The sequence below is a fragment of the Martinezella lusitana genome, from assembly GCF_016901135.1.
GTDB lineage: Bacteria > Pseudomonadota > Alphaproteobacteria > Rhizobiales > Rhizobiaceae > Rhizobium > Rhizobium lusitanum_D.
The window spans coordinates 570090-798844 of sequence record NZ_JAFEVL010000045.1; the positions used below are offsets into that span (position 1 = coordinate 570090).

Annotated in this window: 205 protein-coding genes and 4 pseudogenes (2 of these 209 cut by a window edge); 98 read left to right on the plus strand and 111 right to left on the minus strand. The window is 59.8% G+C overall.

Features of this window, described 5'->3' with window-relative positions; all coding sequences use genetic code 11:
* From JTP94_RS18500 to JTP94_RS18545, 10 genes are all read right to left on the minus strand, one after another.
* Positions 1-1231, minus strand: partial view of an ABC transporter substrate-binding protein gene (locus JTP94_RS18500; RefSeq protein ID WP_204851923.1) — the 5' portion only. It extends 101 nt beyond the left edge of the window; the window shows 1231 of its 1332 coding nt (coding positions 1-1231); it begins with the start codon at positions 1229-1231; the stop codon falls past the left edge of the window.
* Between the two features lie 51 nt (positions 1232-1282).
* Positions 1283-1942, minus strand: a complete 660-nt coding sequence (locus JTP94_RS18505) for a GntR family transcriptional regulator (RefSeq protein WP_034506779.1) — start codon at positions 1940-1942, stop codon at positions 1283-1285.
* Positions 1943-1963: 21 nt separating this feature from the next.
* Entirely contained in the window at positions 1964-2848 is an 885-nt protein-coding gene (locus JTP94_RS18510) for a dihydrodipicolinate synthase family protein (protein ID WP_204851924.1), read from the minus strand.
* A 227-nt stretch (positions 2849-3075) separates the two neighbouring features.
* Positions 3076-4368, minus strand: a complete 1293-nt coding sequence (locus tag JTP94_RS18515; protein ID WP_204851925.1) for an amidohydrolase family protein — start codon at positions 4366-4368, stop codon at positions 3076-3078.
* 14 nt (positions 4369-4382) lie between these two features.
* Positions 4383-5324, minus strand: coding sequence for an ABC transporter permease (locus JTP94_RS18520; RefSeq protein WP_204851926.1), 942 nt, complete (start codon positions 5322-5324; stop codon positions 4383-4385).
* Entirely contained in the window at positions 5321-6370 is a 1050-nt protein-coding gene (locus JTP94_RS18525; RefSeq protein ID WP_204851927.1) for an ABC transporter permease, read from the minus strand. Before JTP94_RS18525 ends, JTP94_RS18520 begins: the two co-directional genes overlap by 4 nt.
* On the minus strand, positions 6360-7886 hold the full coding sequence (locus JTP94_RS18530) for an ABC transporter ATP-binding protein (protein ID WP_204851928.1): 1527 nt from the start codon (positions 7884-7886) through the stop codon (positions 6360-6362). Before JTP94_RS18530 ends, JTP94_RS18525 begins: the two co-directional genes overlap by 11 nt.
* Positions 7883-9307: an amidase gene (locus JTP94_RS18535; protein ID WP_204851929.1), complete on the minus strand. Its 1425-nt coding sequence runs from the start codon at positions 9305-9307 to the stop codon at positions 7883-7885. Before JTP94_RS18535 ends, JTP94_RS18530 begins: the two co-directional genes overlap by 4 nt.
* A gap of 12 nt (positions 9308-9319) precedes the next feature.
* On the minus strand, positions 9320-10306 hold the full coding sequence (locus tag JTP94_RS18540) for a BMP family protein (RefSeq protein WP_037193134.1): 987 nt from the start codon (positions 10304-10306) through the stop codon (positions 9320-9322).
* Positions 10307-10503: 197 nt separating this feature from the next.
* Positions 10504-11073, minus strand: a complete 570-nt coding sequence (locus tag JTP94_RS18545; protein WP_204851930.1) for a TetR/AcrR family transcriptional regulator — start codon at positions 11071-11073, stop codon at positions 10504-10506.
* A gap of 69 nt (positions 11074-11142) precedes the next feature.
* On the opposite strand from JTP94_RS18545, the gene JTP94_RS18550 reads away from it, so the two are divergent.
* From JTP94_RS18550 to JTP94_RS18560, 3 genes are all read left to right on the plus strand, one after another.
* Positions 11143-11574, plus strand: a complete 432-nt coding sequence (locus JTP94_RS18550) for a VOC family protein (RefSeq protein ID WP_204851931.1) — start codon at positions 11143-11145, stop codon at positions 11572-11574.
* Positions 11575-11693: 119 nt separating this feature from the next.
* Positions 11694-11900, plus strand: coding sequence for a KTSC domain-containing protein (locus JTP94_RS18555; protein ID WP_034506791.1), 207 nt, complete (start codon positions 11694-11696; stop codon positions 11898-11900).
* Positions 11901-12122: 222 nt separating this feature from the next.
* Complete coding sequence (locus JTP94_RS18560; protein WP_204851932.1) at positions 12123-13433, plus strand: MFS transporter; 1311 nt, start codon at positions 12123-12125, stop codon at positions 13431-13433.
* 122 nt (positions 13434-13555) lie between these two features.
* On the opposite strand, the gene JTP94_RS18565 is transcribed toward JTP94_RS18560, so the two are convergent.
* The 5 genes from JTP94_RS18565 to JTP94_RS18585 form a co-directional block, all read right to left on the minus strand.
* Entirely contained in the window at positions 13556-14743 is a 1188-nt protein-coding gene (locus JTP94_RS18565) for a mandelate racemase/muconate lactonizing enzyme family protein (protein WP_204851933.1), read from the minus strand.
* Positions 14744-14823: 80 nt separating this feature from the next.
* The gene (locus JTP94_RS18570; RefSeq protein ID WP_204851934.1) at positions 14824-16545 is read right to left on the minus strand and encodes an ABC transporter ATP-binding protein; all 1722 of its coding nucleotides are present in this window, start codon (positions 16543-16545) and stop codon (positions 14824-14826) included.
* Positions 16546-16552: 7 nt separating this feature from the next.
* Positions 16553-17674 carry an ABC transporter permease gene (locus tag JTP94_RS18575; RefSeq protein ID WP_204851935.1) on the minus strand — a complete coding sequence of 374 codons (1122 nt, stop codon included), beginning with the start codon at positions 17672-17674 and terminating at the stop codon, positions 16553-16555.
* A 9-nt stretch (positions 17675-17683) separates the two neighbouring features.
* Complete coding sequence (locus JTP94_RS18580; RefSeq protein ID WP_204852324.1) at positions 17684-18670, minus strand: ABC transporter permease; 987 nt, start codon at positions 18668-18670, stop codon at positions 17684-17686.
* Between the two features lie 112 nt (positions 18671-18782).
* Positions 18783-20726: an ABC transporter substrate-binding protein gene (locus JTP94_RS18585; RefSeq protein WP_204851936.1), complete on the minus strand. Its 1944-nt coding sequence runs from the start codon at positions 20724-20726 to the stop codon at positions 18783-18785.
* Between the two features lie 212 nt (positions 20727-20938).
* Here JTP94_RS18585 and JTP94_RS18590 point away from each other — a divergent pair, with 212 nt between their 5' ends.
* Positions 20939-21652 (plus strand): FadR/GntR family transcriptional regulator, encoded by a 714-nt coding sequence (locus tag JTP94_RS18590; RefSeq protein ID WP_204851937.1) that lies wholly within the window; start codon positions 20939-20941, stop codon positions 21650-21652.
* 83 nt (positions 21653-21735) lie between these two features.
* Entirely contained in the window at positions 21736-22656 is a 921-nt protein-coding gene (locus tag JTP94_RS18595) for a dihydrodipicolinate synthase family protein (protein WP_204851938.1), read from the plus strand.
* A gap of 18 nt (positions 22657-22674) precedes the next feature.
* On the opposite strand, the gene JTP94_RS18600 is transcribed toward JTP94_RS18595, so the two are convergent.
* From JTP94_RS18600 to JTP94_RS18610, 3 genes are all read right to left on the minus strand, one after another.
* Positions 22675-22815 carry a hypothetical protein gene (locus JTP94_RS18600; protein WP_204851939.1) on the minus strand — a complete coding sequence of 47 codons (141 nt, stop codon included), beginning with the start codon at positions 22813-22815 and terminating at the stop codon, positions 22675-22677.
* A gap of 143 nt (positions 22816-22958) precedes the next feature.
* Positions 22959-23810 (minus strand): GNAT family N-acetyltransferase, encoded by an 852-nt coding sequence (locus JTP94_RS18605; RefSeq protein ID WP_204851940.1) that lies wholly within the window; start codon positions 23808-23810, stop codon positions 22959-22961.
* A 180-nt stretch (positions 23811-23990) separates the two neighbouring features.
* On the minus strand, positions 23991-24923 hold the full coding sequence (locus JTP94_RS18610) for a M14 family metallopeptidase (RefSeq protein WP_204851941.1): 933 nt from the start codon (positions 24921-24923) through the stop codon (positions 23991-23993).
* A 253-nt stretch (positions 24924-25176) separates the two neighbouring features.
* On the opposite strand from JTP94_RS18610, the gene JTP94_RS18615 reads away from it, so the two are divergent.
* The 5 genes from JTP94_RS18615 to JTP94_RS18635 all read left to right on the plus strand — a co-directional run bounded on the left by JTP94_RS18615 (position 25177) and on the right by JTP94_RS18635 (position 31079).
* Positions 25177-26214 carry a GntR family transcriptional regulator gene (locus tag JTP94_RS18615; RefSeq protein ID WP_204851942.1) on the plus strand — a complete coding sequence of 346 codons (1038 nt, stop codon included), beginning with the start codon at positions 25177-25179 and terminating at the stop codon, positions 26212-26214.
* Complete coding sequence (locus JTP94_RS18620; protein WP_204851943.1) at positions 26204-27538, plus strand: FAD-binding oxidoreductase; 1335 nt, start codon at positions 26204-26206, stop codon at positions 27536-27538. The genes JTP94_RS18615 and JTP94_RS18620 overlap by 11 nt, the downstream gene beginning before the upstream one ends.
* Positions 27539-27573: 35 nt before the next feature.
* Positions 27574-27759 (plus strand): hypothetical protein, encoded by a 186-nt coding sequence (locus JTP94_RS18625; protein WP_204851944.1) that lies wholly within the window; start codon positions 27574-27576, stop codon positions 27757-27759.
* Between the two features lie 255 nt (positions 27760-28014).
* Positions 28015-29643: an MFS transporter gene (locus tag JTP94_RS18630; protein ID WP_204851945.1), complete on the plus strand. Its 1629-nt coding sequence runs from the start codon at positions 28015-28017 to the stop codon at positions 29641-29643.
* 425 nt (positions 29644-30068) lie between these two features.
* Positions 30069-31079, plus strand: a complete 1011-nt coding sequence (locus tag JTP94_RS18635; protein ID WP_271024028.1) for an acyltransferase — start codon at positions 30069-30071, stop codon at positions 31077-31079.
* Between the two features lie 6 nt (positions 31080-31085).
* On the opposite strand, the gene JTP94_RS18640 is transcribed toward JTP94_RS18635, so the two are convergent.
* Both JTP94_RS18640 and JTP94_RS35580 read right to left on the minus strand, forming a co-directional pair.
* A complete protein-coding gene (locus tag JTP94_RS18640; RefSeq protein ID WP_204851946.1) occupies positions 31086-32237 on the minus strand; it encodes an ROK family transcriptional regulator in 1152 nt (383 codons plus the stop codon).
* Positions 32238-32450: 213 nt separating this feature from the next.
* Positions 32451-32578, minus strand: a pseudogene (locus JTP94_RS35580) (pyrroline-5-carboxylate reductase); the annotation flags it as partial.
* A 49-nt stretch (positions 32579-32627) separates the two neighbouring features.
* Between JTP94_RS35580 and JTP94_RS18645 the strand changes: the two are divergent.
* On the plus strand, positions 32628-32813 hold the full coding sequence (locus JTP94_RS18645) for a hypothetical protein (protein WP_204851947.1): 186 nt from the start codon (positions 32628-32630) through the stop codon (positions 32811-32813).
* A gap of 567 nt (positions 32814-33380) precedes the next feature.
* Here JTP94_RS18645 and JTP94_RS18650 read toward each other — a convergent pair.
* Genes JTP94_RS18650 through JTP94_RS18680 form a run of 7 tightly spaced genes read right to left on the minus strand, consistent with a single transcriptional unit; the run spans position 33381 to position 40688 of the window.
* On the minus strand, positions 33381-33881 hold the full coding sequence (locus JTP94_RS18650) for a DUF995 domain-containing protein (protein WP_204851948.1): 501 nt from the start codon (positions 33879-33881) through the stop codon (positions 33381-33383).
* A gap of 32 nt (positions 33882-33913) precedes the next feature.
* Positions 33914-34852: a glycoside hydrolase family 26 protein gene (locus JTP94_RS18655; RefSeq protein WP_204851949.1), complete on the minus strand. Its 939-nt coding sequence runs from the start codon at positions 34850-34852 to the stop codon at positions 33914-33916.
* 15 nt (positions 34853-34867) lie between these two features.
* A complete protein-coding gene (locus JTP94_RS18660) occupies positions 34868-35407 on the minus strand; it encodes a DUF995 domain-containing protein (RefSeq protein ID WP_204851950.1) in 540 nt (179 codons plus the stop codon).
* A gap of 1 nt (position 35408) precedes the next feature.
* Positions 35409-36821, minus strand: coding sequence for a UDP-glucose/GDP-mannose dehydrogenase family protein (locus JTP94_RS18665; protein WP_204851951.1), 1413 nt, complete (start codon positions 36819-36821; stop codon positions 35409-35411).
* A 29-nt stretch (positions 36822-36850) separates the two neighbouring features.
* On the minus strand, positions 36851-38692 hold the full coding sequence (locus JTP94_RS18670; RefSeq protein ID WP_204851952.1) for a glycosyltransferase family 2 protein: 1842 nt from the start codon (positions 38690-38692) through the stop codon (positions 36851-36853).
* The gene (gene galE / locus JTP94_RS18675; protein WP_204851953.1) at positions 38689-39675 is read right to left on the minus strand and encodes a UDP-glucose 4-epimerase GalE; all 987 of its coding nucleotides are present in this window, start codon (positions 39673-39675) and stop codon (positions 38689-38691) included. The genes JTP94_RS18670 and galE overlap by 4 nt, the downstream gene beginning before the upstream one ends.
* Positions 39675-40688, minus strand: a complete 1014-nt coding sequence (locus JTP94_RS18680; protein ID WP_204851954.1) for a UDP-glucuronic acid decarboxylase family protein — start codon at positions 40686-40688, stop codon at positions 39675-39677. The genes galE and JTP94_RS18680 overlap by 1 nt, the downstream gene beginning before the upstream one ends.
* 337 nt (positions 40689-41025) lie before the next feature.
* Here JTP94_RS18680 and JTP94_RS18685 point away from each other — a divergent pair.
* Positions 41026-41456 (plus strand): annotated as a pseudogene (locus tag JTP94_RS18685) (IS5/IS1182 family transposase); the annotation flags it as partial.
* Positions 41457-41516: 60 nt separating this feature from the next.
* Here the strand turns inward: JTP94_RS18685 and JTP94_RS18690 are convergent.
* Complete coding sequence (locus JTP94_RS18690; protein ID WP_204851955.1) at positions 41517-41813, minus strand: hypothetical protein; 297 nt, start codon at positions 41811-41813, stop codon at positions 41517-41519.
* Positions 41814-42211: 398 nt separating this feature from the next.
* On the opposite strand from JTP94_RS18690, the gene JTP94_RS18695 reads away from it, so the two are divergent.
* Together JTP94_RS18695 and JTP94_RS18700 are read left to right on the plus strand one after the other, a co-directional pair.
* Complete coding sequence (locus JTP94_RS18695) at positions 42212-42637, plus strand: hypothetical protein (RefSeq protein ID WP_246755038.1); 426 nt, start codon at positions 42212-42214, stop codon at positions 42635-42637.
* Between the two features lie 394 nt (positions 42638-43031).
* Entirely contained in the window at positions 43032-44363 is a 1332-nt protein-coding gene (locus JTP94_RS18700; RefSeq protein ID WP_204851956.1) for an APC family permease, read from the plus strand.
* A 40-nt stretch (positions 44364-44403) separates the two neighbouring features.
* Here the strand turns inward: JTP94_RS18700 and JTP94_RS18705 are convergent, their stop codons facing one another.
* Positions 44404-45186: a helix-turn-helix transcriptional regulator gene (locus tag JTP94_RS18705; protein WP_204851957.1), complete on the minus strand. Its 783-nt coding sequence runs from the start codon at positions 45184-45186 to the stop codon at positions 44404-44406.
* A gap of 140 nt (positions 45187-45326) precedes the next feature.
* Between JTP94_RS18705 and JTP94_RS18710 the strand changes: the two genes are divergently transcribed.
* On the plus strand, positions 45327-46715 hold the full coding sequence (locus tag JTP94_RS18710) for an amidase (protein ID WP_204851958.1): 1389 nt from the start codon (positions 45327-45329) through the stop codon (positions 46713-46715).
* A gap of 165 nt (positions 46716-46880) precedes the next feature.
* The gene (locus JTP94_RS18715) at positions 46881-48014 is read left to right on the plus strand and encodes an NAD(P)/FAD-dependent oxidoreductase (RefSeq protein WP_204851959.1); all 1134 of its coding nucleotides are present in this window, start codon (positions 46881-46883) and stop codon (positions 48012-48014) included.
* 361 nt (positions 48015-48375) lie between these two features.
* Here JTP94_RS18715 and JTP94_RS18720 read toward each other — a convergent pair whose 3' ends face one another.
* A complete protein-coding gene (locus JTP94_RS18720) occupies positions 48376-48996 on the minus strand; it encodes a class GN sortase (protein ID WP_204851960.1) in 621 nt (206 codons plus the stop codon).
* A complete protein-coding gene (locus JTP94_RS18725; protein WP_204851961.1) occupies positions 48993-51251 on the minus strand; it encodes a marine proteobacterial sortase target protein in 2259 nt (752 codons plus the stop codon). The genes JTP94_RS18720 and JTP94_RS18725 overlap by 4 nt, the downstream gene beginning before the upstream one ends.
* A gap of 169 nt (positions 51252-51420) precedes the next feature.
* Here JTP94_RS18725 and JTP94_RS18730 point away from each other — a divergent pair, with 169 nt between their 5' ends.
* Complete coding sequence (locus JTP94_RS18730; protein ID WP_204852327.1) at positions 51421-52188, plus strand: helix-turn-helix transcriptional regulator; 768 nt, start codon at positions 51421-51423, stop codon at positions 52186-52188.
* Between the two features lie 101 nt (positions 52189-52289).
* Here the strand turns inward: JTP94_RS18730 and JTP94_RS18735 are convergent, their stop codons facing one another.
* Complete coding sequence (locus JTP94_RS18735) at positions 52290-52691, minus strand: type II toxin-antitoxin system VapC family toxin (protein ID WP_204851962.1); 402 nt, start codon at positions 52689-52691, stop codon at positions 52290-52292.
* A complete protein-coding gene (locus JTP94_RS18740) occupies positions 52691-52945 on the minus strand; it encodes a type II toxin-antitoxin system VapB family antitoxin (protein WP_204851963.1) in 255 nt (84 codons plus the stop codon). Before JTP94_RS18740 ends, JTP94_RS18735 begins: the two co-directional genes overlap by 1 nt.
* A 504-nt stretch (positions 52946-53449) precedes the next feature.
* On the opposite strand from JTP94_RS18740, the gene JTP94_RS18745 reads away from it, so the two are divergent.
* Both JTP94_RS18745 and JTP94_RS18750 read left to right on the plus strand, forming a co-directional pair.
* Complete coding sequence (locus JTP94_RS18745; RefSeq protein WP_204851964.1) at positions 53450-55267, plus strand: GGDEF and EAL domain-containing protein; 1818 nt, start codon at positions 53450-53452, stop codon at positions 55265-55267.
* Between the two features lie 57 nt (positions 55268-55324).
* Positions 55325-56692 (plus strand): LLM class flavin-dependent oxidoreductase, encoded by a 1368-nt coding sequence (locus tag JTP94_RS18750; protein WP_204851965.1) that lies wholly within the window; start codon positions 55325-55327, stop codon positions 56690-56692.
* Between the two features lie 188 nt (positions 56693-56880).
* Here JTP94_RS18750 and JTP94_RS18755 read toward each other — a convergent pair whose 3' ends face one another.
* The 7 genes from JTP94_RS18755 to JTP94_RS18785 all read right to left on the minus strand — a co-directional run bounded on the left by JTP94_RS18755 (position 56881) and on the right by JTP94_RS18785 (position 61855).
* On the minus strand, positions 56881-57306 hold the full coding sequence (locus JTP94_RS18755) for a chemotaxis protein CheW (protein WP_246755040.1): 426 nt from the start codon (positions 57304-57306) through the stop codon (positions 56881-56883).
* 127 nt (positions 57307-57433) lie between these two features.
* Positions 57434-58276: an aldo/keto reductase gene (locus tag JTP94_RS18760; protein WP_204851966.1), complete on the minus strand. Its 843-nt coding sequence runs from the start codon at positions 58274-58276 to the stop codon at positions 57434-57436.
* Positions 58276-59268, minus strand: coding sequence for a glutathione S-transferase family protein (locus JTP94_RS18765; RefSeq protein WP_204851967.1), 993 nt, complete (start codon positions 59266-59268; stop codon positions 58276-58278). The genes JTP94_RS18760 and JTP94_RS18765 overlap by 1 nt, the downstream gene beginning before the upstream one ends.
* Positions 59256-59558 carry a hypothetical protein gene (locus JTP94_RS18770; protein ID WP_204851968.1) on the minus strand — a complete coding sequence of 101 codons (303 nt, stop codon included), beginning with the start codon at positions 59556-59558 and terminating at the stop codon, positions 59256-59258. The genes JTP94_RS18765 and JTP94_RS18770 overlap by 13 nt, the downstream gene beginning before the upstream one ends.
* A gap of 103 nt (positions 59559-59661) precedes the next feature.
* Positions 59662-60069, minus strand: coding sequence for a DoxX family protein (locus tag JTP94_RS18775; protein WP_204851969.1), 408 nt, complete (start codon positions 60067-60069; stop codon positions 59662-59664).
* 36 nt (positions 60070-60105) lie between these two features.
* Positions 60106-60717 (minus strand): FMN-dependent NADH-azoreductase, encoded by a 612-nt coding sequence (locus JTP94_RS18780; RefSeq protein ID WP_204851970.1) that lies wholly within the window; start codon positions 60715-60717, stop codon positions 60106-60108.
* A gap of 166 nt (positions 60718-60883) precedes the next feature.
* The gene (locus JTP94_RS18785) at positions 60884-61855 is read right to left on the minus strand and encodes an aldo/keto reductase (RefSeq protein ID WP_204851971.1); all 972 of its coding nucleotides are present in this window, start codon (positions 61853-61855) and stop codon (positions 60884-60886) included.
* A 175-nt stretch (positions 61856-62030) separates the two neighbouring features.
* On the opposite strand from JTP94_RS18785, the gene JTP94_RS18790 reads away from it, so the two are divergent.
* Positions 62031-62945: a LysR family transcriptional regulator gene (locus tag JTP94_RS18790; RefSeq protein ID WP_204851972.1), complete on the plus strand. Its 915-nt coding sequence runs from the start codon at positions 62031-62033 to the stop codon at positions 62943-62945.
* Between the two features lie 108 nt (positions 62946-63053).
* On the opposite strand, the gene gabD is transcribed toward JTP94_RS18790, so the two are convergent.
* On the minus strand, positions 63054-64514 hold the full coding sequence (gene gabD, locus JTP94_RS18795; protein WP_204851973.1) for an NADP-dependent succinate-semialdehyde dehydrogenase: 1461 nt from the start codon (positions 64512-64514) through the stop codon (positions 63054-63056).
* Positions 64515-65137: 623 nt separating this feature from the next.
* On the opposite strand from gabD, the gene JTP94_RS18800 reads away from it, so the two are divergent.
* The 4 genes from JTP94_RS18800 to JTP94_RS18815 all read left to right on the plus strand — a co-directional run bounded on the left by JTP94_RS18800 (position 65138) and on the right by JTP94_RS18815 (position 68085).
* The gene (locus tag JTP94_RS18800; RefSeq protein ID WP_204851974.1) at positions 65138-65347 is read left to right on the plus strand and encodes a cold-shock protein; all 210 of its coding nucleotides are present in this window, start codon (positions 65138-65140) and stop codon (positions 65345-65347) included.
* 137 nt (positions 65348-65484) lie between these two features.
* Positions 65485-65736, plus strand: coding sequence for a hypothetical protein (locus JTP94_RS18805; protein WP_204851975.1), 252 nt, complete (start codon positions 65485-65487; stop codon positions 65734-65736).
* A 57-nt stretch (positions 65737-65793) separates the two neighbouring features.
* Positions 65794-67185: an FAD-binding oxidoreductase gene (locus JTP94_RS18810; protein ID WP_204851976.1), complete on the plus strand. Its 1392-nt coding sequence runs from the start codon at positions 65794-65796 to the stop codon at positions 67183-67185.
* Positions 67186-67380: 195 nt separating this feature from the next.
* Entirely contained in the window at positions 67381-68085 is a 705-nt protein-coding gene (locus tag JTP94_RS18815) for a hypothetical protein (RefSeq protein ID WP_204851977.1), read from the plus strand.
* Positions 68086-68097: 12 nt separating this feature from the next.
* Here JTP94_RS18815 and JTP94_RS18820 read toward each other — a convergent pair whose 3' ends face one another.
* The 4 genes from JTP94_RS18820 to JTP94_RS18835 form a co-directional block, all read right to left on the minus strand.
* A complete protein-coding gene (locus JTP94_RS18820; protein WP_204851978.1) occupies positions 68098-69954 on the minus strand; it encodes an ABC transporter ATP-binding protein in 1857 nt (618 codons plus the stop codon).
* A gap of 1 nt (position 69955) precedes the next feature.
* On the minus strand, positions 69956-70813 hold the full coding sequence (locus JTP94_RS18825; RefSeq protein ID WP_204851979.1) for an ABC transporter permease: 858 nt from the start codon (positions 70811-70813) through the stop codon (positions 69956-69958).
* Between the two features lie 2 nt (positions 70814-70815).
* The gene (locus JTP94_RS18830) at positions 70816-71838 is read right to left on the minus strand and encodes an ABC transporter permease (RefSeq protein WP_204851980.1); all 1023 of its coding nucleotides are present in this window, start codon (positions 71836-71838) and stop codon (positions 70816-70818) included.
* A gap of 79 nt (positions 71839-71917) precedes the next feature.
* A complete protein-coding gene (locus JTP94_RS18835) occupies positions 71918-73453 on the minus strand; it encodes an ABC transporter substrate-binding protein (RefSeq protein ID WP_204851981.1) in 1536 nt (511 codons plus the stop codon).
* A gap of 288 nt (positions 73454-73741) precedes the next feature.
* On the opposite strand from JTP94_RS18835, the gene JTP94_RS18840 reads away from it, so the two are divergent.
* From JTP94_RS18840 to JTP94_RS18865, 6 genes are all read left to right on the plus strand, one after another.
* A complete protein-coding gene (locus tag JTP94_RS18840; protein ID WP_246755041.1) occupies positions 73742-74317 on the plus strand; it encodes a hypothetical protein in 576 nt (191 codons plus the stop codon).
* Positions 74318-74325: 8 nt separating this feature from the next.
* Positions 74326-75942 (plus strand): AMP-binding protein, encoded by a 1617-nt coding sequence (locus JTP94_RS18845; protein ID WP_204851982.1) that lies wholly within the window; start codon positions 74326-74328, stop codon positions 75940-75942.
* Positions 75943-76017: 75 nt separating this feature from the next.
* Positions 76018-76446, plus strand: a complete 429-nt coding sequence (locus JTP94_RS18850; protein ID WP_204851983.1) for an organic hydroperoxide resistance protein — start codon at positions 76018-76020, stop codon at positions 76444-76446.
* The gene (locus JTP94_RS18855; protein WP_204851984.1) at positions 76443-77624 is read left to right on the plus strand and encodes a thiolase family protein; all 1182 of its coding nucleotides are present in this window, start codon (positions 76443-76445) and stop codon (positions 77622-77624) included. The genes JTP94_RS18850 and JTP94_RS18855 overlap by 4 nt, the downstream gene beginning before the upstream one ends.
* Positions 77621-78862 (plus strand): SDR family NAD(P)-dependent oxidoreductase, encoded by a 1242-nt coding sequence (locus JTP94_RS18860; RefSeq protein ID WP_204851985.1) that lies wholly within the window; start codon positions 77621-77623, stop codon positions 78860-78862. The genes JTP94_RS18855 and JTP94_RS18860 overlap by 4 nt, the downstream gene beginning before the upstream one ends.
* Positions 78859-79650 (plus strand): cyclase family protein, encoded by a 792-nt coding sequence (locus JTP94_RS18865; protein ID WP_204851986.1) that lies wholly within the window; start codon positions 78859-78861, stop codon positions 79648-79650. Before JTP94_RS18860 ends, JTP94_RS18865 begins: the two co-directional genes overlap by 4 nt.
* Here the strand turns inward: JTP94_RS18865 and JTP94_RS18870 are convergent.
* Positions 79629-80171, minus strand: a complete 543-nt coding sequence (locus JTP94_RS18870; protein WP_204851987.1) for a winged helix DNA-binding protein — start codon at positions 80169-80171, stop codon at positions 79629-79631. The genes JTP94_RS18865 and JTP94_RS18870 overlap by 22 nt on opposite strands.
* A gap of 97 nt (positions 80172-80268) precedes the next feature.
* Between JTP94_RS18870 and JTP94_RS18875 the strand changes: the two genes are divergently transcribed.
* Entirely contained in the window at positions 80269-81075 is an 807-nt protein-coding gene (locus JTP94_RS18875) for an aspartate/glutamate racemase family protein (RefSeq protein ID WP_204851988.1), read from the plus strand.
* A 23-nt stretch (positions 81076-81098) separates the two neighbouring features.
* On the opposite strand, the gene JTP94_RS18880 is transcribed toward JTP94_RS18875, so the two are convergent.
* Together JTP94_RS18880 and JTP94_RS18885 are read right to left on the minus strand one after the other, a co-directional pair.
* Positions 81099-82490, minus strand: coding sequence for an amidohydrolase (locus JTP94_RS18880; RefSeq protein ID WP_204851989.1), 1392 nt, complete (start codon positions 82488-82490; stop codon positions 81099-81101).
* Between the two features lie 9 nt (positions 82491-82499).
* On the minus strand, positions 82500-83723 hold the full coding sequence (locus JTP94_RS18885) for an MFS transporter (protein ID WP_204851990.1): 1224 nt from the start codon (positions 83721-83723) through the stop codon (positions 82500-82502).
* 115 nt (positions 83724-83838) lie between these two features.
* On the opposite strand from JTP94_RS18885, the gene JTP94_RS18890 reads away from it, so the two are divergent.
* Positions 83839-85761: a helix-turn-helix domain-containing protein gene (locus tag JTP94_RS18890; protein WP_204851991.1), complete on the plus strand. Its 1923-nt coding sequence runs from the start codon at positions 83839-83841 to the stop codon at positions 85759-85761.
* Between the two features lie 278 nt (positions 85762-86039).
* Here the strand turns inward: JTP94_RS18890 and serA are convergent, their stop codons facing one another.
* Both serA and JTP94_RS18900 read right to left on the minus strand, forming a co-directional pair.
* Positions 86040-87278, minus strand: coding sequence for a phosphoglycerate dehydrogenase (serA, locus tag JTP94_RS18895; RefSeq protein ID WP_204851992.1), 1239 nt, complete (start codon positions 87276-87278; stop codon positions 86040-86042).
* A 390-nt stretch (positions 87279-87668) separates the two neighbouring features.
* On the minus strand, positions 87669-88337 hold the full coding sequence (locus JTP94_RS18900) for a TetR/AcrR family transcriptional regulator (protein WP_204851993.1): 669 nt from the start codon (positions 88335-88337) through the stop codon (positions 87669-87671).
* A gap of 399 nt (positions 88338-88736) precedes the next feature.
* On the opposite strand from JTP94_RS18900, the gene JTP94_RS18905 reads away from it, so the two are divergent.
* The 4 genes from JTP94_RS18905 to JTP94_RS18920 all read left to right on the plus strand — a co-directional run bounded on the left by JTP94_RS18905 (position 88737) and on the right by JTP94_RS18920 (position 93000).
* Positions 88737-89930, plus strand: a complete 1194-nt coding sequence (locus JTP94_RS18905) for an ABC transporter ATP-binding protein (protein WP_204851994.1) — start codon at positions 88737-88739, stop codon at positions 89928-89930.
* Positions 89914-90834, plus strand: coding sequence for a carbohydrate ABC transporter permease (locus JTP94_RS18910; protein ID WP_204851995.1), 921 nt, complete (start codon positions 89914-89916; stop codon positions 90832-90834). Before JTP94_RS18905 ends, JTP94_RS18910 begins: the two co-directional genes overlap by 17 nt.
* Positions 90834-91661, plus strand: a complete 828-nt coding sequence (locus JTP94_RS18915) for a carbohydrate ABC transporter permease (protein ID WP_204851996.1) — start codon at positions 90834-90836, stop codon at positions 91659-91661. The genes JTP94_RS18910 and JTP94_RS18915 overlap by 1 nt, the downstream gene beginning before the upstream one ends.
* A 67-nt stretch (positions 91662-91728) precedes the next feature.
* Entirely contained in the window at positions 91729-93000 is a 1272-nt protein-coding gene (locus JTP94_RS18920; RefSeq protein WP_204851997.1) for an ABC transporter substrate-binding protein, read from the plus strand.
* 72 nt (positions 93001-93072) lie between these two features.
* Here the strand turns inward: JTP94_RS18920 and JTP94_RS18925 are convergent, their stop codons facing one another.
* Positions 93073-93903, minus strand: a complete 831-nt coding sequence (locus JTP94_RS18925; RefSeq protein WP_204851998.1) for a metallophosphoesterase — start codon at positions 93901-93903, stop codon at positions 93073-93075.
* A gap of 174 nt (positions 93904-94077) precedes the next feature.
* On the opposite strand from JTP94_RS18925, the gene JTP94_RS18930 reads away from it, so the two are divergent.
* Positions 94078-94953, plus strand: a complete 876-nt coding sequence (locus JTP94_RS18930; protein ID WP_204851999.1) for a histidinol-phosphatase — start codon at positions 94078-94080, stop codon at positions 94951-94953.
* A gap of 17 nt (positions 94954-94970) precedes the next feature.
* The gene (locus JTP94_RS18935) at positions 94971-95534 is read left to right on the plus strand and encodes a GNAT family N-acetyltransferase (protein WP_204852000.1); all 564 of its coding nucleotides are present in this window, start codon (positions 94971-94973) and stop codon (positions 95532-95534) included.
* Between the two features lie 219 nt (positions 95535-95753).
* Here the strand turns inward: JTP94_RS18935 and JTP94_RS18940 are convergent, their stop codons facing one another.
* From JTP94_RS18940 to JTP94_RS18970, 7 genes are all read right to left on the minus strand, one after another.
* Positions 95754-100283 (minus strand): molybdopterin cofactor-binding domain-containing protein, encoded by a 4530-nt coding sequence (locus JTP94_RS18940; RefSeq protein WP_204852001.1) that lies wholly within the window; start codon positions 100281-100283, stop codon positions 95754-95756.
* A gap of 165 nt (positions 100284-100448) precedes the next feature.
* A complete protein-coding gene (locus JTP94_RS18945) occupies positions 100449-101054 on the minus strand; it encodes a deaminase (RefSeq protein WP_246755088.1) in 606 nt (201 codons plus the stop codon).
* Positions 101055-101068: 14 nt separating this feature from the next.
* Positions 101069-102067 (minus strand): nucleoside hydrolase, encoded by a 999-nt coding sequence (locus JTP94_RS18950; RefSeq protein ID WP_204852331.1) that lies wholly within the window; start codon positions 102065-102067, stop codon positions 101069-101071.
* 5 nt (positions 102068-102072) lie between these two features.
* Complete coding sequence (locus JTP94_RS18955) at positions 102073-102906, minus strand: nucleoside phosphorylase (protein ID WP_204852002.1); 834 nt, start codon at positions 102904-102906, stop codon at positions 102073-102075.
* A 22-nt stretch (positions 102907-102928) separates the two neighbouring features.
* Complete coding sequence (locus tag JTP94_RS18960; RefSeq protein WP_204852003.1) at positions 102929-103903, minus strand: ABC transporter substrate-binding protein; 975 nt, start codon at positions 103901-103903, stop codon at positions 102929-102931.
* Between the two features lie 31 nt (positions 103904-103934).
* Positions 103935-104747 (minus strand): ABC transporter permease, encoded by an 813-nt coding sequence (locus JTP94_RS18965; RefSeq protein ID WP_204852004.1) that lies wholly within the window; start codon positions 104745-104747, stop codon positions 103935-103937.
* Positions 104737-105570, minus strand: coding sequence for an ABC transporter ATP-binding protein (locus JTP94_RS18970; protein WP_204852005.1), 834 nt, complete (start codon positions 105568-105570; stop codon positions 104737-104739). The genes JTP94_RS18965 and JTP94_RS18970 overlap by 11 nt, the downstream gene beginning before the upstream one ends.
* A gap of 177 nt (positions 105571-105747) precedes the next feature.
* On the opposite strand from JTP94_RS18970, the gene JTP94_RS18975 reads away from it, so the two are divergent.
* A complete protein-coding gene (locus JTP94_RS18975; protein WP_204852006.1) occupies positions 105748-106686 on the plus strand; it encodes a LysR family transcriptional regulator in 939 nt (312 codons plus the stop codon).
* A 182-nt stretch (positions 106687-106868) separates the two neighbouring features.
* Here the strand turns inward: JTP94_RS18975 and JTP94_RS18980 are convergent, their stop codons facing one another.
* Positions 106869-108176, minus strand: coding sequence for an MFS transporter (locus tag JTP94_RS18980; protein ID WP_204852007.1), 1308 nt, complete (start codon positions 108174-108176; stop codon positions 106869-106871).
* A gap of 340 nt (positions 108177-108516) precedes the next feature.
* On the opposite strand from JTP94_RS18980, the gene JTP94_RS18985 reads away from it, so the two are divergent.
* From JTP94_RS18985 to JTP94_RS19015, 7 genes and pseudogenes are all read left to right on the plus strand, one after another.
* On the plus strand, positions 108517-109191 hold the full coding sequence (locus JTP94_RS18985; RefSeq protein ID WP_204852008.1) for a GntR family transcriptional regulator: 675 nt from the start codon (positions 108517-108519) through the stop codon (positions 109189-109191).
* A 30-nt stretch (positions 109192-109221) separates the two neighbouring features.
* Positions 109222-110937: a dihydroxy-acid dehydratase gene (locus JTP94_RS18990; protein ID WP_204852009.1), complete on the plus strand. Its 1716-nt coding sequence runs from the start codon at positions 109222-109224 to the stop codon at positions 110935-110937.
* Positions 110928-111155, plus strand: a pseudogene (locus JTP94_RS35585) (DDE-type integrase/transposase/recombinase); the annotation flags it as partial. The gene JTP94_RS18990 and the pseudogene JTP94_RS35585, both read left to right, overlap by 10 nt.
* A 142-nt stretch (positions 111156-111297) precedes the next feature.
* Positions 111298-111681 carry a hypothetical protein gene (locus JTP94_RS19000; protein ID WP_204852010.1) on the plus strand — a complete coding sequence of 128 codons (384 nt, stop codon included), beginning with the start codon at positions 111298-111300 and terminating at the stop codon, positions 111679-111681.
* 111 nt (positions 111682-111792) lie between these two features.
* Entirely contained in the window at positions 111793-112212 is a 420-nt protein-coding gene (locus JTP94_RS19005; protein WP_204852011.1) for a FixH family protein, read from the plus strand.
* Complete coding sequence (locus tag JTP94_RS19010; protein ID WP_210384189.1) at positions 112209-113657, plus strand: efflux RND transporter periplasmic adaptor subunit; 1449 nt, start codon at positions 112209-112211, stop codon at positions 113655-113657. The genes JTP94_RS19005 and JTP94_RS19010 overlap by 4 nt, the downstream gene beginning before the upstream one ends.
* Positions 113654-116827, plus strand: a complete 3174-nt coding sequence (locus tag JTP94_RS19015; protein ID WP_204852012.1) for an efflux RND transporter permease subunit — start codon at positions 113654-113656, stop codon at positions 116825-116827. The genes JTP94_RS19010 and JTP94_RS19015 overlap by 4 nt, the downstream gene beginning before the upstream one ends.
* A gap of 62 nt (positions 116828-116889) precedes the next feature.
* Here the strand turns inward: JTP94_RS19015 and JTP94_RS19020 are convergent, their stop codons facing one another.
* Entirely contained in the window at positions 116890-117408 is a 519-nt protein-coding gene (locus tag JTP94_RS19020) for a DUF6428 family protein (protein WP_204852013.1), read from the minus strand.
* A gap of 42 nt (positions 117409-117450) precedes the next feature.
* Here JTP94_RS19020 and JTP94_RS19025 point away from each other — a divergent pair, with 42 nt between their 5' ends.
* The 6 genes from JTP94_RS19025 to arsK are packed head-to-tail and all read left to right on the plus strand — an operon-like array spanning position 117451 to position 121371.
* Entirely contained in the window at positions 117451-117807 is a 357-nt protein-coding gene (locus tag JTP94_RS19025; protein WP_204852014.1) for a helix-turn-helix transcriptional regulator, read from the plus strand.
* A complete protein-coding gene (locus tag JTP94_RS19030) occupies positions 117804-118334 on the plus strand; it encodes an arsenate reductase ArsC (RefSeq protein ID WP_204852015.1) in 531 nt (176 codons plus the stop codon). The genes JTP94_RS19025 and JTP94_RS19030 overlap by 4 nt, the downstream gene beginning before the upstream one ends.
* Positions 118334-119029 carry an MIP/aquaporin family protein gene (locus JTP94_RS19035; RefSeq protein ID WP_204852016.1) on the plus strand — a complete coding sequence of 232 codons (696 nt, stop codon included), beginning with the start codon at positions 118334-118336 and terminating at the stop codon, positions 119027-119029. Before JTP94_RS19030 ends, JTP94_RS19035 begins: the two co-directional genes overlap by 1 nt.
* Positions 119026-119448, plus strand: coding sequence for an arsenate reductase (glutaredoxin) (gene arsC / locus JTP94_RS19040; protein WP_204852017.1), 423 nt, complete (start codon positions 119026-119028; stop codon positions 119446-119448). Before JTP94_RS19035 ends, arsC begins: the two co-directional genes overlap by 4 nt.
* Positions 119423-120148 carry an arsenical resistance protein ArsH gene (gene arsH, locus JTP94_RS19045; protein WP_204852333.1) on the plus strand — a complete coding sequence of 242 codons (726 nt, stop codon included), beginning with the start codon at positions 119423-119425 and terminating at the stop codon, positions 120146-120148. Before arsC ends, arsH begins: the two co-directional genes overlap by 26 nt.
* Positions 120145-121371: an arsenite efflux MFS transporter ArsK gene (gene arsK / locus JTP94_RS19050; protein ID WP_204852018.1), complete on the plus strand. Its 1227-nt coding sequence runs from the start codon at positions 120145-120147 to the stop codon at positions 121369-121371. The genes arsH and arsK overlap by 4 nt, the downstream gene beginning before the upstream one ends.
* A gap of 214 nt (positions 121372-121585) precedes the next feature.
* Here the strand turns inward: arsK and JTP94_RS19055 are convergent, their stop codons facing one another.
* The 3 genes from JTP94_RS19055 to JTP94_RS19065 form a co-directional block, all read right to left on the minus strand.
* Complete coding sequence (locus JTP94_RS19055) at positions 121586-122728, minus strand: ABC transporter substrate-binding protein (protein WP_204852019.1); 1143 nt, start codon at positions 122726-122728, stop codon at positions 121586-121588.
* 78 nt (positions 122729-122806) lie between these two features.
* The gene (locus JTP94_RS19060; protein WP_204852020.1) at positions 122807-123826 is read right to left on the minus strand and encodes an NAD(P)-dependent alcohol dehydrogenase; all 1020 of its coding nucleotides are present in this window, start codon (positions 123824-123826) and stop codon (positions 122807-122809) included.
* A gap of 92 nt (positions 123827-123918) precedes the next feature.
* Entirely contained in the window at positions 123919-125202 is a 1284-nt protein-coding gene (locus JTP94_RS19065) for a serine hydrolase (protein WP_246755043.1), read from the minus strand.
* Between the two features lie 118 nt (positions 125203-125320).
* Between JTP94_RS19065 and JTP94_RS19070 the strand changes: the two genes are divergently transcribed.
* Complete coding sequence (locus tag JTP94_RS19070) at positions 125321-126241, plus strand: LysR family transcriptional regulator (protein ID WP_204852021.1); 921 nt, start codon at positions 125321-125323, stop codon at positions 126239-126241.
* Positions 126242-126589: 348 nt separating this feature from the next.
* A complete protein-coding gene (locus JTP94_RS19075; protein WP_204852022.1) occupies positions 126590-127684 on the plus strand; it encodes a hypothetical protein in 1095 nt (364 codons plus the stop codon).
* Between the two features lie 721 nt (positions 127685-128405).
* On the opposite strand, the gene JTP94_RS19080 is transcribed toward JTP94_RS19075, so the two are convergent.
* From JTP94_RS19080 to JTP94_RS19095, 4 genes are read right to left on the minus strand one after another with little or no spacing between them, the layout of a single operon-like run.
* A complete protein-coding gene (locus JTP94_RS19080; RefSeq protein WP_204852023.1) occupies positions 128406-128579 on the minus strand; it encodes a hypothetical protein in 174 nt (57 codons plus the stop codon).
* A gap of 30 nt (positions 128580-128609) precedes the next feature.
* The gene (locus tag JTP94_RS19085; protein ID WP_204852024.1) at positions 128610-129734 is read right to left on the minus strand and encodes a WD40 repeat domain-containing protein; all 1125 of its coding nucleotides are present in this window, start codon (positions 129732-129734) and stop codon (positions 128610-128612) included.
* A 13-nt stretch (positions 129735-129747) separates the two neighbouring features.
* A complete protein-coding gene (locus JTP94_RS19090) occupies positions 129748-130062 on the minus strand; it encodes a hypothetical protein (protein WP_204852025.1) in 315 nt (104 codons plus the stop codon).
* Entirely contained in the window at positions 130059-130532 is a 474-nt protein-coding gene (locus tag JTP94_RS19095) for a hypothetical protein (protein ID WP_204852026.1), read from the minus strand. The genes JTP94_RS19090 and JTP94_RS19095 overlap by 4 nt, the downstream gene beginning before the upstream one ends.
* A gap of 542 nt (positions 130533-131074) precedes the next feature.
* Between JTP94_RS19095 and JTP94_RS19100 the strand changes: the two genes are divergently transcribed.
* The 8 genes from JTP94_RS19100 to JTP94_RS19135 all read left to right on the plus strand — a co-directional run bounded on the left by JTP94_RS19100 (position 131075) and on the right by JTP94_RS19135 (position 140110).
* Positions 131075-132742, plus strand: coding sequence for an aromatic/alkene/methane monooxygenase hydroxylase/oxygenase subunit alpha (locus JTP94_RS19100; RefSeq protein ID WP_204852027.1), 1668 nt, complete (start codon positions 131075-131077; stop codon positions 132740-132742).
* Between the two features lie 109 nt (positions 132743-132851).
* Complete coding sequence (locus tag JTP94_RS19105; protein WP_204852028.1) at positions 132852-133913, plus strand: NADH:ubiquinone reductase (Na(+)-transporting) subunit F; 1062 nt, start codon at positions 132852-132854, stop codon at positions 133911-133913.
* Positions 133914-133967: 54 nt separating this feature from the next.
* Positions 133968-135026: an aromatic/alkene monooxygenase hydroxylase subunit beta gene (locus JTP94_RS19110; RefSeq protein ID WP_204852029.1), complete on the plus strand. Its 1059-nt coding sequence runs from the start codon at positions 133968-133970 to the stop codon at positions 135024-135026.
* 17 nt (positions 135027-135043) lie between these two features.
* Complete coding sequence (locus JTP94_RS19115) at positions 135044-135412, plus strand: MmoB/DmpM family protein (RefSeq protein WP_204852030.1); 369 nt, start codon at positions 135044-135046, stop codon at positions 135410-135412.
* A 73-nt stretch (positions 135413-135485) separates the two neighbouring features.
* Positions 135486-136508 carry an amidohydrolase family protein gene (locus JTP94_RS19120; protein WP_204852031.1) on the plus strand — a complete coding sequence of 341 codons (1023 nt, stop codon included), beginning with the start codon at positions 135486-135488 and terminating at the stop codon, positions 136506-136508.
* A gap of 5 nt (positions 136509-136513) precedes the next feature.
* Positions 136514-137323 (plus strand): iron-sulfur cluster assembly protein, encoded by an 810-nt coding sequence (locus JTP94_RS19125; RefSeq protein ID WP_204852032.1) that lies wholly within the window; start codon positions 136514-136516, stop codon positions 137321-137323.
* Positions 137324-137388: 65 nt separating this feature from the next.
* On the plus strand, positions 137389-139020 hold the full coding sequence (locus JTP94_RS19130) for a molecular chaperone GroEL (RefSeq protein ID WP_204852033.1): 1632 nt from the start codon (positions 137389-137391) through the stop codon (positions 139018-139020).
* Positions 139021-139066: 46 nt separating this feature from the next.
* Complete coding sequence (locus JTP94_RS19135; RefSeq protein ID WP_204852034.1) at positions 139067-140110, plus strand: NAD(P)-dependent alcohol dehydrogenase; 1044 nt, start codon at positions 139067-139069, stop codon at positions 140108-140110.
* A gap of 64 nt (positions 140111-140174) precedes the next feature.
* Here the strand turns inward: JTP94_RS19135 and JTP94_RS19140 are convergent, their stop codons facing one another.
* The 3 genes from JTP94_RS19140 to JTP94_RS19150 form a co-directional block, all read right to left on the minus strand.
* Positions 140175-142256 carry a sigma-54-dependent Fis family transcriptional regulator gene (locus tag JTP94_RS19140; protein ID WP_204852035.1) on the minus strand — a complete coding sequence of 694 codons (2082 nt, stop codon included), beginning with the start codon at positions 142254-142256 and terminating at the stop codon, positions 140175-140177.
* Between the two features lie 82 nt (positions 142257-142338).
* Positions 142339-142818, minus strand: coding sequence for a hypothetical protein (locus tag JTP94_RS19145; RefSeq protein WP_204852036.1), 480 nt, complete (start codon positions 142816-142818; stop codon positions 142339-142341).
* A gap of 187 nt (positions 142819-143005) precedes the next feature.
* The gene (locus JTP94_RS19150) at positions 143006-143314 is read right to left on the minus strand and encodes a ribbon-helix-helix domain-containing protein (protein WP_034511084.1); all 309 of its coding nucleotides are present in this window, start codon (positions 143312-143314) and stop codon (positions 143006-143008) included.
* 387 nt (positions 143315-143701) lie between these two features.
* On the opposite strand from JTP94_RS19150, the pseudogene JTP94_RS19155 reads away from it, so the two are divergent.
* Both JTP94_RS19155 and JTP94_RS19160 read left to right on the plus strand, forming a co-directional pair.
* A pseudogene (locus JTP94_RS19155) lies at positions 143702-143932 on the plus strand (transposase); the annotation flags it as partial.
* Between the two features lie 83 nt (positions 143933-144015).
* Entirely contained in the window at positions 144016-146352 is a 2337-nt protein-coding gene (locus JTP94_RS19160; protein WP_204852037.1) for a methyl-accepting chemotaxis protein, read from the plus strand.
* A 186-nt stretch (positions 146353-146538) separates the two neighbouring features.
* Here JTP94_RS19160 and JTP94_RS19165 read toward each other — a convergent pair whose 3' ends face one another.
* The 9 genes from JTP94_RS19165 to JTP94_RS19205 all read right to left on the minus strand — a co-directional run bounded on the left by JTP94_RS19165 (position 146539) and on the right by JTP94_RS19205 (position 154730).
* On the minus strand, positions 146539-147756 hold the full coding sequence (locus tag JTP94_RS19165; RefSeq protein WP_204852038.1) for an SfnB family sulfur acquisition oxidoreductase: 1218 nt from the start codon (positions 147754-147756) through the stop codon (positions 146539-146541).
* 173 nt (positions 147757-147929) lie between these two features.
* A complete protein-coding gene (locus JTP94_RS19170) occupies positions 147930-149225 on the minus strand; it encodes an FAD-binding oxidoreductase (RefSeq protein ID WP_204852039.1) in 1296 nt (431 codons plus the stop codon).
* 21 nt (positions 149226-149246) lie between these two features.
* Positions 149247-150293: a proline racemase family protein gene (locus JTP94_RS19175; protein WP_204852040.1), complete on the minus strand. Its 1047-nt coding sequence runs from the start codon at positions 150291-150293 to the stop codon at positions 149247-149249.
* 66 nt (positions 150294-150359) lie between these two features.
* Complete coding sequence (locus JTP94_RS19180; RefSeq protein WP_204852041.1) at positions 150360-151616, minus strand: ABC transporter substrate-binding protein; 1257 nt, start codon at positions 151614-151616, stop codon at positions 150360-150362.
* A 52-nt stretch (positions 151617-151668) separates the two neighbouring features.
* The gene (locus tag JTP94_RS19185; RefSeq protein ID WP_204852042.1) at positions 151669-152097 is read right to left on the minus strand and encodes a hypothetical protein; all 429 of its coding nucleotides are present in this window, start codon (positions 152095-152097) and stop codon (positions 151669-151671) included.
* A complete protein-coding gene (locus tag JTP94_RS19190) occupies positions 152094-153149 on the minus strand; it encodes an aldo/keto reductase (protein WP_204852043.1) in 1056 nt (351 codons plus the stop codon). The genes JTP94_RS19185 and JTP94_RS19190 overlap by 4 nt, the downstream gene beginning before the upstream one ends.
* A gap of 6 nt (positions 153150-153155) precedes the next feature.
* Positions 153156-153509 (minus strand): TIGR04076 family protein, encoded by a 354-nt coding sequence (locus tag JTP94_RS19195; protein ID WP_204852044.1) that lies wholly within the window; start codon positions 153507-153509, stop codon positions 153156-153158.
* A 1-nt stretch (position 153510) separates the two neighbouring features.
* Positions 153511-153999, minus strand: a complete 489-nt coding sequence (locus JTP94_RS19200; protein ID WP_204852045.1) for a DUF3830 family protein — start codon at positions 153997-153999, stop codon at positions 153511-153513.
* Positions 153996-154730 (minus strand): GntR family transcriptional regulator, encoded by a 735-nt coding sequence (locus tag JTP94_RS19205; protein ID WP_204852046.1) that lies wholly within the window; start codon positions 154728-154730, stop codon positions 153996-153998. Before JTP94_RS19205 ends, JTP94_RS19200 begins: the two co-directional genes overlap by 4 nt.
* Before the next feature lie 121 nt (positions 154731-154851).
* Between JTP94_RS19205 and JTP94_RS19210 the strand changes: the two genes are divergently transcribed.
* From JTP94_RS19210 to JTP94_RS19235, 6 genes are all read left to right on the plus strand, one after another.
* Positions 154852-155649 (plus strand): ABC transporter ATP-binding protein, encoded by a 798-nt coding sequence (locus JTP94_RS19210; RefSeq protein WP_204852047.1) that lies wholly within the window; start codon positions 154852-154854, stop codon positions 155647-155649.
* Positions 155646-156395: an ABC transporter ATP-binding protein gene (locus tag JTP94_RS19215; protein ID WP_204852048.1), complete on the plus strand. Its 750-nt coding sequence runs from the start codon at positions 155646-155648 to the stop codon at positions 156393-156395. The genes JTP94_RS19210 and JTP94_RS19215 overlap by 4 nt, the downstream gene beginning before the upstream one ends.
* Positions 156392-157300 carry a branched-chain amino acid ABC transporter permease gene (locus JTP94_RS19220; RefSeq protein ID WP_204852049.1) on the plus strand — a complete coding sequence of 303 codons (909 nt, stop codon included), beginning with the start codon at positions 156392-156394 and terminating at the stop codon, positions 157298-157300. Before JTP94_RS19215 ends, JTP94_RS19220 begins: the two co-directional genes overlap by 4 nt.
* Entirely contained in the window at positions 157297-158280 is a 984-nt protein-coding gene (locus JTP94_RS19225) for a branched-chain amino acid ABC transporter permease (RefSeq protein ID WP_204852335.1), read from the plus strand. Before JTP94_RS19220 ends, JTP94_RS19225 begins: the two co-directional genes overlap by 4 nt.
* 335 nt (positions 158281-158615) lie before the next feature.
* Positions 158616-160181 carry a GMC family oxidoreductase gene (locus JTP94_RS19230; protein ID WP_204852050.1) on the plus strand — a complete coding sequence of 522 codons (1566 nt, stop codon included), beginning with the start codon at positions 158616-158618 and terminating at the stop codon, positions 160179-160181.
* A gap of 23 nt (positions 160182-160204) precedes the next feature.
* On the plus strand, positions 160205-160669 hold the full coding sequence (locus tag JTP94_RS19235; RefSeq protein ID WP_204852336.1) for a RidA family protein: 465 nt from the start codon (positions 160205-160207) through the stop codon (positions 160667-160669).
* A 99-nt stretch (positions 160670-160768) separates the two neighbouring features.
* On the opposite strand, the gene JTP94_RS19240 is transcribed toward JTP94_RS19235, so the two are convergent.
* The 8 genes from JTP94_RS19240 to JTP94_RS19275 form a co-directional block, all read right to left on the minus strand.
* The gene (locus JTP94_RS19240) at positions 160769-162295 is read right to left on the minus strand and encodes an aldehyde dehydrogenase (protein ID WP_204852051.1); all 1527 of its coding nucleotides are present in this window, start codon (positions 162293-162295) and stop codon (positions 160769-160771) included.
* Positions 162292-163101 (minus strand): creatininase family protein, encoded by an 810-nt coding sequence (locus tag JTP94_RS19245; protein ID WP_204852052.1) that lies wholly within the window; start codon positions 163099-163101, stop codon positions 162292-162294. Before JTP94_RS19245 ends, JTP94_RS19240 begins: the two co-directional genes overlap by 4 nt.
* Complete coding sequence (locus JTP94_RS19250; protein ID WP_204852053.1) at positions 163098-164072, minus strand: ABC transporter permease; 975 nt, start codon at positions 164070-164072, stop codon at positions 163098-163100. Before JTP94_RS19250 ends, JTP94_RS19245 begins: the two co-directional genes overlap by 4 nt.
* Positions 164073-164085: 13 nt before the next feature.
* The gene (locus JTP94_RS19255; protein WP_204852054.1) at positions 164086-165105 is read right to left on the minus strand and encodes a Gfo/Idh/MocA family protein; all 1020 of its coding nucleotides are present in this window, start codon (positions 165103-165105) and stop codon (positions 164086-164088) included.
* Positions 165106-165116: 11 nt separating this feature from the next.
* Positions 165117-167672: an ATP-binding cassette domain-containing protein gene (locus JTP94_RS19260; protein WP_204852055.1), complete on the minus strand. Its 2556-nt coding sequence runs from the start codon at positions 167670-167672 to the stop codon at positions 165117-165119.
* A gap of 111 nt (positions 167673-167783) precedes the next feature.
* The gene (locus JTP94_RS19265; protein WP_204852056.1) at positions 167784-168803 is read right to left on the minus strand and encodes a sugar ABC transporter substrate-binding protein; all 1020 of its coding nucleotides are present in this window, start codon (positions 168801-168803) and stop codon (positions 167784-167786) included.
* Positions 168804-168981: 178 nt separating this feature from the next.
* On the minus strand, positions 168982-169920 hold the full coding sequence (locus JTP94_RS19270; RefSeq protein ID WP_204852057.1) for a threonine/serine dehydratase: 939 nt from the start codon (positions 169918-169920) through the stop codon (positions 168982-168984).
* On the minus strand, positions 169910-170986 hold the full coding sequence (locus JTP94_RS19275; protein WP_204852058.1) for a succinylglutamate desuccinylase/aspartoacylase family protein: 1077 nt from the start codon (positions 170984-170986) through the stop codon (positions 169910-169912). The genes JTP94_RS19270 and JTP94_RS19275 overlap by 11 nt, the downstream gene beginning before the upstream one ends.
* Positions 170987-171114: 128 nt before the next feature.
* Here JTP94_RS19275 and JTP94_RS19280 point away from each other — a divergent pair, with 128 nt between their 5' ends.
* Both JTP94_RS19280 and JTP94_RS19285 read left to right on the plus strand, forming a co-directional pair.
* Positions 171115-171927: an IclR family transcriptional regulator gene (locus JTP94_RS19280; RefSeq protein WP_204852059.1), complete on the plus strand. Its 813-nt coding sequence runs from the start codon at positions 171115-171117 to the stop codon at positions 171925-171927.
* A 62-nt stretch (positions 171928-171989) separates the two neighbouring features.
* On the plus strand, positions 171990-173168 hold the full coding sequence (locus JTP94_RS19285; RefSeq protein WP_204852060.1) for a M20 family metallopeptidase: 1179 nt from the start codon (positions 171990-171992) through the stop codon (positions 173166-173168).
* Between the two features lie 6 nt (positions 173169-173174).
* Here JTP94_RS19285 and JTP94_RS19290 read toward each other — a convergent pair whose 3' ends face one another.
* The 7 genes from JTP94_RS19290 to ampC all read right to left on the minus strand — a co-directional run bounded on the left by JTP94_RS19290 (position 173175) and on the right by ampC (position 180877).
* Entirely contained in the window at positions 173175-173996 is an 822-nt protein-coding gene (locus JTP94_RS19290) for a carbohydrate ABC transporter permease (RefSeq protein ID WP_204852061.1), read from the minus strand.
* A gap of 1 nt (position 173997) precedes the next feature.
* On the minus strand, positions 173998-174864 hold the full coding sequence (locus JTP94_RS19295; protein WP_204852062.1) for a carbohydrate ABC transporter permease: 867 nt from the start codon (positions 174862-174864) through the stop codon (positions 173998-174000).
* Between the two features lie 52 nt (positions 174865-174916).
* The gene (locus JTP94_RS19300; RefSeq protein WP_204852337.1) at positions 174917-176242 is read right to left on the minus strand and encodes an extracellular solute-binding protein; all 1326 of its coding nucleotides are present in this window, start codon (positions 176240-176242) and stop codon (positions 174917-174919) included.
* Between the two features lie 49 nt (positions 176243-176291).
* On the minus strand, positions 176292-177806 hold the full coding sequence (locus tag JTP94_RS19305) for a putative N-acetylmannosamine-6-phosphate 2-epimerase (protein WP_204852063.1): 1515 nt from the start codon (positions 177804-177806) through the stop codon (positions 176292-176294).
* A gap of 67 nt (positions 177807-177873) precedes the next feature.
* Positions 177874-178563, minus strand: coding sequence for a GntR family transcriptional regulator (locus tag JTP94_RS19310; protein ID WP_204852338.1), 690 nt, complete (start codon positions 178561-178563; stop codon positions 177874-177876).
* Positions 178564-178759: 196 nt separating this feature from the next.
* Positions 178760-179080, minus strand: a complete 321-nt coding sequence (locus JTP94_RS19315; protein WP_246755045.1) for a hypothetical protein — start codon at positions 179078-179080, stop codon at positions 178760-178762.
* Between the two features lie 639 nt (positions 179081-179719).
* Positions 179720-180877 (minus strand): class C beta-lactamase, encoded by a 1158-nt coding sequence (ampC, locus tag JTP94_RS19320; RefSeq protein WP_409456618.1) that lies wholly within the window; start codon positions 180875-180877, stop codon positions 179720-179722.
* 254 nt (positions 180878-181131) lie between these two features.
* Here ampC and JTP94_RS19325 point away from each other — a divergent pair, with 254 nt between their 5' ends.
* The gene (locus tag JTP94_RS19325) at positions 181132-182010 is read left to right on the plus strand and encodes a LysR family transcriptional regulator (RefSeq protein ID WP_204852065.1); all 879 of its coding nucleotides are present in this window, start codon (positions 181132-181134) and stop codon (positions 182008-182010) included.
* Between the two features lie 107 nt (positions 182011-182117).
* Here the strand turns inward: JTP94_RS19325 and JTP94_RS19330 are convergent, their stop codons facing one another.
* Positions 182118-182996 carry an NmrA/HSCARG family protein gene (locus tag JTP94_RS19330; RefSeq protein ID WP_204852066.1) on the minus strand — a complete coding sequence of 293 codons (879 nt, stop codon included), beginning with the start codon at positions 182994-182996 and terminating at the stop codon, positions 182118-182120.
* 121 nt (positions 182997-183117) lie between these two features.
* On the opposite strand from JTP94_RS19330, the gene JTP94_RS19335 reads away from it, so the two are divergent.
* Positions 183118-184014, plus strand: coding sequence for a LysR family transcriptional regulator (locus tag JTP94_RS19335; RefSeq protein WP_204852067.1), 897 nt, complete (start codon positions 183118-183120; stop codon positions 184012-184014).
* A gap of 1 nt (position 184015) precedes the next feature.
* On the opposite strand, the gene JTP94_RS19340 is transcribed toward JTP94_RS19335, so the two are convergent.
* The 5 genes from JTP94_RS19340 to JTP94_RS19360 form a co-directional block, all read right to left on the minus strand.
* Entirely contained in the window at positions 184016-185038 is a 1023-nt protein-coding gene (locus tag JTP94_RS19340; protein WP_204852068.1) for an LLM class flavin-dependent oxidoreductase, read from the minus strand.
* Positions 185039-185231: 193 nt separating this feature from the next.
* Entirely contained in the window at positions 185232-185726 is a 495-nt protein-coding gene (locus JTP94_RS19345) for a histidine kinase (protein ID WP_204852069.1), read from the minus strand.
* Positions 185727-185841: 115 nt separating this feature from the next.
* Positions 185842-186363 (minus strand): hypothetical protein, encoded by a 522-nt coding sequence (locus JTP94_RS19350; protein WP_204852070.1) that lies wholly within the window; start codon positions 186361-186363, stop codon positions 185842-185844.
* 145 nt (positions 186364-186508) lie between these two features.
* On the minus strand, positions 186509-186844 hold the full coding sequence (locus JTP94_RS19355; protein WP_204852071.1) for a hypothetical protein: 336 nt from the start codon (positions 186842-186844) through the stop codon (positions 186509-186511).
* Between the two features lie 363 nt (positions 186845-187207).
* On the minus strand, positions 187208-188104 hold the full coding sequence (locus JTP94_RS19360) for a sugar phosphate isomerase/epimerase (RefSeq protein WP_204852072.1): 897 nt from the start codon (positions 188102-188104) through the stop codon (positions 187208-187210).
* Between the two features lie 178 nt (positions 188105-188282).
* Between JTP94_RS19360 and JTP94_RS19365 the strand changes: the two genes are divergently transcribed.
* From JTP94_RS19365 to JTP94_RS19430, 14 genes are all read left to right on the plus strand, one after another.
* Positions 188283-189353 (plus strand): LacI family DNA-binding transcriptional regulator, encoded by a 1071-nt coding sequence (locus tag JTP94_RS19365; protein ID WP_204852073.1) that lies wholly within the window; start codon positions 188283-188285, stop codon positions 189351-189353.
* On the plus strand, positions 189317-190324 hold the full coding sequence (locus JTP94_RS19370) for a substrate-binding domain-containing protein (protein WP_034511182.1): 1008 nt from the start codon (positions 189317-189319) through the stop codon (positions 190322-190324). Before JTP94_RS19365 ends, JTP94_RS19370 begins: the two co-directional genes overlap by 37 nt.
* Before the next feature lie 71 nt (positions 190325-190395).
* The gene (locus JTP94_RS19375) at positions 190396-191889 is read left to right on the plus strand and encodes a sugar ABC transporter ATP-binding protein (RefSeq protein WP_204852074.1); all 1494 of its coding nucleotides are present in this window, start codon (positions 190396-190398) and stop codon (positions 191887-191889) included.
* The gene (locus JTP94_RS19380; RefSeq protein ID WP_246755047.1) at positions 191882-192919 is read left to right on the plus strand and encodes an ABC transporter permease; all 1038 of its coding nucleotides are present in this window, start codon (positions 191882-191884) and stop codon (positions 192917-192919) included. Before JTP94_RS19375 ends, JTP94_RS19380 begins: the two co-directional genes overlap by 8 nt.
* Positions 192912-193970, plus strand: a complete 1059-nt coding sequence (locus tag JTP94_RS19385) for an ABC transporter permease (RefSeq protein WP_204852075.1) — start codon at positions 192912-192914, stop codon at positions 193968-193970. The genes JTP94_RS19380 and JTP94_RS19385 overlap by 8 nt, the downstream gene beginning before the upstream one ends.
* Positions 193967-195355 (plus strand): FGGY-family carbohydrate kinase, encoded by a 1389-nt coding sequence (locus tag JTP94_RS19390; protein ID WP_204852076.1) that lies wholly within the window; start codon positions 193967-193969, stop codon positions 195353-195355. The genes JTP94_RS19385 and JTP94_RS19390 overlap by 4 nt, the downstream gene beginning before the upstream one ends.
* A gap of 32 nt (positions 195356-195387) precedes the next feature.
* Positions 195388-196044 (plus strand): class II aldolase/adducin family protein, encoded by a 657-nt coding sequence (locus JTP94_RS19395; protein ID WP_204852341.1) that lies wholly within the window; start codon positions 195388-195390, stop codon positions 196042-196044.
* Positions 196045-196211: 167 nt separating this feature from the next.
* A complete protein-coding gene (locus tag JTP94_RS19400) occupies positions 196212-197138 on the plus strand; it encodes a transcriptional regulator (RefSeq protein WP_204852077.1) in 927 nt (308 codons plus the stop codon).
* 223 nt (positions 197139-197361) lie between these two features.
* Positions 197362-198870, plus strand: a complete 1509-nt coding sequence (locus JTP94_RS19405; RefSeq protein WP_204852078.1) for an alpha-N-arabinofuranosidase — start codon at positions 197362-197364, stop codon at positions 198868-198870.
* 127 nt (positions 198871-198997) lie between these two features.
* The gene (locus JTP94_RS19410; protein WP_204852079.1) at positions 198998-200899 is read left to right on the plus strand and encodes an ABC transporter substrate-binding protein; all 1902 of its coding nucleotides are present in this window, start codon (positions 198998-199000) and stop codon (positions 200897-200899) included.
* Between the two features lie 116 nt (positions 200900-201015).
* A complete protein-coding gene (locus JTP94_RS19415; RefSeq protein WP_204852080.1) occupies positions 201016-202020 on the plus strand; it encodes an ABC transporter permease in 1005 nt (334 codons plus the stop codon).
* A gap of 3 nt (positions 202021-202023) precedes the next feature.
* The gene (locus JTP94_RS19420; protein WP_204852081.1) at positions 202024-202881 is read left to right on the plus strand and encodes an ABC transporter permease; all 858 of its coding nucleotides are present in this window, start codon (positions 202024-202026) and stop codon (positions 202879-202881) included.
* Between the two features lie 2 nt (positions 202882-202883).
* Complete coding sequence (locus JTP94_RS19425; protein WP_204852082.1) at positions 202884-203867, plus strand: ABC transporter ATP-binding protein; 984 nt, start codon at positions 202884-202886, stop codon at positions 203865-203867.
* 2 nt (positions 203868-203869) lie between these two features.
* Positions 203870-204694, plus strand: a complete 825-nt coding sequence (locus tag JTP94_RS19430) for an ABC transporter ATP-binding protein (protein ID WP_204852083.1) — start codon at positions 203870-203872, stop codon at positions 204692-204694.
* Between the two features lie 22 nt (positions 204695-204716).
* Here the strand turns inward: JTP94_RS19430 and JTP94_RS19435 are convergent, their stop codons facing one another.
* Positions 204717-205148, minus strand: a complete 432-nt coding sequence (locus JTP94_RS19435; RefSeq protein ID WP_204852084.1) for an Lrp/AsnC family transcriptional regulator — start codon at positions 205146-205148, stop codon at positions 204717-204719.
* Between the two features lie 138 nt (positions 205149-205286).
* Between JTP94_RS19435 and JTP94_RS19440 the strand changes: the two genes are divergently transcribed.
* Positions 205287-206390, plus strand: coding sequence for a saccharopine dehydrogenase family protein (locus tag JTP94_RS19440; protein ID WP_204852085.1), 1104 nt, complete (start codon positions 205287-205289; stop codon positions 206388-206390).
* A 66-nt stretch (positions 206391-206456) separates the two neighbouring features.
* On the opposite strand, the gene JTP94_RS19445 is transcribed toward JTP94_RS19440, so the two are convergent.
* From JTP94_RS19445 to JTP94_RS19455, 3 genes are all read right to left on the minus strand, one after another.
* Positions 206457-207692: a pyridoxal phosphate-dependent aminotransferase gene (locus tag JTP94_RS19445; protein ID WP_204852086.1), complete on the minus strand. Its 1236-nt coding sequence runs from the start codon at positions 207690-207692 to the stop codon at positions 206457-206459.
* Positions 207693-207697: 5 nt separating this feature from the next.
* Positions 207698-209230, minus strand: a complete 1533-nt coding sequence (locus JTP94_RS19450; RefSeq protein WP_204852087.1) for an aldehyde dehydrogenase family protein — start codon at positions 209228-209230, stop codon at positions 207698-207700.
* A gap of 61 nt (positions 209231-209291) precedes the next feature.
* Positions 209292-210689 (minus strand): VOC family protein, encoded by a 1398-nt coding sequence (locus JTP94_RS19455; RefSeq protein WP_204852088.1) that lies wholly within the window; start codon positions 210687-210689, stop codon positions 209292-209294.
* A gap of 104 nt (positions 210690-210793) precedes the next feature.
* Here JTP94_RS19455 and JTP94_RS19460 point away from each other — a divergent pair, with 104 nt between their 5' ends.
* The 3 genes from JTP94_RS19460 (at position 210794) to JTP94_RS19470 (ending at position 213937) form a co-directional block, all read left to right on the plus strand.
* Positions 210794-211717, plus strand: coding sequence for a LysR family transcriptional regulator (locus JTP94_RS19460; protein WP_204852089.1), 924 nt, complete (start codon positions 210794-210796; stop codon positions 211715-211717).
* 126 nt (positions 211718-211843) lie between these two features.
* On the plus strand, positions 211844-212935 hold the full coding sequence (locus JTP94_RS19465) for an LLM class flavin-dependent oxidoreductase (protein ID WP_204852090.1): 1092 nt from the start codon (positions 211844-211846) through the stop codon (positions 212933-212935).
* Positions 212936-213280: 345 nt separating this feature from the next.
* Positions 213281-213937, plus strand: coding sequence for a hypothetical protein (locus JTP94_RS19470; protein ID WP_204852091.1), 657 nt, complete (start codon positions 213281-213283; stop codon positions 213935-213937).
* A gap of 230 nt (positions 213938-214167) precedes the next feature.
* On the opposite strand, the gene JTP94_RS19475 is transcribed toward JTP94_RS19470, so the two are convergent.
* From JTP94_RS19475 to tauA, 7 genes are all read right to left on the minus strand, one after another.
* On the minus strand, positions 214168-214977 hold the full coding sequence (locus JTP94_RS19475; RefSeq protein ID WP_204852092.1) for a mechanosensitive ion channel family protein: 810 nt from the start codon (positions 214975-214977) through the stop codon (positions 214168-214170).
* Positions 214978-215101: 124 nt separating this feature from the next.
* On the minus strand, positions 215102-216568 hold the full coding sequence (locus tag JTP94_RS19480) for a sensor domain-containing diguanylate cyclase (RefSeq protein ID WP_204852093.1): 1467 nt from the start codon (positions 216566-216568) through the stop codon (positions 215102-215104).
* A gap of 230 nt (positions 216569-216798) precedes the next feature.
* Positions 216799-217251 (minus strand): manganese-binding transcriptional regulator MntR, encoded by a 453-nt coding sequence (gene mntR / locus JTP94_RS19485; RefSeq protein WP_204852094.1) that lies wholly within the window; start codon positions 217249-217251, stop codon positions 216799-216801.
* Between the two features lie 271 nt (positions 217252-217522).
* On the minus strand, positions 217523-218593 hold the full coding sequence (locus JTP94_RS19490) for an LLM class flavin-dependent oxidoreductase (RefSeq protein ID WP_204852095.1): 1071 nt from the start codon (positions 218591-218593) through the stop codon (positions 217523-217525).
* 90 nt (positions 218594-218683) lie between these two features.
* Complete coding sequence (locus tag JTP94_RS19495) at positions 218684-219538, minus strand: ABC transporter permease subunit (RefSeq protein ID WP_204852096.1); 855 nt, start codon at positions 219536-219538, stop codon at positions 218684-218686.
* Positions 219535-220323, minus strand: a complete 789-nt coding sequence (locus tag JTP94_RS19500; RefSeq protein WP_204852097.1) for a taurine ABC transporter ATP-binding protein — start codon at positions 220321-220323, stop codon at positions 219535-219537. Before JTP94_RS19500 ends, JTP94_RS19495 begins: the two co-directional genes overlap by 4 nt.
* A gap of 55 nt (positions 220324-220378) precedes the next feature.
* Positions 220379-221392: a taurine ABC transporter substrate-binding protein gene (gene tauA / locus JTP94_RS19505; protein ID WP_204852098.1), complete on the minus strand. Its 1014-nt coding sequence runs from the start codon at positions 221390-221392 to the stop codon at positions 220379-220381.
* Positions 221393-221778: 386 nt separating this feature from the next.
* Between tauA and JTP94_RS19510 the strand changes: the two genes are divergently transcribed.
* The 6 genes from JTP94_RS19510 to JTP94_RS19535 all read left to right on the plus strand — a co-directional run.
* Complete coding sequence (locus JTP94_RS19510) at positions 221779-222771, plus strand: MsnO8 family LLM class oxidoreductase (protein ID WP_204852342.1); 993 nt, start codon at positions 221779-221781, stop codon at positions 222769-222771.
* 25 nt (positions 222772-222796) lie between these two features.
* A complete protein-coding gene (locus JTP94_RS19515; RefSeq protein ID WP_204852099.1) occupies positions 222797-224146 on the plus strand; it encodes an LLM class flavin-dependent oxidoreductase in 1350 nt (449 codons plus the stop codon).
* Positions 224147-224162: 16 nt separating this feature from the next.
* Positions 224163-225362 (plus strand): M20 aminoacylase family protein, encoded by a 1200-nt coding sequence (locus tag JTP94_RS19520; protein ID WP_204852343.1) that lies wholly within the window; start codon positions 224163-224165, stop codon positions 225360-225362.
* Positions 225359-225910, plus strand: a complete 552-nt coding sequence (locus JTP94_RS19525; protein ID WP_204852100.1) for a GNAT family N-acetyltransferase — start codon at positions 225359-225361, stop codon at positions 225908-225910. Before JTP94_RS19520 ends, JTP94_RS19525 begins: the two co-directional genes overlap by 4 nt.
* A gap of 38 nt (positions 225911-225948) precedes the next feature.
* Positions 225949-227730 carry an amino acid ABC transporter permease/ATP-binding protein gene (locus JTP94_RS35805; protein WP_204852101.1) on the plus strand — a complete coding sequence of 594 codons (1782 nt, stop codon included), beginning with the start codon at positions 225949-225951 and terminating at the stop codon, positions 227728-227730.
* Between the two features lie 90 nt (positions 227731-227820).
* Positions 227821-228755, plus strand: partial view of an ABC transporter substrate-binding protein gene (locus JTP94_RS19535; protein WP_204852102.1) — the 5' portion only. 10 nt of this gene lie beyond the right edge of the window; the window shows 935 of its 945 coding nt (coding positions 1-935); its start codon is at positions 227821-227823; the stop codon falls past the right edge of the window.

Here is a 228755-nt window from a genome sequence, read left to right on the forward strand (position 1 = left end):
CGTAGATGTCACGGAACTCGGTGACCGGAATGATGACGGGCAAAGCGAGCTGCGATACCTTGGCGGAGCCGGCTACGGCGTCCAGCCAGGCGCCAGGCATCTTGACGCCCTCGCGAACCTTCTGATCCTCGAGAATGGACTGGCGGAACGGAACGCCGGCGCCGGCTTGCAGCAGGCGCGCGCCCATGTCGTGGGAGATCGCCCATTGGCAGAAGAGGTAGGCGGCTTCCTTCTTCTGGCTGGCAGCGGTTACGCCGATACCGTCGCCGGTGGTCGCTGCGGCCTGCGCGTTCGGTCCCTTCGGCATGACGCCGTAGCCGACCTGGCCGACCACGCGGGACTTTTCCGGATTTTCGATCGGCGGCGCGAAGCCGACGCCATCGAGCCACATGCCGATCTTGCCCTGCAGGAAGGCCGACTGCGCTTCGGCCCAGTTGAAGCCGGAAACGCCGGGAGGAGCCGATTTTGTCATCAGGCGCTGATAGAGCGTTGCGGCATCCACCGCTCCCTGCGATGTCGTCTGCAACTTGCCGTCGGCCGATAGCGGCGTTGCGCCGTAGCCGAGCATGAAGGTCGTCCAGACCGGGGCATTGGCATTCTTCAGGCCGCGGGCGACGAAGCCGTAGGTGTTGCTGGACTTGTCGGTCAGCGCCTCGGCGGCCTTGGCCATGTCTTCGAAGGTTTCTGGATAGGCAAGGCCCTTCTTTTCGAACAGGGACTTGTTCCAATAGACGATCCAGTAATCCACCGAGAGAGGCAGGGAGCGCATGACGCCAGCGGGGTCCTTGGCGAATTTCAGGCCGGCCTCGGCAAAATCGCTTTCCGTCAGTGACGGATCGGTCAGGGACGGATCCTTCAGGAAACCGCTGATATCGGCAAGCCAGCCTCCCTTTTCGAACTGACGCTTCTGGACGTGATAGCTCAGATGGACGACGTCGAAGCTCGGCTTGCCCGTGCTGAGTTCGATCGTCGTCTTCTGGCGCTGCTGCTGTTCCGGCGTCGCTTCCGCGTTGACCTTAATCCCCGTCAGCGCTTCGAACTCGTTCAGATATTTGAGGATCGTGTCGCTGCGCGGGCTCTTGATCAGGTTGACTTCGAGCGTCGTGCCGGAAAAGCGCTTCCAGTCGACGGCCGCCGATGCGGAACGCACGCCCAGAAGGCTTGTTGCTCCGAGCGCTGCCGTGCCGGCCATAAAGCCGCGACGCGTCGGATTGAAAAATGACGATGACATCCTATTCCTCCTCCGTTGGCCGGAAATCTCCTCATTTGCGGCCTTGTTTATTCAAATCTTCAATGCGCGATCCCGTGCTCCGTTGATGTGGGAGGCGAGAGCGGCAACCGCCTCCTCGGCCGATCGTCGCTGGATCGCTTCGAGCACTTTCAGATGCTCGTTCATCACGGGTCCGACATGTCCGTTGATGCGGAACCTGTCCTGGCTGATCAGGCGCATCTTGATGGAATTGACCCGGTACGCATTCGAAATGATGGTATTGCCAAGCGCGTCGATGAAGGCGTCGTGCATGCCCCAATCCACCGATTGCGCGTGAAGCTCGAGCTCCGGCGAGTTGTCGCCGGCCCGGATGGCGTCGGCGATGTCGCGGTGTTCCTTCATAAGCTTCGCAATCGTATCGTCTGAAGCCGAATAGGTAAAAAGCGCTACCGCTTCCTTCTCCAGGAAGATGCGAAGCTGGAAGGCTTCGCGGATCAGGTCGAGATCGATATGGGCGATCTGCAATCCGCGCTGCGGTACCGTCTTGATCAACCCTTCCGCCTCCAGCCGAGGGATGAGTTCGCGGATCGCTCCAAGCGTCAGTCCCGTCAGCTCGACGAGCCTTCGCTGCGAGATGAACTGGCCCGGCCGAACGTCGCGCGCCAGCAGATGGCGCGTGAAGCTCTCATAGGCCTTCTCTCTCAACGTCGGCTGTTCGCCAGTTCCATCCATCCGCAGCTCCGGGCAATTGGGTTAGGCAGCCTTGGCGCGGAACAACGCGTCGAAGGCAGCAAAGAGCTTGTCACAATCGTCCTTGCTCATTGGCACAAGCGGCGGGCGCACGGCAAGCCAGCTTTCCTCATTCGTCAAGCGGGCGAGGATTGCCTTGATGGACGGGATGACGGGATAGCGCAGCAGTTCCTCCACGAAACGTTCGACATTGGCATCATCGACACCTTGTTCAGCCATGGCCTGCACTTCGCGGGGAAGCAGGTTCGCCATGCCGGAGATGGCGCCTTGTCCACCGAGGCGCACCCCGCGTGCCAGATGCCGTTCGTCGCCGATCAAGATGATGAGGTCACCATGCGTCTTCAACAGCGCTTCGGTATAGGGCCAGTCGCCGGAGGAATCCTTGACGCCGACGACGACATCCGGAAAGGCGGCGCGCAGACGGCCGACGAGAGAAACAGAGAGCGGCACCATCGTTACGGAAGGGATATTGTAGACGATCACGTCGCGCGCATGCGCGCCGAGCAGGGTGAAGACGGCCGCGAACCATTTGAAAAGCCCGTCATCGCTGACATTCTTGAAATAGGAGGGCGGCGCGAGAAGGATGTTGCGGACGCCATGCGCAAGCGCCTGCTTTGCCTGCGCGGCGGCATCTTCGGCTGCGTCGACCAAGACACCCATGACGATCTGTGAGGGAGCGATGCCCTCAGCCATCATCGCGGCCAACACCTGCTGGCGCTCCTGCATGCCGATCGATGCGCCTTCGCCCGTAGTGCCGAAAAGAGTGACGCTCTTGCAGCCATTGGAAAGGCAGTGCCTGGCCTGCGCGACCACGCCCGAAGCGGCAATCTCGCCATCGGCGTCAAAGGGTGTTGCCAAGGCGGCCGACAGGCCAAAACTCTCTCTCATCCGATCCTCCCGATCTTGTGCGATCAGGCGTATCATGCTGACATGTTAGTTGTAAAGCGGAGTTTCGTTCAGTTGGTCATGACTGAGTTTCACTTTGTGGAGAAGCATGCCAATACCAGCGCCGGCCATACGAATTCGGCCAGGGATTTCGGCGATCCGACTTTTAAGCAGTAAGAGGCGCGTTGGAATGTAAGGTTTCCCGCGCCTGCCGCGATGCAGCTAGTGCGCTACTTCTGAATAGGCACGTAGTCGAGCCCGCCGTCGATCAGCGATGGTCTGCCATCGAGGAAGAGCTCGCCAATGCGCGGCGCCGAGCGGGCGATCACCTTGCCGCCCTTGATGACGGCCAGACGATTGGGCTTCAGGCGCAGCGCCTCCACCGTGTCGACCGCCTGCAGCACCACGAGATCGGCGTTACAGCCCTTTTCCAGCCCGTAGCCTTCGAGGCCGAGCGTTTTGGCGGAATTGACAGTCAGCGCGTCGAAGATCTTCTTCTTGTCCTCGATGCCGGCCATTTGAGCGACATGGATCGCCATGTGGCCGACTTCGAGCATGTCGCCCGAGCCCATCGAATACCAGGGGTCCATCACGCAATCATGGCCGAAGGAAACGTTGAGGCCGGCGTCCATCAGTTCGCGCACGCGCGTCATCCCGCGGCGCTTCGGATAGCTATCGTGCCGGCCCTGCAGCATGATGTTGATCAGCGGGTTGGGGATGACGTTGATCTTCGCTTCCGCCATCAGCGGGATGAGCTTGGAGACGTAGTAATTGTCCATCGAATGCATCGAGGTCAGATGCGAGCCGGCGACCCGGCCCTGCAGACCAAAACGGATGGTTTCGGCCGCCAGCGTTTCGATATGACGCGACATGGGATCGTCGGTTTCGTCGCAATGCATGTCGACGGGAAGGCCGCGATCGGCGGCAATCCTGCAAAGCGCTTCGACCGAGGCCTTGCCTTCATCCATGGTGCGCTCGAAATGCGGGATGCCGCCGACGATGTCGACGCCCATATCAAGGGCGCGTGAGAGGGAGGCAACACCGTCCCTGGCGCGATAATAGCCATCCTGCGGGAAGGCGACGAGCTGCAGGTCGATATAGGGCTTCACCTTCTCCTTGACTTCGAGCAGCGCCTCGGCCGTTACCAGCTTCGGGTCGGAGGTATCGACATGGCTGCGGATGAAGAGCAGACCTTGCGTAACGGCAAGATCGCAATAGCGCAGCGCGCGCTCGACGAGCTCTTCCTTCGTGACGATCGGGCGCAACTCTCCCCAGAGTGCTATGCCTTCCAGAAGCGTGCCTGACACGTTCATACGCGGCAGGCCGAGCGACAGGGTCGCATCCATATGGAAGTGCGGATCAATGAAGGGCGGGCTCACCAGCCGATTGGTCGCATCGATCTCATCCTTCGCCTCGGCGGCAATCGAGGCTTCGTTGGCGGCGATCTTGCCATCCTTGATCGCGATATCGATGCTTTTGCGGCCGTCAGGCAGATTGGCGCTGCGAATGATCAGGTCGAACATGAAAACTCCTCGGTTTATCTTTCGCCACGGCGGTAGGGCTGCATCAGTGCCTGCGGCACGCGGGCGCGCCGGCTCATGACGGCGAGCGCAACGATGGACAGGATGTAGGGTGTCATCAAAAAGATCTGATAGGGCACGCCTTGCACAGCGGTCTGCAGGCGTAGCTGGAAGGCATCGAAGAAGGCGAAAAGCAGCGCTCCAAACAGCGCTCGACCCGGCCGCCAGGACGAAAAGACGACGAGCGCGATGCAAATCCAGCCGCGGCCCTGCACCATGGTCGGAAAGAAGCTGTTGAAAGCGGAAAGTGTGAGGAATGCTCCGCCCATTCCCATCAAGGCGCTGCCGGCAATGACGGCGCCGTAGCGAACTTTCATCGGGTTGACACCCTGGGCTTCGGCGGCATGCGGATTTTCGCCTGTCATACGGATCGCAAGCCCGATCGGCATGCGGAAGATGATGTAGGCCATGACGAGCGCCACGAGGATCGCAAGATAGGTCGGCGCGGTCTGCGTGAAAAGGGCAGGGCCGATGAAGGGCATGGTGGAAAGCCCCGGAATGGCGATCGGCTGGAAGGGTATGATGGTCGGCGGCGTCCCGGCGACCGGCACGATCAGCCGGAAGACATAATAGCTGAAGCTGGACGCGAAGAGCGTCACGCCAAGGCCGGAAACATGCTGCGACAGGCCGAGCGTTACCGTCAGCGCCGAATGCAGCAGGCCGAAAATGCCGCCGGCGAGCGCAGCAATCAGAAGTCCGGTCCAGAGATCGGCGCCGTGATAGACCGAGAGCCAGCCGATCATCGCGCCGAAGGTCATGATGCCCTCGATGCCGAGATTGAGGACGCCGGCTCGCTCGCATAGAAGCGCTCCAAGCGTGCCGAAGATCAGCGGCGTGGCTATGCGCAGCACGGCGGCCCAGAGCCCGGCGGAAGCGATGATGTCGAACAGCGTGCTCATCGGCGGATCCTGTATTGCGTGAAGAACAGCGCAATCAGCATGGTCAGCAGTGACAAAGCGACCGTGACATCAGCGATATAGGTGGGAATGCCGAGGCTGCGGCTCATCCCATCGGCGCCGACGAACATCATCGCCGTGAAGATTGCGGCCAGCACCACGCCGAGCGGATTGAGATTGGCAAGCATGGCGACGACAATACCGGCATAGCCGAAACCCGGCGACAGATCCGTCGTGACATAGCCCTTGACGCCCAGCACCTCGATTGCGCCGGCAAGGCCCGCAAGGCCGCCCGAAAGGCAGGCGACCTTTACCAGCGTTGATCCAAGCCGGACGCCGGCAAAGACGGCACCCGACGGATTGAGACCGGCGGCACGTGACTGCATGCCGAAGACGGTGCGTGACTGGATGAAATAGACGAGCGCGGCAAGCGCGATGGCGATCGCAAAACCGATATGCAGGCGGGAGCGGGCGATCAGTTTCGGCAGCATGGCATGATCGACGACAGCCTGGGATTGCGGCCAGCCGAAAGCCGTCGGATCCTTCAGCACGCCATCGATCAGCATGGAGACGAAAAGCACGGCGATGAAATTGAGAATGAGGCTGGTAACGACCTCGTCGACGGAAAAGCGAAGTCTCAACCATAGGGGAACGAGGATCAATACCATGCCGGCAGTCGCGCCGATGACCAGAAGCAGCGGGATCAGGATCGGAGCCGGCAGGCCGGCGAGCATTTTCGAGCCGGAGGCTGCGACCGCGATCGCGCCGAAATAGAACTGTCCCTCGGCGCCGATATTCCAAAGCCGGGCTCGAAAGGCGACCGCGGCCGCCAATCCCGTCAGGATCAGCGGCGTGGCGCGTGTCAACGTCTCGGTAGCGGAAAGCCGCGAACCGAAGGCACCCATGAGGATGCGCCAATAGGCTTCGAGAACGGGCGCGCCGGCAATGGCAATGAGTACCCCCGCCAGCGCCAGGGCCGCGACGATCGCCAGCAACGGGGCGAGGACCATCATGTAAAGAGAGCGATGTTCGCGCCGTTCAAACCGCATGGCCGGCCTCGCTCTCGCTTTTCCATTCTCCGGCCATCATCAGCCCCAGCGAGCGTGCATCCGCCTCGTCCGCATCGATGGGCGCTGAAAGTTTGCCGCCGACGATTGCCTGAATACGGTCGGCCAGGGCAATGACTTCATCCAGGTCCTCAGAAATCAGAAGCACGGCCGTGCCCTGCCGGCGTGCCTCCAATATGCGGCCGTGAACGGCCGCCACCGCCCCTTCGTCCAGGCCACGTGCCGGCTGGGCGGCGACAAGGATGCGCGGTCGTTCATATAGATTGCGGCCGAGGATCAGCTTCTGCATGTTGCCGCCGGACAGAAGCCGGGTGCGGCTCGCCGGGCTGCCGCCGCGTACATCGAATGTATCGATGATCTCCTGCGCAAAGGCCATGCCGGCCCTGCGGTCGACCAGCCCGTGCTTCGAGAAAGATGGCAGGCGCTCCAGCACGGCATTTTCCCAGATCGCCATTTCGCCGATCGCGCCGTCGCGGTTTCGGTCCTCGGGAATACGCCCGATGCCGGCGCCAATGATCTCGGCCACATCTGGATTATCGATGGGCTCGCCAAAGAGCAGAAGCTCGCCTGATGTGCGGGCCAGCGTGCCGGATAAGATTTGTCCCAGCGCCGCCTGGCCATTGCCGGATACGCCGATAATGCCGAGAATCTCGCCGGCGCGCAGGTGGAAACTGATCTTCTTCAATCGCTCGACATCGCCGATCTTCACGGTGATATCGCGTGCCTCCAGCGCGATATCACCCGGCGTGCTCGCTTCTCGGGTTGGCCGAGTGACACGATGGCCGACCATGAGTTCCGCAAGCTCCGCTTTGTTGGTCTCGGTCGCCCGCCGTTCAGCCTCAACCTTGCCGCCACGCAGGACGACGATACGATCGGCCGTCGCCATGACTTCATCGAGCTTATGCGAGATGAAGATCAATGACAGGCCCTGTGTTGCCATCTCCCTTAGGGTCGCGAACAGCCGTTCCGTTTCGATTTGTGTGAGCACTGCCGTCGGTTCGTCGAGGATCAGGATACGCGCATCGTTATAAAGCGCCTTCAGGATTTCCACTCGCTGCTGCTCGCCGACCGAGAGGTCACCGAGGCGTGCGTCCGGATCGACCTTCAGGCCAAAGCGCTCGGCAATCGCCATCAGTTTTCTGCGCGCGGCTCCGGTCTGCGATCGCAGGGACCAGAGCGTCTCCGTGCCGGTCATGACGTTTTCGAGCACAGTCAGATTGGGCGCGAGCGAAAAATGCTGGTGCACCATGCCGACACCGGCGCGAATTGCAGCGCGAGGCTTGCCACGCGGCAGCTCGGCGCCGTCGACAAGAATGCGCCCGGTGTCCGGCACATAGTGGCCGAAGAGAATGCTCATCAGTGTCGTCTTGCCGGCACCGTTCTCGCCGAGCAGGGCGACAATCTCGCCTTTGGCGAGCGTTAGCGAGATATTGTCATTGGCAACGGTGCTGCCGAAACGCTTGCTGACACCTTCGATCGTCAGAACAGGCGTGTTCATGCGGCCAGCCCCACGATCGGATGGCGGTGCTGCCAGCGCCCATCGGCTTCAAGCTGCGCCGCAAGCGACAGAAGTAGCGCGTCCTCGCCCATCGGCGCCATGAGCTGGATCGGCAATGGCAGGCCATTGGCATCGGCGCCGAAGGCAAGCGTAATGGCCGGAAAGCCGGAGACGTTGGCAAGCGACGCAAGCGGCGCGAAAGCCGTCATCCGCTCGAGATGCAGGTCGGTGTCGGCATGATCCGTTGGAAAGGAGCCTATCGGCGGGGGTGCCGTAGCCAGCATCGGCATGACGATGACATCGACCTTCTCGAACAGGTCCCACAGTGTGCGGCTCGCTCTTACCGCGCCATTGAGGGCGTTCCAAAGTGCCGTCGCCGGCATGGCGTGTCCGCGCATGATGAAAGCCTGCGTCATTGCCTCTGTCGCCAGAATATCCAGTTTGAGGTCGTCCACCAAGCCAGCGATATTGACGGAAATGATATCGCCGAAGGCGCGGGCGCCGGCTGCGACCGCTTCGTCGACGTCAGTCCAGGCGAGCGGGATAAGCCGGTGCCTCTGCTTTTCGAGGAAGCCTGCGGACGCTTCTACCGCCTCCAGCCTGTCGGCCGCGGTCGGGTAACGCTCGCCGGTATCTGCGAGCAGGCCGATCCGAAGGCGCCCCTTTTCGGCGGTAGGCTCCGCGATGTCGGCGAAGGGTCCCTTCGTGTTGCCGCGCAGGGCAGCGAAGATTCGGGCTGTATCGCGTACCGAACGGGTGACGGCAAGCTCGCTGGCAATGCCGCCGAGATGATTACCGAAAGCGGGGCCGGCAGGCATTGCGCCTCGGGTCGGCTTCAGGCCAACCAAGCCGCAGCACGCGGCCGGCACGCGGATCGATCCGCCCGCGTCCGTGGCATGGGCAATCGCCACGATGCCGGCGGCAACGGCTGCCGCCGCACCGCCGGAGGAGCCGCCTGCGGTGCGGCTCGGATCCAGCGGGTTTCGGCAGATCGGACCGACGGCAGGCTCGGAGGCGAGCGAGAAGCCGAACTCCGGGCTGGTGCTCAGCCCGAACGGGCAGAGGCCCGCGTCGCGAAATCGCCTTGCCAGATCGCTGTCGGCCTCACCACCTTTGCGCTCGAAAAGACGTGAGCCGGCCGTCACCGGCAGCCCCGCAAAGGGGCCGCCGAGATCCTTGGCGATGGTCGGCACGCCCGCGAATGATCGCGCCGCAAAGCGCTCGGGCTGCTCCGACGCTTCTCCATCCATCACTTGCGCGGCCGCAAGACCCATCCCGGCGTCGAGATGGACGATGGCACCGAGGTCCTCATGGACTGCGCAAGCCGCAAGAGAGGCCCGCATGGCGTCCATGCAGGTGAGCTTGCCGGATTTGATGGCGCCGGCGAGGTCCGTGGCGTCGGCCGATGACTGGCTGCTCATGATCGAGCCGAATTACTTCGGCTGATCCATCATCTTCGGCACTTCGAAGGTGCCGGCCTTGATGTCGGTGCGGACCTTCTCCATTGCGGCTTCGGCGTCCGCCGGCGCGACACCCTTGACGTAGACGATATCGCTGCCGCCTTCCTTCATAAGGCCATAGGCCGTGTAGCTGCGGCCGACCGGCTTGCCGGCGGCGGCATCGGCGATGGCAGCGTTGAGAATGGGACGGAAGTACCACATGGCGTTGGCGAAGACCGTATCCGGATAGCGCGGCGTGTAGTCGATGAGCGATCCCACAGATTTGATGTGCCGCTCCTTGGCCGCGTCGGCTGTGCCGATGCGCTCGCCGAAGAGAACGTCGGCGCCGGCATCGATCTGCGCAAGGCCCGCCTCGCGCGCTTTGGGCGGATCGAAGAATGTGCCGATGAAGGAGACCAGATGCTTGCAGTCGGGATTGACCGCCTTGACGCCTGCGGCGAAGGCGTTGATCAGCATATTGACTTCGGGGATCGGGATCGCCCCCACGGAGCCGACGACGTTGGATTTGGTCATCTTGCCTGCCAGCATGCCGGCCAGATAGGCACCGTCATGGTTCCAGGTGCCGAAGACGCCGAAGTTGCTGCCGGCCGCTTCGCCGCTCGACCCGAGCACGAAGGCCGTGTCCGGATAGTCTGCGGCGACCTGGCGCGCTTCCTTCTCCACCGCATAGGCTTCACCGATGATCAGCTTGTTGCCCTGTTCGGCATATTCGCGCATGGCGCGGGGATAATCGGTGCCCGAGACGCCTTCGGAAAAGACGTATTCGATAACACCCTCCTTGGCCGCGTCCTGGAGCGCCTTGTGAAGACAGGAATTCCAGGCGTTTTCGACGGGTGAGGCATGAATGCCGGCCACTTTGAGCGGCGCGGCGGCACGGGCGGCCGGCGCAAGCGCGCTTACCCCAAGCGCGATGCCGGAAGCGATGACGGCACGACGTGACAGTATGATTTCATTGGTCATTTTTCTGATCCCCTGCTTTTTGATCATTTGGTAAAAATCATAGGTGGGGGCTAAAAAAGTGTCAAGCAATCGGCATGCTTAAATAATATGCGCGCGCAACCAGTGCCTTCTTGTCACGATCAGTTTCCGACCCTCTGAAACAGCCGATATCCAGCCGGCGTCCTGGTATCTGATAGGGCGCTTTGGCGCGAGTAGGGTCAGCCGGCCACGCGCCCGATCATGTGGGCAATGGCGGCACGATAGCGAGCTGCATCCCCGGCAAGGGCCGCCCGATCAAATGCGGCCGAAAGGATATCCGCCAATGCATCGACGGGAATACGTGAGCCACTACCTGGGCCGAGCGCGGCTTCTAGGCCATGTTTCAAGGTGAGGGCGGTCGTTTCCTCGTCCAGTTGCTTCATTTCCATAAAGCCGAGCACGGTCGGTCCCTCGATCAGGAGAAGCCTGGTGCGGCCGACAACCCGCATCGCATCGAGATAGGCGTTGCTACCGGCAATCAGCGCGTCGAGCGGCGCAAGGCGCTCCGGGGTGGCCCGCTCTATGTCACGCGTCACCGCAAGGGCTTCCTCCCGCACGACGGCGCGAAACAGCGCGCGCTTGTCTTCGAAATGGTGATAGAGCGCGCCGCGGGTGATGCCGGCCGCGGTGACGATCTCCGGCGTCGATGTTTCGGCATAGCCCTTTTCCACGAAGAGCGTCCGCGCGGCTGCGATCAGCGCCGCTTTGGTCTTCTCGGTTCTTTCCCGATTGGAGCGATAGTCTTGCATGCATGCAGCCTGTATGTTATTTGTGGAAATACAGGCAGACTGTATGTTATTTTATGGGGAGTGGGAAGCATGAAGGTGACGAGCTATTATCCTGTCATCATGACGGAGCGCGTTGAGGAGACCGCAGCCTTCTACATCGAGCATTTCGGTTTCCAGGAAAATTTCGCCAGCGACTGGTATGTGCATCTGCAATCGGCGCAGGACAGTGGGATCAACCTTGCCATTTTGGACGGGCGGCACGAGACGATCCCGGCGGCCGGGCGCGGCCGGGTCGCGGGTCTATTGCTTAATTTCGAAGTGGAAGATGTGGACGCTGTTTATGAGCGCACGCGCGAAGCCGGCCTGCCGATCCTGCTTGCCATTCGCGACGAAGCTTTCGGTCAACGCCATTTCATTACCGCCGATCCGAATGGCGTGCTGATCGACATCATCAAGCCTATACCGCCGAGCGCCGAGTTTGCGGCGCTCTATGCGGATGATGCCTTGCCGAAGGGGGAATAATAGAGGGCAAGCCGTGATCCGTAAAATCTGCTGAAGCAATTCTATCTTTCGTTAACTAGGTCATTTCACTCAATGTTTTCGGTTTTCGTGCAACAAAGCGAAACAAAGGTAGGTGACCCATGCAAGAGCTTCCAGTTTCGTCAAAGATCATTAAATCCGTCTTCTTCCGCCCCGATGACGGGCGCCTTTTCATTCGCTTCAAGAATGGCGAGGAACGCCAGTTCACCGGTGTACCGCAAAAGGCTGTGGCCGCCATGGTGAAGGCGCCTTCGCCCGGCCAGCACTACATCGAGCATATCCGCACGCAGTTCGAACGCGTCGCTTAGGCTTTCCTGCCGGTATCGGCGCTGGAACGATAATGCGTTCGCTGCTTCATGAAAACGGTATTCTCGGCGGGCTTTTCTCAGATGGCAAAGCATGGGCAGGCCGCCTTTTGGCGGCCATTGCTTCGATGGCGCTTTTGCCGACTTTCCGTCAAATCTCGCATTGATAAACGCTGAGTTGCGCTATCTACATCCCTCAATATCGTCTTGCAGGGAGGAAGAGACGTGGTTGATGAGAAGCAGCTTATCTCCAAGATTACCTGGAGGCTCATGCCATTTCTGGGGATCCTCTATCTGATCGCCTACATCGATCGTCAGAATGTCAGCTACGCAAAGCTGGAGATGGTCGGTGACCTGGGGATGAGCGAATATGCCTATGGTCTTGGCGCCTCGCTGTTCTTCATCGGTTATTTCCTGTTCGAGGTCCCGAGCAACCTGCTTCTCGACAGGTTCGGTGCCAGCAAGTGGTTCGCGCGTATCCTCGTGTCCTGGGGGATAGTCACGGTCGCCCTGGCCTATACGCAGAATGCGACCATGTTCTATATTCTGCGCTTCCTGCTCGGCGCCTGCGAAGCGGGCTTCTTTCCCGGCGTGCTCTATCTGCTGACCCTCTGGTATCCTTCGGCCTATCGCGGCACCATGGTCGGCCTATTCATGATCTTCAGCGCATTCGCCAATGCGATCGGTGCGCCTCTCGGCGGCGTCCTGCTGGATCTGAATGGGCTCTATGGCATGGCCGGATGGCAATGGGTCTTCCTCGTCACCGGCATTCCCGCCATCATTGCCGGCATCATCACGTTTTTTTATCTGCCCGATCTGCCTCTGAAGGCTTCGTTTCTGAGCGACGCGGAAAAGACCTGGCTCAAGGACAGGCTTGCGGTGGAAAATTCAGGCATGGAGCAAAACGCCTCCGATGGTTTCCGTGCACTCATCAATCCACGCGTGCTGCTGATGGCGCTTTGCTATGTCGGTTTCCCGCTGGCGGCCTATGGGCTCAGCTACTGGCTGCCGACGATCGTCAAGAATTTCGGCGTCAGCAACACGACGAACGGCTTCCTGAACATCATCCCCTGGCTCCTCGTCGCGGTCGCGCTTTACGCAGTGCCGGCGGCGGCGGATAAGGCGACCTCGAAGACGCCGTTCATCGTCATTCCCGCCCTTGTCGGCGCTGCATGCCTGGTACTGTCAGCCGTGATCCCCGATCATACATTGCAGTTTACCTTCCTGTGCATTGCGGCAGCCGGCATCTTCGCAGGTCAGCCGGTGTTCTGGAGCCTGCCTTCGCGCTTCCTGCAAGGTGCCGGAGCCGCGGCAGGCCTCGCCGCCATCAACTCCGTCGGCAATCTCGGCGGCTTCGTCGCCCAGAACGTCGTCCCCTGGATCAAGGATTCCACCGGAAGCACGATTGCGCCGATGTTCTTCCTTGCCGCCTGCCTGTTTGCAGCGGCTCTATTGGTTCTCGTGATCGGGCGCATGGTGCCAAGCACGCCGAAATCGCACGACCTTGGCAGTCCAGGCGCCGCGCGGGTCAAGTGATCGTAGCGTCTGCTCGTGGAGGCGCTGCTTATCGAACGAGACGGGCGGTCATGGGCCGCCCGCCTCCTTTAAGGTGAGCGAGTTGCCGTCACGGCACTCGAGAGCCGCTCCCCGACAAACGGTCAGGCAAAAGCGTAGGAGCCATCCGGGCGCTTGGGCACGCGCCGCTGCCAATGAATGTAACCCTCTTCCTCCATCGCCTTCTCGTCGATGTCGACACCCCAGCCGGGCCTGTCGGGGCGCAGCGCGAGATAGCCGTCCTTCGGCAGGTAGGGATCGACGACATAACGGGTCTCGCCCTGCCGCTTTTCGATATCGTTGCCGCCATAGACATAGGCTTGCCCCTTCGGCAGCCGGTATTCGAGTATTCTAAAGTTCTGGGCGGCGGCCGAGAAGTGAACATTGACGGCCGTTGCCAGCGGACCCATCGGATTGTGCGGGGCGACGCCGACGAAGTGGGCTTCGGCAAGCGTTGCGATACGCCGCATCTCGCTGATGCCGCCGACGACGCAGATATCGGGCTGAATGAGATCCGCGCCCTTGACCTGCAGCAGGCGCAGGAATTCGTTGCGATTATAGAGCGACTCTCCGGTCGCCAGCACGCAATTGAGCCCCTGCTTCAACTCGCCCCACATCTCGATGTTTTCAGGGCGCAGCGGCTCCTCGTAGAAAAGGGGGTCGTAGGGTGCGAGCGCATTGCCGAGCTGGCGCGCGGCAACCGGCTCGAAGATCTTCGCATGTGCGTCGAAGGCGATTTCGTAATCGTCGCGCACGGTTTCGCGCAGCGAGCGGAAATAGTCGGCGGAAGCCTTGACGACATTGCCCCAGCGGTGGGCATGCATGTCGATGCGCCAGGGGCTCAGCTTGAAGGCGGTAAAGCCCCATTCGGCGTTCAGGCGGTCGAATTCGTCACGCGCTGCCGGCGCATCGGGTGCGGTATAAACGCCGGCATAGACCTTGACGCGATCGCGCACGGCGCCGCCGAGCAGCTTGTAGACGGGGACGTTGAGCGCTTTGGCCGAAAGATCCCAGAGGCAATGATCGAGAGCGGAGATTGCGGCAAGGCCGAGCGCGCCGGGCGGGAACCGGCTTTGCTGGATCAACAGGTTGACGAGATAGTCGATGCGGGTCGGGTCCTGGCCAGCGATGAAGCCGTAGAGATAGTCAAGCAGCGGCGGCAGCGCCTTGTCGGGACCGTGATTGTAGCATTCGCCCCAGCCCGTCAGTCCGTCATCCGTGTCGAGCGCGACGATGACGCGCGGGCGGTCCTTGTCGCGGGTCATGAACACCCGCATGCGGTCGATCTTCATCTCTATTTCCTTCTATCGATGGTTATGGACGCGGCGTGGGAAGAGCCGCAGGTTTGGAAATCTTTGCCATGGTGATCTGATCACGCCGCGCTTCCATTTTTCAGGACCTCCGGCTCGACATAGCGGAAGCGTCCTGAGCGATCCCGATCGCGTGGATCGGGGCGCGGGATGGCCGATATCAGTGCCTGCGTATAGGCGTGTTCCGGGGCGTTGCAGACCTTCTCGGCATCACCGACTTCGACCAGACGCCCCTTGTACATCACGCCGACGCGGTCGCACATGTAACGGATGACACCGATGTCATGGCTGATGAAGATATAGGCGAGGCCGAGCTCGTCCTGCAGCCGCATCAGAAGATCGAGCACCTGCGAACGGACGGAGACGTCGAGCGCCGACGTCGCCTCGTCGGCGACGATGATGCGGGGATTGAGAGTGATGGCGCGGGCAATGCCGATGCGCTGGCGCTGGCCGCCAGAGAAGGCATGCGGATAACGCTCGCGCGTCTTCGGGTCGAGGCCGACCTGTTCCATCAGGTGGCAGACGCGCTCCTCGAGCGCCCGGCCGCGGGCAACGCCGTTGACGAGCAACGGCTCGCCGATGATCTGCGAAACGGTCATGCGCGGATTGAGCGAGCCAAACGGATCCTGGAAGACCATGCGCAATTCGCGGCGCGCAGCCGCAAGCGCGGATCCCCTGGCGGTTGCCAGATCGACGATGCCGCCGTCGACACGGCGATAGAGGATCTCTCCGGCGCTGGGGTCGATGAGGCGCATGATCGAGCGGCCCATGGTGGTCTTGCCGGATCCGCTCTCGCCAACGATCCCGAGCGTTTCGCGTGGTAGAAGCGATATCGAGACGTCGCTCAGGGCGCGGACTTCGCCGAAGGCCATCGATACGTTGCGCAGTTCGAGAATGGGGGCCACTGTCCGGTCGAGCGGCGGGCGCGCCAGGCGGATCTCGGCCTTGTCCTCGAGCTTCAAGACGGAGCCGATCAGCATGCGTGTATAGTCGTCCTTGGGCGCATGGAAGATCTGCTCGACCGGGCCGTACTCCCTAACGAGGCCGTTGTGCATGACGAGCACGTCATCGGCGATCTGGGCCACGACGCCCATGTCATGGGTGATGAACAGCACCGCCATGCCGTAGGCCTTCTGCAAGCGTGCGATCAGGTCGAGTATCTCGGCCTGCGTCGTCACGTCGAGCGCAGTTGTGGGCTCGTCGGCGATCAGAAGCTGAGGCTTGCAGGCAAGCGCCATGGCGATCATCGCACGCTGGCGCATGCCGCCCGAATATTGAAAGGCGTAGCGGTCGACGGCTTTTTCCGGGGAGGGGATTTCCACCTGCTTCAGCAGCGAGATCGCTTCGGCACGTGCTTCCGCCTTGCTCATCCTGGTATGAAGACGAAGCGCTTCCATGATCTGGTCGCCGACCGTATGCACCGGCGAGAGTGAGGCCATCGGCTCCTGGAAGATCATGGCGATATCGCGCCCGCGGATCGCCCTGATCTGGCGGCCGCGTGGATTGAGTTTGACGAGATCGATGGAGCTGCCGTTCGCCGCATTCAGAACGATCGAGCCGCCGCTGATGCGCCCCGGTGCGTCGACGATCTGCAGGATCGAGCGTGCCGTCACCGATTTGCCCGACCCGCTCTCGCCGACGACGCAAAGCGTCTTCCCGGGCTCGATGGCAAAGGAGAGATTGTCGACCGCGCGGAAGGTGCCGTTGCGCAAGGGGAAGTCGACGGTCAGATTCTTCACCTGCAATAGCGGGCGGGTGGTGGCCATCGAAACGATATCGGTCATGCCCGCCTCATTTGTTGTAGGGATCGGCTGCATCGCGCAGGCCATCGCCGAGAAGGTTCAACGCCATGACGGCGATGACGACGGCGACACCAGGCAGGAACAGCCATGGTGCCGTGGCGATCGATCGGATGTTCTGCGCTTCGCGCAGCAGCACCCCCCAGGAGATGGTCGGTGGCTGCAGGCCGAGCCCCAGGAAGGAGAGGGATGTTTCGGCGAGGATCATCGCCGGCACGGCAAGCGTGATGGAAGCGATGATGTGGCTGGCGAAACTCGGCAGCATATGGCGGAAAATGATGCGTCCTTCGCTGGCGCCGTCCAGCCTGGCGGCTGCCACGAATTCTTCCGTGCGCAGCGACAGGAAGCGGCCGCGCACCACGCGGGCAAGCTGTGCCCAGCCCGTCAACGACAGGATGATGGTGATCATCATATATTGAAGAGCGGCCGGCCAGCCCTGCGGCAGTGCGGCCGCCATGGCGAGCCAGATCGGGATTGTCGGCAGCGACAGGACGAAGTCGATCAGGCGCTGGATGAAGAAATCGAGCTTGCCGCCGTAATAGCCTGAGATGCCACCGAGAACGATACCGAGCAGCAGTGAGAAGAAGACGCCGACAAGCCCGATCGACAGCGAGATCTGGGCGCCCTGTATGGTACGGCTGAAGACGTCGCGCCCGAGCCGGTCTGCCCCGAACAGAAGGAGGGGCGTCGATTTGTCGGAGGATGCCAGCAGGTGGATGTTGGTCGTAAAGAGGCCCAGCACCGAATAGTCGTAGCCGCGTCCGAACAGGCTAATGGAGACCCGCTTGGTCGTATCCTCCTTGAAGATCGCCGCCAGCGTTTCCGGATCGCGGGTAAGCTTCAGCGGGTAGTAATGCAGGCCGATGGAGAAGCCGTTGTCGGTGTCGATGAAATGCACCCTCTGCGGCGGATGGAAGGTTGCCCGCGCATTCTGCAGAGTGGGATCGTTGATGGCGAAGAACCCTGGAACGAGGGCGACGATGTACATCAATACGGTGACGATGAGGGCGACCATGGCGAGCCGGTGGCGGCGGAATGCCCACCAGATCAGCTGCCATTGCGAGGCCACCGCAGCGCGATCGGGGCGCAGGTTTGTGACGGCGATGTCGGCCATGGGCTGCTCCTATTCCAACCGTATGCGGGGATCGACGAGGGCAAGCAGGATGTCGCTGATGAGCGAGCCGACCAGCGTCAATGCGCAGATCAGGAGCACGAAGGCGCCGGCCAGATACATGTCCTGTGCCATCAGGGCCTGTAGCAGCAGAGGTGCTGCGGTCGGCAGGTTGAGGACGATCGCCACGACCACCGAGCCGGAAATGAGGTTGGGCAGCAGCCAGGCGATCGTCGAGATGAATGGATTGAGCGCGATGCGCAGTGGGTATTTCACCAGCAGCCTGAACTCCGACAGACCCTTTGCCCGCGCCGTCGTCACATAGGGTTTCGGCAACTCATCGAGCATGTTGGCGCGCATGACGCGGATAAGGCTTGCCGTCGAGGAGACGGCGAGAATGATGACGGGCAGCCAGAGATGCGACAACAGGTCCAGCATCTTGGCGATGCTCCAGGGCGCGGTCTCATATTCTGAGGAAAACAGGCCGCCCACATCCTGGCCGAATTCCACGGCGGCGACATACATCAGCACCAGCGCCAGCAGGAAGGACGGGACGGCGAGGCCGAGAAAGGTGAAGGCAGTGAAGACATAATCGCCGATCGAGTATTTCTTGACGGCGGAATAGACGCCGATCGGCAGTGCGATCGCCCAGGTGGCGATCAGGGCTGCGAGTGCAAGGATGAGTGTCAGCGCCATGCGCTCCCAGATGAGACCGGAGACCGGCTGCTGCCATTCGAAGGAAATGCCGAAATCGCCGCGCGAAAGAATGCCCCACATCCATTTGAGATATTGGATGAACATCGGCTGATCGAGGCCGAAGCGTTCGCGCAGTTGCGCCGCCGTATTCTGGTCGACGACCTCGTTGGAAGAGGCGAGCGTTGCGATGTAGGTCGTCACATAATCGCCGGGCGGTAGCTGGATCAGCACGAAGGCGAGGAAGCTGATGGCGAAGAGGGATGGGATCATCCACAACAGGCGTTTTCCGATGAAGACCAGCATGGCTATTTCTCGCATTAAGCGCTGCTGTCAGCATCTCGGAACCGTTCCGACACTTTAGGCAGCTCCGCGTATGGGAAAGCGCCGCCCTTTGGACGGCGCCGGACCGGCTCGATCAGCTTGTGAAGAAGAATTGCTGCGGCATGGCCGGCCCGGGATTGGGCCAGGACCAGCTGTCCGGCTGCTTTTCCGGGACGTTGCGCAGATTGTTGCGGATGATGCCGAAGCCACCGACGGCAAGGCAGAGCCCGACCGTCTCGAATTCATCAGCCGCGATGTCGAAGATCTGCTTCATGACGGCGCCGCGTTTATTGAGGTCAGCCGTCGAGCGCGCTTCGTCGAACAGCTTCATGCGCTTCTTCTGGCTTTCCGGCGGCTCCTCGCCCTGCTTGCCATTCGAGGTGTACCAGACCGACCAGGGGATGGCGTAGCGCGAGCCCTGCGGATGGAAGGCGAAGAAATCACGCGGATCGAGCATGGGGTCGAGGCCGCCAGGCCCCGGCCAGACCTGGGCATCATGAGCATTGTCGTCGCCGCGTGTATAGTAGAGCGCCCGCTCGATCGTGTTGACCTTCATGTCGACGCCGATCTGCGCCCAATGCGCCTTGACGAGCTCCAGCGCGTCGACAAGATCGGGATAGAGGGTCGGAATGACGTCGACAGCAAAGAAGACCTTCTGGCCGTCGGGCCTCAGGCGAAAGCCGTTCGCATCCTTCTTGTCGTAACCCGCCTGATCGAGCATGGCGCCGGCCTTGTCGGGATCGTAGTCGGTGAACTGGCGCGCGAGCTTTTCATTATACCAGGGATGTTCCGGCCGAGGTCCCGCCTGATAACCCTGGCTCTGACTGAAATAGACGATGTCGATTATCTCCTGCCGGTTGATGCCGAGCGAGAGCGCCTGCCGGACCGACTTGTCGGCAAACATCTTGCGCATGGCCGGATCTTTGTGGGTGATGTTGAAGTAGATCTGGCACTGCTGCGAGGTCGAGGGGATGAGGGTCAGAAGGCGATAGTCGCCTTTCTTCATGTTTTGCGACAGCGTCGGTTTGTTCGCCAGCACGCTGATATGGCGCTCCTGGATATCGATCTTGCCGGAGATGACATTCAGCATCAGCGATTCCACGTCCTGCGAAATGCCGAAGTTGATCTCATCGACATAGGGAAGCTGGTTGCCGGCGGTGTCGACCTGCCAGAAGAATGGGTTGCGGGTCATGACGACGCGCGTGGCACCACCGGTATAGGGCTCCTTGATGACCCAGGGATCGAGCGTCGGCTTGTCCGGATTGCCCCAGCGCGACGGGATCTCGATATCGCCGCAGCGGGCGCGGAAAAGTTCGGGCCAGCTGTTGGAGCCCGCCTTCTTGGCGTCGTCGGCAACATTCGGATTATATTTGGGCAGGAACTGGCTGCAGTAGTGCTTGGGAAACAGCGTCGGATGCTGGCCAAGCGGGGTCGCGAGGTTTTCCAGATAGAGCGCGTTGGGTGCCGCGAAGGTGAATTTCACCGTGTAGTCGTCGATCTTCGTGACATCGACCGCGTTGCCGGCGACGGAGAGTTGTGCCGGCGTCGCGCTGTAGAGATCGGTGTTCTTGACGCAATCCTCGATCGCGAAAACGACGTCGTCGGCGGTAAACGGATGGCCGTCCGACCAGCGCGCTCCCTGGATCAGGTGGAAGGTGAACTGCGAGGCGTCGGCGTTGACGTCCCAGCGTTCGGCAAGGTTGGGCAGGACCTCGGTGAAGTCGAGGTTCCAGCGCACCAGGCTCTGGTTGCCCACCATGCGCAGAATGCCGTTATGATCAGACGAACCCCTGAGGCCGCGCCGCAGCGTGCCGCCATAGGTTCCGACCTTTTCGTAAGGGGTGACGACCATGGGCTTCTTCGGCAAGCGGTCGGCGAGCGCCGGCAGTTTGCCGTCCTTGACGAGTTGCGCCAGTGCCGGAGCCTCGCCGCCGTCGGCAGCGCTGACACGGCCGGCCAGAGACAAGGCTGCCATTCCCGCCATGCCGCCCAGCACGGCGCGCCTGCTCACGCCGCGAGACAATATTTTATCGCGCATCGAATCCCTCCCGTTGAACGCCGGCACGACTTTGTCTGAACCGGTGCGACAAGCTCCCAACCCGTCGCAATGCACCTTCCTGGTGCAGCGGCACGACCATAAATTCGTTCTCAGATAATTACAAGAGTTGACAGATATTTACAGATTATATAGCCCTAGCGCGCAGGAAGTGCGTCATTGCTTGCCGTCAGGCAGCCTCAAGAAGGACGATCATGAAACTCTCTGTCGCCAACGAAACCAGCGCGGTCCCGACCCGCTTCGGCGACATCATCTACGAGAGGATTGTCGCCATGATCGCCGATGGAAAGTTCCCGGTGAACGAACGCCTGCCGTCGGAAGCCAAGCTTGCCGAAATGTTCGGTGCTTCAAGGCCGGTGGTGCGCGATGCCCTTGAGCGCTTGCGCACGGATGGACTGATCGTCTCTCGCAAGGGCTCGGGTTCTTATGTCCGGCAGCGGCCGGATTCGTCGGTCTTGAACATGGTGCCTGTGGGATCGCTCGCCGATGTCCAGCGCTTCTTCGAATTCCGCGCCGGGCTTGAAGCCGAGGCGGCCGAGCTTGCCGCGCGCAACTGGCAGCCGGACGACAAGGAGCGCATCACGGCGGCGCTCCAGAAGATCGAGCAATGTCTTCGTGAAGGCAGGCTTGGTGCCGAGGAGGATCAGGAGCTGCACGATGCCATTGCGATCGCGACCGGCAATCAGTTTCACATCACCGTTCGCGAATGGTTCAGGCCGCATTTCGCCATTGGGCATTCAGTGACCCGGAGCCTCAGCCTCAAGCGCACGCCCGAGCAGATCCGCAGCGTCCAGGACGAGCATGCGGTGATCGTCCAGGCGATTTTTGCGCGGCAGGAGACCGAGGCCCATGATGCCATGAAGAGGCACATATTGAATGCGCGCGCCCGTATGTTCCAGGGCGTTTGAATGGATGTTGGAGGCGACGAAGGTGAGGCGGTCGACGCCCTCCTGGCGCTTCGATTGACGATGAAGAGGTAAAGGGTAGGACGATGAGTATTGCAACCATGCGCCAGGCGTTGACCGGTGTGTCCGGAGTCCCCGTGACGGCCTATGATGGAAACGGCGAGGTCGAGCCACGTGTGACCGCTCAGGTCTACAAGCGTGTCGCCGCTGCCGGCATTCACAATATCGTTGCGGCCGGAAATACCGGCGAGTTCTATGCGCTGACGCCGGAAGAGATCCGCCGCGTCCACGAAGCCGCCATATCGGGCGTCGACGGCAAGGCGCCGGTGACGGCGGCGATCGGTCGCTCCCTGCACGAGGCGATCCGCATGGCCAAGGACGCGGTATCGATCGGCGCTACCGCCGTCATGTCGCATCAGCCGGTGGACCCTTTCGCCGCACCCGCTTCGCAGATCGACTATTTTCGCAACCTGGCGGAAGCCTCGCCGTTGCCGCTGGTCGCCTATGTCCGGGCTGACGGCTTCAGCGTCGACGACATGGTTCGCTTGGCCGGTCATGGCAACATCGTCGGCATCAAATTCGCCACGACGGATCTGATGCTGCTTTCAAGGGCGATTGCGGCGTCCGATCCGAACGGTGCGCTCCTCGTCTGCGGTCTCGCCGAAAGCTGGGCGCCGAGCTTTGCGGCAGCCGGAGCGCGCGGCTTCACCTCCGGCCTCGTCAACGTCGCGCCAAAGTTGTCGCTTGCCGTGCATGCGGCTTTGGCCAAGGGCGATTTCGCCGGAGCGCGCGCGATCGTGAGCAAGCTCGAGCCCTTCGAGCGCATGCGCACGAAGTTCCGCAACGGTGCCAACGTCACCGTCGTCAAGGAGGCGGTTACCTATTCCGGCCTTGATGTCGGCTCCGTCCGCGTTCCGGGATTGCCGCGCCTCGATCAGAAGGATCGCGAGGAGTTGTTCGCGCTGCTTCGTGATTGGCAGGAGACGGGCGATGCATTTACCCTCTAAGGCCCAGGGTTGAGCCGTTTATATGTTTGCGTTGAGTATAGCGGTATGTGCACCGCACCCTTCGGCATAGCTCGCGATCCATTCGACGATCGCCCGGTTCGGCTGGCCGACGACCGATGTAAAGGAAACAAGGCGGGCGAGGATTTTCTCGTCGGTCATGTCGCTTGCTCGCAAGGGTAGTAACTGACAAAGGGGGATGCGGATCCTCTCAGCAAAGTTGCGGTGTCGCCAACATCAGAGTGTCGTGCAGGGGCCACCACGCGTGTCCGGTCGATTGATTCCGGCATTTGGGTCACGCCCGGTCATCCTAGCGCCTGAGAAGCGAGACCGAAAATACGCGGGCCATCGGCTATCGGCGCTGCCGGCCCGCGCTGCATGACCTGTGCCGCGCCTCCCTGTCGCAAACCCGCGCGCTCCAGCCAATCGATCAGCCGCGCGGCGTCAGAAGGAACATCGGCACGAAGGAAGCCGCCGGTCTTGACCATGGCGGTCGAGAGCAGGGCGAGCGAGGTATCCTCGTCGTCGGCGACGATCGGGCCGACGACGCGTCCCCGCCCGAAGTCGCGGCACAGCGCATAGCCGGTGAGCAGGCCGTTTCGATCTGCGACGAAACCTTCAGACACAGGGAGCAGCCCCGCAAGCACGTCGCTTCGGTCAACGCCAGATGCGCCGAAATCAAGAGCGTGGATCGCCGCGAGATCCCCTGCTTCAAATGATCTCACGGCAGTGCCGATGACCGCAGGCTCGGCACCGGCATCGAGAATACCGCTGCGCTGCGTGATCCCGCCCGTGACATCGAATCCGAGGCTGTCATAAAGAGCTTGCCCCTCACGGGTCGCAACAAGCTGGATACGTCGCGGCCCGATATCTTCGAGGACCTTGGCCATCAGGCGCCGTCCGATGCCGGATCGCTGCAGTTCCGGCGCGACGATCACCATGCCAAGCGTGGCGAAGTTGCGACCTTGGGGCCACCACATGGCGATGCCGCGCACGGACCCTCGGTCGTCCGCAGCGACATGACCGCGGCCGATCCTTTGCAGAAGGTCCCAATCCGCCAGTCGATGTGTCCAGCCCACGGCTTGGGACAAGGCGTGGGTGGCTTGGATATCCGAGGCCGCAAGGGCGCGCAGGGAGAAGGATATGGGGTTCAGCATAGTCTCTCTTTCTTCAAGTCGGATCTCGCCCCGTGGCTCGTCGCATTGCCGTGTCATCGTCCCTGACCCTATTCGCGACTCTCTTGGCATATGCATGTTCACCCGGAGCACGTGCTGGCGGCTGCGTGCTCCGGGTGCAAGATCATTGTCGGAGGCGGGCCGACGAGGGGCTGCTTCCCGTCAGGCCGTCGTCTCGACCGGAATACCGATGCCGACAAGCGCCTCGCCGGCGTTCACCGCAAGAGTGGTGAGCTGGTAAAGGACTTCACCTGGCTTTTCGGCCACGATCGTCGCCAGCACGGTGCCGAACACGTCGCGAATTTCGCCGAGCTTTTCGCCGGCTGCGATCGGATCGGACAGGCGCTTGGCGCTGTACCAAAGGCCCGACGCGGGTGCGAGCGGCACAGTCATCGTCATGAGCCGCGGGGCGGCGGCGGGAGTGGAGGCGCTTTCGATCATTTGCATGTGGCCCATGACGCGCCCGATGCCGTCCATCATGGCCGTAACCTCGGCTTCATTCCAAAGGCCATTGCAGCCGATCTCGACAAGCACGCTCGGGATGCCAAGCGCGCCGGCCGCGCTGATCGTGTTGCCCCTCGATTGCGATCCAACCGCGATCGGCAGCCCAAAGACGGCGGCTAGCGCCTCGGACGGCGCGTGGCCGCCAGGATAGATCGTGAAGGGCGTCAGGCTCTCGCTCATGTCACCGCCGTGCAGGTCGAGATAGGCGTCCGCCTTCGGGAATACCTCGGTCACGAGCCAGTGTGCAAGCCGCTCGCTCACGCTGCCGTCCGGCCGCCCGGGAAACATACGGTTCAGGTTGTTGCCATCTTCCGGCATCACGTAGATGCTGCGCGCGCGGAACCCCGTCACATTGAGGATCGGGAGAACAAGAAGGGTCCCGCGGAGCTTCTGCGGATCGGTGCGCATCAGGCGGACCGCGGCCTCGATTGAACAATATTCCGAAGCATGGACGCCTGCGGTGACAATGAGGCACGGCCCTGGCTTAGCCCCTTCAACAAGGCCGAAGGGAATCTCGATCTCAGGTATCGGGCGCAGGAATCCCTGCTCCGTGCGTGGGCGCCCGGTCTTAAGTTCGGGTAGGTTTTGCATGCTGGTCTCCTAGCTGGCGGATATGCCGAAATCGATGAGGTGACGGTGGCCTGACGGCGATAGCGGCGGGCCAGACAAAACTCCCTGCGACGGCAGCGGCTCGAAGGAATTTTGTCATGCTGGAAGGGTTCTCATCTGTTATAATTTTTTATAACGATTATGTATCAATTGGCGATCTGTCAACGCAAGTGATCGAAGAAACGTAGTGAGAATATATCATGCCCTAGGCGCTTCGTCGTTGACGGGCTCGAGATTGTTCTATTATCATGTAACAATGAAAACACAGAATCCGATCCGCCTCGTCCTCGACCGCGATCTGCCCGTACCCCTTGGCGTCCAATTGCGGGGCTTGATTCAATGGGGAATTTCGTCTGGCGACCTGAAGCCGGGCGATCGCCTTCCGTCCGTGCGCGATCTGGCCGACGAGACCGGCGTGGCGCCGATGACGATCGTCCAGGTCTACCGCGAGATAAAAGAGGCCGGGCTCATCGAGGGGCGGGCGGGCTCTGGCACGTTCGTCGCTCACCCCGCGGACCCAATCGACCATCGCCTTCAGGACTTTCACAGACGTGTGGACGCAGTCCTGGATCAGGGCCTGGCTCTGGGCCTGAGCAACAGTGACATCGCAGGACTGATCGCGACGCGCTTGACCGCGAGGAGCGGCTGCGGGCGAACCTGGCAGGTGGTGATGGTCGGCAACTTCGCCCATACCACCGCAGCCTATGCTCGAGTGGCCACCTCGATACTCGGCTCGGGCGTGATGATCGAGCCTGTCACCTTCGACGCACTCACCAAGGACCAAGGCGCGCTTCACCGCGCCGCCGCTGCCGACTTTGTCGTGGCCTCGCTCGTGCTCCAGCGGGAGGTGTCGGCTCTGCTTCCGGGGCAGCGCGTCGTGGCGATCGGCTTAATCCCGTCGGAGGAAACGCGCCGCGCGCTCGCGTCGATCGATCCCCGCGCCCGCGTCATCGCCGTATCGCTCTTCCCGGACTTCCTGCCGATTTTGAGCTCCGGTGTTCGCCGGTTCGCACCCCATGTCGCAGTGCTCAACGCGGCGATGGTCGACAGCGAGGAGTTGGGGGCGGCGCTCACTCACAACGACGTCGTTGTCTATTCCTCCGGTGCCGAAGCGGTCTTGGACCTGCTTCCACCAGGCGTGCCCGCCATCGAATATCGACACACCCCCGACCCCGGCGACATCGAGCGGCTTCTTCGCCCCCTGGTCGAAGGCGCTGCCCCCATCTCTCGTCCACGTACTTCTGGAAAGGAACCCAAAAGCCATGCCGACTGATGTCGAAGAAGTTTCCGACAGTCCGAACTTCCCCAGCGAAGTGGATGTCGTCGTGATCGGAGCAGGTATCGTCGGCGTATCCACTGCCTATGAGCTTGCCCGCAAGGGAGCGTCCGTTGCGCTGATCGACAAGGGAATCGTCGGCGGTGAGCAATCGAGCCGCAATTGGGGATGGGTCCGGCAGCAAAACCGCGACCCGTATGAGTTGCCGCTGGCCATGTACAGCTTACGGCGATGGGAAGAGCTCGGACCGGAATTGGGTCGCGACCTCGGTTTTCGACGCGCCGGCATCCTATACTGTACCCGCGATCAGGCCGACCTGGACCGCTGGGAGAAGTGGGGCGCAGCGGCGCGGGAACAGGGGTTCCGCAGCCAAATCCTCACCGCGGCCGAAATGAAGGAGCGCTCGCCCGTCAGCAGTTCGTCCTGGCTCGGAGGCGTGTGGTCGCCCACCGATGGCAAGGCCGAGCCGAGACTGGCCGCTCCAGCCATCGCCGAAGGCGCCAAGCAGATCGGCGTCTCGCTGCATCAGAATTGCGCCGCTCGCGGCCTGGAGATTACCAACGGGCAAGTGGCAGGGGTTTGGACGGAGCGTGGCCTGATCAAGGCGAGCGCGGTCGTCTGCGCCGGCGGTGCCTGGACTTCCCGTTTCTGCCGCCGTCACGGAATCGATCTTCCGGCCGCAAACATTGGCGGCACGGCGTTGCAGACGACGGCTGCTCCCGATGTCCTCGGCGCGGGCTGCGCCCACGTTTCGGATCTTGCACTTCGTCGACGCATCGATGGAACCTATACGCTTGCCGTTCCCGGCCATGGAACGGTCAGCATCGCCCCGCAAGGCATGCGCTACGCGACCAAATTCTATCAGATGTATCGCAGCAAGATCGCGAAGAAACTCAAATATAGGTTGAATAGCCGTTTCTGGAACGGCCCCGAGGCTTGGGGCGGCTGGGACAATGATCAGATATCGCCGTTCGAGAAAATACGGATATTGGACCCGGCGCCGGACGCCCAGCTGGTCAAGCAAGCCTTGATAACTGCCGTGAAGGAGTTCCCGGCTCTTAGAGGCATCGGTGTTGCTCGTTCCTGGGGCGGAATGATCGATACGTCGCCCGATCTGATTCCGGTCATATCGAAGGTCGACACAGTGGCCGGCCTCGTCATTGCCTCCAGTTTCAGTGGCCACGGCTTCGGCATCGGACCCGGCGCCGGACGCCTCGCCAGCGAGCTCGTTCTCAACGAAAGGCCTTTCGTCGATCCGGCGCCCTACAGGTTAAGCCGCTTCAGCGACGGCACCGCCATCCGGCCAGCTGGGATGATGTGAGCCGTTCACTGACTGAACGCTGATGAGGAGAGGCCATGACGAGATCATTCGACCCCAGTGGCGTCGCGCTGCCAATCGGGCACTGGATCCATGGTAAATATGTCGAGTGTCCCGGTCGCATCGAGCTCCTGCGCCCGCCTGACGGCGCTGCCTATTTCTGCTGTCCGATCGCCGATGCGGTCATGGTGGACCGATTAGCCAAACAGTGGCGATCGACGTGATGGTCACGGCAGAGCAAATCCGTTTTTTGCGGAATTCGCCGACAAAGAAGGCAGCGACGTGGTGCCCACGGACGGTCGCCATCGGGGCATGATCCTCGCATGGGCATGAACCGGAATCTATCGGTGAGAATATTATTCTAAGATTGTTTGAGAAATTAGCAAATCACTATAGGCTTATAATTGACTCGGCCGCGCCCGGTGTTCGAGAATCGCCGCTGGCCGGTCACACAAGAAATCCCATGAAGAAAAGCCGACATGCCTAAGAGAACCTCTCCGCTCGTCGCCTTCCAGTCCAAGACATTTCGCTCGCTCTGGTCGGCAACGCTCGTCTCCAATCTTGGCGGACTGGTCGAAGGTGTCGGTGCCGCCTGGCTCATGACTAGCCTTGCCACATCCCATGGCATGGTGGCGTTGGTCCAGTCTTCCACCACCCTGCCGGTCATGATCTTCTCACTCGCGGCCGGGGCGCTGGCCGACAATTATGACCGAAGACGGATCATGCTGATCGCGCAGATGTTGATGCTGTGCGTATCCGCGACGCTGGCCGTGCTTTCTTATAGCAATGCTTTGACGCCCTGGCTGCTTCTCAGCCTCACATTCCTGATCGGCTGTGGCGGCGCCCTGCACAACCCGTCATGGCAAGCCTCTATGGGTGATGTCGTGCCTCGCGATCACCTGCCGGGCGCTGTTGCGCTCAACAGCATGAGCTACAATCTGATGCGCAGCATCGGGCCGGCGATCGGCGGCATCATCGTTGCGGCGGCGGGCGCGGCCTTCGCGTTTCTCTTCAACGTCTTCTGTTATTTCGCCCTTATTTTCGCGTTATGGCGCTGGAAGAATGCTCCCTCTCGCAATGCGCTGCCGCGCGAGCCTTTCGGCAGCGCGATGTCGGCTGGATTCCGCTATGTCCTGATGTCCCCGAACCTTCTCAAGGTGATGTGCCGCGGTTTCGCGTTTGGCCTGTCGGCGATCGTCATTCTGGCGCTGTTGCCTCTCGTCGCGCGCGACCATGTGCATGGCACCGCTATTACCTACGGCATCATGCTCGGCTTCTTCGGGTTCGGCGCGATCTGTGGCGCGCTCCTGATCGGCCGCATTCGCGATCTCCTGAGCAATGAATGGGTCATCCGCGGGGCATTCTTCACGCTGGCCGTCAGCTGCTTCCTCCTGGCCCTCAGCCATCAGCTATGGCTGAGTTGCCTGCTGCTCATGCCCGCAGGCGTGGCTTGGGTACAAGCCTTCTCCCTGTTCAACGTCACGGTTCAGCTTTCCACGCCGCGCTGGGTTGTCGGTCGTGCCCTGTCGCTCTACCAGACAGCGACTTTCGGGGGTATGGCAGCAGGAAGTTGGCTCTGGGGTGAACTGGCCGACCAGCATGGCGTCACAGGTGCGCTCTTCATCGCAAGCGCCGCTCTTGGAGTGGGCGGCCTGCTTGGTCTTCTGTTGCGCCAACCGGATTTTGAATCGCTCAATCTTGATCCGACGAACAGCTTCAGCGAACCACAACTGCAGCTTGACCTGCGCTCCAGGAGCGGCCCGATCCTCGTCATGGTAGATTACAATATCGATCAGGAGGGCATACCAGAGTTTCTGGCCGTTATGGCCGAGCGGCGCAGGATGAGAATCCGGGACGGTGCCAAGCAGTGGTCATTGCTGCGCGATCTGGAAAAGCCGAACGTCTGGACGGAGAGCTACCATCTGCCAACCTGGATCGATTATGTTCGCCACAATCAGCGCCAGACGCACGCGGATGTCGAGATCGCAGAACGCTTGCGTGGACTGCATCGCGGAGAACAACCGCCCACGATTCACCACATGATCGAACGACAAACCGTGCCCAGGCATGATGACATGCCTCTGAAGCCTTATCTTGATGCAACCTGACCGGTGACGTCAGGTTAGATCCGCCAAGGCGGTCTATCTCTCGATTTAGAGTCGGAGCGGGGCGCTGATGGAGCAATGACAGGCTACGGTTTTCCCGACAGGCTGGCAGAGCTGTTTTCTACCGCGTGACGAAGCAAATACGCGCGATAAGCAATTGTTTTTGCTGAGGTGACCGGGGTCATTCCGCAATACTTGTTCACAGTCATTCGCGCCGATGACAAAACCAACTTTTCGACAGATGCCCGATTTCTGTCACGAAACCGGCGGGATATCATCTATATTCACTGAAATTGGTGTCACGGTGACATTTGGCCGGCCGTGCCCTCCAAGCCATTCAGCATGAGTGCCCGGCCTTTCGACTCGTTCTATCGCTAAACCGGCCGGCAGGCGTCGGCGATGGCATTCCAGTCCCGCGAGGCACCGTCTTGAAAATCGGCAACGACATCACAAGCATTCAATATCTGCGGGCCATCGCCGCGATCTCCGTCCTTTGCTTCCATGTCAGCGAGACATACGGCCTGGAATTCAAGGTCGGAGCGGCGGGTGTCGATATATTCTTCGTCATCAGCGGCTTTATCATGTGGGTGGCGACCGAGGGAAGACCGGTCGGTCCGCGAGAATTCATGTTGCGCCGGCTGATCAGAATAGTGCCGCTTTACTGGATTGCGACGGCGATAACATTCGTCGTGGCCGTGTTGAAACCGCAGTTCTTCTTCAACACGGATTTGAGCATCGGCAATTTGATCGGCTCGCTGTTTTTCTTGCCCATCATGAGGGACGAAGCACTGCATCCCGTTGTCGAGCAGGGATGGACCTTGTCCTACGAGATGTTCTTCTATCTCATCTTTTCCATTTCATTGCTTCTGCCGGAGCTCAGGCGGTTTTGGTTCATGATCGCGGCTATGGTGACCGTCGTCATCGTGCATTACCTGCTGCCCTTCAGCTATGTTCGTGTTTTCTCGGAGCCGGTCATTCTTGAATTTGCCGCCGGCATCGTCATCGGGCGCTTGTGGAAGCAAGGCTTTCGGCTGCCTTTTCGCGCCGCCATCGGCTTGATGATCGCCGGATTCGTGCTGCTGCTGGCGAGTGACCTGATGGTGCATGTCGACCGGGCGGTTCGCTGGGGTGTACCGGCAGTGCTGCTGTTGTCGGGCGCTGTTTTCGCAGAGCGGGAGCGAAGCGTTCCCAAACTGGCATTCCTGCATTTCCTGGGGGACGCCTCTTATTCCATTTACGTTTGGCACGTGCTCACCGGCATCATGGTAACAGCGCTGCTGTTGCGCGTCGGGGTGCCGCACGCTGCACAGCCAGCGTTTATCGCATTGGGTTCGCTGGCCTTTGCGATCGTCTGTCACCTGTACATAGAGCGCCCGATACTCCGAAAAACGCGATTGGTACGCCCACAACCGGCGAGCGCAGCTGACGCAAAAGGGTGAAGCCGGTCACAAGACGGTCTCGAATAGAGGGATCAATGCCGCTCCGATTGCGCCAGGGGCATCAATTACCTCCGCCACGGCAAGCTTGGGGACGTCGCGTAAGGCGCCATGCCGAGGTAGATTATTAATTTCAGTCCGTTCGATGAGCATTCTTGCCAGTGAATGCGGGAGTTCACCACCAAGGACGATCAAAGCCGGGTCAAATACCGCGCAGAGCGCATTGATGGTGCGATTATGCGCCGGTGCGACGCGGTCGACCCACTCCGCAACACCCTGCAATTGCGTCAAATCTTCGCTTTTCAAGTCCTTCAGCGTCAAGTCCGGGCGGCCGTTGGCGTGAAGATGTCTAAGTAACAGGCTAGGAGCAGGACGCTCCTCGTAGTCCTGTTGCCCAAAGAGAACGGAAAATTCGCCCGCGTTTCCGAAACTGCCGCGAAATGGCATGCCTCCGGAAACCAGCCCGCCGCCGTAGCCATGAAGATGGGCAATATAAGCGAAATCCGCGACCTCACGGCCGACACCGAAGATTGCTTCCGCTAAAGCTGCTGTTCTGGCGACGTTGTCCACCCAGACCGGCAAGCCGAGTTTTGCTCCAAGCAAAGGTGCCAGGTCGATCAGTGACCAATGGGCGAGCGGTAGGGGGCAATTAAACGCCGTCTCCAGCATACGGTGACCGGCGACGGCAAGACCAATGCCAAGGACATCCCGCCGATTGGCGCTCCGGCGGGCGAGAATGTCTTTGACCGCCGTGCCAATTCGGTCCATCTCTTCGGACAGCGAGGACCCAGCCTGTGGGATTTCCGTGTTCTCCAAGGGTTCCCCGAATCCCATGAGGCAGAGGCCGATCGAACCGACATTTATGGAGATGCCGAGCGTTAAGCACCAATCCTTTTGCAGGCTTAGCTCCGGACTGGGCGGTCCAGGGCGTCGGGCCTCTGACTGGGAAAAAGCAATCATTCCTCGGTCGTGAAGCCGCGCGACAATCCTGTGCAGAGATTGCTGGGTAAGGTCGAGCGGTTCGGTCAGGTCGGAACGCTCAATCCCGGGAGACTTCCAGATCAGCCGCAATAGGTCGCGTTCATTGCGGGAAGATACCCGTTTAGGTTGCAAATCCCGCAAGAAATGTGCAGCAACATGGTCTAACGGATCATACTTCATTTTAAGATCATTTTGATTTTACACTATAAGTGTGAAATCCGCCTAGGGGGTGTCCTGCTCTATCAAACTGACGAATTCAATCGCCAATTTAATGGTCCTGCTTACCTCATCAAGAACGGCCAATCCAGCCGCGATGACGGCATTTTACGGATGGCAGAGGGACGCTGTCCGAGTGTTGGGAGGCACGCTATCGTCGTTGCGACGATCTCTGACTTTCGTCTCGAAATCCGACAGGACGCGCTCGTTCAGACCGCCCCTTGTGGCGAACTCTCCACTAAGCATGCTGAACGACTCGACGTCTGGCCGGTCCCCCGCTGTGCAAGGTTTTCGAATAGTGGCGCGGCGCTCGGCGCCAATGGTGGCAGCCTTATTCGTTGAGGAGCAGAGAAAATGAGGAGATTTGTCGAAAAACTTGCGGTAAGTACCGGTGGGGATGGTGACATCGAGTCGACGATTTCCAACCGGCCGGCTGATGAAGGCGCGCTGGTGGTTGTCACCGATGCCAATGCCGCCGCAGTGGAAGTCGCGGCAACCATCGAGACAAGAGGCGGGCGGTTGCCATTGCCCGTGGCTTGAGGCTCACACGGAAAACCAGGCGAATTCATTAATTTGTCCAGGGTATTTATGGCGTTCGCTTGAATGATTTTTGTCAGGATTGGTGAAGAAGAGCGATTAACGAGGGAGAGCTTATGAATTCCAATCGAAATTCCTGTAATGCACGCCGCAATCATCATTGGATTAAACGTTCTATATCCGCAATTTTTCTGATTGCCTTCCCTATAGCTCTGTCTGCCAATGCGAACGCGTCTGAACTTGCGTATGCAAAGCAGAAGACCATTCAACTGTATATGAAGAAATACGAAAAGAATAATGTCGTCTTCTATAGTGGAAATTCACTGGCAAAGACGGCCAAAATTTCTTCCGAACAATACTTTAAGGGTGCGCCATATGTTTGCACGCCTAGCGGCTTCGGCAGAACATCGCATTGTTACAATCGCAGTGCTTTTTGAGGCGAGCCTAGCTGTCTCGCAGACTGCTCTTGAAAGAGAATAGGGGTTGCTTCTCGGATGGTACTCGGACAGTACTGATAGCGAGCAGGCTGTCCATCCATCCTAGCGATGGCCCCTATTTGAGTATTCAACTTCAACCGGGCAGATGTTTGCGGACATTATCGCCCCGTTGCAGTTTCAGAACCTCGTCATCATGCTTGATTGGATTATGACGGAACACATACCATTTTCCGCCTGACGCTCGTTTCTGATAGATGATCCCGGCCTTCTCGCGATGCAGGAAGCAGGAAACATTGCGTGCAGCAGTTTTTCCGCTGTACCACAAAGCGCTCATGCAGAGCTTGCCGCTATCGGTCGCGTACCAGGTGCCTTTTGCGTAAGATCTTTTGCGGCCTGTGTGCGACCAGGCAGTAAAATGGTTGTGGTTACGCGAGAAGAACCCTGCACCATCCTTCCAGATCCAGGAGCGCCCCGAATAGAGTCTTTTTAGCGTGGCGGCGCTCATCGGATCTGCGTGACTGGCCGCGCGTGCGGTCAGCCTATCGATTTGATGTTGTGTGGCGGCGGTTGCCGGGCCGGTCAGCAACAACATCGAGATCGCGGCGTTCAAGATGATGAAACGGAACGAAGACATTTTGTTTCTCCTTCAACTGTTCGCCGCGACAGTCAGTTCAACAGAGGGCTGGCAACGCGCCAGTCCGGCCGACCCAGGCCATCCGGCCACGGATAGACTTCACGGTCGTTGAAATAGACGACTGCCGTCAGGTCAGGGAATTCGGCGTGCGGTTTGGCGGCTTCCTCAGCCCATGCGTGAACATAGGCCTCGTTTCCCTGATAGCCCAACTCTGCGATAACGATCGGCTTCTTGAAGGCCTTGACGCGGTCGTAGCCGGGCTTGGTTGCTTCGACGAAAGTCAGATCCCGTCCGAGCTTGCGTTGATCGAACGGCTGATAGCCGAAGACCGAAAGCCCGATGACATCAACGTATTGATTGCCGGGATAGTAGGCTGCAAGCCCCTCTTTTCCCATCGGCGACCACATGTACTTGGCCGAAGGAAGATATTGGCGGCAGACGGTGATGGCGTGCCGATATGCTTTTATATAGCCATCCGGTTTCCAGTAAGCCCAGGTGAATTGCCCGTTCTTTTCGTCCATTTCCTGCGCCCAGCGAATGGTGACGGGCCTGTCGAGCTTAGCTGCCGTGGAGCATATCGCTGCCATGTTGGCATCGTAGCGACCCGCCAGAATTCCATTCAGAAGATCGTCCGGCGCCACGCGCCAGTCGCGGGCCCAGGACCAGGGCTCAACCGTGATCAGCAACGAGCGGCCGCGCTTGCGCGCATAGTCATTTGCCGTGCTCAGAGTTGAGAGATCGACATCCTCCCAAGGGAGGAAGAGATGCTCGATCTTGGGATTGGGGTCATTGGTAAAGTCCCCATTTGGATCATAGGCACCGGAAGCAAGCGATTGCGGTGTGATGATCGGCCTCTTGTCGTGGAACAGGCTGTCGGCCCGTGCGTCAAGAACATTGCCGGCCGCGTAGACTGCGCCGCAGAGAGCGACGGTGCCAAGCATGGCTGCAGTTATTTTGCTTAGGGTTCTCATTGGATTGACTCCTCGTTACTCGGTCTTGGGCGCGATCAAGGCGGTTTTCACCACCTCAAGTCGCTGCGAGACCAGATCGTCGGCGATCAATTTCGCCGCCTCATCGGTTTGTTTGGCTACGGCATGGCGAAACACGAACCAGGCCCCGCCCACTTCGCGTTTCTGGTAGATCGTTCCATCGTGAATTCGATGAATGAAGCAGGTTTTGGCTGGGAACTTGCCGTTTGTTGCATGCCAGGCCGCCTCGAAACATAGGCGGCCTGTATCTGTCACGATCCAGCGACCTTCAGCCCAGGATTGGCCTCCTGTTCCGTCGACCCAGGCGGAAAACCGGCGATCGGTATTCTGCATTCGCCCGGCGCCATCGGGCCACTGCCACGTCTTGTCACGATACAGTGTGTAGAGTTCGAACGCCGTCATTAGCCTTGTACCTTCAGGCAACTTTGTGCCTGCCACGGCGGCGGTAGCATTGCTCCACGCTGCAACTCCCATGGCGATGGCGAATGCCGTCGCTGTTACACGGGCAAATGTGGTCTTGTTGTTTGATGGCTTCATCTTATTTCTCCCGCATTGCAATTGAGAAGAGCTCTACAGTTTCTGTTTTGACGGCCTGCTGTCTGTCTCGTCGCTTGACGATTTCCTGCAGGCTGCTGTCGGTGCTGGCAGGCCGGCCTACGGCCGAAATGCGAAATCCGAGCTCTTCGGCGGCTTCCGCGTCCAAAACGTTTCTGAGGTCTATGAGGACCGGCTGGCGCAAGTGCTGTTTGAGCTGAACCAAGTCGATTTTCTTGATGGCCTCCCATTCCGTCACGACGACGACGGCATCGGCATTCCATGCGCATTCATAGGGATCCTCAAAGAACTCGACTCCGTCGAGGACCTTTGCGGCATTCTCGATGCCGACGGGATCATAAGCCCGGATGCGCGCACCCGAACGCTGCAGCGCTTTGATGAGCGGCACCGAAGGTGCATCACGCATGTCATCGGTATCGGCTTTGAAGGTGAGGCCAAGGATGGCGATGGTCAGGCCGTCTATGTCGCCGTCAAACGCCTCTACGACCTTTTGCGCCATGCGCCGCTTGCGTGCGTCATTGGCCGTAACGGTTTCCTCTACGATGCCAAGTGTTACCCCGTAATCCTCAGCGGTCCGCAGAAGCGCCAGCGTATCTTTCGGAAAGCAGGAGCCACCATAGCCAGGTCCGGCTGTGAGGAAGCTCGCTCCGATGCGTTTGTCGAGCCCCATGCCAAGCGCCAGTTCCCTCACATCGCTGCCCACTTGCTCGCAAAGATCGGCCAGCTCGTTGATGAAAGTGATCTTGGTGGCCAGAAATGCGTTCGCGGCATATTTGATCAGTTCGGCAGTGCGACGCATGGTGACGATAACAGGCGTATTCTGCAGCGCGATTGTGCTGTCATACAGTTCGATGAGGCGCTTTTTCGCCCGCTCGTCTTCGACGCCAATCACGACGCGATCCGGGGTGAGGAAATCGCTGACGGCGACGCCCTCGCGCAGGAATTCCGGATTGGAGGCGACGGAGAAGGTGCCGGCTTTGCGGACCGAGCCGATGATCCTCTGCAGCACGTCCCCGGTGCCGACAGGCACCGTCGATTTCACCACCACTACCGTATCGTTCGCAATGAGCGACGCAAGTTCGCGCGCTGCCATATAGACAAAGGAAAGGTCGGCATCTCCTTGACCGGGGCGTGTCGGCGTGCCGACAGCTATGAAGACGATGGCGGCTCCTGCCACTGCTTCGGCCAGGTCGCAGGTGAAGTTCAGCCGTCCCGCGGCGTAGTTGCGTTTGACCAGTTCGTCGAGGCCGGGCTCATAGATCGGCATCCTGCCTTGTCGGAGGCCGGCAATCTTTTGAGCATTCTTGTCCATGCAGACGACGTTGTTGCCCCATTCGGCAAAGCATGTGCCGCTGACCAAGCCTACATATCCAGTTCCAATAATAGCTATTTTCATCTGAGTTAGCGCCAATGGCGTCCTTCTTGTCATGAACCGTTGTTGTCGGTGTCGCTCACCCGCCAGTGCGGATTGAACGTCAGCCTGTGCAATCCGCGTCCGCCGATTCCGGCGCCCGCGACCGAGAAGCGATCTTCGAACAGCATGTAGCCGTCCGTATTCCATGTCAGCGACCGGATGCCGTCATGGCCGTGTTCGATGGTGCCGATGCATGGCAAGGCGATCAGGGCAAGCAGACTGCTGGCAAGCACCGGACGATAGAAACGCCTGCTCACGCACACGGTGTTTTCGCGCGTGTGTTGTAGGACGATGATGAGCAGGAGCAGCGTGTAGATGGCGGCATTCAGCGTGGCGAAGATGTAAAAGCCGCCGGTTTCTTCCGCGGTTGCGACGGATAGCACCGGGAGGATGGAAATCAGCGACAGCAGACCGTAAGCCGCCAGGATCCGGAGAGGTAGCGGATCAACTTCGGACGTGCCTTTTGGCGTGACGCGAAAATCCACGAAAGATCCCGTTGCCCAATCGCGAACGGCTGCCAGAGCTCCGGCGAGCGCCCACGGCCAGCGAGCGAACAGAAACAATGTCATTTCCCAGCTGAGGATCTTGGCGTCTACCGGCCTGAACGTGCCGGTGCTGCGCCAACGATAGGCAAACAGGATCAGCAGGACCGACTGCGGTATGAAGTGCAGCAGAAAATCGGGATAGGAGACGTCAATGAAGCTTCTTCCCCGGAAAAGCGCAATCACGGGCAGGATAAACATCAGCCCCATGAAGAGCGAAAAAAGAGAATACCAGAGCTGGGAAAACAGGAACTGGGCCTTGAGGCGCAGCGGCAGTCGTCCAATCAACTTCGGCGAATGTTGCAGCAAGATCATCATCAGGCTGCGCGACCATTGGAATTCTTGCGTAATCAGATCGGCGAACGTGCGCGGACCATCGCCATGGGCTATGGCATCGAGCGCATGAACGCCGCGCCAGCCATGTGCATTCATCATCAGCGTGGTCGAATGATCCTCGGCCAGTTCGGGACCAAGCCCGCCGATGTTCTGCAGGGCTACGGTGCGAATGGCATAGTGCGAGCCGATGCAAAGCGGCGAGAGCCTGCCATTGAAGCCCGCCTGGAGCGATCCATGCATACTGGCTTCCGCATAGAGGCGCCCACGCGCCGACCAGCTTTCGTGCGCGTTGTGGTCGCAAATGCTGGGTGCGGACACATAGCCGACCGCCGGGTCGGCGAACGGGCGCAGCATCTGGAAAAGATACCCTTGTTCAGGCACATGATCGGCATCGAGCTGGACGACGAAGTCATAGCCCTCATAGCCGTAATGATCGTAGAAGAAGGCGAGGTTGCCTTCCTTGCATCGGGTGCGCCGCGGCCAAGTCTGGCGGTGATAATCTTCGCGCCCCTTGCGGGTGGAAACATGAACGCCATGCCTATGGCACCAATCGAGCGTCGCAGGCGACGGATCTTCATCGGCGAGCCAGGTGTCGTGCGGCACGTCTTGCGCCAGCATGGCGCGTAATGTCCGTGCCACCACGGCAAAAGGCTCCGACGGTGCCTTCGTCACCACCATCGCGACGCGGCTGCCGGCGGGTAGGCGCAAGCGCCCGTGTGGCTTCTGGGCACGATAGAATACCACGATAAAATAGGCGGGAATGATTGTGACCCACGCCAACACCAGGGTCACCAGAATGGAGCCGGAGAGGTCCACATAATGTGCCGGTTCAAACCACCAGCGCCAGAAATAGACGAGCGCAGCAGACCATAATGCGGCGCCGGCCAGATATTCGGCGCGTCGATAGCCTTGCAGGACCGGCGTCATCAGGGGTTCGTCTTGCGGGCCTTGAGCCTGTGTCTTGTAAGGGTTCATTGCCGCACCTCCAGTCCGAAGAAAGGGGCAGCGGTTCGAATGATCGTCTCTATATCCGAATAAAGAGCCCGGAAGCCGAGTTTCTCGGCGGCAAGGTCCGAAGCTGCATAAAGGGCAGGAGGATCGCCTGCCCGGCGGGCACGCATCGCGACAGGTACCGGATACCCGCAAACGCGTCCGATCGCATTCACAATTTCCTTGATGGACGTTCCCTGTCCGGTGCCCAGATTAACGGCAAGGTCGCCGCCGCCGGCCAGCAGATATTCAACCGCCAGCACATGGGCCCGCGCAAGATCGAGGACATGAATGTAATCGCGGATGCATGTGCCATCCGGCGTGTCGTAGTCGTCACCGTAAACTTCAAGAACGTCGATGGAGCCGGATGCCGCTAACAGTGCGCGGGGGATGAGATGTGTCTCCGGATAGTGCCATTCACCGAGTTCCCGCTCCGGATCGGCTCCAGAGGCATTGAAGTAACGCAGCGCCACATAGTGCAACCCATAGGCTGCCGAATAATCGGCGAGCATATGTTCGGCGATCAGCTTTGTCCGGCCATAGGGATTTATCGGGCGCCGGGTCTCGCATTCGCGGATCGGCAGATGATCCGGAGTGCCGTAGACCGCGCAGCTCGACGAAAATATCAGCTTGTCCGCACCCGCGCGCCGACAGGCCTCCAGCAACGAATGCGTGCCGTTCACATTGTTGGCATAGTATTTTGCCGGGTTTTCGACGGACTCGCCGACATAGGCCGAGGCAGCGAAATGTATGACCGCTGCAGGGCGATAGGTCTCGATCGTCTCGGCAAGAGACTGCGTGTCGAGAATATCCCCCTCGATGAAAGGCCCCCAGCGCACCGACGAGAGATGACCCGTCGAAAGATTGTCATAGACAATCGGCTCGAAGCCTTGCTTGTACAGGAGTTTGGCGGTGTGGCTGCCGATGAAGCCGGCGCCACCCACGACGAGTACTCTGCGCCTGGACATCACGCAACCTCGACAAGCTCGCCGCTGGGCCGAACCAGTTGACGTTCAAAGTAAGAAACGGTGGACTTCAGGCCATCTGCCAACGCAACAGACGGCTCCCAGCCCAATTCGCGTTTCGCGACCGTGATATCGGGGCGACGCTGGCGGGGATCGTCGATCGGCAACTGCCTGTAGACAATCTTTGACGACGATCCCGTCATCGAGACGATCTGCTCGGCAAGCTCTCGCACGGTGAATTCGACCGGATTGCCAAGATTGACCGGGGTGTGAATAGCCGTCTGGTCACCCATCAACCGAAGGAAGCCCTTGATCAGATCATCGACGTAGCAGAAGGAACGTGACTGCGAGCCGTCGCCATAGACGGTAATATCCTGCCCCTTGAGGGCCTGGACGATGAAATTGGAGACAACGCGGCCGTCGTCGGGGCGCATGCGCGGTCCATAGGTATTGAAGATGCGCGCAATCCTGATATCGACGCCATATTTCACGTGAAAGTCACGGAAAAGCGTCTCGGCAGATCGCTTGCCTTCATCATAGCAGGAGCGTGGACCGAAGGAATTGACGTTACCCCAGTAGCTCTCCGGTTGCGGGTGCACCAGCGGATCTCCATAGACTTCCGAGGTGGAAGCCTGGAATATCCGCGCTTGATGACGCGCGGCGAGCTCCAGGAGATTCAGCGATCCGAAAACGCATGTTTTCATCGTATGGATCGGGTCTGCCTGATAGTGCGGCGGCGAGGCCGGGCAGGCTAGATTGTAGATCTCGTCCACCGGCACATCGATCGACGAGATGATGTCGTGGCGGATGAAACTAAAGGTGTCGAAGCGCAGCAGATGCCATAAATTGTCCATCCGTCCGGTCGAGAAATTATCGACGCAGATGACTTTGTGACCGTCATGTAGCAGTTGATCGCAAAGGTGTGACCCAAGAAACCCTGCGCCCCCCGCAACAAGAATTGTGCGGCGTTCTGTGCTTTCCAGAGACAAGTGTGTAGATTTGAACGCGATGTTCATCAAACCCTCCCAACAAATTCAATACAAACCAAAGATCACAGGAAAAAAGACTTGCTGGCTTTCACCTATATGTATCGATGGCGGGAAATTATTCTCTCAATTTCCGATTATAATTTACTAATATTTAAGGAAGGTGTCGTTATCCGGGAATTCTAAAAGTTTGCAATCTGTCCATTTGTTTGTCTAGATTTGGCTTAATTTAGATAGCCAACTGAGCCGATGTGGCGCAATTTCATTTCAATTTTCGATGATTAACACGATATTCTATGCTGAATTTATTATATAATTTAAGAATAATTCAAATATTTTACTATGAAATAGATCAATATTATTCCGTGATGTCTCTCAAGTTGAGCCGCTACTCGATTAGATTGGCGATCCGATGGGACAATTTACTGCCGACGGTGCTTATGACGGGAAACCGACATACAACGCAGCCATCAATCATAACGCGGCGGCGGCCATCGTCATTCCGCCTTGCGCCAACGCGGTCGAACCAATCGACGATAGAGGTGCCGGACAAAGGGATCAGCATATCGCTGCTATCAGCAGAGGCGACCGGATGAAATGGCAGGGCTCCTGCGGCTACGGAAGCGTTCGCTGGTCGAGACTGCAAGAGGGCGATAGAAGTCCATCATCGGTCGCCGTCTGTGGGCATAATCGCTGCTTGGCGAGCAGACCGAAGTCGCCATCGGCTGCGCCGCCCGCAACCGAATGCTTGACTGCGCACGCCCAAAATCCGTCCGCCGTAAGGCAGACACGGAATAATCAGCCATTTCAAAGATTGCCATTCCCCTCAAACCCCGATCCGTGCGACGGCGGTCGAGACTAGGCAAATACCGCGACGAGAACGGACAGCCAGATCAAGACGACTCCCAGCGCCAACGCTCGCCTGGCGGCTACGACTTTCTCCTCGCCCTCTTCCGCAACAGGGGTCGTGACAATCCAAGGTACCGAGCCAAGCGCTGCAAATCCGATGAGCGCCAAAATCACGACGACATAGTCGGAGCTGCGCCAGTGCCCGGGCTCATACACACCCCAGTAGCCAAGGAACGCCATCCCCACCGCGAACATGGTCGCGGAGGCAGAGCAAAGCCCCGTAACAGAACCTGACGGCGCGCGCATCTCGCATCCCTTCTGTGCCGGTCAATCCATGAGGCGATTTCCATGGCGGCGCAAATCGCCTTCGTACATATGTGTCAGGAATCAGGCGCCACGTGAAGCGATGATCAATCGTGAATGATTTACGGCGTTCCAAACGCACAGTGAAATGACCGACCGCGGTACTTGACTGACGAGTTCCTCCGTTCGCGGCAAGCGCCTGTGCTCAGGCTGATTGCCTCAAAGTGCAAGGGCGAGTGTCAATCGGCATGAGGTCCCGGTGCCAATAGGCGCCATAAGCTCGCGCAGTCTTGTACCAAGCGCGGCAACTGACATAGTGATCACGATCCTGAAGACGTTGCGCCTCAGCGTTTTGCCGTGACTGTATAGAGACGCGCGAACCGAGGGTCTTCAAGCGTGGCTTGACCGAAGGGAGCCTGCCTCCAGCCCTTGGCGCAACAAAGGCGACCTATGAGCCATTTTCACAAAATTGGAACTATATTCTAATCCGGCCGTTGAACCATATGCAAATCAAGGAGGATATGCATATGCGAAAGATAATTATTGCCTGCGCGGCAGCCCTAACCATGGGCGCGTTTGCCCTGCCTGCCTTCGCTGATGAAGTGATCGTTGACGGGCCTTCATATGATCAGGGTGATCAAGGCTATCGTCATCATCGCCATCGTCCAGGCGTGACCATCAGCGACCAAGGCATTTCTGTCGGGTCGGTCCGCGACCGCGATCGGTACGACCGCCACAATGATCGCGGCCGGTGCATGACCAAGAGCGTTACCCGCACGAATGACGATGGTGATCAAGTTACCAAGACCATGCGACGCTGCAACTAACAGCGCCGATGACATTCGTGGTCAATGTTGGACATAACTGACGTTCCGACCCTGAAGCGGTGCCTTGTGTGCAAGGCTGCAGGGTCGGGTCTCTTCGATTAACCGACGCAGAGGTTTCCCTCACTTCCGCCCCGATGAAACTGGTCAATCCCCTATTGTCGATCTGTCCACCTCAAGGCGCGCAGTCCAGAGTCGCCTTTAGCACAGCCTGCTTTCCGCATGCTTCAACCTCGGCGGCATAACACCTTGGGGTTATATCAGGCCGTGGCCGCTTCCGTCATGCTTCCTTCATAAACAAAAAAACGGCGGGCGGAGACCTGCGCGGGAATAGCTGATTCATCTGCACTGCGCAGTTTCCAAGAAGATAAACAAAAACTCTTCGCGGAGGCGGAACATGAACAACATTGTGAAACTTGACCGTACGCTCGGGCTTTGGTCCGTCGTGCTCTTCGGCCTGGCTTACATGACGCCGATGATCGTCTTCGGCACCTTCGGTGCGCTGGCAACGGCAAGCCAGGGGACGACGGCGATGGCCTATCTCGTGGCCGCCGGAGCAATCCTTCTGACGGCCATCAGCTACGGCGTCATGGCACGCGTCTATCCGGTCGCCGGATCGGCCTATACCTATGCCCGCAGATCGATCAATCCGAGCATCGGATTCCTTGTCGGTTGGGCGGTTCTGCTCGATTATTTCTTCCTGCCGATGGTTATATGGCTTATCGGCGCCGCCTATCTGACATCCGCTTTTCCGAGCATTCCAGGCTGGGTCTGGATCGTCGGCTTCATAGCGGTGACGACAATTGTCAACGTCGTCGGTATCGCCTTTGCCAATCGCGTCAATTTCATCTTGATGGTGGTGCAGCTCGCGGTTCTCGCAGTATTCGTTTTCCTGGCCGCGCGATATGTCGTTGCCCTGAACGGCCCCGGCGGCCTTGCCTCCATCACACCATTCTTCAAGACGGATGTGTCGTTCTCGGCGTCCGTCGCCGGTGCTGCCATCGCCGCTTACTCGTTCCTCGGCTTTGACGCGGTATCCACGCTGACTGAAGAAACCAAGGATGCCAAGCGCACGATGCCGAAGGCGATCCTGATCACGGCACTCGCCGGCGGCCTGATCTTCATCGCCTCGGCCTATGTCACGCAGCTTGCCCATCCGGGTTTCGAATTTGTTTCCGCTGATGCCGCAGCCACTGAAATCGCCAAAACGATCGGCGGCGATCTGTTCGTCACGATCTTCCTCGCCACGCTTGTCGTCGCGCAGTTCACCTCCGGTCTTGCCGCCCAGGCAAGCGTTGGTCGCCTGCTCTATGCAATGGGGCGCGACAAGGTCCTGCCATCAACCTTCTTCGGCAGCCTGCATCCGAAGTGGCATACGCCGGTGCTCAACCTCAGCCTTGTCGGCATCGTCGGCCTGCTGGCGCTGACCATGGACGTGACGACATCCACCTCCTTCATCAACTTCGGCGCATTCCTGGCTTTCACGGCCGTCAATATTTCGGTGATTGCTCTCTATCTGAAGAACAATGCGGAGGTTAAGCCGCTTGGCGCCCTGATCGGTCTCGTCATTCCGTCCGTGGCGGCCGTCTGCGATCTCTTCCTGCTCTGGAACCTTGACAGCAATGCCAAGATCCTCGGTCTTGTCTGGCTGGTGATCGGCATCGTCTATCTTGCCTATCTCACCCGTGCCTTCCAGACGGCTCCTCCGGAAATGGATTTTGTGGAATAGACGATCACGTCAAAAAGGAGGCTCGGCTTGCGGCCGGGCCTCATGCCAGAAACAGACGGAACAACTCGGCCTGGCTCGAGATGTTCAGCTTTGCGTAAACCTGCCGGCGATGCACCTTAACCGTATTCGGAGATAGGGACAGAACCGACGCAAGCGAGAGGGTGGAATGTCCCTTCAGGATCAGCGTGACGATCTCCAGCTCGCGCTTGGTGAGCAAGGGATGCTCGATCTTCGAGGCTGGCGACGCAGTCTTGCTATTCAGAGAGAGGCTCGGGACATGGAACCAGTGCCGTTCACCCAACGCACAAACGACCGGTGCGGCGGCTCTCAGGCGCTTCAGATCCTCGTCGGAAAACAGTGGCGCGATACCGGTTCTCGACAGGGAGAGAACGCCGACAAAGTTGCTCTCGAGCTTCAGCACGAAACCGATCTCATCGACGATCTCGGTTGTCGCATAGTGCAGCCGGAAATATTCGGTCTCGGCGAAATCATCGGGAGCCAGATCGCGCATCACGATCATGCGTTCGCTGCTGTCGTTGCGGACGGCATCGTAGAACGGGTCGAGCACGAACGCTCCGGCCAGATAGCGATCGACGATAACAGACCGTTTGGCGACGATCCTTTCGTTGTAGAGATCGAAAGCGTTTCCATCCGGAGAGTAGAGGAAGCCGTTCATCATCTGGAACGGAGACAGAAGGCGCAGCGCCGCAGCCAGGGCATCGGGAAACTCGTGCGAGCCGATGGCGCTTGCCGCAGCACCGAGACTGGCGTTCCAGACGTCGAAAGACGGCGTCTGGGTGTTCGATGTCGCAGCGGAACTCATCGAAAAAGCAGACCTTTCCTTGCAATCCCTTTATCGGACACAGCAATGACCGTGGTAGCACGCACGCTTTACCTGCGAAATGCAATAGGCCGGAAAGAACGGAAACCGATCTCGTGAACAAGCCCCAGAGAAATCTTTCAATGCGCCATCCACTCGACCTTCCAGCCACCGAAATCGCAAGCGGTATCCGCTCGGGGCAGTTCACCGCGGAGGCGGTCGTCATCGAGTCGATTGACCGGGCAAGATCCATCAATGCGACGCTCAACGCGTTCACGATGATCCGCGAGGAAGAGGCGCTTGCCTCGGCTCGCAATGCGGACCGGGCCATTTCCGAGGGCAAGACCGGTGGCCCGCTTCATGGCGTGCCCTTCGCGGCGAAGGACCTGACACCGACGAAGGGAGACCTGACCACGCTCGGTTCCTGGACTTCGGGCGATTGGGTGCCGGGGGAAACCGCGCTTTGCATCCGCCGGCTCGAAGCGGCCGGTGCGATCCTGATCGGTAAGACGGCGACACCGGAATTCGCCTATGCAAGCTTCACGAAAAGCCCGCGATGGGGCGCCACGCGCAATCCTTGGGATCCTGAGAGAACTCCCGGCGGTTCCTCCGGCGGCTCGGCCGTGGCCGTCGCAACTGGCGTCGTGCCATTTGCTGAGGGCACCGACATGGGCGGCTCCGTTCGCATTCCCGCCGCGTTCTGCGGTGTGGTCGGGCTGAAGCCAAGCCTTGGCCGCATTCCCATGACGATCTTGCCAAGCGTTTTCGACAACATCTCGCATTTCGGACCTTTGGCACGAACCGTTGGCGATGCCGTTGCTTTTATGGAAGCAGCCAGCGGCCCCAGCGACGATGATATCATGTCGCTGCCCTTGAGTTTTTCTGCGCAGGCCGCGCGAAAGGGGAGTTTGGAAGGCAAGCGTTTCGCCTTCTCCATGGATCTCGGATATTACCAGATCCAACCCGAAGTCGCCGCTGTCATGCGCGAGGCGATCGGGAAAATTCGCGACCTGGGCGCCGTCGTCGACGAGGTGCCGATGCATTGGACCCGGGCCGTCAACGACCAGTGGTTCGACGTGTGGTGCGTGTTCATGTCTTCATTTTTTGGCGAGCGACTGACCCAGCATGAGCATCATATGGATCCCGCCGTCGTCTCGATGATCGAGCGCGGACGGGTCGCCAACGCGACGGACTACAAGCGAGTGGAGCTGCTCCGCACCTCGATGTGGCGGGACATGGCAAAGCTTTTCGAAAGCTACGACGCGCTGCTGTGTCCGACCTGCGCGATCACAGCACCGCCATTGAACGAATGCGATGACGACTATGTCGCGACATTGCCGGACGGCAGCTTCGCGGGCCTTGATATGACCTGTCCATTCAACCTGCTGCCCCAGCTTCCCGCCCTATCGCTGCCTGCCGGACGCGCGTCCAACGGCTTGCCGGTCGGGCTTCAAATCGTCGGCCGGCGCTTTGCGGACGAACAGGTCTTGTCTTTCGGCGCAGCAATGGAATCCTCTCTGTCACCGTCATGATCATTGGCTTCGTGTCCAGGCGCGATAGCCGATGCCTTGAACCTTGCCGGTGATCCGTACGAGGAACGCACATTGCGCGGCGGTCATTTGGAACCCCTGTCTGGCACTCAGACGATGATGTAACCTCCGAGGCTGAATGCAAGGACTCATACGGAGGAGCTGCTCATGGCTATCGAGGAGACAATCATCATCGGTGCAGGCCCGGCGGGGCTGGCATGTGCCTCGGCACTCCGCGCAAAAAGCTGCCCTTCCATCGTCCTTGAAGCCGCAGACAAGCTCGCAGCTTCGTGGCGAAGGCACTACGATCGGCTCCATCTACATACGGAAAAGAGGCACTCGGCACTTCCGGGAAGGCCGATGCCGGCGGGCTTTCCAAAGTATCCGTCGCGACTGCAGATCATCGACTACCTCGAGGACTACGCGCTTGCGAATGACCTTCAAGTGATTGCTGGCAAGACGGTCACATGCGTTCGCAGGAAAGCGAATTGGGTCGCCGAGACCGCCGACGGCGATGTATTCGAAGCGAGAACCGTCATAATCGCTACCGGACTGTCAAACTCGCCAGTCCGACCAAACTGGACTGGTCAGGACACGTTCAACGGAAATATCATCCACTCTTGTGAATACCGGAACGCTTTTGACCTCAACGCAGGTCGAATACTGGTGGTCGGCTTTGGAAATTCGGCGGGAGAGATCGCGCTCGAATGCGCCGAAGCGGGTCTTGAGGTTGCCATGTCGGTTCGCGGTCCGGTCAATATCGTTCCGAGGGAAATGTTCGGCGTGTCGACCGCGACAATCGCCATCGCTCAACAACACCTGCCGTACAGATTGGTTGATGCATTCAATGCGCCTCTTCTGCATTTGCGCTACCGCGATATCGAGGGAATGGGGCTCACGCGCTCCAAGCAGGGACCTCTGACCACGATGATAGAGCGAGGCCGAACGCCCTTGATCGACATCGGCACGATTGCAAAGATGAGAGATGGCCGGATCAAGGTGTTCCCCAGCATCGAAATATCGGACGGTTCGAGCGTGCTCTTCACGAACGGCCAATCTGCGGAATTCGATGCGATTGTGCAGGCGACCGGCTACAGGCCGTCTCTCGATGCGCTATTGCCCGACCTGGCTGAACGACTTCCGGATGGCGGCAAACCGGCAAGGAGCGAGCTTCATCCGGCAAAGGATGGCTTGTATTTCTGTGGCTTCAATGCCGCCACAACGGGCCTCCTGCGCCAGATAGGAATCGAGGCGCGGCTAATCGCGAACTCGATCGCCGAGACAAAGTCCGCGAGCATTTGACTGCGACACACGGCGTTGCCTCGATCCGTGCACGGCCTTTCTCTAGTCGATATAGGGCTCACCTTTCGAAGGAAGCTGTGCGAGACGGCCATACTTATCCTACGGCAATTCGTAGAAGGACGGCGCCACATTATAGTGCTCGGCCGTGGCAAACGCGTTGAAAGCAAACCGATGCGAACTGCCACCGGCGAGTTATGAAACGGCCTCGGTGATCTTCAATGTATTTCCATAGTAGTCTTCATCGTTGACGGTACGTGCCGATTGACAGGTCAGCACCGAAAATGTTTCGCCGCTTCACTCTTCTCCTTCTCTCGCTTGTCAATACCGTCTTCCTGAGTGCGATAAATTGGCTCGTTCTTCGTCATGGCGCGGCGGTATCGTCAAGATCGGCATAGACCAGATAGCGTAACGGACCCGATGTCATGGCATCGAAGGGAAAGCATGTCGCGAGAACGAGGTGAACGCCGCGCGCGTTCGGGTCGATTTCAGCTTCATCCCAACGCGCAACGGCCATATGGGTGACGCGGAACGTGAAAACCTGACCGTCACTGCGTGTGATGCGGATCCGATCGGTCTCCTTTATGTTTTTCAGGAAGGCGAAATGCGTGTCACGATGCGCGGCGTAGACCGCCGTGCCCTCCTCGCCCGCCTGTGGTGTGTTGTCGAGGTGTCCGGGACCGAAGGCGAGCGCTTGGCCGCTCGCACCTTTGAGCGCTATGGCGGAAGCTCCGAGACGCGGAACCTCTATGCGAGCCACAGGCCAGGTGTCGGCCCAGCTCCAGGGTTTGACCGGCGAACCCGACGTGAGGGTTCGCGTAAAGGCGCGCTCCAGCAGGATCTGCGCAACACCCGCCTTGGCATAAATCCATCCTCCCTGAGCCGCGAGGAGCAGACCTGTCGCGATGAGGATGCATGCTGCGAAGGCGGAAAGGGAGCGCGCTGGCGCGCTCCCCGTGGCTTTAATCCGAGTGCCGGCGGTCATGCCTTGCTCCTTCGTGACGCGCAGGCCAGAAGCGAAGCGCCGAGCAACAGAGCAAACAACCCCTGAAGAATGAGAAGCGTCGCGGGCGTTGCGGTCTGTGGCAGTGGAACATTCGCCGAAGCCGGTGCCGAGATCGCCTCGATGTCCGCATCACCGTCGGCGCCGCGTGACTTGTCGGCGGCCTGATGGCGTTTGGCGTCTGCGTTCGCATCACGGGTAGTCCCGATGCCGAGAAGATTCTTGTAATCCCAGCCGGCGGGAAGCCGCAATGGAATGTCGGCCTGCGTCAGCGGCGTATTTGCCGGGCGCAAAGGCTTGGCGTCGACCGCGACAAGGCTGGTCAGACGTGTGACCAGATGATGCTCCAGCGCCAGCTGAAGGATGCGCTTGTCGGCGTCTGCCTGCGTGATCTTGCCAAGGGTCAGATTGACCTCCGCATCATCGATCTGGCGACGCGCCCAGATCTTGGAGATGCCCTTGGCATTGCTTGCCTGATCGAGCGGCAGCGAAATCGTCCATGGCCGGTCGCCGACCATCCCGCTTATGGTCAAAGTGCCCTCTGCCTTCCCCATACGGGCAGCCAAGACAAGCGGTTCACCGTGATAGATGTCGGGAAGGAGGCTTGGCGACAGGCTGACATTCTTTTCCGGAAAGACAGCTGCTACATCGGTGACGGCAGGGTTCTCCAGCTTGTCAAAGAGTGCGCGCATGCGTTCGTTCACCTCTGCAACCGATCCGATGTGGGTGAAGCTGCCGCGACCAAGTTCAGCGGCACGGCTCATGAGATAGGTGTTGGGCGCGGAGCCGATGCCGACCATGAAAATGCGTGAGCGTCCGCGCGATACAGCGATCGCATCGAGAAGCTGCTGCTCATTGTTGACCTCGCCGTCCGTGAGGAAAACGACCTGACGCAATCCACCTGCCTGATGGCTGTCGTCAAGCGCGGCATGGAGCGGCGGCAACATTTCCGTTCCGCCGGCAGCCTCCAGGCCGGTGACGAAGCGGCGTGCCGCAGTGATATTGTCAGCCGTCGCCATGACTGAATCCGGGAAGAACTTTGTCATCGTGTTATCGAAACGAATGACGTTGAAACGATCGTTCGGCTCGAGCCGGGACAGAGCGTAGTCGAGGCTCGCCCTTGCCTGCTCGATGGACGTGCCGCCCATGGAGCCGGAATTGTCGATGACGAAGACCACTTCGCGGCCGGCCTTTTGCGGTGTCGTCACTGCCGACGGCGTCACATAGGCGAGCACGTAATCATCCTTGCCGACATGCTCGCGGAACAGGCCGACGCTCGGCACATCGCTGGCGATTGCGTTCCATTCGAGCACGAAGTCGCGGTCAGCGGTCGTGTCACCGTCAAGAACGATCCGCCGCGCAGTATCGTTCAGCCTATCGATCTTGACCGGGTGGTAGAGGCTTTTGACATCGTCAATCGGAAAACCGGCATTGAGATTGATCTTCAGCGTGACAGCATTGGCGCGGTTGCTGCCCGGTGCCATCAACGGCGTAGAGACGGGCGTATCGCCGGAGTTGCGCGACGGGCTGTTTTCTGGCCGTCCCCAGCCGGCTTTCAGATCAGCATGCTGTGTGATGGCAGAGGCATCCTGCGGGGAATAACGCGGCGCAACGACCAGCGGAACCCGCAGGGAAAAGCGCCCATCCGCCAGGCGCACGGCCTGTTGATATTCGATCTGGACTACGATCTTTTCATGGGGACCAATGTTTGTGACCGTGTTGGTGAACACGTTCGGTCGCTGCTGCTCCACGAGAGCCGCCTTCTTGCCCTCCCTGCGGGCTTGCTCGTAGACGGCGCGAGCAGCCTGCTTTTCTTTGATGTCGGCGACAACAACCCGATTGCCGACGATCATCTTGAGGGAATAAACGGCGCTATCCTCCGGAAGCGGGAAGACATAGAGGGCTTCGACCCACTTGTCGCTCGGGTTTTCGAAAGCCTGCGTCAGAACCGCCCGCGCCGTCGGACCATTGACGTCGATGTCGACGTCGGTTGCAAGTCGCGGTGCTTCGACATACTGGCCGGCTTGCGTCGCCTGAAGGAGAAGGCTGCCTGCACCCATCTCGTTCGGCGTGACGAACGCTGCCGGCTGAGCGTGCGACTCTAAGGGGTGCAGCAGTGCGAAAATGACGGCAAGTACGGGCAGCAGGATTGCATGGCTGAACCATAATAGCTGGCCGAATCTTGTGAGGACAGTCTCCCGGTATCGGCGAGATGAAATGCTTAGCGCGGCTGACATGACAGGCTCCTTATTCGCTGAGGAATGACAGAAGCCATTGTGAATAAAGGCTATTTTCTTGCCAGCGTAAGCTTTGCCCTGTTTCGTCCGCATCTTGCCGTAAACGGTATTGTCGGTGGCGCCTATGTGTGGAATTGTGAAGAAAATTACGCAATCAGGAAATGAACGAATGGTCCAGGGCGACCCGTATTTGTCTGACAGTCAGAATAGTGCCGTGGCGGCGCGGGTTCGCGAAGAAATTGCCCGACGACGCATTTCCAGGCAGCGGCTAGCCAACGATGCACGCATCAGTCTTTCGACATTGGAGAAGGCTCTTTCCGGACATCGCCCCTTCACGCTTGCGACCATCATTCGCCTGGAGCAAGCGATGGGCGTTGTTTTGCGCGAGCCGACAGGGGCGCCGCCGGCACTGGGCAACGAGAAGTCCGGACATGCCCCGGAAGAGCTTGGTGCCTATTCGCGTGCTTCAGTTTCATGGCTTGAGGGCGTCTATCTGACGCTTCGGCCATCCTTCGGGGATCAGAATGCGATTTTTGCCTATTGCACCGAGATTGCATGGAATAGCGAAAGCACGCGTCTGAGTTTCAGGGAGCGCGAGCGCAGCGACGCCTCGTTTTCGCAGCAGGGCTCGGTATCGGTTCCGCATCTATCGGGGCATATCTATCTCGTCACGAATTCGTCCGGGCAGTATCGTATGGCGATATTGTCCCGCCCCAGCATCACCGGAGAGATGTTCGGTCTCCTGACGACATTGCGCGCCGGGCAGGGCTCGCACCTCACACCTGTCTCAACGCCACTGGCCCTGTTACCGATATCGACCTTTGAGAAACCCTCATATGGCCGAGTCTCGGCCAGCGACCAAAATCACGAGGTCTATTCTTCCATCTTGAGCAAGGCTATCGCAGAGAAGTACGCGGGATTTGTTGGGTTAGGCTGAATCGCCGTTTTTCGCGCTTGAAAATAGAGAACCGTGGAGCCGGCAAGCGTTCGATGAACGTCGCACGCGTCGCAGCCGTGATGGGTTCCGATGGTGGGATGCTAGCGGTTGTTTTCTGTTGCCGCTCGAATGTCTGTTTCGGAAAAATCATTGCCCTTGAACAGCAAGGGCTCGCTGGTCAGCTTGGCTAGCGCATAGGAAAAACAATCGCCAAAGTTCAATCCGGCCGGGTGGCGGCCTTTGCCATAGCGGCGCCAAGCGCGGCGAGCCTGATCGCTATGGTCGGCAGAGACCGCCACGATCTCGGCGTTGATCCGATGGAGCCAAAGATCCAGTTCACTTCCCCCCTGCTCCCCGAGTCGGCTTTCAAGCACCATTGACGCTTCAAAGACTGTCGCCGCCGAGATCAGGCGGATAGGGTCGTCTGCGATGAGTGCCTCGAATGAGCTAGCTTCTGGTTCATCAAAGGCGATGGCTACGATGGCGGACGTATCGATGACCATCAGGTTGGCAGTCCATTCTCGTCATAACCGAGAATCTCATCGGCGCTACGCGGGTCGAGAACAGGGAGGGAGCTCCAGCGGCGGCGGCTTGCCGCGAGATCCTCCAGCAGGGCTGCCTTTTGAACTTCCGAGCTAATGCGATGCAAGCGTTCCATGAGCGCCGTACGCGTAGCAACGGTGATACTCTCGCCTGTCCGCGCGGAGAGCGCGCGCGCTAGCCGTTCCGTTTCCGGGTCTTTGATGCTCAAGGCCATAATGGCGCCTTTCTACCTAAACTGATATTTTCTACCTATATAACTCACTGTCGGCGGAAATGCACGAAAATCATTCTCGCGCAAGAGATTGCTGCCTGGGGCCATGAGCAGGGGTGCAGAGTTGCCGGGGGGTGGGGCAGGGAGGTATCCAATAAAAGCAAAAGCGGTCCAGTTTAGGGAAATAACTGGGCCGCCTTCTGCTGGACTGGAGGTTAATCAAATTCAGCACGCTAATAATAAGTTTGACTTAGTAAATGTCAACGGAAATAAAACAGCGGGATCCATCTCCGCATCGAGCATTGGGCTCTATTGATCGTTGAGAGTCCTGTCCGGCGCTGCCGGATCCGTTGCTGCCGCTTGCACTGCCGAACATTTGGGCGTCTAAATCTCCTGTACCTTGTCGCACGAACGCCGAAAAACGATCGGATAGGTAGAATACTAACCTCTCGATCTACAACGGCTTAAGGCTTTGGCTGTATAGGGTTGTGTGGGGGAACGCCACCGATGCTCGTCAAACTGCAGAACCAAATACTCGAGATGATTGCTTCCGGTCGGCGACTGGACACGACGCTTGACCGTCTGTGCCGTCTGATCGAAGAGCAGGTTCCTGGTATCGCCTGTTCGGTCTTGCTCGTGGAAGACGGTGTGATTCATCCGCTCGCCGGTCCGAAGCTCCCAGCAGCCTATACGAGCGCCCTCGACGGTATCAGAATCGGTCCAAATATGGGCTCCTGTGGAACGGCCGCATATCTTGGGCAACCAGTTGCGGTCCATGACGTTTTCCTGGATGAAAAGTGGGAGGCGTTCAGGGATTTGATCGGACCGCTCGGATATAGAGCGTGCTGGTCGAGCCCGATAAAGAAGGCTGATGGAGCCGTTGTTGGCACCTTCGCCTTTTATTATGAAGAGGCACGCGGTCCATCCAAGATGGAAGAGAAGCTCGTTGAAGCCTCGGTTCATCTCTGTGCCATTGCCATAGAACGTCATAGCCGGGCGATGGAGCGGCATCGGCTTGCCTACCACGATGTTTTGACTGGCTTGCCGAATAGAGCGGCCTTTGATCGTCATGCAAGTCAGATCACTCGAGACGGGCTAGGCCTTGTACTGCTCGATCTCGATAATTTGAAATTTACGAACGACACTTTTGGCCATCGCGCCGGCGACGATTTGATCAAGGAAGTGGCAGTAAGATTGCAAGGCGTGGCTCAACGTCTGTTCCGCGTCGGAGGCGATGAGTTCGCAATCATATGCCGCGCCCGCAACGCCAACGACCTCAGGCAGGTAGCTGAAGCATGCCTCCAGGTTCTTAAAGCGCCGGCATGCTGCGGCGGGCACACCGTGCTGCCACTCGCGACCGCCGGGGGAGCCTTGTGCCAGGCAGGCATGAGAATGGAGGTTACGCGACATAAGGCGGATCTTGCACTTTATCATGCCAAAGACGTCGCAAAGGGAATGTTTCAGATCTTCGATGATACGGTTGCAACGGCAATCACCAGCCGCTTTGACGCGATCCGTGATGTTACGCTCGCTCTCGCAGAGAACAGAATCGTACCGTTTTATCAGCCTGTCGTAGACCTGGAGACTGGGAAGTTTGTCGGTGCGGAGGCGCTCTGTCGCATCAGACGGCCTGACGGAAGCCACGCATCAGCAGTCGAATTCTTTGAGGCGATGCATGATGCTCATATCGCCTCGGAAATCACCAGTCGCATGCTTGATCAGATGGTGTCCGATCTCATCGGCTGGCGCAGAGGAGGCATTGACATCGGCCACATTGCCATAAACGTGACCGCGGCCGATTTTCAGGCAGGCGTTCTCAAGGAACGATTATTGCGTTTCACTGATCGGGCCGGGCTTGCCCCACAAAAAGTAATCGTCGAAGTGACAGAGACCGTCTATCTCGAACAAAGGGCGGAATCTATTCGCAACGCCATCATCGATCTGAGGGCGCTAGGCTTCAAGATTGCTCTCGACGACTTCGGGACGGGGTATGCGGCGCTTTCACACCTGTTGAAGGTCAAGGTTGACATCATCAAGATCGATCGATCATTCACCAAGCTGATGCAGAGTGACAACGGTGCTGCTGCAATCGTCGAAGGAATGGTCGGCATCGCGCGACGTATGGATATCGATGTGATCGCAGAAGGCGTTGAGACATCTGTGGACGCTGCGCTGTTGAAAGAGATGGGATGCAAGCTGGCGCAAGGATATCTCTATTCGAAAGCCGTTGATGCCAAAACTTATGCTATGTTCTTCTTGCCGGCAAACTCGGACAATTGGCACCAGCCAACAAGACATAAAGCGAGCCGCTCCTCAAGACGCTAGCGATTGCCGAGAAGAGACCCGCGCCATGCGGCGATCTAAATCGGAATGATGGATAATATGGTGACCAAGAAGAAACAGATCCTGCTCAACGCCTTCAACATGAACTGCGTTGGTCATATCAATCACGGATTATGGGCTCACCCACGGGATCAATCCGATCGCTATAAGACACTGAGCTACTGGACCTCGCTTGCCGCCACTTTGGAGCGCGGCCTCTTCGACGGCATATTCCTCGCCGACATCCTCGGCGTCTATGACGTCTATCAGAGCTCGGTCGATCTGACATTGCGCGAGTCCATCCAGCTGCCGGTCAACGATCCATTGTTGCTCGTTTCCGCGATGGCGGCGGTGACGCAACATCTCGGTTTCGGCGTTACCGTCAATGCCAGTGCTGATGCGCCCTATATCTTTGCCAGACGCATGTCGACGCTCGATCATCTGACGAATGGGCGCATAGGCTGGAATATCGTTACCGGTTATCTCGATAGTGCGGCGCGGGGACTGGGTCTGGATACGCAAGTCGAGCATGACAGCCGCTACGATCGTGCCGATGACCATCTCACCGTCCTCTACAAGCTCTGGGAGGGCAGCTGGGAGGACGATGCGGTTCTGGCGGATAAGCAGAAGCGTGTCTATGCCGACCCGACAAAGGTCCATCCGATAGACCATCAGGGGCAATTCTATCGCTCACAAGGCTATCATCTCGCCGAACCGTCGGTGCAGCGCACCCCGGTTCTCTATCAGGCCGGTACATCCGGTCGCGGTCGGCAGTTTGCCGCCCGTCATGCCGAATGCATCTTCATCACCGCGACCGACAAGAATGCGGCGCGCGCAACCGCCCGCACATTGCGCGAAGCAGTCGTCACCGCCGGACGAAAGCCTGAGGACGTGAAGATATTTCTCGGCATGACCGTCATAACCGACCATTCTGCCGTCGCGGCGCAGGAAAAACATGCCGAGTATCTGCGCTACGCCAATCCGGAGGCGGGTCTTGCGCATTTTTCGGCGAGCACGGGCGTCGATTTCTCGCGCTACGATCTTGATGAGACCATCGCCTACGGAACATCTAACGCCAGCCAATCGGCCACGCAAATCGCACAGCAGCGCGGCTGGACGAAGCGGCAGCTGCTGCAAGAGCTCGCCATGGGTGGTCGCTATCCGGTTGTTATCGGCGATGCCGCAACGGTCGCCGACGAGCTCTCGGCATGGATCGACGAGGGCGAAATCGATGGTTTCAATCTTACCCGCACGGTAATGCCGGAAAGCTTCGAGGATTTCATCGATATCGTCGTGCCGGCCCTGCAGGATCGCGGTATCTACAAGACAGCTTATGCGGAAGGCCCGCTTCGGCGAAAACTCTTTAGCGAAGGTGACCGGTTGCCGGATCGGCATATAGGCTCGTCCTATCGCCGCCAGAGAGGGTAACACGCCGGGTTGGGTCTGCCTGAAGCCAGACCCTTCCTGCCAAACCCTTCCTGATTGCCACGACCTTTCTGATTGCCAGACCTCCTGATTAATGGTGTCCGGCGCTAGCCGAGCTCATCTCCGCTCAAGTCGCGGATATCCGATGCCCACCCCTCGGCAGCTTCTCGTCGGCAGTTGCCGAGGCGGCGTCACGCCGCCTCTTGCTCGCTGTGGAAAATGTCGAGATGCGAAAGACGGATGGTGTCGTCGACGGCCGAGATGCTCCCGATATATTCGTCAACTAGAAACGCAACATGTCCCACCGTCGTTTTCACGATTACGATCTGACAGCTCTTCGAGGGCTCCCGGCCCAGCATGACCGCCAAGTCATAGACCGGTACCAATTCGCCGCGATATGAGGAGTGACCGAGGACACGGCGCTTGTCGTGGGCTCCCCCGAGCGGTCGCCAATTGTCCGCGCGAGCGACAATGGTTCCGTCAACGAACATATACAGAGTGTCGTGCACGCGCACGGCTGTCGCTGCGCGGCGAAAATAGCCTGATAGAGGCATAGAAAACACCTGGACCTCTTTTGAGATTATCCGGTCAAAAGTGCAGCCGACTGAGGCAAACAAGCTTAAGGGCGCCTAGGCACAATCATGATGCCGCCGAACTTGTCTCGGCCAGACACGCTCAAAATAGAATGCCTGCATTGATTAGTGTTTTATAATTTACATAAAAGTTTAACGAGTAATGGCCTTTTCAGAGAAGACCCGGTGTCTCATCCCAAATGGGGGCCAAACCCCTCGGATCGACGATCCGGCTCCCCGGTCGTGCCAGGCTGTGAACTGCCTGCATGTCTGCTGCGTCCAGTTCGAAATCGAAGACGCGGAGATTTTCGGCGAGCCGGGTCTCGTTGTTGGTTCTCGACAGGGCCACCACGCCACCCTGTTGGATCAGCCAGCGCAGCACGATCTGCGCGATGCTGCGGCCGTAACGGGCGGCCGTCGAAGCGAGCACCGGATCAGACAGAACGCGTCCGACCGCCATGCCACAATAGGCGGTGACGGCGAGCCCGGCATGACCGGTGGCACCGATCAGGTCCGACTGGTTGAGATAGGGGTGATATTCGAACTGGTTGGTGACGAGCGGTCTCTCCGAGAGCGCGATCGCCTGCGTCATCAAGGCCTTGTTGAAGTTGCTGACACCGATATGGCGAACCTTTCCGGCTTTGGCGACGGCATTGAGCGCACCGATCTGGTCTGCGAGGGGCAACCTGTCGTTCGGCCAATGCAGGAGCAGCAAATCGATGTGATCCGAGCGGAGCTTCCTGAGGCTCTCGTCGATACTGGCGGCAAAGGCCCGGAGCGCGTAGTTTTCCACCCAAACCTTGGTGGTGATGAAGATTTCGGAGCGCGGGATCCCGGATGCGGCGACAACCTCGCCGACCTCGCCTTCATTACGATAGATCTGCGCCGTATCGATGTGGCGAAAGCCGGCCTTCAGCGCGGCGGGAAGCATGCGCAGCATGTCGGCCCTGGCCATGCCGTATGTGCCATATCCGAGGACGGGGATGCGGGCATCCTTGACATCGATTGTTTGCATTAGTTTTTCCTGTCCTCGCTCGTGCGGCCAGCGCTCAGTGCGGCGTCGAAATCGACATCGGGGCCTGCCGGCACGATGCCGCTCGGATTGAGCCATGGGTGACTACCGTAATAGTGGCCTTTGATGTGGGCAAAACTCACCGTCGGTTTGATTGCGGGATGCCGGTAAAGAGCACGGGTGTAGTCCCACAGCGCGGGGTAGCCGGTCAGAGCGCGCCGATTGCATTTGAAGTGGCCGTGATAGACCGGATCGAAGCGGATGAGCGTCGTAAAAAGCCGAATATCCGCCTCGGTCAAACCGTCACCGACGAGATAGCGCTTTCGCGCAAGGCGGTCCTCAAGCCAATCGAGCGTGTCGAAGACGCCGGCCACGGCCTCCTCATAGGCATCTTGCCTGGTGGCGAAACCGGCTTTGTAGACGCCGTTGTTGAGCGTCTCGTAGATGCGTGCGTTGACCGCATCAATCTCGTTGCGGTGGATTGCGGGATAAAAGTCGCCGGGGCGGGCGCCGAGGTGATCGAAGGCGGAATTGAACATGCGGACGATATCGGCGGATTCGTTCGAAACGATGGTCTTCTCCAGCGTGTCGAACAGCACCGGCACTGTGACCCGCGAGGTGCAGTGCGGATCCGACATCGTGTAGATCGCGTGCAGCAGCGGCACCTGGGCGACAGGGTCCTGCACAACGCCGGGTCCTGGCGTGAAGCTCCAGCCGTCTTCGCCCATAAGCCAGTGGACGACCGAAACGTCGATACTCCGGTGCAATCCCTTGAGATTGAGCATGATGAGTGTGCGATGCGCCCAGGGACAGGCGAGCGAGACATAGAGATGGTAGCGACCGTTCTCTGCCTTGAAGGCGCGCCGGCCGGCAGGGGCCAAACCGTCTGCGGTCACCCAATCGCGAAAGACTGAAGCCGGGCGTTTAAGCTGCCCTTCAGTCAGGACGGCGTCCAGGCTTGTCCGATGCCACGTGCCGTCGATCAGTTCACCCATTTTGATCTCCCGATCATATTGCCGGTGCGACAGGGGCGTGGCGGACTATGGGAAACGACTTCCATGCCGAGGAGCGGGATCGGTGGCTTCATGGTCTCATGCACCAGTAATGCCGAACTCATCTGGAAAGTGGCGCGCGATACGCGGCCATGCGCGAAAAGATGTTTTGCCTGTAGCCGGTCGGACTGCATGCGGCCGATCTCGGCAAGGGGGCGATGGTCTATCATAACCTGGACGATCTTGCGGGGAGTGAAGCTAGGTTGCAGCGCGGAATGAATGAAAACGGGCACCGCAATCTCCCTTGCATGTGCCCGCTCTCGATATGCGCTGTCTTGATGATCCCAGCGCTTGGGGGTGAAGCGCTGAGATCCGGCGGCAGTGCACAGAGAACTGCTATGCTGCCTGCGTCTTGAGGAGGCGGCGCGTGTCGAGACTAAGGGAGGTGGCGCCGATCGCCACGATCTGCAGCAGACCGCCGGTGATCATGATGTTCTTGAGGAAGTGGATCATCGTATTCTGATCCGCAAAGTTATTGTGGAAGAAGACGGCCGTAGCCACGGTGAACACCGCCAGCAAGGCAGCGATCAGGCGGGTCTGGAAGCCGACTAGGAGCAGAAGACCACCGCCGACTTCCGCCGCCAGAGCGATGAGGAAACCGAGGGTTGGAAGCGGCAGACCGACAGAGGCGATGTAGCCGATCGTCGCAGCAGGCGCGGCGAGCTTGCCGAGGCCGCTCATCAGGAAAATGACTGCGATCAGAATGCGGCCGACTGCGGCGATGGTGGGAGCATATTTTTCCATTGAACTGTCTTTCGTCGTGGTGAATTGAAGGGAGGGTCAGGCAGCGATTGCGTCGATCTCTGCCTTCGCTTTGGAGATTGCCGCGGCTTTGACGTCTTCGCCGAGATTGAGCCCTTCGGCACGCACGACGGTCACATCCGTCAGGCCAATGAAGCCGAGCACGCCGAGCAGATAGGTCTCGTGATGTTCGAGCACGGCGGCGGGACTTCCACCGGTGTAGACGCCGCCGCGAGAGGAGGCGATGAACACCTTCTTGCCCTTCGGAAGAAGGCCTTCAGGTCCGTTCGCGCCATATTGGAAGGTCCGTCCGGCAACGCAAACCCGATCGATCCACGCCTTGAGCTGGCTGGGGATCGAGAAATTATACATGGGGGCACCGATGACGATGACGTCCGCGGCAAAGAGATCGTCGATGTAGGCGCTACCGGCTGCGAGATCCGCTCCCAGTGCGGGAGTGGTCACCGGGCCACCCTGGAACACAGCCATGTGCTGATCGGACAGATGGAAGGCTGCGTCGACGACCAGGTCGCGATAGACCACCTTCGAGGCGGGATGCAATGCTTGTTGCCGCGCCACGATTGCGGCGGACAGCGAACGACTGACGGAATAACCGCCAAGAATGCTGGAATCGATATGCAGAATGGTCATGGAAGTGGCCTCCGGGGCGTCCCTATGTGGCGTTGATGAGCGGCGTGACAGAATTCTTTTTAAGATCGTGAACATACGCAATGATGTCTCACATCCAAGACCGTTCGAAAAGCCGTTATATTCCGACATATACCATCGGATTTACCGATGGATGATAGAGGACGGCCTAGGATCTGCTGCCGACAATGGCCCCCGGCGCGAACACCTTGTCCAGCGCATCCAAATCTTCGGAACTGAAGCTGATGTCCAACGCGCCGAGGTTTTCACTCAAATGGGACCGCCGGCTCATGCCGAGCAGCGCAACGATGTCGTCGCCGCGCGACAACATCCAGGCGGTCGCCAGTTGAGCGGGTGTCCGGCCTTTCGTTGCCGCCATATGTTCAAGGAATTCGACAGTGGTGAGGTTCTTCTGCAAGCTCTCGCCGTGAAACCGTGGGAAGGACGCGGCGAGCGCGGGGTCCACCACCTGTTTGCGCATGGCACCGGCGAGAAGGCCCTGGGTGACGACACCGTAGGCGACTACTCCGATACCCAGTTCGCGCGCGACCGGCAGCACCGCGCGTTCGATGAATCGACTGGCCAGCGAATATTCGATTTCGAGCGCTGCGACCGGGTGGACGCTATGAGCCTTGCGGAGCTGATCCGCATTGACCTCGGATACGCCGAGATGGCGCACTTTGCCTTCGCCGATCAGATCAGCCACCGCGCCGATCGTCTCCTCATAGGGGACGGAGGGGTCGACGCGGCCCGGCTGATAGAGATCGATATGATCCACACCGAGGCGTTGCAGCGAGTAGGCAGCATAGTTCTTGATCGAACTCGGCCGCCCATCCATACCGAGGATGGTCCCCGTATGAGTCCGCTGGATACCGCACTTCACGCTGAGAAAGGCTCGATCGCGACGACCGCGGATCGCTTCGGCGACAAGGGTTTCGTTGTGACCCATGCCATAGAAGTCACCGGTGTTGAGCAGGGTTATGCCGGCATCGAGCGCGGCTTCGATGGTCTTGACGCTTTCTTTGTCGCGGTCACCGTGAAGCGGCGGTTGCGGTCCGCCCATAATGTTCGACATCCGCATGCAGCCGAGGCCAATAGCTGATACCAAGAGGCCGTTTCGACCAAGCCGTCTCATCTGCATGTGTTTAATCCTCCCACAAACGAGGCGATGGCACGACACCCTTCTCGTTCCAGCAGGACGGCCGGGCGATCGTCATCTAGACAGCGTGTGCCACCTTGCCATCTCGGATGGCATTCGGCATAGTTGTTATGTTCCGATGTTTACCATCGGATTCGCCGATAGATTGGACGATTTGATGTTGGATGGCGTATCTCTCGATCAACTCCGAACATTTATCGCCGCCGTCGACGAAGGCAGTTTCTCGGCCGCCGCGCGTAAGCTTCGCCGGGCCCAATCGGTCGTCAGCGATTTGGTCAGCGGTCTCGAGGCACAGATCGGTGTGCCGCTCTTCGACCGCTCGGGACGCTACCCTAAACTGACAGCATCGGGTACGGTACTGCTTGCCGACGCGCGAGGTATCGTCGCCGGTGTCGATTTCATGAAGGCGCGGGCGAAAGGGATGGCGTCGGGCGTCGAGCCGGAGCTCTCTGTGGTCGTGGATGTCTTCTTCCCGATAGAAGCCATCACCGAGGCTGCAAAGGCGTTTCGCGAGACTTTTCCGGGAACGCCGCTTCGGCTCTTCGTCGAAGCACTTGGAGGGGCCTATCGACCGATTTTGAGCGGAAGTGCCAGCATCGGGGTCGTTGGGTCTTTACCGATCATGCCGCAGTCGCTGACGGCAGAACGGTTGACCGGAGTGGCGTTCCTGATGGTCGCAGCAAAGGATCACCCGCTTGCTCAATTCGAAGGAATGATTCCAAAATCGGAACTGGCCAAACATGTCCAGCTCGTTCTCACCGATAGATCAGAGCTGTCGGCGGGTCGCGAGTTCGGCGTCATGTCCTCATCGACATGGCGCCTTGCCGACCTTTTCGCCAAGCACGCTTTTCTTCTCAATGGGCTGGGTTGGGGCGGCATGCCGCTGCATACCGTACAGCGCGATATTGCCGAGGGCCGTTTGTTGGAGCTGTCGATCGAGGACGTGCCGCAGGGCGGTCTCAACTTGCCGATGTCTGCCGTCTATCCGACATCCGCACCGCCAGGTCCGGCCGGCCGCTGGCTCGTCGAGCGGCTCAAGCAGTGCCCGAGTAAAATGGCGAGCGTGCCCTAAGAGGGCCGAACCCGGCTCGTTGTGAAAAAGCATCCAAGAATGCCACGATCCCGGCGGTTGGAAGCTGTCTCGGGTCATATTACGGGCGAAGATTATCCAGTCCTAGATTCAGGCGATGCCGCCGAGGCAGACATATTTGATTTCGATGAATTCCTCGATGCCGTAGCGGGAGCCTTCGCGGCCAAGGCCGGAGAGCTTGACGCCGCCGAAGGGGGCCTCAGCTGTCGAGATCAGCCCGGTGTTGACGCCGACCATGCCGTATTCCAGTGCCTCGGCGACCCGGAAGACACGGGCAAGGTCCTTGGCGTAGAAATAGGAGGCGAGACCGAACTCGGTATCGTTGGCCTGGGTGATCACATCGGCCTCGTCCTTGAAGCGGAAGAGGGGGGCGACCGGTCCGAAGGTTTCTTCCTTCGCAACGGCCATGGCCGGCGTGACGTCGGCAAGTACGGTCGCCTCATAGAAGCGTCCGCCGAGCTGGTGGCGATGGCCGCCGGCAACGATGCGGCCGCCCTTGGCCAGCGCATCCGCGACGTGCTCCTCGACTTTGGAAAGGGCCGCCTCGTCGATCAGCGGGCCGAGATTGATGCCCTCGTCGAAGCCGTTGCCGGTCTTCAGCGTGGCGACGGCCTTCGAGAGCTTGTCGGCAAAGGCATCGTAGACGCCGTCCTGCACATAGAGGCGGTTGGCGCAAACGCAGGTCTGGCCATTGTTGCGGAACTTGGCAATCAGCGCGCCTTCGACGGCGGCATCGAGATCGGCGTCGTCAAAGACAATGAAAGGCGCGTTGCCGCCCAGCTCCAGCCCGAGTTTCTTGATGGTCGGCGCGCTCTGCTTGTAGAGCTCGGCACCGACTTCGGTCGAGCCGGTGAAGGTCAGCTTGCGCACGACGGGGCTTGAGGTCATCTCTGCGCCGATGGCGCGCGCCGAACCTGTGAGCACGCTGAAGAGGCCCTTCGGCAGGCCGGCACGCTCGGCAAGGATGGCGATGGCGATCGCCGAGAACGGCGTCTGCGAGGCCGGCTTCAGCACCATGGCGCAGCCTGCGGCGAAGGCCGGGCCGGCCTTGCGGGTGATCATGGCGTTCGGAAAGTTCCAGGGCGTGATGGCGGCAACGACGCCGATCGGCTGCTTCATGACAAGAATGCGCTTGTCCTTCTGGTGGCCGGGAATGATATCGCCGTAGACGCGGCGCGCCTCTTCGGCAAACCATTCGATGAAGCTCGCCCCATAGGCGATCTCGCCCTTGGCCTCGGCGAGCGGCTTGCCCTGTTCAGCCGTCAGGATGCGTCCGAGATCATCCTGGTTTTCCATCATCAGCTCGAACCAGCGGCGCAGGATACCAGAGCGTTCTTTCGCGGTACGGCCGGCCCATTCCTTCTGGGTAACCTCGGCTGCTGCTATCGCAGTTTTGGTCTCGGCGGCGCCCAGATTCGGAACGCGGCCGATGATCTCGCCGGTCGCGGGATTGTCCACCGCGATCGCATTGGAGGGATCGGCCTCGATCCACTCGCCGCCGACCAAGGCAGCCTGCCGGAACAATGATGGGTCGTGAAGGTGAGAGAGCATTCTTCCTCCTCTGGGCGCTCCAGTTCAATGGAGCCTGTTATGAACCAGGCAGAGACCGCAATCTGTTTGCCACAGCCTTGCCGGACTTCAAACGCTGTTCACTAAATGCCGGGCTCCCGCGATATTGCTCGCTTTATGCGCGTCTCTCAAGACGCCGAGCGGCGCGTTTCTGGATGCCTTTGGCGTCGAGTTCATAATGGGCATATAGACGGGTTGGCAGTACGATCAAGCTATACTCGTCGTAGATGCCGTGACGTGTCAGCTTCACCGGCATGCCCTCACTGGTAATAATAGCCTCCGCAACCGCTCCTCCTGCAAAACGCGCGTGAAGTGCGGCTCAGTGCGGCCGTTTATGGGCTTCCGGCCGGCGCTAGCCAATGCTATCAGCGGCCGGATGTAAGGTCTGAAGATACAACCGTATGTCGATGTGCGGACGTCTGGAAACTAAAAGTTGACAATCCGATACTGGTAGCCTATATAACGATTGTCGATATTTGCTTGCTGAGCTTTGGTTACCGCGCGTTTGGCACCGCGTCCTGAACGAACCTTCCTTTCAAAAATCGCTACCACCGTCCGCAACGCTTTCGCGTTGTGGTTTCTCTATTGCTATGAAAGGGTTCTTCATGACCACTGGCACAGTTAAATGGTTTAATTCCACCAAGGGCTTCGGTTTCATCCAGCCTGACAATGGCGGCGCCGATGCGTTCGTCCACATCTCGGCTGTCGAGCGCGCTGGTATGCGCGAGCTCGTCGAAGGCCAGAAGATCGGCTTCGAACTGGAGCGCGACGTCAAGTCGGGTAAAATGTCGGCTTGCAATTTGCAGGCTGCCTAACGCACTCGGTATCGGCTTTCCCTTGACCACGGATGTACTGGCACTGTTGAGAGCATGATACCAACCCAAGGTCAGGCAGATTGCCTGGCCTTTTTTATGGGCGCTTGTTAGCGGCTTCAATTCAGGAAATCCTGCGGATGATCATTCGTTCGATGGCGCGCCGAGGCAACCCTTATGACTACACCAAGGCGGACAACTTCATGAAGACGCTGAAGGTTGAAGCGGTGTATCCGATGGCGTTCAAAACCTATGACGATGTCATCGAACATCTTCCCTACTTCGTCGAAGAGGTCTACACAAATGTCGGCTGCATTCAGCGCGCTGCTACTTGGGTTCCCCAACGGTTCGAGCATCAACACGTCCAGCAGACTGGCAGATCAGCAGCCTGATCCTTGCCCACCCCAAGGGGCGTACTTCAATTTCAGGCAATTCGAGACCATGGTTTGATGAGAGAAGACTTCATTCAATCGCTCAAGGACGAGCTTGGCGCCGACGTCTCATTTGGTGCAGACATTCCAGCGCGTTTCCGCAATGACTGGGCAGGGCTTGAACCAGTCACGCCATTGGCCCTGGTGCGTCCGCGCACGACCGAACAGATATCAGCAACGCTCAGGCTTTGTGATCGTTTCAAGATCTCTGTCGTGCCGCAGGGCGGATTGACGGGTCTTGCCGGCGGCGCCCGCCCGATCGAAGGCGGCGTCGCGTTGTCGCTTGATCGCATGAACGGCATCGATGAGATCGACCCTGTCATGGCGACGATGACGGTGCAGGCGGGCACGCCGCTCGGTGTCATCCAGAGGGCGGCAGAGGAAGCGGGGCTTTTCTTCGGGCTTGATCTTGGCGCCCGCGATTCCTGTGTCATCGGCGGAAATCTCTCCACCAATGCCGGCGGCAATCGCGTCATTCGCTTCGGCATGGCGCGCGAACACGTGCTTGGCCTCGAGGTGGTTTTGCCTGATGGTACGATCGTGCGCTCGCTCAACAAGATGCTGAAGAACAATGCCGGCTATGACCTGAAGCAGCTTTTCATCGGCTCCGAGGGGACGCTCGGCATCATCACCCGCGCCGTGCTGCGCCTGCAGGCTAAGCCCGCGGCGCTCGCCAGCGCCTTTTGCGGCTGTCCCGATTTTCCGGCCATGCTGGAATTACTGAAGAGCGCCCGGTTGCGTATGGGTTCGGCGCTGATCGCTTTCGAGGTCATGTGGCCGAGCTTCTATGATTTCATGACCGGCAATCTGCCCGAGCTGCGCCGGGCCTTGTCCGAACCGCACGGTATCTATGTACTGATCGAAGCAGGTGGGCGCGACGCCGACGAAAACCGGACGATGCTCGAACAGATCCTGTCCGATGCCCTTGAAGAGGGTTGGGTGTCCGACGCGGTCCTGTCGTCCTCCGAGCGTGAAGCCCGCGAACTCTGGGCGGTTCGTGATAGCGTTTCGGAATATGGGCGGCTTATGGGACCTCAGACCGCGTTCGATGTCGGGCTCCCCACCAGCGTTGCTGGCAGCGTGGTGAGCGAGATCGAAGCGGCGATGAAAAGCCGCTGGCCCGATGCGATTGCGCTCAGCTACGGCCATATCGGCGACAGCAACCTGCATTTCGTCTGCAATATTCCGTCGCTTGGCAAGACGCAGCCGCAGAAGGAAATCACCGAGCTGGTGTTTGCGGCCGTCGGCCGGGCGGGCGGCACGATTTCCGCCGAACACGGGATCGGCCTCCTGAAGAAACCCTATCTTAAGCTCTCCCGCACGCCGGAAGAGCTGGCGCTGATGGAGCGCATCAAGCGCGCTATCGATCCGAACAATATCCTCAACACCGGTAAGGTGCTGACGATTTGAGCTGGTCTGTCTCTGAAGCTAGGCCGGTGGACATGCCGGCGAAGGCGCGAGGCGTAGTAGACCCAATTGGGTGTAATATAGTTTAAGTTTAAACTTGTTTTTCCCGCTGCGCCGCCCGATACTGAAGTCTCCGCGGTGGGCCTTGAATACCGGCTCGGTCCGTCACCGCATCGTCGCGAACACGGAGAGTTCGACATGGCTTTCGCCTATCTTGCCTTTTTTGAAAGCACAGACGGTGGCGATCTCGCGGTCAGCGAGGCGGACCTCGCCACCGTCGCCGCAATCATCAAGACAACGCCCGGCCTTGCATCCGCCAATCTCTATACGCCCGAGACGACCAACGACATGTACAACAAGGTCGAGCGATCGCCGGTCCTTGGTCTCCAGCTCTATTTCGATCAACTGACCACCCTCGAAAGCGCCGTCGGCCCTTCGGGCCATCTGCAGCAGCTCGCGGCGTCCGATGTTCTTACCAGCATAAGAGATGCCAAGGCGACGCAGCAGGCGATGTATGTGCGGCCGTTTCCGGTCGATGACGGCAGGCTGCGCACCGGTGACGGCGAGCTGCTATGCAGCTACGTGGTTCACTATCCCGGTCCCGCGGAGGATCTGAATGCCTGGCTGCACCACTATGTCAGCCACCATCCGCAGGTCATGCGCACGTTTCCGGATATCCGCCAGATCGAGGTTCTGTCACGGGTCGACTGGTGCGGCTTCCTGCCCTGGGAGTGCGTCAATCACATGCAGCGCAATAGGGTAATGTTCGATAACCCGGCTGCCCTGCAGATTGCCTTGCAATCACCCGCGCGCATTGCCATGCGCGAAGATTTCAAGACGCTTCCACCTTTTGACGGCGGCAATTCGCATTTTCCGATGGCGACACGGATCATCGTCCCGTAAGCAAAGACGCATCTATTCGATCTGATAGCCTGTCTCGGCCAGTACCGGCGACCATTCAGCTTGGACGTCGTCCGGCGGTACTGAAGCGAGCAGGCTTTGCGTATAGGGATGCTGCGGGTTGGCGAAGACCGTTTCCGTCGCCCCGCTCTCCACGACCTCGCCGCGATACATCACGAGCACGCGGTCGCAGAGATAGCGCACGACGGAGAGGTCGTGCGAGATGAACATCATCGAGAAGCCGTGTTCGTCCCGCAGCTTCAGCAGTAGATCCAGCAGCTGCGCCTGAACCGAGACATCGAGGCCCGATACGATCTCATCGGCGACCAGAATGCGCGGCACCGTGCAAAGGGCGCGGGCGATATTGACGCGTTGCTTCTGGCCACCGGACAGCTGCGAGGGGAAGCGCATCGCCGCATCCGGCGGCAGGCCGATCTCGGCGAGCAGCTCGGCGGCGCGGTCCATGCGCTCGCGCTTGCTGTTGTGGAGGCCGCTCGCCTCATTCGCCTGGGTAACGATGCTGCCGACCCGGCGGCGCGGATTGAGCGCCGATTGCGGATCTTGAAACACCATCTGGATATGGTCGCGGCGATAGGCCTTTTCCGATGATCCATTGGCGGTGATGTCGCGGCCCGCAAGCGTGAGGCGGCCTTCCGTCGGTGTATCCAGCCCGACGACGAGGCGGGCGAGCGAACTTTTTCCGCTGCCGCTTTCCCCGACGATGCCGACGAATTCGCCTTCGCCGAGCGTGAAATCGACGCCGTTGACCGCCCTGAACTTGGGGTTCCTGTTGAAGGGGCTCCAGGCGACCGTGTAGGCCTTGGTCAGCTTCTCGCCTTGCAGATAGTTCTTCGCCGTTTCAACGTTGCGGGCCGGCGCGAGTGGCGGCGGTATGATGTCAGGCGTCTTTTCAGTGCGAATGCAGGCGGCGATATGGCCGGGCGCAATTTCCGCGAGCGGCGGCTCGGCCTCGATGCAGGCGGCAATGGCGTTCGGACAGCGGGAGGCAAAACGGCAGCCGGTGATATCCTTCAGCACGCGCAGGCCGGGCATGCGCTCCGGTAGGACATAGAGGCCGCGGCGCTCCCCGCTGATTCTGGGATTGGCGAGCTGCAGACAGCGTGTATAGGGATGCGCCGGCGCCGAGAACAGTTGCTTGGCCGGGCCGCGCTCGGCCGGACGCCCGGCGTAGAGCACCATGATCTCATCGCTGATCTGCGAAGCAAGCCGCAGATCATGGGTGATGAAGATGACTGCTGTGCCGTCACGCTTCTGCATTTCGTCGATCAGCTTGACGATACGGGCCTGGATGGTGACGTCGAGGGCAGTGGTCGGTTCGTCGGCGATCAGCAGGCGCGGGCGGCTGGCAAAGGCCATGGCGATCAGGATGCGCTGGCACATGCCGCCGGAAAGCTGATGTGGGTATTTGCCAAGTAGTGCTGCGCCATGTGGCAGGTGCACCGCCTCGAATTCGGCAAGCGCCCGCTGCCGCCAGTTTTCGCCCGGAGCAAGGCCAATTCGTAAGAGATGTTCCCTCATCTGCTGGCCGACGGTCAGCACCGGGTTGAGGCCGGACAGCGGCTCCTGCGGGATGAAGGCGATGTCCCGGCCGAGCAGATTGCGACGGCGCTCCGGCGCCATCGCTACAAGGTCCTCGCCGGCGAATTCGAGTGTCCCCTTGGTGACGGCAAAGCCGCTCGGGAGGAACTGCGAAATGGTGCGCCCGATCATCGACTTTCCAGCGCCGGATTCGCCGACGAGGCCGAGGATCTTGCCCGGCTCCAGCGTGAAATTGAGATCGCTCAGGACGGGAAAGGACTCCTTGCCCCCAAGGGAGTCTACACAGAGGTTTCGTGCGGCTAATATGGTCACGTCAGGTCCTCTCCGTCTGCGTCAGGCGCGTGTCGAGGGATCGGCGCATGCCGTCTCCGAGAATGTTGAAGCCGAAGACGGCAAAGAAGATCGCGAAAACCGGACAGAGGAGATTGAGCGGCGCCTCGTAGATGTTCTGCCGGGCGTCGGCGATCATCTGTCCCCAGGCAGGCGTGTCGGCACCGACGCTCATGCCGACGAAGGAGAGGATCGCCTCGACGATAACGGCGACACCCATTTCCAGGCTCATCAGCGTGATCAGCAGCGGCAGCGTGCCGGGCAGGATTTCGCGCGTGATTGTGCGCCAATGGGAAAAACCGACGAGCTGGGCGGCGGCGACATAGTCCCGCCGTCGCAGCACCAGCACCTCGCTGCGCAGCACCCGGCAAAAGCGCGTCCAGTCGACGAGTACGATGGCGAGGATCACATTGCGAATACCCGTGCCGAGGCCGACCATCAGGATTAGCGACAGGATGACGGGCGGGAAAGAGAGCCAGATTTCCACGACGCGCCCGATCAGCCAATCGACCCAACCGCCGAAATAGCCGGCGATATGCGCAAGGATCGCGCCGATGATCATGGCGCCGATCGAGGCGATGAAGGCGACGGTGAGCGCAACGCGCGTGCCGAAGATCAGGCGCGAGAGGATGCAGCGGCCAAGACTGTCGGTGCCGAGCGGGAACATCGCGTCGCCGCCGTCCGCCCACGCCGGCGGCGTCAGGATGGACAAGAGATTCTGTTCATTCGGATCGTTGGGCGCAATCCAAGGCGCGAAAATCGCGCAGACTGCCAGGACAGCGATGATGACGAGGCCTGTCTGAACGCGGCCGGATCTCAACCAGAGCGGAAGATGTTTCATGGTCAGCGCGCCGTCAGTTTTGGGTTGAGGATCAGGTAAAGACTGTCGACCGCGGTATTGATGACGAGGACAGCGACGCAATAGGTCAGCCCCGAGCCCTGAATGATCGGCAGATCGGCGTTGCGGATCGCATCGACCATCAAATTGCCCATGCCCGGGTAGGAATAGATGAGTTCCACCAGGAGCGTGCCACCGAACAGAAAGCCGAACTGCACGCCCATCAGGCTGAGCGTCGGCAGGATGGCGTTCTTAAGCGCGTGGCGGATGAGGATGCGCTTTTCAGACAAGCCGCGCAGCCGCGCCTGCTGGATGTAATCATCCTGATAGGCGTCGAGCAGGCTCGATCGCAGCACCCGCATGAGTGACGGCGAAAGCGCGATGCCGAGCGCAAGGCTCGGCAGTATCATGTGCTTGATCGCGTCCCAGAAAATCGCGATGTTGCCGGTGATGAGACTGTCGAGCAGAAGAAAGCCAGTCACCATCGGCCGCTCGAAGCCGGGGCTCAGGCGTCCGGTAAACGGCAGAAGATTGAAGAAGACGCCGAAGATCAGGAGCAGGAACAGGCTCCACAGGAATTCCGGCAGTGACAGAAGCAGGATGGAGAGAAAATCCATCACGGCTTCTGCGCGCGTTCCGCGTACGTAAAACAAGAAAAGCCCGCCGACGAGGCCGAAGACGGTGGCGACGACCATGGCAAGGACGGCCAGCTCGATCGTGGCGGGCAGCGTCGAGCCGATCAGCGAGGACACGTCCTGGCGGAAATGGATCGAGCGGCCGATATCGCCATGCAGGAGCTTGCCGAGCCAGATGCCGTATTGTTCGACAAGCGGCCGGTCGAACCCCATCTCCTTGCGCATCGCCTCGATCTCTTCGACCGTGGCATTGGGAGGCATCGACATCGCCGCCGGATCAACCGGCAGGACGCGCAGGATGCAGAAGAGCAGTGCCGACACGATGAGCAGGATCGGTATCGCGGTCAGAAGACGTTTTACCAGCAGTTTGGCGATGGTCACGAACATGCGCATGCCTTGTCTCACGAAGCCAGGAAAGCGGCCCGGAGATGACCCCGGACCCCATTGGTCTCTCAAGCTATGCGGCGCAAACTCATGACCACGACATGGTGTTGCCCAGGATCCAGGCATTGCCATATTTGACGTAAGCAAGGTTCTTTTTGCGAACCAACGTCTGCACGCTCTGCAGGAGCGGAATGGTGGCGCCGGTTTCGACGGCCTCCTTGGCGAGATCCCGGTAGCCGGCTACGCGCTTATCATAGACGGGCTCGGCGAAGAGGTTGAGTACCTTCTGGCCGATCTCCATTCCCTTCCATGCGCCGAAAGGCATTTTCGGATTGAGCAGGTAGCCTGAGAAGATCTCGGGGTCGCCGGTGGCGTTGTCGAAGCTGTAGAGGGTCGCCTCCGGCAGCTTGCCGCCACGATTGAGCTCGAAATATTTCGAATATTCGATCTGCTGGATCTCGCACTTGATGCCGACCTTTCCCCACATCTGCACAAGGGCGCGGGCGATGTCGAAATCGCTGGGGAACTGGCCGTTGGTAGCCGCCAGTGTGATGGTTGCAGGCTTGTCGGCGCTGAAACCGGACTTGGCGAGCAGCTCCTTGGACAGTGCCGGATCGTACTTGAAGCTGTAACCCTCCACGAAACCTGGTGTGCCGGGTGTCGCGGGTACCGAGAGCGGGACGGCCGCACCACCATAGAAAGCCTTGGAAAGGGCAGCCTTGTCGATGGCATGGTGAGCGGCAAGACGGACATTCTCGTCGGCAAAGCCCATGTCGTTGCGTATCTGCAGCAGGATGATGCGGGTGAACGGATTGATCTCGGCGGTCAGGCCTTCCGTCTTACCGAGGCGCTCGGCCTCGCGGACGGGGATGTTGACGGTGAGGTCGATCTGGCCGGACTGGATGGCGGCTGTGCGCGCCGAAGGATCCTTGATGACTTCGATGGTGACGTTCTTGATCTTCGGCTTTGGGCCGAAATAATCGTCGTTGCGTTGAAGTACGATGCGCGAGTTCATCTGGTAGTCGACGAGCTTGTAGGGTCCGGTGCCGACGGGCTTTTTCAGGAACCCATCCTGGCCGACGGATTCCATGTATTTCTTTGGAACAAGGTAGCTTCCGAGAAATGCCAGCCATTGCGGCGCGGTCGGGGTTGGTGCGGAGAATTTCATGACGCCACTGGTCGGCGATGTAACCTCGATCGCGGTGAGATTGCGCCAGGAATTGGCGATATCGAGTTTCAGGCCGGATTTGATGCGATCGACGAAGGTGTAGCTGAAGTCCTCCATCGTCATCGGGTCGCCGTTGTGGAACTTGACGTCGTTGCGGATCTCGAACGGCATGGAAAGACCGTCGGCGGCAAGGTCCCACTTGGTAATGAGATTGGGGATGAGCTTCAGATCGGGCGACTGATCGAGCGGCTGGTCGAAGACCAGCTTGAAGATCGGCTGCGCATCCGGAACGAAGCGCTGGTTCGGATCCCAGGAGGGCACGTCGCTCGGCCAGCCGATCGAGACACTGTCGGTGTCCGCCGCATAGGCGAAGCTTGCGCGCGAGAGCACGGCGCCGCTGACTGCAGCAAGGCCGAGCATCTGCAGGAGATTTCTGCGGTCTAGTTCAAAAGTCATCACGATCCCTCTGGTGTGCACACAGGCCCCTCTGCTTTGCGCGGCGATAGGGGCCGGTGAGCCTGCGGCGGTTGTTGAACGCAAGCCTGCAATCTTGCCGAGGGCCTCTTGTTTTTGCTGTTTTAGCCTCTTTTCACGGGCTTCCCCCTTAGCAATTGACGGGATCGTAGAACGAGCTAAATATTACTTCAAGCCTAAAATTTATTGATTGGGTGAATTTCGCTCAGCAAGGCGCTCGCCGGGCCAAACGCTGCAAAAATAGGCATTTCAGGTGGTCACAACCGCGAGGTGTCGGTTTCTTTCGGCGCAAGGATTCAATCCGATCCGATCAAAGTCGAAAAAAACATTGACGCTCTTTCAAGTTATTTTATGCTTAAAATGTCGTTTGAGCGAATTGATCCTATTACCCCGGCAAAATCCGAAGAGGGGACGTTGATGCTAGACCCACATTGCCATTCCAGCAGCATCATGGTGGAGCGCCCCGCCGCCCTCGCATTTGAATTGATGTCGGATGGGCTGAAGCAGGGGAGCTGGGCATGGGGCAGCTTCGACCGGAGAGAGGTCGAGCCGGGCCTATTTTGCGGCACATCCATTTTCTCCGGCAAAGAGACCTATGTCCGTCTCTATGTGGATCGGGATCGTTTGCAGGTGGATTATGAGGTCGGCGGGTCGAAGGAGGCCATGCAGTTCCGCAACATGTCGAGGGTCATTCCCGGCAACCTGTTGAAGATGGGGCCGGACACATGTGTCGTCACGCTGCTGACCTGGCGCCTGCAAACCCAGACCGACGCGGAATGGACCCAGTTCGGCACGATCCATGAGGCGGAGATGTTCCTGATCAAAGGTCTTCTCGAGCGGGAATGAAGGACAAGATGACACATTCTCCCTATCTATTGTTTGAAGACCGGGCACGCGCCAATCCCGAGGCAACCCTGTTGATCGCACCGCCTAGCGCCGGGCTCCCTTACGCGCCACAGGGGTTTCGTTACAGCTATGGCCAGGTGTTCGCCGAAGCTGCCGCGCTGAGCCGAAGGTTTGCGGCCGCCGGCCACGGTATTGGCTCGCGGGTTGCCCTACTGCTGGAAAACCGGCCGGAATTCTTCACCTTCTGGCTGGCGCTGAATGCCATAGGCGCGTCGATCGTGCCGATCAATCCGGATTTGCGGCGCGACGAGCTTCTCTTCCAGCTCGATATGGCCGAGGCGCCGCTGCTGATCGTGATTGCCGAGCGGTTGGCGGAGCTTGCCGACATCAATCCCGGCAAGGTCACGGTAATTGGGACGAACGACGACATTCCGCTGTCGCCTATGACGCTGTCGGCGAAGCCAGGCGGCCCGGACGCGGAGTGCGCCCTGCTTTTCACCTCCGGCAGTACCGGCAAGCCCAAGGGCTGCATGCTCTCCAATATCTATTTCATCCGCCTTGCCGAATGGTACACCACTCAGGGCGGCGTCGCTGATATGGCGGAGGGGAGCGAGATCGCCCTCACGCCGCTGCCGATGTTCCATATGAACGCGCTTGGTTGCACGGCGGTCGGCATGATCATGAAAGGCGGCGCCATTGTGCCGCTGGATCGGTTCCATTCGAAGAGTTGGTGGGCCTCGATCGCCGATTCCGGCGCAACCATCATTCATTGTCTCGGCGTCATTCCGGCCATCCTGCTGCAGATGCCGCCAGTCGAGGCCGAACGCGCGCACAAGGTCAAATTTGCGCTCGGCCCCGGCGTGGATGCCCGGCACAAGGTCGAATTCGAGGAGCGTTACCGCATTCCGATCGTCGAAGCCTGGGCCATGACCGAGACCGGTGGGCGCGCTGTTACCACGACGGCGGCCGACGATTACACGCCGGGACTGCGCTGCATCGGCCGACCGCGCGCCGGCATGGAGTACAGGATCGTCGACGATGCCGGCCACGCGGTCGACATGGGTACACCCGGCGAGCTTCTGGTGCGGGCTGAAGGGGATAACCCGCGAGAAGGTTTCTTCAGCGGCTATCTCAACGACGACAAGGCGACGGAGGAGGCCTGGGAAGGCGGCTGGTTCCACACCGGCGATGTGGTCTATGCCGACGAGAAGGGGCTTCTCTACTTCTTCGATCGTAAGAAAAGCATCGTGCGTCGCAGCGGCGAGAATATTGCGGTGCTGGAAGTCGAGGCAGCACTTGCCAAGTTCCCCGGCGTCAAAGCATCGGTGGTGACACCGGTGCCTGACGACCTGCGCGGCGAGGAGGTTTTCGCCTTCATCGTCGAGAGCGAGACGGCAACGGGCGGCGATCCGATAGCGCGCGCCTCGCGCATTATCGAGGCCTGCGGCGCATACATCGCCTACCACAAGCTGCCCGGCTACGTGGTCTTCACCGATAAGCTGCCCGTTAGCTCCACGCAGAAGCTCCAGCGCGGCGAGATCAAGGTCATGGCGGCCAAGGCGGTCGAGGATGGCTCGGCAATCGACCTACGCAAACTGAAGGCGGCGATCCGCAAGGGCGGCTGAAGCAGAGCCTTTCGAAAGATTAGCACGTCTGTTATACAATAAATCAAAGCTAAAATCCTTTCAAAGGAGACCCACATGACCCCGGAAAAAATCCTCTATGAAACAGCTGTCACCGCTTTCGGTGGCCGGGACGGCAAGGCACAGAGCGCCGACGGCAGCTTCGCGGTCGATCTTTCCGTACCGAAGGGACTTGGCGGACCGGGTGGGGAGGGCACGAACCCCGAGCAATTGTTTGCCGCCGGCTATGCCGCCTGCTTCCTTGGGGCGGTGAAACTGGTCGCACGCACCCGGAAAATCGCTCTTGCCGACGATACGTCAGTGACGGCCAAGGTTGGTATCGGCCCGGTGCCGGTCGGCTATGCGCTCGCGGTCGAGCTCACGGCTTCGCTTCCGGGTATCGAGAGGGTTCTGGCGGAGGAGATCGTTGCCGGTGCGCATGAGCGCTGCCCCTATTCCAACGCGACGCGCGGCAATGTCGATGTCGTGCTGACGGTGGCCGGATGACGGCTTCGCGCGCCCGCAAATCCTATGACGGCGTGGTTCTGGCGGTGCCGGTGACGGTGCCCTACGAGCGTTATTCGATCGAGAGCGCGCATTGGTGGATTGGTAGTGCGCTCAGGGCGCTGGCAGACGGAGCGGGCATCAGCCATCGGGAATTCGACGGCTTTGCCGCCTCGAGCTTCACCATGGGGCCGGATACTGCCATTGCGCTGACGCAGCATTTCGGCCTGACGCCGCGCTGGCTGGATCATGTGCCGATGGGCGGTGCCGCCGGCATCGTCTCGATCCGGCGCGCGGCACGCGCCGTGCAGGCGGGCGACGCGGATATCGTCGCCTGTGTCGCGGCCGATACCAATCAGGTCGATACGTTTCGCAGGACGCTCGCCAACTTCTCCCGCTTTGCACAGGACGCCTCGTATCCCTATGGCGCCGGTGGACCCAACGCCAGCTTCGCGCTGATCGCTCGGGCCTACATGGATCGCTACGGCGCAACACGCGAGGACTTCGGCAAGCTCTGCGTCGCGCAGCGCGACAATGCGCTGCGCTATCCGCATGCGCTGATGAAGAAGCCGCTGACTTTGGAGCAGTACATGTCGGCACGGCCGATTGCCGAGCCGTTCCACCTTTTCGACTGCGTCATGCCCTGCGCCGGCGCTGAGGCTTTTCTGGTGATGCGCGAGGAAACCGCCTTGTCGCTCGGCCTTCCTTTCGTGCGGCTGCTTTCGGCGATCGAGCGGCACAATGCTTTCCCCGATGACGCCGTGCAGACGCGCGGCGGCTGGGTGATGGATCGCGATGAGCTTTACAGCATGGCCGGGTTGACGCCCGATGATATCGATTTCGTGCAGACCTATGACGATTACCCGGTCATCTCCATGATGCAGTTCGAGGATCTCGGTTTTTGCGAAAAAGGTGAGGGACCGGATTTCGTGCGCCAGCATACATTCACAACGGACGGTTCCTTTCCGCACAATACCTCGGGCGGGCAGCTCTCGGTCGGGCAGGCGGGTGCTGCCGGCGGTCATCTCGGCATCGTCGAGGCCATGCGCCAGCTTCTGGGCCTGGCGGGTGGCACACAGGTGGCGGACGTAAAGGTCGGCCTCGTGTCCGGCTTCGGCATGATCAATTACGACCGGGGCCTGGCATCGGCGGCAGCGATCCTGGCGAGGCAATCGGCATGATCCGTCCGCTCGCAAAACCACCACGCAAGAACCCGCTTTCCCGCACCAGATTGCCCTTGCTGCCGCCATCGGCCCGCAGCCGAAAGGCCCAGGGGCTGACAATTGCAGCCGCCACCGGCCGCTTCATGCTGCAGTGCTGTGCCGAATGCGGAACATATACCTATCCGCCCCGCGACGCCTGCCCACGCTGCCTGTCGGCGACACTTCCTTTCATCGATGCGCCGGCGGGCGGCACGTTACTTTCCGAGACTTCGGTCGAGGTCACCAGTGATTCTTATTTTCGAGAGCACATGCCTTGGCGGGTGGGGCTCGTTCAGCTCGATTGCGGGCCGAGCGTGGTCACGCATCTGCATGGTGACTGTGCCGGCGCCAGCAGCCGAGTGACGCTGTCGCTGCAACTCGACAAAAGCGGCCAGGCCGTTTTCTTCGCCAAACCCGTTTCGGAGACGCCGCATATGGAAGACGACCCTCGATGGCGTGAAATGACAGCCGACCCGAAGCATCGGCGCGTACTGATCACCGACGGTCGCAGCCCGGTGGCGCCCGCTCTGGTGGCAGCACTGAAGAAGGCGGGTGCGCCCACGATCTATGTCGGCGTTGCTGATCGCTGGAAACCTTTCGACGAAGGGAAAAAGCTCGAGGCGATCGATGGCGTGGAGATCGTCGATCTCGACCTCACCAGCGAGCGATCGGTACTGGATCTGGCCGCCGATATCGGCGCCAAGGTCGAAGTGCTCATCAATACCGCCGACCATGTGCGGCCTGCCCAGCTCTTCGATGCAAGCGCGGCCAATACCGTGCGTGACACCATGGATCATACGGTCATGGGCTTGATGCGCCTCGCCCAATCCTTCGGACCGGTGATGCGCGCGCGCGGCGCGGACGGCGTTGCGGCAGCTGCCTGGGTCAATATCCTATCCGTGCATGCGCTCAGCAGCGACCCGCAATTCGGCGTGCATTCGGCGGCGCATGCCGCCTGCCTGTCCCTCTCGCAATGGTTGCGCACACAGCTTCGTCCTGGAGGCGTGCGGGTGATCAATGCCTTTGCCGGGCCGCTCGACACGGAGTGGTTCCAGATTGTGCCGCCGCCCAAGGTCGCGCCCAAGGCGCTGGCCGATGCCATCATCGACGGGCTGAAGCGTGGGCTTGAGGATATCTATGTCGGCGACGTCGCCAGGGATCTGCATGCGCGGCTTCTCGACAATCCGAAGGCCGTCGAACGGGAGGCTGGACAATGAGCGTCGATATTCTCGAAACTCTGGCTGGTTCGCTTGCCAGCGGTGGCGTCCGTGTCGTGGATCTCACCCATACGCTTTCACCGGATTTTCCCGTCATCGTCATGCCGCCGGAGCTCGGCCAATCCGCGCCCTTCCGCATGGAACGCATTTCCCGTTACGATGCCGGTGGGCCGGCCTGGTACTGGAACAACCTCTCCTTCGGCGAGCATACCGGCACGCATTTCGATGCGCCGATCCACTGGTATACGGGTCGTTATCTGCCGCTTAACTCGGTCGATACGCTGCCGCCGGCGGACATGATTGCGCGGGCCTGCGTCATCGATCGTTCGCGTGAAAGTGCCGGGAATGCCGATTTCCTGCTGACGGTTGCCGATGTGATGGCGTGGGAAGAGCAACATGGTCAAATTCCACCACGCTCGTGGGTGTTGCTTCGCACCGACTGGTCTAAACGCGACGGAGCGGCCTATGCCAATCTCCTGGCGGATGGCGCGCATACGCCAGGGCCGGATGCGGAGGTCATGCAATGGCTGGTGGCCGAGCGCGACATTCTCGGCTTTGGGACCGAGACCATCGGAACCGATGCCGGGCAGGCGGGCCATTTCTCGCCGCCCTATCCGGCGCATCACTATCTGCATGGCGCTGGCCGTTACGGACTGCAATGCCTTGCCAGCCTCGACCAATTGCCGGCGACGGGTGCGATGATTCTTGCCGCACCACTGAAGATCCAGGGCGGATCGGGGAGTCCGCTGCGCGTGCTGGCGCTGGTTCAGTCGCGCTCGACGGGATGAGGGCCGATCGCCACACGCCTGGCAGCGGTGTCGTAGAAGCTCGTCAAAAGCTCCAGCATTTCGGTCGCGTCACCCAGCCCCTTTTCCGCGTGGTCCATCTTTTGGATAAGCGAGATCAGCAAATGCCGGCGCAGGGTGCGGTAGTCCTGCGTCAGCTTGCTGCCTTTGCGCGTCGGCACATAAAGCGTGTCCTTGCGCGAGCGGCCCTTCACTCGCTCGATCAGCTGCAGGGTCTGCAATTTCTTGATCGCATATTGAATGTTGGCGGTGTCGTCACGGCCGAGCAGACGGGAGATTTCGGCAAGGCCCTTCGGCTTGTTGCGGTAGCGGATCGTATGAAGCACGGCCGTGTCGAGGCCGCTGAGGCCCGAACCGGCAAGCTCGGTGGCACATTCCGACTGCCAGCGCACGAAGGCCGCGGAAATCCGCCAGAGCGACCATTCGAATTCGGTCAGCGCCGCTTCCGCCACTTCCGTCGCCGTCTCGTCGAGTGGATTTTCGTATGCTGTAGGCGAATTCATTTGGCTCTCCAGAGTGGATATGGCTACGATTAAAGCCTTAATTTCCCGTTTTGACGAGAGCAAAACGACGCGTGACAACGAACAGGACGAGGGAACAATGCGCATATTCTGGCAAAGCTTCATCGACGCCACGGCCAGCGCCACTTACATGCAGAAGCTTTCGGACTATCTGAACGGCATCGCCGAACCCGGCACGACAGTCGAGGTTTTCGGCATCAGTCCCCCGGACCGGCATTTCGGCCGGCTGGCGGAATTCCGTTGCGCGGCGATCGCGATAGACAACGGGCTGGAGGCCGAAAAGCGCGGCTATGACGCGGTGGTTCTTGGCCATTTTCAGGACCCGGGCCTTTACGAACTTAAATCGGCTGTGAGCATCCCGGTGGTCGGCGCGGGCGAGGTCTCGATGCATTATGCCGCTCGCTTCGGCCGGCGCATCGCGCTTGTCACCCTCGATGACGTCTTTCAGACCTGGCACTACGAACAGGCCGATCTCTACGGACTGGGTGACCGGGTGAAGCATGTGGTGGGGATGAATTGCGCACCGTCCGATTTCAGCGCCGCCTTTGCCGGCGACGATGAGGCGCGCAAGCGTATGCTCGCAGCCTTCACCGCTTGCGCCGAACCGTTGGTGCGCGATGGCGCCGATGTCGTGGTGCCGGCTGGCATCCTGCCCGGCCTGCTGGTTGGCGGCGAATATGGCTTCAAGGTGCTGCATGCGCCGGTGGTCAATCCAGCTGCGGTGACCTTGAAGAGCGCCGAGATGGATGTGCGCTTGCGGAAACTCAACGGCATCGAGGTGAGCCGTGGCCCCTTCTGCTCGCTTGCGACGTCGGAAGCAGTCAAGGATTTCCGCAGCTTCGTCGCCCATGGCCGGCAGACGCCGTTGTTTTCCGACGACGTCTGAGTGATCTCATTCGATCGTTGGCGTCAGCGCAAGCGTTGCGGCGTTGCATCTGCTGGAATCAGCGACACATATTTCTCGCCATCGAGCTGCTTGCGATGCTCGGTTTTCGCCGCGATGACCAGCGCCGGATCGGTCAACGCCCGCACGGCCGAAGCGGCCATGATCTTGCCGGCTTGTAGCATTCCCTTGTGGGCATAGCCCGACTTCCCCTGCGTGACCATCTGCCAGGTGTGTGGGGGAGTTCCGTAGGCTTCGGTAGCGACATAGACCTGTCCGGTTGGTACCAGCCAGCTCACGTCTCCCACGTCGGTCGAGCCATGCAGGAACGTCGGCTCCTCCTCAAATGGGTTCAGGTCTTCCGACAGGATTTTCCCGCGCTTGGCGATCCGTGCCCGCACTTCAGCCGAGAAGGTTTTCTGGATGCTCCCAGCAAAGTCTTTTTCACTGTTCGAAAAGCTGGCGACGCCGAGCTTCTCAAACTCCTGATGCATCATCCGGGCAAGCGTAACGTTCGGCACCAGATCGGCTGAGGCGGCATCGAAGGTGATCTCCAAATCCGTCCCGGTCATAAGTGCTGCGCCGCGGGCGACGTCTGTCACTCGCTCGGTGATGTCGCGCACTTGGTCCATTCGGGGCGCTCGTACTTTGTAGAGCACCTGCGCGTGAGACTGAACCACGTTCGGTGCTCGCCCTCCCGTGTCGGTGATTGCATAGTGGATACGGCCGTCCTGAATGATGTGCTCACGCAGATAGTTGCAACCGACATTGGTAAGTTCCACCGCATCCAGCGCAGAACGACCAAGATGAGGCTCGAATCCGGCATGGGCGCTGGTGCCCCGGAAGGTAAAGTATAACTGGTTGGTCGCCAGCATTCGGGCGTTAAATGCGAGGTTCTCGTCCCACGGGTGCCAGGTGAACGCCACGTCGACGTCGTCGAAAAGGCCCTCGCGGGCCATGTAGGCCTTGCCTCCGCCACCCTCTTCGGCCGGGCAGCCATAGTAGCGAATCGTACCTGGGAGCTTCAACTCGTCCTTGCAGGCCTTTAGCGCGAGAATCGCCGCAAGCGCGCCGGTGCCAAGAAGATTGTGACCGCAGCCATGGCCGTTTCCGCCCGCAACAATCGGATCGTGGCTTGCTAGCCCGCCCTTCTGGCTGAGGCCGGTCAATGCGTCAAACTCGCCGAGGATGGCAATGATCGGATGTCCTTCGCCATAGCTCGCGACGAAGGCTGTTTCGATATTGCCGGCATTGCGAGTAACGGCAAAGTCTGCCTTTTCCAATTCGTCCGCCAAAAGTGCTGCGGACTTCGTCTCCTCGTAGCGAATCTCGGCGAAGGACCAGATCGCGTCCGATATGGATTTTAGATTGTCCGCATGGGCAGCGACGGTGCGCTCAATGATATCGATATAGGTCATGATATTCCTTCAGGCTGGCTGTTCTGCGGTTCTCTTGCCATGTACGGCGGGGAAGGTCGTGGCAATGGCGCAGACAATTATCGCGCAGCCGACGATGACCGAGAAGGCAATGCCGTAATTCTGATTTGCTGCAGACAAGACTGCTCCGATGAGCATGGGCGAGGCAAACGAGCCGAGTTGCGCCAGAGAGTTGATGAGGCCCGTGGCCGTCCCGATCGAGTTTTGCGGAAAATGCTTCATAATGCTCACGAAGACACTGATCGAGATCGCATTAAGGAAGACGTTCGATACCGATAGATATGCGAAGGCGAGGGGGATCGATTCCGCGTTTGCCATCAGATAGATGAACACAGCCGATACGGCAGAACCGATGCAGATGAGGTATTTTTCTTTCTGGTGGAAGAAGCGGTCAAGCAGCCAACCGCAAGTGAGAAAGGAGATGAATCCCAGCGTCGGCGGGATCATCGAATAGGCTCCCATCTCCATCATGCTCATGCCTTTGACCTTCACCCAGTAGGACGGCAGCCACGACTGCAGGCCCCAGAATACGATGTTGGTGAAGAAATAGACCGACGCGATCTTCCAGGTCAGGGTATTCTTCAGTAGCTCGCCGATGCGCTGCTTTTCCGAGACTTTCCGGTCGGCTTCTTCCGCGACCAACGCCTCGGAGCGCGGTTTCATGATGTAGTAGAGGCCGATTGAAAGAATGAGTCCGACGACGCCCAACACAAAGAACATCACCCGCCAGCTATAAAACGCGATCAGCGAGGTAATGACGATCGAACCGAGAGCGAAACCCACGGAAGCCCCGGATTGCAGCACCGACTTCGCACGGGCCATTTGAGATTTCTCGAAATGCTCGGTGATGGCGACAGATCCGCCCGCGGGGAAAACTGCCTCGCCGACGCCGGTGACCGTGCGTGCGGCAGCCAGCGCTATCACACTAGTGACGGCGCCCGACGCCACCGTGCCCAATGACCAGACCGCGACCGCCGAGCTTAGCGCCCGGCGCGAACCGAACCGATCCACCAGATAGCCCCCGATCAACTGGGTCATGGAATATGCCAGGAAGAAGGCGCTTATGATCATGCCTTGATGATCCGGCGTCAGACCGAATTCCTCGCTGATCGGAATGATCGCGATGTTGATGGCAGTCTTGTCTAGAAAAGCGACGACCCAGCAGACGAATAGCATCCCGATGATGACGTGGCGACGTTGTATCTTTGAGATCATTTTAGTCGTTCCCTTTTGGTTTTTGTCTTTTGTGTCACCGTCAGCCAAATTTCATATGTTGATTCCCACATAAAGAACGGTAATTTGATGGGTATTTTCACATGGGACGCTACTCGTGGACATCAATCTGCTCTCACACCCACTCTTGAAAGAACTGGCGCGGACGCACGGGTTGCAACTGACTGATATCAAGGTCGAATCGCGGGATAGCGGCGCCTCAATCCGCCATTCCATTGAAAAGGTAGGAGACGCTTTTCGTCTCGTCGTCGATCACTCCCATTTCACAGCCAAGCGGACAGAGTTTGCGCTTGAGGAAAACGACGACAACAAGACGGCAGCGCAGATTGTTCAGGCAGTGCAGGATATCGTCATCGGGCTTCAGGCCAGGACCTTCGAAATGCTTGCCTCCGTAAACGGAGCGGTCATCAACTCGCTGGACGAAAACGAGATTGTTCATAATGTCCTTCGCGAAGTGATGCATGTGCTCCCGCATAGCGATGCCGGGGTCTTTCGCCTGTTCGATGAAGCGAGCGGTTTTCTTGTGCCCGTCTCACATGTGGGATTGCCTGAGGACTACAGCGACTACCGCGTGCAGCCGAATGAATCCGTCTCGGGCGAGGTTTTTGCAACCGGTCGGCCGGCCATTCACAATGGCAGGCAGAATATCATCGACGCTCATCGCGTTATGCGTCCTGAGAGTCAGTCCTTCATGGAGCGCTCCGAGATAGCCAACGCGCTGCTCTGTGTTCCCGTCATGGCTGAGGGGAAACGTTTGGGCACGCTGACGACGCTTTGCTTTTCGAATGATGGAGCTTTTTCGATCTTCGATCGAACCGTTCTGGAATTTTTGGCAGCGCAGATCGCAGTCGCCTTTCAACGGTCGCTGACCTACAAGAACGCCGTCGCCACCGCTCATCGGCTCGAACAGATGCGCAGCGATCTTGCCCACAAGAATGCCGAGCTGGATCGCGCAGTCGAGCTGCACGAGGCGCTGCTACGCATCTTTTCCACACGCAACGGGCTGCCAGAACAGCTTCGCGCCGTGGCCGAGCTCTTTCGTGTCGATTTCCGGTTCGAGAACGTGCTGGGCTTGGATTATCGATCCGTGGGATGGGTGGACGACGAGCAATTCGTGATTCAGACCGTCGAGGTCGCGGAAGCACCCGTAGGGCAATTTTACTTCCCGACGTCCGGGGATGCGGGTTACCATCGGGCGCTATTTGGCACGTTGGCAACATTCGCGGCGCTGGACTTCGTGCGTGACATGTCGCGGATGGATGTTCTCAATGCGCGCCGCAAAGCGCATTTTGACGCCCTGATTGCGGGGCTGGGTTGGGACGGGCGTCATAGCCACCAGGATGGATTTCGGCTTGAGCGCTACAGTCAGGTATTCGTGGCACGCACGCCCCAACGCGAGGCTTCCAACAACACTCGTCTTTCCCTTCATAAATCTCAATCGGACCTGCAAAAGGGGATGACATTGTCCAACGCCCTCATCTTTCACAGTGAGGACCAGATCGTAGCGCTGGTCTCCGCGTCGACCACGGCGGCACTGGAACGCAATCTCAGGGCGATCTCTGATGCCGCGACGAAATTCAGCATCTGCATTGGAGCAAGCGAGATCTATGGAGAAAGCGAGCGCCATCTCGCGTCGCGCGACCTAGCTGCACAGGCGGCAGATGCGCTGTCACGTCGCGGACGCTCGGGGCTTTTGCGGCATCGAGACATGGGAGTGGAACTGTTGCTGGAAGGGCGCGCGAGGCGGGATATTATTGAATTTACGCGCAATATCCTTACGCCGCTGGTTCAGGATCCAAAACATCGCGTCCTGCATGAAACCCTCTCGCGCTACGTTCACGAGGGGAAGTCTGTCACCCGCACAGCGCAGGCGCTGAATATTCACCCGAACACGCTTTACCAGCGCCTGCAACGAGTCGAGTCGCTAACGGGTCGCAAAATTACCGATGCGGCTGATTTCACGCTGCTCAGTCTCGCTTGCCAACTTTACGCGGAATACTCGCGGGCAGCGGCAGGTTAGAACGCGGCTCTGACTATAGAATTGCGGCGCCTGAAAGTCATTGCGAACTGGCTAGCTGAGTTATGAGCGCTTTCGCAGATGCTGGTCCGCGTTGACGGTTCTTCAGGAAGTTCGAAGACCGAGCGCGTTCCAATCCGCAGCTTCATCGGTCGGCATGCGGGCAAGGTCAAAAAGCCGATCCTAATTGACGACAGTCGCCATCATTGGCTGGAATCTCAGCCTCATTTGGTCGCCATTGGCGCGCTACTGATTGAATTCCTCGATACAGCATACTGGTGTCAGTAGAGCAATCGAGTTCGTATCGTTCCCGGGATCTTGCGAAGCGCATCAAGTATGTCGTCGGCTGTCTGGCCAATGCCCTCGGCTTCAATGACCACGTAACCCGTTTCGCCGTACGTCTGCAGGAACTCACCGACGATATTAAGCGCACGCGACGAAAAAATCGCATTCAGACTGTTCAGCATGCCAGGGCGATTCTCATGAACATGGATGAAACGCGTGCCGTTTGGACGTGGCGGCAGTTGAACCTGGGGAAAATTGACGGCGCCCAGCGTCGAGCCGACGTCGGAATACTCCACAAGCTTCCTGGAGACTTCCCCTCCGATGCGCTCCTGGGCTTCTTCGGTCGACCCACCAATATGCGGCGTCAAAATTACATTGTCCAAACCCTGCAGAGGCGTTTCGAAACGCTCCTTATTTGATGCCGGCTCTTTCGGGAACACGTCCACAGCCGCGCCTGCGAGATGTCCTTCTTTCAAAACCTTCGCAAGCGCTTCAAGATCCACCACAGTCCCGCGGGAGTTATTGATGAAAATGGCTCCCTTTTTCATTCGGCGCAGCTCGGCCTCAGTTATCATGTTTTGCGTCGAACTGGTTTCCGGAACATGCATCGTCACGAAATCTGAGATTTCGAGAAGTTCGCCGAGCGTGGCCATCGATTCCGAATTGCCGTGGCGAAGCTTGTCTGAAGGATCAAAATAGCGCACGTTCATACCCATGCTTTCCGCAAGAACGCTAAGCTGCGAGCCGATGTTGCCGTAGCCCACGATACCAAGCGTTTTCCCGCGCACCTCACGACTGCCGACGGCGGATTTGTCCCATCCGCCCTCATGAGTAGAGGCCGAACGCGGGAAAATCCGCCGGGTCAGCATTATGATCTCACCGATCACAAGTTCGGCGACCGAGCGCGTATTCGAATAAGGAGCGTTGAACACGGGGATGCCGCGTCGGCGGGCCGCATCCAGGTCGACTTGATTTGTCCCCACGGAAAAACAACCGACGGCAATAAGCTTTTTGGCGGAACTGAAAATTTCCTCTGTCAGCTGGGTGCGTGAGCGAATTCCGATAATATGCGCATCGGCTATAAGGCTCTTGAGATCCTTGTCATCCAGAGCCTTCGGCAGATGAGTCAGATTGACGTAACCGGATGACGAAAAGTAGTCCACAGCGCTCTGGCTAATGCCTTCAAGCAGAAGTACGGAAATCCGATCGCGCGGGAGAGAAAGTTGTCGGGTCATTGAATTGCTTTCGGTTCTCGAATTCGACTAAGCCGAGGTCGCTTGTCGGCCATTAAAGCTCACGGATATGGCAAATTGTTTAGCGACCATCCAACGGATAGCGCAAGAACAAACTCTGCTCCGAAGTGGACAGGGAGATGTCAGTCCGTTCAATCACGCCCAAGAATCCACCGAGAGAGGACACTAACACTGCCGCTTTGGAGGCTGAAAGCCATCACTATCGATACTTGACGCGTGGCTTAGCGAACGGCGGAAATTATTTCCGACGCTCGGCATGGAATATCTGAACCCAATGCTTTCCGCGGCGGCTCATGTCCGTTCATGTTAGCGCAAGGCAGCGCAAATCAGCTGCCAAAGCAGGGGGTAACGTAATGACTTTATGCGCAACGTTCAGGGGGCAACGATTGCCAATATCGTCTGTATATTGAAGGCGAGGCGCGTTTCCAGTGCCTGCCGGGTCATCATTCGTTGGCCGTAGACGATAGAGCTGGTGGCCTGGTTGGTAAAATAATAGTAGCAGACAGATGTAATGGTAAGGCCAAGCTGTATGGGATCGATCCCAACGCGGAAAGTACCTTCAGCCTCCCCACGCCGCACGATCTCATCGACAAGAGGGCGCGAATTGGCTGCTCCCTCCCGTATCACGCGGGACTTGCGAAAGTAGACAGCCTTTAATTGGTTTTCGGAGTTCAGGAGTGTAATGAATTCCGGGTGATCACGATAATAAGTCCAGACAAACGTGACCAATGCTATCAACGCATCGCGCGGAGGGAGCTGATCAAGGCTCAGAGCGGCCTCCGCTTCCCAAATGTCGCAGTAAACTTTTTCGATGACGGCTTGATAGAGCAACTGCTTGTTGCCGAAATACTGATAGATCATCCGCTTGTTGATCTCGGCCCGTTCGGCGATCGCTTCAACACGTGCACCGGACAACCCGTTGGCTGCGAATTCTGCGACTGCGGCATCGAGAATTCGGCTTTGCGAAAGATCAGGCCGACGCGGATACCGGCGTCGGGGCGGATCCTGCGCCTCCGCTCCCGCATGTTTCCTTCCCGTCACGATGCCTCCTGATACTCACAGCCCATTCGAGCTTTTTCATAACCATCCTACGAGCTTGCCGGCTCCAAGAGGGCGAACACAAACCGTTCGATAGAGGTTGTCTGCGGTAGATGTCAACGCCTTGAAGTCGGAGGCCAGAAGTAACCCAGCGGTTATTTGCGATCTATATGCCAATATAAAACAAAGAGAATTTATTTCAACAATTGGGCGCGGCGTCATCGCGCTGTCAAGAAAGACTCATAGAGGAGGGCGCATTGCTTGAGTCAGCCCTGACGCACGGAGCGGTTCTGGACGACGTGACCAACACACTTCCGCTCGGCCGCAGCCAGCGAAGAGAACAGGAATAAGCCAATCCAGCCAACCAAGGCGGGGAGGCTGCCAGCGAAAACGGTAGTACACATGGTAGGTCAATCCATTGAGATCGTAGATCTGGAAAAGCGGTTCGACCGCACGTCGGTCCTTCGTGGTATCAATCTTTCGATCCGGAAAGGGGAATTCCTCACTCTGCTTGGACCCTCCGGATGCGGAAAATCCACGCTGCTGCGGCTGCTTGCCGGCTTTGAGCCATGCAGCGACGGTCGTATCCTGATTGGAGATCGCGACGTCGCGCCCTTGGCGCCAAAGGCGCGCAACATCGCCATGGTGTTCCAGTCCTATGCGCTCTATCCGCACATGACGGTCCGCGCCAATATAGGAGTGCCCCTGGAAATGGCGCGCCTGTCATTTTGGCAACGTCAGCCCGGCGCCGGTCTCCTTTCATCGAAGACCCGTGACATTCGGAAGGGTATCGAAGGGGATATCGAAACGGTAGCAAAACAACTCGGTCTTGAGGCGCTGCTGGATCGCAAGCCCTCGCAGCTTTCGGGCGGTCAGCGACAGCGGGTGGCTGTGGGACGAGCAATGGTCCGACATCCGGCCGTGTTCCTGATGGACGAGCCACTTTCCAATCTTGATGCCAAGCTACGCCACCAGCTACGCGAGGAGATTGTCGATCTCCATCGCCGGACCGGGATCACATTCGTCTATGTTACCCACGACCAGACCGAGGCGATGGCGATGTCCGACCGCATAGCCGTCATGGAAGGCGGAGAGATCCGACAGTGCGGTACGCCGACGGAGGTCTATGATCATCCGGATTATCTCTCCGTTGCACGGTTCGTGGGGACGACCACGATCAACGAGATGCCGGTAGAGATACGCGACGGAACCGTCTTGGCCGGTGGTCGGGCACTGCGGCTAAAACTGCCAGACATCGCCGATGGGTCTTTTCAATTGGCCGTCAGGCCGGAGCGGCTTCACCCCGTTGCGGAGGGGACTGGCGATTTCTCGCTTCCGGTAGAGCAGGTGGAGTTCACCGGGAACGAAGTCGGTATCCGCTGTGACGGCACCGAGATAGGCGCCGGTCCGGTGCGCGTGCAACTTCGCCCCGAGGGCTTTGCACGATTGATGCAAGGCCGCAACGTAGGCGAAAGGATTACACTGCAGATCACGCCCGATGCCACGCTTCTGTTCGACTCAAACGGAAAGCGCGTAACGGGCTCGGTCACCAAAGTCGATAGGGTCGAGGAGAGGCATCATGGCCTCCTTCTCTGACGTGGGAACGCATTCCGCTACGGTCCCGACAAAGGGACTGAGCCACGCGGCCATCGCCCGCGCCTTCTCGGCGCCGGCCTTTCTGCTGCTGGTTGCGACCGTGGTCGCTCCCGTGTTTGTGGTCTTCTTGATCAGCTTTACCGATTACCGCCTCGGGCGGATCACGCTGAATTTCGTAGGGGCTGGCAATTATGCGCGAATGCTGGGCGATCCCTGGTTCTGGGGCGCCCTGCGCAACAGCGCGATCTATACGGCGATTGTCGTGCCGATATCGGTCTTTGGCGCCCTATGCCTTGCAATACTCCTTGACGGCCGCCGCCGGTCGCGTCGTTTCTACGAAATCGTGTACTTTCTTCCGGTGACCTCGACGCTCACAGCGATGTCGATCGTTTGGAGCTATTTGCTCAACGGGCATATCGGGCCTCTGGCGGGCCTGTTGAATGCGTTTGGAATGCCGCCGCTCGATTTCTTTGCTGACGGTACGCTTGCGCTCGTCGGCCTTGCCATCATCGGTATATGGCACCTGTTGGGCTTCAATCTCATTCTCTTCCTTGCCGGTCTGACGCTGATTTCCAAAGATCTGCGCGAGGCGGCAGCACTGGACGGGATGGACGGATTTCTGGACCGGTTGCGCTACCTGATCTGGCCGCTTCTGGCACCGACGACCATCGTCGTTGTCGTTCTCAGCTGCATACAGTCGTTCCAGGTCTTCGATACGGTGGCGGTGCTGACCAATGGCGGCCCCTATGGCGCGACAGAGATGCTCTTGCACAAGATCAACACCGATACTTTCATCGGCTTGAAGGCCGGGTACGGCAGCGCACTTACAGTCGTCTACCTGGTTTTGATCGGTGCCTTTTCAATTGTTCAGGTCGCGCTCGGTAACAGGAAGGCACATTTTTGATGTTTCGGTTCTCGATCCGCCCGCTTCTTTCGCATGCCGTGCTGATGGCCGGCGCTTTTCTTATGATCTATCCGTTTTTCTGGATGTGGCGTGCCTCGACGCAAGCCCCTGGGGAGATCTTCGGCGCGCTGCGGGATGCACCTCCGATCATGACCTCGATCTCGGAAAACTATGCACGCGCTCTATTTGATTCGCCGTTGCCGCGCTTCATGCTCAACGGCGTCCTGATGACCGGCGGCATACTGCTGTTCCAGATCCTAACCACGGTGACATGCGCCTACGCGCTGGCCAAGTTCGACTTCCGCGGGCGGCGCCTGATTTTCGGGATCGTGGTGCTAACCCTGTCGGTTCCCGCGCAGGCGACCGCATTGCCGATTTTCATGGTGCTCGCCAAGCTGGACCTTCTCGACACCTATACTGGCGTCATCCTGCCCTATTTGACTTCGGGCTTCGCGATCTTCCTCTTTCACCAATTCATCCGCTCCTTCCCCGACGAGATCCTTCTGGCTGCGCGTCTGGATGGCATGAGCGAGATGGAGATCGTGGTCCGCATCATCCTGCCCGCGATGATGCCGGCCATTGCCGCCTTCGCGATCTTCTCGATCACCTTTCATTGGAACGATCTCTACTGGCCGATAATCGTCATTAGATCCATCGATCTGTCGCCGCCAACCCTGGGTCTCCTGTTCTTCCGGAGTCAGGAAGGTGGTGACAGTTTCGGGCCGTTGATGGCCTGTGCAACCCTTGTCACCGCTCCGCTGATCCTGATGTTCCTCGCCGCGCAGCGCAGGTTTGTTCAAGGCGTGACGATGACCGGGGTGAAATAAGACGAGTCTGCCCGGCTGCCACCGGGCAGACCCGAAAGTCAAGACAACTCACTCCGAAGGAACCACCATGAAAATGAAGAACATCTTCGCAGCTGCCGCCCTGACCCTTGCCGGCACTGCATCGGCTTATGCCGCCGATCCAGTGACACTGACCTTCTACCACACCCGTTTGGCATTTATGGAGCCCATTCTCAAGGGCTTCAAGGAAGCTCATCCCGGGATCACGATCAACGAGCAGGCGCCTGCCGAAAACTACAGTGCCGGTGACCAGAGCGTCATTCGCGGAATGATGACCAACTCCGCTCCGGACGTCTATCTTGCCTCCTATTCTTCTGTGCCGACCCTGGTCGGTGTGATGAAGGACCGCGGCGAAGCAACGTCGCTCGACGCACTGCTGGGCAAGGAGGGGAAGGACTGGCAGTCGGCGAACTATGCCTCGGCCATCCTCGACCTGGCGAAGGTTGACGGACAGCAGTTCGCAATGCCCTTCACCGCTTCGCTGCCGCTCTTGTACGTCAACAAGGCATTGGTGGAGAAGGCTGGTGGTAACGTCGATCAGTTTCCGGATACCTGGGATGGTGTGATCGATCTGGCAGCGAAGATCAGCAAGCTCGGCGATGGTATCTCGGGTATCAGCTTCTCGGTCGGCGGGCTTAGCGACGACTGGTATTGGCAGATGATGGTCATGGGAGCCGGCGACCAGATGCTGAACGGCGAGAAGACCGGCATCGGCTACGACAACGATGCAGGCCTCAAGGCGCTGCGCGTTACCCAGGACATGGCGATCAAGACCGGCATGTCGGTCTATGCGGACCCAAAGCCAGCCCAGCAGCAGTTTTTTGCAGGCAAAGTCGGCATGGTGGTCGAATCGCCCTCGGATCTGGTTGCTTATGAAACCGCCATCGGCGATCGGTTTGCAATGCGCACCGTCCGTTTCCCGCTGATCGACGCCAAGAAAGGCGGCCTTCCTGCGGGCGGCAATGCGCTGATGGTTCTCACCCAGGATGCGTCAAAGCGCGCCGCTGCGTGGGAGTTTGTGAAATACATGACCAGCCCTGCGGTTCAGGCTGAAGTTTCCAAGGCCAGCGGCTACATGCCGACCAATGTACAGACCGCCAAGGCTCTGGAAAGCTTCTATGCCGCTCACCCCAACTTCCAGACGGTCTTCAAGTCGATGGATGTCGCAATGCCCTGGTTCGCCTATCCGAACAACGCGGCATCGGATGTCTGGCAGGGGGTCGCTCCTATTCTCGACCAACTGCAGCGTGGCAAGATCACCCCCGAAGATGCCATGCCGAAGCTCCGCGATCACGTCGCCGGCGTCATGGCCGGTAAGTGAGGAACACTGGCACACCGACACTGTGTGCGCAACGAAAGGCCGGCGAGCTCATGCTTGCCGGCCGATCACGCCTCACTCCTTTGCGGGCGAGCGGTAGATCGTGCCGTTGTAATCCTCGATATGGCTGATCATCAGCCCGTCGAACGCGATGAATTCGGCACTGATCTCCGCGTTCGATAGGGTCAAAATCGTCACGCCGAGCAAGGCTTCACCCGGCTGGGAGGGCATAGAATGGTCGTAGGTGAGAAAGCTTGAAGCTGCGCACCAGATCAGCCGGGTTTCCGGCAGATCGATCTGGGCGGTTCGATGCATGTGTCCCGTCACGACAGCACGAATGTCATGGTCGACGATCAGCCGGCGCAGTCTGTTTCGACCTTCGGTCATCAGTGCCCAGGCGGGTCTGTCCACTTCTTCCCAGCTATTCAGAAAGAGCGGCATATGGGTAAACAGCACGGCTTTGCGTGTTCCACGGGTAGCAAGAGCTTCGTCGAACGCCTGCCACTGCGCGGTTTCTTCTGGCAGGCCGGTGCCGATGATTTGGCTGTTCAGGCCGATCAAACGCCAGCCCGCCAAGACGTCCGAATGCCACTGCGAGGGTCCGTACTGCGTCTCCCAGAGGGAAAGCCGTTCAGCGTTCGACGGCTGGTGGCTTTCACGGGCGATGTCGCCGACGTCGTGATTGCCGGGCAGAACAAGACAAGGCGGGTTCAGCGCCTCCAGAGCGTTTCGGCCAAACAGCAGATCCTCCTCGCGTTCCGAACCAAAAAGCGTCAAATCGCCAAGAACAACGGCGAGACTGATGTCTTTCCGGGTATTCACGTGCGCGACGACCTTCTCCCAATTGGGAACGAAGACAGGATTGGTCGATCCGATATGGGGATCGGAGAGAACGGCGATTTTCAAAGTGCACAGACCTTTCGAAACAAGATTTTGCGGGAAGGGATCCGCGCCACACGGCGGATAGGCCGTAAGGCCTACTCATCAAACATATCAAACTAATGACAAATGAATAAAATAATCAATCGTCATCAACCTAGGCGGCAGTCCCTGAGATGGCGGCAGAAAAGGAAGAATCGAGTGGTCTGGTTCAGCTATCACGGCGGTCACAGCGGAGAATTTTGCGCTCACGCAACCTCAACGCTCGAAGAGGTGGTTGACACTGCCATTGCCCGTGGCTTCACCTATTACGGGCTCAGCGAGCATTGCCCACGCTACCGTGAAGAGGATCTCTATCCCGGCGAGGAAAGGCTCGGCGTAACCGGTCTCGCCGCTGCATTCGAGGCCTACGCAACGCATGCCATCGCAATGCGCAACGCGCGAGCTGGGCAGATCGAGCTGTTGGTCGGTTTCGAAACGGAAACCCTTCCACCCGATGGATGGCTTAAGGCCATGGCCCAGCTGCGGGCGGCACATCCGTTCGATTACGTCGTCGGAAGCGTTCATGACATCTGTGGTCGTTGGGTCGACTACTCGGCGACAGCCACCGCCGCCTTGACAGCGGACCTCGGAGGCCCCGAGGCGCTGCAACTCGCTTATTTCGACGCGGTCACCAATATGGTCGAAACCCTTCGTCCCGATGTTGTGGCGCACCTTGACTTGGTTCGGAAATACGAACCAGCCGGTTTCACTTTCTCCAACCGCGTCTCGCGGGCGGTCAAGACAACGCTCGAGGCGATCCGCGCTACGGGGGGCGTGCTGGACGTCAACTGCGCTGCCTTCCGGAATGGATACGGACCGGTTTATCCGTTGCCGCAGATCCTTGAACAGGCTCAGACAATGGGAATTCGCGTCACGCTTGGCGACGACAGCCACGGGGTGCAGACGGTCGGTGTCGGGCTGGAACAGTCACTTGCCGCAATCGCAGCCGCCGGATATCGCCGCGTCTCCTATCTGACACGCGCCGATGGATGGCGTGAAGCGTTGCTCGATACAATCGGCCCGCGCAAGTGCTAGACGGAGAGGAACATCAGATGCGGAACAGCATCATACGACAATCCATGACCGTCGAGCCTGCGAACATTGCGGATATCCCCTTTATCATGTCGGTGGAACGCAGTCCTGGTTACCAGGCGCTGGTTGGCCACTATGACGCCGATGAACATCGCCGCCGGCTCGTTGCACCGAACTGCACCTATCTTCTCTGTCGAGTTGAGGGCCAACCGGTAGGGTTCGCCGTCATCCGCCGGGACGACGATGGCATGGGCACCGCGCAGCTTCATCGGATCGCCGTATCTCCTCCGGGGACAGGTTATGGCACAACCTTCCTGCAGACAATTTGCCAATGGGTTTTCGCAGAACATGATGTTGAACGGCTGTGGCTTGATTTGCTCCCCTCAAATGTCCGTGCGAGGCATGTTTATAACAAGCTGGGCTTCGTCGAGGAGGGCATCATGCGCTCGGCGCTTCGCCTGGCTGATGCAAGCCGCATAGACCTGGTCCTGATGGCTTTGCTGCGCGAGCAATGGAGCGGAGGACAGGCGCAAGGCATACAGAGCGATCTCCCGACCACGGAAGCACCAGTCTCAGCAACGTGATAAACAGCTAATCTTATTTTGTGCTATGTGCAGGGAGGACGGGCAAACTTCCAAGTACGCCCCGTGGGCTGGCCACTGGTTCGGGCGAGAAAATCTCGTAAGGTTCTGGGTTTCGGTCCTAATCCAACGATCTAGAACGACCGACACAGCGAGCTTAGCAGTCTAAATCCATCACTATCGATACTTGATTGCTATCGATAGTGATAGGCCAAGACGCCGTTAGCTTGCCAATTCACTCCATACGACTGCGCAGGCGTTTCGTACCTCCCGCACCGTTGCCGGCGCGCGTAGATTAAAGAGCCCGCTGTGCTTGCGTTCCAATCGCGATGCCCTGATTGCATCTTTGATCGCGAAGAACACCGAGTTTGCCAGCACCAGAGGCGGCTCCCCCACTTCCTTGGCGGAAAAGATCCCCTGGTCGTCGGGGGGAATGTTGACCACGGATGGATCGTTGCGCGGGAAAAGCGATACATTGAACTCGAGAGGGATCGTCACATGCGCAGGGATTTTATAGCGCCAGGTGTTAGTGGTGTTTAGGTGCCCTTTTTCATTCGGCCCTGTGTCGTCCATCTGGGTCACAAGGTTTTCGGTTAGAAGGAAGCCGATCCCCTGGACGAAGGCGCCTTCGACCTGCCCGACATCAAGCGCGGGATTGAGGCTCCAACCCACGTCATAGACGAGGTCAGAACGCAGGATCGTCGTCTCGCCCGTGAGGATGTCCACCTCGACAACGGAGCAGGCGGCGGAATAGGTAAAGCCAACGAACTGGTTCTGCACGTCGGTAACGGTGGAAACGTGCGCTCTCGTGATGCCGGGTATATCGTTCTGCTCATCCGGTTGCTTGAACCGCAAGACAGGCATGTCGAACTCGCCGTGCTCGATATTGGCGTTGAACGTGGCTGTCAGTGGCAGCCGGTTGACATAGGCCAGACTGACCAGATTCTGCCAGATCAATTTGACCCCTTGCGCAGTCTTCACCAGCGTATTCCAACCGTCCTGTCCGTAGTTCCAGAAATCGACGCCGTTATCCTTACACCAGTCGTTTCCGTTGTCCTTGAGCAGTTGATATCCAAATTCATGCAGCTGTTGCCTTAGCTGCTCGCATGTACGTTTTACGGCTTCCGCGCTATAGGGTGTGCCGGTAGATGCACCGCTGCTGCTCGTATTGGGGGTCGTATCTGTCTGGGGCGATTCGACGTGAACGAGCGTTTGAGGAATATTCAGCACATAGGCCGCAACCTGCCTTACTTGCGTCAGTAGCCCTTGTCCCATGTCGACGCCACCCTGATGAACGATAACCGAACCGTCCGCCTGGTTGACGACAACTATGGCTGAAGACTGCTTCAACTGCTCGAAGTTATATCCGGATCCATATTTGACCGGGATCAGCGCGATGCCCCGTTTGCGCCATTTGTGCTGCGCGTTAAAAGCCTGAACTTTCGCAAGCTGGTCATCGAAGTTCGCCTTGTGCTTCAGGTAGCGCCAAACCTCGCTCATATAACAGGCCGTCAGCGTCTGGCCGTAGGGCGTCACATCACCGCGTTGATAGAAGTTTTTTTCGCGTAGATCCTCCGCGCGCATATTCAGGGCGGCCGCGGCGTCATCGATCAGATTTTCTACGATATTTGTGGCCTGGATGTCGCCAAAGGCTCGCATCGCGGTGTTGGGAGAGGTGTTCGTCCTGCAGACATCGATCTGACTTAGGAAGTTGTCGATCATATATGCATTATCGATACGGGTCTGAATGCAATTGGTGACGATAAAGGAACAATCGTAATAGGCGCCGCCATCGGCCCACATCGTTAGCTGCATGCCCTTGATGGCGCCTTTGTCTTCTGACCGAACCGATCCGTCGTCTACTGCAATTTCTCCGACCCCATAAAGTGCATGTCGCTTGCCTATCATGGCCGTGTCTTCGTCGCGGGGCATCGCGAGACGCACCGGAGTGTCCATGACTGCGGCAGCAACTGCAGTCGGTCCCGTGGTAAAACGAGCCTGCTCGGTCTTGCCCCCGAACGCACCTCCCAGCAGCCGGGTCTGGATCTTGACCTTATTGTATTGCTTCCCGAGAGCCGACGAGACAGTCTGGTGCATCTCCATTGGGCTTTGAGTGGAGGAGTTGACAACGATGCGACCTTCATCCGCGGGAACGGCGAGGCAGGCCTGCGTTTCCATATAGAAATGAGCCTGGCCGCCGGTCTTCTGGTTGTTGACGACATGGACGCAGCTTACTCCGTCAACGGTTTTCGCGTCGGTCGCAGGGGCGGCATCGAGATTGGTTGGAGCTGCCGGGGGGCCTGCCCAGTCCATGCGGCTCCGAAGGCGCCTGACTTGCCAGATATGGCAGAGATAGGGGACCGCTTGGGGCGTGTCAGGGAAGACGCTTCCCTTCTGAATGGCGTCCTCCAGTGTGAGGATGGGGTTTTGCCAGCTTGCGTCCCAAGCTCCTCCCCAGTCGATCGGCATGTAGGCCAGACACTTCGCCGAGACATATTCAGCGATCAGGTTCGCGTCCTGCTCGGTGTCGGCAAGGACAAGCGCGATCGCCTGACCTGCGTAGAGCACCTTATCCACTGCGAACAATGGTTGATCGCCGCCCATGCCTTGAAAGTTAGCAGACTGTATGGGGACGTCCGTGTAGGTTATCAGGCGTCGGAAAGCTGGAAATGTTGCCGTCAAATGGTCGCTCAGTTCGTTGGCGGCGACCGGGGCATTGACCCACTGGAAATTGAACTCCGCCAAGGCGCTTCGGCTTTGAACGAAGGCAGCGTGCAACGTGCCCTGAGGATATGCCAGCTCATGCGTATAGTGTGTTCGGCCTGAACATTGTTCGAGCGCGGTGGCCTTGATGTAAGGTTGGCCCACCGGCGCCTTATAATCCTGCGCCGCGTAATCCTGATGGCCGCCGCTGACAGGCCAGGTCCCCCATGTGATTTCACCGGCCGATGCGAGTTCGGAAGGAACCGACACGCCTACTTTCAAGAGCAATGCGATCCCGGCCTTGAAAAACATGCCTGCGATAAGCTGAGCTTTGAATTCGATCGTAAAACCTTCGTCTGTCGTATCCAGCATTCTCCCCTGCGCTGCCTGTTGGAGAGCATTTGTGGCCGCGGCATATAAATTCGAGCATACCTTCGAAAGAGTTGTCAGGTTTAGACCTGACAACCCGGTGAACGCACTGAAAACCCCTCCATCCGGCGTCCAGATGGCGCCGTCGACCCCGCCGAAATGGACGGAGGTCGTCATGTTCTGAAAGACGTCCCAGTCGAAAGCAATACTGGAATTTATGATAGAATGGGAGTTCACTTCTCTCAGCGCCGTTTTTTGAGCGACAACGAAGTGGCGATCCCGATAGGAAAGTGCCAATGGGACGGTAATCCCCGAAATGATCAAATCATCTGGAGATTGCCCATTCGCCACGCCATCAAATACGTCCTTTAGAACGGTATTTGGACTGGGTACCCACGCACCGTTGCTATAATTATAGACATCAATACTGCAGGACATCGCATCATTGTACACAGCGGTGGCTAGATCCGATGGAAATGGGTCGCCGGTGCCGTTTGCAATATGGTGCAGATAAAGCATCAAGTTGCCGCCGATGGTGGCGGCGTTGCGTACGATGCGGCCCGCGGTCCGCTTCAACATGTAAAAGATCGGATCGCTGAGAGCCTCATCGGATCTGCCGGCGGCATCATAAATCGCCTGGATAGCATCGATGGCCTGACTGTATGTCGCACCAGCAGGTATATGCAAATTACCGGCCTTGCTGCTTATGTCGCCATGCAGTTCGGTGACGCCTGCCAAATCTATGAAGGCGTCAACTTCCACCTCGGCGAACTCGGTCTTGTAGATGCCATAAGACGTGCCGCCGTGGATGAACCGGATTTTCTTTGACTGGCTCCTGAGAGTGAGGTCGATGGTCTCGACGTCCGTTATGTTCGAAGGCGCGAACCATTCTATGCCGGTTCCCTCGATCCAGAGCGGCGGCCCCGACAGGGGTGTCGCCGGAACCGGGATGGTCATTGTCTTCGGCACGTGGAGCGGCAGGTTGTCCTGGAGGCATTTCATGCGGTTTTGCTCGTCCGCTGCGTCCCAATCGCTTGCCCATGTTTCCATTGCGGTGAGGATCGGTCTGTAGCCCGTGCAGCGGCACAGATTTCCGTCGAAGATCCCCTCGATCTGCCTTTTCGTAGCCTGCGGATTGTTGGTAATGAATTCGGACATGTTCATCACGAAACCGACGCTGCAATAGCCGCATTGACTGCCATTATTCGTCGCGAGCGAGTAGGCGACAGGGTTGACATGCGATCCATCGGGTGAGCTGGCGCTTGCGCCGGGCGCTGTATCCATGACCGTCGTTTTGACGTCTCCGAGGAGGTTGAGAGGCAAGGGGGCATTGAAGGGCGCTGCCCAGCGGGAGGCTGTCGGATGATGTGCCGGATAGACCGCAATATCGGTGGGCAATCCGCCCGTTCCTTCGATCGTCGTGATGGCCATTCCATTCAACGAGCAAAGCCTGCGTAGACAGGAATTGATGGCTCGGCTTCTAATTTGACCGCTTGGCCAATCGGACAGAATGACGGTGCAGCCGCCACATCCTCCTTGGCCACAAGGCTTTTTTGTGCCGGTTAGCCGTACCTCAGGCGAGCGTAGATAGTCGACGAGCAAGGCAGACGGCGATGGATTTTCGATCACCACCGTCTCGCCGTTGAGATAGAATTGCAAAGTGGAATTCGGATTCGGCATTTGCTATCTCCTGGCTGATTTAGACGATTGGACGGCCATTCGGGCCGCGACTACGAATTTTCCTCAAACCATGTTGGTTGTAGCTTAGCTTTCGACAGGCCCGGCCGTTCAAGTCCGAGATCTGCCATAGACCTGCCGCGCAAGCAGAAAACCGCTGAGCGTCCGTCAGTTCAGCGGTATGGCGTTCTGATGCTTGCCCTGCTGGTAAAGCGTTGACAGGGAGGCGTACTCGTCTGCTATTGCCGCCGCGCGCGCTTCAAAATGCGAACGCATCGTTCTGTCCGAAACGGCGATCATGTCGCGAATAAACCGGCTCTGCCAGAAGGCGTTCTTGCGGCGGTATTTTCCGGGATTTAATCCAAAAACCTCCTTCAAGATCTTCAAGTCATGAGGAATGCCAAAAGCATCGCGAGAATCCTCGTGGGTGAAAAACGAATAGAAGTTATCGAACCCCGCCCAGGTGATCGCCGAAAGACACATGGGGCAAGGCTCGTGCGTGGACAGGAAGATCAGATCCCTGGTGGATGGTCTTCCTGGCGCCGGCTGTTCGGAAAACCGCTTGAGGGCATGAATCTCGCCATGCCAAAGTGGATTTTCTGTCTCATTGTTCGTTTCTGCCAGGACAACGGAGAGGTCGTCTTTTTTCAATAAGGCGGCACCGAAGATCTTGTTGCCACGCGACACGCCCTGCTGCGTCAGAGGCAGAATATGATCTTCCAATGTGGTCAGAAGGGCGTTCAAAAGCAGATCGTCATTTCCTGGAACATTCATCGCTTGCGGCCCCTTCACGATGCCATGAGGCAAGGGATATGTGTTCCGACCAACATGCCAAGTACGCGACTGGAGTCCACGCTGACCGCAACCTTCTGATCGGGAGCCATATCCCATTCGCCGGGTGGATAGGGTGTTTCCCAATCGCGTTGAATCGTCTGTCCGACCGCGACCCCGTCTGTTGCCACGCGGACTGGTCCTGAGCGCACCTGGAACAGCGATGGATCGACCACATAGACCGCAGCGGTGGAATCATGAACGTAATAGCCGTCAATTCCGAACTGGGCATGAAATGCGCGATACCCTCTTGACGTATCGACGATGAAGCGTCCCGCCTCACCACCATGGGCGGCCAGCCGATCGAGCTCCGCTGGCCCCATAACAACCTGCCGCGTGACATCGAGGCCAATTGCGGTGACGGGCCATGCCGCGCCGAAGACCTCGTCGGCTGCCAGAGGATCTCCGATCATGTTTGCTTCTGCCACGGGTGTCACGTTGCCATTGTGTCCGGAAAGCGAAAATGCACCGCCCATGATCACAACGTCCCTGACAAGGGAGACGATGTCAGGAGCCTCCCGCAGAGCAAGGGCAAGGTTCGTCATCCGCCCCACCGCCAGGAGTGTGACTTCACCCGGATTTGCCCGCACCGTGTCGATAATGAATCGATGCGCGGCGCGCGGATCCGGCTCCGGTAGGCCGCCCGGGTCCACAACAATATCTCCGATCCCGTTCTGGCCATGGACATGAACCGGCGGCAAACCGGTCTCGCCGATGAGCGAGGCGCCAGCGCCGCGCGCGACCGGCGCGGAAATGGCAAAGCGTTTCTTCAGATACAGGGCGTTGCGCGTGACCGTATCGATGTCGGCATTCCCGAAAACGGTGGTAATGCCAACCAACGCCACGGATGGGTAGGCGTTGAGAAACAGAAGTGCTGCCGCATCATCGACGCCGGGGTCAGTGTCGAAGATGACTTTGAGCGATCTGCTCCGCGCGGGGTTTTCTGCACTCAACATCGTCGTCATGCTTTCGCCAGGAGCGTCGGAAAGAAATGTTTCTTGCCCGCTTCAGCTTTCTTGGCGTCCCAGCCGGCGAGAATGACCACCGCGCGGCTGGCAACAGCACAGCACCTCTTGATCGAGTCGGCCGAATCTTCGCGTTCGCGTGTGATTCGATTGGCGCCGACGGAGCAGATCATCCCGCCGCGAAACCCGAACAATTGCGCCAGTGTAAATATGGTCGCTGCTTCCATCTCAAAGTTGGCGACCTTTGCCTTCTGCAGGTCATCGATGACGTGGTCCATCCTCGACTGCCGGAAGCCGCCCGGCATGGGATTGACTTCGCCGGCATAGAAGCTGTCGACGCTGGCAGCGAGGCCTACATGATAGCGTTCGCCCATATCTTCGGCCGCTTGAATCAACGCCATCAGCACCTCGTGATCGGCAACCGCCGGATAGGATCTGTCGACATAGGCGTCGACCGTGCCTGAAAGGCGCAGCGCACCGGTGGAGATGACGAGGTCACCGGGTTTGATCTCCGGCTGAAGGGCGGCGCAGGAACCGACGCGGATGAAGGTGTCGGCGCCGCAATTCGAGAGCTCCACAACTGCGATATCGGTCGAAGGGCCGCCAACGCCATGAGAGCAAGCAGTGATATCGACCCCATCGAGCTTGCCGCGTGCCGTCCGGTACTCACGGAAATAGGCGACCTCTTCGTACGTATCCCAAGAGCTTCCAACGACGGGCACGCGGCCGGGGTCGCCGGGGGTCAGGACGTAGCGAGAAACATCGCCCGGCTTGATCTTCAGGTGCATCTGCAAGCCGCCGGGATGAATGGGTGTGTGTTGGATCGTCATGGTTACCTCCTCAAGTGCTATGTTATTTCGCGGGTATGAATTCGGTCGAATACGTCTTCGAAACGTCAACGCCGGTCTTCAGATCGCCGAATTCCCGAAGCGTTTTTTCGGTCTCTCCGATCACTGCGCCGTCGAAGGCGCAAGCACCCTTGGCCCGTGAGAAATCGGTGTAGACAAAGCTCTCCTGCAGTTCGATCTGCTTGGTCTGTTGCACCGGATCGAGCTGGTTGTTGAGGCCGACGATGGCCTTCACGGCCTCGTCCTTGTGGGTGTAGGCGTAGTCATAGCCCTTTTGTGTCGCTGCGACGAAGCGCTTGACCAAATCCGGGTTGCCATCGACGGTCTTGCGGGCCGCAAAGATCACCTCGGCATAGGTGTCGACACCAAAATCGGAGGGCAATAGCGACGATGTCTTGTGTCCCTGCAGGTCAAGAGCCACGGCTTCGTTGATAACAAAATCGGTCCTGGCGTCGACGGAACCGTTGACCAAGAGTTGGTCGCTCGGCGACACGACCAGCTTGATCTTCTCGAGTGGCACGCCCGCCTTGGCGAGCATTGCTTTGGTCAATGTCCACGGACCGCCTTCCGTATAGGCGAGCGTCTTGCCGATCAGGTCTGCGGGTTTCTTGATGCCGCTCTTCTCCAGCGAGACCACGCCGGCCGGATGGCGCTGGAAGCATGCTGCGACCATGACGAGATCCATGCCGTTGGCGTCACCCAGCAGAATCTGCCCGACATCGTTCGTTCCGAACGTATTTGCGCCTGAAGCCACCAGGGCCGTCGAGTTCAGGTTGGGGCCACCTGGCATAATGTCGACGTCCAGCCCGGCATCGGCGTAGAAGCCCTTCTCGCGGGCCATCACGTAACCGGCGGACTGCACGTTGAGAAGCCACGGCAGCCGAAGCGAGACCTTGTCGGCCGCAAAAGCTGATGCCGAAAGAGCAATGACGGCGGTCAGCGTCAGGGCAGCAGAAAGGGTTTTTGCACCTAATCTCATTGCAAAGTCTCCGAACAGGTTGGGAAATGTTTCAGGCGTCCATGCTGGCTTCGGGCCAGAACAGGCTGATTTTTTCGATGATGACGACGAGATAGAACATCAGGATGGTTGCGACGGATGACGCCACGATCGCGGAGAAGAGCATAGCAGCGTCCTGCTGGTAGCCGGCTGTGACGATGACGGTGCCGATCCCGAAATTGGCACCGGTAAACTCCGCCACGATGGCACCGATGACGGCCGTGCTGGAACTCACCTTGGCAGCCGCGAAAATATAGGGGAGGGCGGCGTAGAACCGAGCGTGACGAAAAGTTTGCGCCTTGGTTGCACCAATGACGGAAAGAAACTCCAAGCTTTGCCGATCGACGGTGCGCAGTCCCTTTACCGTGTTGACCAGGGTCGGGAAGAAACATGCCATCGCCGCGATCGCCACCTTGGGCGGTAGGCCGAAGCCAAGCCAGATAGTAAGGAGCGGAGCAATGGCAAGAATGGGGATCGCCTTCAAGGTGATCGCCCACGGGAAAAGTGCCCGCTCGGCCGCTTTCGAATAGAGGAAGAGGACAGCAAGCGAAACGGCAAAAGCCGTGCCGATGATGAAGCCGAGAACCGCCGCAGCCATGGTCCAGGCGAGGTTCTGCACTAGCATGTCACGTGCTTCCCATAGTTTTACGCCGATGGCACTGGGGGCGGGAAGCAGATAGCTCGGAATGGCGAAGAGCTTCACCGCGGCTTCCCAGACGACCCCGATCGCAACAAAGAGACCGATGGCCGGTGCCAGATCGATGAGGCGGGAAACGAAGCGGGCGATGGTGACTTGTATGGACGGTACGACGAGATCATTGCTCATGGATCAATGCCTCCAGTTCCTGCATCTGGCGCACATAATCGGCACCGGCGCGGAACGCGGGATTGCTGACACGCGGATTGAGAACGGGAACGATCGATTTCACTCGGCCAGGGCGCGGGGCCATGACGACGATCTGATCCGAAAGATAAAGCGCCTCGCTGAGCGAATGTGTGACGAAAACCACCGTCAGGCCGCGTGTTTTCCAGATGCGGATCAATTCGTCATGCATCTCGTGGCGCGTGAAATCATCGAGAGCCCCAAATGGCTCGTCCATCAGCAGAATGTCCGGCTCATAGGATAGAGCCCGCGCGATCGAGACGCGTTGCCGCATACCGCCGGAAAGTTGAGCCGGATAGTGATCTGCAAAGGCATCCAGGTGGACGAGATTGAGAAGATCGAGAACCTTCTCTTTCCGTTCAGCCGGAGAGCCTGAGCCGAGGATCGCCAGAGGAAGTTCCACATTCTGGAAAACCGTCTTCCACGCAAAGAGGCTGGCGTCCTGGAAGACAAAACCGAATTTCTTGCGGCGCTGGTATTCTATAGAGGAAAGGCCATGAACCCGTACCTCACCCCTTGTCGGTGGTATGAGATTGCTGATGATCCGAAGCAAGGTCGATTTTCCGCATCCACTTCTTCCGATAATCGAAATGAAGCGATTTTCAGGGATGCATAAATTGACGTCGACCAGTGCGTCGACGGCAGCGCATTTGCCGGCAAACGACATGGAGACGTCTCTAATTTCGATCGCAGTGCGCGCGGCGATTGAGTCTGATATCACCTGTTCAATCGAGGGGAAGATCTCCCCCGTCGGTTTGACTAGCATTTCGTTCCCCTGGTTCCGATTGCCCTCAGGCGGCCTGCCGCCCTTTCTTTGGCATCGCTGAATGTGCCTTTCTGGCCTTCTCTTCAGTAATTTCGATGATATGACCGTCAGACGGTCTTGCACCAGCAGATTTATTGGCGCTTGCTGCTCGAATAATTCGCTCACTTGGAGGCTGGCTTGGCTCTTCTGAAGACCTCACTCATTCAATTCGATGCTGCAATCCGGCATGGCTCCATCCGAAAGGCGGCTGAAAGCCTGAATGTCGCATCCTCGGCCATGAACCGCCAACTTCTTCAACTCGAACAGGAGATCGGCGCCGAACTGTTCGAACGACTGCCACGTGGTATTCGGCCGACGGCTGCGGGTGGAGTTCTTCTCAGTTATATTCGTCGTTGGAACAGAGAGGCGGTGCTGGTTAAACAAGAGATTGGCAGCCTCAGTGGTGGCGTGCGCGGAACGATCCGGATTGCCGCCGCAGAAACCTTCACCGAGGACCTGTTGCCGAACGCAATGATGCGGTTGGAGGCTACTTTTCCGCATGTGAACTACACGTTGATCTCGGGTGACAACCAACGCATTACAAACGAGCTCCTGGCAAAGGAAGCGGATCTCGTGCTCGCTTACGACGTCAGCGATCATGTCCGTGCTGAACGAGTGCATTCGGTCACCGATCCGATCGGCATTATCACCGCTCCAGACCATCCGTTGTCCCGAAAGGACGTTGTGACGCGGGCCGATATTGCTGAATGGGCACTCATTGCGCCGGGTGACGACTGGCTTCGGCATAGCGGGTTGAAGCACATCTTTGAGGGTGAGCAGGCTCCCGGCCGCATCGTCGCGCGCGCCGAACGTCCCGGCATTCTGAAGGCTCTCGTTCGTTCTGGCTTGGGTATCGCTTTCCTCTCGCTGCTCGGCGTGGAAAAGGAGGTCTCGGAAGGCAAGCTTGCGTGGACACCGCTTGCCTCTGGCATTATGGAACCGGCGCGGATTTCGCTCCTAGTACCGCGTGGCCGAGTGCAACCCGTTTACATGATGGAATTCATTGAGATCGTGAAAGGTGAATTGGGTGAGTACACGCGCGCCAATCGTCAGAGTTTTAGGACGTCGCAAACGTGAGGTTCCTCGGCGAGAGCCAAGCCCGTAAAAGGAGGGTGGCCAATCGGCCCTTTATGCCAGTTGTTGAAGGCTGCCCCACAACCAATTGTAACAAGCGAGTTTCAACTGCAGGGCTGCTACAGTGCGCACGGCAGTACTCGAAAGCGCGCCCTCGCAAATACGTGGAGCGCGAAATCGATTGTCTAGCGGTTCACCAGCCTGGCGGGTACCAAAAACAGGATGAGAATAGCTGACATCAGTAGCGAGCCCGCGATGAGATATAGGCCTGAATCGAGGGTGCCTGTCTGGGTCTTGAGATAACCAACTACTGCCGGACTCACGAAGCCCGCCAGATTTCCGGTGCAGTTGATCAATGCAATGCCCGCGGCCGCCGCTCCTCCGCCAAGAAATGACGTCGGCAGCGCCCAAAACATTGGCAGCGCGCTAATCACGCCGATGGCAGCAAGCGACAAACCGACCATCGAAATTAATGTGCTTCCGCCAGTCTGGGTCAGTAGTACGAAACCTGATGCGCCGACAAGGGCAGGGAGAATTACATGCCAACGGCGCTCGTGCGTTTCGTCGGCGTGACGGCCATTTAGCAGCATACAGATCAAAGCCAAAGCGTACGGTATTATCGTAAGCAACCCGATCGTGAAGTTGTTTGTCACCCCGGATTGCTTGATGATTGCCGGCTGCCAGAACCCGATGCCGTACGATCCCATTACAATGCCGAAGAGAATTGCGCACATCAACCACACGCGCCAAGTCTTAAACGAGGATAGCATCGAAACCTGCGTTTTGCCTCTGGCCTCGGCGTCAATCTGAGAAGACAAATAGTTCTTTTCACTAGGGGAGAGCCATTTGGACGCGGCAATACTGTCTTCTAGTCGTGCAAAGATAATCACACCGAGAACTATGGCTGGGATCGCCTCCAGTATAAACATCCACTGCCACCCGGCAAAGCTACGGTAGCCTTCCAACTGGTTCATAATGCCTCCCGAAAGCGGGCCACCAATCATGCCCGATACGGGATTCCCAGCCATGAGCACCGCCATCATCTTGCCGCGCCGATGGGACGGAAACCAATAGGTAAGATAGAGGACCAAGCCTGGAAAGAACCCGGCTTCCGCCACACCAAGAGCTGCGCGAGCGGTATAGAATTGCCATGGCTCTGTTACGAAGGCTGTGCAGGCAGAGACAATGCCCCAGACCACCATCACCCGGCAAATCCAAACGCGCGCGCCGATTTTATGCAATATTATGTTACTGGGCACTTCGAATAAAAAGTATCCCAGAAAGAATACGCCAGCGCCTATTCCGTAGACGGTTTCGCTAAATTTCAAATCATTCATCATTTGAAGTTTAGCGAAGCCAATATTTACGCGGTCCAAATATGCGATCACATAACCTATGAACAGCATTGGCATGATACGCCATGCTAGCCGCCGATAGAGTCCTTCCTCGGCGACTTCTGTTGCTGCCTCTGCCGAATTGCTGACGCTCGACATGTGTTCGTTCCTCCCAGAACGTAGTGTGCTGCCCGGCTGAGAAAGCGCTCGGCATTGAGCGCTCCGGCATGGAAGCTTCATTGAAGATTCTAAATGCTGATGCCGAGGCATCGTCCTCGTTTCGACCGTACCTGACGATTTCGGAACCATTGGACGTCGAGCACCCTTCCTGATCGCAGGCTAAGATCGCGATCTCAGATTGTCAATAATTTCATCAATAATTTTGACAATGATTAATTTGATAATTATATTGAGAAAAATCGGGCGTCGATCTTTCTCATCTGGCAAAGTCAGTCGATGCACACGGAAAGGAATCGGTATGCCCAACTCGGAACGCAGCATGAGCCATGAAGAGAATGCCGATTCAGAGGCTCGCTCGATGACGCTTGCGGCGATGGTGGCGGCACTGGAGGAAGACATCGTATTAGGCCGCCTTCACCCACGCGAAAGGCTGGTCGAAGATGAACTGATCGCTCGCCTCGGGGGAACGCGACATCTTGTGCGACAAGCTCTTATGGAGCTTGATCGGATTGGTTTGATTGACCGCATTCCAAATCGCGGCGCGCTGGTCAGGAGCTACACTGCGGATGAAGTCGAGCACCTCTACGTACTTCGCGAATTGCTGGAGACGAAAGCAGCGAGCCTGATTCCTCTCCCCCTGGATCCTATTGCATTGGATGAGCTCAAGAGGCGACAAGCCGTCCATGACATTGCCGTTCAGCAGGCGGATTTGGCCGGGATTTTCCGTGCCAATCTGGCCTTTCATCGCCACCTGTTTGGGTGCTGCAACAACGCGTTTCTTTCAGGAGCTGTGGAAGCTGCTTCGCAGCGTGCCCATAGCGTGCGATTTCTTGTTTTAACGAACGCGCAAAGCCGCGAGACCGCGCGTCTTGAACACCACGCCATGATCGCTGCCATAGAAAACAACGATCGCGAGGCTCTCATCAGACTATGCCGCGACCATCTGCCAGCGTCGAAGTTAGCCTATCTACGAGCTTACGGTTCTACACGCTGAGAAAAAATAGCGACTTGCTCAGGAGCACTCATGAATGACGCACCCAAGCCACTTGGTCTAAGCAACGGCCTTACCAACTATGGTGACCAAGATTTCGCGCGCTATCTGCGGTTATCCATGGCCAGAGCCATGGGTTATTCGTCGAGCCTCCTCCAAAAGCCTGTGGTCGGTATTGCCAGCACCTACAGCGAGTTCAACAATTGCCATCGCGGCGTTCCGGAACTCGTAACTGCTGTGAAGCGCGGTGTCTTGGCTGCGGGTGGATTGCCACTGGAGTTTCCCACCATCTCGCTGGGAGAAGTGTTCCTCAATCCGACGAGCCTGTTTTTTCGCAACCTTATGTCTATGGACACGGAGGAAATGATCAAGGGCCAGCCCATGGACGCGGTTGTGTTGGTGGGAGGCTGCGACAAGACGGTTCCGGCCCAACTCATGGGCGCTGTGTCAGCCGGCCTGCCAACTGTGCAGGTGGTGACCGGTCCGATGATGACCGGCCGTTGGCGCGGCGAACGGCTTGGAGCCTGTACGGATTGCCGGCGGTTCTGGGCGAGATTCCGCGCGGGCGATATCGACGGAGAGACGATTCGAGAAGTTGAAGGCAATCTTGCGACGACGGCTGGTACTTGCGCAGTGATGGGAACAGCAAGCACTATGGCATCCCTTGCTGAAGCATTGGGAATAATGCTTCCCGGTACTGCCGCCATTCCTGCGGTGCACGCCGACCGCATCCGCGCAGCCGAGGCTTCAGGAGCGGCTGCGATGGAACTCATTCGCGCTGGGACCACCATCCGCGATGTAATCACACCGAAATCGGTTGAGAATGCGCTGCGTGTTCTCCTGGCAATCGGCGGCTCGACCAATGCGATTATCCATCTCACCGCGATCGCTGGCCGCGCTGGTATCGAGATTGATCTGCGTCGCTTGAACGAATTATCCGATACCACGCCGGTGTTGGTGGATCTCAAGCCTACCGGCTCATTCTACATGGAGGACCTCTACGCTGCCGGCGGGATAGGTGCCGTCATGCGCGAATTGAAGCCGCTTCTGCATCTCGATTGCCTCACCGTTTCCGGCGAGACACTCGGAGCGCGTTTAGAGGGTTCGTCCGGCTTCGTCGATCGTGCGGTAATACGATCGCTGGACAATCCCCTGCAGCCGCAGGGCGGCCTTGTCGCGCTATTTGGTGATCTTGCGCCCCGGGGCGCAATTTTGAAACGGGCAGCAGCGGACCCGAAACTATTTGAGAAGGAGGGTCGGGCAGTTGTCTTTACGTCGCTAGAGGATCTTTCTGCACGCATCGATGATCCGGATCTCGATGTCCGAGCCGATGATTTCCTTGTCCTTCAGAATGCCGGACCTCTCAGTCCTTCCGGCATGCCGGAGGCTGGGTACATACCAATCCCACAAAAATTGGCCCAAGCGGGTGTAAAGGATATGGTCCGAATCTCAGATGCGCGGATGAGCGGCACAGCCTATGGAACTATCGTTTTGCACGTAACGCCGGACGCTGCGTCTGGCGGCCCCCTTGGACTAGTACGCACTGGCGATCGAATCCGTCTCTCAGTCGAGACGCGACGCATCGATCTTCTAGTCGATGAGATCGAAATGGCGACGCGACGAGCGACAACGATTCCCATTACGGCAAATCCTACTCGAGGCTATGCGCGGCTCTACAGTCGCGAGGTGTTGCTTGCCGACCAAGGGTGCGATTTTGACTTTCTGCTTGCCACACCACAAAAGGATTGAACAATCGTGCGGAGAATTCGCATCTGCCATTGAGAAAACGGGAACAAACGCGACAAGGCTTCCGGTCGATCGGCTCGCTGCAGCAATTCGTGTCGACCTTCTCCGCCGTCCGTAACCTCTTCGTCCCGTTCCAGTCCAGATGTGCCGCATCGCAAATTCGATCTCATCGCCGTCAGGCTATGGACGAATGGAGGGTCGTGGCGACCGAACTCGCCTGAAAACACGCAATGGCTATCGTGCGTCTACATCACAAACAATGTGACAGCACCATTGGCACAGTTCGGATCGGCGTGATGGCAATGGCTACACGTTTATGTGACCTACTTTCAAATATCTTTCGTTGAAGATAGGTTTGGGAGCATGAGAGGTTCGCCCATTATCCATCGGCTGTTTCTGTTCATCGCCATGCTCGCGGTCGTCGTCGGCCCGATGAGCATCGGGCTGGCGAGCAGTGCTATGGCCTCTTCTGCTCCGGCGATGGCCGACGGCATGAGCGGCGGAATGGCCGGTATGCAGATGGCGGAAGGCATGCCGTGCTGCCCTGAACAGCAACCGGTCAAGCCAGACTGCGGCAAGGGATGCCTATTGTCGCTGGTCTGCACAACCTCGGTCGTCTCCCACACTCCCGACGCCCACGGTTGGTCGTTTGCGATTTCCTGGCTGTCCCATCGCTACGATCTTTTCCCGGCCTCGCAACTGACGTCCGCGCTCATCGAGCCTCCGGCCCGACCTCCGAAAGCCTGATCTCAAGACATTTTTGAAGCACGTCCACGGCTCTCGCCGGATGCTAAGCGCATCGGCTCGATCCCATGGCAATCAATTTTGACCGAGGATGCGGCCTGAACGCCCATCCCGATGAGATCAGATATCATGAACAAGACTACCTTTTCCGCGGGAGCGATGCTCCTTGCCGGCGTGTTGATCGTCGGCTCCGCCACCGTGTCCTTTGCGGCCTCGCAGGACTACGAATTCCAGCCGGTCTCGACCGACGTCAAGCAGGGGCAAGGCTCACTGGTCTCCGTCCGCTTGGTCGACAAGCGCACGGGCAAGCCTGTTCCCGATGCCGTCATCTTCACCACGCGCATGGACATGGCCCCCGAGGGCATGGAGATGATGACGATCCCGGTCGAGGCGACGGCTTCCACTGAACCGGGCGTCTACGCTTTCAAGGCTGACTTCACCATGGCGGGCGGTTGGCGCTTCAAGCTTGGAGCCAAGGTCCAGGGCGAGCCGGATACAGTTCAGGGTGAACTCATCCTGAAGGCAGCCCCTTGAGCAAGCCACTACGTGTGGCAGCCACGCTCTCCCTCGCCGTATTGCTCGGCGGGGGAGGCTATTGGGCTGGCACGAACAACTTTGGCAAGGTTCTCGGCCTTTCCTTCGCCGAGACGGCGCTTGCCACGCCGGCAGCTTCCATGATCGCGCCGACGGGCGCGATCATTTACTACCGCCATCCGGACGGCCTCCCGCAGTTCTCTGCAACGCCGAAGAATGCCGTGGATGGCCGGCCGTTCATCGCCGTGCATGCGAGCGAGGACGTGAATTTCGCCGACGCCGCGGCACCAGGGCCGGCCGAAGCGGAAACGACCGTGGTGTCGTCCGCAGTCGCGCCCGGGAAAGGGAAACTTCTCTATTACCGCAACCCGATGGGCCTGCCGGACACATCGAAGGTGCCAAAGAAGGACGCCATGGGCATGGATTACATCCCGGTCTATGAGGGTGAACAGAGCGATGCCTCGACCGTGAAAGTTTCGCTGGGCAAGCTTCAGCGCACGGGCGTGAAGACCGCGATCGCCGAGATGGCCAGCATCAGCCGGAAAATCCAGGTGCCGGGCACCGTCACCTTGGACGAGCGCCTCGTCAGCATCATCTCGATGCGGACGGATTCCTTCGTCGATGATGTCGCCAATGTCACGACGGGCGACCGGATCAGTAAGGGCCAAAGCCTCTTCCGCTTCTATTCGAAGGAGATCGCCACCGCGGCGTCCGAGTTCGCTGCTGGTGGACGGGGAGATATGCGAGCAAGCGGAGACGCCGGTTCGGCGTTGCGCCTCAAGAACCTCGGCGTTTCGGATGAAACGATTGCAGGCATTGCCCGGACCCATCAAGTGCCGACCAGCATCAGCTATCTTGCACCGCGCGACGGCATCGTTCTTGAGCGCCTGGCGTCGCCGGGCATGATGGCCAAGCCAGGTGACGTGCTGTTCCGCATTGCCGATATCTCCAACGTCTGGGTGCTCGCTGACGTCCCGGAATATAATCTCGGTTCCGTCCGCAACGGAGCCGAGGTCAATGTCACTGTCAGGAGCCTTCCCGGCAGGACATTCAAGGGCGTGGTCGATCTGATCTATCCGCAGGTCGATATGCAGACACGGACGACGAAGGTCCGCATCGAGCTTCCCAATCCAGATGGCCTACTGCTGGCTAACATGTACGCCGACGTCGAGATCGAGGCAGGAGCCCCGAACCCTGTCGTCGCTGTCCCCAACAGCGCCGTCATCGATACGGGCGACCGCCAGGTCGTGTTCATCGACAAGGGCGACGGTCAGTTCGAGCCGAAGGACGTCAAGCTCGGCGTCCGGGGCGAGGACCAGACGGAGATCACCAAGGGCGTCGCCGCTGGCGACAAGGTGGTGGTTGCCGCCAACTTCCTGCTCGATGCCGAAAGCAACCTGAACTCGGCGCTCAGCGCCATGACATCAGAGGAGACGAAACCATGATCTCCCGCGTCATCTCGTGGTCCGCCCACAATCTTGTCCTGATCTTCGTCGGCGCGGCACTTGCCGTCGCCGGCGGCGTCTACGCGCTGCGGTCCCTGCCGCTCGACGCCATCCCGGATCTCTCCGACATCCAGGTCATCGTCTACACCGAATATCCGGGCCAGGCGCCGCAGGTGGTTGAGGACCAGGTCACCTATCCGCTGACGACATCGATGCTGACGGTGCCGAAGTCCAAGGTCGTAAGGGGCTTCTCCTTCTTCGGCGTCTCCTTCGTCTATGTGATCTTCGATGACGGCACCGATCCCTATTGGGCACGAAGCCGCGTTCTCGAATATCTCAACGCCGCGCAGAGCCGCCTGCCGCAGGGCGTCACGCCGACGCTCGGTCCCGATGCCACAGGTGTCGGCTGGGTCTACCAATATGCCGTTGTCGCCAAGCAATTGTCGCTCGCCGAACTGCGGTCTCTGCAGGACTGGGTGGTGCGCTTTGCCGTCTCCAAGTCCGAAGGCGTCTCGGAAGTCGCAAGCGTCGGCGGCTTTGTGAAGCAATACTCCATCGTCGTCGATCCGGCTCGGCTGAAAGCGCAGGGCGTCACGCTCAACGATGTCGCCAACGCCGTGCGCGCCAGCAACACGGATGTCGGCGGCCGCACCGTCGAGCTGTCCGAGTTCGAGTTCATGGTGCGCGGTCGCGGCTACCTCAAGGGCATTCCCGACATCGAAAACATCGTGCTGAAAAGCCAGAACGGCGTGCCGCTCAAGCTGAGCGACGTCGCCAGGGTTGAGCTTGTGCCCGACGAACGCCGCGGCATCACCGAATTGAACGGCGAAGGCGAGGTCGCAAGCGGCATCGTGCTGCAACGGTTCGGTGCCAATGCCCTGACGGTCATCGACAATGCCAAAAAGAGCCTAGAGTCGATCAAGAGCAGCCTTCCTGCCGGCACTGAGATCGTTCCTGTCTACGACCGCTCGACGCTGATCGAGGCAGCGATCGAAACCCTGAAAGGCACACTGGTCGAGGAATCGATCGTCGTCGCATTGGTGACGATTGCGTTCCTCCTTCATGTCCGCAGCGCGCTCGTCGCCATCATCATGCTGCCGGTCGGCATCCTGATGGCCTTCATCGCCATGAAGCTGCTCGGCATCGGAGCCAACATCATGAGCCTTGGCGGCATTGCGATTGCCATCGGCGCAATGATCGACGCGGCGATCGTCATGATCGAGAATGCGCACAAGCATCTCGAGCGAGCGCCGCCCGACAAGCCGAGGGTGGAAATCCTCGTGGAGGCGGCAAGCGAAGTTGGCCCGGCGCTGTTCTTCAGCCTGCTGATCATCACCGTGTCGTTCCTGCCGATCTTCACGCTGGAATCGCAGGAAGGCCGTCTGTTTGGGCCGCTCGCCTTCACCAAGACCTTCTCGATGGCGGCGGCTGCGCTGCTGTCGGTGACGCTGGTACCCGCCCTGATGATCCTCTTCGTCAGGGGATATATCGTCCCGGAACATAAGAACCCGCTGAATAGATTCCTCATCTGGATCTACCGTCCGGTCATATCAGGTGTTCTGAGGGTGAAGACGCTGACCATCCTTGCAGCGCTTGTTATCCTCGGGGTCACGGTTTGGCCCGTCCAGCACATCGGCAGCGAATTCATGCCCAATCTCGACGAGGGGACGCTGATGTACATGCCGACCACCTTGCCCGGCATCTCCATCACCAAGGCCGCCGAACTGATGCAGACGCAGGACCGCATCATCAAATCCTTCCCCGAAGTGCAGAGCGTCTTCGGCAAGGCGGGCCGTGCGCTCACCGCAACCGACCCGGCTCCAACAGAAATGTTCGAAACGATCATCACGCTGAAGCCGAAATCGGAATGGCGGCCGGGGGTGACGACCGACAGCCTGAAACAGGAGATGGATGCGGCCCTGCAGTTCCCCGGCGTCTCCAATGCCTGGACGATGCCGATCCGCGCCCGCATCGACATGCTCTCGACTGGCATCAGGACGCCTGTCGGCGTCAAGGTCTACGGCACTGATCTCGGCGAAATGGAGAGGATCGCCCGGCAGATCGAGACGGTGCTGAAGACGGTGCCTGGTACGTCGAGCGCCTATGCGGAGCGGGTAATCGGCGGCTACTATCTCGACATCGTTCCGGACCGGACGGCGCTCGGCCGGTATGGTCTGACCATCAATGACGTCCAGGACGTCGTCGGCATGGCGCTCGGCTCCGAGGTCGTCACCTCGACGGTCGAAGGCCGGGAACGCTATGGAGTGGCGATCCGATATCCGAGGGCATTCAGGAGCGATCCGCAATCCATCGCTAGGGACGTGCAGATTTCCCTGCCAGGCGGCGGTACCATTCCTCTCGGCGAAGTGGCGGAGGTCAAGCTGACCCGCGGCGCGACGACGATCCGCACGGAGAACGGCCAGCTCGCCGTCTATATCTATGTCGACATCGCCAACCGCGATCTCGGCGGCTATGTTGCGGAAGCCCAGCAGGCGGTTGCCAAAAGCGTGAGGATGCCACCCGGCTACTCCGTTGCCTGGAGCGGCCAGTTCGAATATCTCGAGCGGGCCGAGGCGCGGCTCGCCGTTGTCGTTCCCCTGACGCTAGCGCTGATCTTCCTGCTTCTCTACCTCAACTTCAAGGCGCTAACAGAGACGATGATCGTCATGCTGTCCTTGCCGTTCGCGCTGGTCGGCGGCATCTGGCTGATGTGGTGGATGGGCTTCAACGCCTCGGTTGCCGTCGCCGTCGGATTCATCGCGCTCGCAGGCGTCGCGGCGGAGACGGGGGTGATCATGCTGATCTACATCGATCATGCCATGAAGGAACAGCGCGAGAGATGCGAGGCGGAGGGTCGCCCGTTCACCAGGCTTGACCTCAACAGGGCCATCATGGTCGGCGCGGTCGAGCGTGTCCGGCCTAAGATGATGACGGTCGTCGCCATCATGGCGGGTCTCGTGCCGATCCTCTGGAGAACCGGTACGGGTTCCGAGATCATGCAGCGCATCGCCGTACCGATGATCGGCGGCATGGTGTCGTCGACGCTGCTCACCCTGATCGTCATTCCGGCGGTCTACGGGCTGGTCAAGGGATGGCGACTGCCTGTGACGGCCGCCATCGATAAGTCCATCGCCGAACACAACGAACGCAGTTTCGAGGCCGCCGAATAACAACCCGGTCGGAGTCGCTTATCGACTCCGACCGATCCCCATGGGTTCGCTATCGATAGCTATTAGCTGCAGCAGGCGTTCTTTCCGGCAGAGGGGCTGCAGCAGGATGCCGCGTTTTGCTCGGCCAGCCAGCGATCGCGCGGTTTGCAGCTCGCCGGCCGCGGTGAGAGCTCGACATGCACGGCGCCGGCGCGCAGTACCGGCATGCCTGCGCGATAGAGCTGCATCGGCCGTACGCCGTCGCTGACTTCGAAGGTCAGCTTGGCGGAATCGTCGAGCTTCACGTGCTCGGTCACCTTGCGGATGATGGCGTAGAATTTGCCGGCCGGCATATGGGTGCGATCGCCCTCCTCGATGTCCCAGAGCTGAATGAAAATCTCCATCCATGCCTCGGGATTGGCGCCGCAATCGAGAGCGGAGAACTGGCCAGCCTTGACCTCGGTGACGTGGTAGCCGGGCTTTACCCGGCGACCGTCGTAATAGAATACCAGCGAAGAATCCTTGGCGCCGGCCAGCGTGTTCAGCAGCAACCCGAGGTTAATGTCGTCTTCCTGAATTTTGCTATTGTCGATGGCGTTCATCCACGTTATTCCTCGTTTCAATGCTTCAAGGATTGTTGAAATATGGACCAACGTCAAGCCCTCACCGCATTCGGCGCGCTTTCCCAGGAAACCCGGCTGCACATCATCCGAATGCTTGTGGTCGCCGGCCCCGACGGCATGGCGGCGGGTGCGATTGCGGAAAGGGCAGAGGTGTCGCCGTCGAATGTCTCCTTCCACCTGAAGGAACTGGAGCGGTCAGGGCTGATCGCGCAGCAGCGTGAGTCCCGATCGATCATCTACACGGCGAACTATGAGGCACTCGGGGGCCTGGTTAGATTCCTGATGGAAGACTGCTGCTCCGGGCACCCGGAAATTTGTGCGCCGGCCGCGGAGGTCGCGGCTTGCTGTACCCCTAAAATGGAGGAGAAACTGCAATGACCACTGACCGCGTTTACAATGTGCTCTTTCTCTGCACGGGCAATTCCTCCCGCTCGATCCTGGCGGAGTCTATTCTCAACACCGAGGGCAAAGGTCGATTCAAGGCCTATTCAGCCGGCAGCCAGCCGAAGGGTGAGGTCAATCCCCATGCGCTGAAGGAACTTGCGGCGCAGGGCTATCCGTCGACCGGTTTCCGCTCGAAGAGCTGGGACGAGTTCGCCGAGCCGGGTGCTCCGGAAATGGACTTCATCTTCACCGTCTGCGACAGCGCGGCCGGCGAGGCTTGCCCGGTCTGGATCGGCCATCCGATGACAGCCCATTGGGGCATCGAGGATCCCGCCGCCATGGAGGGCAACGAAATCGAGAAGGGCCGTGCCTTTGCCCAGGCCGCAAGATACCTGAAAAACCGTATATCGCTGTTCGTGAACCTGCCGCTCGCAACGATCGACAAGCTCGCGTTGGAAACGCACCTGCGTCAGATCGGCGCCACGGAAGGCGCCAGCATCAAGCAGCCCAAGGCAAGCTGATGGTTGGGTTTGATTTGCCGCGTCGGCTGGTTGCCGAGGCCCTTGGCACCGCCATGCTGGTCGCGACCGTGGTCGGATCGGGCATCATGGCAACGTCGCTGACGCAGGACCTCGGGCTCGCGCTGCTCGGCAACACCTTGGCGACGGGCGCCATCCTCGTCGTGCTGATCACCGTGCTCGGACCGATCTCCGGCGCCCACTTCAATCCGGCGGTGTCGCTGATCTTTGCGATGTCTCGTTCGCTGCCGAAGCGCGATTTTGGCGGGTATGTCCTGGCACAGATTGCCGGCGGTGTGGCCGGCACGCTGGCCGCGCATCTGATGTTCGACCTGCCGCTGATCGAGCTGTCGAGCAAGGTTCGCACCGGCGGTGCGCAGTGGTTCTCGGAAGGTGTCGCAACCTTCGGGCTGGTGGCAACCATCCTCGCCGGCATCAAGTTCGAACAGAAGGCGGTGCCGTGGTTGGTCGGACTTTACATCACCGCCGCCTACTGGTTCACCGCCTCGACCTCTTTCGCCAATCCGGCGGTGGCCTTGGCCCGGTCGCTGACCAATACCTTCTCCGGCGTTCGCCCGGTCGATCTTCCGGGCTTCTGGGTGGCGGAGATCGCCGGCGCGGTCGCAGCCCTCATCCTGTTCACTTGGCTGCTGCAGCCAAGCGCTTCATCAACCGTATCGTCAGAGGCAAAGCTATGAACGCCACCATCTATCACAACCCGGAATGCGGCACATCGCGCAACACGCTGGCGATGATCCGCAATGCCGGTATCGACCCGACCATCATCGAATATCTCAAGACGCCGCCATCGCGTGACGAGCTAGTCAAGATGATCGCCGATGCCGGCCTGAGCGTGCGCGAAGCCATCCGCCAGAAGGATACGCCCTACGCCGAGCTCGGTCTCGACAATTCTGCCTTGACCGACGATCAGCTGGTCGATGCGATGTTGAAGGATCCGATCCTGATCAACCGGCCGTTCGTCATCACACCGCTCGGCACGCGGCTGTCCCGGCCGTCGGAGGTCGTGCTTGAGATCCTATCGGAAACGCACAAGGGCGCCTTCACCAAGGAAGACGGTGAGAAGGTGCTCGATAACGAGGGTAAGCGCGTTGTCTGATCTGCCTGCTGCGTCAAAGCAACATCTCGAGCTTCCCGATATGGCTGCGTTGCGGCCGCCGTTCTCCACGCACAAACCTCGGATCCTGATCCTATACGGCTCGCTGAGGACGGTCTCCTACAGCCGGTTCCTGGCGCACGAAGCCGCGCGGTTGCTCGAGCACTTCGGCTGCGAGGTCCGGATCTTTAACCCGGAGGGTCTCCCTCTTCCCGATGCGGAACCGGTCAGCCATCCAAAGGTGCAGGAGCTGCGCGACCTGTCAACCTGGTCGGAAGGCCAGGTGTGGGTGAGCCCCGAACGCCACGGCTCAATGACCGGGATCATGAAGGCGCAGATCGACTGGATTCCGCTGTCGGTCGGATCGGTCCGGCCGACACAGGGCAAGACGCTTGCCGTCATGCAGGTCTCCGGCGGCTCGCAGTCCTTCAACGCGATCGGCCAATTGCGCATCCTCGGCCGCTGGATGCGGATGATCACTATTCCGAACCAGTCGTCTGTAGCGAAGGCCTTCCAGGAGTTTGATGCCGACGGTCGCATGAAACCCTCGTCCTTTTACGACCGCGTCGTCGACGTCTGCGAGGAGCTGGTCAAGTTCACCTGGCTGACCCGTGACGCATCGGCCTATCTCACCGATCGCTACAGCGAACGGAAGGAAGAAGCAGAAAAGCTCGAACAGCGTGTGAGCCTGAAATCCATATGACCACCAGCAACGAACGGCCACCCATCGCCGCAATCCTCGCCCTCGGTCTCACGCAGATCATCGGCTACGGAACACTCTATTACAGCTTCAGCATCCTCGCGCCGGCTATGGCGCGGGATTTGAACTGGTCGTCGGAATGGATTTTTGGCGCGCTATCGGCGGCTCTCCTGGTTGGCGGTCTCGCCGCGCCAACGATGGGCAAGTGGATCGATCGCTTTGGCGCTGGCAGGATCATGACAGCCGGCTCGGCGATCGCGGCTGCCGCACTTGCCGCTTGCGCGTTCGCTCCCGGTAAGATCACCTTCGTTGCTGCCCTGATCGCCATCGAGACGGCGTCCAATCTCGTGCAGTACGGCGCCGCCTTTGCCTTGCTCGTACAGATCAGGCCGCGGGTGGCTCAGCGCAGCATCACATATCTGACGCTGATCGCCGGCTTCGCTTCGACGATCTTCTGGCCGATCACGACGGCGTTGCATGCGCATCTCTCCTGGCAAAACGTCTATCTGATCTTCGCGGCGATCAATCTTTTGGTCTGCCTTCCCATTCATGCATGGTTGTCGCGCAGCGTCAGCGAAATCCGAAAACGGGAGAAGAACGAAGCGACAAAACATGTCGAACCAAGCCTTCCGCCGTCGATCCAGACGCCGGCCTTCATCCTGATGGTCATGGGTTTTGCTCTGGAGAGCTTCGTCAACGCGGCACTTCTCATGCATATGGTTCCCGTCCTATCCGGACTCGGTCTCGGAGCCATGGCGGTGATGGTCGGCACGCTTTTTGGCCCGTCGCAGGTGCTGAGCCGCTTCATCAACATGGTCTTCGGGGGCGGACTGTCGCAACTGAGGCTCGCACTTATCTCCGCTGTGTTGTTGCCAGCGGCTCTTGTCGTTTTGATAGTCACCGCGCCGTCGGTGCCAGGCGCACTGGCGTTTGCCGTCGTCTTCGGTCTCGGCTCGGGCCTGAGCAGCATCGTGCAGGGGACCTTGCCGCTGGCACTATTTGGAAGTGAGGGCTACGGAAAGCGGCAAGGACAAGTCTTATCCATTCGTCTGGTGATCTCATCGACCGCGCCGTTCATTCTGGCGTTCATGATGGAAAACATCGGCGTATCATGGTCTCTGTCTGTCGCCGCCTTGCTGGGCACTGTCGCCGTTGCTGCGTTCTTCGGAATCATGCGTCTGATGCGGCCGTTGACCAGACCCCAACCTCTCCTTAGCGGACGGTAACCTTCGAACTGGAAGGAGATGGCAGCGCCTCTTCATTTGAGAGTGCTTCCACCCCTCTACAGTAAAGTCGATTAGCATTACCAGGTATCTAAGGCAAATTGAGCAGAGAGAAAACTCCGGCGCCGCTTTACACCTTGGGGGAGTTCCGGCGAGGCTCATGTGTTAGAACGACCATCTGTTGCATTGCTTTCGCCGACCGTGGCCGGAGGAAAGTTTAACCGCCGACATTATCGAGCGCGACGGCTTTTCCACTGCGGATTCCTATGATCTGCATGGATGTGTGGGCGTGGTTATGTTCATCCATCTTAAAATTGCCGCCGAGGAAAGAATTCATCGACGACGCTTTCAAAGTGCGCTGTATTGCCGACGGCTCGTCGGAGCCCGCTCTATTGATAGCGTCGGCGACCAACTGGATTGCTTCAAATGCAAATGCCGAGCGCTGGGTCGGCATCAAGCCGTACTTCTCCCGGTAGGCCCGAACGAATTCCTGCAACTGCGCACCGGAGGATGAGGGGGTAAATACCGAAATTCCCGCAGTCTTGTCGAAAGCGCCGCTGGCGATGAATTGCGGAGAAAGTGTCGCCAAGGCTGCCGGAAAATCAATGCGGCCGGCGAGAGGAATTTTACCGCCGCTCTGCTCGTAAGCATGGAAAAAGGCTCCGCTGGATGTGCTTAGAAGAGTGATCAGCCGATCAGGGCTCCGGCTCCTAAGAGTTTCAAGAGTGGGTGCCAGATCGGTTGTGCCTTTGGCGACAACTTCGTTGGCCAGAACCTTGATCCCCGCAGCGGCGGCAGCCTGCGCCATTGCAGTTGCATTCGCACGATTGAAGTCGTTGTCGTCGGCAAGAATGGCAACGCTTTGCACGTTTTCGGTGCGGAGCCACTGCATCATGCCTTTGGCAACATCGCCGTCTGATGGACTGGTCTTGAACACATAGTCATAACCACTCGGACCTGCTGCATCGACGAACTCCTGCCCGGCTGAAATGTCGATAACCAACGGCACTTTTGCCGCGTTTGCTATCGGCATTACAGCTCTGGTCACGGGCGTCGCCAGTGCTCCAATCAGCACCGAAACATGCACGTCTTCCAGCAGCCGCTTTACTCCCGCAATACCGGTTGCCGGGTCGGCTGCATTGTTCGCGTAAAACGCTTCGACCGGACGGTCGAGAACACCGCCCGCTTCATTGATCTTCTGCAATGCCAATTCTATGCCGTACTGCTCGCTTTGCCCCCGATCCGCATTCGGCCCGCTCAGAATCGTCGTCACGCCGATCCTGATAGGGTCTGCAGCGAGCGCCGGACCGAGGGAAAGAATATGGCAGGCGGCTATTATCAGTACATATTTGAGCTTCATGGACATATCCTTGATTAAGAGCTTCGATCAATATTGCAGCTCGCCGGGCCTGGCGCAGGGCAGGCCGGCTCACTCGCGCTAGGCACGGATATCGATGACGACCTTGCCGAAGTGCTGCCCGGCCTGGAGGTATTCGTAAGCGGCAGCAGCCTCACCAAACGGGAAGGAGCAGTCGATGACGGGCTCGATCCTGTTCACGTCGACGAAACGTACAAGCTGTTCGAGCGTGGCGCGGCTACCGACGGTGATGCCAACCAGCCGCTTGGCCCCGCCGATAAGTGCGCCTGGCTCGATGGAGGCGCCGCCGCTGCCGCTGACGCGGCCGACGACCACGACAGTTCCGCCGAATGCTGTGGCTTTCAGGGAGCGCGCCAAGGTATTTTCGCCACCAACTTCGACCACAAGGTCGACGCCTGCTTCCCCGGTCAGCCGTATCACTTCTTGCTGCCATTCCGGCGTCGTCCGATAGTTGACCGTCGCGCTAGCCCCCATTGCGCGCGCGCGCTCGAGCTTGTCGTCCTGCGACGATGTGATGATCGTGAACAGCCCGGCTGCTTTTGCGAGCTTCAGGGCCCATAGCGATACGTTGCCCGTGCCAAGTAGCAGAACGCTGGACCCTGGTTTTGCGGCACCGGCAACGAACAGGGCATTCCAGGCGGTAGCCCCCGCGCACGAAAGCGTGGCGGCGGCTGCGGCATCGAGATTGCCCGGCGCGGCAACGAAATCGTTCTCGCTCGCGGTAATCTCCTCAGCAAGCGTGCCATCGATCTGTGCGCCGAATGACACGCTGGTCTTTGCGGGCGAAATGGAGCCATCAATCCAGCGGGGATAGTAATTCGTGATGACCCTGTCTCCGAGCTTGAAACGCGTCACGCCGGAACCGATCTCCGCCACCTCACCGCAGCCATCGACCAGCGGGACGATCGGATGGTCGGGCGGATTATAGAACTGTCCTTTTGCAAAGCTGACATCGCGCGGGTTGAGCGCCGCAGCCTCGATGCGTACCCTGATATCATTGGTTCCCAATGCGGCGCTCGGCCGTTCGGCAAGCTGCAATCCTGCAAGCCCTGCGCCTGATTTCAGTTGATAGGCCTTCATGATATTTCTCCTTGGGTGTCAGCAGTACTTTTCTGAATTTCAGTGTCCTGGAGATTGAACTTCTGCTTTATGCATAGGACGCGTTTTGGACGTCAGCGAGCATAGACCGCACGACGGACTGCCATCGGAAAATCACCGGTCATTCCTGCGACGGCTGTATTTGTCAGTGCGACGACGGAGAGCGCCTCTGTCGGATCGACCCAGAAATTCGTGCCATAGACGCCGGACCAGTTCCAGGCGCCGGCAGTCACCGGTGAATTTGCCTTGGCCGGGTCTTTGAGAACCGCCACCCCGAGGCCCCAGCCAAAACCGGGACCGGCCGCGCCGACCGGCAGATCGCCGATGGCGTTGGTGGTCATCGCTTTTGCCGTTTCCGGGCGTATGATGCCGGCGCCGCCGGTGCGGATTGCTTCGGCAAAGCGCAAGTAGTCCCTGGCGGTCCCGACCATGCCGACGCCGCCGGCGGGAAAGGCCGTTCTGTCGAAGGCGCGGGAGGGCGAATAGACGATTCCGCTTTGGCCGAACTTCAACGTGAAGGGGTCCGTCATGCGAACGGGCAGCGGCGAAGCGTCGCCGTAGGGTATTGCAAGCGGCTTGCCCTCTGCCGCCACGAATTCCACGCTGGTCATGCCGAGCGGACCGGTCACGAGAGCCCGCACCACTTCGGCAAGCGTCTTTTCCGTCACGCGTTCGACTACGGCGCCCAGAACGTCGATCGCAACGGAATAGTGCCAGCCCTTGCCCGGCTCGAAGAGCAAGGGGGCGGAGGCGATGCGTGCGACATTCTCCTGAAGGGAGAGCCCGGAGCTATCCAGCCCGTCGGATATGCCGAGGCGATGATAGGGACCATCTTCCGGTTCGAGGAAACCATAACCAAGGCCGGCCGTATGGGTCAGCAGATGGCGAATTGTGATGACAGGTTCGCGCCCATCGCCGAGCTTCGGACGGAAATTCGGTAGCCAGCGGGTGACCGGGTCTTCCAGAGCCAACTCACCATTGTCGATGAGAGTCAGCGCCGTCACGCAGACGATCGGCTTCGTCATCGATGCAAGCCGGCAGATCTCATCGACGACCATAGGCCGGCCTGCTTCCCGGTCTGCGAAGCCTGCGGCGCGCTGGTAGACGATATTGCCATTCTGAGAGACGACAACCGTCGTTCCGACGATCTTGCCGGAGCCTGTGGCGGCATCGATGACGGAATCGAGCGCCTTTGCCGGTTCCCATTCGGCAGCTGCGGCCGGTGACGCGGCAAGATCCACAAATGCCTGCGTGGCAAGGGCAGGAAGGAAGCCGCTAACGGAGGCTGCCGCGAGAACCTCACGTCTGGTCATCGCAAAACCGCCCGATCGCGCCGAGGTGCCTTTCTCTGGGATCATGCATGTCTCCCGCAAATATTCCCATGAAAATTCGAATGGATTTGAGATATAGCTTTTCGTCAGAGGTGATAATCTGCCGTTGGCGCGATTCACTTCTCAATCACAGTAGGAAATGACCATGCTCGATCGCATCACCGGAATGCAGGTGTTTTCTCGATCCGCCCATATGGGCAGCATCTCGGCAGCCGCTCGGCAAATGGGACTATCGCCCGGCATGGCGACGAAACATCTGGACGCCCTGGAGCAGCGTCTGGGTGTACGGCTGTTGCATCGCAGCACGCGCAAGCTCAGCCTCACGGAGCCCGGACAGCAATATCTGGAGCTTTGTACGCGCCTGTTGCCGGAACTGGAGGAAGTGGAAGCGACGATCGCCTCCCAGCGCGTCGAGGCAACCGGCCTTTTGCGACTGAACGCGCCGCTCTCATTCGGCGTCCACTATATAGCGCCGCTCATCCCCACCTTCAGCGAAAGACACCCGGGCGTCACCGTGGATCTCGGCCTGAACGACCGGGTGGTCGATCTGATGGACGAAGGCTGGGACCTGACGATCCGCGTCGGCCGCCTGAAGGACAGCCGCCTTGTTTCCAGAAAATTGGCGGAAAGCGCCATGATCATCTGCGCCGCTCCCGGCTATTGGTCGAAGCATGGCCGACCCGAATCCTGGGCTGATCTGCAAAACCACAATTGCCTCGGATTTGTTTTCTCCAACATCGCACGGCCCGACGAATGGTTCTTCGGCAGGGATCGGCAAAAGCGCATTGCGATAAAGGGCACCATGCGGGCCAACAATGGCGATGCCCTTGTCGCGGTCGCGGTGGCCGGTCTCGGCGTTCTCTACGAGCCTGAGTTCATCGTCGCGGATGCAATCCGGCGCGGCGAGTTGGAAGCTGTACGGCTCGATGCCCCGACGGCGGATCTCGGAGGCATACACATCGTCTACTCGCCGGACCGGTCCCCTCCGGCAAAGGTCAGGGTGATGATCGACTTCCTCGTCGCAGCGTTCAATCCGCGACCGCCATGGATGGTGGCGTCGCTTTAACTTGGATCGGCTGTGATTCGGCGTTGACGGACGACCCCCGTGGCCACCCCGATTTAGTCCTTTGAAGTCATTGATGAACTTTGCAGCGATGCGGGCTCACGATCGACGCCCATATCGACTGGTGCGACGAGGTGTATGGGAGCACCACGGCTACCCGGCAAACGTTTGAGACTGCATCGTGAAGTTAGTGGATGTTCCACAACCGGGTATTGAACCTCAAGACAAAATGTCTATTTTTTCGCGCTGTAAATGTGGGCGCAACGTCGAACCCCCAGGATTTTGCGAAGCTCACGCTTCGCCCCTTGCTTTGCGGATGCCTACGCCACCACTCGGAGTTTCAGGCAGACAATGACATTTCCAACGATACAGCTGCCGCAGAGAGCTCTCACGCTTTCTCAGAACGTAATCTCAATGCCGAAAGCCAGCTATTTCTCGTTGCCGATAGTGATCGCCCTTACCGTTTTCCTGGTGATTTCTGAAGCTCCGGGCATTTTGAGGGATTGGACGATCAATCAAAACCCCGTCACGCTTGATAGTGGCGATATTCGCGACGGAAAATGCTCGACCAGAAAGGGCTTCTTCACCAACTGCTCGGCCCATCTCAACTATACGTATAATGGTCAGAGCTATGACAAGGACGTCGAGATCATGTTCGTCGACATCCATGCCGGTGATTATGACACGAATCTCGTCATTTCCGGGGATCACCCGGATTTGGCGACCCTGAGCCTCGGCATTGATAAGCTCTGGAATCGCATCATAACGCTGGCTGTGTTCGTTGCCCTTCTCGGCGGCGCCAGCATCGCCGTGATTTTCCAGATCTTGCGTGTCTGGCGCGTCCGCGGGCGCTTGCGCCAACCTGCTCAACTCGTGCCGGTCCCGGTGGAAATCACGGCATTCGACCGGCGGCGCAAGCGATTGACGGTGACCTATGCGGACAAGATAGCCGGGAAAAAGACCGGGCGAGCGGCACATACGCGTTTCGAGCCGGGACAGGAACCCCTTCTCGTCGGCGAAAATGGCGGTAAAGCCGTGGCGCTTGCCGTCTGGCATGGAAACACGTCGCTCCCGGTGCTTCTGGATGCGCAGCTGGAGCGGATCGAGATGACGGCGGAAGAGCGCGCAAGGGTTCTCGCTCCGCTGACTGCCGAACTAGGCGGGCGTCCGCTGGAGCTCGTTGTGCGAGGGAAGAAAGGGCCGTCCATCATGACGCGGCTCGCGAGATTCTTTCTCGTGATACTCCTGATCATCGGCGGCATTTTCGGCTACTGGCTTTGGTATGTGACCAGCGCAGGTTCGCAGTTTACTTCGCCCGCTATGGATCTCAACAATATGATGCCGACGGCTCTCAACCGCTGGGGTTGTGATCAGCTGAAGAAGCGCTTCGGCGATCAACGCGCGCCCTTTGGATGCACCGCTTCAGACTACACCAGCTGGAAGTGACGCCGGAACAACGTCGATTGAATTCTGCCTAACGCGGGCTCCCTGGGAGCTCGCGTTAGGCAGAATGTCCATTCGCTGCACTCCGCCTGTTCACTTGATCACGCTCGGCAAGCATTGCTCATGGATCCGCAATTGGCAGAGTGCAAAAGAAGCGTAGTTGACGGCATTACCGCGGCTCGGCATCTTTTCTTTGGGACGCAGGACCGAGAGCAGGGGTTACCCTTTCAGACTGTCGACTAGCCCGCAAATCATTCTCATCGAAGGCGAACCGACGCAACACGGCAAAAAGCGCTTCGTTCACTTGAGCGCCATCCAAAATGTCAGGGTCGTCGCAGATAACGTTGATTGTTCTCTGTACAACGCGATCGACCGCCTGGTCAGAGTCGACAAGCTTCCTCGCCCATACTTGAAGGATGGCACGGAGTGAAGGGTCTTGAGCCATTTCCGCGGATTCCGGCAGAGGCATCAATGCTCATCCAGGTGTATCTTGCAGGCGAGAGCAGGTGGCACCCCTCTGTCGCCACCGCCTACGGGATCTTTTGGTGACAATGAGGTCATGGTAACGCCAATCGAGCAAGAGTCCATCCCACGGCTTCAACGTCGTGCGAGAGTTTCGGTCCATTGAGTTGCGCGCTGCTCCATGTATCTCTCGATGTCAATTTTTGTATGACGTGCTTGCGCAACACGCTCAAGGCAGCGTTACGTCGTCTTCAGAATGAAATCAGTTCGCGTTCTTCTGCTGGATCCGGTCCTCGGCGATCCAGCGGGCCGCCAGCACAAGCGCACCCATGCTGAAGTCCTTGCCGTGCCTGGCAACCATTTCCTCGGACAATCGAGCTAGCTGCTCGAAAAAGGCGTCCTTGCTTTTCTCTTCGGGGCTGAGTTCGGTTTGCATTGCTTCCTCCATCTCGTGATTATTGCCGTGCTATTTGAACAACTGGGTCGGAAAGGTGATGATCGCCGCGTTTCCGTCGGCGTCGCCAATCGCCAGATGCTGACCGTTGGCGGACCAGGCGAGCGCGTTGAGCGCGCCGCCGGAGGGTCTGAGGATAAGTTCCGCCGGAGAACCGACCGGGGAAACGACCAGCCGGCCATTGGCGTAGCCGGCCGCAACGAGGTTCCTTTTTGGATGGGCCGCCACCGTGTCGACGAGGAGAAAACCTGCCCGGCCGGTCGTCAGGGCGCCTTTGTTGTCACCCGAAAGGGGTGGCGCGTCCATCGACCATGCCGCAATTCGAAGGGCTCCCGATGAGACCAATGCGCTCGGTGCGCTGCTCCAGCATACGGTCCGCACCGGCCCGGGGAAGTCGGCGATGATACCGGATCGATCGCCCGCAAGATCAAGCAGGCAGAGCCCTCCGGAGGCGAGCCCACATGCCAGCCAACCGCCGTCATGGTTCCAGCGGACGGAGAGAGGCTGGGACGGCAAAGAGATCGAGCGCCATGAGGCCGCAGGATCGCCCATCTGTCGGACAGACAGCCGATCGCCGGCGGCAACGGCAACCAACCTTCCGTCTCTCGAGATCGATACCAACTCAAGCTGCGACGTTGCAATGTCTCCGATCTTCACAAGGTCGGTGCCGCGCAGCTTTATGAACAGATGTTGGCGGTCGATGGCGACTGTAGCGCCGGTCACTCTGCAGTGGGCGATCGAAACGACGGGCTCGCCGGTCTTGAACAGCGTTCCCGCACCACTGCCCTCGGCCGTGAGGCGGGCGACATTGCCATCGGTCATTCCCAGAACGAAATCGGAATTCTGATAGCCGGCGATCGACGACGTCTTTGCGGCTGTGGAGACTTGAACCAGGGGCGACGGCGGAGACATGCGGGGACGGATCGTCGTCCGGCCGAAATCGGCGCTCGTGTGCATCCGCGAACGTGGTGGCTCGCTGTCGGCCACGCGGGCAAGTGCCACTGTTCCATCCATTTGCGAAATCGCAAGAACAGAGTCGTCGGCGTTGAACTGCACTCCGGTGACCGGCGACGGGCACTGCCAGCTTCGCGCCAGGAGGTCGAACAATGTCGGGTTGGAAAGGGTTTGCTGGTTCACGCTGGTCCTCCCGTCATGTGCCATTCTCCGCCGCGAGCGATGCGTCGACTTCAGCCACCGCATGCTCGGCCTCGGCGATGGCCTTGTTGCTGTCGGCCTGCGCGGCTCGGATTGCGTCGGCTTTCGCCTCTACATCACGCAATTCCCGTACCAGTTCCTCCGAGGTTCCATCTCTGCCGATTTCCATCTCAAGGCGAAGAATGTCCATTTCCGTTCCGGCGAGGGCTTGAGTCAGCTTCAAGGCGCCGGCGGTGAGCGTCGACAGGTTCGCGACCAGCGCCAGGCGCCGATGGAGCAGATCGACATGCGAGCCCGTCCGATCGGTCATCGACCGTCTCCCGATTTTGGCCGTTCAGGCGTCTTCCAGGCTTCGAGGATGGGCGGAAGCTCGGGCAATTGTGCCCTGAACTGCCTTTCCGCCATCTCTATATGAGTTCGCAATTCATCCCAGATATCGACGCGAATCATCGTGTCGCCGGTAAGCTTCTCGACCTCTTCCAAATGAAGTTGACGTGACAGCGAAACGCCGGAAAAGACGAAATCACGCAGCATGATGGCGTGTCTTTCCACAAAGGCATGGATCATCGGATGGGTTTCCTGGGTGACCCCCGTACCGGCCAATTGCTTCAGGATGAAGTCCTGGAAATGGCTCTGCAGCCGATATTGGCTTTCTCCCATGAAGCGAATGACGAAAACGAGATCGCGCTGCATGAGCCGGACCAAATCCGTCGTGACATCGTCGCCGCCCTCGCCCTGCAAAGGGGGCGGCGGAACAGGATTTCCGTCCTTCTTTGTCATATCCGGTTCCTGGCAATCCGAGAGGATGCTTCCGCTCCTCTTTGTCTCTAAAATGTAAGATAAGAAAATAGGGTTGTCGACATTTGTTTGTTGTGCATTTGCTAAGTAAACATGTTGCAATAGCGAATATATTTCAAATATTACTTCTGTAAATTACAATCGTAAAATAATGTTACACTATATTGCACGCAGATTAATCTAGATGGCTTGGCAGGTTATTGCAGAGCTCGAAATCCGTTAATTTGCGAACTGGCACGGGCGTTGCATATCCATTGCCATAAGAAGCCCATCGCGTTTCAGGCGATGCTAGAAGAACGAAGGATGGAGAAGCGAGATCTAAGCGCCTGCCGTTGCGTTGATTGACTGGCTGGCCAGCGAGCTTTCCGACTACCTTTGCCGTGATCCACTTGAACGGTCGGACCTTGGTCGCGCCTGACGGCGCATCTCTTTGCCGTGCCGTTCCAACTCTCGCACGCGGCGCCTGGCGTCGCTTCATGCCGAGGCCAACGGGCTGACGGCGCAACATAGTGGAGGCTTATCATATGTCGTCTTTGACGCTGAACAAGATTACCTCGCAACGCGGCATTTCCGTCGGCGAGGCGACCAAGAAAATTTCCGACCTGGGTTGGAACCCGACTTACGTTCAGGAAGCGATGACGTTTCCGACGGACTATAAGATCAATAAGGCACCGCGCGATCCGATGAAGCAGGTCCTGCGGTCCTATTTCCCGATGCAGGAAGAAAAGGATAACCGCGTCTACGGCGCGCTCGACGCCGCCTTGCGTGGCGACATGTTCCGCAACGTCGAGCCGCGCTGGGTCGAGTGGATGAAGCTCTTCCTGGCGATCATTCCTTTCCCGGAAATCTCCGCCGCCCGTTCGATGGCGATGGTTGCGCGCATCGCGCCCGGTGAAGATCTGCGGACCGGCTTCACCATGCAGATGGTCGACGAGTTCCGGCATTCAACGATCCAGATGAACCTGAAGAAATGGTACATGGAAAACTATATCGACCCGGCGGGCTTCGATATTACCGAGGAAGCCTTCGGGAAATGTTATGCCACGACCATCGGTCGCCAGTTCGGCGAAGGCTTCATCACCGGCGATGTGATGACCGCCGCCTGCATGTATCTCACCGTCGTTGCGGAGACGGCCTTTACCAATACCCTCTTCGTGGCAATGCCATCGGAAGCCGCGCGCAATGGCGACTATGCATTGCCGACCGTGTTCCTGTCGGTTCAGTCCGATGAAAGCCGGCACATCGGCAACGGCCACTCGCTGCTGATGGCGGCATTGAAGGAGCCGGAAAATCACCTCTTGCTCGAGCGCGACCTGCGCTACGCCTTCTGGCAGAACCACGCGATCGTCGATGCCGCCATTGGCACCTTCATCGAATACGGCACCACCAATCGCGACAAAAACAAGGAATCCTATGCGGAGATGTGGCACCGCTGGATCTTCGAGGACTATTATCGGACCTACATGCTGCCGCTTGAGAAATATGGCATCAAGGTCCATCACGACGACGTCCATGAAGCTTGGAATCGGATCACAAAGAAGCACTATGTCCACAAGGTCGCTCAGTTCTTCACGGTCGGCTGGCCGCTGAATTTCTGGCGCATCGAAGCCCAGACGGACAAGGACTTCGAATGGTTCGAGCACAAGTATCCAGGCTGGTATGCCGAGTTCGGCGACTTCTGGAAATGGCACGCCAAGCTTAGCCATCGCGGCGAAAAGATCATCACCTTCAACGAAGATGTCGGCTACGTCTATCCGCATCGCTGCTGGAGCTGCCTCGTGCCGTGCCTCATCCGCGAGGACATGGTGGTCGACGAGATCGACGGTCAGCTTCATACATTTGCCCATGAGCTGGATCGCTGGACCGCCGTCGAGGCGTTCGCCGACGAGTATCAGGGTCGGCCGACGCCCGCGATGGGCCGCTTCAGCGGCAAGCGCGAGTGGGAGACCGTTTATCACGGCTGGGATCTCGGCGATGCGATGAAGGATCTGAACTTCATCCGCTCCGACGGCAAGACCCTCATTCCGCAGCCGCATCTGCGCTTCGATGCCGAGGAAATGTGGACGCTCGACGATATTCGCGGACACACCATCCAATCGCCGCTGACGCTGCTGCGCCAGATGTCGCCTGCGGATCGTGAAAAGCACATTGCCGAGTACCATGCGGGGTTCACCGTCAACCCCTGCAACTGAGGCTGCCTGCGCGGGGGCCGGTTACCGGCCTCCGCAATATTCCGGGAAGAGGTCGGTCGTCCTCCCTTCGCAAGAAGGTGGAACGGGCAGGAATTGGGAGATTAATCATATGGCTGACGCTCATAAAGTGCGTCTGGAACCTGTCGGCGTCGAGTTCGAGGTCGAACACGGCGAAACCGTTTTGAATGCGGCGTTTCGCCAGGGCATCGCGTTGCCGCATGGCTGCAAGGAAGGGCAATGTTCCGCCTGCAAATGCGTCCTGCTTGAGGGCGAAGTCGACATGCTCAAATACTCGACCTTCGCACTGAACGACATGGAGAAGGATTCCGGCCATATATTGCTGTGTCGGTCGATCGCCTATTCCGACATGGAAGTCGAGCTTCTGAACTATGACGAGGAGCTGCTGGCGAAAGCGATTGCCGTCAAGACATTCAAGGGCCGTATCTCCCATAAGGAGAACCTGACCCACGATATTCGCGGCATCGAAATCGAGCTCAGCTCCCCGATGAAGTTTTGGGCGGGGCAATATGTCGACATCACGGTTACCACGGAAAAAGGGGAGACGATTACGCGCTCGTTCTCCATGGCAAATACGCCGGACCAAACCCAAAAACTCTCCTTCATCATCAAGAAATACCCAGAAGGAAAGTTCTCTGGCGAACTCGATTCCGGAGGAATCCGGGTTGGAGCCGAAGTCTCCGTCGTCGGACCCTACGGCACCTGCTTTCGACGGGAGGACCGGGAAGGACCGCTAGTGCTGGTGGGAGCCGGGTCCGGCATGTCGCCGGTCTGGTCGATACTCAACGATCACGTCAGGAGCGGCGAGAAGCGGGCCGTCTACTTCTTTTATGGTGCGCGCACACCCGACGACCTGTTCTACCTCGACCGTATCGCAGACCTCGTCAGCGGGCATCCGGACGTCAAATTCATACCCGTGCTGTCGCATGCCGACGGCAACGGAGCCTGGGACGGGGAGAGGGGTTTCGTCCACCAGACCGTCGACGCGGTGCTCAAGCAATTGGCGATCGACGGCGCGGGAGATGTCTATGCCTGCGGTCCGCCACCGATGATCGATGCGCTTCAACCGGTGTTGTTCATGAACGGCTTCGAAACCGAACGGATTTTCTTCGACAAATTCACCACCTCGTCGGGAGGCAAGCCAGGCCATTGAGGCTGAGCCAGATGAGGACAGCATTAGAGCAACTGCAACAAGGGAGTGAGAACCATGACAGCTACTTCGAGTTCAGTCGGATCGGGAGCCGCAGGCTCGGCAATCTTCGCCGATTCCGATAGCCGGAAATACCGCTATTTCGATCCGAGGGGTCAGCGAGCCACGCACTACGAGGATGTGACCGTCGATGTCCAGCCCGATCCCGAACGGTACCTGATTCAGAACTGGATCATCTCCTTTGCGAATGGCGACGGCGCCTATGTCAAGGACTACACGGCGGCAAAGAGCTCCAACTGGCACGCCTTCCGCGCGCCCGATCAGGAATGGGAGCGCACCCATTACCAGCGTCAGTCGAAGATCGAAACGATGGTGCAAAGCGTGATCACCAATGCCCGAAGGGCCGGCGCGCCGAAAGCCTTCGACAAGGTCTGGATCAAGATACTGCAGGCACATCTGGGAGCGTGGAAACACGCGGAGTTCGGTCTGGGTACGTCGCTCATGCAGGCGCAGCGCTACGGCTATACGCAGATGATCAACAATGCCACGCTGACGAACTCGTCCTACAAGCTGAGGCTCGCCCAGGATATCACTTTGTATCTCGCCGAGATCGGCATGGATATTCCCGGCTGGGACGACGACCTCGGCAAGAAGCACTGGCTTGAGGATGGCGCCTGGCAAGGAACGCGCGAAGCCGTCGAAACGATCATGGGCACCACCGACTATCTGGAGCAGTATTTCGCGATCAACATCGTCTTCGAACCCCTTGTCGGCGAACTCTTCCGGTCTGGTTTTCTCATGCAGGCGGCCGCCGCCAACCACGACTTCATCACGCCGCCGGTGATCTCCGCAGCCGAGGCGGACTATGAGCGTAATCTCGCCAACACGATCGACCTGATCTACCTGCTGGCCAACGACGAAGTCCACGGCGTGGCAAACAAGAAGCTCTTTCAGGGCTGGGTCCGCAAGCACGGCGCGCTCGCCGACAAGGCAGCTACCGGTCTTCAACCGATCTGGTCGATGCCGCATTCCAAACCGATTTCGTTTGCGGACGTTCGCGCCCAATCCAAGGAGCGGATCGGCAAAATTCTCGGCGAACTCGGCCTCAAGCGTTAAACCAAGGAGCAATCATCATGTCATCAGTCGCACGCGACGCTACGCAGTCCAACATCTTCAAATCGATGAAGGACATCACCTTCGACCAGACGATTTCGCATCAGTGCGGTGTCACCATGAACGATTCGGTGGAGGCGAGGGCCATCGCCGAGTTCATGGGCAAGAAACCCGGTGTCACAGTGACCTATCAGCCCGCGATGATCCGTATCGACGGGGACGGCAAGCTGATCTTCAAGATGGATGAAATCAGTGAGTATCTCGGACGCGAGATGACGGCGGAGATCTTCGAGGTCAACACGTCCACGCATTACGGCCGCATGGTCCGCGTCGATGACAACCAGGTGATCCTCTTCGGAAACATGGAGGAGGTCTTCGAATACATCTGAGAAGACGCCCGGAATCGGCGCGCCGTTTGGGAGGCGCGCCGGCAACATCAACGCAATTGCTGCGGAGGCAACAATGTTCAAGACACCTGAAGGCAAGGAAATCTTCGTGGTCGACGGCCACACCCATTTCTGGGATGGGAGCCCAGAAAATCAGCGCAACATTCACGGCAAGCAGTTTGTCGAATGCTTTTACGCCTATCACACGGCGCTGAGCCCCAAGGAGCAGCTCTGGGAGAAAAGCAAGTTCGAGAAATACAGCGCCGACGATCTTTACCGCGATCTTTTCATCGACGGTCCGGACGACGTGGCGATCGTTCAGTCGACCTATCTCAAGGACTTCTACAAGAACGGTTTCAATACCATCGAGCGCAACGCCGAGGTGGCCAAGCGCTATCCGGAGCGCTTCATTGTCAACGGCTCCTTCGATCCGCGCGATGGAGAGAAGGCTCTCGAATATATCCACTTCATGAAGGAGACCTACGACATCAAGGGCGTGAAGATGTACACGGCCGAATGGAACGGCGCTTCCAAGGGATGGAAGCTCAACGATCCGGATGCCTACAAATGTTTCGAACTCTGCGAGAAACTCGGCATCAAGAACATCCATGTCCACAAGGGACCGACGATTCTGCCGCTCAACAAAGATGCCTTCGATGTCCATGATGTCGACTATGCGGCGACCGACTTCCAGAATCTGAACTGGATCGTCGAACATTGCGGCCTGCCCCGTCTCGATGACTTCTGTTGGATAGCCGTCCAGGAGACCAACGTCTATGGCGGCCTCGCCGTGGCGCTTCCGTTCATTCATTCACGGCCGCGTTATTTTGCCGAGGTGATTTCCGAGCTGCTGTTCTGGGCCGGCCCGGACAAGATCCTGTTCGGCTCCGACTACGCGATCTGGACGCCGCGCTGGTTGATCGAGAAGTTCTGGGCCTTCGAACTACCCGACGACATCAAGCAGGAACGGGGCGTGGATCTGACGCCGGAGATCAAGGAAAAAATCCTCGGCCTCAATGCCGCACGTCTCTACGACATCGACATCGAGGCGAAGAAGGCAGCTTTGATCAGTTCGCCTTTCAGCGTTGCTGCGGAGTAGGGACGATGAACCCGGTCAGCATGTCCGCCAGCCGCCAGGGGGAGCTCTGGTGGCGGCTCGAGCAGGTGAATGACCCGGAACTGGATGAACCCATCACCGAGATGGGTTTCGTCGAGCGGGCAGATGTCGGGCTCGACGGCAGCGTGGATGTCGATTTTCGGTTACCCACTTATTGGTGTTCGCCGAATTTCGCCTTTCTGATGCTGGATGGCATCCGCAGGGCGCTCGACGCGCTGTCCTGGTCACCCATCTACCGGGTGAGCCTGCACGATCATATGTTCGCGGAGGAGGTGAACAAGGGCATCGCGGCTGGAAAGGGCTTCGGCGAGATCTTCGGCGAGCTTGCCGGAGATCAGGACCTCGAAAGCCTGCGTGAGATCTTCCGCATCAAGGCATTCAAACGGCGACAGGAGGCTGTGCTGCTCGGGCTCCGTCATCAGGGCCTGACCGACAGCGAGATCGTCGGCATGGATCTGACGGCCTTCGACATCGCCGGTCTCGACCAGATCGACGATGTCAAGCAGAAGTCGCGATACCGGAAGGCATTGCTGGGACGCTGGCCGGAGCGGCAACCTGGAGATCCCGTCTTCGTAACATGGGAGGGCGTGCAGATTGCCGCCAATGCTCTAAGCGCTCATCTCGCCGATCTGCGAAGCGTCCGCATCAACATGGAGTTCAACGGCGCCCTTTGCCGGGGGTTGAAGCATACGCGCTACAAGGAGTTGGACATGGTTGATGGCGAGCCGACGCTGGTCGACTTCATCATGGATCGGGTTCCTGCTTCCGGCGCCGTGACCCAACCCACCCGGACCTGAAACAACGGCCTTCTCAGCACAAGGCCCCTAATCAACAAACCGCCCGTAAGGCGGAAGGAGGAGTCATGCCTAAAATTATGATCCACAATTCCGAGGCTCGGCGTGCGCTCGCCCGCGGCGTCGGCAAGCTCGCGGCGGCTGTCGAGCCGACGCTCGGCCCAAAGGGCATGAATGCGATGATCGATCGCCCGCTCGGAACGCCGATGGTGACCCGGGACGGCGTCAGCATCGCTTCCGAGATCGAGTTGCGCGACCGGTTCGAGAACATGGGTGCGCAGGTCGTTCGCGAAGTCTCGATGCAGACCAACGAAATCGCCGGTGACGGCACGACGACGGCCATCGTCCTGGCCAACGCGCTCATCCAGAAAGGTATCGAGGCCAACGAGCGCGGCGCCAAATCCGTCGATCTGTGCAAAGGCATCGATATTGCCGTGGCAAAGGTCGTGGAGGCGCTCAAGGCGAGCGCCAAACCGGCAAAGGGAAACGGCAGCCTGGCCGCGGTCGCCAACATCGCAGCGACCGATCCGAAGCTCGGAGCACTGGTTGCGGAAGCCTATGAGCGCGTTGGAACCAGCGGCGCCATTTCTACCGATTTCAGCGTGACGACGGAAACGACCCTCGATGTCGTCGAGGGCATGTCGTTCGAACGCGGCTATCTCTCCCATCACATGGTCACTGATCAGGAGAGGATGGAGGTAGTTCTGGATCGGCCGTACCTCTTGATGACCGATTTGAAGATCAAGGAGCCGGCATCTCTCGACGCCGTCCGCCGGCTCGCCGAAAAGGCCGACCGGCCCTTGGTGATCGTGTCGGAGGAAATGTCGCCTGAAGTCGTGGTGACGCTGCTCGGCAAGCAGGGGGCAGGAAAATATCTGGTCGTCCATCCTCCGGAATATGGCCATTGGCGGAAGGCGATGATGGAGGATCTGGCGATCCTGACCGGCGGACGGGTGATCGCGCACGACCTCGGCGGCAGGCTTGAAGACGTGACTGTCGAGGATCTCGGGACGGCCGAACGGGTCAGGACCAGCTCATCCTACACAACCGTTATTCGCGGAGGCGGCAATGCTGCGGCGATTGCGGCGCGACGCGCCCAGGTCCAGCGTCAGCATGATGTCGCCCCACCCAATATCGAGCAGGACAAGCTGCGTGAACGGCTGGCGAAACTATCCGGCGGAAGCGCTGTCCTCTATGCCGGCGGGGTAACGCCGGTCGAGCAGAAGCGGACCATCCAACTCATCGAGGATTCGATGCATGCGGTGCGTGCTGCCGTGGAGGAAGGCGTGGTCGCTGGCGGCGGCTCGGCGCTCGCGCAGATCGCACCGGTGCTTGATGAGGTGCTGACTTCGGTTGACGGCGATGTCGCAGAGGGCGTGCGCCTTGTGCAGGGCATCCTTTCTCGCCCGCTTTGGCAGATCGCCGCCAATGCCGGCGCCGATCCCGATACCGTCGTTGCGAAGGTCACGCGCGTCAATGGCGGCCATGGTTACGATGCCGCGCTCGGCAGATACCAGAACATGATGGAAGCCGGCATCATCGATCCCGTTCGTGTCACCTATACGGCGCTCAGAAACGCGGCATCGGTCGCGACGCTGATCCTTACCACGGAGACGCTGATCGGAGATCTTGCCGAAAACGAGGACCCGACAGCCGGGCCGGCGCTCGGCGGCGGAGCGGAAAAGCTCGGGCGCGCGTGACGCGAACAAACATCTTCCAGCATTGGAAAGCCAAGAGGATACGACCATGAAAGCTGCGAGACTGTACGAATACGACCCGAAGATGAACGTCCAGTTGAAAATAGAGGAGGTTGCCGCCCCGACAATCACCGATCCGAATGAAGTTGTCGTCCGGGTGGGAGCGGCGGGTCTGTGCCGCACCGATCTGCATATCATCGAAGGCATCTGGAAACCGACGATGGATCCGAACGGCACGCTCTTGCCCTACATCATGGGGCATGAGAACGCCGGGTGGGTGGAGGACGTCGGCAGCGGCGTCAAGTCGGTCAAGCCGGGCGATGCCGTGATCTGCCACCCGTTCCGATCGTGCGGCATCTGCCTCAATTGCCGTCACGGGGAGGATATGTACTGCGACAACGGCCAGTTTCCCGGCCTTGGAATGAATGGCGGTTTCGCGGAATACTTCATCACCAGCGAGCGATCGCTGATCAAGCTGAACCCAAACGTGACGCCCGTCGAAGTTGCGCCGCTCGCCGACGCCGGCATCACGGCCTACAGGGCTGCGAAGCGAGCAGCTAGGTTGCTGAGGCCGGGAAGCTATTGTGTTCTTCTTGGCATCGGCGGCCTTGGCCACATCGCCCTGCAGTCGCTTCACGCGATATCGGGATGCCGCATCATAGCGGTTGATCGCGAGCCGGCCGCGCAATTGCTGGCGAAGGATCTCGGCGCGGATTTTGTCCTCGACGGAGGGCCTAATGTCGTTGAGCAGGTCAAGCAGATCACCGGCGGCGGCGCGCATGTGGTCATCGACTTCGTCGGCGAGCTCGGCGTCGAGAACATCTGCTGGAAGATGGTGCGCAAGGGCGGGCAACTGTTTGTGGTCGGCTACGGCGGCGCGATCAATGTGCCGACAGCGCATCTCGTCATCGAAGAGATCAATATTGGCGGGAGCCTGGTCGGAAATTTCACCGAACTGGTCGAACTGATGGAACTGAACGCCGACGGCAAGGTGAAGATGCACTATACGGAATACAATCTGGCGAGCATCAACACCGCGCTCGACGACTTCAAAAACCGGCGATTTACCGGGCGAGGCGTCATCGTTCCGTGAAAGCCGGGTGACGCCTTGGACACAAATGCAGAAACGCATGGCGGTGATCTCGCCGGCATGCGTCCTATAGGAAGCCGCGGCGGATACCGTATTGCTCCAGCTTCCGATAGAGCGTCGGCCGGGATATGCCGAGCCGATATGCGACCTTGGTGAGATTGCCGTGTTCGGCCGCCAATGCATTCCTGATCGCCTGACGTTCTGCGTCCTCGAAACTGCGGACGTCGGCTTCCGGTCCGCCGGCGGCATTCGACGGAGCGTCCAGACGTGCGGACCAACTGCTGATTTCCGAAGGGATATCAGGCAATTCAACTGTCCTGCCGTCGGTCAGGACATGCAGTCGCTCCACCAGATTTTTCAGCTCTCGGACATTGCCGGGCCACGAATAGGCAAGAAACGCGTCAAACACCTCGTTTGCGAACCTCAGCGGCGCGCTTCCCTTCTGGTCGGCGATCTTGCGGTTCAGATGTTCGACGAGCAGAAGGACATCATTGCCGCGCTCTCGCAATGGCGGGATGCGGATGGAGACGGTACTGATCCGATAGAACAGATCCCGACGGAAGCGCCCCGCCTCGACTTCCTGTTTCAGGTCACGGTTGGTGGAGGCGACCAGACGCACGTTGACAGCGCGGCTGCGACTATCGCCAAGACGTTGCACCACGCGTTCCTCAAGGACGCGCAAAAGAAATGGCTGGATATCGATGGGCATTTCGCCGATTTCGTCCAGGCTCAGAACGCCGCCATGGGCCAGTTCGAAGACGCCCGGCTTTCCTTCCCGCGATGCGCCGGTAAAGGCTCCGGCGACGTGGCCGAACAGTTCGCTGCCGAACAACTCCTTGGTGATCGCGCCGCAGTTGAGCGCAACGAATGGGGTCGTTGAAGTGCCACCCTGACCGCCCAGGTGGACGAGGCGCGCGAACAGCTCCTTGCCAACGCCTGTCTCTCCTTCGATCAGCAGCGACGTGACCTGTTCGGATTGTGCGACCCGAGTGGCGACATCGACGGCGGAAAGCAGGGCTGGACTCTGGCCGACAATTGCGGAGGCGGCGTCCCGCAGACGCTGAGATATGGCGGTCCCCGGGACGATCGATATGCTGCTCCTTCTTTCTATCGTCATCGGGAACAGCAAGGCAGCGCCACGAAGATCGCCGTTGAGCTTCAGCGGGCTGACATGGCAGGATCGCAGTTCCTGGGGAAGGGTTGTCGTGACGCTATCGAGAAAGCCGGAGTCCGTGAGCTCCGGCAAGCGACAGTTTCTCGTTCCGTGGCGGATGCCCTCGGCAAGGCGTCTCTTCTGCGCGCCGGGGACATTATTGCTGTATATCGCCCTTCCATGCCGGTCGATGATCATCAATCCGTCCGTGGAGCGATAGTTGTTTGCCGAGGAGATGAACGCTTCCAGCAAGCGAGCCCGTTCCTCCTTCTGAGAATCGGCGAGTGCCATCTCGATCTCGCGCGCGGCGGCGGCGACCAAGGCTATATTGTGGGGACGGAAGATGTTAGGGGGGCCTGACAGATCGACGACACCGATGGTTCTCCCATCGAACGGATCACGGACAGGCGCACCGGCGCAGGTCCACGACTTGATACCGGCGCAGAAATGTTCTGCAGCATGGACCAGGACGGGTTCCCCGGTCCATAGTGCCGTTCCAATCCCGTTGGTGCCGACGACATCTTCTGTCCATTTTCCACCCACAGCCAGATGGATATCCATGCCGTCATAGATGGTTCTCTTGTCGCCGATGGCGTCGATCAACACGCCGTCGCTGTCCGCCAGCATGAGCATCGCGCCCGTGCCATCCAGCAATTGACCGATGGCGGAGAACGATCTTTTCGCCGCCGACAACAGTTCGGCGCTGGCACGGGCGACATTTTCAACTGCGTCCCTGTCGCTTTCGAATGGTGCTTCCTGTTGCAATGCATCGATGCCACCGGTCGCGCAGCGGCTCCAGGAATCATGGATCGTTGACCGCACCAGAAACTCTGAACGCGGATGCTCCTGGTCTCCCGACAGCAGCGTCTCCCAGGCGCGCATCGTCTTTCGCTCGTCATAGCCCAGATCGATGGTGGCCAAGCCCGCCGACGCCATAGGCCTTCGGGTTTGAAGCGCATTGATACTGTTCTTTATCGTGTCCGGATCTTGTTTCATGCGGATATCCACACTCCAACCTGGAGAAAAAGGATTCGTCTGCGAACGCCTTTCTGGAATCGAAAGGAAGATGGCCTCTTGGTCAGGAGTGGCTGATGCCGAGTCTCGCGCCGATGTCGGCAGCAAGCCTTTCCTCCGTATAGGTGGTATCCAGACATACGCCATCGATTGCCGACAAAGGTTCGGCAATCGTCTCGTCCACTGGCGCCAGAAAGCCGTTGCCCTTTGTCGCAAGGAAGAAAATGTCGGTGCCGTCCCGTCGGCGGATATCGCCGATATGATGGAGCTGCCGCGCGGAGTTCATGTCCATTATAATGACGCGGCCGTTCCTGGTAACCCGGACATTTGCCGATATCTCAGCTGAAGCCGGTCGGGCGCCACCAACGTGGATGATCAGCCCCTTCGTCTGCGGAGCGATTTGAGGTTTTTTCGATGCGGAATAGTTTCCGCCGCTTAGATGGTCAGCGAGCTGCGTGATGATGCCCCGGTTATTGTTGATCAACTGCCTTAAGGGCGCGTCTTCACGACGCGGACCGTCGCGTTTGGAGATAATGTCGACCATGAATCCTCCCAGATCCTTACCGAACCTATCGGCAACCAGTCCTCCGCGCGAAGCTTGGCATACGTCTGCAGCTTCACTGACAGACTAATATATGCCATGTCCGGAGGATGCGGGTAGCAGCGGGGTGCCACACCGAAAGACGGCGTGCCGTCTTTGGCGAGGTCTTGATACAAAACGATCCCTACGCCTACTCCGCCGCCATGATTTGAGGCGGTGCTCGCTCTTCCGTGTGGCTATCGCCATTGATGAGATAGATCAGACAGCTTGTTCTCAAGAGAGAGGCAAAATTCGATACGGATCCATGTATCGTCAGCGCCTCATCATGCAGAATTGACAAAAATCGCGGCGTGGACATTCCCTGACTCAAAGCCATGTCGTCGATCAAATCCCAAAAGGCGGCTTCAAGTTGAATACTAGTGGAATGGCCACCAATCCGCACGGAGCGGTTAATGGGGCGATAGCGGCCCGGATCCTGTCCGGCAAAAAGCCTGCACATGACATCTTCCTCCCATATGCCTGATCGTAGCCACTATGCGTCGATGTTCAATCCCAGTCAATTTTTCGGCTCTGTTGCAGAGAATGACGCCGAGGGCAAATTGAAAAGTGTTACCCATATCTCCGGTGTAAAACGTCACCTATGTCGACAATGGTAGCTTCGTCCCAATTTTGGAGGCTTGGTCTCGCCCTCCATCATCCTCTATCTGTGATGTATCCATTCAACAGGCACCTCAATGCAAAGCTACGCGTTTTGTCGAGTGGGGGGCGGGCGTCTTCTCCAAGGTTGACAACAAGCGACACGCCGCGCGCATCATGTAGGGTGCCGCATTGCCCATTCGACATAGGACGTGACTCAGCGCCACCAAAAAGCGTGCGTTCCTTCGGCTATCTGATGAACCGTTGCCGCGACGAGGCAAAGGCGTTCGTGGCCATTGGCGAAAGCTTCGCCGCGCACGAAACAGTCAACCACTCCAGCAGTCAATATGTCCGGGATGCCGTACACGTCAATTCAGTTGAAGGGTTCAATGCTCGGGTCCGCAGAACCATTGAAGGGACTTCAATAAAATGTCGCTTCACATTGTCGTCTTCCAGGCAGTCTCTCGCCGTGTGGCAATAAGAGCGACATCATTAAACAGTTATTATACGAAGTTCAGTATTTTTAGCTAACATTTCAATATCGAGCTTTATTGGTGAAAAACGATGCTTTCAATTCGTAATGTTCTCGTCACCGTATTCGTGCTGATCAGCTTGGCGCTTAGCGCAGTTGTTAGCAAATCCCTTTATCAATCCTACGCCGATTACACGACGTTCAAAGGAGTGGCGAACCGCACAGCGGTCGACAAGGCGCTGTTCACCATTCTCCTGAACTACCGATTGGAGCGGGGCCACAGCGTTACCGTCCTGACCGCTGCGTTAGGCACGGCAAAGAGCACGCTTGAGATGGTTCCAGGCGATCGTACCAAGGTGGATGCTGGCGTCGCCGATCTCCTTGCCGCGACCGCATCCGTTAACGATTCGCAGCTTTCGCCGCTGCTGGCCAAGATCAAAAGCGCTTACGATACCAATTTAGCGCTGCGCCAGGAGGTTGACCGCCAGTCGGGATTGCCACTTGAGGCGCGAGACAAGGCGCTCAGCGACAAGCTGATGTCGTTCGGTGCCGGCTTTCTTGGCGATCTTGAAGCGGCCTCGAATGTCACTGAGGCAGGCATTCGCTCGCTCGACAACTCCTTGATGGACCTCGTTCAAATCCGTGCCAATGCTTGGGCGACCCGGGCTTCGGTCGGCGCGGCTGCGCTCGTCATCAACAAGGCGACCGCCAGTGGCAAGCCGTTGTCACAAGCAGAGATCCTGGAGATGACTGCCGGCTTGGCCCGCTCAGTATTTGCATGGTCCCAGGTCAAGACCCTGGTCAATCATCCAAAGACTGCCGACTCATTGAAGGCAGCGTTAGCCAATGCCGAGGCGACCTATTTCAGCGGTCCGTTTGCCGACATGCGCGATGCGATCGTCAAGAGCGTGTCGAGCGGCGGCGTGGCCGGCGTTAGTCTGGACGATTGGCAAGTCGGAAGCACGAAGGGTCAGGCGAGCATCGCCGACGTCGCATTGCTGGCAATGGTCGTTTTGAACGATACGGCCAATGATCTGGCATCGGCCGCTTTGCAGGGAGTTATTGCCTATAGCACGCTCCTGATCGGTGCATTGGCGATGGGGCTTGCTGGGTTGGTTATAGTGGTTCGCCGCGTCGTCGGTCCGATTGGAGCGCTCACGCTTTCCATGCAGAAGCTGGCGCAGGGCGATTCTGATCTGGCGATTCCCTTTGTCGAACGCAACGACGAAGTGGGTAATATGGCCGTTTCCCTTGAGGTCTTCCGTCAGGCCGCGATTCGCAACAAAGAGCTGGAAGCAGGTGCGCAAGAGAACCGCGTTGCCGCTGAGCGGGAACGGATCGACACCCAGCGACGGGCGGAAGCGGAGGCTGACGAGCGCCTGTCGCAGGCAACTGCCTCGCTTGCGGCCGGCCTGAAGCGCTTGGCGTCCGGAGATATGTTATGCGAGATCGAGACGCCGCTTGCGCCGCAGTTCGAGACACTGCGCCATGATTTCAATGTATCTGTACGCCAGTTGCGTGAGGCGCTGCAGAGCGTCGAGGGATCGGTATCGACCGTAAGCAGTGGTGCACGCGAGATTTCCGCCGCTTCCGATGACCTGTCGCGTCGCACGGAGCAACAGGCGGCCTCGCTCGAAGAAACAGCAGCTGCCCTCGAAGAGATCACGGCCAATGTCGTCTCAACGTCTAAGCGGACCGCCGAAGCGCGCGACGTTGTACGTGAGGCGCGCGTGCGCGCTGATCGTTCTGGCGCTGTCGTGCGCAATGCGGTGACGGCCATGGAGCGCATCGAACAGTCTTCGCGCCAGATCGGCCAGATCATTGGAACCATCGACGAGATTGCATTCCAGACCAATCTTCTTGCACTCAATGCCGGTGTCGAAGCAGCAAGAGCGGGCGAAGCAGGCAAGGGTTTTGCTGTCGTCGCTCAGGAGGTGCGCGAACTTGCGCAACGATCTGCAAATGCGGCAAAGGAAATCAAAACGCTGATCGGCAATTCTGCAGCAGCCGTCGGGGAAGGTGTCAAGCTGGTCAGCGAGACCGGGGAGGGACTTGGCGCAATCGAGGGCCTCGTCCAGACGGTGAACGTGCATATGGATGCGATTGCGACCGCAGCCCAGGAGCAGTCAGCCGGGCTTGCGGAGGTCAATACCGCTGTCAACCACATGGATCAGGCGACGCAGCAGAATGCGGCGATGGTGGAAGAGATGAACGCATCAGGTGCCGGTCTAGCACAGGAGAGCGTCAGTCTCGAAAGTCTGCTCGGCAACTTTCAGCTTGGAAGCCATCTGGCCTCAAGTCTGAGTCAGGCGGCAAGCCGCCTGCGGGCACCGGCCGCACCCGTGCGCTCACCAGTCCGAACTCCAGTCGCGATGTCGCGGCGCGCAACGGCAACCTCGGCCGCTGCAGAAAGCTGGGAAGAATTCTGAGCGCCGCCTTGATTTATTGAAGGACGAAGGGGGATAGGGCTTTTCCGCGTATCGAATGCGTAGTTTTACACCTAAGCGCTTGTATTAGCGGAAATAAGCCTAGCCTCTACAGCTGATCCCGAATGAATTGAACAAAGAAAAGCCCCGTTGCCGGTTCCGGCAACGGGGCTTTTCTTTGTGTCTCCGTCAGAGCGCGCCGTTCTTCGGAGGGATGACGTCGTTCAGGTGATAGTTGCCGACGACGTGGTATTTCCAGCGGACCGGGTCGTGCAGCGTATGGGTACGGGCGTTGCGCCAGTGGCGGTCGAGATTGAGGTCCAGTTTGACCGATGCAGTCCCGGCAAGTTCGAACAGCGTGTTCGTCGCTTCGATGGCGATTTCCGTCGTCAGCACCTTGGCTGCCGCGACCGCCAGCGTCGCCTCCACCACCTTTTTTTCCGTGGTCTCGACCTGCGCCGCGTCGACCTTTCGGCCGGCGCGTTCGAGGGTCGCGGTTGCGGCCTCCAATCGAATGGCGATCTGTCCGATCCTGGCAATCGTCAGCGGATCGTCTGATGCACGCTCGACGCCACTGTCCATCCAGGGGCGCGACTTGGTTCTCACGAAATCCAGCGTTTCGGCGAATGCGGCTCTGGCAATGCCGAGATCGATGCCGGCATGGATGATCTGGCCAACCGAGCCGATCGTCGTCGGCCGCTCGAAACCCTTGTGATGGAAAACGGCACAATCGGCATTGACGTAGACATTGTTGAGTACAGTGGTGCCGCTGCCGGTCGTGCGCTGCCCGAAGCCGTCCCAGTCGTCGATGACCTCGACGCCTTCCGTGCCCTTCGGAACGAAGGCCATCACCAGCTTGTCGTTCTCGTCGAGCGCGAAGACCGTGACCCAATCGGCAAAGAGAACGCCTGTCGAATAGAACTTGCGCCCATTGATGCGGTAGCCCGGGCCGTCGCGGGTGATGCGGGTATTGTAATGTCCGACCGTCTTCGTGCCACGTTCCGACAAGGCGTTGCCGAAGCGGTCGCCGGCCAGTGCGCGGCCGAAAAAGTAGCGCTTCTGCTCCTCCGAGCCGTCGACGCGCAATGCTTCCAGGATATAGAAATGGTTCTGCGGGATCTGGCCGATCGAGCCGTCGGCCTGCGCCAGGATGGCGGTGATTTCCGCCAGCACGGTATTCGAGACATCCAGGCCGCCATACTCCTCGGGAACCGTGATCGCCAGCAGTCCCGATTGCGACAGGGCATCCATCTCGGCAAAGGGAAGTTGCCTCTCGCTATCGCGATCGGATGCTGTGGAGGCAAAATGCGCGGCAAGCTCGCGAGCGACGGCCAGCGCCTGCTGCTCAGTCTCAAGCAACGTTGCCTGCGGATGCGTCGAGTTGAGATGGTGCAATTGCGCGTTCATAGGCGGACTCCGGTTTCATCGGCGCCACGATGCAGCATTCAAAGCCGCGCTTCGAGGAAAGGCATTTCGTTTTTGTGGAGGGCCCCAGTTCGTGATTTCTTTATCTATAGAATAGATAGATAATAACTGCGTTCGGAGTGATGTCTCACATGCGCGTTAACTGCGCCTGCCGGTCACAGGCGGCCCGTTCGCCAATCGTCAAAACGGGCATGCGCCAGGGCAAGTGAGGCGACGAGGGGCGTGAAACGATGGAAAGGTAGCGAGCGGGCGGGCTGAAGCGGGATCGGCAGGGACTCCGCTGCTTCGCCAAGTGCCAATCTGGCAAGTACTTGACCCAGCTGAGCCGTCATGGCGATGCCACGGCCGTTGCAGCCGATGCCGCCGAAGAAGCCTTCATCGAAACGATAAAGGCGCGGGAGGAAATCCGGCGTCATGATGGCAAAGCCGGTCCAGACGACTTCGACGCCCGGATGGCGCGGCAGACGGAGTTCGGACACAAGACGGTCGACAACGGCGCGGCCGACGCGATCGAAGGCGCCTATCGGATTGATGGCCATGCCGCCGCTGATCAGCCTGTTGTCACGATCCAGCCGGTAGGTGAAAAGGTTGGAACGCGTGTCACCCACCGGGCGCCGGTGCGGCGCGATGCGAGCGACAGTCCCGGTGTCGAGCGGCCTGGTTGCCACCTGATAGACCCTGAGCGGCACGCCGGTGCGTCCCATGCGCGCCGCAATACCGCCGGTGAAGGCATTGGTGGCGAGCAGAACGCTGTCTGCCTCGATTTCCCGATCCGCGAAAGAGACCCGCCAGCCCCCGCCATTTCGGGCGATGCGCTCGACCCTTGTGTTCTCTCGGATGATGCCGCCACGCCGCATCACGGCGCGCGCAAGCCCATAAAGATAGTTCAGCGGATGGATGGTGCCGCCGGAATGGTCGATCAATCCGCCGGAATAGATATTCATTCCGGTTTCGGCATGAATCTCGCGCGCCTCGAGGAATTCGACGGGGCGACCGAGCTGCGTCCAGTTGCGAGCGCGCTGCCGCAGGATATCTGCCATGTCTTCGCCATAGGCTGGCTGCAGCCAGCCGGTTTGCGCGGCATCGCAGGCGATCGCTTCCTCGGCGATAGTAGTAAAGACCTGGTCGGCTCCCGCCCCGACGAGCGACAGGAGAGCATCCGCCTTGCCGCGAGGCAGTTTCTGGCGGACAACGGCCGGGTCGGCCTTGGCAAAATTGGGGACCACGAAGCCGGCATTCACGCCGCTTGCGCCGGAGCCTAGCTGTCCCGCCTCGAGAACGGTGACGGAGCGGCCGGCGCGGGCAAGATGGAGTGCTGCCGTCAGGCCCGTGAAGCCGCCGCCGATCACGAGCACGTCGCAGCGTGAAGGCACGTCGTGAGCGAGGTCAGGGGCTGGGCCTGCCGTCAGCGTCCACAGCGTTTGGTTGGGGGGAGCAATATGGTTGGACATCGGCGAGCGTTCTTCCAAAGCCTATGCCAGGTAGCCGTTGCCGAGCGGGTCGCTCGGATCGACAAGAAGGGTGCTTACGGCGGTAACCCAGGCGCTGCCCTCAACCTCTGCCACTATGGTCGGCTGCCCCGCTTTTGAAGCGCCGGGCCTTGCGACACCGTGATAGATCGTTCCGACGAGCCCTTCGTTGACGAAGCGCTCGCCAAAGCCGAGCTTGCCTTTGGCGACCAGAGTCGCCATGCGGGCGCAGGTGGCGGTGCCGCATGGCGAGCGATCGAAGGAGCCGGCCGCCGAAATCGGCGCGTTGCGGTGTTGAGCCTGCGGATGGCTCGGCGCATCCGTCCAGACGATATTGCCGATGACCGGTGCTATCTGCCCATCCGTGCCCGTGTCGCAAAGTCGCGCGGCGAGTGCATCCCTGACGACGGATGCCGCCGCGATGAGCTCCTTGATCTTTGTGACATCAATGGTCGTCCGCGCGGCCGAGACCGGCAGGAAAGCATACCATTGTCCGGCATAGGCGAGATCGACCGCGACCGCGCCGATGTCGGGAAGGTTTAGATCGACCGTCTTCAGAAAATAAGCCCCCTCGAAGACAAAGGCGACCGATTTGCAGTGGCCTGCTTCCAGCCGGGCGCGGAGGGGAACCCGGCCGGCCGGCGTTTGCAGGCCGAATTCAAACATGCCGGTAAAGTCTGGTGTCGGAGGCTGCACGAGGCCGAGCTCAAGCAATGTCGTTGCGGTCCCTATCGTCGCATGCCCGCACATGTCCGGATAGGCGGCGGCATCCATGAAGACAACGCCGAACTCGCCCCCGGGCCGATCCGGATGGATCAGTGCGACCGAGAACATCGAGCGATGCCCGCGCGGCTCCATGACCGAGACGGTCCTGACCCAATCCCGTTCATTGCGGAGCATGTCGCGCGCCACCAGCGGCGACATGCCTGCTTCCAGCCCATGTCCGGCAAGGATCACGCGCGTCGGCTGGCCGCAGGTATGGGAATCGACGACGTCGAGCACGCGCTGGTAGCTATCTCGATATGTCAGCCGCTGTAGGGAATTGCTCAAGGATTTTCTCCAGGTGAGGCGCCCGATGGGAGCACCTCGCAGTTTTTGTCTAGGCCGAGCTCGAGCTTACTTGAGCTTGCCCTTGAGCGCCGAGACGTCCTCCATCGTCATTTCGCTGTCGGTCGCCACCTTGCCGTCGGCGATCTTCCAGAGGCGGAACGGGCCGGTTATATCACCATACTGATCGAAGGAGACCGGTCCGATGACGCCCTCGTAGCGGATCGGCTTGCCGTCCTTGATGAGGCCGAGGCCCTTGGCGAACTCCTCCTTGCCGGCGTAGATCGGCGTTCCCTTCGGATCGACGACCTTGAACATGGCATCCTTGAGCTTGGATGTGTCGTCGCCGGCGATTGCCAGCGCAAGCCCGACGATAGCGCCGGCATCATAGGCACGGTCGGCGGCCGGATTGGATGGCTCGATGCCCGAGAAATCCTTGTAGTTCTTGTTGAAATAGTCCGTCGACGGCGTCGGTGTCGTTCCTGAAGATGTGCCATAGGCCTCCTTCAGATAGTCGGCGCCGACGGAATCGATGAAGTCCGGGCTGTTCATGCCGTCATTGAGCAGGAATTTCTGCGGACCGCCCTGGGAGATCCAGGTGCGGGTGATCGTTGCGCCATCGACCGGCGTGCTGACGAGATAGAGGCCGTCCGGGCTGCCGGCCATGCCGGCGGTGACTTCCGACGCGTAGCTCGATTGCTTTTCATTGTAGGGCGTGGTCGAGACGATCGTACCGCCGAGCGCCTTGTAGGCTTTGGAGAATTCCGCGACCATGTTGACGCCGAAGTCACTGTTCACGTGGATGATCGCCAGCTTCTTGAAGCCCTTGTCCATCGCATATTTGGCGGCTGCGATGCCCTGCAGCGAATCCGAGGTGATGGTGCGGAAGAAGATGCCGTTGGTCTTGCCATCGCGGCCGAGCGCCGTCAGCGTCGGCGAGGAGGCGGCCGGCGATACCTGCACGATCTTGGCAGGCGCGGTTACCGAGGTCAGGATCGGGATGGTCACGGAAGATATAATGCCGCCGATGATGGCCGGCACCTTCTTGACCTGCACGAGCTGCGTTGCCGCATCGACGGCGACGTTGCCCTGGCTCTGGCTGTCGCGCGTGTCCGTCACCAGATCACAGCCATGCACGCCGCCGGCGGCATTGATGTCGCGGAAGGCCATCTCGACGGATTTTGCGCCGGCCTGGCCGTATTCGCCGGCCGGGCCGGTCAGTTCCATCACCAGGCCGACGGTTACCTTGCAGTCGGCGGCATTGGCAGCACCGGCCGCGGCCAGGAGGGCCAGCGCCGTCGTGATCTGAAATATCGTTTTTTTCATCTTTGTTCCCCTTGTTCGGTCAACGATTTTCATTGCGGTTTTTGAGAACCTGTCAGTTGTCCGGCACCTGCAGCCAGGTTTCATGCAGATGCTGCCATTCGACGCCATCGGGCGCCGATGAACTTGCGGTAAGGAGAGCGCTTGCCTGGCGCCGGCTATGTTTGCCGGCGCGCCACTGCGCTTCCACATAGGTCAGAACGATCGTATCCGCCGTCTCGAAGCCGGCGCTGATATCGGTGATCTCGATGGTAAAGTCGCCGCGATAGGTCGCGCGGTTTGCGCGGATCAGCTCGATGGTCTCCGCGCGGCTGAAGAGGCGCCCGCTCGGCGGGATCATGTGGAAGGCCTGGCCGAAGGTGCGCTCGCAACGGGCAAAGTCGACGCCATGGGCGGTGGCTGCGTCGTACCACTCCTCGAAGAAGCGATGGAAGGCGAGGACCTCTGCGCGGGCCTTCTGAAAGAGCGGCGATTCCTGGCTCATATCTTCCCCGCATTCAGGTTGTAGTGCATGATCGAGCCATGTCTGCCGTTGCGATCCCGCTCCAGCGTGTAGACGTCGCCTTCAGGTCCTCGGCTTTGGCCGATGATGGCGGCGATCTGCCTGCGGTCTTCGTCGTCAAGCGCGATGTCCATGATTTTCGCATTGGCAAGCGCATGTGCCTGATTGCGGGCGCCGACGATAACTGCGGCCACTTGCGGCTGCTTGAGCACCCAGGCACTGGCGATCGTGGCGATATCGACCTCATAACGATCGCCGATCGTTTTCAGCGTTTCGAGCAGTAACTGGAACAGGTCCCAGCCGCCAAAATCGTCGATGATCAGCTTGTATTTGACCAGTGACCGGTTCTCGAGCGGCATGTCGGGTTCAGGCTGCCCCAGCCATCTGTCGCTGAGGAAGCCGCCGGCCACCGAGCCATAGCACAGGAATTTCACGTTCTTTTCGGCCGCCAGTTGCGACAGGCCGTTGAGCGGTCGCTGGTCGAGAACCGAATATTGCAGTTGCTGGCTGACCAGGGGGATGCCGGCTTCGAGGATTTTGGCGATATGCGGCGTGTCGAAATTCGTCGTGCCGACATTTCGCACCTTGCCTTCGCGGCGTGCCTCATCGAGCCAGCCGAGCGCGTCGAGATAGCCGGGCAGTGCATAATCCCACCAGTGGAACTGCACGAGATCGAGCTGCTCGGTCCTGAGCTTGCGCAGCGATTTGTCGACGATGCCGCGGATATAGTCGCGGTTGATCGTGGCAAGCTTCTCCAGATCCGGCACGAGCTTGGTATGGACGTTCATGGCTCTTGCCGCTTCCGCGCCACGTTCGTTGCGAAGCCGCTCGCGCGCCTCGCCGATCAGCTCCTCGACCCCGGTATAGATGTCGGCGCAATCATAGGTGCGGATGCCGACGTCGAAGGCGGCGATCAGATCGGTGACGGCCTGGGAGCGATCGACGGCGCCATGTCCTCCGGCCAGCTGCCAGCCGCCGCGGATGACGCGCGAGATCGAATATCCGGGGCTCAGTTCGAACGTCTTGGCACTCATTTACGATCATTCTCCTTCAGGCAACGGCTCGGCCGTCGTTTCGGCATGGCTGAATCGCCTTTTTCCCGTCCTGACGATCCGCAGCCGGCTCGCGCAATTCGGGTCGGGACAGGCGATTTCCGCATCCGAGGTCATCCAATCATTCCTATGGGTCGGCCGTTGCTTGGCCGCCAGAAGTGGCAACACGGCCGAGATCGAATAGATCGAGAAGCCCTGACCCGGTGGCAGCGACAGCATCTCGCCCTTCAGCTCGAAATAATCGCCAGGCTTGGCGCCGCAATAGATCGGCTTGCCCTGGGGAACGACGGCCTCGATCCTGAGGTCGAAGAGTTCGAAACTGTCGTCGCTTGCCGTTGCCATCTCAGATCTCCGCACGCTCGAAGGTGACGTCGCAGGCGCCGTTGCGGCGAATAATGCCGCAGGCGGCGGCGAACTGCTCGCGCTCCTCGGGTCTGACCTGCGCGACGACGCTGCCGGCAAGCCAGCCGATCGGGAAAAGCAGGCGCGCGCCCTGTCCGTAGAACAGGCCGATGTCGAAGATCGCGTCGGGATTGCCGCCCCACATGCGCGGCGGAACATAGCTCAGCACGACATCGCCGGGCTGCGGTGTCAGCGTCGCGTTCTCGGCCGGCAGGGCGGCGGCATAGGAGGCACCCTTCAAATGTGCAGGCGGGATCGGGCATGAGATCTCCGGACCTGTCCACATCGCATGAATGCCGGGAACGATGCGCGCTTCACTTAGATAATCCCAGAGAAAGGCTGCATTGTCCGGCGCCTTGGCGTCGAGCAGCGGCGCGAAAACGCTAAGGCTGGAGCGCGGTTCGGAAATCTTGATGGCGCGTCGGCTCATGCGGGTATGCCCTTCTTGGAATCGGCTTCCAGCTTGTTGCGCAGGAACACAAAGGGGCGGCTGATATCGGCGACCAGCGCTTCGCGTGCTTCCCTGGCGTTCTGTGCAGCCATCGCCTTGACGATTGTGCGGTGATAATGGGCGGTGTCGACCTCGCCCGCCTCCGAAAAGGCATAGATGGCGACGCGGATGCATGGGCCTGACTGCAGCCAAAGGCTCTCGATCATCGGGATCAGCACGGCCGAACCGCAGGCGCGGTAGATCTCGAAATGGAAGGCCTGGTTGAGCGTCACCTCGCGGTCGACGTCCTTCTTGTGCTTCAGCGCGCGCATCTCGTCCCATTCGCTGAGCATGCTCTCGATGGTGGCGATCTGGCGCGGGGTCATGCGGGTTGCCGCCAGCGCAATGGCTTCGCCCTCGATCAGGATGCGCGCACGCAACAGGTCGTCCATGCGCTCAAGCGTGATCGGCGGCACGCGCACCGAGCGGTTGGGAAGGGCCTCCAGCGCCTTTTCGGTGATCAGCCGGCCGAGGGCTTCACGCACCGGCATGGTGCTGGTCATCAGCGCATCGGCGAGCCCCCGGATCGTCAATACCTGGCTGGGCTCGAACAACCCGCCGATCAGCGCGCGGCGCAGTTCGGAATAGACGCGATCCTGGACGGTCTCGCGGCCAACGGGCGCAAGCTGTGCGGCAATCGGATCGCTCTTTTCGGCGGTGGCCTTTTGCATTCGAAGTCCCTTTTTTGGCTTGCGGAGTGGATTAAAGCTGATTAGCGTGATCAATGCAAGTGTGATCACAAATCAAATAATCAGGGAGCGGCTACGACCGTCTTCCGGCCAGAGGGATCTCATGAGTACGACAACTGAACGGCAAGGGGAGGAAGCCCGGCCTGTTCTGACGGCCAAGAATGTGGTGCGACGCTTCGGCGGCGTCACCGCCGTAAACGACGTTTCATTCCATGTGCGGCAAGGCGAGATTCTCGGCCTGATCGGCCCGAATGGTGCCGGCAAGACGACAATGTTCGATCTCCTGGCCGGCAGCGTGGCGCCCAGCAGCGGCGAGATTATTTTGAACGGCACGTCGGTCGCAGGCGAGCCCGCGCATCGCCGCATCGGCCGCGGCCTTGGCAGGACGTTCCAAATTCCGCGCCCTTTCCCCAATTTGACGCTGCTCGACAATGTCATGCTGGCGGCGCAGGGTCAGGCCGGCGAGCGCCTGCTGTCGAATTTCCTACGGCCCTGGAAAGTCGCCGCGGAGGAAAAGGCGGCTCAGGCGAAGGCCATGGAACTGCTCGACCTCGTCTACCTGACGCGGCTGACGCATGAGCCGGCCAGGGTGCTTTCGGGCGGCCAGCGCAAGCTTCTGGAGCTTGCCCGCATCATGATGGCCGATCCCGCGCTCATCCTGCTCGACGAGCCTGCCGCCGGCGTCAATGCGACCCTCCTGGAGACGATCATCGACCGTATCCGCGATATCAACCAGCGCGGCGTCACCTTTCTTCTGATCGAGCACAATATCGATATGGTCACGCGCCTGTGCCATCGCGTCCTCGTCATGGCGAGCGGCCAGCTTCTTTGCGAGGGTACGCCGGACGAGGTCGCCCGCGATCCGCGCGTCATCGAAGCCTATCTGGGAGGCGCGGCATGAGCGAGCCTGTCCTCATCGTTCGCGATCTCGTCGCCGGCTACGAGCCGGGCGTGCCGATCGTGCGCGGCGCTTCGATCACGGTGGCTGAAAAGGAGATCGTTGTCGTCCTCGGCCCTAACGGTGCTGGCAAGTCGAGCTTCATCAAGGCGATTGCCGGCCTAGTGCCGATCGAAAGCGGCAAAGTGGAACTCTCTGGCAACGATATAACGAGCGCGCCTGCTCACAATATGGTGCGGCTCGGTCTCGCTTTCGTGCCGCAGACGGAGAATGTCTTCCCACTGATGTCGGTGGATGACAATCTGAAGGTTGCCGGGGGCATCTTGAAGGCGAAAGAGGTGCCTGTTCGTATCGAGGAAATGTACGCAACCTTCCCGGATTTGGCCCGCCATCGCCGCATCGCGGCCGGCAATCTCTCGGGCGGCCAGCGGCAGATGCTGGCGGTCGCGCGCGCCTTGATCGTACATCCAAGGTTGCTCGTACTCGACGAGCCATCGGCAGGTCTTTCGCCCAAATTCGTCTCGATGGTCTTCGATATGCTGACCGATATCCGCAAGTCGGGCGTCACCATTCTTCTCGTCGAACAGAACGCCAAGGCCGCCCTTTCGATCGGCGATCGCGCCTATGTCCTCGTCGAAGGCAAGGACAGGCATGAAGGGGTTGCATCCGAGCTGTGGAACGACCCCGTCGTCGCCGAGCTCTATCTCGGCCAGCGTCCGGCGGCTTCCGGAACAGGAGGTGCGGCATGAACCTGCAATTCATCGTCGATGGCTTGCTGACGGGCTCGATGATCGGCCTTGGCGCCATCGGCGTGACGCTGACTTATTCGATCCTGCGCTTTTCCAACTTCGCCCATGGCGACTTCATGGCTTGGGGCACCTATGCGACCCTGGCCGTCGTCAGCGCCATTGGTGCCATCTTCGGCAAGGTCGCGCCGATCGGGCCGCTTTCCTTCGGCTGGCCGTTGATCGTGGCCGTCATTGTCGCCATGGGTTTCACCGGTCTGCTTGCCTTGTCGCTCGACAAGATCCTGTTTGCCAGGCTGCGATCCAAGGGCCAGTCGATCATCGTCGTCATGGCGAGTTTCGGTGCCTCCATGGCGCTGCGCAGCCTGCTCGAATTCCTCTTCACCTCGCGGCCGACCTATTTCAGCCGCGCCATCCAGATCGCCATGCCTGTCGGCTTCGGCATTCGCATCACGCCCGACCAGATCGTGCTTCTGATCGTCACGGCATTGCTCGTTCTCGGCGTGCATCTGCTGATCACGAAGACGCAGACCGGCCGTTCCATGCAGGCGCTCAGCCAGAACCCGGCGCTTGCGCGCGTCGTCGGCATCGATGTCGCCAAGGTCGTTCGCGTCACCTGGCTGATCGGCGGCGGTCTTGCCTGCGTTGCCGGCGTCATGATCGGCATTCTCGTGCAGATCCGTCCGCTGATGGGCTTCGACATGCTGCTGCCGATGTTTGCCGCCGCCATTCTCGGCGGCATCGGCAGCGTGCCGGGTGCTGTTCTCGGCGGCCTGATCATCGGCCTTGCCGAGGCCGGCGCGGTGCAGCTTATCGGCGCCGAATGGCGCGCCGCCGTCTCCTTCATCATCCTGATGGCGGTGCTGTTCATCCGGCCGATCGGCCTTTTCGGAGTGAAGGAGCGATAATGGATATTCTTGGCTATGGCGCTTTCTTCCTGACGACGGCGCTGATCTTTTCCTTCATCACACTGGGGCTGAACCTGCAATGGGGTTTGACCGGTCTCTTCAATGTCGGTCTTGCCGGCTTTGTCGCCATCGGGGCCTATACGTCGGCGCTTCTGACGACTCCGGACGCCGTCGGTCGCTTCGGCGGGTTCGATCTGCCGATCGCTGTCGGCTGGCTCGGCGGGATGATCGTCGCCGGTCTTGCGGCCGCCATCATCGGGGTCGCGACGCTCCGGCTGAAATCGGATTATCTTGCGATCACCACCTTCGGCGTGGCTGTCGTCGTCCAGCTCGTGGCGTTGAATGCACAAAGCCTGACGGGCGGCCCCTTCGGCATCGGCTTCATCCCGCGTCCCTTCGCAAGCCTTGCCGAAACGCCCTTGCTCTTCAATTTTGCCAATCTTGGCGTCGTGGCAATCGTGATGCTGATCGTCTATCTGGCGCTCGAGCATTTGTCGCGCAGTCCCTGGGGACGCGTGCTGAAGGCGCTCCGCGAAGATGAACGCGCCGCCGTTTCTCTCGGCAAGAGCGCCCGCTTCTATCGCGTGCAGGCCTTTGCCGTCGGCGGTGCCATCATGGGGCTTGCCGGGGCCATACAGGCGCATTTCATCGGCTTCATCGCGCCGGACAATTACGTTCCGATCCTGACCTTCCAGGTCTGGGTCATGCTGATCGTTGGCGGCTCGGGCAGCAACAAGGGCGCGGTTGTCGGCAGCATCCTGGTCTGGGCGATCTGGGCGGGGTCCGGCGCGCTGACGAGCGCGCTTGTCTCGCCGGAACAGCAGGCGCGCGCAGCGTCCTTGCAGATCGTGGCGATCGGCGTGATGCTCTGCATCATCCTGTTGGTGCGTCCCGGCGGGCTCTTCGGTGATATGCCGCGGCGTCGGCGTGCGGCCGCGCGGCAGCCATTGCCTATAGCAGACGAAAGCGGCGCCTCCTGACATACGCGGAAAGTGGGAGCTGTTGTTTCCACGATATCGCCGACATGACAGATGCAGGCTTAACCGATCCTTGATAGCATCGGCATGCAGAGGCAATCCTGCGTCGCCAGCGCGGTGAGGCGTTGGACCCCAAACTGGTCGGTTGATGCCGCTGTCGCGCGAGTGTGGTTTTTGGCGAGGATCGACGAGAAAGTATATGGTTTCATATACAAAATTTCATTTACATATAAACTGAAGTATGATGATCTTGATGCGCCGGTGTCCTTATGGCCGGCTGCAATGGGGAGCACGTCGCGCAGGCGAAATATCATACAAACAAAACGGGGAATGACCGGATGCCTTATGATGTCATCATTGTCGGTGCCGGAGCGGCAGGCGCAGTGCTTGCCGGTCGGTTGACGGAAGATCCAAGCAAGAAGGTGTTGTTGCTGGAGGCTGGCCCCGACTATCGCAGCAGCGAGCAGCCAGCCGAAATGGAAAGTCCGAACCCGTTCAACCTCCTTTTGCCGCGCCGCTTCCAGGAAGCCTACATGTATCCGGATCTGATGGCGCGCCGGACGAACAGGCAGCCGCATCGCGTCTATTGGCGCGGCAAGGGCATGGGCGGCTCGACGGCCGTCAACGGTCAGATTGCCATTCGCGGCCTGCTTCATGCCTTCGACCGCTGGGCCGATATCGGCTGCAACGGATGGTCCGGTACCGATGTGCTCCCCTTCTTCAATCGGCTTGAGGACGATCCTATCGATGCGGACTACCATGGTCACGGCGGGCCGACACCGATTTATCGCGCGCCCGTCGATACATGGGGCAATGTCGATAGGGCGATGCGCGACAGTGCGCTTGCTCTCGGCCATAGCTGGAACGACGACCTGAACGATCCTGAAGCTGAAGGCGTGTGCTGCTATCCCATCAACAGCCGCAGTGGCAAACGCGTTTCGGTCAACGATGCCTATCTGGAGCCGGCGCGCGGCCGTGCCAACCTGACGATCGTCGGTTCGGCCACCGTCGATAAGGTCATTCTTGATGGCCGCAGGGCGACGGGGGTGAGTGCCATCGTCAATGGTCAGGCGAAGACATTCCTCGCACCGCTCGTCATTGTCTCGGCTGGTTCCATTCACTCGCCCGTCATTCTGCAGCGCTCCGGCATCGGCCCGGCGGCATTGCTTAGAAAACGCGGCGTCGAGGTCGTCGCTGACTTGCCGGTCGGCGAGAATTTCTTCGATCATCCCTACTGCCGTATCGAACTGAAGCTGAGGAGCGAGTTCAAGGCGACTGATGTCAATGCACGCCACACCAATTGCTGTGTGCGCATGAGCTCGGGCCTGCCGGGAGCGCAACGCGACGATATTCTCTTCGTATCAATGAACCATGGCGGTATCGGCGTCGAATCCGACAGCGCCCAATTCGGCGAGGCAATGATCAATCTGATCCTGATGGAGGCCAAGAGCCGCGGCTCGGTCGGCCTCCGCTCGGTCAATCCGCTCGATCAGCCTGTCGTCGAGGAGAACATGCTGTCCCATCCGCTCGATCTGGCGCGCATGCGCACCGGTTACCGCCATCTGGGTAATATGGCAGCGCAGGCACCGATCCAGGCCATCAGCGAAGGCATATTGCTCGGCGATTCCGATCTGCCGCTCTCCTGGCTCGACACCGCCAGCGACGTGGCGGTGGAGGATTTCCTGCTGACCCAATCTTCCGATGCACAGCACGGTATTGGCGGCTGCAGCATGGGGCGTGCCGGCGCCGGCGTCGTCGATCCGGAATGCCGCGTCAATGGTTTCGAAGGCCTGCGTGTCATCGACGCGTCGATCATGCCGCTCGACTGCCAGGCCAACACCAACCTCACCACCATCATGATCGGCGAGAAGATGGCCGACAGCCTGCGCCGGGCTGTGCATTGAGAGCGGAGGGCGAACGCATGGCGATGGATGCTTACGAACGACTGAATGCCCTGGGGCTCGCGCTGCCGAAGACGCCGAAAGCGGCTGGCAATTATATTCCTGCCAAGTTGTGCGGTGAGATGCTCTATCTCGCCGGGCAGGGGCCGCGCCGGCCCGACGGGTCTTGGTGTGTCGGCAAAGTCGGCAAGGATGTCGGCTGGGAAGAGGCCTACCAGCATGCGCGCCTCGTCGGCCTGCAATTGCTCGGCGTCGTTCACGATGCTGTCGGCGATCTCAACCGTGTCGAGGTGATCAAGCTGCTCGGTATGGTCAATGCGGCTCCCGAGTTTGTGGATCATCCCAAGGTGATCAACGGGGCATCGGATCTGCTCATCGAGGTGCTGGGCGAAGCGGGCCGCCATGCTCGTTCGGCCGTCGGGATGGGATCCTTGCCGAATGGCATCACCGTTGAGATCGAGGCTATCCTGCGCGTGCTGCCGCGCGACTGATTTTTGACTGTTTTCCCCAACTGGCCTTCGTTTCCTCTGTGTGCGAAGGCCATTTTTTTATTGCGACCTGGCGTGTTGCCGGGCCGGTAGCATTCCTGCTTATCGCGAAATATCGATCGTCATCGTCTTCAGATCGCACATTTCCATGAGTGTGTGCCGGCCGCCCGTGCGGCCAAGCCCGCTCTGCGTTCCGGCCGCGCCGCCGGCGGGAATATGCGGCTCCCAATAGCAGCTTTTCTCATTGACGTTGACGATGCCGACGCGAAGGCTTTCGGTAAAGAAGAAGGCCCTCTTGATCGTGTTGGTAAAGACCGCCGCCGACAGGCCGTAGGGGCTGGAGGCCGCGAGTTCCAAAGCCTCCTCATCCGTGTCGAACGTCAGCACCGGGGCGACCGGGCCGAAGGATTCCTCGGTGTTCAGAAGGCTCTCGCGTGTCAGTCCCGTCACGACAGTCGGCTCGAAATAGAGGTTGGTCGGCAATCCTGCGGCTATGTTGCCTCCGGTCACGACGCGCGCTTGGCGGGCATGCGCGTCGGTCATGTGGCTCAGCATCTTGTCGAGCGAGGCTGCATTGTTGAGCGGCCCCATCGTCGTTGACGGATCGAAGGGATCCCCCATGCGCACCTTGCCGGCGGCCTTGATCAGCCCGTCCACGAAGCGATCATGCACGGATCTGTGCACGAGAACACGCTCCGTCGCCGTGCAGATCTGTCCGGCATTGGCAAAGCAGCCCGCGCCGATCTCCGCCGCCGCCATGTCGATATCGGCGTCGGCAAGCACGATGGTCGGACCATTGCCACCCATCTCGAGCAGCAGCGGCTTGCCGGCACCACGGCGGGCGATCGTCGCTCCGGTCGCCGAGCTGCCGGTGAAGCCGATCGCATGCGTGCCCGGATGGATGACCGCTTCGTCACCGACCTCCGCGCCATCGCCGAGAACGAGGTTTATCACTCCATCAGGCAGACCGGCCTCGATCATGAATTCCATCAGCGCTACCGCGATCAGCGAGGTCGTCGGCGCCGGGACCCAGACCACCGTATTGCCGGTCGCGACAGCTGGGCCGAGATAATAGAGGCAGGGTAGGGCCGCCGGGAAATTCCACGGCGTGATGATGGCGAAGACGCCCTTTGGCTGCAGGAAGCTGAAGGCGCGCTTGTTGGCGTCGGCGACCGGGAAGGCCGCCGTTTCCAGCCACTTGATCTGCTCGGCAGCATTGCGGAAACCGAGCGCTGCCGCGGCAACTTCGCCCTTGGCCTCGGCGTGGAAAGGCTTGCCTTGTTCGAGGCACAGGAGGCGCGCCAGTTCCTCGGCGCGGCGATCGATTTCATCGGCTATCTTCATGCAAAGGGCAGCGCGCGCAAAGACGCCCATCTTTCGTATGGTCTCGCGAGCTGCCTCTGCAGCAGCCACCGCGCGCCCGACATCGGCGCGGGTCGATAGCGCCAGATAGCCCAGCCTCTCGCCCGTTGCCGGACTGTCGATGGCAAGGAAGGTGCCGGCGCTGCCGGCGACCCATTGTGAACCGATGCGGTTCTTGCCAACGCGCGCGCCCGCTTCCGTCTCGCTGACGATCGGCATGCCGCGCAGGTTCGGACCGTCGATCGAGGATTTGAAATGGAATGTCATGTAGGCCTCCTGTGACCATAGTCCTTTTGGATTTTGAGGATTGTGGCGCGGCTGCGCTTGACGGCGGCGGCAAACAGCGTTTCGCCCGCTTGTCTCGATGCCTGCGAGGGTGTGCCGATGACGCCGTTGTCGCGGATTGTCTCGAACGGCCGCCAGACGGTGACGGCTGAGCCGGCGAACAGATGCGGATCCGGCCAGGAGGGCGGTGTCATGCCCTCCGGTATCAGGGGTTCGCGGACGCTTTCCGGCACGACATGCATCATCAGGGAGGTTTCGAGCGCACAGGCATGGCCGGTGCCGCCGGCGGCATCGGGCAGGACCTTGGCCGCCACGTCGGCGATAAGGTCGAAATAGGAGAAGCCGGCTGACGTGATGCCGCGCTGGCCGAGCTTGGTGATCGCGACCTGTATGGCGGCGCGGTTGCCGCCATGGCCGTTGAGGATGACGGGCAGAAAGCCGTCTTCGGAAAGGCATGTGCAGAGATCGACCAGAACGGCGATGAATGTGTCGGGGCTCAGGCTCATCGTGCCGGCAAAGGCGCGATGATGATGCGAGGAGCCGTAGGCCAAAGGCTCGCAGACCCGCATGCCCTCTTCGCCCTCAGCCGCAGCGAGTGCAACGGCATGGGCAAGCCAGATATCGACGCCGAGCGGCAGGTGCGGGCCGTGCTGTTCGACCGCGCCGACAGGCAATATTGCGACCGGCCTTTTCGGCCCGCTCTTGCTAAGCGCCTTCGCGTCCGGCGAGGTCATGAAGGCAAAGCCGGCTGTGTGCTTGGTGGTGGCATCGTCACGAGAGGAGGTCATCGTGAAGCCTCCACAAGGCGCGCCTTCGCGTGGGTCATGGCGGCGTCGGCGAGCAATGCCGCGATGATGATCGCGCCCTTGTAGAGCTCCAGGCTCGATGGGTCCGTGCCGAAGATGCGCAGGGCCGTCGTCAAAAGGCTGACGATCAGGGCGCCGACGACGGCACCCCAGACCGTGCCGCGCCCGCCGAAGATGCTGGTGCCGCCAAGAACGGCCGCGGCGATCGCATCGAGCAGCAGTGATGTTCCGCCGATATTCGGTGTGACGACGGGAACCCGGCTGATCATGATGAAAGCCGTCAGAAACACGAAAAGGCCCGACGCGCAGTAGACGAGGATAATGTGCCTGGTAACCGGGATGCCGGCCAGTTCCGCAGCTGCGGCATCCGAGCCTAAGGCATAGGTCCTGAGCCCGAATGCGCTGCGGCGCATCAGCACGGCGGCGATGAGGATGATGGCGAGCGTTGCGAAGATGACGTTCGGTATGCCGAAAGTGCGTTCGATGCCGATGAACTTCAAGGCCGGTTCCCGCAGCACCAGCACGCCCTTGGAGGCGACGCCGAGTGTCGCCCCCTGCAGCGCCACCATGGTAGCGAGCGTCGTTACGAAGGGCGGGATTCTCAGCAGCGCGATGACGAGGCCATTCACCAACCCGACAAGGAGCATGACGACCAGCGCGATCACCAGGGCGGCTGGCAGGCCGAGTCCGGAATCGATCAAGGTCGCGATCAACACGGCGCAGAAGGCAACGCCGACGCCGGCCGACAGGTCGATACCGGCGGTCAAGAGCACGATCAGCGCGCCAAGGGCGAGCACGGCAACCGGTGTTGCCTGCGACACGATATTGATCAGGCTTTGGGTCGAGATCACGCGCGGATCGGCTGCCGAGAAGACGGCCAGCAGCACCGCCAAGAGGATGACCGGTGAAAGATCGAGGATACGCCTCAGCCGCAGATTGTTTGTCGTCGTCATCGTCTATCCCGCCTCAAATGTGCCAATCTTCTACCGCTTCGCGCTTGCCGGTTTCGACACTGCGCAGGATGGCGTCATTGACGGCAACAGCCCTCAAGGCATCCTCGACCGGCATGACGAAGGGCTTCCCGGATTGGACCGCAGCAATGAAATGCCTGACTTCCTCGTAGAGATCGCCGACGATATGTCCGTTCGTCGTCGGCCAGTGCAGGCTATCAGGCAGAGACCAGGATCCGCGCGACAGCAAGCGCAGGCCATGGTCGCGCACGTCGAGATCGATCAGGCCGTCGGTGCCGACGACTTCGGTGCGCGCCCATATGCCAGTGGGTGCGGCTTCCGGCAGCGTCCAGCCGAAATAGAGCTGGCCGCTCATGCCGTTGGACATCTCGACCGTCGAGAAGATCGCGTCCTCCGAAGCGACGCCGAGAGAGGGCATGAGCTTGGAGACCGAGCGCGAATAGACCGAGGTGATGTCGGCGCCGCTGATCCATTGCAGCATATCGATATCGTGAATGCCGAGGTAGAAGCAGACGCTTGACTTGCCGTTCATCCGTTGGCCGACATCACGTTTGGTGAAGCGGCCGCTGCTGGCATGGATCGGCTGGCCGATGCGGCCCTCGCGCACAGCGGTAGCTGCCTCGCAATAGCGGGGATCGAAGCGAAGAATATGGCCGACGAGCAGGCGTGCGCCGCTCTTTTTTGCCGCTTTTGCGATCGCCTTGGCCGCATCGAGCGTGTGAGCCATCGGTTTTTCGAGGAGCACCGGCTTGCCTGCCTCCAGGAGTTCGCAGGTGACGGCCTCGTGCAGCCGGTCGGGCGCCGCGACGATATAGGCATCGGCCGCACCGGCGCTGAGCGCGGACGCCGCATCGGCGAAATGTGGGACACCGAATTCGGTTGCTGCCTGCCTGCCGAGTTCGACATTCGGATCGATGATGGCGGAAACTTCGGCAAGGTCGCTGTCGGCCACCACGCGAGCATGCAGAAGTCCCATGAAGCCGGCGCCGACGATCGTTATACGCAGTCTGCTCATTGATCTCCTCCCTATGCTACGTGTTGCGGCGCGTTATGGGCGTCATTCGGATTGATATTCGGCGGGCGGGCGCTTTCGCTGAAAGCAAGCGCCATCACGTCCTGTTCGCTGGCGCCGCGTCCGAGTTCGCCGACCGAGCGTCCCTCGCGCATGACGATGATGCGATCGGCGACGCCGAGCACCTCGGGCAATTCGCTCGATACCATCAGGATGGCCGCGCCCTGCCGTTTCAGCTCGGCGATAAGGTGGTGCAGCTCGGACTTGGCGCCGACGTCGACGCCGCGCGTCGGCTCGTCGAGCAGGATGATCTGCGGCTTCGTCGCCAGCCACTTGCCGATGACGACCTTCTGCTGGTTGCCGCCGGAAAGCTCGATCGTCCTCTTATCCGGCTGCGCCGGCCGCACGCCGAGGGAGGCGATCAATTCGCCCGCCAGTCGACTGATCCGGCGCGGCGACAGCAGGCCGAAGCGGCTGTTGCCGCGTATCCAGGCGAGCGAGAGATTGTCGCGGATGGACATGGTGCCGACGAAGCCTTCGAGGTGCCGGTCTTCCGGAATGTAGACGATGCCGGCACGGTTCGCCGCTTTGATGTCGCCGCCGGATTGGCCCTTGCCGAAGATCTCGATGGATCCGCCATGCAGCGTTTCCAAACCGGCAATCAGCCGCAACACTTCGGAGCGGCCGCTGCCCATCAGCCCGGCGATGGCAACGATCTCGCCGCGATGGACGCAGAGCGAGGCGGATTTCAGCAGCTTGCCGTTCGAGGCATCCAGCACCTCCACCGCTTTTTCGCGAATATCGGCCTTGAGATAGGGGAAGATGTCGCCGAGATCGCGGCCGACCATCATGGAGACGATCTCCGCTTCGTTTGTTTGTCGCGTCTGCCGTTCGCCGATGAACTTGCCGTCGCGCAACACGACCACGCGGTCACACTGGCTGAAGATCTCCTCCATCTTGTGCGAGATGTAGAGAATGCCCGCCCCAAGTTGCCTAAGCTTGGCGATCAGCTCGTAGAGATGATCTCGCTCGCGATTGGAAAGCGCGCTCGTCGGCTCGTCCATGATGAAGAGCCAGGCGTCGGAGAGGACGGCGCGGGCGATCTCCACCATCTGCTGGCGGCCGACGGAGAGAGACCGCAGTTCGGCATCGATGTCGATATCGAGCGACAGCTCCCGCATGATCGCGGCGGCCTCGCGGCGCATGCGGCCGCGGTCCAGCAAGCCGAAGCGCGTGTGCGGCTCGCGACCGACGAAAAGGTTCTCGGCGACCGTCAGATCCGGCGAAAGGCTGAAATGCTGATGGATGACGCTGATGCCCTCGGCATCGCTCGGCGCATGAAAATCGACCAGGCGGCCGTCGATGGCGATCTCGCCTTCATCAGATCGATAGACGCCGGAAATGCACTTCACCAGCGTCGATTTGCCGGCACCGTTCTCGCCGGCGAGTGCTACGACCTCGCCCGACGATATGGCGAACGAAACGCCGTCCAATGCCTTGACGCCGGGGAATGACTTGCCGAGGGCGCGCAACTCTATGCGCCGACCCGCAGGCGCTTTCGCCACCCCATTCTGCGGCGGTGCGATTTTTGTCGCCTGGCTTTTGCGCCGGCCGGTTTTGACGAATGCAGTGATGCTCTCCGGCTGGCTGGCCAGCACCGCGACGAGAATGAGGGCGCCGGTGATATAGTAGATGACGATCTGCGGCACCTGCAGGAACGAAAGCCCGGTGTTGATCACGCCGAGAAGCAATGCCCCGATCGCGGTGCCCCAGATGGAGCCTTGCCCGCCCGAAAGCTTGGTGCCGCCGACGATCGCTGCGGTGATAGCGGTGAATTCGAGGCCGGTGCCGGCAAGCGGCTGGGCCGAGCCGAGACGGCCGATCGTCAGGATGGCACCAAGCCCGGCGGTGGCTCCGGCGATGAGATAGACCGAGATGCGCACGAGGCCGACCGGCACCATGGAGGCCCGCGCCGCATCGGCATTGCCGCCGACGGCATAGATCCAGCGGCCATAGACGGTGCGGGCAAGGACGAACCACCAGGCAAGCAGGCAGACAGCGGCAACGATGACGGCGGCCGGAATGGGACCGAGGCTTTCGCGCCCGGCATAGAGAATGACGGGATTGTCGATCGCGATGCTCGACGCGCCCGAAAGGCTCAGCGAAAGCCCTCGTGCGAAGGCCATGGTCGCAAGCGTCGCAATGAAAGGAGAGATACCGGCAAAGCCGATCAGCACGCCGTTCAGCAGGCCGATGACGGCACCGGCCAGGATCGCCGTCAGCAGTGTTGCCGCAGCCGAACCGGTCGATGCATAGACGAGACCGGCGGCCACACCGGAAAAGGCCAGCGTGCTGCCGACGGAGATATCGATGCCGCGGGCAATGATGACGGCCGTCATGGCGAAGGCGACGAGTGCGATGACGGCGCTCTGCTGGGCGATGCTGACGAAGTTGCCCGTCGTCAGAAAGCGTGGGTCGATCCAGCCGAACACGATGACGGCGATGATAAGGACGATGACAAGAACCGGCTCGTTGCGACGGAGCAGGGATGAAATCCGGTTTTGAAGCATGGTCGGCCGCCTCTCGAACACAATGCGCATCGCCCGGAGGGGCGAGGATTCAGGATGTTCATGGAGTGGGGACCGCCGGCACGGATGCGCACCGGCAGCCCTGCGTCGGACTTATTTCCCGACGGTCATTGCCGAGGTCGGAACCTTCGGTCCAAGCTGCTCTGTATAGTTCTTGGCTTCCACCGCTTCCTTGTCGGTGTTGATATGCTCGAAATTGAGGCCGGCCTTCTTCAGTTTCTCCGCCGTCGCGTCCGACGTCACGAAATAGGTCGGCATAAAGAGATCGTTCGGCATTTTCTCGCCGTTGGCAAGACGTGCGGCGACCGCAATGTTCCAGTAGCCGACGCGATAGGCGCCGGTGAGCACATCCATGACCATCTTGCCATTGTCGATCATGTCCTTCATTTCGGCGTCGCCGTCATAGCCGCCATAGATCAGGTTGACGTTCATCGAGCTGGCAACGGAATCGGCGGCAAGGCAAAGGCTATCGGAAATGCAGGCGATGGCTTTAAGGTCCGGATAGGTCGTCAGCCATGTCTGCGCGGCGTTGGTTGCCTTGGCGGCATCCCATCCGGTCGGCTCGATGCCGACGATCTTGATCTTCGGAAACTCCTTCTTCATCGTTTCGACGAAGCCCTTCTCGCGCGTGTCGGAAACGAAGTTGCCGCGGGAGCCGACAAGCAAGGCGACCTCGCCTTCGCCGCCGAGCGATGTGCCGACGGCGCGGGCGACCATCGACATATTGTCATAGTCGGGATAGAGCGTCGAATAGTTGCCGCCGGCCTCGACCTTGTTGCCCATGGTGATGACCGGGATGCCGGCAGCGAGCGCCTTCTTGATGGCGGGAACGACGGCATTCTTGTCGATCGGGTCGATCAGAATGGCGCTAACGCCCTGATTGACGAAATTCTCGATGATGCCGACCTGCTTTTCCAGGCTGCCTTCAGCGCTCTGCCAGGTGGCCTTGACGCCATAGTCCTTGCTGGCGACATCGCCGGCTTCCTTCATGCGGACGAAGAACGAGTTTTGCAGGTCGATCGCTGCCAGGCCAAGAACCTTGTCCTTGGCGATCGATGGTGTTGCCAGCGCAAGCGCGAGCAGGGCGACGGATGCTTTCAGAAGTGTGCGCATGTTTCAGTTCTCCTCTGCCTTGAAGGCTTTTCGTGATCATGGCGGGCGATTGTCTCGCCTCTTCTTCACATTCCGCCCGTCAGGCATTCGTCCCCAGTGACGCGTCCTGTCGGTGACTATGGCGCTTTGCGCTCATTCTTATACAGCACTTTCTAAAAGTGCCAGAATTATTCAACCTTTACGCGTTAAAACCATCGACTCCCGAACCACAGACGAGGCCGGCGATGCGGGCTCCGGGTGGCGGCACGAGAGCTCCTGACATGACCGCGGCCAATGAGGCCGCGCCGCTCAAATCCGCAGCGATACCGAACTCGAACCATAGCAATGCAGCAGCACGTTGCATGGCATCGTCGTCGACCAGAACGATATCATCGACATTGCGCCGTGCGATCTCGTAGATGCTCTCGTCCGTTCGGCCGCAGGCCATCGTTGCGACCCTGGTGGTGACTTCGGCAAGGCGCACGACCCGGCCGGCATCGAAGCAGGCGCGCAGCGTTGGCGAGCCCACGGGCTCGACGCCGATGATCCGCGCTTTCGGATTGAGCGTCTTGATGACTTGGGACATGCCGGCGATCAGGCCGCCGCCGCCGATGGCGACGATGTAGAGATCGGCCTCGGGCAATTGTTCCACCATCTCCAAAGCCACCGTTCCCTGGCCCGAGACGATGGCCTCGTCCGCAAAGGGATGCATGCAGAATGCGCCTTGCTGTTCGGCAAAGGCAAGGGCGGCCTCTTGTGCCTCGTCCCATATATTGCCGGCACGGCGAACGTCCGCGCCCCAGCGACGAAGCTTCTGTTCCTTGATTGGACTGGCATTGCTCGGCAGAAAGATCGTTGCCGGAACGCCGGACTGATGCGCCATGTAGGCGGTGGCGAGACCATGATTGCCGCCGGAGGCGGCCACCAGGCCCCGCTGAATTCGCTCAGGCGGCAGCGACCTTACGCGATTTGCCGCGCCGCGGATCTTGAAGGAGCCGCTGACCTGCAGGCATTCGAGCTTCAGGTGGAAATCGTTGCGCAGATCGAAGCCGGCGCAATGTTCAAGCTTGATCGTCGGCGTGCTGCGCACGAAGGGGGCGATGCGGCCAGCGGCGGCCTTGATATCCTCATAGCTCATTGCTCAACGCCTCCGGATATTCGTTGGCAAGCACGAAACAGCAATTGCCGGGGCGAACCCGGCCGGGCTGACGCTTGGCGAAAACGATACCATCGATCGGATGATGGAGGATAACAGGTTCCCGGGCCGGCGAGCGCAGGAAATGGATTCGACCTGCGATCTCGCCCTTCTTGACGACGGAGCCGAGCTCGGTGATCGGCTCGAACACGCCGTCCTCGTCGGAAAGTATATAGCCCTCCGTGCCCGGCACCTTCAGTACCCGGGCATTGGCGCCCGCCGGCACATCCGGCGCGCCTTTCAGCACGCCGGCATGCTTAAGGACGTTGCGGATGCCACGTCGGCAGATAGCGAGCGCTTCCTGGCTGACGAGGCCGCCGCCGGCCATCTCGCTGCCGATGACGATCAGGCCCTGCTGGTTGGCTGCAGCAGTCGACGTACGGGTGTCGCCGAGATTGTCGATCATGACGACGGTCGGTGCGCCGAAGGCGAGGGTGGCCCTGATGTTGCGCCGATGCCCCTCCGTCGTCGGAGACGGCTCGATGATGGCGCTTGGGAGGATCATCAGCGACGATCCGCCCGAATGCAGATCGAGGAAATAGTCGGCGATGGGGAAGAGACAATCATTGACATAGGCGGCGATCTGGCTTGTCAGCGTGCCGTTGAAATCGCCGGGAAAGCTACGGTTGAAATTGAGCCCATCGATGGGTGACGTGCGCTGCCCGGCCTCGACGGCGCGTACGTTGATGGCCGGGATCGCGATGATGCGTCCGGTCACGTCGGCCGGATCGATTTCGCGCAGCAATTCGCCGAGCGCGATCGGCCCTTCATATTCATCGCCATGGTTACCCGCTTCGATCAGCACTGTCGGCCCGGTCCCGTTCTTGACGACGGCGATCGGCACCTGAACGACACCCCAGGCATCGTCATGCGGCGATTGCGGCACGCTGAAATAGCCGATCTGCTTGCCGAGGCGATCGAGATCGACTGATGTGAAGATGCTGTTGCGACGCGGTGTCAGCGGCTTTCGCTCCGAGGTGCCCGATTTTACCACACTGAAATTTGTCATGCTGTCCACTCATATATCTTGCTGAAGGCATCATGGCGGTTTTATATATGGTGTCAAGTTTGAATATGAAACGAATGACAAGCGCTCCGGCAATTCTTATGGTTGATGTCCCATGGAGGATTCGGTTCATGAGCAATGGTTCCAATGAAGGCGGCAAGCTTTCCTACTCGGCTCCAGCCTTGACGAAGGGGTTGGAAGTCCTGGAACTGCTTGCCGAGGCCGACACGTCCCTGACGATGAAGGCGATCGCCGACGGCCTGGGCCGTTCGAAGAATGAGATCTTTCGCATGCTCGTTGCCCTGCAGGAACGCGGATACATAGAGCGGGATGCCGAGACGGATGCCTTTTCGCTGACGGACCGGCTTTTCAAGCTCGGGCTGCATACGCCGAGTACCCAGGACCTGATGACGGCGGCGATGCCGGAGCTGTCCACGATCGCCCTGGAAAGCCAGCAGTCGCCCCATCTCGTTGTCATCAGCCACGGGCTGACGGTCGTCACCGCTGCCGTGCCCGGCGGCGAGGACATGTCGTTCACGCTGAGGCTGGGTTACGGTCGCCTCGCAACGGATTCGACCTCCGGCCAGGTGATCCTTGCCTTCCAATCACCCACGACGGCAAAACGGATCATCGATGAATGCCAGGGGCGCTCAGCCGCACCGATCGACCGTAAGGCACTGGACAAGCAGCTGGCGGCAATACACCGGAGAGGCTACGAGCTGCATAACAGCCGTGACTTCGTCGGCATTACGGATATTTGCTGCCCCATCATCGGTGCCGATGGCAATGCCATCGCGTCGATTATCATCGCCTATATCAATCGTCATACGCGGGAAAGCCGCCACGCGGCGACGCTCAGCGTCCTGCAGGCCGCCTGCGACCGCATCTCCGCGCGGCTCTCGCCGCGTCTGCGCTCGCCCAAGGAGATGGGTACGGGCAGTTGATGCATATCGAGGTATGTCGCGTCGGTCATATCACGCGATAGGCCATACAGAGGATCGATCGGATGAGTGCCGCTGCAGGACATGATCGCATCGAACCGCAAGAGGTTGCGAGCCTGTTGAGCGCCATGGTGTCGATCCCCAGCGTCAATCCCGACTTCTGTCAGCCGAGTTTGCCGGCGGACTGGTTCGGTGAGGCAAAGCTGGCCACGTTCATCGCCGATTGGCTGAGCCGCGAGGGGATCGAGGTCGCGATGGAGGAGGTTCTGCCTGGGCGCCCGAATGTCGTTGCCCACCTGCACGGCGGGCCGGGAGCGCCGTCGATGATCTGGGAAGGGCATACCGATACGGTTCAGGTGGAGGGCATGGCGTCGCCCTTCCAGCCGCGCATCGAGGGCACGAAGCTCTATGGCCGAGGTTCCGTCGACGACAAGGGATGCCTCGCCATGTTCATGCTGGCAATGCGGGCGCTGAAAAGGCGCGGCTGCGGCTGCGATCTCACCTTCGTTGCCGCGATCGATGAAGAGATGACCTTCAGAGGCGTTCAGCACCATGTGCGTGCTCACCAGCCGTATGATCTCGGCGTTGCAGGCGAGCCGACCAGCCTTGCCGTCGTCCGCGCCTGCAAAGGGGTCATTCGCTGGGTCATCGATGTGCGGGGGCGGGCAGGGCACGCGTCAAAGCCTGAGGACAGCATCGACGCCTTGGCCGTTGCCGCCGATCTCCTGCGCCATCTTCGCGATTATATGCGCGCGACCGATCGAACGCATCCGCTGCTGGGCCGCCGCAGCCTGACCTGCACCCTGATGCAGGCGGGCGAAGGGGCAAACACGGTGCCGGGCCATGCTTCGTTGACCTTTGATTTCCGTAGTCTGCCTGATCAGACCGGGGATGAGGCCTGGCAGGAAATCGCTGATGTGGTGAACGCCTTTGCGCGGGGTCATGCCGCGGGCGCCGATATTCTTATGCAGGCTCCGTTCGTCGATTCCGTGTCGATGGAAGTGCCGCAGGATGCGCGCATCGTCCGGGAGCTGTCCGCCATTCTGGCGGAGGCTGGCTTGCCTCATCAGGCTATCGGCGTGCCGTTCGGCTCGGATGCTTCCAAGCTTACACGCGCGGGAACGCCGACTGTGATCTTCGGTCCCGGCCGGATCGAACAGGCTCATGCCGCTGACGAGCACGTCGACATGGAGGAGGTCGCGCGCGGTGCCGAGATCCTCGCTTTGCTGGCAAGCCGGCTCTAGCGGCGCCTAGCCCTTGACTGCGCCTGAGGTCATCGAGCCGGAGAGCTGCCGATACATCACGATACCGAGCAGCGCCGGCGGCAATGCGCCGAGGATCATGACGGCCGATGCCATGCCCCACTGCACGCCGCCGCCGCTGGCGGCAAAGAAGAAGGAGGCACCGACCGTCATCGGCACGGCGCGGCTGGTCGTCAGCATCAACCCGAAGAGAAACTCGTTCCAGGCGGTGATGAAACCGAAGATGAAGGTGGTCACAAGCGTCGGGCGGATCACCGGGCGAATGATACGGATCATGATGTCGAAGACGCTTGCCCCATCGACGGTCGCGGCTTCGTCGAGCTCCACCGGCACGTCAGAAATCGCGTTGACGAGCATGACCAGAGCCAGCGGAATGTTGACGATCGTGAAGATGAGACCCAGGCCGATCTGCGTGTCGAGCAGGCCGAGCCATTGATACATCATATAGAGCGGGATCGCGAAGACGATCAGGGGCACGGCGCGAAGGTTGATGACGAGCGGAAGCAAGAGTTTTTGGCCGATCTCGCTGCGCGCGATCACATAGGCCGCCGGGAAGGCGAGCAGGATCGCAAGGGTCGTGCCGATGAGGGCTGCCGCGGTGCTGTTGGCAAGATAGAGGAAGATGTTGAAGCGCTCTGTTTCCGTCAGCACCTTCAGATAGTTGTCGAAGGTTGGTTGCTCGATCCATAGGCCGGGGTTGCTGGCGATCTCGCGCGTCGTCTTGAACGAGGTGATGAGAGTGACGAGGACGGGGAAGTTCATGGCAAGAACCATGACGCCATAGACGATCCAGCGCAGCGACTTCAACATCCTACTTGTTCCTTCGGGCGCTCAGCCAGTTCAAACCGTAGAGGACCAGCAGCGAGGTGATGAACAGCACGACGGAGGCTGCCACCGCCTTGCCGATGGCGCCCTCCTTGAAGAAGGCCTGGTAGATGTAGATCGAAAGCGACGTGGTCGATCCGCCGGCGCCGCTGCCGGTCAATGCATAGACGTTGTCGAAAACGCGGAAGCCGTCGATGAAGCGGATGAAGAAGGCGACCGTCAGTGTCGGAAGCATCAGCGGCAGGTCGATGCGCCACAGCCGCTGCAGGCCCGTGGCGCCGTCGAGAGCGGCCGCCTCGTGCACGTCCTCGGGGATGGCGATATAGGCGACGTAAAAAAGCAGGAAGGCGAACGGTGTCCATTGCAGCACTTCGATCACGATGAGCGTGCGAAAGGCATTCGCATAATCGAGAAAGGCCGGGCTGTCGCCGAACCATTCGAACAGGTAATAGGGCACCGGTCCGGCGAACTCATGCAGGACGAGGCGGTACATCAGGCCGACCATGGCGGGCGCGACCATCAGCGGCAGCATCAGGGGCGCCATCAGCACCGGCCGCGCCGACAGGAGCGGCTTCAGGAAAATCGCCAGGAAAAGGCCGAGCAGGCACTCCGAAACCGCGGTGATGATGCCGAAGCGCAGCGAGAACCACACCGATTGCCAAAATGCCGCGTCCGTCAGGGCCGCGACATAGTTGCCGAAGCCACTGATCTCAGGACTACGCAGCGTCTCGAATGAGACCGTCGAGACGGAATAAAGAAGATTGAGAAGTGCCGGAAAGCCGAGGAACAGCAGAAGAAACCCGACAAGCGGTGCCAGGTAGAGCCTGCCTTCGGCGCGTTTTACGAGAGCCATATTGTTAGCCGCAGCGGTCGGATGCCGTAGAGCCGGCATCCGACCTTTGTCCTTATTTTTTCAACAGATCCTGCATGCCTGCCTTGGTATGGGCAAGCGCATCCTCAAGGCTCTGCTGGCCGGACCAGTAGCCGGTGAATTCCTTGGCCTGCAATTCGTAGACCGAAAGCGCCTTGGCGGAGGTGGCGCCCGTCATGACGTAGCCGTATTTGCTGGCAAATTCGCCGAGCTTGACCAGATCAGGACGTTCCTTGGCCACCTTGGCGACGACATCGGGCGTCAGGGCAGGGGAACCACCGGCACGGGCATAGGCAAGCGCGGCCTCCTCGGAGGACAGCCATTTGAGAAACTTGATGGCGCCTTCTTTGTTCTTGGCGTTCTTGTTCAGGCCGAGGCCGAGACCGTGGATATGGTCGGCGCGTCCATTCGGTCCGGCCGGCGGCGCGACAATGCCGGTGACATCGGCGACGACAGGCGATTTCTTTGCGTCGGTGAGTTCAGCCGCGGCGGCATTCCATTGCAGCGCGGTCGCTGCCTGCCCGGAGCTATAGGCGGCATTGGTCTCGGCATATTCATAGCTCAGCGAATCCTTCGGCGAAGCGCCGGCGTCATAGAGCGTCTTGTAGAGCGTGAGGCCGGTCTTATAGGCATCGGAATCAACAGTGACGTTGCCGCTCGCATCCGTCCAGTCACCGCCATAGGCGCGCGGCAGGGATTGGAACACCATCATGTTGAAGAGGAGGTTCTTCATCTGCAGCACGGTGCCGTAGCGCACCGGGCTTTGGCGGTTCACCTGCTTGCTGAAATAGAGTGCGGTCGCCGCCCAGTCATCCCACGTCCAATCGTCAGGCTGCTTGGGCGCAAGCTCCTTGCCGAGATACTTCTTCGAAATCTCGGCATATTTGGCCTTGGCATCGGGGTCGGCGATGAGCGCGTCGATCAGATCCTTGCGGTAGTACATGAAGTGCAGCGAGAGGTCCGTCGGCACGCCATATTGCTTGTCGTCGAACTGCATCGTCTTCAACACGGCGTCGCCGAAAACCTTCGATGCGTCGGCGTTGAGTTCGATCGGCTCCATGTAGGGCGCATAACGGCCGATCGAATAGGTCGCCACGAGATTGACGTCGAAGGCGTTCGAGCCGGCGGCCATATCGGCCTGCAGCTTGTCGAAGAAGCCGTCGCGGTTGAAGAACAGAAGTTCGATCTTGTCGGCATCCGCCGCCGTCTTGTTGTAAAGATCGGTGGTGGCGCGCAGTGCCGCTTCCTCCGAACCACCAGGCCAGCCGAGCACGACCACTTTGGCGTTGGCAAGACCCGGCAGCGCCGTCGCCGATAGCATCAAGGCGAGCACTGCAGACGATATGTATTTGAATTTCATCATTGTTCCCTTTCCTTTATCGTTGTTTGTTGAATTGCGTTGGATCCGCCTATCCGTTGCGGCTGGCAAGATCTGCCGCGCCGATGATGCCGGCGCGTGGGCCGAGGCTTGCGGCGACCAGATGCGGCGCGAGCTGCGGCGGCAGCGCCACGAGATGCGCGCTGATGGCGTCGAGATAGCCGGCTGCCAGGCCGATGCCGCCGCCGATGACGATGCGTTTCGGGGCAAACATCATCTGAATGTCGCGGCACAGGAGTGCTACCCGCAGCGCCGACTGCGCGACGATCGCCTGCGCCCAGGCCGCGCCGTTGCGAGCCTGCTCGAAGATCTCGGGCGCCTCGGCCTGATGTCCGTTACGAGCGGCCTCAATTGCCATCCAGCGACCGGAAGCGACATCCTCGAGTGGAGCTTCGCCGAGCGTCGGGCTGCGAAGCAGGCCGAAATGGCCGGCAAGACCGAGCAGCGGGCTTCCGTTGATGACGACACCGCCGCCGATGCCGGTGGATATGGTCAGGAACACCGTATCCTCGTTGCCTCCGGCGCCGAACCTATGCTCGCCCCAGGCCGCGGCCTGGGCATCGTTGACGGCAAAGGCGGGTTTGCCGAACAGTTTGCTTGCCTGCGCGACGAGCGGGTAGCCGTCGGGGATCGCGAGCGTTGCGGGATTGAGCGCCGACCAGCGCCCTTCGTCGATAAGGCCGGTTACGGCAATACCGACACGCTCGTATTGGCCGCTCCAATGCCTGGCCTGTTCGGCGATGCCAGCCAGCCAATCGTCGGGACCCGCTTCCCGGCTGGTGGCAATGGTTGCCTCGGCCAACACCTCTGCGCCACGCACCAAAGCCGCGAGCGTCTTGGTGCCGCCGATATCGATCGCAAGCGTTGCCGCGTCGCGTTGCGAGAAGGCCGCCGAAACGGCGTCGTGGAACCATGAGGTCACGTGCTCGGTGCGCGTAATCGCCGATCCGACGACGACAGCACAAGCGCCGGCGCGAACGGCGTCGGCGGCCTGTTGCGGGGTGCGGATGCGACCTTCGGCAATGACATAGGGTGTCAGCTGTCGCATGGCTGCGATCAGCGCGATATCCGGCTCCTCCGGTTCAGGGCCGCCGACATAACCCGACATGGTCGATCCGACGAAATCAGCGCCGGCCGCCAGCGCCCGTTTCGCATCGTCCAGGCAGGAGCAATCGGCCATGGAGAGCAGGCCCCTGGCCTCGATGGCCGCCAGAAGTGCCTCGATCGTCGCCGGCCGGCCCCGATCCGTGGCATCGAAGGCGATGATGTCGGCGCCGGCATCGGCCAGCGCCTCGACATCGGCGATAAAGGGTGTGATGCGCACCGGGCTGTCATCGAGATCGCGCTTGACGATGCCGATGATGGGCGCGTCGACGGCTGATCTGACTGCGGCGACATAGGCTGATGATTCGATGCGCAGGGCTCGCGCGCCAGCTGCGAGTGCCGCGCGCGCAAAGCCGACCACGAAAACGGCTTCGTCCATCGCGCCATCAGGCACGGGCTGGCAGGAGACGATGAGGCTTAGATTGAGATCTTCCTTGCGCATTCGGCACCCCTTTCGGAGTGTCACGATAGAGCAAGGTCACCAGAAAGCAACCGGTTTTAAACTGGTATTATCTCTGAAGCTCGAAGACGAAGTCGTAGACCTCGCCCTTGTAGCGCGTCTCGCAATATTCGACGATCTCGCCATCGGCGAGAAAGCAGCGGCGCTCCGTCGTCAGGATCGGTGCGCCCGGCTCGCAGCGCAGATGCTGGGCATCTTCAGGAGAAGCTGCCCGCGCCCGCATTCTCTGGACGGCGCGCCGGGGCAGAAAGCCGCGCTGGGCAAGAGCTTCGTATAGGGAATCGCCGACGGTCGAAGGTGAGGGGAGAAAGCGTACGGGCACAGCCGCATGTTCGACGGCAATCGGTGCGCCATCGGCGGTCCGCACCCTGCGCATGCGCAGGACTTGCGAATTTGCGGAAATGCCGAGCGCCATCATTTCAGCCGGGGAAGGTCGAGTTAACTGCTTGGAAAGCCAGATGCATCCCGGCTCCATTCCGCGCGCCCGCAGATCCTCGGAGAAGCTGGTCAGCGTGGAAAGCGATTTTTCGACCCGGGACCCGATTTCGCTGCGTGCGCCTTGCCGCCGGCTCAGCATGCCCTCCTCTTCCAGCATTGCGAGTGCCTTGCGGACTGTCACGCGCGACAGCGACAGGGCTTCGGCGAGCGACCGTTCACCCGGTAGAGCCGAGCCGGACTTGAAGGCGTGGTCGCGAATGGCGGTTTCTATAGCCGTCTTGAGCTGCTTGTAGAGCGGCATCCCCGGCGCGCCGGCGGCGAACTCTTTCCTGACCAGGTCGATGATATCAGTCGCCAAGGCAAACCTTCCCTTCGATCGCACGACTAGGAGCGAATTTCCTCCTGTCCGATACTGGTATTATACTGTACGGCTTTTCGCGATCTGTCGAGGGAGGAGAAGAATGATACGGACGCCAGGTGGGCCGCAATGAGCTGCTCTATGGTCTTTGCGGCGCTATTGCTCGACGCGCAGTCCGCGCCACGATGCCCGCTCTGCCGGCGCTCTGCAATTGCCCTTTTTGAGCGGCATGAGGGATGGCCGCCTTATTGCCTTGGCCCGCCCTTAACCACCGAAGAATCGCGTCAAAACCGGGTTGAGCCGCACGTTTGAACTCGGGGCTCATTTCCGCATCCATGCCGCAAAGCGTTGCGATTTCCTGCCAGTCCACTCTTCCTGCCCGCAGCGGAGGACGCGACTGGAAGACGACAAGCCCGATCATGAAGCCCTTGAGGTTTTCAAAGCTGCGGGGCTGCAGCAAAGGCGCGAGCCTCAAGTCGCAGAAATCCGAGATCTTGCGTTGGAAAACATCAGAGGCAGAGCTTTTCTTTACGGGCATTATTCATTCCTTGCATGCGACCTCGTCCAAAGGCCGGGGTGTGCGCGCTAAAGCACGGAAGTTAATGAAACGCAAACAACCGACCGCTTAGCCGCTTTCAATTCTACGATGCGCTGGTAATTGGCAACTCTGGCGATGAGCTGATCCTGATCGGACATCGCAGCTCTCGCACGGGATCAAGGGCAGATCATGGCGCCATCGGTTTATTTCGGTTGCGGTCGATCAAAACCATGAAGAAACTGTAACTTGCCTCCCATGCCATTGGGAGCGACATTTGCCTCGCGCCGGATTGATGAGGTGAAACACATGTCAGTCCTGGAAATATTAGTGAGACGCCGGATGCAGGAAGAATATGCCAAGGGCACATCCCCCGAGCGGATTACCCGGCTCCTGCAGGAGTTCTTCAACGGGGTGGAAGCCTCCCAAGCAGATGCTGCCCCGCGTGGGTCTTCCGGCAATCGATAGCAATCAACGCATGGAATGAAAATGGCCGGCCCTCGACGTCTTTTCCCGAGAGCCGGCCCTTTTGTGGATCGAGCAGGTTCCCGAAGGTGCTGCCTCCTATTGCGCGCCGTTCGAACCGGACAGGCTTTCGATTGCCGTCAGGATCTTGTATGCGGCCTTGACGCGTTCCGGGATCGGATAGTTCTTGTTCGCCAGCAGGACGATTCCAACCTGCCTAGCGGGAATGAAGGCCGCATAGTCGCCAAAACCGTTGGTCGAGCCGGTCTTGTTAAGCAAGATATCCTTGCGCGGCTGTTGTGGCGGCACGAGCCGGGTTATCTTATGTGGCTTCAGCGCCATGTCAGATGAATTGCCTGAAAGTAGCCGGGTGAGCGTCGTCGGATAGGTGTAGATCTCCCAGCCCAGCGCCTGTGTCGTGTTTCCCACGGTGTAATAGCCGATATGGGTCGCGGCGACCGCGCGCTGAAGGGTGTCGTCAAGCCGGGAGCTGTCCATATTGGCCTCGAGAACGCTGATCATGTCAGCCGAAGTGGTCTTTACGCCATAGGCTTGCGTGTCCAGAACGCCTGGTGTCACCCGGATCGGCTTGTTCTGCTTCGAATAGCCGTAGGCATAATTGCCCATCTCGCCCGGCGGGACGCGGACGTAGGTATGATTGAGGCCGAGACCAGCGAAGATCTTTTCCTGCATCAGCGTATCGAATGGCTCGCCCATGGCTGCGGCGGCCAGATAGCCGAACAGGCCGATGCTGGGGTTGGAATAGAGCCGATGGGTGCCCGGCGCATAGGAAGGGTGCCAGTTGCGATAATAGGCGATCATCTTGTCCTGATCGGCCACATCGTCGGGAAACTGCAGCGGCAGGCCGCCTGTCGTGTATGTGCCGAGATCAAGGAGGCTGATCTTGTCGAAGCTACTGCCGGAAAGTGCAGGAAGATACTTGGTTGCCTTGTCGGAGAGCGACAGCTTTCCGCTGACCTGGGCATAGGATGCAAGGACGGCGGTGAAGGTCTTGCTGATCGAGCCGAGCTCGAAGATCGTGTCGTTTGAGACCTTCTGTCCGGTCTCCTTCGAGGCCACGCCATAGTTGAGGAAGTAATGCTTGCCCTTGACCGTGATCGCGACGGCCATTCCCGGGACATCGTTTTCCGTCATGGCCGGGCGGATAGCTTCACTGACGGCCCGTTCCAGCCGATCCGGATCATTGCCGTCGGCGGCGTGAGCGTTGACACCATAGAAAAGGCAGCTGGCGATCATGCCGAGTTTCGGTAGCGAGATGGAATGCATGTGCAAGATAAGGTCCTCATATTGGTGACAGGCCGCGCAGACGATTGCGGCCTGAGGTCATGGATCCGGGATTGGTGAGCTCGGTCGGGGTTGCTGTCGGTGCCTGCATGGAGGTCATTTGCCCCTGCAATCACCTCGCGACACGGACTATGGCGTCGCATCCTGCCCTAGACAAACGATCAATTCTGGGCTTAGGCATGAGAAAAACTTGGGCTTAGGACACAATGGACATTTCACAGCTGCCGCTGAACGCCCTGCGCGTCTTCGAAGCTTCGGCGCGGCATTGCAGCTTCACGCGGGCCGGCCTCGAGCTTCGGGTGACGCAGACGGCCGTCAGCCATCAGGTCAAGGCGCTGGAGGATGTGCTGGGGGTGACGCTGTTCAAGCGGCTTCCGCGCGGCCTGGCGTTGACCGACGAAGGTCACGCATTGTTGCCTGTGCTGACCGACGCGTTTCGCCGCATGAGCGTCACCTTGCGCCAGCTCGAGGAAGGCAATTTCGACGAGATCCTCACGGTCGGCGTGGTCGGCACCTTTGCGATCGGCTGGCTTTTGCCTCGGCTGAGCTCGTTCAAGGCTCGGCATCCGCATGTCGATCTGCGCCTGAAGACCAACAACAATCGTGCCGACATGGTGCTCGATGGGCTCGATTTCTTCCTGCGTTTCGGCGATGGCGCCTGGCATGGAACCGAGGCGATCCATCTGATGGATGCGCCGCTGTCGGCGGTCTGCACACCCTCGATCGGCGAACGTTTGCGCACGCCGGCCGACCTTGCCGATGTCGAGCTGCTGCGCTCCTACCGGATCGATGAGTGGGCTCTCTGGTTCAGGGCGGCAGGCCTGACGCCGCCCAATCTTCGCGGCTGGATGTTCGATTCTTCGTTGACACTGGTAGAGGCTGCCGCCCGCGGTGTCGGCGTCGCGCTCGTCCCCGTCGCCATGTTCTCGCATGAGATCGAGGCCGGCAGGATCGTACAGCCGTTCCGGATCACCGCTGTCACCGGGAGCTATTGGCTGACGCGGCTCAAATCACGAGCGGAAACGGCATCGATGAAGGCGTTTCGCCAATGGCTGATTGCCGAGATCGAGGATCTGCCGTCATAGGATTGGACTTGCCCTGCCTTTTCGGGTCCGGCTTAGTGGCGTCGCTCTTATTCGCGGCCCTATGTCGGGCCACGATATTTCGCTTTGGCCGATGAAGTCTACGGCGATCAGCTCTTTGCCCATTGGGCGACGGCATCCCTGGCAAAGGTGCTGTAGGAGCGCGGCGCACGACCAAGCAGCTTGGTGAGACGGGCAATGTCGTCCGCCGTGGCGACCGCGCCATCCGTCTGGTAGCGGCCGAACATCAGGCGCAGGTCGAGAGCATGCCAGGCGGGCAGCATCGTCTTCATACGCTGCTCCATCGTGACAAGATCATCGCCGCCATAGCGGATGGCGCGGCCGAGCGCTTCGCTCCAGATGGTGGCAATGTTCTCGCCCGTCAAACTGTCCGGACCGGCGAGCGTATAGGTCTCGCGGCCGAGCGGTGCGGAAGCTTGCTCCCGGCGGATTAGTTCGAGCGCAGCTGCCTCGCCGATATCGCGAATGTCGACCATCGAGATGCCCTTCGACCCCACGGGTACGCCGTAGGCACCGACATTCAGCAACAGATCCCTCTGGCGAAGGTCGTTCTGGATGAAATAGGCCGGGCGGAGGATCGTAGCCGGGAGATCGAGAGCCTCGATCATCCGCTCGACCGTGTGTTTGCCGGCGAAATGCGGCACGTCCGCATAGGCCTCGCCCTTGAACACCGAAAGATAGACGATGCCCTTGATGCCCGCTTCGTGGGCGACGGTAAGCGCAAGCATCGCCTGGGTCAGTTCGTCGGCGACGTTCGGGGCGAGCAGGAACAATGTGCTGACGTCTTTCAGCGCGGCGCGCAATGAATCCGGGTCAGCGAGATCGCCGCGGACTGCTGTCACGCCGGACGGAAGCTGTGCCGCCTCAGGCGAGCGCGTCAGGGCGCGGACATCGACATCGTGACCCTGCAGGTGGGCCAGGACCTGGGACCCGATGGTCCCCGTGCTGCCGGTAATCAGAATAGCCATTTTTAAAAACTCCTCAAGATGTTGTGGGAGACCCGATGTCTCGAGAAGAAAGATAGCCGTTCCAATTTCTATTTGGAGATGCCAGTATCAAGACAGGTCGTCTCAATTATGGAACACGAGAATGGATCTGCAGGCTTTGTCCGATTTCAACCTTGTGGCTGCCCATGGCGGGTTCGGTCGCGCCAGCCGCGTCACCGGAAGGCCGAAAGCAACGCTGTCGCGGCGGGTCGCCGAGCTCGAGCAGAGCCTCGGAGTCAGACTGATCGAACGCGGATCGCAGAGCCTGCGCCTAACTGACGAGGGACGGGCGCTCCACGAGCGCACCGATGGGCTGCTATCGGAAATCACTGAGGCCGGCGAGGCTGTTGTCCTCGGGGCCTCGACCCCGAAGGGCCGTCTGCGTGTCAGCGCGCCCGTGGTCTTCGCCCATGTCGCGCTCGGTCGCATCGGCGCGCGTTTTGCCCTGGCCTATCCCGAGGTTCAGCTCGAGATCGTCGCCGAAGATCGCAAGGTCGACCCGGTCGAAGATGGCTACGACCTGATCATCCGCATCGATCCGGCACCGGACGAACGGCTCGTCGGTCGACGCTTCCTCAACGACGAACGCCTGATCGTGGCGCCACCGGGTATGCGGCGCCCCACTCGCACGACAGAGGGCGAAGAGCTTGCCGTGAAGGCCGTATTGCTCAGTGCGTCCTCGCAAACCGCCGTCTGGCGACTTGGCTCCGGCACAGAGCCAGACGTGGTGCTGAAACCAGAGCCTGTCCTTCGTCTTTCGTCGCTCTTGATGGTTCGCGATGCCGTTTTGGCGGGAGCCGGCGTGGCTTTGCTGCCGAAGCTTCTTGTCGCCGACGATATTGCGGCGGGCCGGCTCGCCTATTGGGGAACCCTCAGCGGCCCGCCCGTGGAAATCTGGGCACTCCAAAGCTCGCGCCGTCTGATCGGCGCCAAGGTCCGTGCGTTCCTGGATGTGCTGGAGAAGGCTTTTCCGGAGAGGGTGTTTACCCCAGCGCCATGATTCAACGCCAGCCGAGAGCGGGTGCGACGTGGGTGAGGATCGCCTCGATCACGTGCGCGTTGTATTCAACACCGAGCTGGTTGGGGACGGTCAAAAGCAGGGTGTCGGCCTCCGCGATGGCTTCGTCCGTCGCGAGTTCCTTGATCAGCTGATCCGGTTCGGCGGCATAGCTGCGTCCGAAGATTGCGCGTGTCTTGTCGTCGATGAAGCCGATCTGGTCCGCGTCCTTGCCACTGCTGCCGAAATAGGCGCGGTCGAGATCGTTGACCAGTGCGAAGATGCTGCGGCTCACCGAGACCCGCGGCTCGCGCTTGTGGCCGGCCTCCTTCCAGGCTTCGCGGTAGACCCTGATCTGATCGGCCTGCTGGACATGGAATGGCAACCCGCTCTCATCGTTTTTGAGCGTCGAGCTTTGCAGGTTCATGCCGCGCTTTGCCGCCCAAAGGGCGGTCGCGTTCGAGCTCGCGCCCCACCAGATCCGTTCGCGCAAACCCTCCGAATGCGGTTCAAGACGCAGCAGGCCGGGCGGGTTGGGAAACATCGGTCGGGGATTGGGTTGCGCAAATCCTTCGCCGCGCAGGATGTCGAGCAGCACGTCCGCGTGCCGCCGGCCCATGTCGGCGTCGCTCTCGCCCTCGGCCGGTTCGTAACCGAAATGGCGCCATCCATCGATCACCTGTTCGGGTGAGCCGCGGCTGATGCCGAGCTGCAGCCGGCCTCCGGCGATCAGATCGGCCGCGCCTGCATCCTCGGCCATGTAGAACGGGTTCTCGTAGCGCATGTCGATGACGGCGGTGCCGATCTCGATGCGGCTGGTTTTGGCGCCGGCGGCCGCCAGCAGCGGAAATGGCGAAGCGAGCTGGCGGGCAAAATGATGCACGCGAAAATAGGCGCCGTCCGCGCCAAGCTGTTCAGCAGCGACGGCGAGATCGATGGATTGCAGGAGCGTATCGGATGCCGAACGCGTTTGCGATTGGGGCGAGGGTGTCCAGTGGCCGAATGAAAGAAATCCGATCTTCTTCATGGTCCCGCTCCGCAACGTTTGGTTCGCTCAGCTTTGCTTCATGACATGATTTCGGCTGTCGATACAAGCGGAGCGAAGGTATCTTGCCTGCGCGAGCCGCGTCCTCGGTATCAAACAATTGGGCCCGCCGTTTCCGGCGGGCCCAAGGGAGGCCGATGCAGCCGCCGCGCCTGCGGCCTCCAGCTGAAGATCGTTATTTCGCTGGCTGGATCGAGCCGACGATACCGAGCACTTCCTTTTCGTGCTTGGCCTGGTCTTCCTTGGAGCCCCAATAGGTGAGCACGAGGATCTTGTTCGGCGCAGGCGAAAGGACGCCGAGATTGATGTTGACGGCTCCGTCTGCATCGGTGCCCTGCCAGTTCAGAACAGACAGCTTCATGCCATTGATTTCGTTGCTGTCGTCATCCTTGCGGGTGCTGGCGTCGATCTTGACGCCGTTCTTGTCGAGGAAATCGATGGCATCGCCGATGACCTTCTCGACATTGTCGCCGCTGGCGACATCGAGAGCAAAGTAGATGGCGGCATCAGGCGAATTGGCGTCGATGCCGGATTCGGTTTCCTGCGGCTTCCAGCTGTCGGGGATGGTGACGCTGGCAACAGGCGCTTCGCTCGGGAATGCGAGCGTCTTGGCATTGGCGAGCATTGGAAAGGCTGCGAGCGCAGCGGCAATGAGCAGTATCTTTTTCATGGGGCTTCCATTCTGTCTTTGAGTTTTAGGGCATGGATCAATCTCAGCGGATGCGTGAGGTTGGCATGGTTTTCGGCAGTGCGGAGACGGCCGGAAAAGAGGATGATTGGTGTAATCAGCTGGCCGAAGCGATCTCGAAATCCTGATCGAACGAACTCGTCTTTCCCGAGGTCATGTCATAAAGCGTGTAGTGAAGCTTGTATTTGCCGGCCGGTGCACCGTTGACGTTCAAGGTCATGTCGAGCTTGAACTCCAGATTCTGCTTGTGGCTTTGAAGGGCGCTGTCCAAGAAGCCCTTCTTGCTCCACACGACCTCGCCGCTGGCGTCGATAATGTCGAGGTCGGCAACGAGGTGGAGTTCATAGAGATTGTTGGGAAGCTGCTTCCAGCCATAGCCGATCGGTTCGGCATAGCTGAAGATAGGTTCGCCGGGCTTGAAAACGTTTGAGTCACGTTTCTTGTAAACCCCGTAACCGGTCGAAGGTTCGGTCACGAAGGTGACGTCCTGTTGTGAGAACGGCACCTTGGCCCAGGCTTCGATTACTGCCTTTTGTGCAGTTGCCAAATCTGCCAGGGGATCGGCATGGGCAACAGCAACAAAAGATATTGCAAATATCAATGCAAGCACTTGCCGCATCGCACTCTCCAATTGGTCCAACGATGATTGATGTCGGGAAGCGCCGGAAAACGGGTAAAGCCATCATGGCTCTCATCGTCCAATTCCGAGGCGTGATCGACTTGCACCAAACGGGACGATTGGTGCCGGCCGCCTCCCGCCTGCGTTATTCGTGGATGGTATAGGTACCGAGCTCGCACAGGTTCTGGGTATCGGTCGTCGTGTCGAGGTCCGAGCCTTCCTCGAATTCGAACTTCATGTCGTACTTGCAGACGGCCCGACCGTCGCCGATGGTGATCTCGATGCTCTCGCCGGGGTTCAGCACCTGCTTGCCGAAGACATCGTCTTCCCAATTGTTGACGCCGACGGGCGAGGAGTAGAAATTGGTGAGAACGGACTTGGTGCCGTTCTTGAGCGTGAAGGTCAGGTCTTCGGCGCTTGCGATGCCTGCAAGGCAAAAGAATGCCGCCGACGCCGCCAGTGCGAAGCGAAGTTTCGTCATCGAATTGATCCTTCGGTGAAAGATGGGTCGCGTATATTTTTAAGCGTTTCAGTGCCTAGGAGCTATACATATTGCGCGCAATGCTCGGCCCATTTTTGGGCTGAAACGCAACCCCGGATCGAGGCATGATATCGGTCTGTCGCTCGGCGACAAATTGGTTCCCGAAGCAGCGATGGGCTATGATCTGAAAGAGGCCACGTCGAAACGCGGCACCGCCACGAGTTACTCCTACTCGCTGTCTGGCATTACGTCCGCGCTGAAGCGAATAGAGACCTGCAATTAAGAGTGGGCCGCGGCATGCGACCCGAAGTGGAGACCTCGCTATCGAGTGGGGTCTCGTTCAGCGCAAGCTGATGCCCGCCATCAAGGCAGGAGGCTGCGCTGCAAGCTTTGGCGCTGCGCCTCCTGAGCGGCCTTGAGATGGGCCTTGGTATACATCAGGGCATGCTCGGCAAGGTCGCGGCCATCGTCCCAAAGGTTGCGCCAGATGCCGAGGATGCCTTCGAGAGGCTGGCCGACGACACGCGAGGAGAAGGATTCGAAGGTGATCGGGCCTTTATAGCCGGAGCGGACAAGGGCGCGGAAAACGCCGGCAAGATCGATCGTGCCCGAGCCCATGTAGCCGCGATGGGAATCGCCCGTATGGAAATATCCGAGATAGTCGCCTGTCTCGAGAATGGCGGCCTGAATATCCGATTCCTCGATATTCATGTGGTACACGTCCAGATGTACCTTCACATTTGGCATGCCGATGCGCTTGCACATCTCGACGGCCTGGGCAGCGGTGTTCAGCACGTTGGATTCGTAGCGGTTCACCACTTCGAGGACGAGCGTGATGTTGCTTCTCGCCGCCGTCTCGGCCACCTGACGCAGGATATCGACCGATTGCGCGACGCCTGCGGCCGTGGTCGGCTCGGAATATTTGCCGAAGGCCGAATGCAGGATGCCGCCGATATATTCGCCGCCGCAATCGCGGCAGACGGCGATGGCTTGTTCGAGCTTTTCCTTGCCGCGCCGTCCCTTCTCCTTGTCGCCGCTCGAAATGTCGCTGTCGAAATCGAGGCCGAGCGAGAAGTTGATGCCGATGCCGTTCTTTTCCAGCTGTCGACGGGTAAACTCCGGATCGATCAGGCTCGGATCCAGCGCCGGCGCCTCGATGAAATCGTAGCCCACCTCTGCACTACTGGCGATTGCGCGGGCGCATTCCTCCTTGCTCCAGCCGGCTTCCCATACCAGCGCGTGAACTCCCAGCTTGTTCATGATCTTCCTCCCGGTTTCGTGGATGCAAAATGAATTGCTGCAGTGCGGAAGACATGAATCGTTTTATACTTGAAATCGTTCATGTTGACACCGCACTTACGCAGGTATAGCTTAGAATAAATCGTTTCACCAGAGTTTTCATATTATCATTGGCGAGGGCGCAATGGGGGAGGGCGAGATGTCGAGACAGCAAAGCCCTTCCATCAAGATGGTGGCCGACAGGGCCGGCGTTTCGGTCGCGACGGTCTCGAACGTCCTCAACGGCAAGCCAACGGTTTCTCCGGATTTTGCCCGGCGCGTGAATGATGCAGTGCGCGAGCTTGGTTACGTCGTCGATCTCAGCGCGTCGCGGCTGCGCTCGCGCAAGGCGCAGCTCGCCGGCGTCGTTGTGCCAGATCTTACCAATCCGATGTTCGCCTCCTTCGTTTCCACGCTGGAGCATCTGGCGCGCCTCGCAGACTACGATCTGGTCGTCGTATCAGCGCGCAACAATGCGGAGGAGGAGGCCGACCGGCTGCGCAAGATTCGCGCCTGGCGCCCAGCCGGCCTGATCGTCATTCCCTGCGACGGCGCCTTTGCCGAGCGCCTGCCGGATGGCTTCTTTGCGCCCGTCGTCCTTGCCGACCGCATACCCGACGCCGCGGGCTTCGATCTCATCGCCGTCGACAACGGGCCGTCGGCCGGTGCCGTCGCTGCGCATCTTGATCAACAGGGCTATGAGGATTGCCTCGTCGTCGGCACCAGTCTTTTGATCAGCAATATACGCGAGCGCTGGGAGGGTGTATGTGCATCAGTCAAGCGCATGCGGGTCGAGATGCTGGAAATCGGCATCGATGACGCCCATGGCGCACAGCTTCTGGAGGAGCGGCTGCGCCATCGCCCGCTGCCCGGCGCGCTGTTTTCGCTCGATCAGGGAACGACGCTTTTGACCTACTGCACCATGGCTGAGATCGGGCTTTCCGTGCCCGGCGATATCGCCTTTGCGAGCTTCGATGAGATGGAATGGATGCGGCTGGTGACGCCCGGGATCACGACCGTGCGTCAGCCTGTCGAGGAAATGGCCGAGCAGGCCTGGGCGCTGCTGTTGCGGCGCATGACCGGTTCTGCCGGCAAGCCGGTTACGCGGCGCTTGCGCTGCGCCGTCGAGATCCGTGGTTCGACACCGCGGAACCCGCTTGAGGAGGCGGGCAAACTGAAACTGGGAGGAAGAAAATGGAAATTACAAGACGAACCATACTCACCGGAATAGGTGGCGCCGTCGTTGTCGGCACCCTTGGCGGCACGATCGGCGTCGCCCAGGCTGCTGAACCGCAGCTCGGCGTCGTGGTCAAGATCGGCGGCATCCCGTGGTTCAATGCCATGGAAGTCGGCATCAAGAAGGCCGCGCCCGAATTCAAGACGAATGCCTGGATGGTCGGGCCGACACAGGCGGACGCTGCCCAGCAGGTCCGCGCCATCGAAGACCTGATTGCCCGCAAGGTCGCGGTCATCGGTATCGTGCCGAACGATTCCGCCGCGCTCGACCCCGTTCTCGGCCGCGCGCGGGCCGCGGGTATCAAGGTGCTGGCCCATGAAGGCCCGAGCCAGAAGGAAGCGGACTGGGACTTTGAGCTGACGACCATCGAAGGCTATGGTCAGGCGCATATGGACCTGATTGCCAAGGAGATGGGCGGGGAAGGCAAGTATATCGTCTATGTCGGCTCGCTGACCGTTCCGCTCCACAACGCCTGGGCCGATGCGGCGATTGCCTATCAGAAGCAGAAATACCCGAAGATGCAGATGCTCGGCGATCGCTTCGGCGTTGCCGAAAGCCTGGATGAAAGCATCAAGACGACCCAGGATCAGCTTCGTGCCAATCCGGATCTCAAGGGCATCCTGACCTTCGGTTCGCAGGGGCCGATCGGCGCGGCACGCGTCCTCGACGATCGAGAGAAAGCCAAGTCGATCGCGCTGGTTGGTGGCTTCTCGCCGGGGCAGGGCGTTAAATACGTCAAGTCGGGCACGATCCGCGGTGGTTTCATCTGGAATCCGATGACGGCGGGGGAGATTTTCGTTCAGCTCGCCTCCATCCTGGCGGCCGGCAAGGAGCCGACCGACAATATGGAGCTGACCGGCGTCGGCAAGGTGCGGGTCTATCCGGACAAGAAGCTCATTCAGGCGCAGAAGCTTGAATCCCTCGATAAGCAGAATATCGACCGGCTGGTTGCACTCGGTCTCTAGGCGTTCCTCCCGAGGGCCGGCGGTTGGCCTGAGTGCCGCCGCCGGCCAACCCAAACAATCGGAGTGGATCGATGAGCGATGATGTTCCGTTTCTTCGTTTAACCGGGCTGTCTAAACGGTTCGGTGGCGTGCGTGCATTGGAGGAGATCGACTGGGACGTTCGCCCAGGCGAAATCCATTGCCTCGTCGGCGAGAATGGTTGCGGCAAGTCGACGCTCATCAAGACCGTGGCGGGGGTGCATCCGCCCTCGGCGGGCACGATCGAAATCGAAGGCAAGCCCGTTCTTCCGCTTGATCCGGCCCAGGCCAAGGCTCTGGGAATCCAGGTGATCTTTCAGGATCTGTCCCTGTTTCCCAATCTTTCCGTTGCGGAAAACATCGCCGTCGAAAACCATCTCGATCGTCTCCTGAAACCAGTCAGCTGGAAGCGGATGCGTGAGCGCGCCAATGCCGTACTCGCAAGGCTCGGCTTCACCCTCGACCTCGATCTCGTGGTATCAGACCTTTCGGTTGCCGAGCGCCAGATCGTCGCCATTGCGCGTGGCCTCGTCGCCGAGGCGCGGCTGATTTTCATGGACGAGCCGACGGCCTCGCTGACGCGAACGGAGGTCGATCGTCTACTCGGGATCGTAGGGCGGCTCAAGGCCGATGGCATTGCCGTCGTCTTCGTCTCCCACCGTCTTGATGAGGTGGTCGAGATCGCCGAGCGGGTGACCGTGATGCGCGACGGCCGCAAGGTGGGCACCTGGCCTGCCGATCAGGTGAACGAGAAGAGGATCGCGCATCTGATGACCGGGCTCGATATCGATCACTCGATTGTCGCCCGCGATATGGGCAAGGCCGAGCCTGTCCTCGAGGTCAGCGGCCTGTCACGCCGCGGCGAATTTGCCGATATCGATTTCACCCTTCGTCGCGGCGAGGTGCTGGGCATTTCCGGATTGCTGGGGTCGGGCCGCACCGAGCTTGCCCTGACGCTGTTCGGCATGCATCGCGCCGAAAGCGGCGGCATCCGTCTGGAGGGCCGGCCGCTTGCGCCACGCTCCAACCGCGATGCCGTGCGCGCGGGCATCGCTTATGTCTCCGAGGATCGCCTGAGCCTCGGCGTCATCCTGCAGCAATCGATCGGCGACAACATCATGCTCGCGGTCATGCGGGGCATGGCAAACCGGCTTGGGCTCATTCCCGGTAACGCACGCAGGCAGCTCGCCGAAGATTGGGTGCGGCGCCTCGCCATCAAGGTCCCATCGGCCGATCGGGCCGTGCAGACGCTTTCGGGCGGCAATCAGCAGCGGGTCGTTCTGGCGAAATGGCTCGCCACGCGGCCGAAGGTCCTGATCCTCGATTCCCCCACCGTCGGCGTCGATATCAAGAACAAGCAGGGCATCTACGATGTGGTTGCCGATCTGGCCCGTCAGGGCGTCGCTGTCATTCTCATCTCCGACGAGGTGTCCGAACTTTTCGCGACCTGTGACCGTATCCTGCATATGCGCGCCGGTCGCATTGTCGGCGAGGCGGTGCCGGGCGAGATCACCGAAGCCAACATGAAGGAGCGCATCTATGCATGAGGATAGCCAAATGGCGGCCGGATCGTCCTTTCTCGTGCAGTTGCGTCGTCGTCCGGAAGCATGGCTGCTGGCCGTCATCGCCGTGGTGGTGATCGTCTTTTCGCTGACGGCACGTGATTTCCTGACGCTCGCCAACATCATGGATCTGCTCGAGACCTATTCGGTGCAGGCGATCATGGCGATGGGCCTCTTCGTCGTCCTGGTTTCCGGCGGCATCGACATCTCCTTTGCGGCGACTGCATCCGTCGCGCAATATTGCGCGGCGCTGCTCGCAACGCAGCTCGGACTTTCCGCACCCGTCGTCATCCTCTGCGGTCTCATGATCGGTGTCGCGCTCGGCTGCCTGAATGCGCTGCTCGTCCACTATGTGCGCATCACATCCATCATCGCCACGATCGCCATGATGAGCGTCAGTTTCTCGCTGCTCATGTATTTCTCGGGCGGCAAGTCGATCTATACGCTGCCGGATTGGTGGACGGATCGCATCGTGTTCTGGCGGATGGAGACGGCATCGGGCGATATCGTCCGGGTGACGCTTCCGATTGTCGCGATGGCGGTCGTAACCCTGTTTACATGGGCATGGATGACCCGCTCTTCGGTCGGGCGTCAGCTCTATGCCATGGGGGGAAATGCGGAGGCTGCGCGGCGTGTCGGCATGAATATCGGCCGCCTGCAATTCGTCGCCTACGGCTATCTCGGGCTTATGGCGGCGATCGCCGGTCTGCTGCAGGCCCATCGCGTCGGCGAAAGCGTGCCCAATGCCATGTACAATACCGAGCTTGCCGTCCTCTCCGCCGCGGTTCTCGGCGGCGCCAGCCTGACGGGCGGCATCGGCACCGTGCCCGGCGTGCTGCTCGGCATCGTGCTTTTGGCTGTGCTGCAGAACGGGCTCAACCTGCTCGGCGTCTCTTCCTATTTCTTCCAGATCGTCATCGGCGTCACCATTCTGGTTTCGACCTCGATCACGGTGATCAGTTCACGGCCAGGCCGCCGCCATCGTATCATCGCGGGAGCACCATCCAATGGCTGAGCCTCCGCTTCTCTATAACCTCAACAACGGCCTTTCCGACCTGATGACGCGGATGAAGGCGGGAATTCCCGGCGCGCATACGGGGCTTGTCGTCCTGTTGGTTTTGCTGGTTGCCGGCTTTTCCCTGTTCATTCCGAACTTTGCCTCGGTCGGCACGCTGCAATCGTTCATGTACCAGCTGCCGCTGCTGGGACTTCTGTCGCTGGCCATGATGGCGCCCCTGATAACAGGCGGTCTCAATCTCGCAATCATCGCCACGACGAACCAGTGCGCGCTGCTGATGGCCTTCATCATGCAGAGCATGATCACGCCCGATAGCAGCGCCGCCTCGGTCGCAGCCGTCATCGTTCTGGCGCTTGTCGCCGGCATGACGTTGTGCCTTCTCATCGGCCTCATCACCGGTGCGCTCATCGCCTATACCGGCGTCCATCCGATCCTCATCACGCTCGGCACGAAATCGCTGATCGACGGCATCAGCATCTATCTGACCCGCGGCATGGCCCTTTCCGGCATACCGGATGGGTTTGCCCGTATCGGAACGATGACGATCATCGGCGTGCCGCTGATCTTCCTGCTATTAATCGTGGTGGCGGTGATCGTCAGCATCATATTGCGGCGCACCGCTTTCGGCGTCGCCTGCGCCATGATCGGCTCCAACATCGAGGCGGCGCGCTATTCGGCGATCGACACGCGTCGCGTGCTGGTCGGCGTCTATGTCATGTCGAGCCTGATCTGCTTCTTTGCCGCGCTGGTCATGCTGGCAACCTTCAATTCGGCCAGCGCGGATTATGCCCAATCCTATCTGCTGGTGACGATCCTCGCAGCCGTCCTCGGCGGCGTCGATCCTTTCGGCGGCTTCGGCACGGCCGGCGGCCTGATGCTGGCGCTTGCCATCCTGCAGGTCATTTCTTCGGGCTTCAACCAGTTCGGCCTCAGCAACTATCTGACCGTGGCGATATGGGGCGGCACTCTCATCTTCGTCGCCATGGCCCAGACGGCGCGTCCCTATCTCATGGGGTTGCTGCCTTCACGTTTCGATGGTTCGAAATGAGCATCGTTGCGGTCTTCGATATCGGCAAGACGAATGTGAAGCTGTCGGCGGCGAGCGGCGACGGCCGCGTCTTGGAAACTCTGTCGGTGCCGAATGTCGTCCGGGACGGTCCGCCCTATCGCCATCATGATCTCGACGGGCTGGACGACTGGTTGATCGACAGCTTGACCGCGCTGGGCCGCCGGCATGATATCGGCGCGATCGTCACCTGCGCCCACGGCTCCGGCGGCGTGCTGGTCGACAGGCAAGGCGCTGCGATGCCGATGATCGACTATGAGCAGCCCACACCCGCCGACGTCGATACATGCTACAGGAGGATTGTCGGTCCCCATCGGGAGAGGGCGAGCGCCGTCATGCTTGGCGCGGCACATCTTGCGCGGCAGATGTTGTGGCAGGAGATGCACTGGCCCGAGATTTTTGCCTCGGCCTCGGCCTATCTCGCCACGCCGCAATACTGGGCCTTCCGCCTCTCCGGCGTTCGCGCAAGCGAGGTGACGAGCCTGGCCGCCCAGTCGCATCTCTGGGCATCGGCCGACGGGCGGGCGTCTGCTCTCGTGGCGAACCGCGGCTGGCAGCGGCTGATGCCGCCGATGCGACGCGCCTGGGAGACGCTCGGGCCATTGAAGCCCGAACTGGCACGACGCACCGGTCTGAAGGCGACGACGCGTATTTTGTGCGGCGTGCACGACTCCTCAGCCAATTTCTATCGCTATCAGGCTGCTGATCTTTCCGACGTCACCGTCATCTCGACGGGAACCTGGATCGTGGCGCTGACCGATCGCACCGGCGTCGATTTCAATGTCGAGCGCCCTGGGCACTCGTGCAATGCCGATGTGTTCGGCAATCCGATGCCCGGCATGCTGACCATGGGCGGGCGTGAGTTTGCCGCCGTCGCCGCGACCGCGTCCGGCCCGGCCTCGCTGCCGGCCCTTCGGCAGATCGTCGCATCCGGGACGTTTGCAGTGCCGACATTCGGTTCGGACGAGGGGCTCTTTCCCGGCACGGCGCATCGCGGCCGTCTCGAAGGACCGCTTGCCCATGACGAGAATGTCCGCTTCACGCAGGCTGTCCTCTACTCGGCGCTCCTGACCGCCGCCTGTGTGGATGATCTGCCGCCGACAGAGACGGTGGTGCTGGACGGCAATTTTGTCGTCGATCCCCTCTATGGCGCCGTCGTCGCGGCGCTGTTGCCGGATCGGCGCGTGTTGGTCAGCCGCAGCACCACCGGAACGGCGACAGGTGCTGCCATGCTCGCCGAGCACGAAACACGAGCGTCGCCCGTGTCGCTGGCCGCCGAGACCCCGGATATATCAGACCTTCCCGACTTTTCATCATACCAGAGGCGCTGGCGTGCCCTGGTCAAGACAATGGAGCAAGTATCGTGACGACATATGACGACAATGGCCTGCGCGAGGACATGGTGGCGGTCTGCCGCCGTATGAACGCCTCCGGTATCAATCAGGGAACGGCCGGCAACGTATCGGTGCGCAATCCCAAGGGGTTTCTGGTCACGCCGACTTCCCTGCCTTACGATATGATGCGGCCCAATGACCTGGTGCAGATGTATTTCGACGGCAGCTACGAGGGTGAGCGCCGGCCATCATCCGAATGGCGCTTTCACCGTGACATTCTCGCCTCCCGCCAGGACATCGATTGCGTGCTGCATTGCCATTCGGTCTATGCGACCACGCTTGCGGTGCATCACAAGACCATTCCGAGCTTTCACTACATGACGGGCGTTGCCGGCGGCACGACGATCCGCTGCGCGCGCTACGCCACTTTCGGCACCCAGGCCCTCTCGGATGCGGCGATCGAGGCCCTACAGGACAGGCTTGCCTGCCTGCTCGGCCAGCATGGCCAGATATCGCTCGGCAAGACGCCGGCGGCTGCACTTGCTTTGGCGATCGAGGTCGAGACCCTGTCGCGCCTCTATGTTCAGGCGCTGACGCTTGGTGAACCGCCTGTTCTCGACGACGAGGAAATGGCGCGTGTCATCCAGCAGATGAAGAATATGAGCTATGGGCAGGCGCCGGATCTCGATGGTGTCAACGACGTGGCAAAACGCAAGCAGTAATCCGAGGTCGCAAGGCAAATCTCGTCCAGCGTGTCCCGGTATAGGGCTGTTCAATGGCGTCCTTATGCCCAGCGGGGAGGCGCCAGCGATGATCTTATGTCGATATCTCTTGTGAAATCAAAAATCCTGATATAAATGAAGCTTATTGATGGGGCTTTCGGGATTCGATGAAGCGCGGCTTTCTGACAATTTATGCGGGTGAGAATGCCGCGGTTTTGCGGGCGCTTTCGGCGCCGGCGCGCGTCGACATGTTGAAGCTGCTCTGCGCCAAGGGCGCCATGAACGTCAACGAGATCGCCCGCGAGCTGGATCTGCCGCAATCGACCGTCGCCACCGGCATCATGATCCTGGAGGAGGCCGGCCTTGTCGAAACCAAGGCGGCCAAGGCGCGCAAGGGTTACCAGAAGATCTGCACGGCGCTTTACGACGAAATCCTTCTGAGCTTCGAGGATACCGCCTTCAAGCATGACGAGGATGTGATCGAGGTCGCCATGCCGATCGGCCTCTATACGAGCTGCGAGACCCATGCGCCTTGCGGTCTGTGCTCGACCGAAGGAGTGATCGGGCTTCTCGACGTTCCCGACTATTTCCTCGATCCGCAGCGTATGCAGGCCGGCCTTCTCTGGTTCGGCCGCGGCCATGTGGAGTATAAATTTCCCAACAATGCCAAGATCTTGAACAAGGCAGTGAATGCCATTGAATTTTCGATGGAGCTGTCGTCCGAAGTGCCGGGCACCAATCCCGACTGGCCGTCCGACATCACGATCTGGGTCAATGGCGTTGCCGTCGGCACATGGACGTCGCCGGGAGACTATGGCGACAAGCGCGGGGCCTTCACGCCGGGCTGGTGGAAGCTCGAGGGCTCGCAATACGGCAAGCTCAAGACCTGGCGGATCTCGAAGAAGGGCACGTTCATCGACGGCGTCGTCGCATCCGACGTGACCGTCGACGACCTCGCCATCAGCCAGCATTCCTCGATCCGTCTGAGGATCGGCATCGCCGAGAATGCGCGCCACACGGGTGGCGTCAACATTTTCGGTCGTGGTTTCGGCAATTATGGCCGAGATATTCTGATGCGCATCGACCTGACGTGAAAATAAATCACATTTCCTGATATATAGCGCGCAATCGGGCTGAATCTCGAATTTATCATATTTTTTATAACTAATTGTTTTATCATTATATTTCTGCATTCGCAGGCTGTGAATACACGATTATTTGCGCGGAATGCTCCCTCGATGGCGTTGACGACCTTATAAAACTGTATCAAGATCAAGGTATAAGAACGAGATATATGATACATAAGGGAGGATAGCCGTGAAGGCGAACGTGGTCATCCATCGCGATTTCCGAATTGCCGACATTGACGATCGACTTTACAGCTCGTTTCTGGAGCATCTGGGCAGGGCGATCTACGGGGGCATCTATGAGCCCGGCCATCCGACCGCCGATGAGCACGGCTTTCGCCGAGATGTCATCGAACTGGTCCGCGAGCTGAATTCACCCTACTGCCGCTATCCCGGCGGTAATTTCGTTTCCGCCTATAATTGGGAAGATGGCGTCGGACCTCGTTCTGAACGCCCGGTGCGCCTCGATCTTGCCTGGCGGACGCGTGAGAGCAACCAGATCGGCGTCAACGAGTTCGTCGATTGGTGCAAGAAAGCCAATACCAAGCCGATGCTCGCCGTCAATCTAGGCTCACGCGGGCTGGATGATGCTCGTAACTTCCTTGAATATTGCAATCATCCCGGCGGCACCTATTGGTCGGATCTGCGTCGCAAGCACGGTTGGGCTGATCCCCATGGAGTCAAATTGTGGTGCCTCGGTAACGAGATGGATGGCCCGTGGCAGGTCGGCCACAAGTCGGCTTTTGAATATGGTCGTCTGGCCGATGAAACTGCAAAGGCCATGCGCGGTTTCGATAAATCGCTGGAACTGGTCGTCTGCGGTTCGTCGAATTCCGATATGAAGAGCTATCCCGATTGGGAAGCCCAGGTGCTGGAACAGTGCTACGACAGCGCCGATCATATCTCGCTGCACATGTATTTCGCCAACCGTGAAAAGAACACGCTCAACTATCTCGCCAAAGCGGAAAAGCTTGATCGCTACATCGTCACCATCGGCGGCGTCATCGACTATATCAAGGCGAAGAAGCGCTCGAAGAAGACGATCGGCATCTCCTTCGACGAATGGAACGTCTGGTACCATTCCAACCAGCAGGACAAGGATATCCTGGCGCGCGACGAATGGCCGGATGCGCCGCATCTGCTTGAGGATGTCTATAATTTCGAGGATGTGCTGCAGGTCGGCGGCATCCTCAACACGTTCATTCGCCGCTCTGATCGTGTGCGCATCGCCTGCATCGCCCAGCTCGTCAACGTCATTGCGCCGATCATGACGGAGGATGGCGGCCCGGCATGGCGGCAGACCATCTATTATCCCCTTTATTTCGCCTCGAAGTACGGTCGTGGCTATGCGCTGCGCCTGGTCACCGACGGTCCGACCTATGACAGCGACGAGGCGGACGACGTACCCTATCTCGATGTCTCTGCGGTTCACGATGTGGCGGCCAATATGGTCACGTTGTTCGCCGTCAACCGTCATCCCGATAGTTCGCTCGACCTCGACACCCGGCTGGAAGGCTTTGCCGACGCTCGCGTCGTCGAGCAGCACGAGATGGTTCATGAGGACTTGGGGGCGGTCAACACGGCATCCCGGCCGAATGCGGTCGTTCCGACCAGCACCAGCGATGCGAAAGTCGAGGACGGGCGGCTTCGCGCCACATTGAAGCCGCTGTCCTACACGGTGATCCGGCTGTCGGTATGACAGCTGGCGGCCGCAAGATCGCGAGGAGGCGATCCCGGTCGGCCTGGGAAGCGTAAGGAGAAGAAAGTCGCGGTCCGCCCGGCATTGTCCGGGCGCAGCGCGCAATTGATAACAACGGGAGGAGATCATGCAACAGTGGAAGAAGCTTGCTTTCGGCGTCGCACTGGCCACGTTCGGCCTCATCGCGGCAGCCAAGGCTCAGGATTATACTGCCTTGCCACGCAAGGAGACGCTGATCGTCGAGAATCCGGAAGGAACGATCAAGAATCCCGGCTGGTTCAACGCCTGGGTCAATGGCGGCGGCGGTGTCTCGACCGGTCTGCAGCAGCTGACCATGGACACGCTGTGGTACATCGACCCCGAAAAGGGGTTGGGTGGTTCTGCCTGGGACAATTCGCTTGCATCCGACAAGCCGCAATACAATGACGACTTCACACAGATGACGGTGAAGCTGCGCAAGGGTCTCTACTGGAGCGACGGCGTCGAATTCACCGCTGACGATGTCGTCTACACCGTCAAGACGCAGATGGACCATCCGGGCATGAACTGGAGCGCGGCTTTCTCGGTGCAGGTCGCAAGCGTCGAGGCGCCGGACCCATACACGGTCGTCTTCAAGCTGAAGAAGCCGAATTCGCGTTTCCACGCCATCTTCACGGTGCGCTGGAACGGCGCCTGGATCATGCCGAAGCATGTCTTCGAAAAGGTTGCAGATCCCGTTCGCTATGATTTTGCCAACCCCATCTCGCTCGGCCCCTATAAGCTGAAGGCCTTCGACCCGCAGGGCAAATGGTACACCTGGGAGAAGCGCGACGACTGGCAGCGCACCTCGCTTGCCCGCTTCGGCGAGCCCGCTCCGAAATATGTCAGCTATGTCGATCCAGGGCCGCCGGATAAGCGCACCATCGCCCAGCTCGAGCATAATCTCGATATCATTCACGACAACACGCCCGAGGGCATGTTCACGCTGAAGGAGAAGTCGAAGACCGTCGATAGCTGGTTCCCCGGCTTCCCTTTCGCCCATCCTGATCCGACCCTGCCGGCCGTGATCTTCAACAATCAGGATTCGCTGTTTCAGAATGCTGATGTACGCTGGGCCCTGGCATTGCTCATCGATATCAAGGCGGTCGACATGGCAAGCTATCGCGGCGCCGCGACGCTTTCCGCGCTCGGCGTTCCGCCGACGGCGATCGCCATGACGGACTATCAGGCGCCGCTGCAGGATTGGCTGAAGAACTTCGAAGTCGACACCGGCAAGCGCAAGATCAAGCCCTATGATCCGACGATCGGCCAGCAGATCGCCGATATCCTGCGCAAGCAACCAAAATACAAGGATCAGATCCCAACCGATCCGGCCGCCATCAGCGCCGCTTTTGGCTATGGCTGGTGGAAGCCCGATCCGCAGGCTGCTGCCGAACTGCTGGAAAAGGCCGGTTTCAAGAAGGTCGGCGGCAAGTGGATGACACCTGATGGCCAGCCCTTCAAGATCCGCCTGACGGTTGAGGGCGATACGCGCTCGGTCTTTACCCGTGCCGGTACCCTGATCGCGCAGCAATGGGCGGCCTTCGGCATCGACTCCAAGGCGGCGCCGACCACAAATCTCTGGCAGGTGGGGCTACAGCCCGGCAACTATCAAGTCGCTATCGCCTGGAGTGTGGAGACCTGGGGCGGGGATCCCGACCTATCGTTCTTCCTCGACAGCTGGCACTCGGAATTCGTTGCCAAGAAAGGTGAAAATCAGGCGCCACGCAACTGGCAGCGCTGGTCCAACCCGGAACTCGACAAGATCATCGAGAACATTCGCCAGGTGAGCGCCGATGATCCGAAGGGCGTCGAGCTCGGCAAGGACTATCTGAAGCTGGTCGCCCGCGAAATGCCGACCATCCCGCTGATGTCCTACAACGTCTTCACCTCGATGGATACGACCTACTGGAAGGGCTACCCGACCATCGCGGATCCCTACACCGACCCCGTTCCCAATTGGGCGAACTCCCGGTTGATGATGGTCAAGCTCAAGCCGGCGCAGCCGTAATTCTCCCGACCCCGGTGCGGCAATTGCCGCATCGGGCACCTTTCGCCGGACATTAGGCACGTCCGGCGAATCTTTTGAATTGATGATGAAGCGCAAGCAGCAAGGAAGACGGCGTCATGACGTCCTATCCAGTTTTCGTATTGAAGCGATTCGGTCAGTTCCTGCTCGTTGTCTTCCTTGGCATCTCCGCGACCTTCTTCATCACCCATATGACGCCGATCGATCCCGTCGAGGAAAGCATCGGCGCGATACAGCAGATGGGGCAATCCGATCCACGTGCCGTCGAACTGATGCGTCAGTCCCTTCGTGAACTCTACGGGCTCGAGGGCTCCGTCTGGCAGCAATATCTTCACTTCTGGGGCCGCCTTGCAACGGGCGATCTCGGGCCGTCGCTATCGGCATTTCCAACGCCGGTCTCCGCCATCATCATGAGGGCGCTGCCCTGGACCATCGGCCTGATGACCGTCGCGACGCTGTTCACATTTATCCTCGGCAACATGATCGGCGCGCTCGCGGGTTATTATCGCAAGAGCATGGCGCTCAAGGCCGTCAGCCTCGTCTTCATCGCCATGCAGCCGATACCCTATTACATCCTGGCCTTCGTGCTCATCATCCTCTTCGGCTATATCTGGCCGATCCTGCCGATCAACGGCGGCTATGAGATGAACACCGATCTGCGGCTGTCCTTTGCGCTGGTGCTCGATATTCTGCGCCACTCCATCCTGCCGGCGCTGTCGCTGATCCTTGTGGGGACGGGCGGTTGGCTGATCGGGATGCGCGCGCTCGTCTCCAATATCATCACCGAGGACTATGTCGTTTTCGCCGAGCTCGGCGGCGTGCCGAAGCGCAAGATCCTGCGCTCTTATATCGCCCGCAATGCCATGGTACCGCAGTTCACCGGCCTTGCCATGTCGCTCGGCGCCATCTTCAACGGCACCGTGATCACCGAAATCGTCTTCGGCTATCCCGGCATCGGCAATCTGTTGATCTCGGCCGTGCATGCCGGCGACTACAGCCTCGTATTGGGGCTGAGCGCGCTGTCGATCGTCGGTGTCGCCGCGGCAGTCTTCATCATAGACATATTGGGTCCGCTGATCGACCCGCGCATCAAGGTGGAATAGGCCATGCTCACGATCGTTCGCGACCTTGCCCGCCAGAACACGGAGTTCCTCTTCGGTCTCATGCTGCTCGCTGTGATCGTCGGGCTCGTGATCCTGTCCTACTTCTCGCCCTACGGTCCTTCCGACATCTATCTGCTGCCGCCCGACATGCCGCCCGATGGTCAATACTGGCTGGGAACGACCTCGCGCGGTCAGGACGTCTTCTGGCAGCTCACGACCGCTCTCAGAAATACCCTTTATTTCGGCATCGGCGTCGCCGTCCTGTCGCGCATCATCTCGCTGGTGGTGGGACTGGTGGCGGGCTATGCCGGCGGCTTCGTCGATCGGGTGCTGATGGCGATCAATGACAGCATCATGGTCATTCCGCAGTTCCCGGTGCTGATCCTGTTCTATTTCGTGCTGAAGGACGGAATGACCTGGACGGTGCTCATCGTCGTCATGGCCTCGCTCGGCTGGTCCTATGATGCCCGCCTGATCCGCTCGGTGGCGATCAGCCTGAAGACGCGCCCCTTTACCACGCAGAGTGTCTATTCCGGCATGAGCATGCGCAAGATCCTTCTTGAGGAGCATCTGCCCTACGTGCTGCCGATCGTCTTCGCCACGACCATGAACAACATGATCTGGTCGATCGGCATGGAGATCACGCTCTCGGTGCTCGGCTTCACGGACATCGAGACGCCGACCATGGGCATGATGATCTATTGGGCCAATGCGCATTCGGCGCTGATCGCCGGAACGTGGTGGTGGGTTGCCGCACCGGTCGCCGCCATCATCGTCCTGTTCCTGGCGCTCTTCCTGCTGTCGATGTCGATGAACGAATACAATGATCCGCGCAGTCGCTTGAACCGGATGGGGGGCTAGGGATGGAGGCTGTGGTCGAGGTCACCAACCTCAAGGCCTATTATAGGGCCTTCCTCTATGGCATCGATCGCGAAGTGCGCGCGGTCGATGATGTCAGCCTGAGGATCGGTCGCGGTGAGATCTATGGTGTCGCCGGCGAATCGAGCAGCGGCAAGACGACATTGATCAAGACCATTGCCGGCGCCATCCGGCCGCCGCTTCGGGTGGTTTCGGGCTCGGTCAAGTTTCACTTCAACGGTGCCACGCAGGATATCTACGCTATGGCGCCCGAGCAGCGGGCGGCGCTTAGGTGGCGGCATCTATCCTACATCATGCAGGGCTCGATGAACGTGCTCAATCCTGTCAGGCGCATCCGCCACTCGTTCACGGATTTTGCCTTTCGCCACATGAAGGTCGATCGCGCCGCCTTCTTCGATCGGGTCGCCGCTCATCTGCAGCGCCTGAAACTCGATGCCGATCTCCTCAATGCCTATCCGCATGAATTGTCCGGCGGCATGCGCCAGCGCATGACGATTGCGCTCGCCACCATCCTGACGCCGGAATTCATCATCGCCGACGAGCCGACGACCGCGCTCGATGTCATCGTGCAGCGCGATGTCCTGCAGATGATCCGCGAGATCCAGCGCGAGATGGGGTCCTCCTTCCTATTCGTCACCCATGACATGGGCGTGCATGCCGCCGTCTCCGACCGCATCGGCATCGTCTATGCCGGCCGGCTGGTCGAGGAGGCGCCGACGCGCAAGCTCTTTCATCTGCCGCTGCACCCCTATACGCAGCATCTGGTGGCGAGCTTGCCGCGGATCGGCGATCTCTCCACCCGTCCCTCGCTTGAGGGCAGGCCGCCCAATCTCGCCATGCCGCCGGAAGGGTGCCGTTTTCATCCGAGGTGTCCCAAGCGCATGGATATCTGCAGCCGCGAAGTGCCGCCAATGGTGATGGTCGAGCCGGATCGGCGCGTTGCCTGTTTCGCCGTGACGGGAGGATAAAGTTGAGCGACCTGCTTTCACTCTCGCATGTCACCAAGGTTTACCGTCAGGGCGGTATGCTCAGCCGTCGTCACATCACGGCTGTTCGCGATGTCAGCCTGACGCTCGGCGAAGAGCCGGAAATCCTTTCCATCGTCGGCGAATCCGGTTCGGGCAAATCAACCATCGCGGCGATGATCCTTGGCCAGACGGCCCCGACCGAGGGCAGTCTGAATTTTCGCGGGCGGCCGGTTGCCGTTCATGGAAGAGTTGAGCGACGCGCCTTCATGCGCGAAGTTCAACCAGTACTTCAAAACCCGTTCGAGGCGTTCAATCCACTTAAGAGGGTCGATCGCTATCTTTTTGAAACAGCGCGAAATTTCGCGCCGGATGGCAAGCGGCCGAGCCGCGCCGAAGTCGAGCGCATGGCGGATGCGGCGCTCGCCCATATCGGCTTGACGCTTGCCGAAGTGAAGGGGCGGTTTCCGCATGAATTGTCGGGCGGTCAGCTGCAGCGAACCGCCATTGCGCGTGCGCTCATCCCGCAACCCAGGCTGCTGGTCGCAGACGAGCCCGTCTCCATGGTCGACGCCTCCCTTAGAATGGCGATCGTCAATCTCTTCAGCCAGCTGAAGAAGGAACTTGGCCTGTCGATCATCTACATCACCCATGATCTTGCGACGGCCTATTACATCAGCGACCGCATCATCATCATGAAGAAGGGCGAGATCGTTGAAGAAGGCGGCGCGCGCGCCGTTCTCGACAACCCGCAGCATCCCTATTCGCGGGCCTTGAAGGAGGCGGTCCTATCCGCCAGCCCGGATATGGAGCCAGCTTCGCTAGTGTGATCCCACAGGCACGGGTTTGCTTTCAGCGCGCGATCCGCGTCGAAAGGATGATGGACGATAGCGTCCGCTCGACGCCGTCGATCTTGCCTATCTCATCGATCAGATGGTCGAGCTCGGAAATCGACGGAGCCGCGACGATGGCGATCAGATCGAAGGTACCGCTGACGGAGTGAAGCGTTGTCACCTCATGGATCGCATCCAGCGAAGCCGTTACTGCCGAGAGCGATTTCGGCGCAATGGTGATCAGAATGTGGGCGCGGATGAGACCTGAAAGATAGGCTTCCGACAGTCGAACGCCATAGCCCGCGATCACGCCTTCCCTCTCAAGCCGCTCGAGCCGGGCCTGAACCGTCGTTCGCGACAACGAGAGCATTTTAGCGAGTGTCGCCACGGGCATACGGGCATTCTGGCCGAGCAATGCCAACAACTCCCTGTCCTTTTCCGTTACCTGCATCGCGATTCCTGCATTCTGCAAAATCAAAGCGTCATATTGACCAGATTTATACAACGAAACGCGTTTTTTGTCGCTATGAATCGTCCAGTCCTCGCCTACACTTATAAAAATCTTATCAATGAAATGCAGGGGATTTATATGAAAGACATAGTGGTCATCGGTGCAGGCAAGATCGGCGGAGCGATTGCTTTGATGCTGGCCGATACGGGCGATTACAAGGTTGTCGTCGTCGACCGCAGCCCGGAACAACTTTCCAAGGTCGATCGTCACCCTGCGATTTCGACTGCGGCAGTCGATATTGCCGATCATGCTGGGCTGGTGGCTGTTCTGGCCGGGAAGTTCGCCGTGCTGTCGGCCGCACCCTTCCATTTGACCGGCGTTGTCGCCGAAGCGGCGCTCGAAGCGGACGTCCACTACCTCGATCTTACCGAGGATGTCGCCACGACGAAGAAGGTAGAGGAGCTGGCCCAGGGCGCACGCACCGCCTTCATCCCGCAATGCGGTCTGGCTCCAGGCTTCATCTCGATCGTCGCCAACGATCTCGCCAAGCGTTTCGATAGTCTCGACAGCGTGCGCATGCGGGTCGGCGCGCTGCCGCAGTATCCTTCCAATGCCCTGAACTACAATTTGACCTGGAGCACGGACGGCCTGATCAACGAGTATATCGAGCCGTGCGAAGCAATCGTCGAAGGCAAGCTCGTGACGGTGCCGGCCATGGAAGAGAGAGAGGAATTCTCCCTCGACGGCATCACCTATGAGGCTTTCAACACCTCCGGTGGCCTCGGAACGCTCGCCAAGACGCTCGCTGGTCGCGTGCGCACGATGAACTACCGCACGATCCGCTACCCCGGCCATCAGGCCATCATCAAGGCGCTCTTGAACGATCTGAACCTCAGGAATCGCCGCGATGTGCTGAAGGATCTGTTCGAAAACGCGCTGCCTGCCACCATGCAGGATGTGGTCGTCGTCTTCGTCACCGTCTGCGGCTGGCGCGATGGTCGGTACATGCAGGAAACCTACGCCAACAAGGTCTATGCGGGCGTCGTTGCCGGCAAAAGGATGAGCGCTATCCAGATCACCACCGCTGCCGGCATTACGACCGTGCTCGATCTGCTTTCGCATGGCAGGCTTCCCACCCAGGGCTTCGTCCGCCAGGAGGAAATCGATCTCGGCGACTTCCTGGCCAATCGCTTCGGTCAGGTCTACGGCCTTGAGAAGCTCAGGGTGAGAGAAGCTGTCTAAGCCGAAGTCATTGCTTACTAAACAAGTGGCGTCCTGACGGGCGCCACATTCGTTTTGGCGACGAAGCTATGGTCGCAACGCCTTGCAGGCCCGTTCGATGCGATCGAGAGCCTCGACAAGATCGGCCTCGGAGGTCGCATAGGAAATTCGGAAATAGGGCGACAAGCCGAATGCCGAGCCGGGCACGACGGCGACATGGGCCTCGTTGAGCAGATAGGCGCAGAAATCCGCATCCGTTGCGATGGTCTTTCCCGACGGTGTCGTCTTGCCCAGCAAGCCGGCGCAGCTCGAGAATGTGTAGAAGGCGCCTTCCGGCAGCCGGCAATCCAGGCCTTCGATGCCATTGAGCCGGTTGACTACCAGATCGCGCCTGCGTTGGAAGCTTGCGGTGCGATCCGTAAGAAAATCCTGCGGGCCATTCAACGCGGCAACGGCCGCCGCCTGGCTGACGGAGGAGGGGCAAGACGTCGCCTGGCTCTGGATAACGGCCATGGCCTTGATCGGGGCTTTGGGGCCGCCGGCATAGCCGATGCGCCAGCCGGTCATGGCATAGGCCTTGGAAACGCCGTTCACGGTGAGCGTTCGGCTCTTAAGGTTAGGCTCGATTGCTACCGGCGTCGTGAAGCGAAAACCGTCATAGATGATATGCTCGTACATATCGTCGACCATCAGCCACACATGCGGATGGCGCAGCAGGACCTCGATGAGCGGACGGTAATCGGCTTCCGTGTAGGCCGCACCCGATGGATTTGACGGCGAGTTGAGCAGGAGCCAGCGGGTCTTCTGGGTAATTGCCTTCTCGAGCTGATCCGCCTTGAGGCGGAAGCCTGCCTCGGCATCGCACGGGATCAGCACCGGCACGCCGCCGCAGATCTCGACGATATCGGAATATGAGGTCCAGTAAGGCGTGGGAATGATCACCTCGTCGCCCGGATCGATTGATGCCATGAAGGCATTGAACAGGATCTGCTTCGCGCCCGTCGCCACCGTGATTTCATCGAGGGCGTAGTCGATGCCGTTCTCGCGCAGGAATTTGCCCGCGATCGCCTTCTTCAGTTCCGGCGTGCCGTCGAGAGCGGTATATTTCGTTTCGCCGCTATCGATGGCGGCTTTCGCGGCCTCCTTGATATTGTCAGGCGTATCGAAATCCGGTTCGCCAGCGCCAAGGATGATGACAGGCAGGCCGTCGCGCTTCATCGCATTGGCGCGCGCGCCGATCTGCAGGATTGTCGAAACGCCGATGGAGGCGATGCGCGAAGCGGGCCGAAAACCCGCTTCCTCGGTGGTGGTGGCGATCGTCATGAGGCTTACTCGATGTCGAAGGAAACGCCCTGCGCCAGCGGCAGGGCTTTGGAATAGTTCACGGTGTTCGTCGCCCGACGCATGTAGGCCCTCCAGGCATCGGATCCCGATTCGCGGCCGCCGCCGGTCTCCTTCTCGCCGCCGAACGCGCCGCCGATTTCGGCGCCCGACGTGCCGATATTGACGTTGGCGATGCCGCAATCGGAGCCGTCAGCCGCAAGGAAACGCTCGGATTCTTGCATGTCGCGGGTAAAGATCGACGAGGAAAGACCGGCCGAGACTGCATTGTGTTCGTCTATAACAGCATCGAAATCGTCATAGGGCATGACATAGAGAATGGGCGCGAAGGTTTCTTCGAAGACCGGCCCGGCCTGCTTGGGCATCTCGACCAACGCCGGCTTGGCATAATAGCCATCGGCATGGCCGACATCGATACGCTCGCCGCCGGTCACCGTGCCGCCATGCGACTTCGCTGCCGAAATCGCCTTCTGCATGCCATCGAACGCGGCCTTGTCGATCAGCGGGCCGACGAGAGCCGCGGAGTGTAGGGGATCGCCAACTGAAATGCTCTGATAGGCTTTCTTCAGCCGCGGCACGAGCTGGTCGTAGACGCTCGTGTGCACGAAAAGTCGGCGCAGCGTCGTGCAGCGCTGACCGGCAGTGCCCATAGCGCCGAAGGCGATGGCGCGCAGCGCCATGTCGAGATCGGCCGAAGGGCAGACGATACCGGCATTGTTGCCGCCGAGTTCGAGAATGGCGCGGGCGAAGCGCTTGGCGAGCCGCGGCCCGACATCACGGCCCATACGGGTCGAGCCCGTCGCCGAGACCAACGGCACCTTCGGGTGATCGACCAACACCTCACCGACCGCGCGGTCGCCGATCAGAAGCTGGGACAGGCCTTCCGGTGCATCGCCGAAGCGGGTAAGCGCACGGTCGAGGATTGCCTGCGAGGCCAGCGCCGTCAGCGGCGTCTTTTCCGAGGGCTTCCAGATGATGGCGTCGCCGCAGATGAGTGCCAGGGCCGCGTTCCAGGACCAGACCGCGACCGGGAAATTGAAGGCCGAGATGATGCCGACGACACCGAGCGGATGCCAGGTTTCCATCATGCGATGGCCCGGGCGCTCGGTGGCGATCGTCAGACCGTAAAGCTGGCGGGAGAGGCCAACCGCGAAGTCGCAGATGTCGATCATTTCCTGCACTTCGCCGAGACCCTCGGAGCGGATCTTGCCGGCCTCGATTGAGACAAGACGGCCAAGGTCGTCCTTGGCGGCGCGCAGCTCCTCGCCGAGCAGGCGGAGCAGTTCGCCGCGCTTGGGTGCCGGTACGAGACGCCAGCTCCGGAATGCGGCGTGGGCCTTTTCGATCCGCTGGGCTGCTTCTTCTGCAGAAGCGGTCTTCAAATCACCGATCTTCTCGCCGGTGACCGGCGAATACGAGGGCATGTCGCCCTGCGTATAGAGCGCCTTGTCGACGCCGAGCTTTTCGAGGATGGCGGCAGCTTCGGCTGCGACGGAAAGGTTCTTTGCTGCGATGTTCATCTCATAACTCCACTTGTCTCTGATCCGGGCCTGCGGCGCGACCTTAGGAGGCCGCGTAGTGTCACTCGGCTGCGTCTTGTTGGAATAGTGCCCGGAGGCACGCGTCGATCGATGCCTGCTCGATGCCGGCATAATGGTCGAATTCGTTCAGGACCTTCATTCCAAGGTCGGCTTCGAACCGCTTCTGGTTCGGGCTGGCGACGAAATCCTGCTGGGCAGTGTCGCCGAGGTTGGATTGGAATATGCCGGCGGCACTCACGGGCAGGAAGTCTTCGTAGACGATCGGGTCGAATTGGATGAGGCCTTCGGCGATCAATGTCTCAAGGTCGGCGTGGCCTATCGCCCCCGCTGCCTCGCCCTTTGCTGTCAGAGAGTAGGCGAAATAGCCGAGGCCCTCGGCGCGGATGGACGACCAATCGTCGGGGAATTCGGCAAAGCCCCGCGCGAGCGCGGCCTCATAATCCCTTGCATTCGATCCGTCGGCCGCAGGCCGCACGATCTTGCGCGACTGTTCGAGCAGACGGTCATAGAGCGCACGGCCCTTGGGCGTGAGCGCAATGCCTCGCTGCTCGATCTCGCCGAAGCGGGCCGTGTGCGAGCCGGTTTCCCAGACGCCGTCGGCATTGCGGAAGGAGACGGGCTCTTCGAGCGCCTTGAACGAGGTCTGGCGCAGCAGGATCGGGCAGGCGCGTGTCGGCGGGCCTTCGACGATAGCCTTGGGCGCGATGCCGTAATTGGGCATCAGCGCCTGCACTCGATCGATATCCAGCGTGCGCGGCGTCAGATGGTTGATGTGCGGCCCCTTGAACGACACGACGTCAGCGATCAGGCGATGTGCGTCATGAAGGCGCTCGTACATGGCGGCATCGACATTGGCCTCGTCGTGCCAGCGGAAGGTCTCCAGCACTTCGTCCACGAAATGGCTGGCATCGTCCATATTCAGGCCACCGTCGCGTTCGGCCTTCTCGGTGAGTGCGATGGCGCGCTCGGTGAATATCCGGCGCTTTAAGAGGATCTGGGCTGCTTCCTCGCGCAGGTCTTCGTCGGCGATGAGGTCGAGCCGCAGCAGCGAAGTGAAGACTCGGAAGGGGTTGCGCTTCAGTTCAGCGTCGCCGATCGGCCGGAATGCCGTTGAATGTACCGGCACTCCGGCGGTCGAAAGGTCGTAATAGCCGACGGGATGCATGCCCATGACAGCGAATACGCGCGCCATGATTGCGAGTTCCGCCGCCGTCCCGAGCCGGATCGCGCCATGCCGTTCCTCGGAAATGCGGTTGAGATAGTCGGTCGCCTTCAGACGTTCCTTCAATGCCGGCTGCGCCGTCAGCGTTTCGTCGTTGACGCGGGCCACCAGCTCCATGAGCGTGCCATAGGCGGGAACTTCCTCGCGATACATGGCGGACAGGGCGGCCGAAAAGGCGCTGCGAATATCACTGGCCGAGACGTGATCAGACTTCATGGGCGAACTCTTCCTGAAAGGCTATATCATTCCTATCTCGCAGGATATCTCTTGTCCGGCGGCTGGTCTTGTGAGAGAAAATTCTAACTTGATGCTGAAATGGAATGATCATGCGCCGACGCCTCATCCCCGACATCGTTAATCTGCAGGCGTTCGAATGTGCGGCGCGCCATCAGAACTTCTCGCGTGCCGCCGAAGAACTGAACCTGACCCAAAGTGCCGTCAGCCGACAGATCAGCGAGTTGGAGCAGCAGACCGGGTTGAAGCTCTTCGAACGCGTGAGGCAGCGTGTCGTGCTTTCGGAAGCCGGGCTTCGGCTATTGCCGGAGGTCAAGGACCTGCTGCTGCGCTCGGAGCGACTGATGATCGGCGCCGTCGCCGCAGGCCAGATGAAGCTGTCGCTGAAGGTGGCGACCCTGCCGACCTTCGGCACGCGGTGGCTGGTGCCGCGCCTCGGCCATTTTCTCGAGGAGCATCGCGATGTCGCCATCACGGTGGAGTCGCGCTCCAAGCCCTTCAGTTTCGATGAGGATAATTTCGATCTCGCTATTCACTACGGTCTGCCCGCCTGGGCAGGCGCTGTCGCGACTTTCCTCTGCAACGAGACCGTTCTGCCTGTCGCTGGCCGGCAGCTTGCCGGACGATTGAAGCTCGGCGGTCCGGAGGATCTGTCATATGCGCCGCTGCTGCATTTGACGACGCGCCCCAAGCTCTGGGCGCAGTGGTTCGATTTGCAGAGATTGCCGACGGAAAACGCCTATCCCGGCGCACGCTTCGATCAGTTTTCCATGATCATCGCCGCAGCCATTTCCGGGCTCGGCGTCGCGCTCCTGCCCACCTATCTGATCGAAGAGGAGTTGAAGACGGGCGCGCTCTTGCCTCTGTTCGATCTGCCGATGCCGACCGAAAACAGCTATTATGTCGTCATGCCGGAGAAGAAGCAGACCCACGAGATCGCGATGCTTTTTCAGGATTGGCTGCTGAGCCAGGTGACGCCTCCATCACGAGTCGCGGCCAACGCGACATAGTCTTGCGTGGCGGCCATGCAATAAATTTTAGGCTTGAAATTCTTTTCGGCGGGCGTCACACCTTTGCTTGTCGCATCGTCGTCGGCTGCCGGGACGCTGCAAGATGACGCCGGAGGAGAGAACACCATGAAGATGCATCCGCTGAAGGGACCGAACCGGCTGAAGCTTGGCGTGTTTTCGGCAAACGCCGATGGCGGCCTGGCGATTACCGACGTACCGGAGCGCTGGACGGCTGGCTGGCAGGATAATCTGACCGCCGCGCAGATCGCCGACCGGGCGGGCCTTGAGTTCTTCCTGCCGATCGCCCGCTGGCGTGGCTTCGGCGGCAAGAACCGGGTGCGCGAATGGTCGTTCGAAACCTTTACCTGGGCCGCAGCACTTTCGGCCGCGACCGATCGCATCGGCTTGTTCATGACGGTGCATGTGCCGCTCGTCCACCCGCTTTATGCGGCAAAGTCGCTTGCGACAGTCGATCACATCAGCCAGGGGCGGGCAGGGCTCAATATCGTCTGCGGCTGGAACCCGAAGGAGTTCGGCATGTTCGGCGTGCCGCTGGTCGAGAAGGGCTACGATCAGGCGGCGGAATGGCTTGAGATCGTCGAAAAGCTCTACGCGTCAGACGAGCCGCTCGATTATGCGGGAACCTATTATAGCTTGAAGGAGGCCGTCAGCCGGCCGGCGAGCCTGCAGACTCCGCGCCCGGTGACGATGAATGCCGCATTCGGCGGTCCCGGCCGCGATTTCGCGGCTGGCCATTGCGACTATCTCTTCACCACCTTTACCGAGATCGCCGATGCCGGAAAGCATGTGGCCGATATCGGCGAGCGTGCGGAGAAGAACGGCAGGCAAGTCGGCGTCTACACGGTGTGCCACGTCGTCTGCCGGGAGACACAGGCTGAGGCGGAGGACTATTACACCCGCTATGCCGTCACCATGGCCGATCATGCCGCCGTCGACCAGCATATGGCCGGCAAGAAGGAGTTTTCACAATCCCATGATCGCGAGGCCTATGAGCGCTACCGACAGCGTTTTGCGGGCGGAGCGGGCAGCTATCCTCTCATCGGTACGCCGGAACGGATCGCGGACGAGATGATCGCGATTGCCGAGCAAGGCTATGCGGGCATCGCCTTGTCGTTCGTCAACTACACCCAGGAGCTCCCCTATTTTTGCGATCGGGTGCTTCCGCTTCTGAAGAAAGCCGGGCTTCGGGTGGAGTAAAGCCGCGGAGCCAGCTTTCGATCGCAGTCTCCCTGGAGAGCATCGGCGATCCCAGGCATTGTCATGATGTGCGGCAAATGTGCACCGCAGCAAAAAACTTGGACCCACGGGGTTTACAAGCGCGGTGGTGGATGGGATCGTTTGAGGGAAGGTGCTGCTGATTTGCGGTGGCGATGATTCCTTCGACCGGATGCCTAAGCTATGGGCTCCGATGCGCTTTGATTTCGGGCGCTTAACCGAGAAAATCAATCCGAGGCCAGAATGCGGCATCTGCTGCGCGTTCGGCTGTTGTCTTAACGCGACCTGAGCGTCGTTGCGCCAGGGCAGAGATAAATGGGTTTATGAATGAGTTTTGTTGCACAGCGCGCCCTTCTTGGCGTTCTTGCAAGCGTGATGTCGCTGTCGCAGGCCGCCAATGCCAGTGATCTGATGATCTGGTCGCCGGTGAAAGTTGCACCTCAGACCTATAAGACGACGCTGGGCTTTCGACTGCCGATGGCGTGGGAAATGAGCGCGGGTGTCGATCTTGGCCTGGGAGGCACGGCGGGCGGAGCGATCTTGCCGAGCAGTGAGCTTGCAACGCTCTGGGGAAGGGCTGTCGATGATCGCAGCCGCTTCGCGACCGTCTGGCAGCGGGAGGTAGCCTTGCGGGTAGACGCGCTCAACGGCAGCGGCATGCTTTATCTCGGGCGCTCGCGAAGTTGGATCCTGTCGGACAATCTTGACATGCGCTCATCGAGGTCTCTGAACGTGAACTATGTGGGAGCAAGGAGTGGGCCGACGGCGATCACCGCGACGCAGGCGGTGGCGATTGCCGTTCCCTGGACGGGGACGTCCATCTCGGCGAGCGGCAATCTGATGGATGGCGACAGCGTCTTCTCGAGCACGGTTGTGTTCCAGCAGCCGCTGGCATCGAACCTCAATTTCTCCGCTTCCTTCACGAATCCGCTGACGGTGACGCCAACCGGTGATGTGCGTCTCGACTATCGCATCAAGTGGTAGGCAAGGACGTGCGCCGCGGAATTGGCGACATCTGCGGACTTTGAGTGCGGCGGGGAACAAATATCTCGTGCCGCAGTTTACGGACCGCAAGATCGCTTGATCCTGCTCAGGGCGCATTGCCCCATGAAGCCTGCCGCTGGTTCAACTCCCTGCCGGCGGCAGGCTTGGCCGCAAACGACCCGAAAGAACCGCGGATTTGATTGGCAGACCGCCTGTGTGCCGGGCTTTTACTATTTGATCGGGATATCCGCCGCCGCAAGCCGTGACTTGAGATGCGCTATGATGTCATGGCGCGTTTGTGTCCAGACAGCGGTAACGGTCCAGTATTCGATTTTCATCACGATTTGATCGGCTGTGAGATCGTCGAAATAGACCTCCGGCGCAGGCTTGGCCTGGATGCGTTTATCCGTTTTCAGAACGTCGAGGATGGTTTTGCGAGCAAGATCCGTGTCGACGTCATTGCCAAAAGCGAGCGACAATTCCTGGCGGCGGTTGGGCTCACGGCTATGATTGATGATGGGCGTGTTCCAAAGCGTTGAATTCGGCGCCATGAGATAGAGACCGTCCGCCGTCTTCATTTCTGTTGCAAAGAGCCCGATGTCCCTGATGAAACCCTTGACGCTGGTGGTTTCGATATACTCGCCGACCCGAAATGGGCGCAGTACCAACAGCATGATGCCCGCGGCAATGTTTTGAAGCGTGCCCTGAAGCGCCAGGCCGATCGCCAGACCAGCGGCACCGAGGGTGGCGATGATGGAAGCGGTTTGAACGCCGAACTGACCAAGGACGGTGACGAACACCAGTATAAGCAGGCTGTAATGCAGGAGGTTCTGGAAGAAGCTCGCCAGCGTTTCATCGATGCCACGGACACGCGAGATGACGCGATAGGCCGAGCGGCTGATGGCTCCGGCAAGAATCCAGCCGCCAATCAGGAGAACGATCGCGCCCAGGATCGAAAAGCCATACTGAACGGCAAGTGCCGAGGCCTGGTTAAGGGCAGTCCGAGCGGCGACGACAACGTTGGCCGTTTGATCTTCCATGTGAGAGCTCCATCTTTTCCAAAAAGCCAAATGAGACGTGGCGGCTTTTGTTCCTGAGCGATAGACGCCTCCAGGGTGGGGCGCCCTCGGCCAGCACTGCGGAGGGGAAATCGACGCCGTTACGCTAGACGCCATGCTTTGCGTGATGAGCGCTGCGAACGGCTGCGGCGGCGTAATGGGTCTTCTTATCCTCATACATGCCGAGATCCGCGCGCTTGACCATCGCTTCCATGGTCTCTCCACTCCGGCTCGTTGCGACGCCAACGGCAACTGTCAACGGCGCGCTGGAATAGAACTGATTGTTGATTTTCAACAGCTCATTGATCGTCTCGACCATCGAGGCAGCCGCGACGTCGTCCGCGCCGGGCATGAGAACGGCAAATTCGTCGCCGCCGATCCGGGCGGCATGGTTCGGCTGAGAGACGACGCTGCTCAGCACTTCTCCCATGCGACGCAGCAGGGAGTCGCCGGCATCGTGCCCGCTCTCGTCGTTGGCCTCCTTCAGGCCGTTGAGGTCGATGATGACGGCCGACACCGGCCGAAGCGATTTGCGTTCGAGCCTGTTAAGCTCCTCCGTGTAGAAGGCACGGTTGTAGAGCTTGGTCAGAACATCGTGCTTGCCAAGATATTCGAGATAAGCTTCCGCCTTCTTGCGGGCGGTGATGTCGGTCAGGGCTACCTGAACCAGCGACCAGTCGCGTTCATAGCCCGGAAAGACGGAAAACTGCAGGAGAACGTGGCGTTCCGAGCCATCAAGGGCATAATTCAGGACTTCACGCTGATGGAACAGGCGCCCGTTCCACAATTCCACCAATTGACCGCGAAAGTGTTTTTCCATGTCGTCGCGAAACACTTCACCGATCCGCTGGTGCAGGGTTTGGCGATCCGGTGCGCAGAAAAGATCGAGCGTCGCCTGATTGACATCAAGCACGCTGATCTCGCTCATGCATTGCCGGACGAATTCCGGGTGAACGTCGAGAAATACCTGGAAATCGACGATGCCGCGGCCGCGGATTTCGTCGAGCAGGACCTTGATGCGGCTGAAATCCTCGACCCACAGGGATACCGGCGAATGTTCGAACATCCCTTCCGCGTAACGGCGCTGCCGTTCTTCCTGTCGCCTTGCTTCCTCGCGTGCCGTCACGTCTTCCGTCGTCAGCAGCAACCTGCTCCAGGACGTTTCGTGGCCCGGCAGAACGATGCCGCGAAGCTGGATGTCGAGCCTGCGGCCCGACAGCGTGTAGTTGATGGCTGTGCCGGAGAATTCGGTCCTGCCTTCCCAAAGTGCGAGCAGTTCGTTCACATGGCTTTCGAGCATTTCGTCCCGGAAGACGTTCGAAAGCCCGCCGACCAGTGCCTCGAAGGATTGCGCCTCGAACAATTCCAGCGTCTTGGCGTTGACCGCAAGGACCCGTATCTTTTGCGCGCAGGCCTCGACGCGCCTGATATCAGCGAGCAGATGGGCGCGCAGGTCAGTCACGCCCTCCACGCGCCAGAGCTCGAACTGTTCCTTGACGGCGCTGAAGTCTTCCAACCACATGGCGACGGGAGCGAGATCGAATACGGTGGCGCTGAAATCCTGGGCGTTCATTTGTAATTCCCTGCGCCGGCAATAAAATCAGTATGTTAATCACAAAGACCGGCAATTCGCTAAGTTCTGCTTAGCGACCATTTGTAAAGCTTGCGTTGACACTGGGCGATTGGTCAAGCCTGCAGATCGCGGGCAAGCCATTTTCATATCCATCCCTGCCGGAACGGGCAGGGAAGAGAATTCAACCCCATGGCTTGCCAAACTCAGACGATCGGCGGCCGCGCTACGGCCTATTGGGTCTTCAGGAAGCGTTCGAATGCCTCGAGCGTCTTCTCACTGACGTGATGTTCGATGCCTTCAGCATCGTTTCTTGCGGTATCGGGATCGACGCCGAGACGGCATAGCACGGCCTCGACGACCTCATGGCGGCGACGGGTGGCCGCTGCGAGACGTTGTCCCTCTTCTGTCAGGAAGACGCCGCGATAAGGGCGTTGGGTGATCAGATTTTCCTCGGCCAGACGCTTGAGCATCTTGGCGACGGTCGGCTGCGTGACCCCCAGACGCTGCGCGATATCGGTTTGGCGCGCTTCGCCCGCGTGCTCGATCAGATCGGCGATGAGTTCGACGTAATCCTCCATCAATTCCGTACGTCGGTCTTCACGGCTTTTCTGGAAGGCCTCGGCATGCGACTCGATTTCTGTCGATGCAAGTCGGCTCTCCGGGGTCGCGGGCAGTTTCGTCAAGGTGGCTCACCTCCAGAAGATTAAGAGCTACGTGATAATGTTTAGCCTCGACTATAAATAAATCGCAACCGTCATGAAACCCCAACTGGCATGTAATCAACGATTATCCGGCACAGGAATCGGAGCATTGCTCGGGGGAGATGTTCCGCGCTGAACAACCTCCCTGAGCAATTCACTCTCCAAAATGGTCAAAGCCATGTCCGTCGGACCACAGTTCAGCCGTCAGAACGCGCTATCCAAAGGTTGATGTCGTCTCGTCGCGCCAATCGCCTCAGTCGCGCAGCAGCGGTAGGAGTTGATCGCCCTGACGCGCGATTTCCGACAAATAAGGCGTGTCGGAGAGGACGAAATGCGTGATGCCAAGGTCCCGATACTTAAGCAGCGAACGGGCGACGTCGGCGGCCGAGCCGACCAGCCAGGTGGTGCCGGCACCACCGCCGCCGAACTTGCCCGGCGCCGTATAGAGATTGTCGTCGAGGACATCGCCGCGCGCATGCAGATCGAGCAGCCGCCGCTGGCCGACGGCGATCGATTGCCGATGATCGTTCCAGCCGGCGCCCTTGATCTTCGCCATTTCGGCGACTTTCGCCTCGGCGTCGGCCCAGGCCTGTTCGGTGGTGTCGCGCACCAGCGTGGTGATCCGCAATCCGAATTCCAACGGAGCGAGGTCGCGGTCCAGCTGCCTGCTTAATATCTTCAGCCGCTCGATCCGCTCGCGAACATCGTCAAGCGGCTCGCCCCAGAAGAGCTGGACGTCGGCCTCGGTGGCGGAAACTCGCTCGGCTGCTTCCGAGGCGCCACCGAAATAGAGCTTGGGATGCCGCCGATCGCCGCGACTCTGGATGCGCGGCGCCACTGTGGATTCGGTTACACCGAAATGTTCGCCCTCATAGGTGACGTTCTCTTCGGTCCAGAGCCTGCGAACGAGCCGCATGAATTCCTTGGTGCGGGCATAGCGGTGTGCCTGGTCGCCCTCGCTGTCACCATAGGCCGAAAGATTGTCCTTGCCCGACACGATGTTGACGCGGACGCGGCCACCGCTCAGGTGATCCAGCGTGGCAGCGGCGGAGGCAAAGTGCGCTGGCCGCCAATAGCCCGGTCGGATTGCGATGAGAGGTTCAAACGTGGTTGTGGTGGCTGCAAGCGCCGCCGCGACGGTAAATGTATCGGGCCGGCCCCAGCCGGTGCCGATCAGCGCACCTTTCCAGCCGTGGTCTTCCAGCGCCTTGGCGTGGGCAGTTAGCGTTTGCAGGCTGTTGTGGTTTTCGACTGCTGAATCGCCGCGATGGCCGGGTTTGACGTCATTGGGAATATACCAAAGAAACTCGCTATTGCTGCTCATGTCTGGGCCTGTAGGTCTGTATGGATTGGAGGGGAGATCTCCGGTGCGGGCGTTCGTGATCAGTCCTTTGATCGCAGCGGGAGCACGCGGCTAGAGTTTGCCTTTCCACGGAACGAGAACGGCCTCCAGAATGCGGATGCCAGCCGTAAAGGCAAAAGCGCAGATCGCGATAATGCCGATGCCGACGAAGACGACGTCGGTGGCGAGGAACTGCGATGCCGACATGATCATGAAACCGATACCGCGCGTTGAGGCGATTAGCTCGGCAGCGACAAGCGTTCCCCAGCCGATGCCGAATGCGATCCTGACACCCGTCAGGATTTCCGGCAAGGCCGAGGGCAGGACAATGGAGATGAAGAGCTGCAGCCGGCTCGCGCCGAGCGAACGGGCTGCGTTGACGCGCTCGAGCGGCAGCGACCGGACGCCGGCCTGAGCAGAAAGGCAGATCGGTGCGAACATGGCCAGAACGAGAAGCGTGATTTTCGAGGTCTCGCCTATGCCGAGCCAGATAATCATCAGTGGCAGGTAGGACAAAGGCGGCAACGGCCAATAGAACTCGATCGGCGTGTCGAGAATTCCCTTGGCCCAACGATTGAGGCCCATCAGCAGACCGACGGGAATGCCGACCGCAATGGCGATTGCCGCTGCGACGACGATGCGAAACAGGCTTGCGAAAATATGCTCGGATAGCGACGCGCCGGCATAGCCGTCGCGATAGACGACGCCGATCTGCGTCCATACCTCGTCGGGCCGCGGCAGGAAGAGATGGGAAACCAGACCGAGCCTGGAGACAAGCCACCACAGACCAAAACAGGCGATGGCGGCACCGATGCTGATGGCAATGGTCGGCTTGTCGGCGACACCGAAGCTCGGCATGCGGACAAGCTTCGGTTCTGCCTCGCGCTGAGAAGCCGTGATCGGTCGCGCCTCGATAATGTCGCTCATGCCGCGCTCCTGAAATCATCCGCATTGTGGAGGATAGCGCGAATTTCTTCCCGCAGATTGGTAAATTCGGGAGAGGCTATGATCGACTTCGTGTCGCCGCTGGCGGCAAAGCGATGCACGAAATCGAGCTCGAAGCGGGCAACGACGCGGCCCGGTCGCGGAGACATGACCAGCAGCTCCGTACCGAGGAACAAGGCCTCCTCGATCGAATGGGTTATGAAGAAGATCCGCTTGTCGGTTCTGGCCCAAACCGAGACCAGCAGCTCCTGCATCTGCTCGCGCGTCAGGCTGTCGAGCGCGCCGAAGGGCTCGTCCATCAGCAATATGTCGGGATCGGGGGCGAGTGCGCGGGCAATGCCGACGCGCTGACGCATGCCGCCCGAAAGCTCGTAAGGAAAGGCATTGGCGAAGTCGGTCAATCCAACGAGCCGCAGCAACTCGAAGGCGCGCTCTCGACGCTCTCGTCGTCCTAACCCCGCAAACTGCAGACCAAGAGCCACGTTATCGACCACGGATTTCCAGGGGAGCAGCGAATCCTTCTGGAAGACGACGCCGCGATCGGCTCCGGGGCGGGAAACGGATCTGCCGTCGAGCGTGATCGTTCCCTCCGAAAGCGGCAGGAAGCCCGCGATCGCATTGAGCAAGGTGGACTTGCCGCATCCAGATGCACCCAGCGCAACGACGATACCGCGCTCCGGAATATTGAAGGAAACGCGATCGAGCGCGTGAACGGTTCTCCCGTCGCGCGCTGCAAAAAATACGCTGGCATGATCGACTTGAAGCATGTGCTCTCTCGAAAGTTCGACGCCGGCGCGACAGGCGCGCCGGCGTCAGGGAGGATCAGTTGCTGGCGCTGACAAGCGCGTCGGCGGTCACGAACGCGCTGTAGCTCGGCAGGACTTCGGAGACTTTGCCCTGGCCCTTCAGGAAGGTCGCGGTGTCCTTCAGGATCTTTGCGGCACCGGACTGGTCGCCGCCACCGAGCCAGGCTGCCGATGCCTGGACATCGGGTGTCAACAGGGTGAGATTCTTCAGGGCCGAAGCCTGCTGATCGGCAGTACCGCCGAGAAGCTTGGCAAGAGCCTTGGTGTTGTCGCTATCCGGTCCCCAGGCCGCTTTGTCGGCCGCGAAGGAGGCGTAGTACTTGTTGATCACGGATGCGAAGGCTTTCAGGAATTGCGGATCGCTTGCGGCAAATTTCGACGTTGCCACCCAGGCGGAAAACGTCGGAGCGCCCTTGTCTGCAACATCCTTGGAGGTAACGAGCACTTTGCCACTCTTCTTCAGCTCGGTCAGCGCCGGATCCCAGACGAAGCCGCCGTCGATATCGCCGCGATTATAGCTTGCGACGATTTCCGGCTGCGGGATGGCGAACACTTGCACGTCTTTTTCCGTCAGACCGAGGGACTTGATAAGGGCGAGCAACTGATAGTGGTCGGTGGAAACCGGTGCCGCCGCGAGCTTCTTGCCCTTGAGGTCGGCGAGCGTGTTGATGCCCGAGCCGTTGCGCACCACAAGCGCTTCGTCGACACCTGAGATCGACGACAGGTAGAAGGCCTTGACCTCGAGACCTCGGGATGCAGCCGCCGCAAACGGGCTGGAGCCCACGTAGCCGATCTGGACGTCACCCGACGCGATGGCCGCAAAGATTTCCGCTCCAGAGTTGAATCTCCGGAAATCGATCTCGTATCCGGTCTCCTTGGCGAAGTCGCCGTTGGCAATGGCGACTGAGGACGGCAACGCGTCGGTTTGATAGCCGACGACGACTTTTTTGTCGGCGGCGGCTGCAGCCGCTGCAGTCGAAATGCTGGCGAGACCGACGACGGCCGCAGCGATCAGATTCTTGAGGTTCATGTTTATCCCTTTGGCCGGACCATATTTTCCGGCGCTCCCTGAGTTCAATAATCCGAGCCTAGCGAAGAAGGGTGGAACATCGATAGAAATAACAAACTATTTTTATAGACTATAAGGGGAATTGTTTGTCTGAAATGACCGGCGCTGCAGCGTTGGCATCTTTCCGGAAGCAAAAGCAGGAGGTCGGTGGGAGCCTTGCTTCCATGGATGTTGCACCAACCGAGCTTCGCAAATCCGCTTGCCGCTCCTTTAATCGGCTGCTTATTTTTTCCGCATCTGTATGAAGAAAAAGAAAGCTGTTTCTTAAATTCCGTAAAATCTATGTTTTTTATAGATTATAGCGCCGATGGTCGTCATTGGGCGCAAACATGGATGAACGAAACGGCATGTCCTATCTCCTCAGCCTTCTCGACAAGAGCCCGATCGAGCAGGGGCTCAGCGCCACCGATGCGCTCGGCGCCACGACGCGATTGGCCGTCAGAGCCGAAGAACTCGGCTATCATCGCTTCTGGGTCGCCGAGCATCACAACATGGCGACCCTTGCCAGTTCGGCACCCGAAGTGCTGATCGCCTATCTCATCGCCAGAACCTCGAAGATCCGTGTCGGCTCCGGCGGCGTCATGCTGCAGCACTACAGCGCCTACAAGGTCGCCGAGGCCTTCAATCTTCTGGCTTCGCTCGCGCCGGGCCGCGTCGACCTCGGCGTCGGCAAGGCGCCCGGCGGCTTCCCTTTGTCGACCCGCGCATTGCAGGTTGCCATCGATCCGGAAAGGAAGCCGAGCTTTGCCGAGCAGCTTTCCGACCTGAATGGCTATCTCGCCGCCGACCCTCATTCCGACGGCGCCTTGGCGACACCGTTTCCGCCTCGCGCAGCGGAGCGATTCCTGCTCGGCGCCAGCGTCGAGAGCGCCGAGCTTGCGGCAGAAAAGGGCTGGAAGCTGGTTTTCGCCGGCCATCTGAACGGCGATCCGGAAAATCTGCGCAAGACCTTCGATGCTTATGGGCGCGCGACGGGTGGCAAGGTTCCGATCCTGGCGCTCGCCGCCTTTGCCGCCGAAAGCGAGGCGCATGCCCGCGACCGCGTCGGCCAGCTCCGCATCGTCAAGCTCTTCCTGCCCAATGGCCAAAGCGTCAACGTCGGCAGTCAGGAACAGGCGGCGGAATTCGCTCGTCAGGCTGGCGTCACGGACTATCGCACCGAAGAGAAGGTGCCGAGCGTGCTGCATGGCACGGCCGCACAGATCCGCGAAGAACTCGACGCGCTGCACCGCCGCTACGGGGTCGAGGAATTCGTGCTCGATACGCCGGCGCTGACGGCGGCTGAACGGCTCACCTCAATTGAACTGCTCGCCAAAGAGCGGCTTTCCCTCGTTGCCTGAACAGCCTGTCCCAGGAGGATCAATCATGGCTCAGAAACACGTCACTTTCGGCATCATGCTGCAGGGCCCAGGCGGCCACATGAACGCCTGGAAGCATCCGAGCGTCCCGGCCGATGCCAGCACCAATCTCAATTTCTTCGTCAAGACGGCCCGCAAGGCGGAAGAGGCTGGCATCGCCTTCGCCTTCGTCGCAGACGGTCTTTACATCAACGAGCAGTCGATCCCGCATTTCCTCAACCGCTTCGAGCCGCTGACCATCCTTTCAGCGCTTGCCGCCTTTACGACGAAGCTCGGCCTGGTCGGGACGGTCTCGACCTCCTACAGCGATCCCTTCACCATTGCCCGTCAGTTCGCCTCGCTCGATCTCATCAGCGGCGGTCGTGCCGGCTGGAATGCCGTGACCTCGCCGCTCGAAGGCTCCGGCCGTAACTACAGCCGCGAGCACCCCGAGCACGAGCTGCGCTATGAGATCGCCGACGAGTATCTCGATGCCACCAAGGGCCTGTGGGACTCCTGGGATGACGATGCCTTCCCGCGCGACCGCGAAACCGGCGTTTATGCCGACAAGGCCAAGCTGCATCGTCTGAACCACAAGGGGCGCTTCTTCCGTATCGAAGGGCCGCTTAACATCGGCCGATCCAAGCAAGGGCAGCCTGTGGTCTTCCAGGCAGGTGCCTCCGATTCCGGCATCCGGCTCGCCGGCAAACATGCCGATGCCGTCTTTACCAATGGCGGGCCTCTCGACGATGCCAAGGTCTTCTACAAGCAGGTCAAGCAGAGTGCGATTGCACATGGCCGCAGCGCGGCGGATGTCGGCATCTTTCCCGGCATTGGCCCGATCGTCGGCGCGACGCAGGATGAGGCGGAGGCCAAGTATCAGGCAATCCGCAATCTCGTCACTGTCGACGAGGCGCTCACCTATCTCGGCCGTTTCTTCGATCATCATGATTTCAGCGTCTATCCGCTGGATGAGCCGTTTCCGGATCTCGGCGATATCGGCCGCAACAACTTTCGCGCCACGACCGATCGCATCAAGAAGACGGCGCAAGAGAAGGGGCTTACGCTGCGCGAAGTGGCGCTCGATGCGGCAACGCCGCGCACCGCCTTCATTGGGACTGCCGAGCATATTGCCGATGAGATCATCCGCTGGGTGGACGGGGAGGCCGCAGATGGCTTCATCCTGGGTTTTCCGGTCATTGCCGAGGGCTTCGACGACTTCTCCAAATATGTCCTGCCGATCCTGACGAGCCGCGGCTATTTCGATCCGGAGCTGAAGGGCGAGACGCTGCGCGATCATCTCGGCCTGCCGTTCCGCGAAAGCCGTCATGTGGCGCAATCCGATCATATCGAACCTGCAAAGGCCGTTGGCGCCTGAGCCCGGACTGATCGCCATGAACGCCATCGTCAATACTGCTTCGCTCAATGACCCAGTCGAGAAGGGGATTGCCGTCTATCTCGACGAGATCATCGCACTGCGGCACGATCTGCATCAATACCCCGAACTGGCCTTTCAGGAGCATCGAACCGCCAAAAAGGTTGCGTCCCTTCTTGGTGATTGGGGCTACGAAGTTGCGACAGGCATAGCCGGTACCGGTGTCGTCGCGACCCTGAAACGGGGCGATGGGCAGCGCAGTCTCGGCATCCGTGCCGACATGGATGCCCTGCCGATCGACGAAGCGACCGGGCTTGACTATGCCAGCAGCAATCCCGGCGTCATGCACGCCTGCGGCCATGACGGACATACCTCGATCCTGCTTGCTGCCGCTCGTTATCTCGCGGAAAGCAGCCATTTCAGCGGCACGCTTCGGCTGATTTTTCAGCCGGCCGAAGAGATCGGTGCTGGCGCCCGCAAGATGCTGTCGGAAGGGCTTTTCGATCGCTTTCCGGTCGATGCCGTCTTCGGCTTGCACAATTGGCCGGGTGTTCCCGAGGGGCAGTTCGGCTTCGTTGCCGGTCCTGCCATGGCCTCCGTCGATCAGGCGGTCATCAAGATTGTCGGTAAGGGCGGCCATGGCGCCGAGCCGCATCGGTCCGTCGACCCCGTGCTGGCGTCGGCTTCCTTCATCACGGCTCTGCAAAGCGTGGTCTCGCGCAACATCGATCCGCAGGACATGGCTGTCGCGACTGTGGGTTCCATTCATGCCGGTTCCGCATCGAACGTCATTCCGGAAAGCGTCGAGATGAAGCTCACCATGCGCGCATTCAGCGAGCAGGTGCGCGTGAAGCTTCAGGAGCGCATTCCAGCGCTCGCCCGTGCCCAGGCGGAAAGCTTCGGAGCCGTGGCCGAGGTCAACTATCGTCTGGGCTTTCCGGCTTTGGTCAACCACGTCGACGAGACCGCCTTTGCTCGCAGCGTTGCCGTGCAGGCGCTTGGTCCCGCTGCGGTCGAGGCAGATTTCCGGCCGCGCACGGCAAGCGAGGACTTTGCGTTCCTGCTGCAAGCCAAGCCCGGCAGCTACCTCTTCGTCGGCAATGGCGACAGCGCCCCGCTGCACAGCGCCCAATACAATTTCAACGACGCCATCATTGCGCCTGCCGCCCGCTACTGGGTGCGGCTCGCCGAAACCTTCCTCGCGGATGACAACAGGTGACGAACGACATGAGCGACACGTTTCTTTATACGACCCCGCTAGATCCGCGCGCCAAGCCGCTGATCGATGAACTCATCTTCGAATATGACAGCCGCTACGGCACCTATTTCAATGCAGAGGGTGCGGCTGCCGAACTGAACCGCTATCCGCCGGAAGCCTTTGCGCCGCCGCATGGCAACTTCCTGCTTCTGCTGCGCGACGGCGAGACGATCGGCGGCGGAGCGTTCAAGCACTACGACGAGAACACCGCCGAGTTCAAACGCGTATGGACGCGGCATGACCTGAGGCGTCAGGGACTTGCGCGGACAGTACTCTTCGAGCTGGAAGCCCAGGCGGCGCGGCAGGGCTATTCGCGCATCTATCTCACGACCGGCTTTCGCCAGCCCGAAGCCGTCGGCCTCTATCTCACCAACGGCTACACCGCTCTCTTCGACACGTCTGTCGACCCTGAGATCCACAAGAGCCTGCCCTTCGAGAAGGATATCAGCCACCTGGCGCTCGGCGCACTCGATGAGCCGCGCCGACGCATAGCCGGCGCGAACCACTGAAAACGGCAAAGACCGATTATTCATAAAAGGGAATCATCATGGCACTGACGACAGACTTCGCGGGCATCGATCCGGGCGCCAGAACCAACGAGACGAAGACGGACTATTCGGGCTACCGCATCGTGCCGGCGCGTCATCCCGGACGTACCGCGGGTACGATTTTTGCCGCGTTCGTCCTTGCCGCCATTCTCTATTCCACCTTCACCAATCCGCGCTGGGGCTGGGGCGTTTTTGCCGAGTGGTTCTTTGCCGAGCCGGTGTTGGTGGGTCTCGGAAGGACATTGCTTCTGACCGCACTCGCCGCCGTTTCCGGCTCAATCCTTGGAACAGCCTTGGCTTTGGCGCGTGTGTCGAGATCGCCGCTGCTGTCGAGCCTTTCCTGGGGCTATATCTGGCTGTTGCGTTCGATCCCGATGATCGTGCTGCTGCTCGTGCTCAACAATCTCGGCTATCTCTACGAGACGATCACCATCGGCGTGCCCTTCACCGACAAGGTGTTGTTCGATTATCCCACAACGCAGCTCCTGACGCCATTCGCGGCGGCCTTCCTCGGGCTGACCCTGAACCAATCCGCATTTTTCGCCGAGATCGTCCGCGGCGGCATCCTGTCGGTCGACCAGGGTCAGCTCGAAGCAGCCTCCGCGCTCGGCCTGCCGCGCCGCCGCCAGGCATTCCGCATCGTTCTGCCGCAGGCCATGCGCTCCATTCTTCCCACAGGTTTCAACGAAATCATCGGCCTCGCCAAGAGCACATCCATGGTCTACGTGCTGGCATTGCCGGAGCTTTTCTACACCGTGCAGGTCATCTATCGCCGTAATCTGGAGGTCATTCCGCTGCTGATGGTGGCAACGGTCTGGTATCTCGTCATCATGACGGTCCTGTCGATCATCCAGCACTATATCGAGCGTTATTTTTCCCGAGGCGCGCTGCGCAATCCGACGCCCTTGCCATTCGAGGCATTCTTCCAGCGCCGCCGCAATCGGGCCTCGGCGTCTGACGTTTCAGTCTTGGAAACGACAGGTCAGACAGGCCTTCGCGATGCGGGCATTCTGCGGGCTACGGGCGGTGCCGTGCGCATTCATGGCATATCGAAGAGCTTCGGCACGCTGAAGGTTCTCGACGATATCGAGCTCAACCTGCCGACCGGCAGTGTAACGGCCATTCTCGGGCCGTCGGGTTCCGGCAAGTCGACGCTGCTGCGCGCCATCAATCATCTGGAGCGTGTCGATAGCGGCTTTATCTCCGTCGATGGCGAGCTTGTCGGCTACAGACAGCAAGGCAATGTGCTCTTCGAACTCAAGGAAAAGGATGTTCTCAAGCGTCGTGTCGACATCGGCATGGTGTTTCAGAATTTCAACCTCTTTCCACACCTGACGGTTCTGGAGAATCTCATCGAGGCTCCGATCCAGGTGCGCGGTCTCAGCCGGGAGCAGGCCGTGCTTCTCGCCCGCGAGCTTCTTGCGCGCGTCGGCCTCAGCGACAAGATCGACGCCTATCCGCGCCAGCTTTCCGGCGGGCAGCAGCAGCGTGTCGCCATCGCCCGCGCCCTGGCGCTTCGGCCGAAAGTCCTGCTGTTCGACGAGCCGACCTCGGCGCTCGACCCGGAACTCGTCGGCGAGGTGCTTGACGTGATCAAGGAGCTTGCCCGCACCGGGACGACGCTTGTCATCGTCACGCATGAGATCGGCTTTGCCCGCGAAGTCGCCGATACCGTCGTCTTCATGGAAGGCGGGCACATTCTCGAGACCGGTTCGCCGGCACAGATCTTCAACGATGCGAAGCACCCGCGCACACGGGCATTCCTCGACAAGGTTCTCTAGCAGACACAGCTGGTGAAAATGCCGGGCCGTGACGGGCATCCGGATAATAACGACACAATAAACAACCTAAAGATGAAATGGAGTAGGGACATGGCATTCTTTGATAGAGCAAAATACGTGCTGGCGGGGGTAGTCACTGCCGTTGCGATGAGTTGCGCGACAGCCGATGCGGCCGAGAAATTCAATCTCAGCCCGGATACGTCCAATCGGGTCAGGGCGGAGAAGGATGAGGCGGCGATCAAGGCGATCGCACCCGGCTTCAAATTCGTCAATCCCGGCAAGTTCACGGTGGCGATCAACGCTTGGGATCCACCGATCGCTACTTACGCCACCGACGCGAAGACCGTCGTTGGTGCCGATCCGGATATCGCGCAATTGCTCGCCGATTCCCTCGGTCTGCAGCTCGAACTGGTGCCGGTCGCCTGGGAAGACTGGCCGCTCGGCGTCTCCTCCGGCAAGTATGATGCCGTCATCTCCAACGTGACCGTCACCGAGGAGCGCAAGCTGAAATTCGACTTCTCCACCTATCGCAAGGACGTGCTCGGCTTCTACGTGAAATCAGACAGCAAGATCACTGAGATCAAGGAGCCCAAGGATGTCGCGGGTCTCAAGGTGATCACGGGAGCTGGCACGAACCAGGAGAAGATCATTCTCGAATGGGATCGCCAGAACGTGGCGGCCGGTTTGAAGCCGATCGACATACAGTATTACGACGACCGCGCCGCCGCCGATCTTGCCCTGCAGTCGGGTCGCGCCGATGTCGAGTTCAATCCGAACGCGACGCAGGCCTACAAGGCCGCCATCAACGGCACAAGGAAGCTTGTCGGCGTCGTTTCGGGCGGTTGGCCGCTCACGGCTGAAATCGCAGTCACGACGAAGAAGGGCTCCGGCCTCGCCGACGCCCTCACGCTCGCTATCAATGATCGGATCAAGGACGGCAAATATGGCGAAGTGCTGAAGCACTGGAGCCTGACTGCCGAAGCGGTCGATCAATCCAAGACCAACCCTGCGGGCCTGCCGAAGAG

Excerpts from the sequence above, each read along its gene's own strand:
- JTP94_RS18505 (WP_034506779.1), bottom strand. The coding sequence starts at position 1,942 with ATGGATGGAACTGGCGAACAGCCGACGTTGAGAGAGAAGGCCTATGAG.
- JTP94_RS18510 (WP_204851924.1), bottom strand. The coding sequence starts at position 2,848 with ATGAGAGAGAGTTTTGGCCTGTCGGCCGCCTTGGCAACACCCTTTGAC.
- JTP94_RS18515 (WP_204851925.1), bottom strand. The coding sequence starts at position 4,368 with ATGTTCGACCTGATCATTCGCAGCGCCAATCTGCCTGACGGCCGCAAA.
- JTP94_RS18520 (WP_204851926.1), bottom strand. The coding sequence starts at position 5,324 with ATGAGCACGCTGTTCGACATCATCGCTTCCGCCGGGCTCTGGGCCGCC.
- JTP94_RS18525 (WP_204851927.1), bottom strand. The coding sequence starts at position 6,370 with ATGCGGTTTGAACGGCGCGAACATCGCTCTCTTTACATGATGGTCCTC.
- JTP94_RS18530 (WP_204851928.1), bottom strand. The coding sequence starts at position 7,886 with ATGAACACGCCTGTTCTGACGATCGAAGGTGTCAGCAAGCGTTTCGGC.
- JTP94_RS18535 (WP_204851929.1), bottom strand. The coding sequence starts at position 9,307 with ATGAGCAGCCAGTCATCGGCCGACGCCACGGACCTCGCCGGCGCCATC.
- JTP94_RS18540 (WP_037193134.1), bottom strand. The coding sequence starts at position 10,306 with ATGACCAATGAAATCATACTGTCACGTCGTGCCGTCATCGCTTCCGGC.
- JTP94_RS18545 (WP_204851930.1), bottom strand. The coding sequence starts at position 11,073 with ATGCAAGACTATCGCTCCAATCGGGAAAGAACCGAGAAGACCAAAGCG.
- JTP94_RS18550 (WP_204851931.1), top strand. The coding sequence starts at position 11,143 with ATGAAGGTGACGAGCTATTATCCTGTCATCATGACGGAGCGCGTTGAG.
- JTP94_RS18555 (WP_034506791.1), top strand. The coding sequence starts at position 11,694 with ATGCAAGAGCTTCCAGTTTCGTCAAAGATCATTAAATCCGTCTTCTTC.
- JTP94_RS18565 (WP_204851933.1), bottom strand. The coding sequence starts at position 14,743 with ATGAAGATCGACCGCATGCGGGTGTTCATGACCCGCGACAAGGACCGC.
- JTP94_RS18570 (WP_204851934.1), bottom strand. The coding sequence starts at position 16,545 with ATGACCGATATCGTTTCGATGGCCACCACCCGCCCGCTATTGCAGGTG.
- JTP94_RS18575 (WP_204851935.1), bottom strand. The coding sequence starts at position 17,674 with ATGGCCGACATCGCCGTCACAAACCTGCGCCCCGATCGCGCTGCGGTG.
- JTP94_RS18580 (WP_204852324.1), bottom strand. The coding sequence starts at position 18,670 with ATGCTGGTCTTCATCGGAAAACGCCTGTTGTGGATGATCCCATCCCTC.
- JTP94_RS18585 (WP_204851936.1), bottom strand. The coding sequence starts at position 20,726 with ATGCGCGATAAAATATTGTCTCGCGGCGTGAGCAGGCGCGCCGTGCTG.
- JTP94_RS18590 (WP_204851937.1), top strand. The coding sequence starts at position 20,939 with ATGAAACTCTCTGTCGCCAACGAAACCAGCGCGGTCCCGACCCGCTTC.
- JTP94_RS18595 (WP_204851938.1), top strand. The coding sequence starts at position 21,736 with ATGAGTATTGCAACCATGCGCCAGGCGTTGACCGGTGTGTCCGGAGTC.
- JTP94_RS18600 (WP_204851939.1), bottom strand. The coding sequence starts at position 22,815 with ATGACCGACGAGAAAATCCTCGCCCGCCTTGTTTCCTTTACATCGGTC.
- JTP94_RS18605 (WP_204851940.1), bottom strand. The coding sequence starts at position 23,810 with ATGCTGAACCCCATATCCTTCTCCCTGCGCGCCCTTGCGGCCTCGGAT.
- JTP94_RS18610 (WP_204851941.1), bottom strand. The coding sequence starts at position 24,923 with ATGCAAAACCTACCCGAACTTAAGACCGGGCGCCCACGCACGGAGCAG.
- JTP94_RS18620 (WP_204851943.1), top strand. The coding sequence starts at position 26,204 with ATGCCGACTGATGTCGAAGAAGTTTCCGACAGTCCGAACTTCCCCAGC.
- JTP94_RS18625 (WP_204851944.1), top strand. The coding sequence starts at position 27,574 with ATGACGAGATCATTCGACCCCAGTGGCGTCGCGCTGCCAATCGGGCAC.
- JTP94_RS18630 (WP_204851945.1), top strand. The coding sequence starts at position 28,015 with ATGCCTAAGAGAACCTCTCCGCTCGTCGCCTTCCAGTCCAAGACATTT.
- JTP94_RS18640 (WP_204851946.1), bottom strand. The coding sequence starts at position 32,237 with ATGAAGTATGATCCGTTAGACCATGTTGCTGCACATTTCTTGCGGGAT.
- JTP94_RS18645 (WP_204851947.1), top strand. The coding sequence starts at position 32,628 with ATGAGGAGATTTGTCGAAAAACTTGCGGTAAGTACCGGTGGGGATGGT.
- JTP94_RS18650 (WP_204851948.1), bottom strand. The coding sequence starts at position 33,881 with ATGTCTTCGTTCCGTTTCATCATCTTGAACGCCGCGATCTCGATGTTG.
- JTP94_RS18655 (WP_204851949.1), bottom strand. The coding sequence starts at position 34,852 with ATGAGAACCCTAAGCAAAATAACTGCAGCCATGCTTGGCACCGTCGCT.
- JTP94_RS18660 (WP_204851950.1), bottom strand. The coding sequence starts at position 35,407 with ATGAAGCCATCAAACAACAAGACCACATTTGCCCGTGTAACAGCGACG.
- JTP94_RS18665 (WP_204851951.1), bottom strand. The coding sequence starts at position 36,821 with ATGAAAATAGCTATTATTGGAACTGGATATGTAGGCTTGGTCAGCGGC.
- JTP94_RS18670 (WP_204851952.1), bottom strand. The coding sequence starts at position 38,692 with ATGAACCCTTACAAGACACAGGCTCAAGGCCCGCAAGACGAACCCCTG.
- galE (WP_204851953.1), bottom strand. The coding sequence starts at position 39,675 with ATGTCCAGGCGCAGAGTACTCGTCGTGGGTGGCGCCGGCTTCATCGGC.
- JTP94_RS18680 (WP_204851954.1), bottom strand. The coding sequence starts at position 40,688 with ATGAACATCGCGTTCAAATCTACACACTTGTCTCTGGAAAGCACAGAA.
- JTP94_RS18690 (WP_204851955.1), bottom strand. The coding sequence starts at position 41,813 with ATGCGCGCGCCGTCAGGTTCTGTTACGGGGCTTTGCTCTGCCTCCGCG.
- JTP94_RS18700 (WP_204851956.1), top strand. The coding sequence starts at position 43,032 with ATGAACAACATTGTGAAACTTGACCGTACGCTCGGGCTTTGGTCCGTC.
- JTP94_RS18705 (WP_204851957.1), bottom strand. The coding sequence starts at position 45,186 with ATGAGTTCCGCTGCGACATCGAACACCCAGACGCCGTCTTTCGACGTC.
- JTP94_RS18710 (WP_204851958.1), top strand. The coding sequence starts at position 45,327 with ATGCGCCATCCACTCGACCTTCCAGCCACCGAAATCGCAAGCGGTATC.
- JTP94_RS18715 (WP_204851959.1), top strand. The coding sequence starts at position 46,881 with ATGGCTATCGAGGAGACAATCATCATCGGTGCAGGCCCGGCGGGGCTG.
- JTP94_RS18720 (WP_204851960.1), bottom strand. The coding sequence starts at position 48,996 with ATGACCGCCGGCACTCGGATTAAAGCCACGGGGAGCGCGCCAGCGCGC.
- JTP94_RS18725 (WP_204851961.1), bottom strand. The coding sequence starts at position 51,251 with ATGTCAGCCGCGCTAAGCATTTCATCTCGCCGATACCGGGAGACTGTC.
- JTP94_RS18730 (WP_204852327.1), top strand. The coding sequence starts at position 51,421 with ATGGTCCAGGGCGACCCGTATTTGTCTGACAGTCAGAATAGTGCCGTG.
- JTP94_RS18735 (WP_204851962.1), bottom strand. The coding sequence starts at position 52,691 with ATGGTCATCGATACGTCCGCCATCGTAGCCATCGCCTTTGATGAACCA.
- JTP94_RS18740 (WP_204851963.1), bottom strand. The coding sequence starts at position 52,945 with ATGGCCTTGAGCATCAAAGACCCGGAAACGGAACGGCTAGCGCGCGCG.
- JTP94_RS18745 (WP_204851964.1), top strand. The coding sequence starts at position 53,450 with ATGCTCGTCAAACTGCAGAACCAAATACTCGAGATGATTGCTTCCGGT.
- JTP94_RS18750 (WP_204851965.1), top strand. The coding sequence starts at position 55,325 with ATGGTGACCAAGAAGAAACAGATCCTGCTCAACGCCTTCAACATGAAC.
- JTP94_RS18760 (WP_204851966.1), bottom strand. The coding sequence starts at position 58,276 with ATGCAAACAATCGATGTCAAGGATGCCCGCATCCCCGTCCTCGGATAT.
- JTP94_RS18765 (WP_204851967.1), bottom strand. The coding sequence starts at position 59,268 with ATGGGTGAACTGATCGACGGCACGTGGCATCGGACAAGCCTGGACGCC.
- JTP94_RS18775 (WP_204851969.1), bottom strand. The coding sequence starts at position 60,069 with ATGGAAAAATATGCTCCCACCATCGCCGCAGTCGGCCGCATTCTGATC.
- JTP94_RS18780 (WP_204851970.1), bottom strand. The coding sequence starts at position 60,717 with ATGACCATTCTGCATATCGATTCCAGCATTCTTGGCGGTTATTCCGTC.
- JTP94_RS18785 (WP_204851971.1), bottom strand. The coding sequence starts at position 61,855 with ATGCAGATGAGACGGCTTGGTCGAAACGGCCTCTTGGTATCAGCTATT.
- JTP94_RS18790 (WP_204851972.1), top strand. The coding sequence starts at position 62,031 with ATGTTGGATGGCGTATCTCTCGATCAACTCCGAACATTTATCGCCGCC.
- gabD (WP_204851973.1), bottom strand. The coding sequence starts at position 64,514 with ATGCTCTCTCACCTTCACGACCCATCATTGTTCCGGCAGGCTGCCTTG.
- JTP94_RS18800 (WP_204851974.1), top strand. The coding sequence starts at position 65,138 with ATGACCACTGGCACAGTTAAATGGTTTAATTCCACCAAGGGCTTCGGT.
- JTP94_RS18805 (WP_204851975.1), top strand. The coding sequence starts at position 65,485 with ATGATCATTCGTTCGATGGCGCGCCGAGGCAACCCTTATGACTACACC.
- JTP94_RS18810 (WP_204851976.1), top strand. The coding sequence starts at position 65,794 with ATGAGAGAAGACTTCATTCAATCGCTCAAGGACGAGCTTGGCGCCGAC.
- JTP94_RS18815 (WP_204851977.1), top strand. The coding sequence starts at position 67,381 with ATGGCTTTCGCCTATCTTGCCTTTTTTGAAAGCACAGACGGTGGCGAT.
- JTP94_RS18825 (WP_204851979.1), bottom strand. The coding sequence starts at position 70,813 with ATGAAACATCTTCCGCTCTGGTTGAGATCCGGCCGCGTTCAGACAGGC.
- JTP94_RS18830 (WP_204851980.1), bottom strand. The coding sequence starts at position 71,838 with ATGCGCATGTTCGTGACCATCGCCAAACTGCTGGTAAAACGTCTTCTG.
- JTP94_RS18835 (WP_204851981.1), bottom strand. The coding sequence starts at position 73,453 with ATGACTTTTGAACTAGACCGCAGAAATCTCCTGCAGATGCTCGGCCTT.
- JTP94_RS18845 (WP_204851982.1), top strand. The coding sequence starts at position 74,326 with ATGACACATTCTCCCTATCTATTGTTTGAAGACCGGGCACGCGCCAAT.
- JTP94_RS18850 (WP_204851983.1), top strand. The coding sequence starts at position 76,018 with ATGACCCCGGAAAAAATCCTCTATGAAACAGCTGTCACCGCTTTCGGT.
- JTP94_RS18855 (WP_204851984.1), top strand. The coding sequence starts at position 76,443 with ATGACGGCTTCGCGCGCCCGCAAATCCTATGACGGCGTGGTTCTGGCG.
- JTP94_RS18860 (WP_204851985.1), top strand. The coding sequence starts at position 77,621 with ATGATCCGTCCGCTCGCAAAACCACCACGCAAGAACCCGCTTTCCCGC.
- JTP94_RS18865 (WP_204851986.1), top strand. The coding sequence starts at position 78,859 with ATGAGCGTCGATATTCTCGAAACTCTGGCTGGTTCGCTTGCCAGCGGT.
- JTP94_RS18870 (WP_204851987.1), bottom strand. The coding sequence starts at position 80,171 with ATGAATTCGCCTACAGCATACGAAAATCCACTCGACGAGACGGCGACG.
- JTP94_RS18875 (WP_204851988.1), top strand. The coding sequence starts at position 80,269 with ATGCGCATATTCTGGCAAAGCTTCATCGACGCCACGGCCAGCGCCACT.
- JTP94_RS18880 (WP_204851989.1), bottom strand. The coding sequence starts at position 82,490 with ATGACCTATATCGATATCATTGAGCGCACCGTCGCTGCCCATGCGGAC.
- JTP94_RS18885 (WP_204851990.1), bottom strand. The coding sequence starts at position 83,723 with ATGATCTCAAAGATACAACGTCGCCACGTCATCATCGGGATGCTATTC.
- serA (WP_204851992.1), bottom strand. The coding sequence starts at position 87,278 with ATGACCCGACAACTTTCTCTCCCGCGCGATCGGATTTCCGTACTTCTG.
- JTP94_RS18905 (WP_204851994.1), top strand. The coding sequence starts at position 88,737 with ATGGTAGGTCAATCCATTGAGATCGTAGATCTGGAAAAGCGGTTCGAC.
- JTP94_RS18910 (WP_204851995.1), top strand. The coding sequence starts at position 89,914 with ATGGCCTCCTTCTCTGACGTGGGAACGCATTCCGCTACGGTCCCGACA.
- JTP94_RS18915 (WP_204851996.1), top strand. The coding sequence starts at position 90,834 with ATGTTTCGGTTCTCGATCCGCCCGCTTCTTTCGCATGCCGTGCTGATG.
- JTP94_RS18920 (WP_204851997.1), top strand. The coding sequence starts at position 91,729 with ATGAAAATGAAGAACATCTTCGCAGCTGCCGCCCTGACCCTTGCCGGC.
- JTP94_RS18935 (WP_204852000.1), top strand. The coding sequence starts at position 94,971 with ATGCGGAACAGCATCATACGACAATCCATGACCGTCGAGCCTGCGAAC.
- JTP94_RS18940 (WP_204852001.1), bottom strand. The coding sequence starts at position 100,283 with ATGCCGAATCCGAATTCCACTTTGCAATTCTATCTCAACGGCGAGACG.
- JTP94_RS18945 (WP_246755088.1), bottom strand. The coding sequence starts at position 101,054 with ATGAATGTTCCAGGAAATGACGATCTGCTTTTGAACGCCCTTCTGACC.
- JTP94_RS18950 (WP_204852331.1), bottom strand. The coding sequence starts at position 102,067 with ATGTTGAGTGCAGAAAACCCCGCGCGGAGCAGATCGCTCAAAGTCATC.
- JTP94_RS18955 (WP_204852002.1), bottom strand. The coding sequence starts at position 102,906 with ATGACGATCCAACACACACCCATTCATCCCGGCGGCTTGCAGATGCAC.
- JTP94_RS18960 (WP_204852003.1), bottom strand. The coding sequence starts at position 103,903 with ATGAGATTAGGTGCAAAAACCCTTTCTGCTGCCCTGACGCTGACCGCC.
- JTP94_RS18965 (WP_204852004.1), bottom strand. The coding sequence starts at position 104,747 with ATGAGCAATGATCTCGTCGTACCGTCCATACAAGTCACCATCGCCCGC.
- JTP94_RS18970 (WP_204852005.1), bottom strand. The coding sequence starts at position 105,570 with ATGCTAGTCAAACCGACGGGGGAGATCTTCCCCTCGATTGAACAGGTG.
- JTP94_RS18980 (WP_204852007.1), bottom strand. The coding sequence starts at position 108,176 with ATGTCGAGCGTCAGCAATTCGGCAGAGGCAGCAACAGAAGTCGCCGAG.
- JTP94_RS18985 (WP_204852008.1), top strand. The coding sequence starts at position 108,517 with ATGAGCCATGAAGAGAATGCCGATTCAGAGGCTCGCTCGATGACGCTT.
- JTP94_RS18990 (WP_204852009.1), top strand. The coding sequence starts at position 109,222 with ATGAATGACGCACCCAAGCCACTTGGTCTAAGCAACGGCCTTACCAAC.
- JTP94_RS19000 (WP_204852010.1), top strand. The coding sequence starts at position 111,298 with ATGAGAGGTTCGCCCATTATCCATCGGCTGTTTCTGTTCATCGCCATG.
- JTP94_RS19005 (WP_204852011.1), top strand. The coding sequence starts at position 111,793 with ATGAGATCAGATATCATGAACAAGACTACCTTTTCCGCGGGAGCGATG.
- JTP94_RS19015 (WP_204852012.1), top strand. The coding sequence starts at position 113,654 with ATGATCTCCCGCGTCATCTCGTGGTCCGCCCACAATCTTGTCCTGATC.
- JTP94_RS19020 (WP_204852013.1), bottom strand. The coding sequence starts at position 117,408 with ATGAACGCCATCGACAATAGCAAAATTCAGGAAGACGACATTAACCTC.
- JTP94_RS19025 (WP_204852014.1), top strand. The coding sequence starts at position 117,451 with ATGGACCAACGTCAAGCCCTCACCGCATTCGGCGCGCTTTCCCAGGAA.
- JTP94_RS19030 (WP_204852015.1), top strand. The coding sequence starts at position 117,804 with ATGACCACTGACCGCGTTTACAATGTGCTCTTTCTCTGCACGGGCAAT.
- JTP94_RS19035 (WP_204852016.1), top strand. The coding sequence starts at position 118,334 with ATGGTTGGGTTTGATTTGCCGCGTCGGCTGGTTGCCGAGGCCCTTGGC.
- arsC (WP_204852017.1), top strand. The coding sequence starts at position 119,026 with ATGAACGCCACCATCTATCACAACCCGGAATGCGGCACATCGCGCAAC.
- arsK (WP_204852018.1), top strand. The coding sequence starts at position 120,145 with ATGACCACCAGCAACGAACGGCCACCCATCGCCGCAATCCTCGCCCTC.
- JTP94_RS19055 (WP_204852019.1), bottom strand. The coding sequence starts at position 122,728 with ATGAAGCTCAAATATGTACTGATAATAGCCGCCTGCCATATTCTTTCC.
- JTP94_RS19060 (WP_204852020.1), bottom strand. The coding sequence starts at position 123,826 with ATGAAGGCCTATCAACTGAAATCAGGCGCAGGGCTTGCAGGATTGCAG.
- JTP94_RS19065 (WP_246755043.1), bottom strand. The coding sequence starts at position 125,202 with ATGATCCCAGAGAAAGGCACCTCGGCGCGATCGGGCGGTTTTGCGATG.
- JTP94_RS19070 (WP_204852021.1), top strand. The coding sequence starts at position 125,321 with ATGCTCGATCGCATCACCGGAATGCAGGTGTTTTCTCGATCCGCCCAT.
- JTP94_RS19075 (WP_204852022.1), top strand. The coding sequence starts at position 126,590 with ATGACATTTCCAACGATACAGCTGCCGCAGAGAGCTCTCACGCTTTCT.
- JTP94_RS19080 (WP_204852023.1), bottom strand. The coding sequence starts at position 128,579 with ATGCAAACCGAACTCAGCCCCGAAGAGAAAAGCAAGGACGCCTTTTTC.
- JTP94_RS19090 (WP_204852025.1), bottom strand. The coding sequence starts at position 130,062 with ATGACCGATCGGACGGGCTCGCATGTCGATCTGCTCCATCGGCGCCTG.
- JTP94_RS19095 (WP_204852026.1), bottom strand. The coding sequence starts at position 130,532 with ATGACAAAGAAGGACGGAAATCCTGTTCCGCCGCCCCCTTTGCAGGGC.
- JTP94_RS19100 (WP_204852027.1), top strand. The coding sequence starts at position 131,075 with ATGTCGTCTTTGACGCTGAACAAGATTACCTCGCAACGCGGCATTTCC.
- JTP94_RS19105 (WP_204852028.1), top strand. The coding sequence starts at position 132,852 with ATGGCTGACGCTCATAAAGTGCGTCTGGAACCTGTCGGCGTCGAGTTC.
- JTP94_RS19110 (WP_204852029.1), top strand. The coding sequence starts at position 133,968 with ATGACAGCTACTTCGAGTTCAGTCGGATCGGGAGCCGCAGGCTCGGCA.
- JTP94_RS19115 (WP_204852030.1), top strand. The coding sequence starts at position 135,044 with ATGTCATCAGTCGCACGCGACGCTACGCAGTCCAACATCTTCAAATCG.
- JTP94_RS19120 (WP_204852031.1), top strand. The coding sequence starts at position 135,486 with ATGTTCAAGACACCTGAAGGCAAGGAAATCTTCGTGGTCGACGGCCAC.
- JTP94_RS19125 (WP_204852032.1), top strand. The coding sequence starts at position 136,514 with ATGAACCCGGTCAGCATGTCCGCCAGCCGCCAGGGGGAGCTCTGGTGG.
- JTP94_RS19130 (WP_204852033.1), top strand. The coding sequence starts at position 137,389 with ATGCCTAAAATTATGATCCACAATTCCGAGGCTCGGCGTGCGCTCGCC.
- JTP94_RS19135 (WP_204852034.1), top strand. The coding sequence starts at position 139,067 with ATGAAAGCTGCGAGACTGTACGAATACGACCCGAAGATGAACGTCCAG.
- JTP94_RS19140 (WP_204852035.1), bottom strand. The coding sequence starts at position 142,256 with ATGAAACAAGATCCGGACACGATAAAGAACAGTATCAATGCGCTTCAA.
- JTP94_RS19145 (WP_204852036.1), bottom strand. The coding sequence starts at position 142,818 with ATGGTCGACATTATCTCCAAACGCGACGGTCCGCGTCGTGAAGACGCG.
- JTP94_RS19150 (WP_034511084.1), bottom strand. The coding sequence starts at position 143,314 with ATGTGCAGGCTTTTTGCCGGACAGGATCCGGGCCGCTATCGCCCCATT.
- JTP94_RS19160 (WP_204852037.1), top strand. The coding sequence starts at position 144,016 with ATGCTTTCAATTCGTAATGTTCTCGTCACCGTATTCGTGCTGATCAGC.
- JTP94_RS19165 (WP_204852038.1), bottom strand. The coding sequence starts at position 147,756 with ATGAACGCGCAATTGCACCATCTCAACTCGACGCATCCGCAGGCAACG.
- JTP94_RS19170 (WP_204852039.1), bottom strand. The coding sequence starts at position 149,225 with ATGTCCAACCATATTGCTCCCCCCAACCAAACGCTGTGGACGCTGACG.
- JTP94_RS19180 (WP_204852041.1), bottom strand. The coding sequence starts at position 151,616 with ATGAAAAAAACGATATTTCAGATCACGACGGCGCTGGCCCTCCTGGCC.
- JTP94_RS19185 (WP_204852042.1), bottom strand. The coding sequence starts at position 152,097 with ATGAGCCAGGAATCGCCGCTCTTTCAGAAGGCCCGCGCAGAGGTCCTC.
- JTP94_RS19190 (WP_204852043.1), bottom strand. The coding sequence starts at position 153,149 with ATGAGTGCCAAGACGTTCGAACTGAGCCCCGGATATTCGATCTCGCGC.
- JTP94_RS19195 (WP_204852044.1), bottom strand. The coding sequence starts at position 153,509 with ATGGCAACGGCAAGCGACGACAGTTTCGAACTCTTCGACCTCAGGATC.
- JTP94_RS19200 (WP_204852045.1), bottom strand. The coding sequence starts at position 153,999 with ATGAGCCGACGCGCCATCAAGATTTCCGAACCGCGCTCCAGCCTTAGC.
- JTP94_RS19205 (WP_204852046.1), bottom strand. The coding sequence starts at position 154,730 with ATGCAAAAGGCCACCGCCGAAAAGAGCGATCCGATTGCCGCACAGCTT.
- JTP94_RS19210 (WP_204852047.1), top strand. The coding sequence starts at position 154,852 with ATGAGTACGACAACTGAACGGCAAGGGGAGGAAGCCCGGCCTGTTCTG.
- JTP94_RS19215 (WP_204852048.1), top strand. The coding sequence starts at position 155,646 with ATGAGCGAGCCTGTCCTCATCGTTCGCGATCTCGTCGCCGGCTACGAG.
- JTP94_RS19220 (WP_204852049.1), top strand. The coding sequence starts at position 156,392 with ATGAACCTGCAATTCATCGTCGATGGCTTGCTGACGGGCTCGATGATC.
- JTP94_RS19230 (WP_204852050.1), top strand. The coding sequence starts at position 158,616 with ATGCCTTATGATGTCATCATTGTCGGTGCCGGAGCGGCAGGCGCAGTG.
- JTP94_RS19235 (WP_204852336.1), top strand. The coding sequence starts at position 160,205 with ATGGATGCTTACGAACGACTGAATGCCCTGGGGCTCGCGCTGCCGAAG.
- JTP94_RS19240 (WP_204852051.1), bottom strand. The coding sequence starts at position 162,295 with ATGACATTCCATTTCAAATCCTCGATCGACGGTCCGAACCTGCGCGGC.
- JTP94_RS19245 (WP_204852052.1), bottom strand. The coding sequence starts at position 163,101 with ATGACCTCCTCTCGTGACGATGCCACCACCAAGCACACAGCCGGCTTT.
- JTP94_RS19250 (WP_204852053.1), bottom strand. The coding sequence starts at position 164,072 with ATGACGACGACAAACAATCTGCGGCTGAGGCGTATCCTCGATCTTTCA.
- JTP94_RS19255 (WP_204852054.1), bottom strand. The coding sequence starts at position 165,105 with ATGAGCAGACTGCGTATAACGATCGTCGGCGCCGGCTTCATGGGACTT.
- JTP94_RS19260 (WP_204852055.1), bottom strand. The coding sequence starts at position 167,672 with ATGCTTCAAAACCGGATTTCATCCCTGCTCCGTCGCAACGAGCCGGTT.
- JTP94_RS19265 (WP_204852056.1), bottom strand. The coding sequence starts at position 168,803 with ATGCGCACACTTCTGAAAGCATCCGTCGCCCTGCTCGCGCTTGCGCTG.
- JTP94_RS19270 (WP_204852057.1), bottom strand. The coding sequence starts at position 169,920 with ATGAGCTATGAGGATATCAAGGCCGCCGCTGGCCGCATCGCCCCCTTC.
- JTP94_RS19275 (WP_204852058.1), bottom strand. The coding sequence starts at position 170,986 with ATGACAAATTTCAGTGTGGTAAAATCGGGCACCTCGGAGCGAAAGCCG.
- JTP94_RS19280 (WP_204852059.1), top strand. The coding sequence starts at position 171,115 with ATGAGCAATGGTTCCAATGAAGGCGGCAAGCTTTCCTACTCGGCTCCA.
- JTP94_RS19285 (WP_204852060.1), top strand. The coding sequence starts at position 171,990 with ATGAGTGCCGCTGCAGGACATGATCGCATCGAACCGCAAGAGGTTGCG.
- JTP94_RS19290 (WP_204852061.1), bottom strand. The coding sequence starts at position 173,996 with ATGTTGAAGTCGCTGCGCTGGATCGTCTATGGCGTCATGGTTCTTGCC.
- JTP94_RS19295 (WP_204852062.1), bottom strand. The coding sequence starts at position 174,864 with ATGGCTCTCGTAAAACGCGCCGAAGGCAGGCTCTACCTGGCACCGCTT.
- JTP94_RS19300 (WP_204852337.1), bottom strand. The coding sequence starts at position 176,242 with ATGAAATTCAAATACATATCGTCTGCAGTGCTCGCCTTGATGCTATCG.
- JTP94_RS19305 (WP_204852063.1), bottom strand. The coding sequence starts at position 177,806 with ATGCGCAAGGAAGATCTCAATCTAAGCCTCATCGTCTCCTGCCAGCCC.
- JTP94_RS19310 (WP_204852338.1), bottom strand. The coding sequence starts at position 178,563 with ATGCCGCTCTACAAGCAGCTCAAGACGGCTATAGAAACCGCCATTCGC.
- ampC (WP_409456618.1), bottom strand. The coding sequence starts at position 180,877 with ATGATCGCCAGCTGCCTTTTCTATGGTGTCAACGCTCACGCCGCCGAC.
- JTP94_RS19325 (WP_204852065.1), top strand. The coding sequence starts at position 181,132 with ATGGACATTTCACAGCTGCCGCTGAACGCCCTGCGCGTCTTCGAAGCT.
- JTP94_RS19330 (WP_204852066.1), bottom strand. The coding sequence starts at position 182,996 with ATGGCTATTCTGATTACCGGCAGCACGGGGACCATCGGGTCCCAGGTC.
- JTP94_RS19335 (WP_204852067.1), top strand. The coding sequence starts at position 183,118 with ATGGATCTGCAGGCTTTGTCCGATTTCAACCTTGTGGCTGCCCATGGC.
- JTP94_RS19340 (WP_204852068.1), bottom strand. The coding sequence starts at position 185,038 with ATGAAGAAGATCGGATTTCTTTCATTCGGCCACTGGACACCCTCGCCC.
- JTP94_RS19345 (WP_204852069.1), bottom strand. The coding sequence starts at position 185,726 with ATGAAAAAGATACTGCTCATTGCCGCTGCGCTCGCAGCCTTTCCAATG.
- JTP94_RS19350 (WP_204852070.1), bottom strand. The coding sequence starts at position 186,363 with ATGCGGCAAGTGCTTGCATTGATATTTGCAATATCTTTTGTTGCTGTT.
- JTP94_RS19355 (WP_204852071.1), bottom strand. The coding sequence starts at position 186,844 with ATGACGAAACTTCGCTTCGCACTGGCGGCGTCGGCGGCATTCTTTTGC.
- JTP94_RS19360 (WP_204852072.1), bottom strand. The coding sequence starts at position 188,104 with ATGAACAAGCTGGGAGTTCACGCGCTGGTATGGGAAGCCGGCTGGAGC.
- JTP94_RS19365 (WP_204852073.1), top strand. The coding sequence starts at position 188,283 with ATGTCGAGACAGCAAAGCCCTTCCATCAAGATGGTGGCCGACAGGGCC.
- JTP94_RS19370 (WP_034511182.1), top strand. The coding sequence starts at position 189,317 with ATGGAAATTACAAGACGAACCATACTCACCGGAATAGGTGGCGCCGTC.
- JTP94_RS19375 (WP_204852074.1), top strand. The coding sequence starts at position 190,396 with ATGAGCGATGATGTTCCGTTTCTTCGTTTAACCGGGCTGTCTAAACGG.
- JTP94_RS19380 (WP_246755047.1), top strand. The coding sequence starts at position 191,882 with ATGCATGAGGATAGCCAAATGGCGGCCGGATCGTCCTTTCTCGTGCAG.
- JTP94_RS19385 (WP_204852075.1), top strand. The coding sequence starts at position 192,912 with ATGGCTGAGCCTCCGCTTCTCTATAACCTCAACAACGGCCTTTCCGAC.
- JTP94_RS19390 (WP_204852076.1), top strand. The coding sequence starts at position 193,967 with ATGAGCATCGTTGCGGTCTTCGATATCGGCAAGACGAATGTGAAGCTG.
- JTP94_RS19395 (WP_204852341.1), top strand. The coding sequence starts at position 195,388 with ATGGTGGCGGTCTGCCGCCGTATGAACGCCTCCGGTATCAATCAGGGA.
- JTP94_RS19400 (WP_204852077.1), top strand. The coding sequence starts at position 196,212 with ATGAAGCGCGGCTTTCTGACAATTTATGCGGGTGAGAATGCCGCGGTT.
- JTP94_RS19410 (WP_204852079.1), top strand. The coding sequence starts at position 198,998 with ATGCAACAGTGGAAGAAGCTTGCTTTCGGCGTCGCACTGGCCACGTTC.
- JTP94_RS19415 (WP_204852080.1), top strand. The coding sequence starts at position 201,016 with ATGACGTCCTATCCAGTTTTCGTATTGAAGCGATTCGGTCAGTTCCTG.
- JTP94_RS19420 (WP_204852081.1), top strand. The coding sequence starts at position 202,024 with ATGCTCACGATCGTTCGCGACCTTGCCCGCCAGAACACGGAGTTCCTC.
- JTP94_RS19425 (WP_204852082.1), top strand. The coding sequence starts at position 202,884 with ATGGAGGCTGTGGTCGAGGTCACCAACCTCAAGGCCTATTATAGGGCC.
- JTP94_RS19435 (WP_204852084.1), bottom strand. The coding sequence starts at position 205,148 with ATGCAGGTAACGGAAAAGGACAGGGAGTTGTTGGCATTGCTCGGCCAG.
- JTP94_RS19440 (WP_204852085.1), top strand. The coding sequence starts at position 205,287 with ATGAAAGACATAGTGGTCATCGGTGCAGGCAAGATCGGCGGAGCGATT.
- JTP94_RS19445 (WP_204852086.1), bottom strand. The coding sequence starts at position 207,692 with ATGACGATCGCCACCACCACCGAGGAAGCGGGTTTTCGGCCCGCTTCG.
- JTP94_RS19450 (WP_204852087.1), bottom strand. The coding sequence starts at position 209,230 with ATGAACATCGCAGCAAAGAACCTTTCCGTCGCAGCCGAAGCTGCCGCC.
- JTP94_RS19455 (WP_204852088.1), bottom strand. The coding sequence starts at position 210,689 with ATGAAGTCTGATCACGTCTCGGCCAGTGATATTCGCAGCGCCTTTTCG.
- JTP94_RS19460 (WP_204852089.1), top strand. The coding sequence starts at position 210,794 with ATGATCATGCGCCGACGCCTCATCCCCGACATCGTTAATCTGCAGGCG.
- JTP94_RS19465 (WP_204852090.1), top strand. The coding sequence starts at position 211,844 with ATGAAGATGCATCCGCTGAAGGGACCGAACCGGCTGAAGCTTGGCGTG.
- JTP94_RS19470 (WP_204852091.1), top strand. The coding sequence starts at position 213,281 with ATGAGTTTTGTTGCACAGCGCGCCCTTCTTGGCGTTCTTGCAAGCGTG.
- JTP94_RS19475 (WP_204852092.1), bottom strand. The coding sequence starts at position 214,977 with ATGGAAGATCAAACGGCCAACGTTGTCGTCGCCGCTCGGACTGCCCTT.
- JTP94_RS19480 (WP_204852093.1), bottom strand. The coding sequence starts at position 216,568 with ATGAACGCCCAGGATTTCAGCGCCACCGTATTCGATCTCGCTCCCGTC.
- JTP94_RS19490 (WP_204852095.1), bottom strand. The coding sequence starts at position 218,593 with ATGAGCAGCAATAGCGAGTTTCTTTGGTATATTCCCAATGACGTCAAA.
- JTP94_RS19495 (WP_204852096.1), bottom strand. The coding sequence starts at position 219,538 with ATGAGCGACATTATCGAGGCGCGACCGATCACGGCTTCTCAGCGCGAG.
- JTP94_RS19500 (WP_204852097.1), bottom strand. The coding sequence starts at position 220,323 with ATGCTTCAAGTCGATCATGCCAGCGTATTTTTTGCAGCGCGCGACGGG.
- tauA (WP_204852098.1), bottom strand. The coding sequence starts at position 221,392 with ATGAACCTCAAGAATCTGATCGCTGCGGCCGTCGTCGGTCTCGCCAGC.
- JTP94_RS19510 (WP_204852342.1), top strand. The coding sequence starts at position 221,779 with ATGTCCTATCTCCTCAGCCTTCTCGACAAGAGCCCGATCGAGCAGGGG.
- JTP94_RS19515 (WP_204852099.1), top strand. The coding sequence starts at position 222,797 with ATGGCTCAGAAACACGTCACTTTCGGCATCATGCTGCAGGGCCCAGGC.
- JTP94_RS19520 (WP_204852343.1), top strand. The coding sequence starts at position 224,163 with ATGAACGCCATCGTCAATACTGCTTCGCTCAATGACCCAGTCGAGAAG.
- JTP94_RS35805 (WP_204852101.1), top strand. The coding sequence starts at position 225,949 with ATGGCACTGACGACAGACTTCGCGGGCATCGATCCGGGCGCCAGAACC.